Origin of the sequence: Embleya sp. NPDC020886 (genome assembly GCF_044333915.1) — a bacterium.
Taxonomy (GTDB): domain Bacteria; phylum Actinomycetota; class Actinomycetes; order Streptomycetales; family Streptomycetaceae; genus Embleya.
Genome location: NZ_JBIRRX010000003.1, coordinates 230,687 through 461,372, shown reverse-complemented (window position 1 = coordinate 461,372; position 230,686 = coordinate 230,687). Strand labels below are relative to the sequence as shown.

178 protein-coding genes, 2 tRNA genes and 1 pseudogene (2 of these 181 cut by a window edge) are annotated in these 230,686 nt (G+C 71.8%); 77 read left to right on the top strand and 104 right to left on the bottom strand.

From position 1 onward, the window contains the following. Positions 1 to 698, top strand: partial view of an IclR family transcriptional regulator C-terminal domain-containing protein gene (locus ACH4U8_RS12900; protein ID WP_360322913.1) — the 3' portion only. It extends 67 nt beyond the left edge of the window; 698 of the gene's 765 nt are visible here — the last part of the coding sequence; its start codon lies beyond the left edge, outside the window; it ends in the stop codon at positions 696 to 698. Here ACH4U8_RS12900 and ACH4U8_RS12895 read toward each other — a convergent pair. The 6 genes from ACH4U8_RS12895 to ACH4U8_RS12870 all read right to left on the bottom strand — a co-directional run bounded on the left by ACH4U8_RS12895 (position 670) and on the right by ACH4U8_RS12870 (position 6,991). Then, positions 670 to 1,419: an IclR family transcriptional regulator gene (locus ACH4U8_RS12895; RefSeq protein ID WP_360322915.1), complete on the bottom strand. Its 750-nt coding sequence runs from the start codon at positions 1,417 to 1,419 to the stop codon at positions 670 to 672. The two genes, ACH4U8_RS12900 and ACH4U8_RS12895, sit on opposite strands and share 29 nt — an antisense overlap. Before the next feature lie 319 nt (positions 1,420 to 1,738). Continuing rightward, a complete protein-coding gene (locus tag ACH4U8_RS12890) occupies positions 1,739 to 3,262 on the bottom strand; it encodes an AMP-binding protein (RefSeq protein WP_395777533.1) in 1,524 nt (507 codons plus the stop codon). After that, positions 3,259 to 4,527 (bottom strand): thiolase family protein, encoded by a 1,269-nt coding sequence (locus ACH4U8_RS12885; protein WP_395777531.1) that lies wholly within the window; start codon positions 4,525 to 4,527, stop codon positions 3,259 to 3,261. Before ACH4U8_RS12885 ends, ACH4U8_RS12890 begins: the two co-directional genes overlap by 4 nt. After that, positions 4,524 to 5,459, bottom strand: coding sequence for a fumarylacetoacetate hydrolase family protein (locus ACH4U8_RS12880; RefSeq protein WP_395777530.1), 936 nt, complete (start codon positions 5,457 to 5,459; stop codon positions 4,524 to 4,526). Before ACH4U8_RS12880 ends, ACH4U8_RS12885 begins: the two co-directional genes overlap by 4 nt. Positions 5,460 to 5,487: 28 nt before the next feature. Then, on the bottom strand, positions 5,488 to 6,279 hold the full coding sequence (locus ACH4U8_RS12875) for a cyclase family protein (protein WP_395777528.1): 792 nt from the start codon (positions 6,277 to 6,279) through the stop codon (positions 5,488 to 5,490). Between the two features lie 100 nt (positions 6,280 to 6,379). Continuing rightward, positions 6,380 to 6,991, bottom strand: coding sequence for a TetR/AcrR family transcriptional regulator (locus ACH4U8_RS12870; protein WP_395777526.1), 612 nt, complete (start codon positions 6,989 to 6,991; stop codon positions 6,380 to 6,382). Positions 6,992 to 7,489: 498 nt separating this feature from the next. Here ACH4U8_RS12870 and ACH4U8_RS12865 point away from each other — a divergent pair, with 498 nt between their 5' ends. Then, entirely contained in the window at positions 7,490 to 8,863 is a 1,374-nt protein-coding gene (locus tag ACH4U8_RS12865; RefSeq protein ID WP_395777524.1) for an NAD(P)/FAD-dependent oxidoreductase, read from the top strand. A 265-nt stretch (positions 8,864 to 9,128) separates the two neighbouring features. Here ACH4U8_RS12865 and hcaB read toward each other — a convergent pair whose 3' ends face one another. The 6 genes from hcaB to ACH4U8_RS12835 all read right to left on the bottom strand — a co-directional run bounded on the left by hcaB (position 9,129) and on the right by ACH4U8_RS12835 (position 14,226). Beyond that, a complete protein-coding gene (gene hcaB, locus ACH4U8_RS12860) occupies positions 9,129 to 9,941 on the bottom strand; it encodes a 3-(cis-5,6-dihydroxycyclohexa-1,3-dien-1-yl)propanoate dehydrogenase (protein ID WP_360322929.1) in 813 nt (270 codons plus the stop codon). Beyond that, positions 9,928 to 10,407, bottom strand: a complete 480-nt coding sequence (locus tag ACH4U8_RS12855; RefSeq protein ID WP_395777522.1) for a bifunctional 3-phenylpropionate/cinnamic acid dioxygenase ferredoxin subunit — start codon at positions 10,405 to 10,407, stop codon at positions 9,928 to 9,930. Before ACH4U8_RS12855 ends, hcaB begins: the two co-directional genes overlap by 14 nt. A 13-nt stretch (positions 10,408 to 10,420) precedes the next feature. Beyond that, positions 10,421 to 10,969, bottom strand: a complete 549-nt coding sequence (locus tag ACH4U8_RS12850) for an aromatic-ring-hydroxylating dioxygenase subunit beta (protein WP_395777520.1) — start codon at positions 10,967 to 10,969, stop codon at positions 10,421 to 10,423. Further along, complete coding sequence (locus ACH4U8_RS12845) at positions 10,966 to 12,300, bottom strand: aromatic ring-hydroxylating dioxygenase subunit alpha (protein ID WP_395777518.1); 1,335 nt, start codon at positions 12,298 to 12,300, stop codon at positions 10,966 to 10,968. Before ACH4U8_RS12845 ends, ACH4U8_RS12850 begins: the two co-directional genes overlap by 4 nt. A gap of 16 nt (positions 12,301 to 12,316) precedes the next feature. Then, positions 12,317 to 13,222 carry a VOC family protein gene (locus ACH4U8_RS12840; RefSeq protein WP_395777516.1) on the bottom strand — a complete coding sequence of 302 codons (906 nt, stop codon included), beginning with the start codon at positions 13,220 to 13,222 and terminating at the stop codon, positions 12,317 to 12,319. Between the two features lie 155 nt (positions 13,223 to 13,377). Beyond that, a complete protein-coding gene (locus tag ACH4U8_RS12835) occupies positions 13,378 to 14,226 on the bottom strand; it encodes an alpha/beta fold hydrolase (RefSeq protein ID WP_395777514.1) in 849 nt (282 codons plus the stop codon). A 336-nt stretch (positions 14,227 to 14,562) separates the two neighbouring features. On the opposite strand from ACH4U8_RS12835, the gene ACH4U8_RS12830 reads away from it, so the two are divergent. Next, complete coding sequence (locus ACH4U8_RS12830) at positions 14,563 to 16,023, top strand: MFS transporter (protein ID WP_395777512.1); 1,461 nt, start codon at positions 14,563 to 14,565, stop codon at positions 16,021 to 16,023. A 40-nt stretch (positions 16,024 to 16,063) separates the two neighbouring features. On the opposite strand, the gene ACH4U8_RS12825 is transcribed toward ACH4U8_RS12830, so the two are convergent. The 3 genes from ACH4U8_RS12825 to ACH4U8_RS12815 form a co-directional block, all read right to left on the bottom strand. Further along, a complete protein-coding gene (locus tag ACH4U8_RS12825) occupies positions 16,064 to 16,675 on the bottom strand; it encodes a TetR/AcrR family transcriptional regulator (RefSeq protein WP_360322943.1) in 612 nt (203 codons plus the stop codon). Between the two features lie 10 nt (positions 16,676 to 16,685). Further along, positions 16,686 to 17,510: an IclR family transcriptional regulator gene (locus ACH4U8_RS12820; RefSeq protein WP_395777510.1), complete on the bottom strand. Its 825-nt coding sequence runs from the start codon at positions 17,508 to 17,510 to the stop codon at positions 16,686 to 16,688. 681 nt (positions 17,511 to 18,191) lie between these two features. Continuing rightward, a complete protein-coding gene (locus tag ACH4U8_RS12815; RefSeq protein WP_395777508.1) occupies positions 18,192 to 18,710 on the bottom strand; it encodes a PaaI family thioesterase in 519 nt (172 codons plus the stop codon). A gap of 124 nt (positions 18,711 to 18,834) precedes the next feature. Between ACH4U8_RS12815 and ACH4U8_RS12810 the strand changes: the two genes are divergently transcribed. Next, complete coding sequence (locus ACH4U8_RS12810; RefSeq protein ID WP_395777506.1) at positions 18,835 to 19,323, top strand: winged helix-turn-helix transcriptional regulator; 489 nt, start codon at positions 18,835 to 18,837, stop codon at positions 19,321 to 19,323. 45 nt (positions 19,324 to 19,368) lie between these two features. Here ACH4U8_RS12810 and ACH4U8_RS12805 read toward each other — a convergent pair whose 3' ends face one another. Next, a complete protein-coding gene (locus ACH4U8_RS12805) occupies positions 19,369 to 20,328 on the bottom strand; it encodes a protocatechuate dioxygenase (RefSeq protein WP_395777504.1) in 960 nt (319 codons plus the stop codon). Positions 20,329 to 20,679: 351 nt separating this feature from the next. Between ACH4U8_RS12805 and ACH4U8_RS12800 the strand changes: the two genes are divergently transcribed. Beyond that, a complete protein-coding gene (locus ACH4U8_RS12800) occupies positions 20,680 to 21,888 on the top strand; it encodes a PP2C family protein-serine/threonine phosphatase (RefSeq protein WP_395777502.1) in 1,209 nt (402 codons plus the stop codon). A 62-nt stretch (positions 21,889 to 21,950) separates the two neighbouring features. On the opposite strand, the gene ACH4U8_RS12795 is transcribed toward ACH4U8_RS12800, so the two are convergent. From ACH4U8_RS12795 to ACH4U8_RS12780, 4 genes are all read right to left on the bottom strand, one after another. After that, positions 21,951 to 22,319, bottom strand: a complete 369-nt coding sequence (locus ACH4U8_RS12795) for a nuclear transport factor 2 family protein (RefSeq protein WP_360322953.1) — start codon at positions 22,317 to 22,319, stop codon at positions 21,951 to 21,953. A gap of 248 nt (positions 22,320 to 22,567) precedes the next feature. Then, positions 22,568 to 24,541 carry an SMI1/KNR4 family protein gene (locus ACH4U8_RS12790; protein ID WP_395777500.1) on the bottom strand — a complete coding sequence of 658 codons (1,974 nt, stop codon included), beginning with the start codon at positions 24,539 to 24,541 and terminating at the stop codon, positions 22,568 to 22,570. A gap of 74 nt (positions 24,542 to 24,615) precedes the next feature. Continuing rightward, the gene (locus ACH4U8_RS12785; RefSeq protein ID WP_379990493.1) at positions 24,616 to 25,161 is read right to left on the bottom strand and encodes an MOSC domain-containing protein; all 546 of its coding nucleotides are present in this window, start codon (positions 25,159 to 25,161) and stop codon (positions 24,616 to 24,618) included. Between the two features lie 41 nt (positions 25,162 to 25,202). Continuing rightward, entirely contained in the window at positions 25,203 to 27,263 is a 2,061-nt protein-coding gene (locus tag ACH4U8_RS12780; protein WP_395777499.1) for a flavin-containing monooxygenase, read from the bottom strand. A gap of 485 nt (positions 27,264 to 27,748) precedes the next feature. On the opposite strand from ACH4U8_RS12780, the gene ACH4U8_RS12775 reads away from it, so the two are divergent. Then, complete coding sequence (locus ACH4U8_RS12775) at positions 27,749 to 28,438, top strand: class I SAM-dependent methyltransferase (protein WP_395777497.1); 690 nt, start codon at positions 27,749 to 27,751, stop codon at positions 28,436 to 28,438. Positions 28,439 to 28,600: 162 nt separating this feature from the next. Here the strand turns inward: ACH4U8_RS12775 and ACH4U8_RS12770 are convergent, their stop codons facing one another. Further along, the gene (locus ACH4U8_RS12770) at positions 28,601 to 29,368 is read right to left on the bottom strand and encodes an NAD(P)-binding domain-containing protein (RefSeq protein WP_395777496.1); all 768 of its coding nucleotides are present in this window, start codon (positions 29,366 to 29,368) and stop codon (positions 28,601 to 28,603) included. 374 nt (positions 29,369 to 29,742) lie between these two features. Between ACH4U8_RS12770 and ACH4U8_RS12765 the strand changes: the two genes are divergently transcribed. Beyond that, positions 29,743 to 30,321, top strand: coding sequence for a carboxymuconolactone decarboxylase family protein (locus ACH4U8_RS12765; RefSeq protein ID WP_379990489.1), 579 nt, complete (start codon positions 29,743 to 29,745; stop codon positions 30,319 to 30,321). Beyond that, positions 30,318 to 31,181 (top strand): RNA polymerase sigma-70 factor, encoded by an 864-nt coding sequence (locus ACH4U8_RS12760; protein ID WP_379990487.1) that lies wholly within the window; start codon positions 30,318 to 30,320, stop codon positions 31,179 to 31,181. The genes ACH4U8_RS12765 and ACH4U8_RS12760 overlap by 4 nt, the downstream gene beginning before the upstream one ends. 288 nt (positions 31,182 to 31,469) lie before the next feature. Here ACH4U8_RS12760 and ACH4U8_RS12755 read toward each other — a convergent pair whose 3' ends face one another. Further along, positions 31,470 to 32,165, bottom strand: a complete 696-nt coding sequence (locus tag ACH4U8_RS12755; protein ID WP_395777494.1) for a restriction endonuclease — start codon at positions 32,163 to 32,165, stop codon at positions 31,470 to 31,472. A gap of 242 nt (positions 32,166 to 32,407) precedes the next feature. Here ACH4U8_RS12755 and ACH4U8_RS12750 point away from each other — a divergent pair, with 242 nt between their 5' ends. Continuing rightward, complete coding sequence (locus ACH4U8_RS12750; protein ID WP_395777492.1) at positions 32,408 to 32,614, top strand: hypothetical protein; 207 nt, start codon at positions 32,408 to 32,410, stop codon at positions 32,612 to 32,614. Between the two features lie 72 nt (positions 32,615 to 32,686). Here ACH4U8_RS12750 and ACH4U8_RS12745 read toward each other — a convergent pair whose 3' ends face one another. Continuing rightward, on the bottom strand, positions 32,687 to 33,169 hold the full coding sequence (locus tag ACH4U8_RS12745) for a hypothetical protein (protein ID WP_395777490.1): 483 nt from the start codon (positions 33,167 to 33,169) through the stop codon (positions 32,687 to 32,689). Between the two features lie 242 nt (positions 33,170 to 33,411). Next, complete coding sequence (locus ACH4U8_RS12740) at positions 33,412 to 34,515, bottom strand: serine hydrolase domain-containing protein (RefSeq protein WP_395777488.1); 1,104 nt, start codon at positions 34,513 to 34,515, stop codon at positions 33,412 to 33,414. A gap of 384 nt (positions 34,516 to 34,899) precedes the next feature. On the opposite strand from ACH4U8_RS12740, the gene ACH4U8_RS12735 reads away from it, so the two are divergent. After that, the gene (locus tag ACH4U8_RS12735) at positions 34,900 to 36,726 is read left to right on the top strand and encodes an alpha/beta hydrolase (RefSeq protein WP_395777486.1); all 1,827 of its coding nucleotides are present in this window, start codon (positions 34,900 to 34,902) and stop codon (positions 36,724 to 36,726) included. Positions 36,727 to 36,917: 191 nt separating this feature from the next. Continuing rightward, positions 36,918 to 37,517: a YbhB/YbcL family Raf kinase inhibitor-like protein gene (locus tag ACH4U8_RS12730; RefSeq protein ID WP_395777484.1), complete on the top strand. Its 600-nt coding sequence runs from the start codon at positions 36,918 to 36,920 to the stop codon at positions 37,515 to 37,517. A gap of 108 nt (positions 37,518 to 37,625) precedes the next feature. Here the strand turns inward: ACH4U8_RS12730 and ACH4U8_RS12725 are convergent, their stop codons facing one another. Beyond that, on the bottom strand, positions 37,626 to 38,921 hold the full coding sequence (locus ACH4U8_RS12725; protein WP_395777482.1) for an MFS transporter: 1,296 nt from the start codon (positions 38,919 to 38,921) through the stop codon (positions 37,626 to 37,628). 54 nt (positions 38,922 to 38,975) lie between these two features. Between ACH4U8_RS12725 and ACH4U8_RS12720 the strand changes: the two genes are divergently transcribed. Then, entirely contained in the window at positions 38,976 to 39,860 is an 885-nt protein-coding gene (locus tag ACH4U8_RS12720; protein WP_395777480.1) for an AraC family transcriptional regulator, read from the top strand. Positions 39,861 to 39,920: 60 nt separating this feature from the next. On the opposite strand, the gene ACH4U8_RS12715 is transcribed toward ACH4U8_RS12720, so the two are convergent. From ACH4U8_RS12715 to ACH4U8_RS12705, 3 genes are all read right to left on the bottom strand, one after another. Further along, complete coding sequence (locus ACH4U8_RS12715; RefSeq protein ID WP_360323679.1) at positions 39,921 to 40,601, bottom strand: hypothetical protein; 681 nt, start codon at positions 40,599 to 40,601, stop codon at positions 39,921 to 39,923. An 86-nt stretch (positions 40,602 to 40,687) separates the two neighbouring features. Continuing rightward, positions 40,688 to 41,533: an aspartate/glutamate racemase family protein gene (locus ACH4U8_RS12710; RefSeq protein WP_395777478.1), complete on the bottom strand. Its 846-nt coding sequence runs from the start codon at positions 41,531 to 41,533 to the stop codon at positions 40,688 to 40,690. A 252-nt stretch (positions 41,534 to 41,785) separates the two neighbouring features. Then, positions 41,786 to 42,145, bottom strand: a complete 360-nt coding sequence (locus ACH4U8_RS12705) for a hypothetical protein (RefSeq protein ID WP_395777476.1) — start codon at positions 42,143 to 42,145, stop codon at positions 41,786 to 41,788. 6 nt (positions 42,146 to 42,151) lie between these two features. On the opposite strand from ACH4U8_RS12705, the gene ACH4U8_RS12700 reads away from it, so the two are divergent. The 4 genes from ACH4U8_RS12700 (at position 42,152) to ACH4U8_RS12685 (ending at position 45,160) form a co-directional block, all read left to right on the top strand. Continuing rightward, complete coding sequence (locus ACH4U8_RS12700; protein WP_395777474.1) at positions 42,152 to 42,430, top strand: hypothetical protein; 279 nt, start codon at positions 42,152 to 42,154, stop codon at positions 42,428 to 42,430. 117 nt (positions 42,431 to 42,547) lie between these two features. Next, a tRNA-Pro gene (locus ACH4U8_RS12695) sits at positions 42,548 to 42,620 on the top strand. Positions 42,621 to 42,728: 108 nt separating this feature from the next. Continuing rightward, positions 42,729 to 42,801 (top strand) — tRNA-Glu (locus ACH4U8_RS12690). A gap of 1 nt (position 42,802) precedes the next feature. Then, positions 42,803 to 45,160: a hypothetical protein gene (locus ACH4U8_RS12685; protein WP_395777472.1), complete on the top strand. Its 2,358-nt coding sequence runs from the start codon at positions 42,803 to 42,805 to the stop codon at positions 45,158 to 45,160. A 174-nt stretch (positions 45,161 to 45,334) separates the two neighbouring features. Here ACH4U8_RS12685 and ACH4U8_RS12680 read toward each other — a convergent pair whose 3' ends face one another. The 5 genes from ACH4U8_RS12680 to ACH4U8_RS12660 all read right to left on the bottom strand — a co-directional run bounded on the left by ACH4U8_RS12680 (position 45,335) and on the right by ACH4U8_RS12660 (position 51,052). Beyond that, a complete protein-coding gene (locus tag ACH4U8_RS12680) occupies positions 45,335 to 45,856 on the bottom strand; it encodes a PH domain-containing protein (RefSeq protein WP_395777470.1) in 522 nt (173 codons plus the stop codon). A 505-nt stretch (positions 45,857 to 46,361) separates the two neighbouring features. Beyond that, positions 46,362 to 46,739, bottom strand: a complete 378-nt coding sequence (locus ACH4U8_RS12675; RefSeq protein ID WP_360323669.1) for a DUF3052 domain-containing protein — start codon at positions 46,737 to 46,739, stop codon at positions 46,362 to 46,364. Positions 46,740 to 46,997: 258 nt separating this feature from the next. Next, a complete protein-coding gene (menC, locus tag ACH4U8_RS12670) occupies positions 46,998 to 48,107 on the bottom strand; it encodes an o-succinylbenzoate synthase (protein WP_360323667.1) in 1,110 nt (369 codons plus the stop codon). Between the two features lie 27 nt (positions 48,108 to 48,134). After that, positions 48,135 to 48,908 carry a GNAT family N-acetyltransferase gene (locus ACH4U8_RS12665; protein WP_395777468.1) on the bottom strand — a complete coding sequence of 258 codons (774 nt, stop codon included), beginning with the start codon at positions 48,906 to 48,908 and terminating at the stop codon, positions 48,135 to 48,137. Positions 48,909 to 49,243: 335 nt separating this feature from the next. Next, the gene (locus tag ACH4U8_RS12660) at positions 49,244 to 51,052 is read right to left on the bottom strand and encodes a PucR family transcriptional regulator (protein WP_395777466.1); all 1,809 of its coding nucleotides are present in this window, start codon (positions 51,050 to 51,052) and stop codon (positions 49,244 to 49,246) included. A gap of 528 nt (positions 51,053 to 51,580) precedes the next feature. Here ACH4U8_RS12660 and ACH4U8_RS12655 point away from each other — a divergent pair. From ACH4U8_RS12655 to ACH4U8_RS12635, 5 genes are all read left to right on the top strand, one after another. Next, positions 51,581 to 52,606, top strand: coding sequence for an ABC transporter permease (locus ACH4U8_RS12655; protein ID WP_395777464.1), 1,026 nt, complete (start codon positions 51,581 to 51,583; stop codon positions 52,604 to 52,606). 63 nt (positions 52,607 to 52,669) lie between these two features. Then, positions 52,670 to 54,442 carry an ABC transporter substrate-binding protein gene (locus ACH4U8_RS12650; RefSeq protein ID WP_395777462.1) on the top strand — a complete coding sequence of 591 codons (1,773 nt, stop codon included), beginning with the start codon at positions 52,670 to 52,672 and terminating at the stop codon, positions 54,440 to 54,442. Between the two features lie 108 nt (positions 54,443 to 54,550). Then, a complete protein-coding gene (locus ACH4U8_RS12645) occupies positions 54,551 to 55,549 on the top strand; it encodes an ABC transporter permease (RefSeq protein WP_395777460.1) in 999 nt (332 codons plus the stop codon). Between the two features lie 17 nt (positions 55,550 to 55,566). Further along, on the top strand, positions 55,567 to 56,664 hold the full coding sequence (locus ACH4U8_RS12640; RefSeq protein ID WP_379990793.1) for an ABC transporter ATP-binding protein: 1,098 nt from the start codon (positions 55,567 to 55,569) through the stop codon (positions 56,662 to 56,664). Further along, positions 56,661 to 57,815 (top strand): ABC transporter ATP-binding protein, encoded by a 1,155-nt coding sequence (locus tag ACH4U8_RS12635; protein WP_395777458.1) that lies wholly within the window; start codon positions 56,661 to 56,663, stop codon positions 57,813 to 57,815. The genes ACH4U8_RS12640 and ACH4U8_RS12635 overlap by 4 nt, the downstream gene beginning before the upstream one ends. 78 nt (positions 57,816 to 57,893) lie before the next feature. Here the strand turns inward: ACH4U8_RS12635 and ACH4U8_RS12630 are convergent, their stop codons facing one another. Then, the gene (locus ACH4U8_RS12630; protein WP_360307149.1) at positions 57,894 to 59,009 is read right to left on the bottom strand and encodes a serine hydrolase domain-containing protein; all 1,116 of its coding nucleotides are present in this window, start codon (positions 59,007 to 59,009) and stop codon (positions 57,894 to 57,896) included. 230 nt (positions 59,010 to 59,239) lie between these two features. On the opposite strand from ACH4U8_RS12630, the gene ACH4U8_RS12625 reads away from it, so the two are divergent. After that, on the top strand, positions 59,240 to 60,865 hold the full coding sequence (locus ACH4U8_RS12625; RefSeq protein ID WP_395777456.1) for a PucR family transcriptional regulator: 1,626 nt from the start codon (positions 59,240 to 59,242) through the stop codon (positions 60,863 to 60,865). 43 nt (positions 60,866 to 60,908) lie between these two features. Here ACH4U8_RS12625 and ACH4U8_RS12620 read toward each other — a convergent pair whose 3' ends face one another. Beyond that, positions 60,909 to 61,802 carry an alpha/beta hydrolase gene (locus tag ACH4U8_RS12620; RefSeq protein ID WP_360307144.1) on the bottom strand — a complete coding sequence of 298 codons (894 nt, stop codon included), beginning with the start codon at positions 61,800 to 61,802 and terminating at the stop codon, positions 60,909 to 60,911. A gap of 129 nt (positions 61,803 to 61,931) precedes the next feature. Beyond that, positions 61,932 to 70,337: a type I polyketide synthase gene (locus ACH4U8_RS12615; RefSeq protein WP_395777454.1), complete on the bottom strand. Its 8,406-nt coding sequence runs from the start codon at positions 70,335 to 70,337 to the stop codon at positions 61,932 to 61,934. Positions 70,338 to 70,728: 391 nt separating this feature from the next. Between ACH4U8_RS12615 and ACH4U8_RS12610 the strand changes: the two genes are divergently transcribed. Beyond that, positions 70,729 to 72,108: a pyridoxal phosphate-dependent aminotransferase gene (locus ACH4U8_RS12610; RefSeq protein WP_395777452.1), complete on the top strand. Its 1,380-nt coding sequence runs from the start codon at positions 70,729 to 70,731 to the stop codon at positions 72,106 to 72,108. Positions 72,109 to 72,253: 145 nt separating this feature from the next. On the opposite strand, the gene ACH4U8_RS12605 is transcribed toward ACH4U8_RS12610, so the two are convergent. Further along, positions 72,254 to 73,495, bottom strand: coding sequence for a CynX/NimT family MFS transporter (locus tag ACH4U8_RS12605; protein WP_395777450.1), 1,242 nt, complete (start codon positions 73,493 to 73,495; stop codon positions 72,254 to 72,256). Next, on the bottom strand, positions 73,492 to 74,202 hold the full coding sequence (locus ACH4U8_RS12600; protein WP_395777448.1) for a FadR/GntR family transcriptional regulator: 711 nt from the start codon (positions 74,200 to 74,202) through the stop codon (positions 73,492 to 73,494). The genes ACH4U8_RS12605 and ACH4U8_RS12600 overlap by 4 nt, the downstream gene beginning before the upstream one ends. Positions 74,203 to 74,436: 234 nt before the next feature. Here ACH4U8_RS12600 and ACH4U8_RS12595 point away from each other — a divergent pair, with 234 nt between their 5' ends. After that, positions 74,437 to 74,931, top strand: a complete 495-nt coding sequence (locus ACH4U8_RS12595) for a ricin-type beta-trefoil lectin domain protein (RefSeq protein WP_395777446.1) — start codon at positions 74,437 to 74,439, stop codon at positions 74,929 to 74,931. 132 nt (positions 74,932 to 75,063) lie between these two features. Here ACH4U8_RS12595 and ACH4U8_RS12590 read toward each other — a convergent pair whose 3' ends face one another. Next, positions 75,064 to 75,579 carry a helix-turn-helix domain-containing protein gene (locus tag ACH4U8_RS12590; protein ID WP_360307129.1) on the bottom strand — a complete coding sequence of 172 codons (516 nt, stop codon included), beginning with the start codon at positions 75,577 to 75,579 and terminating at the stop codon, positions 75,064 to 75,066. A gap of 161 nt (positions 75,580 to 75,740) precedes the next feature. On the opposite strand from ACH4U8_RS12590, the gene ACH4U8_RS12585 reads away from it, so the two are divergent. Both ACH4U8_RS12585 and ACH4U8_RS12580 read left to right on the top strand, forming a co-directional pair. Further along, positions 75,741 to 77,147, top strand: coding sequence for a DHA2 family efflux MFS transporter permease subunit (locus ACH4U8_RS12585; protein WP_395777444.1), 1,407 nt, complete (start codon positions 75,741 to 75,743; stop codon positions 77,145 to 77,147). Between the two features lie 5 nt (positions 77,148 to 77,152). Then, positions 77,153 to 77,656, top strand: coding sequence for a GNAT family N-acetyltransferase (locus ACH4U8_RS12580; RefSeq protein WP_395777442.1), 504 nt, complete (start codon positions 77,153 to 77,155; stop codon positions 77,654 to 77,656). Positions 77,657 to 77,964: 308 nt separating this feature from the next. Here the strand turns inward: ACH4U8_RS12580 and ACH4U8_RS12575 are convergent, their stop codons facing one another. Continuing rightward, on the bottom strand, positions 77,965 to 78,381 hold the full coding sequence (locus ACH4U8_RS12575) for a hypothetical protein (RefSeq protein WP_395777440.1): 417 nt from the start codon (positions 78,379 to 78,381) through the stop codon (positions 77,965 to 77,967). Positions 78,382 to 78,555: 174 nt separating this feature from the next. Then, positions 78,556 to 78,987, bottom strand: a complete 432-nt coding sequence (locus ACH4U8_RS12570; protein WP_395777438.1) for a MarR family winged helix-turn-helix transcriptional regulator — start codon at positions 78,985 to 78,987, stop codon at positions 78,556 to 78,558. Positions 78,988 to 79,176: 189 nt separating this feature from the next. Between ACH4U8_RS12570 and ACH4U8_RS12565 the strand changes: the two genes are divergently transcribed. Next, positions 79,177 to 80,205: an alpha/beta hydrolase-fold protein gene (locus ACH4U8_RS12565; RefSeq protein WP_360307114.1), complete on the top strand. Its 1,029-nt coding sequence runs from the start codon at positions 79,177 to 79,179 to the stop codon at positions 80,203 to 80,205. 49 nt (positions 80,206 to 80,254) lie between these two features. On the opposite strand, the gene ACH4U8_RS12560 is transcribed toward ACH4U8_RS12565, so the two are convergent. Then, positions 80,255 to 82,192 (bottom strand): BTAD domain-containing putative transcriptional regulator, encoded by a 1,938-nt coding sequence (locus ACH4U8_RS12560; RefSeq protein WP_395777436.1) that lies wholly within the window; start codon positions 82,190 to 82,192, stop codon positions 80,255 to 80,257. A gap of 113 nt (positions 82,193 to 82,305) precedes the next feature. On the opposite strand from ACH4U8_RS12560, the gene ACH4U8_RS12555 reads away from it, so the two are divergent. The 3 genes from ACH4U8_RS12555 to ACH4U8_RS12545 all read left to right on the top strand — a co-directional run bounded on the left by ACH4U8_RS12555 (position 82,306) and on the right by ACH4U8_RS12545 (position 86,996). After that, positions 82,306 to 83,184, top strand: coding sequence for an alpha/beta fold hydrolase (locus ACH4U8_RS12555; RefSeq protein ID WP_395777434.1), 879 nt, complete (start codon positions 82,306 to 82,308; stop codon positions 83,182 to 83,184). A gap of 468 nt (positions 83,185 to 83,652) precedes the next feature. Further along, entirely contained in the window at positions 83,653 to 85,182 is a 1,530-nt protein-coding gene (locus tag ACH4U8_RS12550) for an APC family permease (protein ID WP_395777432.1), read from the top strand. Between the two features lie 134 nt (positions 85,183 to 85,316). Then, positions 85,317 to 86,996, top strand: a complete 1,680-nt coding sequence (locus ACH4U8_RS12545) for an FAD-dependent oxidoreductase (RefSeq protein WP_395777430.1) — start codon at positions 85,317 to 85,319, stop codon at positions 86,994 to 86,996. 99 nt (positions 86,997 to 87,095) lie between these two features. Here the strand turns inward: ACH4U8_RS12545 and ACH4U8_RS12540 are convergent, their stop codons facing one another. Further along, positions 87,096 to 87,812 (bottom strand): DUF3152 domain-containing protein, encoded by a 717-nt coding sequence (locus ACH4U8_RS12540; protein WP_395777428.1) that lies wholly within the window; start codon positions 87,810 to 87,812, stop codon positions 87,096 to 87,098. A 462-nt stretch (positions 87,813 to 88,274) separates the two neighbouring features. Between ACH4U8_RS12540 and ACH4U8_RS12535 the strand changes: the two genes are divergently transcribed. Continuing rightward, entirely contained in the window at positions 88,275 to 89,948 is a 1,674-nt protein-coding gene (locus tag ACH4U8_RS12535) for a flavin monoamine oxidase family protein (RefSeq protein ID WP_395777426.1), read from the top strand. A gap of 87 nt (positions 89,949 to 90,035) precedes the next feature. Here the strand turns inward: ACH4U8_RS12535 and ACH4U8_RS12530 are convergent, their stop codons facing one another. Next, positions 90,036 to 91,352 carry a TetR/AcrR family transcriptional regulator gene (locus ACH4U8_RS12530; protein ID WP_395777424.1) on the bottom strand — a complete coding sequence of 439 codons (1,317 nt, stop codon included), beginning with the start codon at positions 91,350 to 91,352 and terminating at the stop codon, positions 90,036 to 90,038. Between the two features lie 159 nt (positions 91,353 to 91,511). Here ACH4U8_RS12530 and ACH4U8_RS12525 point away from each other — a divergent pair, with 159 nt between their 5' ends. After that, positions 91,512 to 92,975, top strand: a complete 1,464-nt coding sequence (locus tag ACH4U8_RS12525) for an aminobutyraldehyde dehydrogenase (protein WP_395777422.1) — start codon at positions 91,512 to 91,514, stop codon at positions 92,973 to 92,975. A gap of 96 nt (positions 92,976 to 93,071) precedes the next feature. Here the strand turns inward: ACH4U8_RS12525 and ACH4U8_RS12520 are convergent, their stop codons facing one another. Further along, on the bottom strand, positions 93,072 to 94,184 hold the full coding sequence (locus tag ACH4U8_RS12520; RefSeq protein ID WP_395777420.1) for a LacI family DNA-binding transcriptional regulator: 1,113 nt from the start codon (positions 94,182 to 94,184) through the stop codon (positions 93,072 to 93,074). 198 nt (positions 94,185 to 94,382) lie between these two features. Here ACH4U8_RS12520 and ACH4U8_RS12515 point away from each other — a divergent pair, with 198 nt between their 5' ends. After that, a complete protein-coding gene (locus tag ACH4U8_RS12515) occupies positions 94,383 to 96,002 on the top strand; it encodes an ABC transporter substrate-binding protein (protein ID WP_395777419.1) in 1,620 nt (539 codons plus the stop codon). A 277-nt stretch (positions 96,003 to 96,279) separates the two neighbouring features. Next, a complete protein-coding gene (locus ACH4U8_RS12510) occupies positions 96,280 to 97,350 on the top strand; it encodes a hypothetical protein (RefSeq protein WP_395777417.1) in 1,071 nt (356 codons plus the stop codon). Here ACH4U8_RS12510 and ACH4U8_RS12505 read toward each other — a convergent pair. The 7 genes from ACH4U8_RS12505 to ACH4U8_RS12475 all read right to left on the bottom strand — a co-directional run bounded on the left by ACH4U8_RS12505 (position 97,296) and on the right by ACH4U8_RS12475 (position 104,822). Beyond that, positions 97,296 to 97,910, bottom strand: a complete 615-nt coding sequence (locus ACH4U8_RS12505) for an isochorismatase family cysteine hydrolase (RefSeq protein WP_360307085.1) — start codon at positions 97,908 to 97,910, stop codon at positions 97,296 to 97,298. The two genes, ACH4U8_RS12510 and ACH4U8_RS12505, sit on opposite strands and share 55 nt — an antisense overlap. A gap of 286 nt (positions 97,911 to 98,196) precedes the next feature. After that, positions 98,197 to 100,509, bottom strand: coding sequence for a collagenase (locus tag ACH4U8_RS12500; protein WP_395777416.1), 2,313 nt, complete (start codon positions 100,507 to 100,509; stop codon positions 98,197 to 98,199). Positions 100,510 to 100,721: 212 nt separating this feature from the next. Further along, on the bottom strand, positions 100,722 to 101,243 hold the full coding sequence (locus tag ACH4U8_RS12495; RefSeq protein WP_395777414.1) for an AAA family ATPase: 522 nt from the start codon (positions 101,241 to 101,243) through the stop codon (positions 100,722 to 100,724). Between the two features lie 160 nt (positions 101,244 to 101,403). Continuing rightward, the gene (locus tag ACH4U8_RS12490; protein ID WP_395777412.1) at positions 101,404 to 101,610 is read right to left on the bottom strand and encodes an alpha/beta fold hydrolase; all 207 of its coding nucleotides are present in this window, start codon (positions 101,608 to 101,610) and stop codon (positions 101,404 to 101,406) included. After that, the gene (locus ACH4U8_RS12485; RefSeq protein ID WP_395777410.1) at positions 101,568 to 102,089 is read right to left on the bottom strand and encodes an alpha/beta fold hydrolase; all 522 of its coding nucleotides are present in this window, start codon (positions 102,087 to 102,089) and stop codon (positions 101,568 to 101,570) included. The genes ACH4U8_RS12490 and ACH4U8_RS12485 overlap by 43 nt, the downstream gene beginning before the upstream one ends. A 193-nt stretch (positions 102,090 to 102,282) precedes the next feature. Further along, on the bottom strand, positions 102,283 to 103,071 hold the full coding sequence (locus ACH4U8_RS12480) for an IclR family transcriptional regulator (RefSeq protein WP_360307073.1): 789 nt from the start codon (positions 103,069 to 103,071) through the stop codon (positions 102,283 to 102,285). A 29-nt stretch (positions 103,072 to 103,100) separates the two neighbouring features. Then, positions 103,101 to 104,822, bottom strand: coding sequence for an acetolactate synthase catalytic subunit (locus ACH4U8_RS12475; protein ID WP_395777408.1), 1,722 nt, complete (start codon positions 104,820 to 104,822; stop codon positions 103,101 to 103,103). 219 nt (positions 104,823 to 105,041) lie between these two features. Between ACH4U8_RS12475 and ACH4U8_RS12470 the strand changes: the two genes are divergently transcribed. Both ACH4U8_RS12470 and ACH4U8_RS12465 read left to right on the top strand, forming a co-directional pair. Continuing rightward, on the top strand, positions 105,042 to 106,001 hold the full coding sequence (locus ACH4U8_RS12470) for a phosphotriesterase (protein ID WP_395777406.1): 960 nt from the start codon (positions 105,042 to 105,044) through the stop codon (positions 105,999 to 106,001). A gap of 19 nt (positions 106,002 to 106,020) precedes the next feature. Then, complete coding sequence (locus tag ACH4U8_RS12465) at positions 106,021 to 106,599, top strand: VOC family protein (RefSeq protein ID WP_395777404.1); 579 nt, start codon at positions 106,021 to 106,023, stop codon at positions 106,597 to 106,599. 65 nt (positions 106,600 to 106,664) lie between these two features. Here the strand turns inward: ACH4U8_RS12465 and ACH4U8_RS12460 are convergent, their stop codons facing one another. From ACH4U8_RS12460 to ACH4U8_RS12445, 4 genes are all read right to left on the bottom strand, one after another. Beyond that, positions 106,665 to 107,708, bottom strand: a complete 1,044-nt coding sequence (locus ACH4U8_RS12460) for a zinc-dependent alcohol dehydrogenase family protein (RefSeq protein WP_395777402.1) — start codon at positions 107,706 to 107,708, stop codon at positions 106,665 to 106,667. Further along, a complete protein-coding gene (locus ACH4U8_RS12455) occupies positions 107,677 to 109,740 on the bottom strand; it encodes an aldehyde dehydrogenase family protein (protein ID WP_395777400.1) in 2,064 nt (687 codons plus the stop codon). The genes ACH4U8_RS12460 and ACH4U8_RS12455 overlap by 32 nt, the downstream gene beginning before the upstream one ends. Next, positions 109,737 to 111,398 carry a helix-turn-helix domain-containing protein gene (locus ACH4U8_RS12450; RefSeq protein ID WP_395777398.1) on the bottom strand — a complete coding sequence of 554 codons (1,662 nt, stop codon included), beginning with the start codon at positions 111,396 to 111,398 and terminating at the stop codon, positions 109,737 to 109,739. Before ACH4U8_RS12450 ends, ACH4U8_RS12455 begins: the two co-directional genes overlap by 4 nt. 421 nt (positions 111,399 to 111,819) lie before the next feature. Continuing rightward, on the bottom strand, positions 111,820 to 112,872 hold the full coding sequence (locus ACH4U8_RS12445; RefSeq protein ID WP_395777396.1) for an Lrp/AsnC family transcriptional regulator: 1,053 nt from the start codon (positions 112,870 to 112,872) through the stop codon (positions 111,820 to 111,822). 103 nt (positions 112,873 to 112,975) lie between these two features. On the opposite strand from ACH4U8_RS12445, the gene ACH4U8_RS12440 reads away from it, so the two are divergent. From ACH4U8_RS12440 to ACH4U8_RS12410, 7 genes and pseudogenes are all read left to right on the top strand, one after another. Continuing rightward, complete coding sequence (locus tag ACH4U8_RS12440) at positions 112,976 to 113,179, top strand: hypothetical protein (RefSeq protein ID WP_395777394.1); 204 nt, start codon at positions 112,976 to 112,978, stop codon at positions 113,177 to 113,179. After that, a complete protein-coding gene (locus ACH4U8_RS12435) occupies positions 113,176 to 114,657 on the top strand; it encodes a sodium:solute symporter (RefSeq protein WP_395777392.1) in 1,482 nt (493 codons plus the stop codon). Before ACH4U8_RS12440 ends, ACH4U8_RS12435 begins: the two co-directional genes overlap by 4 nt. A gap of 74 nt (positions 114,658 to 114,731) precedes the next feature. Further along, the gene (locus ACH4U8_RS12430; RefSeq protein ID WP_395777390.1) at positions 114,732 to 116,444 is read left to right on the top strand and encodes an amidohydrolase; all 1,713 of its coding nucleotides are present in this window, start codon (positions 114,732 to 114,734) and stop codon (positions 116,442 to 116,444) included. 3 nt (positions 116,445 to 116,447) lie between these two features. Next, positions 116,448 to 117,383 carry a quinone oxidoreductase family protein gene (locus ACH4U8_RS12425; RefSeq protein WP_395778199.1) on the top strand — a complete coding sequence of 312 codons (936 nt, stop codon included), beginning with the start codon at positions 116,448 to 116,450 and terminating at the stop codon, positions 117,381 to 117,383. 213 nt (positions 117,384 to 117,596) lie between these two features. After that, entirely contained in the window at positions 117,597 to 117,869 is a 273-nt protein-coding gene (locus ACH4U8_RS12420) for a hypothetical protein (protein ID WP_395777388.1), read from the top strand. Positions 117,870 to 117,891: 22 nt separating this feature from the next. After that, positions 117,892 to 118,128 (top strand): annotated as a pseudogene (locus tag ACH4U8_RS12415) (alpha/beta hydrolase); the annotation flags it as partial. Between the two features lie 119 nt (positions 118,129 to 118,247). Then, positions 118,248 to 118,451: an alpha/beta hydrolase gene (locus tag ACH4U8_RS12410; protein ID WP_395777386.1), complete on the top strand. Its 204-nt coding sequence runs from the start codon at positions 118,248 to 118,250 to the stop codon at positions 118,449 to 118,451. A gap of 91 nt (positions 118,452 to 118,542) precedes the next feature. On the opposite strand, the gene ACH4U8_RS12405 is transcribed toward ACH4U8_RS12410, so the two are convergent. Further along, the gene (locus tag ACH4U8_RS12405; protein WP_360307011.1) at positions 118,543 to 119,322 is read right to left on the bottom strand and encodes an NAD(P)H-dependent oxidoreductase; all 780 of its coding nucleotides are present in this window, start codon (positions 119,320 to 119,322) and stop codon (positions 118,543 to 118,545) included. A 161-nt stretch (positions 119,323 to 119,483) separates the two neighbouring features. Between ACH4U8_RS12405 and ACH4U8_RS12400 the strand changes: the two genes are divergently transcribed. Next, positions 119,484 to 120,332 (top strand): helix-turn-helix transcriptional regulator, encoded by an 849-nt coding sequence (locus ACH4U8_RS12400; RefSeq protein WP_360307008.1) that lies wholly within the window; start codon positions 119,484 to 119,486, stop codon positions 120,330 to 120,332. Positions 120,333 to 120,442: 110 nt separating this feature from the next. On the opposite strand, the gene ACH4U8_RS12395 is transcribed toward ACH4U8_RS12400, so the two are convergent. Next, positions 120,443 to 121,132, bottom strand: a complete 690-nt coding sequence (locus tag ACH4U8_RS12395; protein WP_360307005.1) for a 2-phosphosulfolactate phosphatase — start codon at positions 121,130 to 121,132, stop codon at positions 120,443 to 120,445. A 173-nt stretch (positions 121,133 to 121,305) separates the two neighbouring features. Further along, on the bottom strand, positions 121,306 to 121,875 hold the full coding sequence (locus ACH4U8_RS12390; RefSeq protein WP_395777384.1) for a hypothetical protein: 570 nt from the start codon (positions 121,873 to 121,875) through the stop codon (positions 121,306 to 121,308). Positions 121,876 to 122,313: 438 nt separating this feature from the next. Here ACH4U8_RS12390 and ACH4U8_RS12385 point away from each other — a divergent pair, with 438 nt between their 5' ends. From ACH4U8_RS12385 to ACH4U8_RS12375, 3 genes are all read left to right on the top strand, one after another. Continuing rightward, positions 122,314 to 122,988 (top strand): RNA polymerase sigma factor, encoded by a 675-nt coding sequence (locus ACH4U8_RS12385; protein WP_395777382.1) that lies wholly within the window; start codon positions 122,314 to 122,316, stop codon positions 122,986 to 122,988. Next, entirely contained in the window at positions 122,985 to 124,061 is a 1,077-nt protein-coding gene (locus ACH4U8_RS12380) for a CU044_5270 family protein (RefSeq protein ID WP_395777380.1), read from the top strand. Before ACH4U8_RS12385 ends, ACH4U8_RS12380 begins: the two co-directional genes overlap by 4 nt. Positions 124,062 to 124,234: 173 nt before the next feature. Then, positions 124,235 to 124,588, top strand: a complete 354-nt coding sequence (locus ACH4U8_RS12375; RefSeq protein WP_360306993.1) for a beta/gamma crystallin domain-containing protein — start codon at positions 124,235 to 124,237, stop codon at positions 124,586 to 124,588. A gap of 72 nt (positions 124,589 to 124,660) precedes the next feature. Here ACH4U8_RS12375 and ACH4U8_RS12370 read toward each other — a convergent pair whose 3' ends face one another. Next, positions 124,661 to 125,281, bottom strand: coding sequence for an L-threonylcarbamoyladenylate synthase (locus ACH4U8_RS12370; protein ID WP_360306990.1), 621 nt, complete (start codon positions 125,279 to 125,281; stop codon positions 124,661 to 124,663). A gap of 157 nt (positions 125,282 to 125,438) precedes the next feature. On the opposite strand from ACH4U8_RS12370, the gene ACH4U8_RS12365 reads away from it, so the two are divergent. The 4 genes from ACH4U8_RS12365 to ACH4U8_RS12350 all read left to right on the top strand — a co-directional run bounded on the left by ACH4U8_RS12365 (position 125,439) and on the right by ACH4U8_RS12350 (position 130,105). Beyond that, entirely contained in the window at positions 125,439 to 125,966 is a 528-nt protein-coding gene (locus ACH4U8_RS12365) for a DinB family protein (RefSeq protein WP_395777379.1), read from the top strand. 170 nt (positions 125,967 to 126,136) lie between these two features. Beyond that, on the top strand, positions 126,137 to 126,784 hold the full coding sequence (locus tag ACH4U8_RS12360; protein WP_360306984.1) for a hypothetical protein: 648 nt from the start codon (positions 126,137 to 126,139) through the stop codon (positions 126,782 to 126,784). 161 nt (positions 126,785 to 126,945) lie between these two features. Beyond that, positions 126,946 to 129,309 (top strand): phosphoketolase, encoded by a 2,364-nt coding sequence (locus ACH4U8_RS12355; protein ID WP_395777377.1) that lies wholly within the window; start codon positions 126,946 to 126,948, stop codon positions 129,307 to 129,309. Positions 129,310 to 129,595: 286 nt separating this feature from the next. After that, positions 129,596 to 130,105 (top strand): universal stress protein, encoded by a 510-nt coding sequence (locus ACH4U8_RS12350; RefSeq protein WP_360306978.1) that lies wholly within the window; start codon positions 129,596 to 129,598, stop codon positions 130,103 to 130,105. Between the two features lie 90 nt (positions 130,106 to 130,195). Here ACH4U8_RS12350 and ACH4U8_RS12345 read toward each other — a convergent pair whose 3' ends face one another. The 4 genes from ACH4U8_RS12345 to ACH4U8_RS12330 form a co-directional block, all read right to left on the bottom strand. Further along, the gene (locus ACH4U8_RS12345) at positions 130,196 to 132,709 is read right to left on the bottom strand and encodes a tetratricopeptide repeat protein (RefSeq protein ID WP_395777375.1); all 2,514 of its coding nucleotides are present in this window, start codon (positions 132,707 to 132,709) and stop codon (positions 130,196 to 130,198) included. A 588-nt stretch (positions 132,710 to 133,297) separates the two neighbouring features. Next, on the bottom strand, positions 133,298 to 133,945 hold the full coding sequence (locus tag ACH4U8_RS12340; protein WP_395777373.1) for a hypothetical protein: 648 nt from the start codon (positions 133,943 to 133,945) through the stop codon (positions 133,298 to 133,300). Positions 133,946 to 134,107: 162 nt separating this feature from the next. Then, complete coding sequence (locus tag ACH4U8_RS12335; protein ID WP_395777371.1) at positions 134,108 to 135,238, bottom strand: acetate/propionate family kinase; 1,131 nt, start codon at positions 135,236 to 135,238, stop codon at positions 134,108 to 134,110. Between the two features lie 401 nt (positions 135,239 to 135,639). Beyond that, on the bottom strand, positions 135,640 to 136,596 hold the full coding sequence (locus tag ACH4U8_RS12330) for a helix-turn-helix transcriptional regulator (protein WP_395777369.1): 957 nt from the start codon (positions 136,594 to 136,596) through the stop codon (positions 135,640 to 135,642). A 110-nt stretch (positions 136,597 to 136,706) separates the two neighbouring features. Between ACH4U8_RS12330 and ACH4U8_RS12325 the strand changes: the two genes are divergently transcribed. Beyond that, entirely contained in the window at positions 136,707 to 137,696 is a 990-nt protein-coding gene (locus ACH4U8_RS12325; protein ID WP_395777367.1) for a zinc-binding dehydrogenase, read from the top strand. Continuing rightward, positions 137,693 to 138,817: a winged helix DNA-binding domain-containing protein gene (locus ACH4U8_RS12320; RefSeq protein ID WP_395777365.1), complete on the top strand. Its 1,125-nt coding sequence runs from the start codon at positions 137,693 to 137,695 to the stop codon at positions 138,815 to 138,817. The genes ACH4U8_RS12325 and ACH4U8_RS12320 overlap by 4 nt, the downstream gene beginning before the upstream one ends. A 153-nt stretch (positions 138,818 to 138,970) precedes the next feature. Here the strand turns inward: ACH4U8_RS12320 and ACH4U8_RS12315 are convergent, their stop codons facing one another. The 4 genes from ACH4U8_RS12315 to ACH4U8_RS12300 form a co-directional block, all read right to left on the bottom strand. Further along, on the bottom strand, positions 138,971 to 139,252 hold the full coding sequence (locus ACH4U8_RS12315; RefSeq protein ID WP_360306958.1) for a hypothetical protein: 282 nt from the start codon (positions 139,250 to 139,252) through the stop codon (positions 138,971 to 138,973). A gap of 49 nt (positions 139,253 to 139,301) precedes the next feature. Beyond that, entirely contained in the window at positions 139,302 to 140,102 is an 801-nt protein-coding gene (locus ACH4U8_RS12310; protein ID WP_395777363.1) for an SDR family NAD(P)-dependent oxidoreductase, read from the bottom strand. 64 nt (positions 140,103 to 140,166) lie between these two features. After that, positions 140,167 to 140,715, bottom strand: a complete 549-nt coding sequence (locus ACH4U8_RS12305; protein WP_360306952.1) for a hypothetical protein — start codon at positions 140,713 to 140,715, stop codon at positions 140,167 to 140,169. A gap of 61 nt (positions 140,716 to 140,776) precedes the next feature. Then, on the bottom strand, positions 140,777 to 141,865 hold the full coding sequence (locus ACH4U8_RS12300) for a hypothetical protein (RefSeq protein WP_395777361.1): 1,089 nt from the start codon (positions 141,863 to 141,865) through the stop codon (positions 140,777 to 140,779). Positions 141,866 to 142,011: 146 nt separating this feature from the next. Between ACH4U8_RS12300 and ACH4U8_RS12295 the strand changes: the two genes are divergently transcribed. Then, the gene (locus tag ACH4U8_RS12295; RefSeq protein ID WP_395777359.1) at positions 142,012 to 142,938 is read left to right on the top strand and encodes an amidohydrolase family protein; all 927 of its coding nucleotides are present in this window, start codon (positions 142,012 to 142,014) and stop codon (positions 142,936 to 142,938) included. 90 nt (positions 142,939 to 143,028) lie between these two features. Here the strand turns inward: ACH4U8_RS12295 and ACH4U8_RS12290 are convergent, their stop codons facing one another. After that, positions 143,029 to 143,655: an ROK family protein gene (locus ACH4U8_RS12290; RefSeq protein ID WP_395777357.1), complete on the bottom strand. Its 627-nt coding sequence runs from the start codon at positions 143,653 to 143,655 to the stop codon at positions 143,029 to 143,031. Between the two features lie 27 nt (positions 143,656 to 143,682). On the opposite strand from ACH4U8_RS12290, the gene ACH4U8_RS12285 reads away from it, so the two are divergent. Then, positions 143,683 to 144,414 carry an FGGY-family carbohydrate kinase gene (locus ACH4U8_RS12285; protein ID WP_395777355.1) on the top strand — a complete coding sequence of 244 codons (732 nt, stop codon included), beginning with the start codon at positions 143,683 to 143,685 and terminating at the stop codon, positions 144,412 to 144,414. Between the two features lie 31 nt (positions 144,415 to 144,445). On the opposite strand, the gene ACH4U8_RS12280 is transcribed toward ACH4U8_RS12285, so the two are convergent. The 3 genes from ACH4U8_RS12280 to ACH4U8_RS12270 form a co-directional block, all read right to left on the bottom strand. Then, the gene (locus ACH4U8_RS12280) at positions 144,446 to 146,107 is read right to left on the bottom strand and encodes an FAD-binding dehydrogenase (RefSeq protein WP_360306935.1); all 1,662 of its coding nucleotides are present in this window, start codon (positions 146,105 to 146,107) and stop codon (positions 144,446 to 144,448) included. Beyond that, positions 146,104 to 146,916, bottom strand: a complete 813-nt coding sequence (locus tag ACH4U8_RS12275) for a TetR/AcrR family transcriptional regulator (RefSeq protein ID WP_395777353.1) — start codon at positions 146,914 to 146,916, stop codon at positions 146,104 to 146,106. Before ACH4U8_RS12275 ends, ACH4U8_RS12280 begins: the two co-directional genes overlap by 4 nt. A 214-nt stretch (positions 146,917 to 147,130) precedes the next feature. Beyond that, positions 147,131 to 147,664 (bottom strand): DUF1062 domain-containing protein, encoded by a 534-nt coding sequence (locus tag ACH4U8_RS12270; RefSeq protein WP_395777351.1) that lies wholly within the window; start codon positions 147,662 to 147,664, stop codon positions 147,131 to 147,133. A gap of 177 nt (positions 147,665 to 147,841) precedes the next feature. On the opposite strand from ACH4U8_RS12270, the gene ACH4U8_RS12265 reads away from it, so the two are divergent. Beyond that, positions 147,842 to 148,882 (top strand): methyltransferase, encoded by a 1,041-nt coding sequence (locus ACH4U8_RS12265; RefSeq protein WP_360306926.1) that lies wholly within the window; start codon positions 147,842 to 147,844, stop codon positions 148,880 to 148,882. Positions 148,883 to 148,886: 4 nt separating this feature from the next. Here ACH4U8_RS12265 and ACH4U8_RS12260 read toward each other — a convergent pair whose 3' ends face one another. The 7 genes from ACH4U8_RS12260 to ACH4U8_RS12230 form a co-directional block, all read right to left on the bottom strand. Further along, on the bottom strand, positions 148,887 to 149,942 hold the full coding sequence (locus ACH4U8_RS12260; protein WP_395777349.1) for a zinc-binding dehydrogenase: 1,056 nt from the start codon (positions 149,940 to 149,942) through the stop codon (positions 148,887 to 148,889). Then, entirely contained in the window at positions 149,939 to 151,594 is a 1,656-nt protein-coding gene (locus ACH4U8_RS12255; RefSeq protein ID WP_395778197.1) for a phytoene desaturase family protein, read from the bottom strand. Before ACH4U8_RS12255 ends, ACH4U8_RS12260 begins: the two co-directional genes overlap by 4 nt. Positions 151,595 to 151,638: 44 nt before the next feature. Next, positions 151,639 to 153,291: an NAD(P)/FAD-dependent oxidoreductase gene (locus ACH4U8_RS12250; RefSeq protein WP_360306917.1), complete on the bottom strand. Its 1,653-nt coding sequence runs from the start codon at positions 153,289 to 153,291 to the stop codon at positions 151,639 to 151,641. Then, complete coding sequence (locus ACH4U8_RS12245) at positions 153,288 to 154,508, bottom strand: cytochrome P450 (RefSeq protein ID WP_395777347.1); 1,221 nt, start codon at positions 154,506 to 154,508, stop codon at positions 153,288 to 153,290. Before ACH4U8_RS12245 ends, ACH4U8_RS12250 begins: the two co-directional genes overlap by 4 nt. Continuing rightward, on the bottom strand, positions 154,502 to 163,864 hold the full coding sequence (locus tag ACH4U8_RS12240) for an amino acid adenylation domain-containing protein (RefSeq protein ID WP_395777345.1): 9,363 nt from the start codon (positions 163,862 to 163,864) through the stop codon (positions 154,502 to 154,504). The genes ACH4U8_RS12245 and ACH4U8_RS12240 overlap by 7 nt, the downstream gene beginning before the upstream one ends. Positions 163,865 to 163,963: 99 nt before the next feature. Beyond that, positions 163,964 to 164,506, bottom strand: coding sequence for an EF-hand domain-containing protein (locus tag ACH4U8_RS12235; RefSeq protein WP_360306908.1), 543 nt, complete (start codon positions 164,504 to 164,506; stop codon positions 163,964 to 163,966). 173 nt (positions 164,507 to 164,679) lie between these two features. After that, positions 164,680 to 165,792 carry a Rieske 2Fe-2S domain-containing protein gene (locus ACH4U8_RS12230; protein WP_395777343.1) on the bottom strand — a complete coding sequence of 371 codons (1,113 nt, stop codon included), beginning with the start codon at positions 165,790 to 165,792 and terminating at the stop codon, positions 164,680 to 164,682. Positions 165,793 to 166,521: 729 nt separating this feature from the next. On the opposite strand from ACH4U8_RS12230, the gene ACH4U8_RS12225 reads away from it, so the two are divergent. Both ACH4U8_RS12225 and ACH4U8_RS12220 read left to right on the top strand, forming a co-directional pair. Beyond that, the gene (locus ACH4U8_RS12225) at positions 166,522 to 167,016 is read left to right on the top strand and encodes a hypothetical protein (RefSeq protein WP_360306902.1); all 495 of its coding nucleotides are present in this window, start codon (positions 166,522 to 166,524) and stop codon (positions 167,014 to 167,016) included. Continuing rightward, positions 167,013 to 167,633 (top strand): hypothetical protein, encoded by a 621-nt coding sequence (locus ACH4U8_RS12220; RefSeq protein WP_360306899.1) that lies wholly within the window; start codon positions 167,013 to 167,015, stop codon positions 167,631 to 167,633. The genes ACH4U8_RS12225 and ACH4U8_RS12220 overlap by 4 nt, the downstream gene beginning before the upstream one ends. A gap of 45 nt (positions 167,634 to 167,678) precedes the next feature. Here ACH4U8_RS12220 and ACH4U8_RS12215 read toward each other — a convergent pair whose 3' ends face one another. Beyond that, a complete protein-coding gene (locus tag ACH4U8_RS12215; protein ID WP_395777341.1) occupies positions 167,679 to 174,563 on the bottom strand; it encodes a LamG-like jellyroll fold domain-containing protein in 6,885 nt (2,294 codons plus the stop codon). A gap of 205 nt (positions 174,564 to 174,768) precedes the next feature. Between ACH4U8_RS12215 and ACH4U8_RS12210 the strand changes: the two genes are divergently transcribed. Then, entirely contained in the window at positions 174,769 to 175,428 is a 660-nt protein-coding gene (locus ACH4U8_RS12210; protein WP_395777339.1) for a 1,4-alpha-glucan branching protein, read from the top strand. A 5-nt stretch (positions 175,429 to 175,433) separates the two neighbouring features. Here ACH4U8_RS12210 and ACH4U8_RS12205 read toward each other — a convergent pair whose 3' ends face one another. Next, positions 175,434 to 176,363 (bottom strand): IclR family transcriptional regulator, encoded by a 930-nt coding sequence (locus tag ACH4U8_RS12205; RefSeq protein ID WP_395777337.1) that lies wholly within the window; start codon positions 176,361 to 176,363, stop codon positions 175,434 to 175,436. Between the two features lie 430 nt (positions 176,364 to 176,793). On the opposite strand from ACH4U8_RS12205, the gene ACH4U8_RS12200 reads away from it, so the two are divergent. Beyond that, positions 176,794 to 177,507: a DUF5995 family protein gene (locus ACH4U8_RS12200; RefSeq protein ID WP_360306887.1), complete on the top strand. Its 714-nt coding sequence runs from the start codon at positions 176,794 to 176,796 to the stop codon at positions 177,505 to 177,507. A gap of 203 nt (positions 177,508 to 177,710) precedes the next feature. Then, complete coding sequence (locus tag ACH4U8_RS12195) at positions 177,711 to 178,103, top strand: hypothetical protein (protein WP_395777335.1); 393 nt, start codon at positions 177,711 to 177,713, stop codon at positions 178,101 to 178,103. A gap of 29 nt (positions 178,104 to 178,132) precedes the next feature. Here the strand turns inward: ACH4U8_RS12195 and ACH4U8_RS12190 are convergent, their stop codons facing one another. The 3 genes from ACH4U8_RS12190 to ACH4U8_RS12180 form a co-directional block, all read right to left on the bottom strand. Beyond that, the gene (locus ACH4U8_RS12190) at positions 178,133 to 178,915 is read right to left on the bottom strand and encodes a glucose 1-dehydrogenase (protein WP_395777333.1); all 783 of its coding nucleotides are present in this window, start codon (positions 178,913 to 178,915) and stop codon (positions 178,133 to 178,135) included. Between the two features lie 260 nt (positions 178,916 to 179,175). Beyond that, positions 179,176 to 180,024, bottom strand: a complete 849-nt coding sequence (locus tag ACH4U8_RS12185; RefSeq protein WP_395777331.1) for a serine peptidase — start codon at positions 180,022 to 180,024, stop codon at positions 179,176 to 179,178. Next, a complete protein-coding gene (locus tag ACH4U8_RS12180; RefSeq protein WP_395778195.1) occupies positions 180,021 to 180,413 on the bottom strand; it encodes a hypothetical protein in 393 nt (130 codons plus the stop codon). Before ACH4U8_RS12180 ends, ACH4U8_RS12185 begins: the two co-directional genes overlap by 4 nt. Before the next feature lie 18 nt (positions 180,414 to 180,431). Here ACH4U8_RS12180 and ACH4U8_RS12175 point away from each other — a divergent pair, with 18 nt between their 5' ends. Then, positions 180,432 to 180,554, top strand: coding sequence for a hypothetical protein (locus ACH4U8_RS12175; RefSeq protein ID WP_395778215.1), 123 nt, complete (start codon positions 180,432 to 180,434; stop codon positions 180,552 to 180,554). Between the two features lie 473 nt (positions 180,555 to 181,027). On the opposite strand, the gene ACH4U8_RS12170 is transcribed toward ACH4U8_RS12175, so the two are convergent. The 5 genes from ACH4U8_RS12170 to ACH4U8_RS12150 all read right to left on the bottom strand — a co-directional run bounded on the left by ACH4U8_RS12170 (position 181,028) and on the right by ACH4U8_RS12150 (position 186,599). Beyond that, a complete protein-coding gene (locus ACH4U8_RS12170) occupies positions 181,028 to 181,540 on the bottom strand; it encodes an OsmC family protein (protein ID WP_395777329.1) in 513 nt (170 codons plus the stop codon). Further along, positions 181,537 to 182,373: a hypothetical protein gene (locus ACH4U8_RS12165; protein WP_395777327.1), complete on the bottom strand. Its 837-nt coding sequence runs from the start codon at positions 182,371 to 182,373 to the stop codon at positions 181,537 to 181,539. Before ACH4U8_RS12165 ends, ACH4U8_RS12170 begins: the two co-directional genes overlap by 4 nt. A 261-nt stretch (positions 182,374 to 182,634) precedes the next feature. After that, entirely contained in the window at positions 182,635 to 183,552 is a 918-nt protein-coding gene (locus ACH4U8_RS12160; protein WP_395777325.1) for a sigma-70 family RNA polymerase sigma factor, read from the bottom strand. 302 nt (positions 183,553 to 183,854) lie between these two features. After that, on the bottom strand, positions 183,855 to 185,651 hold the full coding sequence (locus tag ACH4U8_RS12155) for a ferritin-like domain-containing protein (RefSeq protein WP_395777323.1): 1,797 nt from the start codon (positions 185,649 to 185,651) through the stop codon (positions 183,855 to 183,857). Positions 185,652 to 185,849: 198 nt separating this feature from the next. Further along, positions 185,850 to 186,599, bottom strand: coding sequence for an SDR family oxidoreductase (locus ACH4U8_RS12150; protein ID WP_360306859.1), 750 nt, complete (start codon positions 186,597 to 186,599; stop codon positions 185,850 to 185,852). Positions 186,600 to 186,789: 190 nt separating this feature from the next. Between ACH4U8_RS12150 and ACH4U8_RS12145 the strand changes: the two genes are divergently transcribed. Next, positions 186,790 to 188,001 (top strand): low temperature requirement protein A, encoded by a 1,212-nt coding sequence (locus ACH4U8_RS12145; protein WP_395777321.1) that lies wholly within the window; start codon positions 186,790 to 186,792, stop codon positions 187,999 to 188,001. 36 nt (positions 188,002 to 188,037) lie between these two features. On the opposite strand, the gene ACH4U8_RS12140 is transcribed toward ACH4U8_RS12145, so the two are convergent. The 3 genes from ACH4U8_RS12140 to ACH4U8_RS12130 all read right to left on the bottom strand — a co-directional run bounded on the left by ACH4U8_RS12140 (position 188,038) and on the right by ACH4U8_RS12130 (position 192,625). Then, complete coding sequence (locus ACH4U8_RS12140; protein ID WP_395777320.1) at positions 188,038 to 190,899, bottom strand: helix-turn-helix transcriptional regulator; 2,862 nt, start codon at positions 190,897 to 190,899, stop codon at positions 188,038 to 188,040. 389 nt (positions 190,900 to 191,288) lie between these two features. After that, a complete protein-coding gene (locus ACH4U8_RS12135; protein ID WP_360306850.1) occupies positions 191,289 to 191,546 on the bottom strand; it encodes a helix-turn-helix transcriptional regulator in 258 nt (85 codons plus the stop codon). Between the two features lie 233 nt (positions 191,547 to 191,779). Next, the gene (locus tag ACH4U8_RS12130; protein WP_395777318.1) at positions 191,780 to 192,625 is read right to left on the bottom strand and encodes an SDR family NAD(P)-dependent oxidoreductase; all 846 of its coding nucleotides are present in this window, start codon (positions 192,623 to 192,625) and stop codon (positions 191,780 to 191,782) included. A 317-nt stretch (positions 192,626 to 192,942) separates the two neighbouring features. Here ACH4U8_RS12130 and ACH4U8_RS12125 point away from each other — a divergent pair, with 317 nt between their 5' ends. Then, a complete protein-coding gene (locus tag ACH4U8_RS12125; protein ID WP_395777317.1) occupies positions 192,943 to 193,221 on the top strand; it encodes a hypothetical protein in 279 nt (92 codons plus the stop codon). A gap of 97 nt (positions 193,222 to 193,318) precedes the next feature. Here ACH4U8_RS12125 and ACH4U8_RS12120 read toward each other — a convergent pair whose 3' ends face one another. The 4 genes from ACH4U8_RS12120 to ACH4U8_RS12105 all read right to left on the bottom strand — a co-directional run bounded on the left by ACH4U8_RS12120 (position 193,319) and on the right by ACH4U8_RS12105 (position 196,207). Further along, positions 193,319 to 193,567 (bottom strand): SCO4226 family nickel-binding protein, encoded by a 249-nt coding sequence (locus tag ACH4U8_RS12120; RefSeq protein ID WP_360306841.1) that lies wholly within the window; start codon positions 193,565 to 193,567, stop codon positions 193,319 to 193,321. A gap of 493 nt (positions 193,568 to 194,060) precedes the next feature. Next, positions 194,061 to 195,491 (bottom strand): helix-turn-helix domain-containing protein, encoded by a 1,431-nt coding sequence (locus ACH4U8_RS12115; protein WP_395777315.1) that lies wholly within the window; start codon positions 195,489 to 195,491, stop codon positions 194,061 to 194,063. Positions 195,492 to 195,694: 203 nt separating this feature from the next. Then, complete coding sequence (locus tag ACH4U8_RS12110) at positions 195,695 to 195,868, bottom strand: hypothetical protein (protein WP_395777313.1); 174 nt, start codon at positions 195,866 to 195,868, stop codon at positions 195,695 to 195,697. Positions 195,869 to 195,973: 105 nt separating this feature from the next. Then, entirely contained in the window at positions 195,974 to 196,207 is a 234-nt protein-coding gene (locus tag ACH4U8_RS12105) for a hypothetical protein (RefSeq protein WP_395777311.1), read from the bottom strand. A 679-nt stretch (positions 196,208 to 196,886) separates the two neighbouring features. Here ACH4U8_RS12105 and ACH4U8_RS12100 point away from each other — a divergent pair. Together ACH4U8_RS12100 and ACH4U8_RS12095 are read left to right on the top strand one after the other, a co-directional pair. Continuing rightward, positions 196,887 to 197,093 carry an RICIN domain-containing protein gene (locus tag ACH4U8_RS12100; protein ID WP_395777309.1) on the top strand — a complete coding sequence of 69 codons (207 nt, stop codon included), beginning with the start codon at positions 196,887 to 196,889 and terminating at the stop codon, positions 197,091 to 197,093. A gap of 137 nt (positions 197,094 to 197,230) precedes the next feature. Next, complete coding sequence (locus tag ACH4U8_RS12095; RefSeq protein ID WP_395777307.1) at positions 197,231 to 198,286, top strand: LacI family DNA-binding transcriptional regulator; 1,056 nt, start codon at positions 197,231 to 197,233, stop codon at positions 198,284 to 198,286. Positions 198,287 to 198,640: 354 nt separating this feature from the next. Here ACH4U8_RS12095 and ACH4U8_RS12090 read toward each other — a convergent pair whose 3' ends face one another. Further along, positions 198,641 to 198,805 (bottom strand): hypothetical protein, encoded by a 165-nt coding sequence (locus ACH4U8_RS12090; protein WP_395777305.1) that lies wholly within the window; start codon positions 198,803 to 198,805, stop codon positions 198,641 to 198,643. Between the two features lie 47 nt (positions 198,806 to 198,852). On the opposite strand from ACH4U8_RS12090, the gene ACH4U8_RS12085 reads away from it, so the two are divergent. The 4 genes from ACH4U8_RS12085 (at position 198,853) to ACH4U8_RS12070 (ending at position 206,956) form a co-directional block, all read left to right on the top strand. Beyond that, on the top strand, positions 198,853 to 199,437 hold the full coding sequence (locus ACH4U8_RS12085; RefSeq protein WP_395777303.1) for a hypothetical protein: 585 nt from the start codon (positions 198,853 to 198,855) through the stop codon (positions 199,435 to 199,437). A gap of 458 nt (positions 199,438 to 199,895) precedes the next feature. Further along, complete coding sequence (locus tag ACH4U8_RS12080; protein ID WP_360306823.1) at positions 199,896 to 200,459, top strand: sigma-70 family RNA polymerase sigma factor; 564 nt, start codon at positions 199,896 to 199,898, stop codon at positions 200,457 to 200,459. Positions 200,460 to 200,547: 88 nt separating this feature from the next. After that, positions 200,548 to 202,089 (top strand): hypothetical protein, encoded by a 1,542-nt coding sequence (locus ACH4U8_RS12075; protein ID WP_395777301.1) that lies wholly within the window; start codon positions 200,548 to 200,550, stop codon positions 202,087 to 202,089. Positions 202,090 to 202,252: 163 nt separating this feature from the next. Continuing rightward, positions 202,253 to 206,956: an FtsK/SpoIIIE domain-containing protein gene (locus ACH4U8_RS12070; RefSeq protein ID WP_395777299.1), complete on the top strand. Its 4,704-nt coding sequence runs from the start codon at positions 202,253 to 202,255 to the stop codon at positions 206,954 to 206,956. Between the two features lie 47 nt (positions 206,957 to 207,003). Here ACH4U8_RS12070 and ACH4U8_RS12065 read toward each other — a convergent pair whose 3' ends face one another. The 3 genes from ACH4U8_RS12065 to ACH4U8_RS12055 form a co-directional block, all read right to left on the bottom strand. Next, positions 207,004 to 207,339, bottom strand: a complete 336-nt coding sequence (locus ACH4U8_RS12065) for a WXG100 family type VII secretion target (RefSeq protein WP_360306814.1) — start codon at positions 207,337 to 207,339, stop codon at positions 207,004 to 207,006. A 50-nt stretch (positions 207,340 to 207,389) separates the two neighbouring features. After that, entirely contained in the window at positions 207,390 to 207,698 is a 309-nt protein-coding gene (locus tag ACH4U8_RS12060; RefSeq protein WP_360306811.1) for a hypothetical protein, read from the bottom strand. An 82-nt stretch (positions 207,699 to 207,780) separates the two neighbouring features. After that, a complete protein-coding gene (locus ACH4U8_RS12055; RefSeq protein ID WP_395777297.1) occupies positions 207,781 to 208,968 on the bottom strand; it encodes a serine/arginine repetitive matrix protein 2 in 1,188 nt (395 codons plus the stop codon). A 24-nt stretch (positions 208,969 to 208,992) separates the two neighbouring features. On the opposite strand from ACH4U8_RS12055, the gene ACH4U8_RS12050 reads away from it, so the two are divergent. The 4 genes from ACH4U8_RS12050 to ACH4U8_RS12035 all read left to right on the top strand — a co-directional run bounded on the left by ACH4U8_RS12050 (position 208,993) and on the right by ACH4U8_RS12035 (position 221,437). Further along, the gene (locus tag ACH4U8_RS12050; protein ID WP_395777295.1) at positions 208,993 to 217,302 is read left to right on the top strand and encodes a hypothetical protein; all 8,310 of its coding nucleotides are present in this window, start codon (positions 208,993 to 208,995) and stop codon (positions 217,300 to 217,302) included. After that, positions 217,299 to 219,923: a right-handed parallel beta-helix repeat-containing protein gene (locus ACH4U8_RS12045; protein ID WP_395777293.1), complete on the top strand. Its 2,625-nt coding sequence runs from the start codon at positions 217,299 to 217,301 to the stop codon at positions 219,921 to 219,923. Before ACH4U8_RS12050 ends, ACH4U8_RS12045 begins: the two co-directional genes overlap by 4 nt. Positions 219,924 to 219,968: 45 nt before the next feature. Further along, complete coding sequence (locus tag ACH4U8_RS12040; protein ID WP_395777291.1) at positions 219,969 to 220,910, top strand: RICIN domain-containing protein; 942 nt, start codon at positions 219,969 to 219,971, stop codon at positions 220,908 to 220,910. 164 nt (positions 220,911 to 221,074) lie between these two features. Further along, complete coding sequence (locus ACH4U8_RS12035) at positions 221,075 to 221,437, top strand: hypothetical protein (protein WP_395777289.1); 363 nt, start codon at positions 221,075 to 221,077, stop codon at positions 221,435 to 221,437. A 163-nt stretch (positions 221,438 to 221,600) separates the two neighbouring features. On the opposite strand, the gene ACH4U8_RS12030 is transcribed toward ACH4U8_RS12035, so the two are convergent. After that, positions 221,601 to 222,206: a TetR/AcrR family transcriptional regulator gene (locus ACH4U8_RS12030; protein ID WP_360306795.1), complete on the bottom strand. Its 606-nt coding sequence runs from the start codon at positions 222,204 to 222,206 to the stop codon at positions 221,601 to 221,603. Between the two features lie 90 nt (positions 222,207 to 222,296). Here ACH4U8_RS12030 and ACH4U8_RS12025 point away from each other — a divergent pair, with 90 nt between their 5' ends. Both ACH4U8_RS12025 and ACH4U8_RS12020 read left to right on the top strand, forming a co-directional pair. After that, positions 222,297 to 222,992: an SDR family NAD(P)-dependent oxidoreductase gene (locus ACH4U8_RS12025; RefSeq protein ID WP_395777287.1), complete on the top strand. Its 696-nt coding sequence runs from the start codon at positions 222,297 to 222,299 to the stop codon at positions 222,990 to 222,992. Positions 222,993 to 223,130: 138 nt separating this feature from the next. Further along, positions 223,131 to 223,853 carry a VOC family protein gene (locus ACH4U8_RS12020; protein ID WP_395778193.1) on the top strand — a complete coding sequence of 241 codons (723 nt, stop codon included), beginning with the start codon at positions 223,131 to 223,133 and terminating at the stop codon, positions 223,851 to 223,853. Positions 223,854 to 223,872: 19 nt separating this feature from the next. On the opposite strand, the gene ACH4U8_RS12015 is transcribed toward ACH4U8_RS12020, so the two are convergent. Then, positions 223,873 to 224,535: a GDSL-type esterase/lipase family protein gene (locus tag ACH4U8_RS12015; RefSeq protein WP_395777285.1), complete on the bottom strand. Its 663-nt coding sequence runs from the start codon at positions 224,533 to 224,535 to the stop codon at positions 223,873 to 223,875. 61 nt (positions 224,536 to 224,596) lie between these two features. Further along, positions 224,597 to 226,117, bottom strand: coding sequence for an FAD-dependent monooxygenase (locus ACH4U8_RS12010; RefSeq protein ID WP_395777283.1), 1,521 nt, complete (start codon positions 226,115 to 226,117; stop codon positions 224,597 to 224,599). A 320-nt stretch (positions 226,118 to 226,437) separates the two neighbouring features. Here ACH4U8_RS12010 and ACH4U8_RS12005 point away from each other — a divergent pair, with 320 nt between their 5' ends. Then, positions 226,438 to 229,698 (top strand): ATP-binding protein, encoded by a 3,261-nt coding sequence (locus ACH4U8_RS12005; RefSeq protein ID WP_395777281.1) that lies wholly within the window; start codon positions 226,438 to 226,440, stop codon positions 229,696 to 229,698. Here the strand turns inward: ACH4U8_RS12005 and ACH4U8_RS12000 are convergent. Continuing rightward, positions 229,695 to 230,686: the 3' portion of a helix-turn-helix transcriptional regulator gene (locus tag ACH4U8_RS12000; protein WP_360306780.1), read on the bottom strand. Its footprint extends 115 nt past the window's final position; 992 of the gene's 1,107 nt are visible here — the last part of the coding sequence; its start codon lies off the right edge, out of view — the gene reads right to left on this strand; it ends in the stop codon at positions 229,695 to 229,697. The genes ACH4U8_RS12005 and ACH4U8_RS12000 overlap by 4 nt on opposite strands.

The following is a 230,686-nucleotide window of genomic DNA, read 5'->3' as shown; positions in this document are numbered from 1 at the left end:
CCGGCTACCCGGGCAATGTCCGACTCGCCGAACTGATCGGCGTCGACGCGGCCCAGGCGTCCCGCATGCTCAAGGACCTGGCCGCGCTGGACCTCGTCGAGCGCGACGAGCAAGGACGCGGCTGGCGCATCGGCCCCGCCTTCTTCGCACTGGCCGAGGCGGCGGCCGACCGACCCCTGCTGGTCGCCGCCCGACCGCCGCTGCGGGGTCTGGTGGCGCGCTGGCACGAGCCGGCCTGGCTCTCGGTGCCGTCCCAGGGCATGGTGCTCACGGTGGAGAGCCAGCTCAGCCACTGGTCGTCGTACGTTGCGGCGGCGCCCGGGGCCCTGACGCCGATCTGGTGCACCGGGCCGGGGCGGGCGTTGTTGCTCGATCACTCCGAGCAGGAACTCGCCGCGTTGCTCGGTGGCGTCGAATTCGTCGGCGGCGGCCCGCGGGCGGCCCGCGACATCGCCACGCTGGCCGGCTACAACGCGACCGCCCGGGCGGCGGGAGTGGTGATCGCGGACCGCGAATTCGAGCACGACGTGGTGGACTTCTCGGCCGCCGTACGGGACGAGTCCGACACGATCGTGGCCGCGCTGAGTCTCGCCGTGCCGCGCTTCAGGCTGGCCGGCCGGTCCGCCGAGATCGCGGCATCGGTGCGCGCGGCGGCCGCCGCGCTGGAGGTCAGGGCTGCGGCCGGCCGAGCAGCGTAGAGAGCCGATCGGCCAGATCCCGGATCACCGCGCCGTGCCGTTCCGCCAGCGGGGCCAGCCGGGCCGAGGGTCCCTCGGTGTGCAGCGCGCAGACGACCTCGCCGGAGAAGTCCCGCACCGGGGCGGCGACGGCGAACACGCCCGGCTCCGACTCCCCGTCCACGACCGCGTAGCCACGCTCGCGGGCCGCGATCAACCGTGCCTCGAACTCGGCCACTCCGCTCGGCGCCGCGGGTCCGTGGGCGATGAACTCGGTGTCGGCGAACACGATCTCCAGTTCCTCGCGGCTGCAGTCCCACAGCAGCGCCTGACCCGCGTCGTCGCAGTACAGCGGATACGAACGGCCCACCCACGACAGGCCCGAGGGCACCTCCTCCAGGAAGGCCACCGAGCCGTCCCCGCGCACCTCGGCCAGGAACGCACTCGCCCCGGTCGCCGCCACCGCCTCACGCAGGATCGCCGGCCCCTCGGCGCGCAGCCGCGCCCCGACCGCGCGGGTCGCCTGGCTGTAGAGCTGCCAACTCAGCGCATAGGCAAGCGTGTCGGGATCCCGAGTGAGCACACTCGCCGCCTCCAGGCTGTGCAGCGTGCGGGACACCTGGACCCGGTTGCGTCCCAACCGCTCGGCGATCTCCGTCGACGTCGCCGGACCCCCGCCGGCGGCCACGGCAAGCAGCACGTCCAGCCCACGGCCCAGACTCCTGACGGCTCCGGTATTCACCCGGCGATGATATCGACACCCGGGCAGCCCCATCCGGACCCTCGACATCGACCTCGGCGAGAGCCACCGGGCACCGACCACGCGGCGCGCCGGCCGCCGGTGTGGCCGGACACCGGCAGGGCCGGACCGGCGACCGGTGGCGGATCCAAGCGATCCGCACCGACATGCCGGCCGCGGCACGCACTTCGACCGTCCCACCGCGTCCGTCGCCGGGCCGCTCGGGTGTGCGCGGTCGGGACGACCCGGGCCGGGAAGGCGTACGTGTCTCGAGCGCGCCGCGTGGACGTGGTCCTGTCGGGCGGGTGTCGCGCCCTGCGGTTCACTGCGCCCGCAGTGCCTTCTTGTCGACCTTGCCGAGAGCGGTGAGCGGCAGTGTCTCGCGCAGGCTGATGTGTTTGGGCGTCCAGACGCCGCCCTTGGCCCGGCGTACGTGGTCGGCGAGTTCGCCGGCGGAGACGTCGTGGCCGGGATGCAGCACGACGGCGGCGGCGACCGCCTCGCCCCAGTGCGGGTCGGGTTCTCCGTAGACGGCGCAGTACGCGACGGCCGGGTGCTCGGCGAGGACGTCCTCGACCTCGCGCGGGTAGACGTTGAATCCGCCGGTGATGATCACGTCCTTGAGGCGATCGACGATGGTCAGCCGGCCCGACGGGTCGGCTCGGGCGATGTCGCCGGTGTGCAGCCACCCGTCGCGAAGCGCCGCGCGCGTCTGGTCGGGTTTGTTCCAGTAGCCGTCCATGACCAGCGGGCCGCGTACGCAGATCTCGCCCGGTTCGCCGGCCGCGACCGGGTGGCCGTCGGGGTCGAGCAGCACGATCTCGGTTCCCGGGATGGGGCGTCCGCACGAGGCCAGGACGGCGAGGTCGTCGTCGCGATGCTCGTCGGGGTCGAGCACGGTCAGCGCGTTGGGCGCCTCGGCCTGGCCGTAGTGCTGGCTGAGGATCGGCCCGAACCGGTCCCGGGCCTGGAGCAATCGGGTCGGGCTGGTGGGCGCGGCGCCGTAGAGGATCCAGGCCAGGGCGGACAGGTCGGCGGTCCGGGTACGCGGGTGGTCGAGGAGCGTGTAGAGCATGGTGGGCACCACGAACGTGGTGTTGACGCCCTCGTGCTCGATGGCGTCCAGGACGCGGTCCGGGTCGAACCCGGGATGGATCACGAAGGTCGCGCCGCGCAGCAGTCCGGGGGCGATCAGCAGGCCGGCGGCGTGCGACATGGGCGTGGTGACGAGGAAGGTGGTGCGCTCGGGCCAGGCCCACGTGGTACCGGCCCAGGCGTTGGCGGTGAGGGAACGGTCGCCGAGGACGACGCCTTTGGGTTCGCCGGTGGTGCCGCCGGTGTAGAAGAGGTAGCGGGCGGGTCCGCGTGGGTCTCGGGGTGTGGGGACGATGTGCTCGGCCAGGTCGGCGAGTTCGGACAGGGTCAGGACCCTGGTGCCGGCGCTCGCCGCGGCGGCGCGGTCGGCGAATCGGGTGTCGTCGACGACGAGCAGGTCGGCGCCGCTGTCGCGGAGCACGTACGCGTCGTTCTCGCTGCTGCCGAGCGGGTGCAGCGCGGTGAACCGGACGCCCGCCAGGCACGCGGCGACCATGACGGTGAACGCCTCGGGTCGGGGTCCGGTGAGCAGGGCCACCGCGCGGTCGGGGGCCGGCCCGTGCCGCCCCAGTACGGCGGCGACGCGTTCGATGCGGTCGGCGGTGGCACGGTAGGTGAGCGTGTGCCGCCGACCGTCCTCGTGCCACCGGAACGCCTCGCGGTCGGGGTGGCGACGCAGCGCGGACAGCACCAGTCGGGCATAGCCGGCGTCGTGGTGCACGGCGTCGAAGCCGTCGGGTGTGCTGGTCATCGGGTGCCTCCCAGGATGGTGACGGCGGCGACGGCTTCCTCGATGCCGTACAATCCGCCGCCGTTCTCCGCGACGGCGATCCGGGCGCGGGGGACCTGGCGGGGGCCGGCCTCGCCGCGCAGTTGGGTGACCAGTTCGAAGATCTGCGCGAGGCCGGTGGCCGATACCGGGTGTCCGCGCGATTCCAGGCCGCCGGACGGGTTGATCGGCAGGTGGCCGCCGAGCGCGCCGGCGCCGGACGACGACCAGGGGCCGCCGGCGCCGATGGCGCAGAAGCCGAGGTTCTCGACTTGTTGGATCTCGCCGAACGCGGTGGCGTCGTGGACTTCGGCGACGTCGACGTCCCGGGGTCCCAGGCCCGCCTGTTCGTATGCGGCGAGGGCGGCGCGGCGGCCGATGTGCTGCTCGACCAGGTCGGCGGCGCGGTCGCTCCCGGAGACGAGGGCACTGGCCAGGACGCGGACGGCTCGCGCGTTGCCGCTGGTCCGGGCCCGCGCGGCGGCGGCGCGCGTCACCACGACGGCGGCTGCCCCGTCGCTGACGGGCGAGCACATCGGCACGGTGAGCGGCCGGGCCACCTCGCGTGCGGCGAGGACCTGGTCGACGGTGAAGGACTTGCGGAACTGCGCGCGGGGGTTGTGCACGGAGTGCGCGTGGTTCTTGGCGGCGACGGCGGCCAACTGTTCGCGGGTGGTGCCGAAGCGGCGCATGTGGGCGCGGGCCAGGGAGGCGTAGATGTCCATGAACACCGACCGCTCGCCGGCGCCGGGGGCCGCTTCGGTGCCCGACGGCGTGTCCTCCGGGGCCAGGGCGCGCAGTCCGGCGAGCGTCTCCTCGCGGCGGTGCACGTCCAAGGCGCCGTCGAAGACGGCCAGTCCGCGTGCCGCGTCGGCGCACACCAGTTTGTCGACGCCGACGGCCAGGGCCGTGTCGGACATGCCGGCGCGTACGTGCGCGATGGCCAGCCACAGGGCGGTGGCCCCGCCGGCGCAGGCGTTCTCGACGTTGATCACCGGGGCCCGGTCCAGGCCCAGCGGGCGCAGGGCCACCTGGCCGGGGATCATGTGTTGTCCCTCGAGTGCCTTCTGGCTGACGTTGGCGTAGAAGACGGCGCCGATCTCGTGGCGGGCGACACCCGCGTCGCCCAGTGCGTCGGTGACGGCCGATCCGGCGAGTTCGGCGGCGGTGCGGTCGACGTGCCGACCGAACGGGGTGCAGCCGACGCCGGTGATCAGCACGTCGTCGGTGCCTGCGGACGCGGTCACGCGGTCACCACCGTGTTGCGCAGGACGCCGATGTCGGAGACCTCCAGTTCGACGGTGTCGCCGGGTTCCAGGAATCGGCCGTGTTCGATCCCGCAGCCGGTGGGCACCGTTCCCGAGCACAACACCTCCCCCGGGTACAGCCGGGTGGAGGTGGAGGCGAACGCGATCATGTCGGCGAAGGTGTGATCCATGTCGGCGCTGGTGCCCCGGCTGACCTCGGTGCCGTTGATCCGGGCCACCATGGACAGCCGGTAGGGGTCGGTCAGTTCGTCGGCGGTGACGATCCAGGGGCCGAGCACGTTCGCGTCGGTGAAGTCCTTGGATTTGCTCAGGCCCAGTCCGGTGGCCATCTCCTCGCGTTGGGTGTCGCGCGCGGTGAAGTCGTTGAAGATGGTGTAGCCGAAGATGTGTTCGGCGGCCCGCTCGCGGGGGATGTCCGTGCCGCCGCGACCCAGGACGCAGGCGAACTCCAGTTCGTAGTCGCGCACCGTCGAATACGCGGGCCAGCGCACCTCGTTCTCGTGGCCGGCGATCGCGAGGCGGTTGGCGATGTAGTACAGCGGGCGCTCCTGTTGCACCCGGGACAGTTCGACGCTGTGTACGGGCACGCCCTCGATCCGGGCTCGGGCGTTGCGGAAGTGGTCCATGAAGCCGCCGAAGTCGCGGATCTGCGGCGGGTTCGGCAGCGGCGAGCGCCAGCGAACGTGTGCCATGTCGACGACGGCCGCCTCGGGCGGGTCGGCGAGGACGCGGTCGATGGCCTCCCGGGCGCGGTCGCCGCCCTCGATGACGTCCAGGACCGAACGCAGCAACGGCGCGGCGTTTGCGGGCAGGACGTAGCCGGCGCGGTCCAGGAGGACGAGGCGTTGTCCGTCCTCCAGCACCACGGCCGCGTGGTCGGTCGCGTCGTAGGCGACGGTGGCGAGTTTCACGATGGGCCTCCTGGCGAAAGGGTCGGGGTCACACGAACGCGACGACGCGGGCGGGGGCGGCACTGGCCCGAGCCAGCTTCAGCGGGAAGAACGCCACCTTGAATCGGGCCGAGGGAAGGGCGGCCAGATTGGTGAGTTGCTGGACGATGAAGACCTCGCGTTCGCGGCCGGCCCGGTGCCCGTCCCACAGCACCGCGTTGTCGCCGCTCTCGCGGAAGGCGTGCGCCATCACGCCGAACGGCAGGTCCCAGCCGGCGGCGTCCGACCCGAGGACCTTGGCGCCCAGGTCGGCCAGGAACAGGGTTCCCTCGCGGCTCATCCCCGGATAGCGGAAGAACTCCGGGTCGCCCGGCCCGAAGCCCTCCTGGCCGGTGCGCAACAGCACCGCTCCGCCCGGGGGCACCTCGGCGCCGGTGTCCTCGACGGCCGCGCGCAGCGCCGCGACCGGGATCGCGGTGTTCGGCCGGCAGCGGTCGCGCAGGTCGAGCACGATCGCCTCGCACCACAGTTCGTCCAGGGCGATGTCGGTGATGGTGCGCGCGGGGCGACCCTCGCACGTCGAGCCGTAGTGCAGCGGCGCGTCGACGTGCGTGCCCAGGTGGGAGCTGAAGTCGGCGAGGGTTTCCGAGCCCCATCCCTCGCCGTCCGGCAGGTCCTCGATCCGGCACCCCATGGCCCGGGCGAATTCCTGCCGGCCGTCACCGGCCGGGTGCGCGTACGTCACCTCCGGCGCCACCACCCCCGCCAGCGCGCGCAGTTCCTCCGGTAGCCGGTCGCGGTCGGCCGGATCCAGCGTTCTGGTGAGATCGATCAACTGCATGGCGACGACACCTGCCTTTCGTTGGACACCCAACATAAACTTGGACGATCAACACAGCAAGTGTCGGCCGGCAGGTGATCGACGGGGCGATCCGGTTCGGTCAGCCCCGAGGCGCGGCTCCGCCCGGGGCGGTGGGCAGCGCCCGGGAGTAGATCGTCTCCACCGCCCGGACCGCCTCGGCCCGATCGACCGCCGCGGGATCCAGCCGATGCTGGAGGTTGATGCCCAGGCTCGTACCGAGCATCGCCACCGCCACCGCATCGGGGTCCAGGCCGTCCGTGACCGAGGGGGTCACCTCGCGCAGATAGTCCGCGTACATCCGGCGCAGCGCGACATACTGCCCGGCATACGCCCGTCCCACCGCGGACTCCCGACTCACCGCGTCCAGCAGCAACGTGGCGTAGATCCGGGCCTCGGGCCGCGACATCAACGCGAAGTTGGCCGCGGTCAGCGCCGCCGCGCCGGGCGGCCCCTCGGCGAGTCGGGCCTCGAGGAACTCGGTACCGCGGCGGAACGCCTCCTCCACCACGGCCACCAACAGGCCGTCCTTCGACCCGAAATGCCAGGCCACCGAGCCCCGACTGATCCCCGACCCGTTCGCCACCGCCTGGATCGACATGGCCGCGGCCCCGCCGTCCGCGACGAGCTCGAACGCGGCCTCCACCAGACGCCTGCGCGTCTCCTCCGAGATCTCCTGCTGACGCCTTGCCATCCCCGACTCCTCGTCGTGCCGATCCGTTCCGCCCGCGGACGACCCCGTGGGCCCACGCAACGGACAGGCGTCCGCGAACCGGACGCATGTCCAACCCTACGAAGTCACGGGCCGCCGTCGATGCGCGCTCCCCACGCGTCCCACCCGAAGCCGGGCCGGGCCATTGTCGGCGCCCACGCGAACCGCTCCCGCGAGGTCGTCGCGGGTCCTCGCTCGCACAGGGGCGCCGCCGCACCGGGCGCGGCCGGCGAAGCCGGTGCTTGCTCCGGGTGGGGGGCGGCGTCCCGGGCGTACCGGGCCGGGGCGCATTCCGGATCCGGGCGTGCCGCCGACCCTCGGCTCCGCCCGGCCGATGGCGCCGTCCCGCCCCGCGTGGGGAAAGCCCGGGCAGTGCACGGACGTGTTCCGGCCGTCGGAACGGTCCGCTGTGCGGGGCGGGATCCGTTCATAGCCTTGCGGCCTTCCGTCCCGTGCGGGACGGGGAGACCGGAGGTACACATGGGCGACGAGACGCAGCACCTGGTCATCGTCGGAGGGAGCGCGGCCGGCATCTCCGCCGCGCTCGCCCTGCGCCGGCACGGCTTCGCCGGGCGCGTCACCGTCGTCGAGGCGGGCGACGAGCTCCCCTATGAGCGACCGCCGTTGTCGAAGGCGTTGGCCGGCGGCGAGCACGCCTTCCTGCATGCGATCCTGCCCCGGCAGGCGTATGCCGAGCAACGCATCACCCTGCTGCCGGCCACCCGTGTCCTGGCCCTGGATCCCGACCGTCGGGCCGTCGAACTGGACGACGGGCAGACGCTGTACGCCGATCGGGTGCTGCTGGCCACCGGCGTGCTCGCGCGCACCCTGCCGGTGCCGGGCGCCGAACTGCCCGGCGTACTGACCCTGCGGGACGTGCGCGACGCCCGAGCCCTCGCCGCCCGGCTGCGCGCCGGCGGGCCGGTGGTCGTGGTCGGCGGCGGCTTCATCGGCCTGGAGGTCGCCGCGGTCGCGCGCGAGGCGGGCCTGGACGTCACCGTGGTCGAGACGGGCGCCCAACCGTTGGCGGGTCCGCTCGGCCCGGTGTTGGCATCGCGGGTGACCGCGCTGCACGAGCGTGCCGGGGTGCGGCTGCTGACCTCGGTGTCGGTGACCGCGTTCACCGGCACGACCCACGTCACCGGGGTCCGGCTGACCGACGGACGGATGTTGCCGGCCGCGACCGTGGTGGTCGGGGTCGGGGTGCGGCCCGACACCGCGCTCGCCGAGGCCGCCGGCGTGCTCTGCGAGGACGGCATCGTCGTCGACCGGCACTGCCACACCAGCGTGCCGTGGATCCTCGCCGCCGGCGACGCCACCAACCAGCCGCATCCGCACCTGCCCGCCCGGGGCCGGATCGAGCACTGGGACAACGCCGTGCAGCAGGGCGCGGTCGCCGGCGCCGTGCTCGCCGGTGTCCCGGAGAGCCACACCGCGCTGCCCTACTTCTACTCCGAACAGTACGGCCGGACCCTGCAGATGTACGGACGCCCGGCCCCCGGCGACGAGTTCGTCCTGCGCGTCGAGGCCACGAACGTGGTGGACCCGGTGGACCCGGCCGAGGCGGGCGGGCCGGCGGACGGCGGCTTCCTCGGCTTCTGGACCCGCGCGGGAGTGCTGATCGCCGCCGCCGGCCTGGACCGTCCGCGCGAACTGCGCGCCGCACGCGCGCTCATCGAACGTCGCCTGCCCGTGGACGCCGCCGCGCTGGCCTCCCCCACGACCGACCTGCGGGCCCTGGCCAAACCCTCCACCGCACCCGGCCCCTTGGCGGCCCGGCTCCGATCCCGCCCCGAGACCCGCCCACCCCACACGGCCGGCACGAGCATCGCGAGCAGCAAGGAAGTACCGTAACCCGGCAACCCCGAGGCGAAGGCCGCCCCGCCCGCGACACTGCGTCGTGGGCGGGGCGGCCTTCGCGTCCGACCGTGCTCCCCGGGCCGGAAGTCCCTTGCCCCAACAGCGGTGCCGGTGAAGGCGGTTGTCCGCGGACCACAACGCTCGCGCACGCCGCACGGTGTCCCCGGACGAGGCCCGGTGCCGACCCACGCACAACGCGTCGACCGGCGTGCCGAATGGGCACGCCGGTCGACGCGTTCGGACCGTCAATCGCGGCGGGTCACCCGGCCTGTGCTCCGGGGGCGGGGCGCCGGCGCGGGATGCCGGTGGTGCTGATGTCGATCACCGCTCCCGTCGTGGTCGCCGACTCGCGTGCGGCGAGGAGCACGTACGGCCCGACGCCGTCCTCGGCGCGCACCGCCACGCCGAGCGCGGAGTGCTCGGTCACGATGCGGTCGATCGGCACCTCCCGGGCGATCGTGGTGTCCGCCAGTCCCATCGCCCTCGGTCCGCTCAGGCCGGTCGCCATCGGGCCCGGGGCGACCGCGTTCACCCGGATCTCCGGGGCCAGTTCGTAGGCGAGCTGGCGAACCAGGCCCAGCCCCGCGTGCTTGGCCGCGGTGTACACCGGTCCGCCCCCGGGGCCGGGATAGAACGAGGCGTTGGACAGGGTGAACACGATGCTCCCGCGCGACCTGCGCAGCAGCGGTACGGCGGCCTTCGCGCCCAACAGGTAGCCCTTGACGTTGACCGCGAACAACTCGTCGAAGCCGGCATCCAGGACGTCGGCGGGGGTGTCGGTCAACGAGCGGGCGAAGTCCCACAGTCCGGCGTTGCCGACGAAGGTGTCCAGGCCGCCGAACGCCTCCTCGGCGCACGCGCAGGCACGCTCGTGGGCCTCGTAGCGGGTCACGTCGCCGACCACCGTACGAACCGAATCACCGAATGCGGCGGCGAGTTCGGCCAGTCGCTCGGCGGAGCGATCCAGCACGACCACCCGCGCGCCCTCTTCGACGAAGCGTTCGACGACCGCCCGACCGACGCCGGATCCGCCGCCGGTGACCAGGATCGACGAGCCCTCAAGCCACCCCATGGCCGGCCCCTTCCGCGTCCCGAGCGCCCGAGTCCGCGCCGACGGTGCGCGAGCCGAGCACATCCGCGCCGACCGGGTGCGAACCGTCCGCATCCGCATCGATCCCGCCCGCACAGGGCCCCTCGATCCGGCCGTCGCCGTCCCGATCGAGGCGCACGTACACCTCCGTCCCGTCGACCCGCACCTCGTGCGTGGCCAACGGCCGGAAGGCGGGTGCGGCAAGTGCCGCGCCGGTGCGCAGGCAGAACTTCGCCAGGTGCAGCGGACATTCCACCGCGCCGTCCTCCACCCAGCCGTCCGCGAGGGAGAAGTCCTCGTGGGTGCAGGTGTCGTCGACGCAGAAGAACTCGCCGGCGGACCGGAAGACCGACACCGGCGGGGTGGTGTCCAGCCGCAGTGCCTGATCCTCGGGGATCTCGTCGACCCGACCGGCTCGGATCCACGGCTCCCGGGTGTATTCGCTCATAGGTAGATCCCGCTCATAGGAAGATGCTGATGCTCGGCGCCAGGAGCGTGGTGGTGTCCAGCACGATCCTGCGTCGGGCGATGTGGAAACCCGGCTCCTGCGGCACACGGCGCAGCAGGTCGGTGCGTTCGCCGAAGAAGGTGTCGTGGTGGCGTTCGGCCCGACTGCGCAGCACGTGGAAGTTGACCCGGACCTCGAACTCGCCGGTGTCCAGCAGGACCGGCCGGATGTTGGTGATCAATCGGCGGGTCCTGGAAGGGGGTTCCTCCGACCACGAGCGGCCGGAGGCCAACCGGCGCACCCGTCCGGTCAGGAACGCCTTGTCGTCGTCGAAGAAGGCCGCGCCGTCCGGCCCGGCGACCTCCAGGTCGCGTTCGCGAACGGTTCGGGTCATCCGGGTCGGCAGCCAGTAGTGGATGTCGTCGTCGAAGAGTTGCAGCCAGTCATCGAACCGCTGGTCGTCCAGGAGTTCGGCCTCCAGGTAGAGGAAGCGCTCGATTTGGTAACGGGTTTCGGCATCCACGTCGGTGCGCGTGGGTGGGGTGGCGGCGATGTTGCTCATCCGCGGTGTGCCTCCTGTTCCCGCTGCCGGCGGGCGTTGTCCCGCTCGGCGATCTCCGCCCAGCTCAGCCCGGCCATCAGGTCGGCCCAGCGCTGGTACATGCCGCGGGCGGCCATCTCGGTGTACATGTCGTCGGTGACCCTGCCGGGCATGCCGTCGGTGCCGTGCCGTTCGTGGCCCAGGCCCATCCGTGCGTTGAACGTGGTCCTGCGTGCCTGGTGGCCGCGCAGGACCTGCTGGATCTCGGTCCAGTTCTCGCCGTCGTCGGTCTCGAACACGCCGGCGGCGCTGAAGGTACGGATGGTGCTGGTACGGACCGCCTGCTTGGCCGGCTCGTCGGCGTCCTTGGGCAGGTAGGTCCAGGACCAGACCTCGATCTGGCCGGGTCCGCGCGGATGCCAGACCCGCATGGTGTTGTTGATGGTCAGCCAGGAGAAGTTGGGGAAGACGGTGTTGTGTCCGTTGACGGCCAGTGCCCGCTGTTCGCCGATCCGGCGGTAGATCTGTTCGCGGTTGGCCACGACCCAGGCGTCGAAGTCCGGCCCGGCCTGGGTGGGTACCAGGTCGGGGCGCAGTCCGAAGCCCGAGCCGTGGCCGTTGCCGGCGTACTGTCGGCCGGGTGCGGCGGCACTCTGTTCCTGGAACTCGGCGAGTACCGCCGGGTCTTCGATCAGCGCGACCAGTGCGGAGGCATGCGAGGACGGCACGTGGTACATGTCGCTCGCGAACTGCTCGGCGGCGAACTTCCAGTTGCAGTCGATGACCCATTTGGTGGCGCCGGGTACCAGGGTCAGGCCCTCGTCGTAGCGGTCGGCGAGGGCGTCGAAGTACCACACCATGTCGCCGAGGTAGTCCTCGAAGGAGGGGGCGCTCTCGTCCCAGGTGCCGAAGATGAAGCCCTTGTGGTTGTGCAGGCGCGGCACCTGCGTCGGGCCCCACTTCGACTTGTCGATCTCGTCGTGGTACGCACGGTCCTGCATGGGTACGTTGACGAGTTCGCCGGCCAGGTTGTAGCCCCAGCCGTGATAGGTGCAGGTGAACGCGCGGGCGACGCCCTCGTCGGCGCGGCAGATCCGCATGCCTCGATGCCGGCACTGGTTCAGGAACGCCTTGACTGAGCCGTCCCGTTGGCGGACCACCAGGACCGGGTCCTCGGCCATGTAGGTCTGCAGGAAGCTGCCCGGCTTGGGGAGTTGGGTGTCGTGGGCGAGGAACAGCCAACTGCGGGCGAAGACTTGTTCGAGTTCGGCCTGGTAGATCTCGGGGTCGGTGTAGATGCTCGGGTTGATCAGTCCCTGGTCGGGTCGGACCAGTTCGGTGACGTCGAACATGGCGGGCCTTTCTCGGTCAGTCGGTCCCGGGGCCGGGCGGGGTGGCGAAGCGGTGGCCCCAGGTGCTGGGCGACTCGTAGTGGCTGACGGTCCAGTCCCGGTCGTCGATGACCCGGCCGTTGTAGCCGTATTCGATGTCGAAGCCGGAGGGGGTGCGGACGTAGAAGGAGGTCATCCGGTCGTTGCTGTGTTCGCCGATGGACAGCGGGATGGGCATCTCCTGTTCCTGGACGGCGTCCAGGGCGCGGCCGACGGCTTCCAGGGTGTCGACTTCGAGCATCAGGTGGCCCAGGCCCGAGGCCGGTGCGCCCGGGAGCGCGGCGAGGGCGATCGAGTGGTGACGCGGGTTGCAGTGCAGGAAGTGTGCGGACTGCGGGCCGAACGCGATCGTGTCGGAGAGCCGGAAGCCGAGGTGGTCGGTGTAGAAGGCGGCGGCCTTGGCGACGTCGTCGGCCAGCAGGAAGGTGTGGCCGATGCCGATCTCGCCGGCTGCGGTTTCGCCGGCGACGAAGGTGACACCGCGTGGTGAGGCGAAGCCGCTCTTGTCGACGGTCGCGCCCCAGTACGCCTCGATGGTGTTGCCGGTCGGGTCGCGGAAGGTGATCAGGCCGCGAACCCGGCGGCGTTCGGCCAGATCCGGGTCCTCGTGCACCTCGATACCGCCCGAGCGCAACGTGTCGGCGAGGGCTTCGAGCCGGTCGGCCGACCTGACTTCGAGGCCGAGGGCGACCAGGGACTGCGGGCCGGCGGGCTCGCCCGCCTCGATCGCCAGCCGCCAGGAGCGGCTGTCGGTCTTGAACAGAAGGGTGTCCGGGTCGGCCGAAGGGGCGGGTTGCAAGCCGAGGATCTCGGGGCCGAACCGCTGCCACGCCTCCAGGGGGCCGCGTACGACGACGTAGCCCAGGGCGCTCACGATGCTCATGGTCTGGTCCTGCTCCCTTGTTCGGTGGACCGTGCTGGGGGACGGCTTTTCGGTGGGGCGGTTCGGCTGGGCGACCGGCAGATGCGGCGGTTCTCGGTTCGAACTGCCGTGCGCCTAGCGGGCTTTCGGTGGGCGAGCGGCCGGTTCCGACCGGGCTAGACGGCGCCGGCGAGGAACGCACGGGTGACCGCCTGGAATCGCTCGGCCTGTTCGATCTGCGCCCAGTGGCCGCACTGCGGGACCAGGTACAGGCGGGCGTTGGGGATCCGGCGGGCGAACCACTCGCTGCCCTCGGGCGGGACCATCACGTCCTCGCGGCCGTGCACGAGCAGCACGTCGTTGGTGATCCGCTTCAGGGCGATCTCGGGCAGTCCGGGACCGGCGCCCGGTGCCATGGCGAACGTCTGCCGGTGCGAACGCTCCACCTCGGGGCGGATCGCCACCGCCAGGCGCTCCTCGGCGACGGCGTCGAGCCGGTCGCCGAACAACGTGGGGTCGTACAGCATGAACGAGATCAACTCGGCCATCGACCGCGCGGTGGGGTCGTCGTAGAAGGTGATCAGCCGCATGATGGCCGGCTGCGGTGTGGTCGCGTTGCCCGCTCCGGCAGCGCCCATCAGCACCGCCTTGCCGAACCGCTCGGGAGCGCGGACCAACAGGTGCAACGCGAGGGCGCCGCCCAGCGAGTTGCCGACCAGGTGGACCCGTTCCAGGCCCAGTTCGTCGAGCAGGCCCAGGCAGGCCGCGACGTTCTGGCGGAGGCGGGAGCCGGGCGGGGTGTGCTCGGGGTGGCTGGAGTCGCCCCACCCGACCTGGTCCACGACCAGGCAGTCGTAGGTGTCGGACAGAGCCTCGATGGTGCCCGCGAAGTTGGACATGCCGGTGGCACCGGGGCCCGAACCGTGCAGGAAGAGAATGGTCTCCGCGTTGCCCTGACCGGCGCGATTGACCCGGAGGGTGTACTCCCCCACCGGCACATCGGAGGTGACGATCGTATTGCTCATGTGTTCGGCTCCGTTGAGTGAGTCGCCTGGAGATCGTGCGTAGCGCGTGGATGTCCGGCGCGCGGCGCGGCGCGGGTGTCCGGTTCGCCGCCGCTTCGCCACGTCCGCGCCGCCGGGCGGGCGGTGAGGCCACCCGCCGGCCCGGACGCGGCGTCGCGGCGATCGCATCCACTGGCTGTGAGTCTCCGTCGCGCGATCCGAACCGGGGTCGGATCGTTCCGGTGACCGGGACGGCGGCACACGGCGCGACCGGATCGCCATCGCATCCGCGTTCGGTCGTCCCGGCCGGCGGAACGAATCACGCTTCGCCGCGCCGGGCGCCGGCACGGTGCGGCCATGCCAAGCCTTCAGGATCCGCCGGCCACCCGGTCCGGCCCGCTGTTGTTCGCGCTGTGCTTCGCCGGGGTCGTGGCGGGCGCCGTACCGGCCGTCGTGGTCCCCGTACTGCCGGATATCGCGGCGGAGTTGCATGTGTCGCCCGGCACGGCGAACTGGGCGGTGACGGCCGGCCTGCTCACCTCGGCGGTCACCGTCCCGGTGTTCGGCCGGATAGCCGACCTGAGAACCGGCCGGGGCGTACTGGTGTGTTGCCTGGCGGTGCTCACGCTCGGCGCCGTACTGTCCGCGCTCGCCTCCTCGTTCCCGCTGTTCCTGCTCGGGCGTGCCCTGCAGGGCACGGCGGGGGCGGTGTTCCCGCTGGCCGTCACCGTGCTGTATCGCGAGGTGGGCGGCGACCGGCTCACCTCGGCGGTGGCGCTGGTGTCCGGCACACTGGCGGTGGGCGGCGGGCTGGGTCCGGTGGCCGCCGGCCTGTTGGATCGGGTTTGTCCGGGCTACCGCGTGCTGTTCTGGGGATGTGCCGCGGTGGCGGCCGGCGCGGTGCTCCTGATCGTGCTTTTCGTGCCGCGTCGGACGGTGGTCGACCATGGCGGGCGGGTGGACGTCACGGGTGCCGCCGTGCTGGGCACGGGTCTCGTCCTGGTGATGTTGCCGCTGTCCCAGGGCGGCAGTTGGGGCTGGACGTCACCGGCCGTGCCGGCCACGGCGGTTGCCGCGGCGGTCGTACTGGCGGTCTTCGTCCGGGTCGAACGCGGCCGTCGCGACCCGCTGTTGGCGCTGGACCTGTTGCGGCGGCGCCCGATCGTGGTGGCGAACGTGTTGTCCGCGCTGGTGGGGGCGGTGATGTACCTGGCGGTGCTGACGCTGACCCGACTCGTGCGCGGGCGGCCGGAGTCCGCGGGCTACGGGTTCGGCGCGTCGGCGCTGACCGCCTCGGTGGTGTACCTGCTGCCGATGACGATCGCGGCGATGATCGCCGCGCCGATCGGCGGCCGGTCGGTCGTGCGCTTCGGCGCCCGCTTCACCCTGGTGGCGGCCGGGGTTGCCGGGGTGGGCGGGTTCGGCGTGCTGACCGTGGCGCACGATCGGCCGTACCAGGTGGTGGCGGCGAGCTTCGCGATCGGCGTGATGGTGAGTCTGGGATACGCCGCGATCCCGTCGCTGTTGGCCCGGTTCGTGCCCGCGTCGCGGATCGGGATGGCCAACAGCGCGAACGCGTTGACGCGTTGGATCGGCGGCGCGGCCGCGAGCAGTTTCGTCGCGGCGGTCCTGGCCGCGTTCACCACGAACGGCGGGCCGCCGCGCGAGGGCGCGATCGTGCTGTTGTCGGGGTCGGGCGTGGCCGTGGCGCTGACCGTGGTCCTCCTGGCCCGCTTCGGCCTGCCCGCGCCGCCGACGCCGAGGCGGGGGTTGGTGCCGGCGGTCGCCAGGGTCGCCGGTCGCCGGTGTCTCCGGTAGGGAGTCTCCGGTAGGCGGTGGACGACCCGGCGACCGCAGGCTACGAGACGGTGGCCGGTCGGCCGGCGCTCTCGCTGATGGTGGCCAGGACCAGTTGGCGCAACCGGTGCACGCCGGCGGGGATGCCGACGGTCTCCGCGTCGGTGAACACCACCAGGCCGGCGGTGAACGACATGGTCAACTCGGCCAGTTCCAGCGCCAGTTCCTGCGGGTCGGGGACTCCGCAGTCGCGCGCGACCGGCTCGATCACCGAGATCAGCTCGGTGCGCACCCGGCGGCGGGCCTCGTGCACCAACGGCGTGATGGTCCCGTCCCCGTCCTCCTGGAGCTGCAGCAGGAACATCAGCCGCATGAACAGCACCCGGTCGCCGATCACGTGCGCGGCGGCGTCGTAGAACGCGCCGAGCCGGTCGAGCGGGCCGCCGGGCAGGTCGTCCACGGCCGGCAGCGACTCGAAGAACAATCCGGAGGAACGTTCGAACACCGCCGCCAACAGGCCGTATTTGTTGGTGAAGTGGTGGTAGATCGAGCCCACCGGGAAACCGGACGCCTGGCAGACCTGGCCCACCGTGACGTTCGCATAGCCCCGGGTGCTGAACAGGCGCTCGGCCGCGTCCAGGATCCGGTCCCGGTTGGCGCTCGTCTTGTCCATGGCCACCACCCTATCCACCGGCCGGGATCAGGTGGGCGGCCGAGGAGGCCGTGATCGACCGGAAGATGGCGGCGGCCGTGCGACGCAGCGGGTCCACCAGTACGGTCCCGCTGCCCGCGGCCGCGGCGAAGGCGATCGACACCGCCGCAACGGCCCGCCCCGCGACCAGTACCGGCACCGCCACGCAGGCCAACCCGTCGACGGCCTCCTCCCGGTCGACGGCGTACCCGTCGACGCGCACGGCGGCCAGTTGGCGACGCAGGGCCACCATCGAGGTGAGCGACCGGGCGGTGCGCGGTGCCGGCGGCGCGGTCGACAACTCGGCGAGCGTGCGTTCCGTCGAGAACGCCAACATCGCCTTGCCGATCGCGGTGCACCGCGCCGGCAGCCGGCCTCCGACCAGCGCCGGGGAACGGTCGTACCGACGACCGCGAAGCTTTTCCAGATACACGGCGTCCCCCTCGCGCAGGATCGCGAGGTGCAGCGTCTGCCCGGTCACCCGGTGCAATTCCTCCAGATGCACCAGGGCCGCGTCCCGCAACGCGACCTCCGGAGGCAGCGCCCCGAGCGAGAACATCCGCAGACCCATCCGGTAGCCGTCGCTGTGCTGCTCGACCGCGCCGACCTCGACCAACATCGCCAACACCCGATGCGCGGTGGACTTGGGCAGCCCGCTGCGCCGCACGATCTGCGCGAGGGTCAGCACCCGCCGACTGTGGCTGAAGACCCCCAACACCCGAAACGCCTTCCACAACACCGACGGCGCCAACGTCTCCCCGGTACCGGGCCCGGCCTCCGCCACGGTCCGAACGGCCACGCCCATGTCCTCGTCCATGTTCCGACTCCGATCACCGAGATCCTAGAATGAAGCCTCTAGAATCTATATTCTAGTCAAGGTAATCGCAGTCCCCCGACCGGTCAAACGGGTCGACCGAGCCCGGCGGGGCAAAGGGAGACGGGGCAAAGGGAGGCGGAGCACACGGCCCGAACATCCGGGGGCAGATCGACTCGGCCCGGCGTCCGCCGTCCGGCGTGATCGCATCCTCGGCCGCGTCGAGAGCTCGGCTCCATCGAAAGCGGCAGCAAGGAGGGCCACGGTGGTCCGCGGCGGCGAAACGGCGCAGGGCCCGGGCTACGGGGAAGGGCTTCCGGGCGCGGGACGTGCCGCGCGCGCCGCAGGCGGCCCGTCGGCTCCGGGCCGGTTCGGTCCGGATCGACGACCGGCACGACAGCCCGCGGCACACGCCGTTCGGCGGCTTCGGACAGTGCGGCGCGGCGGTGTGCGTCGCCGGCTCGGCGAGGATGCCCTCGCCGAACTCACGGCGCTACCGGCCGGCACCGACGACCCGACGGGCGGTGTCGACCGATGGGCCTGCGAATCGGTGCTCGGCGCCCCGCCCGACGCCCGAGGGAACACCGCGTGCCCACCGTCGCATCCGGGGCGGGGGCCTGGTGATCCGGGCGAGTCGGCCGGTGGCGTCGTGGGTGGATCGTCATCGGGCCGGCGACGCGGCGGTCACTCCCCCGGCTTGCCGCTCGAACCCGCGCCCGGGATCGGGAAGATCATGCAGCTACTCGTGGCGTGCGCGAGCAGGCGGTCGTTCGCGTCCAGCAGTTCGGCCTCCGCGAGCGCGGTGCGGCGGCCCTGACTGCGCACCCGGCCCACCGCGCGGATCCGGCCGGTGTCGAAGGTGATCGGACGCAGGAACTTCGTGGACAGGTCGAGCGAGGTGTAGGCCGTGCCCGCGGGCAACGTCGTGTGCACCGCGCAGCCGGCCGCCGAGTCCAACATCGTCGCGTAGACGCCGCCGTGCACGCTGCCGATCGGGTTGTAGTGCTCCTCACCGGGCGTCATGGAGAACACCGCGCGCCCGTGCTCGACCTCGTCGAGCGTGAAGTCGAGGGTGGCGGCTATCGGCGGCCCCGGAAGTCTGCCGGCGAGCATCGCCTTCAGGAAATCGAGGCCGGCCATGGACGCGGCGCCTGCCGCCGTGACCGCCGGGTCGTCCCACGTATACGTCCGCGACCTGCCCATGCCCCGTCCTCCGGTTTCCTCCCGCCGTGCCGTGGCGCGACGGGCCGTCCGTGCGTGGTGTGGCCGGCGCCGCGGACGGCGCCGACTGACTGCGATTTTCGAAGTCAGGTGTCAGACTACTCCCATGGACCTGAAGTGGCTGGACATCGACCCCTCGGAATGCCCGGTCCGACGGACGCTCGACCTGGTGGGCGAGAAGTGGTCGCTGCTGATCCTGCGGGACGCCGTCAACGGCGTGCGCAGGTTCGACGACTTCCGACGCCACGTCGGCCTGTCGGAGGCCGTGCTCGCCGACCGACTGCGCAAACTGGTCGCCGGCGGTGTGCTCGCCGCCCGGCCCTACCGAGAGCCCGGAGCGCGCACCCGCAACGAGTACCGGGTCACCGCGAAGGGCTGGGACCTGTGGCCGGTGCTGCTGGCCCTCAAGCAGTTCGGCGAGAAGCATCGGGCCGACCCGGCGGGACCGATGCTCGACATACGGCACGACGACTGCGGCGCGCCGGTCCGCGTGGTCGTCGCCTGCTCCGAGGGACACTCGCATCTGACGCATCGCGAGGTGACGGTGCGACCGGGCCCGTCCGCCCGTCCCCTCCGCGCCTCGCCCACCTGCTGAGCGCCCACCCGGCGCCGACGGGGTGACGCTTCGGCGCCCGGCGGCCTACTTGCCGTCCTGGTCGGGATCCGCGGCGAGCGTGATCACACCCAGGTAGCCGTCGTCGTCCCGGACGACCTTGAGGAGCATGGTGGGCCGGTAGATGCCGTCGCCGTCGTTGAACGTGTCGCGGCCGGTGTGCCCGGCATACGGCTGTCGGGCGAAGACGGCGGTGTCGAGCGCCTCGTCCATCATCATCTGGGTGGTCAGCGTGCGTTGGTTGTCGACGTGCACCATGGCGTGGATGTGGACGGTACGGCCCCGGTACCAACCCGGTCGGATGGTGGTGAACTGCACGATGCCCTGGTTGTCGGTCACCTGGGCGCCCCGCAGGTAACGGTTGTCGTCCTGCGGTGTGAGGTCCCCCTGTCCCCCGCCGGCGCCGGCGCCCGGGGCGCCCGAGGGTGGTGCGCCGCCGGGTGCCCGGGAGGGCGGTACGCCGGCTCCGGACGGGGGCGTACCACCCCCGGGACCGCCACCCCCGCCGCTCCGGGCACCACCTCCGGAGAGCGTTTCGGCTCCGGAGTAGAGGCCGGCCGCGTCGCAGTGCCAGATCTCCACCACCGCGTTCGGGATCGCCCGGCACGTCTCACTGTCCTGGACCCGGACGGCCAGCCGCAGCCGGACGCCCTCGCGTTCCTCGCGGATGTCGCTGCGGATCTTGTCGGCGTCGAAGTAGTACGGGCCCTGGGTGGTCTGCGGAGTGAGCGTGCAGGTGCTCGCCCCCTCGAACAGCTTGGCGACGTCCTGGGGGGGGTGGTGGCCCGGGGCGAGACCGTGGCAGTCGCTCCGGTCGTCGTGGTGGCCCGGGCCTTGCCGCCGCCGTCCGCTCCCGAGCAGGCGCCGAGCAGCGCGCCCAGGCCGATGCTGCCGATGCCCGCCGGCGCGGTGCGCCGGCTGACGCGTCGACCTTCGTCGTGGTCCTGGCTCATGGTCCGTCGATTCCTTCCGATTCCCTCGGGTCATCGGCAGCCTAGGAACGCGGCATGAGAGCCGGATGTGAGCCGGATGAGAAACGTCGTCATCAGACATGGGCAACCACCCTCCGCGCCACCGTGGTTCCCGCCCCCACACGGGTCACAGGCGGTTGCCGAGGCACCGCCGTGCAGCCGGTGGCCGGCTCCCGACGCCTCCTCGGGGCGGCCGAGGCGCACGTTCGGCGACGGTTCACACGAGCGCGCCCACCGCGTGGCTCGCGCCGGAGGTGTGTCCGGCCGAGTTCGGCCGGCCACTCCGGTGTCGCCCGCGTCCGCCGCCACGAGCCGACGTGAGGGAGGACGGGATCGGTGTGAAACTGGGCAGGGAAGAGGTGATTCCGTGTCGGACACAGCGCGCGCGTCCTCGGATCCCGACACCATCGTCGACGAGAATCGGCTGGACGAGCTGATCAGCGAGGCCCAGACCGCCCTGCCGGTCGAACTGCCCGCCCTGGCGAACCGGTGCGCCCGCGCCCTCGGCCTGGACACCGCGTCGGTCTACCTCGTCGACCTCCAGCAACGACTGCTCATCCCACTCGACGAGGCCCAGGAGTCGCTGCCGGTGGACCACTCCTCGGCCGGCTGGGCGTACCGCACGGTCTCCGTGCAGGTGGTCGGGGCCGAGGACGGATTGCTCCTCTGGATGCCTCTGGTCGACGGCGCGGAGCGGCTGGGCGTGCTGGCGGTGCGGACCGCCTCGCTCGACGGGGTGCGCATGCGTCGCAGCCGGATGCTGGCCCACGTGTTCGCCATGCTGATCACCTCGAAGCGCGCCTACAGCGACTGGCTCGCCGCCCGCACCCGCACCGCGACCATGGCGATGCCCGCCGAGATGCTGCGGGCCTTCCTGCCACCGCGCACCATCGGCAGCAGCAGGTGTGTTTCGACCGCGGTCCTGGAACCGGCGTACGACGTGGCGGGCGACGCCTTCGATCACTCGGTGGTCAAGAACATCCTGCACACCATGATCCTCGACGCCATGGGTCACGATCTGACTGCCGGCCTGACCACGTCGGTCGCCATGGCGGCGGCCCGCAACGCCCGCCGGGGCGGTGCCGATCTGGCCGATGTCGTCGACTCCGTCGACCATGCGCTCGCCCGGTGGCTGCCGGACCACTTCTGCACCGGGGTGCTGTGTCGGCTCGACGCCGAGACCGGGGTGCTGCGCTGGGTCAATTGCGGTCATCCTCCACCGCTGCTGATCCGGGCCAGGCGGGTGCTCGGTCGGGCGTTGGAGAGCCCCCCTCAGCCGCCGATCGGCCTGGCCGGTCCACTCGCCCCGGCGGCCCGACAGATCCACGAGACGACCCTGGAACCGGGCGATTGTGTCCTGCTCTACACCGACGGTGTGGTGGAGGCTCGCGACGCGGACGGTGCGGAGTTCGGCCTCGACCGGTTCACCGACTTCATCATCCGCTCCTCCTCCGCCGGACAGCGGCCGGCGGAGGTGCTGCGGCTGCTCATCCACGCCATTTTGGACTACCAACGCAACCAACTACGGGACGACGCAACCATCCTGCTCTTCGAATGGAGTCCGCAGCTCCGATGACGCCACGCCGTCGGCGCCGCGACCGTCGACGCTCGCGCCGGGCCGCAGGTCCGTCCGGGCGATCAGTCGTCGAAGTAGGCCCGCGCCACGGCGTAGCTGTCCTCGTAGAGGTGGTAGCGGGTGATCCGTCCCTCTCGGACCGTGGTGTGCAGGGCGAACGCTGTGTCGATGTCGCGGCCCGTCTTCCGGACCTCGGAGACCATCCGCCCGATGAAAACCACGTCGTCGCCCTCGGCGACGACCTGGTGGAGGTCGAACTCCTTGGCCCGCACGTGGGTCCGGAGCAGTTCGAAGAACGTGCGCATGCCGTCGGCCGAGTCGACCTCCGGTACCCATGGAATGCCCGGCGGGTGCGGAATCGAGAACGACACCGAGTCGGCGAACAATCCCGCCGCCTCTGCGGTCCTGCCCTCGGCCAACAACGGGAACAAGCGTTGAACGGTCCGTGCCGGCGACTCCGCTGTCATGTGGTTCGGCCTCTTCCGTCCGGGCGATCGCGTCGCGGACGCGGTTCGCCGCACATGGTACTGCGGCGTCCCTCGCAGGGGTGTGAACCGGCGGCGGGATGCGTGCGTCGGGGTCGAGTCCGCCCCCTGATCCGGGGGCGGACTCGACCCCGAGCGGAGACCGGAACCCGAACTCGGCGGGTGCTTCGGCGCGTTCGACCGGGGACCTCGTGCTATCGAACGCCCTCGATGCTCAGCCAAGTGTCGCCGTGCCGGGGCCCGCGAGACCAACCGACGGTCTCGAAGGAGTGCAGTCGGCCGCGAAGCAGCGCGTGGCGGGGCAAGGTGACCCCGAACTCCTCGGCGATCGCCCGGAGCATGTGCTCCTCGCCGGGGCATCGCTCGCGCTTCGCCGACCCGACCGCCGCGACCTCGGCGAGCATCGGGTCCGGATCGAACGCCCGGGGCAGCGTGCCGACGCGGTCCACGATCGGCGCGCGTGGCGGCCTGTCCTCGGTCGACCCGAAGTCCGGCGGCATCGCCACGGTGAGGGCGTACCCGATCTCGCCGTCCCGGGCCATCGAGAGGTGGAAGGCCGGCGGCTCCCAGGGCCCGCCGTCCTCCCGGCGGGAACCGGGGACGCACCACACCACCACGGCCCGCGCTCCCGAAGCGGACCGCGAGGCCCGGGCGGCCGGGCTCCGCAACCGGTCCGCGTCGGGACCGGCGGACTCGGGAGCGAATGCGAAGCCCCACCCCGGCGTCCCCGTCCGGCCCACCACCATCACGGCGCGGTCGTCCCACGGATCGGCGGAGCGCCGGTGCTCCGACTGCCTCCGGCGCTCGTTCAGCTCGCTCGAAGTGGCGGGGGCGGCAAGCCCGTTCTGCTCCTCGTGGCCGAACAGGTCCACGAGCCGCGCCGGTTCGATGCCCTCGACCAGCACGAAGCGATAGCCGCCGCGGAAGGGCCAGGTCTCCCCGGCGAGCCAGTCCAGGCCCTCGGGGTCCCGGTCGGGCAGCGGCTCGGGCGGCACACCCGCACGGCCCGCGCGGGGTGTGGCGAGCAACTCCCGACCGCGCTCCGGCGTGATCACCGGGGCGAGCAGCGGATCCGCGAGCAGACCGACCGGCGCCACGACGTCCCCGGCGGGCGGGATCCACTGCGCGAGGCCGTCGCGCAGCACCCGCCAGGCCCCGTCGGTGTCGCCCCACCGGGCCGCCTCACGCGCCCGCAGCACCACCGCGCCGAAGGGGCCGGCGGGCTCGTAGACGAAGCCGCCGTCGGCGATGCTTCGGGCCAACTCGCGCACCTCGACCGGTTGTTCCTCGACCACCTCCAGTGGCCGTCGCCACGGGTGGCGGATCTCCCGGGCCAGGCGCGCCGGTAACGTCTCGGTCCGATGGGCCGGGTTCATCGGCAGGTGGTACACCCTCGACCAGGCGTCGTCCCGTCCGAGGAACGCCTCCAGTTGGCCGCCGAGTTCGCACGCGCCGGGGCGACCGAACCGCTCGGCGCGCGCGAAGACGTCGACCGTCCGCTGCCATTGCCCGGCGAGCACGTCCTCGCGAGCCTGCTCCAGCTCCGCGTCCAGCGCTCGGGTGGTGTCGTTGACCATGCCGCTGTCGGCCGCCAGGGCGTGGAACTCCCGGTATTTGTCGTGCATGAAGGCGCGGAAGGAATCGAAGCGCTCCGCGGGCATGGCCTTCCAACTGTGCCAGGAGTAGACCGCCCATTCGCCGTCCGGGCCGACGTCGCCCGGGTCGAGCATCAGGATGCCCGCGTCCGCCTCGGCGTCGATGTGCAGGGCCCGGTGCCACAAGCGGGAGCGGTGGATGTCCTCCTCGGTGGGTTCCTCGCTGTCCCCGAGGTAACCGTCGCAGCCCGTGTACCGCTCGGCTTCCGCCTCGTCCAGCGGCGCCACCTCGGCTGTACCGGCCAGTCGCACCACGAAGTCCCCCGCGTTCAGCCACCCGTCGGTGAGCGCGAGGAACGAGCGGTACGAGGGCGGCAGGCGTCGACCGATCCGCTTCTCCAGCGCGGTCAGCCGCTCCTCGTCGGCGCCCGGGAAGCCCAACCACCGACCCCGGCACGCCGCCAGATCGTCACCTTCGAGCTCGTCGGGGTCCTGCGCGTCCGCCCACTCGACGCTCCAACGCGCGAGGAAGTCGAGCCAGTCGTCCTCACGATCACGTTCGGTCATGGTCATGCACCCGATGGTCGCAGTCGCCTCCGACGCCGGACCGCCCTCCACCATCGGACCGTGTGCAGAACGCCTCTTCGCTAGACGCGCTCCAAGGGGTGGTGCGGGGTGGGTGGGAGTTCGACCTCGATGGGGTCGTGCGGACGGACCGGTCCGCCATGGCGGACCACGGCCATGATTCCGGACTTGAAGGTGAAGTCTCCCGAGATGGGGTCCAGGGCGAAGACCTCGCCGAGCAGGCCCTTGCGGAAGTCGTTGATCTTCGCGCACGGGTTGCGCAGTCCCGTCACCTCGAGCACCGCCTTGTCGCCCAGGTGCAGGAGGGCGCCGGTGGGCAGGCCGAGGAGGTCGACGCCGCGGGTGGTGATGTTCTCCCCGAGTTGGCCCGCGGCGACGGCGAAGCCCTTGAGCGCGAGTTCGTCGAAGAGTTCGTCGTGCATCAGGTGGACCTGGCGCAGGTTGGGCAGATCCGGCTCGTAGGTCATCCGGAACTGATGGCGGATCGTCTCACCCGCGTGGACATCCCCCTCGACGCCGAGGCCGGCGAGCAGGGTGACGGACTCGCGATTGGGTTTGCCGAACGAGTACGTCGCGTTGGAGCTGACTGCCGTGACCCGGCCGGCCATCCCTCACCCCGCCTCTTGCCCACCCGTCTGCCGAGCCGATCCTACCGGCAGGAACCGTCACCGACGGTCCCCGGTCGTCGGCTCACGCGCCGACGAGCGGGGAGACCGAGGGGTGTGGGGCCGGCAAGTGGCCTACGCGGCAAGGTGATCGGCCTTGCCGTGGTGGGTCGGTCGACGAGGTAGTCGTCGAGGTCCGGTCCCTTGGTCCAGTTCCAGTAGTCCACGAGGCGCCAGGGGCCGGCGGTGTAGACCTCGCCGTCGGCGTTCTTGAAGTAGGAGTGCTTGATGGTCGGGTGCGACCAGACCAGTTGCCGGATCGCGGCGCGGTGTCGGGCGACGTAGTCCCCGTGGGCGGTGTGGGTGGGTTCGAGGGCACGGGCGCCGCGCTCGATCAGGATGTCGAGGCAGGCCGAGATGTACTGCATCTGGCATTCGGATTGGAAAATCAGGCTGCCCCCGTGGGCAAGCGCGGTGCCGGGGCCGTACATGCAGAAGAAGTTGGGGAAGTTCGGCACCGTGATGCCGAGGTACGCGGTGGGTGTCTCGCCCCACTGCTCGGCGAGGACCACGCCGTCCCGGCCGACGACGTGCATGGGGTAGAGGTAGCGGTTGGCCTGGAACCCGGTGGCGTAGACGATGATGTCGACCTCGTGGCGCGTGCCGGCCGCGGTGACGACGGCGTCCTTGTCGATGCGCGCGATGGGGTCGCGGACCAGGTCGACGTCGTCGCGCTTGAGGGTGCGCAGCCAACTGCCGTTGTCCTGCAGGGTGCGCTTGCCGGTGGCCGGGTAGTCGGGCAGGACCTTGGCGAACAGTTCCGGGTCGTCGCCGACCTGGCTGCGGATCCATTCGGTGAAGATCTCGCGGGTGCGGTCGTTGCGTTCGCTGACGGAGCGGTCCTGGTGCGGCCATTCGGGGTCGATGCGGGCGCCTTCGAGCGCGCCGTCGCTGCCCGGCCAGAAGATCATGAAGCGGTACCAGCGGCCGTAGAACGGCAGATGCCGCATGGCCCACCGCACGCCCGGACCGACCTTGCCGTGGTAGTTCGGGTTGGGGAACATCCACTGCGCGGTGCGCTGGAAGACGGTCAGGTGCGCGACGTCCTCGGCGATCGCGGGGGCGATCTGGAAGCCGGACGCACCGGCCCCGATCATCGCGACGCGCTTGCCGCGGTGGTCGACGCCGTGGTCCCAGTGGGAGGAGTGGAACGTGGGGCCGGCGAAGTCCTCGGCGCCGTCGAAGTGCGGGATGTGCGGCCGGTTGAGCAGGCCGACCGCGGAGATCACGGCCCTGGCGGTGATCGTGGTCTCCCGGGCGTCGGGGCCGCGGGTGGTGACCCGCCAGGTGCCGGTGGGCTCGTCCCACACTGCCCGGGAGACCTCGGTGTCCCAGCGGACGTGCTCGGCGATGCCGTAACGGTCCATCACATCGCGGAAGTAGCCCTGGAGTTCGGGCTGACGGGCGTAGAACTCGCTCCAGTGGTCGGAGGGTTCGAAGCTGTAGCAATAGAAGTGGTTGCCGACGTCGACGCGGCAGCCGGGGTAGGTGTTCTCGTACCAGGTGCCGCCGACGTCCGGGTTCTTCTCGATGATCGTGAAGGGGATCCCGGCCTGCTTGAGGCGGATGCCCGCGAGCAGGCCGGACTGGCCGCAGCCGATGACCAGCACCGGGAACGCCTCGCGGACCGCGGCGTCCCCCGGGGCGGGCACGGACTCGGCAGGCCGCTCCCCGAGTTGCATGTCCTCCAGCATCATCGGCACGTATTCGGCCGGGATCTCCGCGCAGGCGACCCAGTTCATCATCTCGTGGAGCAGTTCGGGGCCGGGCTGCGGGGGCAGGGCGCAGCCGTTGTCGCGGTGGGCGCGGATGGCGTCCAGGGCCTGGGCCCGGACCCGGGCCTTCTCGTCCTCGGTGAGGAAGCCCTGCACCTCGTTCAGGACGAGGCCGCGTGGGCGGATCGGCCCGCGGATCCACGACGGGTCGCCGGTCAGATGCACGAGCGACAACATCAGGGCGGGGATGCTGACGTCTTCGAGTGCGGCGGCGATGCCGGTGTCGTCGTCGGTGAAGGGAAGTCCGGCGTGCGGGTGTTGTTCGGACATGCTCGTGTGCTCCTGCGCGTGGGGGGGTGCGGACAAGGTGCCCGGGGCCGGGCGAGGCGGCCGGCGGGCATGGCGCGGCCCGCACCCGTTCCCTGTCGAGACAAAGTTCAATCTGAGACAATGTCTCGCAGTGAAGCGCAGGGCCTTCGAAATCACAAGAGGCGTACGACTGCGGCCCGCATCCCCGGCACCGCGGCCCGACGCCCGGAAGGGTGCTCGCTCCGGGTGCGGGTGGGACACGCGGCGTCGGGTCCGCGTCCCTGCGGTGTTTGGCTCGCCGGGAGATTCCGGTCATCGGTGGGTCGGTCCCGGCGACCGACACCCCGGCGGCGCCGCCGAGACCCGAACGCACCCCGGTCGGCACCCTCGTGGTCGGCCGGCACCGTGTCGAAACCGTTGACAGCTCCGGGTGGGAACGGTTTGGGTGGGCGCGTTGCTGTCCGTTTCGTGAGCGACCGGGTGTCGTTCGGGGGAAGGGATCGGTCATGGCGCGTATTCGTGAGGGGTATCGCGGCGAGGGGCCCGGGGCGTTCACGCCGGACGGGTGTGCCGTGGACATGTGGGACCGGCTGAAGGTGCGCGAGGAGCCGGACATGATCGCGCTGGGCGCCCGTGAGGGGGCCCGCACCGTGCTCGAACTCGGCTGTGGGGCCGGGCGGGTGACCCATGCGTTGGTCGAGCGCGGGTGGGAGGTCACGGCGGTGGACGAGTCGCCGGAGATGCTCGATCGGGTGCGCGGGGCGAAGACCATACTGTCCACGATCGAGGACTTGCGGCTCGAGGAGCGCTTCGACGTCGTGTTGTTGGCCTCCTATCTGGTGCACACGGTCGAGCCCGAATCCTGCCGGGCGATGCTCGACGCCTGTCGGGCACACGTCGCGGACGGTGGGGTGGTGCTGATCCAGCGCGAAGGCATCGGCTGGCACGACGAGTTGCCCCGAATCAGCCGACACCCCGGCGGATCCGTGAGCATCCTCGCCTCCGATCCGATCGGGGACGGGGTGCGCGCGGTGCGCATCGAATACGAATTCCCGGACGCGCACTGGGTACACGAGTTCCGCTGCCGCCCGCTGACGGACCGGGAGTTCGAGGCGATACTGGCGGAATCGAACCTGGCGGTGGACGAACACCTGGACGAACACCGGACCTGGGTACGCGCGTTGCCCCTCGACTGAGCCTCCGTCCGCCGGGGCGGGCCACCGACCGCTCGGCGACTGCCGCGGTCGGGCAGGGTCCGGAGTCGCTCGCGGGGACTCCGGACCGGCCGTGTCGGCCGCAGGTGCGGCGGGCCCCGCCCGCGACACCGTGGTCGGGTGACGCCGTGGCCGGGACCGGGCCTATGTGGTGAGGTCGGCGAGCAGGTCGTCGAGGGTCGTCGTGAGGGCTTGGGAGTTGGCCGGGTCGAACCAGGTGGTGCGGATGCGTTCGTTGCTCCCGTTCGGTGTCTCGTGGTCGGCCGCGAGTTCGTCCAGGGAACGGGTCTCGTCCCCCAGGGAGCGGCCCACGCCCTGGAAGAGGCCGCGGACGTAGCGTTCGGCGTCGCCGGGGGCTATGCCGTGGCCGGCGGCCCACGAGGCGAGCGTGGCGAGATACGCGTAGTGGGTGGTGAGCGTCCCGGTCAACGCGGAGAGGACGTCGAAGGCGGCCTCGTCCGCGACGGGGAGCGCTCCGCCCATCCGGGCGAAGAAGGAGTCGACCGCCGGGTGCGAGGGGTGCACCACCGTGACCGAGCGGCGTTCGCGGATGGTCGGCAGCGGGATGGCTCGGACCAGCGGGGCGCCGGTGCGGAGCGTCCGGCGCAGGTCGTCGTTGCCGACCCCGGCCATCACGTTGACCACGATCGTGTCGTCGTCCACCTCCAGGTCGGCGAGTGCCTCGTGCCGGTCGTGGCGACGTACGGCGATGACGATCATCTCGGAGCGGTCCACCACCTCCTGGTTGTCGGTGCACACTCGTACACCCTCGAAGCGCTCGGACAACTCCGCGGCGGCACGGGCGCCGCGCGGGGAGAGGAACACCTCCGGCGACTCGTCGGTCCCGTCGCACAGGCCCGTCACGATGGCCCGGCCGATTTCGCCTACCCCGATGATGCCGATGCGCTTCACTGTGTCGTCCTCCTGGGTGCGTGGCGGCCATGGCCCGTGTCGGTCGAAGTCTGTGGTGTCGAGGCGGTGCCGGTCGAGTCCGCGGCGAGGTGTCCCTCTCCGGGCGGCCGGGGTGCGCGTTTCCCGCCTGCTTCGCCAGGGCGCACGCGGGAACGTGAGGACCTCCGTCCGGCGGCCTCGGCCTGTGGGTCCACACCGGGCATGACGAGGAACGTGTGCTTCGTGCCCGGGAATTCCGTATCACGGCGGCAACCGCACGGGTGCCGACCTCGCCCCGCAACACGGTCGCCGGACTCGATGTCACGCCCGCGGCCCGGGCGGTGTCTTCATGTTCGACCGGCAAACGCCGGCAGTGATCGTCCCAGGAGGACAGCATGACGCTACGCGTCCCGAAGGCGGAACTCCCCGACGAGCTCCGCGAGAACATGGTCCGGCAGCTCGGCACGGTCGCCGAGCCCGTCGAGGTGGTGTGGCACAGCCCCGCGGTCGCGACCGCCAACCTGGAGTTCTCCGCCAAGCTGGCCGCGTGGGACGCGGCCGACGCGGGCCTGAAGTCGTTCGCGCACATGGCCGTCGCGGCGCAGGTCGGCTGCGCCTGGTGTCTGGACGTCGGCTACTTCCAGGCCCTGAACCAGAACCTGGACCCGACGAAGGCAAGCCAGGTGCCGCGCTGGCGGGAGTCGGACGTGTTCACCCCGCTGGAGCGGGACGTCCTGGCGTACGCCGAGGCCATGACCACCACCCCGCCGACCGTCACCGACGACATGCACGCGAGCCTGATCGACCGGCTCGGTGCCCCGGCGATGGTCGAACTCACCGCCTACATCGCCTTCGTCAATATGGCCACCAGGAACAACGTCGCCCACGGGATCAGGTCGCAGGGCTTCTCCGACACCTGCGAGATCCCGCTCGCCACCGCCCCCCAGCCGTCCGGGGTAGCGTCGAACGCATGATCGACGACCCGTTTGTCACCCACCGCGGCCTGCTCTTCACGGTCGCCTACCAGATGCTCGGGTCGGCGTCCGACGCGGAGGACGTACTCCAGGAGTCCTGGCTGCGGTGGGCCGATGTGGACCGGTCCCAGGTGCGCGACCCGCAGGCGTACCTCGTCCGGATCGTCACCCGGCAAGCCCTCAATCGTTTGCGGACGTTGTCGCGCAGCCGCGAGGAGTACGTCGGCGAGTGGCTGCCGGAACCGCTGCTGACCAGCCCCGACGTGGCCGAGGACGTCGAACTCGCGGAGAGCGTCTCGATGGCGATGTTGACCGTGCTGGAGACGCTCGGGCCGACGGAGCGGGCGGTGTTCGTACTGCGCGAGGTTTTCGACGTGCCGTACGGCGAGATCGCCGAGGCCATCGGCAAGACCTCGGCCGCGGTACGGCAGATCGCACGTCGGGCCCGCGATCATGTGGCGGCCCGGCGGCCACGCGTACAGGTGAGCCGGTCCGAACAGCAGGCGGTGGTGGCCCGTTTCCTGCGGGCACTCCAGACCGGGCAGTTGCGGGAGCTGATGGAGGTCATGGCGCCGGACGTGGTCCTGATCACCGACGGCGGCGGAATCGCGGCCGCCGCTCTGGCCCCGATCCACGGGGTCGAGACGGTGGCGGCGGTGCTCGCGCGGGCGAACCGGTCGGCGCTGCTGGAGACCACGGCCGTCTGGCTCAACGGCGAGCCCGCAGGCCGTCTCGACCTCGACGGCGAGCCGTCCACCGTGAGCCTGGTGGTGGAGGACGGGCGGATCACCCGGGTCTACGTGGTGCGGAATCCGCAGAAGCTGACGCGGCTCGACCGGCCGGCCGAACTCGCCAGGTAGGACCGTGTCTCGCCCACGACCTGCGCGGTGACCTGCGGTGCCCGGCCTCGGCCGAGACGGCGACCGAGCCGTCTCGGCCGGGCGGGCGCACCGATCACGCTTCGTCGATCACCGCCACGCACCCGGGCGCGTGCGCCGCGCCCGCCGTGTCGCCCCGGGCCGCCGGGGCGAATCCGGCGCGAGCACGTCGTGATGCGTGTTCGGGGGCGTGTCCATCGCGGGTGATCGGCGGCTACACCCGTCGGCCTCGGCGTCGACGCGGATGCCGGCAATGGGGCGGGAGTGGTTTCATTCGTGGCGAGGTTTCGGTCGGCGTCGGGTTCGGCCTTGGCCGGTTCCGTTGAGGGCGGCGAGTCGGGCGAGGGGTGTTCCCTGGTTCCACAGCCCGAAGAAGTCGCGGTGGACGGCGAGGATGCCGTTGTCCACGGCGAAGGTTGTCGACTGCTTGCTGAACGTACCGGTGGTGACCAGGACGGCGATGTCGGCGGCGAAGTGGGTCTTGGCGCCGAGGAGATCGCGGACCTCCTTGGGGGCGATCCTGCGGGTGGGCGCGTAGCGTTTGCACTGGATCACCGCGAAGCGCCCGTCGGGCAGGCGGCACAACACGTCCGCCCCGTTGTCCCCGGAGCCGCCGACCCGACGCACCTGCGTGCAGCCGTCGTTGCGGCACAGGTCGGCCACCAGTTCCTCGAATTGTGTCCCGGTGAGGGCGTCCACCTCCGCCAGGGTCCGCCGTCGTCCGGCGGCCACCGCGTCCTGGTGTCGCCACCGCTCGTCCGCCGCCCGCGCGGCACGGTGGGCACCCCACAACCGCCGCCCCACCTCCGCGAGGCCGACGACCACCGACACCGCGACGGCCACCCCGCCGCCCCCGGCGGCGAACGCGAGCGCCACCACGATCAGCAGGGCGACGATCACCGCCACCCGCGTCCCCGTCGATCGCGGCACCCCTTGCGTCGAACCACGCTTCTGCGGCTGCGTCATGGCGATCTCCCGCGTCGTCGACATCCTCGATTCCAGTGTGGACGCCGACGCGCGGCGCCGGGGCCGGTATGGCGTTTCGTGTGGTTTCGCGGGAGTGGGTGATCGGCGGCGGGCGGGGCGGCGGGCTGTCATCCTGGCGGCCGGGATCACGGGCTCGAGTGGAGGTGGGTCGTGCACGTCGGGGGCGCGTTGGTGGTCGGGATCGGCGGGACCGCATCCACCGATCGGGTACACGCACTGGTGTGCCCCCGGTCGGTGGGCGGGCCGTTGCCGTCACCGGCGGTACGAACGACGAAACGGTGCGGATCCGGGACCTGGTCTCCCGGCAGGCAACGGTGTTGTCCTTCCCCGACCAGGTCGATGGAGTACTGGCGGTGACCCCCAACCGGGCGTTGGTCGTCGGGTGCGGGAACGACGTCGTCGTGTTGGAACACAACCAGGATTGGTGACGGACCGAATCCGGGATCGCCCACGAGGTCTCGGCCCCGGTTCACATCTCCCGGTACGTCTCGGCCCGTTGGTCAGCGCTTGACCGGCGGGCAGTAGCCGGTCTTCTCGCCGATCGAGTTGATCTCGGCGTTGGGCCGCGTATCCCCCGCGTAGTTGATCTGGTCCGTGCACTTCACCCCGGCCTTGTTGGGGGTGCCCGACGGCGTGCCTTCCTTCTTCGGTGCCGGGCAGTGACCCGTCTGCTCGCCGATCGAGTTGATTTCGGCGTTGGGCCTCGGGTCCCCGGCGTAGTTGATCTGGTTCGTGCACTTGACCCCGGCCTTGTTGGGGGTGCCCGGCGGGGTGCTGTGGGAGGAGCCGGAAGGGGTGTCGGCCCGAGCGGAGCCGGGGGTGGCATCGGGTACGGAGGTGCGGGATTGCGGGGTGCTGGTGGAGACGGACGAGCCGGTGGTGGAAGAGGGCGTCTTGTCGCCACCGCCGTTGTCACAGGCCGTCAGTGCCAGGCCGGCAGCCACGATGGCGAGGGTGAACCCTGAAATCTTCCGAACGTGCATGCTCTCGTCCTCCGAGTCGGGCACCGCTCCCGGTGAGCGGGCTCTCGGAGGTTTCAGACACGGGCGCCGTCGGCCCAGTTGCAAGGCGGCGCACGTCAGGACACGTTCGTGACACATCCGCCTGCTTCGTCACGTCGGACCGGACGGCGCGGACGATCACGTCCGCGTCCTCGACGGCCGAGGCCCCGGAGCGCAACGACCACGAGGAGCCGTCGGGCCCGGGGCGTCCCCGGACGCCGCCGTCAGGTGTCCGTCGCGGTCAACGTCGCGAGGCGGAGGGTGAGTTCGCGGTCCTGCTCGTCGAGGTTCCACTTGCCCTCCCGTGCGACGTGGTTGGTGACCCAGAAGACCATGACCCGATCGGCCGGGCGGATCAGGAATCGGGCGTAGGACAGGTCGTTGCCGCCGTTGTGCGTGGCGATCGGGCCGGGCACGCCGGGAGCACCGGGCAATATGGACCAGCCGTAGCCGTAGGACTGGGTCGTGTCGGGGCCTTCGGACACGTGCGGAGCGAACATCTTCGCCTTGGCCGCGGCGGGCAGGATCGACTCGCCGTCCAGGGCGAGATACCAGCGGTACATGTCGTGCGCGGTGGAGAGCAGGCCGCCGTTGCCGCGCAGGTTCCAGTAGGGGCCGTCGGGCGCCCGCGGATGGTCCAACGGGGTGCCGTGGCCGCGACCGTCGGAGTCGTATTCGACGGCGATGTCGTCGCGTCGCGGGTCGGCCGCACGATAGCCGGTGCGGGTCATCCCGGCCGGCTCGAACAGGTTCCGGGCAAGGAACTCGGGGTACGGCGTGCCGGACGCCCGCTCGACGATCGCGGCCAACATCGAGTATCCGACGTTGGAGTACGCGAACATGACACCCGGCGTCGACTCCAGGGGCGCCGCGAGCGCCCGGGTGAGCAGGGCGTCGCGGCTCAGTGGTGCGTAGTCGTCGCCCAGGCTCTCGGGCAGACCCGAGGTGTGGGTGAGCAGGTGGTGCACGGTGATGCCGCGCTTGTCGGCGGGGACCGGCCCCAGGTGGTCGGAGATCGGATCCGTCACCCGCAGCGCGCCGGTCGTCTCCAGCTTCAGGATCGCCGCGGCGGTGAAGGACTTGGTGATCGAACCGATGTCGAAGACGGTGTCGCATCCGGCGTCGATGCCCGCCTCCCGGTTCGCTCGGCCTCGGCCCCGACAACCGACGAGTCCGCCGTCCTTGGCCGTGACCACCGCCCCTCCCGCACCGGACGGCCAGTGTTTGTCCAGGTACGCGGCAACGGCCGCCGCCCGCGCGGGCATCGGCGCGCCGGCCGTGCCCGTGGCACCGGCCGTGGCACTGCCCGCCGCCCCACTGGCCCGCACGGAAGCGGAGGCGGAAGCGGAAGCCGAGGCGGAGGCGGAAGCCCCTGCCCTCTCGTGGTCCTCCCTCCCGCCCGAGCAGCCCGACAGCGCCAGCGCCGCAGCCGACGCCCCCGCCACGAACGCGAACCGACGTCGACGCACACATGGGATCCGTGCCACGGCGTCCCCCCGAAGTACCGGACGCGGACCTCCCGCGTCGTCCCCACCACGCTACGAATCGGCGACACCGGGCGTCTTCCCACACGAGAGCCAACTTCGGTTCCCCGCATGGGGGAAAACAAGACACCCGCCTCCCCCGCCCGAGGGACCGCCGAACCGGTGACCTGCGCGGCGGTTGCCATGTCGTACCGCGCCGCCGGCCCGACCGCGGAGGACGCTGATCGGATGGTGGCGCCAGGAACGAGACCGGATCCGAACGACGAGCCGCCGTCCGCCGAACCGGCCCGATCCGACGGCCCGCCACACCCCACGGGATCCCACGCCGCCCCACCACCCCCGCCGCCCGCCTCCCGAATCCGCCGCCTGCTCGCCCGCCCCTACCCGACCACCCCGCCGAACACCCGCCGCGTGGTCCGCCGTTGGCCCGACCTGATCGGCATGTGCGTGGCCACGGCGTTCCTGTGGCTGTCGCTGACCCCGTCCCTGCTGCCGCGTCCGTGGCCCTGGCAGGGCCTGATCGGTGGACTGGCCGGAATCGCCGGATACGCCCTCGGCGTGCTCGCGGCCACGGCGATCCGCGCGTGCGTCGCGCGCCGCCCCGGCGAGCGGTTCCGGGTGCGCGCGTGGTGGGCGTACTACCTGGTGGCCGGCATCGGGACGGTCGCCGGCCTGGTGTGGTCGGCGCAGGCCCAGCGCAGGCTGCGCGCGCTCCAGGGCCTGAACCCGTCCTCGCCCTGGAACGGCCTGATGATCGTGGTGATCACCCTCGGCACCGGGCTGCTCCTGCTCACCCTCGCCCGCGGACTGCGGCTGGCGGCCCGCACGTCGATCCGCTGGTTGGGCCGCCGGCTGCCCCGCCCGCTGGCCTACGTACTGGGGCCGGCCGCGATCACCTTCCTGGTCGTGGTCAGCCTGCACGACGTGGTGTGGGAGCGCGGCTTCATCGGATTCGTCGACCACACCGCGAAGGCGATCAACGGCGCCATCGACCCCAACCTCCCCCGCCCCGACTCGCCGCTGCGCTCCGGCGGCCCGGGCTCCCTCGTGTCCTGGCACAGCCTGGGCGCCAACGGCCGCAAGTTCGTCGCGCAGGCCACCGACCCGGCGCTGATCACCCGGTTCACCGGCCGACCCGCCGCCGTCCCGATCCGGGTCTACATCGGCGAGAACCCGGAGGACGAGGACTTCCGCGAGGCCGCCGACCTGGCCGTGCGCGAACTCGACCGCACCGGCGCCTGGACCCGCGCGGTGCTCGCGGTGCAGGCGACCACCGGCAGCGGCTGGGTCGACCCGAACCTGGCCGCCCCGCTGGAGTACATGTACGCCGGCGACACCGCGACGGTCGCGATCCAGTACTCGTACCTGCCCAGTTGGATCTCCTTCCTGGTCGACCGAGGGCGCGCCGAACGTGCCCAGCGGGCCCTGTACCACGCGGTCCGGGCACGGTGGTCCGCGCTGCCCGCGGCGGATCGCCCCAGGCTGGTGCTGGGCGGTGAATCCCTCGGCGCGTACGCCACCGACGCCGTCTTCGCCGACCCGGCCGAACTCATCGCCGGCGCCGACGCGGTCGTGCTGGAGGGACCGCCGTTCGCCAGTCGGCTGTGGAATCGCATGGAGGACGACCGCGACCGGGGCAGCCCGGTGTGGCGGCCGGTGTACGACGGCGGCCGGCACGTACGCTTCGGCCAGTTCCCGGCCACGGACCTGCGCCGGCCGCCCGGCCCGTGGGAGCGACCGCGGATCGTCTACCTCCAGAACGCCTCCGATCCCGTGGTGTGGTGGAGCCCCGACCTGTTGTTCGACAAGCCCGCGTGGTTGCACGCGCCGCTCGGTCCGGACATCACCCGCGAGGTGCGCTACTACCCGATCATCACGTTCTGGCAGACCACGGTGGACCTCGCGGTGTCCTTCGGTACCACCGCCCCGCACGGCCACCGCTACGGAAACGGCGCCGCGGTCGCCTGGGCGGCCACGCTCCCACCCCCGAACTGGACGGACACCGACACCGACCGACTGCTCGCCTTCATGGCACAACACCCGCTCCGCCATTAGGCATCGGGGCGGGGAACCCGAACGCGTCCGGGCCCGCAACCAAGGCGTCATGTACCGCGTTTCCCGAGAAAAGTGCCTTGGTCGGCGGAATCCGGGGCGCATACGCTGGCTTCGCCGCGCGCGCGGACAAGCGGACACCATGTGCCACGTGGACGGACCAAAGGAACCGAAAGAATCCTCGGGAGCCTCCAGTGAGAAGCACGAGAACTGTGCTGTGCGCTCTGCTCGTCACCTGCACCGCCGGCCTCGCGCCCGTCGCCGCCTCGTCGGCGGCGGCAGCGTCGGCGTCGCCGGCGGGTCGGAGCGCGTTCGCCCTGTCCAGCACCGCCTTCGTCGACGGCGGCCTCATCCCCAAGATCCACGAGTGCACCAGCGGCGGCGGGAACGACCCCGCGAAGAAGAACGAGTCCCCGCCACTGGCCTGGTCGGGTGCTCCGGCCGGCGCCAAGAGCTACGCCGTGGTCATGCGCGACCTCGACAACGCCGACCTCATCCACTGGGTCGCCTACGACATCCCGGTGAACACGACCTCGCTCCCGCAGAACGTCGAACACGCCTACCGGCCGTCGGTCCCGGCCGGAGCCCGGCAGGTCTACTACCGGGGAAGCGCGAGTCTCTTCGGCTACCAGGGCCCCTGCTCGCCCTCGACGATCAACACCTACGAGTTCGTCGTGTACGCCCTCGACCGCACGTCGTTGACCGAACTGAACTCCGCCTCGTCCACCCGGACCGCCGCCCGGACGATCACCGCCGCCTCGATCGGCTCGGCCGGGATCAGCGGCGAATCGTAGCCCCCGCCGCCCCGCCCCAACGACCGCGGTGGGGCGGCGGATCGGGCCACGATCCGTCGAACTCGTGGGGGTGCGGCGGTGGTTGCCGTCCGTCGGCGGACGGGCGGCTCACCGCCGTGCGGCGTCGTAACGCCAGAACGGGCGTACGGCGAGGGCGCCCACGACGACCAGCAGGATGCACACCAGCGCGCTGCCCGACCAGGCGATGACCAGTGTCGTGCTCGCCGCCATGGCTCCCGCGCGCAGGTCGCCGAGCCGGGGGCCGCCGGTGACGACGACGGTGAAGACACCCTGCATGCGTCCGCGCATCTCGTCCGGCGCCCACGTCTGGAGGATCGTCTGGCGATAGACGGCGCTCACCAGGTCCGCGGCGCCGGCGAGCACGAGGAACAGGACGGCGAGCCACAGGGTGTGGGTGAGCCCGGCCAGCGTGATGGCGGTTGCCCAGCCGACCACCGCGACGGTGAGCGCGACGCCCTGACGACGGATGCGCGCGATCCATCCGCTGCACAGGCCCGCCGCCAGGGAACCGATGGCGACCGCCGAGTACAGCACGCCGATGCCGCCGTGGAAGCGGGTGGCGGCGGCCTCGGGGAAGAGCGCGTTCGGCATGGCCAGCACCATGGCGGCGATGTCGACGGCGAACGACATCAACAACACCGGACTGCCGCCGATGAAGCGAAGTCCCTCGACCACGGCGCGTATTCCGCTGCCGATCGCCGCCCCCGTCGGTTCGATGGCAGGCAGCCGAAACGTCGAGTACAGGGAGAGGGTGAACAGGACCGCGTCGGCGGCGTAGGCGTAGCCGAAGCCGTGCGGGAGGGTGAGCAGGACGCCGGCGACGAGCGGCCCCAGGATCTGGCCGATGTTGCCCACCGTGAAGCTCAACGTGTTGGCGGCGGGGACCAGTTCGGACGGCACGATGCGCGGGATGATCGCGCCGCGCGCCGAGGACGCCGTGGCGAAGCCGGCCGCCTGGACGGCGACCAGGACCAGCAACAGCACCTCGGACCGGACGTTCAGGAGCGTCTGGGCGAGCAGCGCGATCGTCACCACCCAGGTCCCGAGTGACGACCACAGGCAGAGCCGGCGACGATCGACCCGGTCGGCGATCGCTCCGCCGTACAGGCCGAACACGAGGATCGGCACGAATCCGGCGAGGCCCGCCAGCCCCACGTACAACGACGAATGCGACATCTGGTAGATCTGCACGGGGACGGTGGCCTCGGTGACCATCGTGCCCACCAGCGAGGCGCCCTGACCGACCAGCACCCGCCGATAGGCAGGCACGGCCAGCGGGCGGGTGTCCACGGCCGCGCGACGAATGCCCCCGGCCAGGCGGCCCGCCCGAGCCCGCGGCTCGTTCGTCGACTGGCGGTCCGGGGCCTCCGGTGTGGTGCTCACGACGTCACGCTGTCACGAGTCCCCGCCGGCCTGCTTCCATTAATCTGCCTATTCATGTCGCAGAACCGCCGGCACCGGTCGATCGCCCCCGCCACCGCGCACGCGCACGCCGCCGGCGAGTTCATCAGCCGCCATCGGCACCCCTACCACCAGCTCATCTACGTCAGCGCCGGCGTGCTCGCCGTCCGCACCGGGCAGGGCGCCTGGGTGGCCTGCCGGGACCGTGCCGTCTGGATCCCCGCGAACACGTGGCACGAACACCGGGTCTACGGGCACAGCTCCGTACACACCCTGGGCTTCGCGTCGGACGACACGCCCCTGTCCGTCGACTCGCCCACCGTCGTGGCCGCGGACGGTCTGCTGCGCGAGCTCTTCGTCGCCTGCACCGAACCGGACCTGCCGACCGCCGAGTCACGGCGGCTCCGGGCGGTCCTCAACGATCGGCTGCGCCGCGCCCACGTACGACCCCTGACCCTGCCGACGGCCCGGGACCCGCGACTGGCGCACGCCTGCCGGGTGGTCGAGGAGGACCTGAGCCGGCCCCGGACCATCGCCTGGCTGGCCCGCCACGTCGGTGTCGGCGAACGAACGCTCACCCGGCTCTTCCGCACGGAGTTCGGCACGACGTACCCCCGGTGGCGGACCAACACCCGGGTCTTCCACGCCATGATCCAACTGGCCGAGGGAGCCGACGTCACCACGACGGCCCGCCGCTGCGGCTGGGGCACGACCAGCGCGTTCATCGACACCTTCGCCCACACCATGGGCCAGACCCCGGGTGCGTACCGAAGCGTGGCCCTGCACGAGGCCGACACCGGCCCATCGACGGAGGACCCGGCCCCGAGCCGCCCGACGCCCGACCGATCCGGCCCGGCCCCCGGTGCCGACCCTGCGCCCCCGACCACGACATCCGCGCCCGATTCGCACGGACCGGCATGAACGGCACCCACGGGAGGAGCACGCCGGCGTGACGACCCGTTCGGCCTGCCGGGACGACTGTCAGCCCTGGCCCAGCACCAGTCGCTGAGCGGAGCGCACCGGTCGGCCGAAGTGGGCGCAGCGCTCCTCGAAGCCCGGCGGGAGCCACGTGCCGCCCAGGAGCCGGGGGTGGGAGGGGAAGGCCGCGAGGGCCGCCAGCGCGAAGACCAGGGACGCCCAGGGAGTGGCGAGGCGCACGTTCATGTAGCCCTTGCCGTACATGTCGTGGTAGCGGGCCTCGAACACGCCGGCCTCGGGCAGGTCGATCTGGTCGAGGCCGGTGAAGCCGAGGCTCAGCGGATTGCGGGGGTGGGCGAGGTACGCCGACATCCGCGTGATCGTCAGTTCGCCGCCGCCGTCGTGCACCCAGCGCGGGACGGTGTCCTGCTGCGCGCGCTTGCGACGCGCGGAGTTGCTCAGGGCGGTGAGGGCGAGCGCACCGACCACGAACCCCGGCCTGCCGACCGCCGCCACCCCGGTGGTGCGGTAACTGCCGTTGCCCACCGCGCGCAGCCTGAACTGCTCCCCGGTGCCGGTCGCAAGCACCCGCTCCCCCGGCTCGATCCGGGCCGTACTCGCCACGAGCGGGCGGCGATCGGCCTGACCGGTGACGACATCGGCCACGATGTCGCAGGTGTGCCACAGGTATTCGTCGGTGTGCGTCCACCCCTCGGCCGCTGGTGGCCCCGTCCGGTTCCGCATGCTTGTCTCCTCGCTCCACGAGCCTGGCACCATGCCCAAGTCTAGGGCCGCGTCGAGCAGTCGGGCCTGGATGCGCTACGGGGTGGTCAGCGTCGGCCGGGCGCCGAAGGCGGGCACAGCTCGGCGAGAACGCTGTCCACCAGAGCCGCCGTGGAGTCCAGGACCGGCAGGATCCGCTCGGCCTCGGCCATGACGAGGGGTATCTCCGTACAGGCGGCGATCGCCATCCGGGCGCCGCGGTCGAGGAGTTCGCGGGCCGCCGCAGCGATGTGGCGGGCGGCCACGGCCGAGTCGCCGCCTTCCTTGACCATGGCGATGGCGCGGTCCACGTGCTCGCGCTGCGTAGCCGTCGAGACCTGGACGACCGTCAGCCCGAGGCCCTGCCCGGCGATCTCGTAGAGGCGGGCGGTACGGGTGCCCCGGGTCGCGAGCACACCGATGCGTTCCACATCCGGCCGGCGTGCCCGACACGACCGGAGTGCGGCGGTGACCATGTCGAGGATGGGCAACTCGGTGTGCTCGCGCAGTTCCCGGACATAGGCGTGGGCCGTGTTGCAGGGGATGGCGACGCAGGACACCCGGGCCTGGGCCAGCCAACGCAGGCCCCGGAGCATCCCCGGGACCGGCGAGGGGCCCCGGCCGAGCAGGGCTTCGGTGCGATCGGGAACCGTGGGGTCGGCCCAGATGGCGACCCGGAGGTGCTCCTGGTCGCGCCGAGCCGGCGTGCGTTCGACGAGGCGGCGATAGAAGTGCGCGGTGGCCAGGGGACCCATCCCGCCGAGCACCCCCAGCAGGGGAGGTTCGCCGTCGTCGTGCGTCGGCCCACTCCACTGCTCGGTGGGCCCCTTCCCCCGCCCCGGGGCGAAGTGACCGGCTCCGCGACCGAGGTCGCGTGGGCCCTCGTCACAACACCCCGTCGCGCTCCGCGTCATCGTGTCGTCCCGGTAGTTCCCGCCTGCGTTCGCATGGTCGCCAGTCTCGGGCGGCGCCATCCGCTCCCGCTTCGTCCGCGACACCGAACGGCCCGACGCATCTCCGTCCCGGGCTCCGAAGCACCCACCACCGACGACGCCGTATCCCGTCGCGATCGGACAAGCATCGTCCCGGTGCCGTCGAGTGTGGTGTACACGACGGGTCGCTCGCCCCCGTCACGCCGAGGTGCCGACGGCATCCGGGACGGAAGGTCACTTCATGGATTCCACGCCCGCGATGAGCATGGTCAGGACCGATTCGAACAGGACGTCCGGGGATTCCGGGTCGGATTCGGCCGCGAGGCGTCGCAGGTTCGGGAGTTCTTCGGCCGACGGCGTCGTCGGTACGCCGATCCATCCGGCCGGGTCCGCGCCGGGCGGCGGTCGGTCGTGCCAGGCGTCCCAGACCTCGGTGAAGCCGGAGACCTGGAGCACGGTGATCGACCAGGCCCGGTAGGCGTTCTGCGGGAACATCCCGAGGTCCAGGAAGAACCCCACGAGTACGTCGTCGGGCCGCAACAGGTCGGCGGACGCGAACGAGGTCAGGTCCTCGGCGCGGGCGAGCGCCAACATGCCCGGGTGGGCGCGGTACCAGGCGCGCTGGACGACGGCCTGCGATTCCTGCCCGCCGCCACCTGCGCGGCCCTGGTCTTCACCACGCTGACGGTCTGGGACCTGGTCGTTCTCGACTGGATCGTCTTCGCGGGCCTGCGTCCTCGCCTGCTGACCCTTCCCGGCACCGAGGGCATGGGCGAATACCGCGACCTGCGGTTCCACCTGGTCGCCGCCCTCAAGGGCAGCCCATTGATCGTCGTCATGGGCGTGCTCGGCGGAGGCATCGCCACTCTGGTCGCCTGACGCCGGCGGCCGGCGTCGACGTCGCGCCCGTTGCGCACCGTGTGGTAACTCCGTTGCCCCGGCCGCGGCTTCCGTCCTAGTGTCGTCCCAGGTCGGCAGCCCATCGCCGACACACCACAACGTGTAGCTCAGCCAGTGGAGCACCGGGCTTGGGACCCGGAGGGCGCGGGGGCGGAACCCGCCACGTTGGCGACATCGGAATGCGGCGGGCGTGGGGTTCGACCGGGAGGGTTCCGGCCGAACACCCGCACGGGGCGGGGCGGTTCCTCTCGTGCGGACCGCACCGACCCACCGACCACGACGTGTAGCTCAGTCAGTGGAGCACCGGGCTCTCAACCCGGAGGGCGCGGGGGCAGGGCCCGCCACGTCGGCATGAACGAGATTCACGTGCGACCCGTCCCCAACCCCGGTTATGCGGACTGGCAGTTGGCCAAGGCCTTCCACACCGCCACGTCCCACGAGAGCGAGGCGACCCGGCGTCGCGCCGAAGAGCGCGTGCACCGCTGGACGCAGGTCGCTCGCGGCATGGCCGACGGCTCGTTGACCATCGGCTCGCGCACGCCCGTGCGTGGGCTTCCCGCGTGGGTCACCCCGGAGGTCGTGCGCGGCGGGTTCGCCACCGGCGACGCCGCGGCCGGCGGGCCGTGGACCGAGCACGAGGCCGAGGCCGCCGCCCGCGCCGGACTGCGGGCCGGCGATCGGCTCGCGTTGTTCCGGTACTTCCTCACCGACGCGGGCATGGCCGAACTGCACACGCTGCTCGACAGCGGCCGGTATCACGTCGCGGTGCCCGAGGAGGCCGCGCTGCTCACCATCGCGTGGCTGCTGCGTGCCGGGGACCGCTTCGCGGCGCTCACGCTGCTCGACGAGATCACGCCGTACGCGGACCGCCTCCGCTTCCTGCCGCGCGCCGCCGACACGGTGGTGCCCGACGGTTCCGCCGTGCACCGCGAGTCCGTGGGCTCGTTGCGGACCACCCTCGGCGCGCGGCGGCCCAAGCCCGCGGTCGAGGCGATGAACGAGGCGCTGACCGTGTGGAACCCGTTCGCCGACCAGCTGCTCGCGCACTGGCTGGAGACCGTCGAGGACGGCCGGCTCGGCGCGGTCCGACCGGCGGGCTGGACCGAGCGCGGCCGCGAACTCCTGGAGCGCCACCGGCGTTTGGCGATGCGACACACGTTGTGCGGCAAGCACCGCAACCCGAGGGAGAACTCCGCGATCCTGCTGGCGGCCCTGGCCGAGGCACTCGGCGACCCGCCGGCCGGTGACGTTCGCGGCGCCGGCACTCGCATCGCGGCCGCCCGCGCCGCCCGCGCCGCCGGACCCCGCGCCGACGTGCGTGCGCGGGCGGCGGCCCGTCCCGGCCTGCTCCGGCACGCCGTCGACTCGATGGTCGCCAAGCGCGGCGCGCCCGGTTCGCCGAGGCACACCGAACTGCGGGCCCGTCAGGCCGCGGACGCGTCGACCGCGACGCTCCACGAGTTGGCGCGCGTCCTGATCACCCGGTTGGCGAACCTGCGCGACGACGCGGGCCTGCCCGACACCGCGTGGCTGCTCGTACCGGTGACCGACGAGGAAGCCGCCCGCACCGGCGTGCGCGCCGGCAGCCCGATTCCGGACGGCCTGCGTCACCCGGTCGAGCGGGCGCTCAGCGCGCCCGTCGCCACGCTGGTCGAGCGCGGCATCGTGCCGTCGGCCGAGGTGTTGGCCGAGCTGGTCCCGCAACTGGTCGCCGCGACGACCGCGTTGGCGTACCACGACCCGGCACTGCGCACGCTGATGACCGCGGAGTACGGGGCGTTCGCCGAGCGTCGGTCGCTGCTGCTGCTCAACCTGGAGCACCAGGTGCGGCTGGAGGAGTTGCCGTGGGTGCAGGCGGTGTCCGCGTACCGGCGGGTGTCGACCGACACCGCGGGGAACGCGCACGAGGCGCTGGTCGAGCTGGGCACGCTGACGGTGCGCGCCTTCCCGGGCACGATCGTGCCGAACCCGCTGCTCCAGGAGCTCGGTTCGCTGGCGCGGCAGGCCAAGGTCGGGGCGGTGTTCACCGAGGAACTCGCGGCGGACATCTTCATGGGCACGTTCTCCGCGAAGTTCCTGCGCGCCGCGCAGAGCGCCGCGGAACTGCTCGAAGGGTCGTTGTACGCGCGGTACTACGACATCGACTACGCCATGATTCGGGGGATCGACGACGTCAAGCGCAAGCGCGGGCTCGCCGCGAACACCTCGGCCGACTTCGCCGCGCTGTGCCGGGAGCGGGCCGGCACCGACCCCCGCAACCGCTGGTCGATCGCCGCGAACGGGACGGTCATCGAGCAGGCGCAGATCCTCACCACGCACAACCTCGCCGCGCTGGTGCACCCCATCGGAGTGGAGCCGGCCGAGGGCTGGGCGGAGCCGGCACGGGGCGCGTACCGCACGGTGTGCCGGCTGGTGCAGCAGATCGCCGGGAACACGCGCACGCTCGGCACGGTCAAGGACGCCGCGTACGCATGGCGGCAGACGCTGTTCTTCCTGTCCCTGTGCGGGGTGGAGGACCAGTTCGCGGTGATCGCGTGGATGGCGCAGGAGACGGCCCGGCGGCCGGAGCACACGGCGCGCCGCCTGGCACCGGTACTGGCGGGCCTGCGCCACGTGTTCACGGGCGGCAGCCTGGACGACCCGGCGGTACCGAACGTCCGACGCTTCGTCGGCTGGGCCACGGACGGCCACTGGATGCGCGACGCCTGACGACCGCACGCCGCGGACCGCGAGCACCTGCCTCGCGGCCGCGGCGCCCCCCATGCCGGGCCCGGCGAGGCCGCCCGAGTGAAACCGAACCACCAAGCCCCTACCGGGGCATTGCCTGCATCGTCCCGGTGGCATCCGAGTCGGCCCCGTCACCACCGACGGATCGGCTCACACCTACCGCGTGTCCCGACGGTCACCCGCGATCCTGGCCACCACCTCGGCGACGGGAACCCAGTGCCCGCCTCGCCGCCGCACCCACACGTCCCGGATGGCGTGCACCTCACGGCTCGGGTTCGTCGTCTCGACATCGTTCAGATTGGGAAGGTCGTATCGCCGCCCCATCGAGTCGTACAGCACGACCACCTGCGTCGGCTGGTCGTCCAATCCCCCGCGCGTCCCCTCGATCTCGATGCCCTGCACGTCCGGCCAGGCCACCACGCGGGTACGGAACATCCCTCGAATCGTCACACCATCCCGGTCGACGATCGTCGCTCTGACCGCGTACAGGCGGAAAACCCCCACCGACGACAGCCCGAAGAACACTCCCATCCCCAGCGGCCCGACCGAGAACCAGCCCTGCTCCGCGGCCATCCCCACGGTGACCAGAGCGCCCATGGCGAGCATCAGGACCGCGAAGAAGACCCCCAGCCGGAAATCCGCGCGGTACTCCCGCCTGTCCGAACGATCGGCTACCACGACGGCGCGGCACCGCATGACGGCGCGGCGCCGGCTCCCCCCGGGCCGACCGGGCACCGGGCCATCGAGGCGGGGGCGGCGAGGACTACGGCCACGGGATGCTCCACGACTGCTCCTTCGACGGGTGCGACAGCGCCTCGGGACACCGACATCGCGGGAAGCCCGTCGCGCACGAAAACATGCGCCGACGAGCACGCACGAGGGATCGTCACCAGGCACCCGCAGCCACCGCCGGCATCCACGCCCGTCCGCACCCCGGCACCGCGAAGCGAACGGCTCGGGGCAGAGCCCCGGGCCAGCCAAACACACGCGACACCCGCCACGGAAGCTCCCGGCAGTCGACATCGAGAAGGCGCGAAGGTTGCGAACATTCGCGGAAACCGTGCCGCCCGGGCCGACTTCACCCGGCCCGACCGATCCCGTACCGCAGCCCGCGCCAAAGACCACTCGTCGCCCGTCGGGGCGCCGAACAGGGTGGGCCGGGGCCGGGTCGGCCGGGTCCGCGCTACTCGGCGGGCGCCTCGGGTCGGACGAGACGGTTGCCGGACCATGCCCCGAGGGTGATGGCACCGGTGCAGGACAGGCCGGCCGCGTTCGCCTCTTCGGCGATCTCGGTGCGATCGACGTGACCGGGCCGGCCCGTCGTCGGCGTGAGGACCCAGATCACACCCGGATCGGCGAGGGGCGCCACCACACCCGTGAGTTCGTCCGCCAGGTCGCCGTCGCCTGCCCGCCACCACAGCAGGACGACGTCCACGACTTCGTCCGTTTCGTCGTCCACCATCCCGTGGCCGATCACGTCCTCGATGTCGGCGCCGATCCCGTCATCGGTGTCGTCGTCCCGGCCCAGCTCCTGCACCACCATGGATCGCCCGATGCCCATCCTTCGCGCGTGGTTCCGCGCGTCCTCCTCGCGTTCCGACGAAGAGCACCGGCAGGAAGGGGATGGAGACGACCCCGCGGGTGAAATGTGCATTTCCCGATCCCCGATCCTCACTTCGGACGACGAAGTCGACGGGGAAATCGTCACCGGACATCCCCGCGCGAGTATCCACAGCGTGGCCCGGTGGGTGGCAACACTCAAGAGGGCCCGCCTCGTCCGACGTTGCGAAGCCGTGATCCGCCCCGCCGTGCCGCCGCGCTACATCGCTATCCATTCGCTCGAGACGGTCACCTCCTGGAGAAGGTCGGCGAGGGGCTCGACGCCCAGACCGGGGCCGGTGGGGACGTCGAGGTGTCCGTCGGAGAGGACGAACGGCTCGGTGATGTCGGTGGCGAAGTACCGGCTGGAGCCGGACGTGTCGCCGGCGAGGGTGAAGCCGGGCAGTGCGGCCAGGGCCACGTTGGCGGCGCGGCCGATGCCGGTCTCCAGCATCCCGCCGCACCAGACCGGGATGCCGTGGGCACGCGCGATGTCGTGGATGCGGCGGGCTTCGAGGTAGCCGCCGACGCGGCCCGGCTTGATGTTGATCACGGAGCAGGCGCCGAGGGAGATGGCCGCCGCGGCGTCGGCGGCGGACTTGATGGATTCGTCCAGGCAGATCGGGGTGCGCAGCAGCTTGGCCAGTTCGGCGTGCTGGACCATGTCGTCCTTGGCCAGCGGCTGTTCGATCAGTTGCAGTCCGAAGTCGTCGAGCCCGGCGAGTTGTTGGACGTCCGACAGCGTATAGGCGGCGTTGGCGTCGACCTGTAGGACCAGATCGTCACCGAAGCGCTCGCGCACGGCGCGTACCGGGCCGAGGTCCCAGCCGGGCTCGATCTTCAGCTTGATCCGGACGTAGCCCTCGGCGATGTACCCCGCCACCGCGTCGAGGAGTTCGGGCACGGAGTCCATGATCCCGACCGAGACACCGCAGGGGACCCGGTCCCGGGCGGCACCCAGGTAGGAGCCGAACGACTCGTCGGCGCAGCGCAGTTGGGCATCCAGCACCGCCGTCTCCAGCGCGGACTTCGCCATCCGGTGGCCGGTGTAGGGCTGCAGCACCCGGCCCACCGCGTGCACGTCCAGGCCGTCCTCCGGCAAGGCGGGGATGAGGAACCTGCGCAGTACGTACTGGGCGCTGTCGACGTACTCGGAGGAATAGCGCGGCTCGGACATGGCCCCGCACTCGGCCCAACCCTCGTGGTCGGCGGTGACGACGCGGACCAGCAGCACATCGCGGCGGGTCTCCACGCCGAAGGAGGTACGGAACGGGGAGACGAGCGGCATCGCGATCCGACGCAGCTCGACACCGGAAATCTTCGTCTTCACGACTGGTGGCTCCTCAAGAACGGGTGGTCAGGCAGAGGTTGTGGTCGTGGGGCGTTGCACCACGTAGCGGCGGCGTTCGTGGAAGCCGACGACCCGGGCGCCCTCGGCGAGCAGGCCGCCCAGGCTTTCCCGTACGGCCAGCCGCCAGGCCCGGGCGGCGCCGGGATCGGCGAGGCGCAACGCCTCGATGTCGTCGGGGAGGTCGATGAGTACGGTCTCGGCGTCCGTCGCGGCGGTCTCCGGGCGGCCTCGGTCATTGCGGACGCTGTGCTCGGCACCGGCGGGCAGTTCGATCGCCCCGGGCGGGGCGGGCGCGGTGAGATCCCAGGCGACCAGGACCCGGTCGGACTCGTCGCCGCCGTTGATGACGTCGTGCATCGCGCCGTAGAAGGACCTCAGGTACTCCTCCGGCCGAGCGCCGAGTTTGGTCAGGTTGAAGTAGGCGTTGCGGCGGATGAGCGGGTCGTAGGTCCAGGTGATCCGGCTCAGTCGGTGGGCGAGCGCCCACTGCCGCTGGTGCATCTTGAGGGCCAGGCCCACGCCGCGCCCGACCACGGCGCCGGTGATGTGCGAGTGCAGGCTGGTACCGATGGGTTCGCCGAAGAAGGCGACCGACGCCCCTACCAGGCGTCCGTCCTCGTAGGCTCCGGCCACGTAGTTGCCGGCGTGGGCGAGCGCCCGCATGACCTCGGCGGAGATGGGTGAACTGCCGGGCCGGGAACCCCAGATGTCGGCATAGAGCAGGCTGGCGGCATCGAAGTCCTCCATCATGTGCAGTTCGCGGATCGTGGATTCGTTCATCACAGTGCCTCCGACGGGATCCGGGTGGGCCACGGGCCGGGCGCGGGCCGCCTGCGGGCGCAGGCGCCGATGATCGTGCGGCACGGTCGGGAGACCTCCGGGGTGGGCTGTGGGTCACGCTAGCCACGCAGCTCGGGGCCGAGTTGGTAGCGCGGTGACAACCTGCGCCGCCGATTCGTGCCCCGGACCGAAACGCGGGCGGCGCTGCCCCCCGGCGGTACGACGGCGGTACCACGACGGCAGCACACGCCCACCGCCGGGACCGAACCAATGGATCGACGCCCGGACGCGTGGACGACTCGGCGATGCGGTGCAATGCGACGCGACGCGCCTGTTCAGACCGACATGCCGCGCGGACGAAGCGGACGCGACGGCGAACAGTCGCCGTCCACACCCCGAACACCTTCCACGGCCCGCAGCGGGGTGTGCCCGTGCCACGGCACATGCGCCTCCGAATCCTCCCGAGGGCAGTCGGCCGATCGAGCGTCGGGCAGCGCGGCAAAGGCCCCCTCCCCGGCCTGCCCGCCCAGGTCCATCAGCCGCAACTGAAGCATCATGGCGAAGCGTTCCGCCGGATCCTGCAGGTCCATCTGACCCACCTCGGCCACCCGGCGGATCCGGTAGCGAAACGTGTTGGGATGCACGAACACGCTCGCCGCGGCCACCATCACGTCCCCGAAGGCGTCCAGCCACGCCCGGAGCATGTCCACGAGCTGGGCGTTGTGCTTGGCGTCGTACGCCGCCAGCCGGGCGAGCGGGCCGAAGAGTTCGTCGCGGTTGCCGATGGTGAAGTCGCGCATCTCCAGCAGGAGCGCGTCGACGTACACATCGGCGATCGACGCGACACGCCGGGACGTCCGGCCACTGGTAAGCACCCGCAGCACCCGGTCGGCGTCGGCCCGGGAGTGGGCCAGGTCGACCGGTTCGCCGGCCACCGACCCGACCGCGATGACGGCGCCGGCCCGCTCCCCGGTGCGCCGGACGAAGTTCGCCGCCACCAACACGGCACGTTCGCGAGCGTGCGCCGGATCGCCCGCCACCGGGAACAGCGCGTACACCACCTCGCCCAGCAGGGCCACGGCGGAACGCGGCTGCACGGCGGTCAGATGCACGCCCAGCGCGCCGGCCAGCCGCTGCCGCTCGGCCGTGACGTGGGCATGGTCGGCGCCCCGGCCGGGAGCCAGACCCATGGCCATGACCAACATCGGCCCGCCGCCCGGGCCGAGGCGGCGGAGCGCTCTGATCGCCGCCACGCCGCCTTCCAGCGCGGTCGTGACCAGGTCGGCACGCAGCCGGTTCTCCGCATCGGCACCCGCACGGAAACGAAGCATGTGCAGGGCGACGAGCTTGGCCGACTCCAGAAACGCCTGCTCCCGCTCCGGGGTGAGGGGCTTGCGCAGTGCCGCCCAGACGGATCCGAGGAACTCGTCACCGGCGCGTACGGCGACCGCGACCCGGGGCAGTGCCACCTCGTCGCCGAACGTCGGCGCGGGCACGTACACCAGGGCGTCGCTGCGGTACAGGTCCCTGAAGACGCCGCGCTTCTCGTGCATGCGCAGGTAGCGCTCGGGCACCTGCCGGGCCAGGATGCTCTCCACCCGCGCCGAATCCGCCTCGTCCTGCCGACCGGAGAAGGCGAGGATCCTGGAGCGGTGGTCCTCGATGGTGATGGGGGCGTCCAACAGCGGCGCGATCGCGTTCGCCAGTGCGAACAGGTCCCCGGACGGGACCCCGCCCAGGGTGTGGGTCTGCGCCTCGTCGTTGTCTCCGTCGGACAGGAACGTGCGGAACATCGCCGCCAGTTCGGCCCAGGACACGCCTCGGGTCAAGGCCAGCAGGGCCACCCCGGTCTCGGCCGCGACCTGCGCCAACTCGGCCGCGGGCTCGATGGTCTCCCGCACCACCAGTGCCGCCGCGTGGTCGTCCGCGAGCCGGCGCAGCAGCTCGACGATCTCGTCGGCGCCGTGCACGCCGACGCCGAGCACGATGGCGTGCGGCGGATGCCGCTGTTCGTCGTGTGGATCGTGGATGCCGACGCCACCGATCTCCGCCGTCCCCTCGACATCGCCGTAGAGCAGGTCGAGGTGGGTGGAGCCGAAGTCCTCGAGCACCCGGCCAAGGCTCCTGGCGGGAGGTGTCGTCATGTGGCTGATCACCTCCGCAGGTTAAAAGCGTCAAGGTTGCGGCGGCTTTATCTCAGATTACGAGGATGTGCCCGCTGCTTTGTACGTCGGAACAACCGTGCCCGTGCCCGGCGAGGCACCGGGCGTGCACGAGACGTGACCGGTACGGGTTCCGGCACCGCGCCTCCTCGGCTTTTTGGCCAGTCGTACAAAGCATCCGGAGAATCTCTGGACGCGTACCGCATGTACCCGGCCGAGCCAGGGACCACGCTGTCCGCATGCACAATCCAGCAAGCGAGCGGCCGTCGCCCGGAGCCGAGCTTCGGTGAGCGGCGTGGTCGTCCGGCACCCCGTGCGTGTCCATGCGGGCCGGATCCCCCGGTCCGGCTTGCTCGGGACTTCTCCCGCTCCTCGGCCCGGCGGCGCGGCGCCGAAGCGTTGAGGACTTCCGAGCACAGGGGTGTCCGCCCTTGCAGCCCATCCCGTGAAGACGCCGCCACAGCGGCAAGTACGTTCCGACCAGCGCCGGTTGAGAGGGATCCCTGTCAGATGACGGCACCATTGCACGAGCCGACCGCGAAAGCGCCCCCGAGCGCGGAAGCAGCCCCGAGCGCGGCCGGGGAATCGGCGGCAGTCGACGGCAACACCAAGTCGGTACAGGGCCGTTCGCTGGGGCGGATCGCCTGGGAACGGCTCAAGCGGGACCGGTTGGCGCTGGCGGGCGGCGGCGTCATCCTCGCGCTCGTCGTGATCGCGCTGCTCGCGCCCGTGATCACGAACCTCGTCGGACAGGATCCGGACGCCTTCCACGAGGACACGATCGACGCGCTGTTCGGCACCCCCAAGGGGTCGCTGGGCGGCATCAGCGGCGACCATCTGCTGGGCGTCGAACCGGTCAACGGCCGGGACGTCTTCGCCCGGATCCTGTACGGCTCCCGGATCTCGCTGCTCGTCGGCTTCCTGTCCGCCCTGGTGGCGGTCGTCCTGGGGACGATCCTCGGCATTCTGGCGGGCTTCTTCGGCGGCTGGGTGGACGCCGCGATCAGTCGCGTGATGGACGGTCTGCTCGCGTTTCCGCAACTGCTGTTCATCATCGCGCTGGTCTCGGTGATGCCGAACGACCTGCTGGGCATGACCGGTTCGAGCGTCCGCGTGTTCGTGATGATCCTGGTCATCGGCTTCTTCGGCTGGCCGTACATCGGGCGCGTGGTGCGCGGCCAGACGCTTTCGCTGCGCGAACGCGAGTACGTCGAGGCCGCCCGCTCGCTGGGCGCCGGGCGGTTCCACATCCTGTTCAAGGAACTGCTGCCGAATCTCGTCGCCCCGATCGTCGTCTACACCACGATGATGATTCCCACGAACATCCTGACCGAGGCCGCGCTCAGCTTCCTGGGCGTGGGCGTCAAGCCGCCCACCGCCTCGTGGGGCCAGATGCTCTCGAACGCGATCGACTATTACGACTCGGATCCGATGTACATGATCGTTCCGGGCCTGGCCATCTTCATCACCGTCCTTGCCTTCAACCTGTTCGGCGACGGCGTGCGCGACGCGCTCGACCCCAAGGGTTCTCGCTGAACTGCCTTACCAATCAAGGCACTTCACCCGAGAAATCTCATCGAATCCGGAGGATCCGAGATCGTGACTACCCAACGCGCCTTTACGCGGCGCAAGCAGGCACTGGCCGCCGCGGCCGTGGTCGCAGGGCTGCTGACCACGGCGGCGTGCGGCGGCGGCAGCGACTCCACGAGCGAGGCCGGCTACGACGCGGCCAACAACAAGGTCGTGAACGCCGCTGCCACCAAGGGCGGCACCCTGAAGTTCGCCGGCGCCCAGGACGGCGACTCGTGGGACACCACGCGCAGCTACTACGGCTTCGCCTGGAACTTCATGCGGTACTACAGCCGCCAGTTGGTCACCTACAAGACCGAGCCGGGCAAGGCGGGCGCCGGACTGCAACCCGACCTCGCCACCGACCTGGGCAAGGTCACGGACGGCGGCAGGACCTACACGTTCACCCTGCGCGCCGGGAGCACCTGGGAGGACGGCAGACCGATCACCGCCAAGGACGTCAAGTACGGCATCGAGCGCCAGTGGGCGCAGGACGTACTGTCCGGCGGTCCCGTCTACCTCAAGGACATCCTCGACCCCGACGGCGCGTACCCGGGCCCCTACCAGGACGAATCCGCCGACAAGCTGGGCCTGAAGGCGATCGAGACACCCGACGACACGACGATCGTCTTCCGTCTGCCGCAGCCCAACAGCGACTTCCCACAGATGCTCGCGATGCCCTCCGCCTCACCGGTACGCCAGGACAAGGACACCAAGTCCAAGTACGGCCTGCATCCGTTTTCCAGTGGCCCGTACAAGTTCGAGTCGTACGAGCCGGGCAAGAGCCTGGAACTGGTCCGCAACACCCAGTGGAAGGAAGCCTCGGATCCGGTCCGCAAGGCCTACCCGGACACCGTCGCCGTCACCTTCTTCTCCAACGCCAACGACCTGGACCAGCGACTGATCGCCGGCGACTACGACCTGGACCTCAGCCAGACCGGGCTGTCGCCGCAGGGCCGCCAGACCGCCCTGAAGCAGCACAAGGGCAACCTGGACAATCCCGTCTCCGGCTACGTCCGTTACGCGGCCTTCCCGCAGAACGTGAAGCCGTTCGACAACGAGCACTGTCGCAAGGCGGTCATCCACGGGGCCGACCACGTGTCCCTGCAGACCGCGCGCGGTGGCCCGGTGGCCGGCGGTGACATCGGAACCAACATGCTGCCCGGGTCGATCCCGGGCAACGAGGGCCAGAAGTACGACCCGTACGCCATCGCCGGCGCCGACAAGAGCGGAAACATCGCCAAGGCGAAGGAGGAGCTGGCCGCCTGCGGCAAGCCGAACGGCTTCGACACCACCATCGCCGTCCGCAACAACAAGCCGGTCGAGGTGGCCACCGCCCAGTCCCTGCAGGCGTCGTTGAAGAAGATCGGCATCAACGCGCAGATCGACCAGTACGACGGCGCACAGACCTCGGGCATCGTCGGCAGCCCCGCCAACGTGGAGAAGAAGGGCTACGGCATCGTCATCGACGGCTGGGCCGCGGACTTCCCCTCCGTCCAGGGCTTCGGTCGGCCGCTATGGGACGGCAAGTACGTCCTGGAGAGCGCCAACAACAACTACGCCCTGATCAAGGACCCGGCGATCGACGAACTGTTCGACGCCTACGCCAAGGAACTCGACGAGGGCACCAAGGCCCGGATGGCCACGCAGATCAACCACAAGGTGATGGAGGGCGGCTACTACCTGCCCTTCACCTACGAGAAGTACCTGAACTGGCGCTCCGGTCGGCTGACGAACGTCTACATGACCGACGCCTACAACGGCTACGACTTCGTCAACCTCGGCCTCAAGCCCTCGAAGTAACTCCGGCACACCCGCCCAACGGCACGAAAGGCAGGTGAAGGCCGGCGCGGCGTGATCACGGGCCGCCGGGAAGCCCCGGCACCCGTGATCCGCGGCAGGCCGAAAGCTGTGCTCGCATACCTTATCAGGCGGCTGTTCGCCGCCGCAGTGATGCTGGTGGTCATCATCATGGTGGTCTTCGGCATCTTCTACCTCGTCCCCAAATGGGCGGGCGTCGACATCGCCGCGAGCTTCGTGGGCAAGCAGGCCGACCCCGCCGCCGTCGAGGCGGTACGGGAGAAACTCGGCCTGAGCGACCCCGTCCACCTCCAGGCGTGGGGGTTCTTCAAGGGCATCTTCACCGGCCGCACCTACGCGACCGGCGGCGACGTCGTGCACTGCTCCGCGCCGTGCTTCGGCTACTCGTTCAAGAGCGAACAGGCCGTCTGGCCGGTGCTGACCGACCGCTTCCCGGTGACCCTGGGGCTCGCGCTCGGTGCCGCCGTGTTGTGGCTGGTCTTCGGTGTCGCGGCCGGTGTGCTCTCCGCACTCAAGCGCGGCAGCCTCTGGGACCGCAGCGCGATGGTCGTCGCCCTCGCGGGTGTGTCCCTGCCCATCTACTTCACCGGCATGCTCTCCCTGGCGACCTTCGCGTTCGGGCTGAAATGGTTCGACGCGCAATACGTGCCGTTCGGCCAGAGCCCGGGCGGCTGGTTCGGCGGCATGATCCTGCCGTGGATCACCCTCGCCTTCCTCTATGCGGCGATGTACGCGCGGATCACCCGCGCCACGATGATGGAGGTCCTGGGCGAGGACTACATCCGCACCGCGCGGGCCAAGGGCCTGCGGGAACAGACCGTGATCGGCAAGCACGCCATGCGCTCCACCATGACGCCGATCCTCACCATGCTGGGCATGGACCTCGGCGCCCTGATCGGCGGCGCGATCCTCACCGAGTCGACGTTCAACCTGCCCGGCCTCGGCCAGGCCGTGCTGAACGCCATCAGGAACCAGGACCTGCCCATCATCCTGGGCGTCGTGCTGATCACCTCCCTGTCGGTGTTGCTGGCCAACCTCGCGGTGGACGTCCTGTACGCCGTGATCGACCCCCGAGTGAGGCTCACATGACCGAATTCGGCATTCGCGTGAGCGAACTCGGCGACAGCGCGACCGCGGCGGACGAACCCGCCGACGCCTCGCCCGCATCGCCCGCCTTCCTGGAAGTACGGGACCTGAGGGTGCACTTCCCGACCGACGACGGCCTGGTCAAGTCCGTCGACGGGCTCAGCTTCGAGTTGGAGCGGGGCAGGACCCTCGGCATCGTCGGCGAGTCGGGCTCCGGCAAGTCGGTGACCTCGCTCGGCATCATGGGCCTGCACACCGCCGGGCAGTACGGCAGGCGCAAGGCGCGGATCTCCGGCGAGATCCGACTCGACGGCATCGACCTGTTGTCGGCCGACCCCGACCACGTGCGCAGGCTGCGGGGCCGCGAGATGGCGATGATCTTCCAGGATCCGCTGTCCGCGCTGCACCCGTACTACACGATCGGCCAACAGATCGTCGAGGCGTACCGGATCCACCACGACGTGGACAAGAAGGCCGCCCGCAGGCGTGCGGTCGAGATGCTCGACCGGGTGGGCATCCCGCAACCGGACAAACGCATGGACAACTACCCGCACGAGTTCTCCGGCGGCATGCGCCAGCGCGCGATGATCGCGATGTCCCTGGTGAACAACCCCGAACTGCTCATCGCGGACGAGCCGACCACCGCCCTCGACGTCACCGTCCAGGCGCAGATCCTCGATCTCATCCGGGATCTGCAGCGGGAATTCGGCTCCGCGGTCATCGTGATCACCCACGACCTGGGCGTCGTCGCCGAACTCGCCGACGACATCCTGGTGATGTATGGCGGCCGGTGCGTCGAACGGGGCCCGGCCGAGCAGGTGTTCCACCAACCCCGACACCCCTACACCTGGGGTCTGCTCGGCTCGATGCCGCGCCTGGATCGCGAGCAGCAGGACCGGCTCGTCCCGGTCGAGGGCTCTCCGCCCTCGCTGATCAACCTGCCGTCCGGCTGCGCGTTCAACCCGCGTTGCCCGTACGCGGACGTACCGAAGGACGACGTCACCCGCACGGTCCGCCCCGAGCCGACCGAGGTCGGCGACGGGCACTGGGCCGCCTGCCACCTGACGCGGGAGCAGCGGGAGCGGATCTGGACCGAAGAGATTGCGCCGAGGCTGTGAGCGAGAACGCAAAGGACGACGCGGTGAGCATCCCTACCGATGACGACGGCGGGCGGGCCGGCGCCGGCGGCTCGTCCGAGACCGGCGGCGCGGCCCGCCTCGCCGAGGACGCCGCGCCCGGCGAGGTGCTGCTGAAGGTGACCGGGCTGCGGAAGCACTTCCCGATCCGGAGCGGCCTTTTCCAACGCCGGGTCGGCGCGGTGCGCGCCGTCGACGGCATCGACTTCGAGGTGCGCTCGGGCGAGACCCTCGGTGTCGTGGGCGAATCGGGCTGCGGCAAGTCGACGATGGGCCGGCTGATCACCCGGCTGCTCGAACCGACCGCGGGGACGGTCGAGTTCGAGGGCAAGGAGATCACCCATCTCGGTGTGCGCGGCATGCGCCCACTGCGCCGCGACATGCAGATGATCTTCCAGGACCCGTACTCGTCGCTGAACCCGCGCCACACCACCGGCACGATCATCGGCGCCCCCTTCCGGCTCCAGGGCGTCGAACCCGAGGGCGGCATCAAGAAGGAGGTACAGCGGCTGCTGTCGGTGGTCGGCCTCAGCCCCGAGCACTACAACCGCTACCCGAACGAGTTCTCCGGCGGCCAGCGGCAGCGCATCGGCATCGCCCGCGCACTCGCGCTCCGGCCGAAGCTGGTGGTGGCGGACGAGCCGGTGTCCGCGCTGGACGTGTCGATCCAGGCCCAGGTCGTCAATTTGATGGACGACCTGCAACAGGAACTGGGCCTGACCTACGTGATCATCGCGCACGACCTGTCCGTCGTCCGGCACGTCTCGGACCGGATCGCGGTGATGTACCTCGGCAGGATCGTCGAACTCGCCGACCGGGACCTGCTCTACAAGGCGCCGATGCACCCGTACACCAAGGCGCTGATGTCGGCCGTCCCGATCCCGGACCCGCGGCGCAGAAAGGCCGGGAGCGAGCGTCTCCTGCTCGATGGCGACGTGCCCTCGCCGATCGCCCCGCCCGACGGATGCCGCTTTCACACCCGGTGTTGGAAGGCGACGCGGATCTGTACGACGACCGAGCCCGCGCTCGACGAGCTGAAGCCCGGTCAGCGGGTGGCCTGCCACCATCCGGAGAACTTCGCCGACCAGGCCCCGCAGGACAACGTGCTGCTGTCGGTCGCGAAGCGGACATGACGGCCTGGACCGGCGACCGACCGATACCCGTGCTCTCGGTATCGGCCGGCCGCCGGTCCAGGGGTTCGATGACTACGGTCAGCGGAGGTCGCGCATGAGTGTGCTCATGATGGCGTCCACCTTGTCCGAGTCGAAGGTTTCCGAGCCGACCAACAGGGTCACCGCGCGTCGACCGTCGTCGGTGACCGCGTTGCGGAACTTGTGGCCGCTGGCCACGCTGCCGCTGTGTCCCCACAGGACCAGGCCCGGGGTGGGCTCGTGGCGTTCGACTCCCAAGCCGTAGCGCTCACCCGGGAAGTCGTCCGGAACGGTCTTCTTCAGTTCGGCGAGTTGGGCCGGAGCCAGCAGTTTCCCGCTCATCAGGGCGGTCCAGAAGGCGGTGGTGTCCGCGCCGGTGGAGATCAGCGCGCCCGACGCGTCGGCCTCCGAAATGTTCCATTCCGTCTTGTCCACCAAAGTGGATCCCCGCTGCGCGTAGCCGCGCAGGTCCGGCTTGGGGATCGTGGTGCGATCGCCGGGCCATTCGGTCTCGCACAGTCCGAGGGGCTCGATGATCCGCTCCTCGATCTCGGTGCCGATGTCGCGGCCCGTGACCTCGGCGACGATCAGGCCGACGAGGTTGTAGTTGGTGTTGGAGTAGGAGAAGCCCTCGGCCGTCCGGTCGGGCCTGGGCAGACCGAGCGCCTGCCGGACCGTCTGCAACGGCTCGATGTGATCCCAGCGGTGCTCGTCCTCGTCCTCCCAGAACGGCGCGTCCAGGTAGTCGGGCAGGCCACTGGTGTGCTGCAGCAACTGCCGGATCGTGATCTTGCGCCCGTCGTAGAGCTTGGTGCGGACGAGACCGGGCAGATAATCGTCCACGGTGTCGTCGAGGCCGATCCTGCCCTCGCCGACGAGCTGAAGCACCACCGTGGCCGTCCAGGTCTTGGTGTCGCTGCCGATGCGGCTGTGCTCGTTGCCGACGACCTTGCGGCCCGTTCTGATGTCGGCGAGGCCGACACCGCCGTTCCGGACGCCGCAGCGCGGGCTCTTGACCGTCACGCTGATGCCCGTGGCGCCGACACTTTGCAGTGACTTCATCGCCGCCTGGATGGGCTTGGTGTCGCACTGAGGTGCCGCGCCCGCCTGCCCGGGCACCGTCACCAGCGAGGCCGCGCAGGCCAGGGCCACGACAACACTCGTCCTGTATCGCACAATGTCTCCTTCTGCAGTACCGATCCTGAGCGTCCGCACAAGGGGCGACGGAGGTGGCCGCGAATGGTTGCGCTCCACGAGGCCGTGGGAGGTACGGTCACCGGGGGTGCCCGCCGCACGCTTGCCGGATTGTGCATGCGGACAGCGTGGCGGTCCGGATCTACCGGGGGCATGCGGCACCCGTCCAGAGATTCCCCGAATGCTTTGTGTGTCCGGCTAAAGAGGTGAGCATGCTCGGTACCGGGGTTCCCGATCTCGGACAGGTCCTGGAAGTGTTGGGCTCGTCGTTGCTGCGGCCGTTGACCGTGCTGCCGGACCGGCTGGTGCCGGTCTCGGGCGTACTCATCTTCGAGCGGCGAGCCCCGCTACCGCTTCCCCCCGTCGGCGACGCGATCCTGCTCGCCGTCGGAGTGGGCATGTTCGAAGCTCAGGCGATGAATCTGGTCGCTTCGGCGGCCGAGGCCGGGTACGCCTGTCTGGTGGTGAAGAGTTTCGGCGAGCCGGTCACCCAACTGGTGGAAGCCGCCCGGCAGTCCGGCATCGTACTGCTGGCCGCCGACGCGGCCGTGGCCTGGCACCACTTGGACGCGATGATCTCCTCGGCCCTGACCCCGACGGTGCGTTTCGGACAGTCGGCGGGTGCCCCGGCGGTCGGCGACCTGTTCGCGTTGGCCAACGCGATCGCCGGGATGGTGGGCGGAGCCACCGTGATCGAGGATCCGCACCGGCGCATCCTCGCGTACTCGACGCTGCCCGGCCAGGCCGTCGACGAGGGCCGCCGCCAGGGCATCCTCGGCCTCCAGGTGCCGGACGGCCCCGACTACGACGAGCAATACCGGGTGCTCACCCGGGTCGGGCGCACCTGCCGGTTCTCCGCCGTTCCCGGGGGGCTGCCTCGGCTCGGTGTCGCGGTCCGGGTGGGCAGCGAGGTGTTGGGGTCGATCTGGGTCGTCAACGCCGGGGAACACCTGGACTCCGTTGCCGAACAGGCGCTTTCCGACGTGGCGGACAACGTCGCGCTGCACCTGCTCGCGGCCCGCACCACCGAATCCGCCGTCCGGCGCAGGTACGCCGACCTGTTGCGGCGGCTGCTCGCCGACCCGAGCAGTGCCGCCGCGGTCGCCCCACAACTGGGCCTGGACCCCAACCTGCCCGTCGCGGTGGCCGCGTTCGCCGTCGCCTCGGTCGACGCCGAGGACGTGCTCACGGCGCACGCGGCCACCCGGCTCGCCGACCTGGTGAGCCTGCACTGCGAGGCGCGCTACGGCAGGCACGGCTGCGCGTTGATCGACGGAACGGTCTACGCGCTACTGCCCAGCGAGCCCTCGCCGAACGCGCACCGCGAACTCGTCGCCTACATCGCGCGACGGGCCCACAGCGCGCTCCGGGTGCCCGTCCGGGCCGGACTCGGCTCGCTGGTCCCGGAACTGCGCTCGATCGTGGGCTCACGCGCCGACGCGGATCTGGTCCTGCGTGCGCTCTCCGAGCGGCCGGCCGACCCGGAGCCGTGCCAGGTGGCCACGATCGACGAGATGTGGGCCGGCGCGACGCTGTCCGCGCTGGCCGGGATGCTGGCCACGCACGAGGTGCTCCCCCGCCGGCTCGGGCCGGCGATCCGTGCGCACGATCTCGAACACGGCACCACGTACGCGTCCACCATCCTCGCCTACCTGGACGCCAACGGCGATGTGGCCGCCGCCTCCCAGCGGTTGTCCGTGCACCCGAACACGATCCGGTACCGACTTTCCCGCGCCGGGGAGATCTTCGGGTTCGATCTCGCCGAGCCGGACGAACGTCTGGTCCTGTGGTTGCGGTTGCGGCTCGGCGATCAACTCGGCGACCGGCTCGGCTGGTAGGACCAGGCGGCGCGGCCGCGGCCGCTCGACAAGTGACGACCCGTCAGTGCGTCAGGTGTTCGACCGGGTGGCAATAGTCCAGTCCCGTGAGGGGGCGGCCGGAGAAATAGCGCAGCCCCAGGTCCACGAGTTCGGTGGGGCGCTCCAGGTGCACCAGGTGGTCGGCGCCCTTGATGGTGGTGAAGTGCGCGTTCGCGTACCGCGCCGCGGCCTCCCGGCTGAGCCGGGGCGTGGTGAGCGGGTCGTGCTCGCCGGTCGTGATCAGGACGGGTGTAGTCACGGTGGCCCCGCCCGGGTCGGGATCGTGGCGCAGCAGGCGGTGGGTGTTGTCCAGGTACCTGGCGACGTCGCCGTCGGAGAGGGCGTTCAGCAGCCGGCTCAAACAGCGCGCGACGGTTGCCTGTCGCGCCACCGCGGCGTTCGGATCCGAGCACAGGAGCGACTCCAGCACGCTGTCGACGAACTCTCCGCGCCGGCCCTGCTCGGCGAGATCGGCGGTGCGCCGAAACGCCGCCCGAACGTGCTCGGTCATCCCCGACATCGTGCCGATGAGCAGTATCCGGTCGACCCGCTCGGGGTTGAGCTGGACCCAACGGTGCGCGACGGCGCTGCCGTACGACGCGCCGACCACGTTGACCCGACCGGCGGCGACCGTGCCCAGGAGGTGGTCGAACGCCCCGGTGAGGAAGTCGAACCCGTAGTCGGCGGGCAGCCGATCGGCATCGCCGGCGCCGGGCAGGTCCATCGTGATGACGGTGGCCGCCGGCCTCAGTCCCTGCTCGATCCGCCCCCAGGCGGTCCGCTGTTGGAAGGCGCCGCCGAGCAGGACCACGGGCGCGATCCGGGGGTTCGGTTGGTGCACGATCCGCGCCTTGTACGCGAACCCCCGGTAGCCGAGCCGGACGAGTTCCTCCCGGCCGGCGGTGCGCGATCCCATGGTCCCGGCTCCCTCGTGGCTGAGCAGATACCACGAAGCTAACGAACAAAGCGGACAACAGGGCGGTGGGCTCGCCGGAACGCCTCGATCGGATCGGGCGGGTACCGGATCGGGCGCCGCCGGCGGGGCTCAGGTGTGGCTGTCGAGCCGGTCCCGGATGGCGAGTGCGATGGTGTGGGCGTGTTCCTCCAGCATGGTGAAGTGGTCGCCGGGCACCGTGACTTCGATGTGGGGCAGGCTCCAGGCGGGGGCGGGTTCGGTATCGGGCAGCGGACGTTCGGCACGCACGTACAGGGTGGGACAGGCGAGCGGCGCGGGTTTCCAGTCGTTGAAGAGTTCGAAGTATCGGGCCATGGCGGTGAGCCGAGCGGGGTCGGTGCCGGCGAATTCCGCCGCCCGGCGCAGCATGCCCGCCGTCATCGCGGAGAAGGCCCGGTCATGGTCGGCGTGCACGGCGGGGTAGGTGTCCACCAGGACGACGGCCGTCGGGGCGGCGCCTTCCGACTCCAGACGCTCGGCTACGGCATGGGCCACCCAGCCGCCGGCCGACCAGCCCAGCAGGACCGGCGGGCCGTCGGTCGCGGCGGCGCGGACCGCGCCGGCCTGGGCGGTGACGAGGGCGTCCAGGGTGGCGGGCAGGGCCTCTCGGGGCTCGAACCCCGGGTGCCGCACGGCGGAAACCGGCCGCCGGCCGCGCAGCGCGGCGCCCAGGCGCGCGTATTCCCCCGGTCCGGACAACGCGCTCAGCGCGGGGGTGCAGATCAGCCGGGCCGCCGCGCCGCCGGCCGCGAGCAGGACGGGTTCGTGTGTCGCACCGGGCGCGTCGGCGTCGTCGAAGGCCGGGCGCAGCCGCGCGGCGATGGTGAGCAGCGCCATGCCGTCCCAGTGCTGTCCCCGGGCGCACGCGGTGCGAAAGAGCGCGCCCAGGGTGTCCGGCGCTCCCCCGGCGGGCGATGTGCCGGCGGCTCGCGCCGGGGCGCCCGCCTGCGGACCGACGCCGGTGCCGTCGTGCGCCGGTCGACCCGAGGTGCCTGCGGGGTCGGCGGCCTCGGGCCCTGCCGGGCGGTCGGATTCGGCGCCCCCGGGAGGTGCCTCGGCGGCGTGGCGCCGGGTCAGCTCGGCGGCGAGCGCACGGGGCGTCGGGAAGTCGAACAGCAGCGTGGACGGCAGTACCAGACCCGTCCACGCCGCGAGTTCGTTGCGCAGTTCGACCGCGGCGAGGGAGTCCAGTCCCAGGTCCGCCAGCCGGGTGTCCTCGTCGACCTCGCCTGCCGCGTCCCGGTGGCCCAGGACGCGGGCCGCCAGGGTCCGGACCCGGGTGAGCAGCCCCTCGCCCCGCTCGCCGGGGCGAGCAACCGCCGCGCCGCCTCGATTGCCCGTGTCGGCGGCGGGAGTTCGCCGCCCGGTCGCGGCCGGGTCGCCGCCGCGGCGAGCGGTCGGGGCGAGGCGGGCCGCCACCACGACGGGTTCGTCGCCGGCCACGGCGGCGTCGAAGAGGGCCAGTCCCTCCGCCGGCCTGAGCGGGACGAACCCGGAGCGGGCCATCCGCTGCCGATCCGCGTCGCCCAGGTGCGCCATCATGCCGTCGTGCTGCCACCAGGGGCCCCAGACGATCGACGTACCGGGCAGCCCGAGCCGGTCGCGGTGCCGGGCCAAGGCGTCCAGCGCGCAGTTGGCCGCCGCGTAGTTGGCCTGGCCGGCGGAGCCGAAGGTGCCCGCCACCGAGGAGAACAGCGCGAACACGGCCAGGTCGTGCCCCCGGGTCAGTTCGTGCAGGGCCAGCGCGGCGTCCGCCTTGGGGTACAACACCCGCCGGAGCCGGTCGGTGGTGAGCGCGGTGACGACGCCGTCGTCCAGCACCCCCGCGGTGTGCACGACGCCGGTCAGCGGGTGGGCCGCCGGTACCGCGTCGAGCAGGGCGGCGAGCGCGGTCCGGTCCGCGACGTCGCAGGCGTGCAGGGCCACCCGGGCGCCCGCCTCGCGTAGCTCCGCGACCAGTTCCCGGGCCCCGGGGGCATCCGGTCCGCGTCGGCCGGCGAGCAGCAGGTGCCGGACGCCGTGGGCGGCGACCAGGTGCCGTGCCACCAGCATGCCCAGCGAACCGGTACCGCCGGTGACCAGGACGGTGCCCTCCGGGTCGAGCGGCCGCCGCGTGCGCGGCTGCGATGCCCCCTCGGCCAGCGGCACCAACTTCGGCACGTACACCGTGCCTCGGCGTACGGCCGCCTCCGGCAGCGCGCCGGCCGCCACGGCGGGCAGGGCGGTCCGGGAGGCGGGGTGGTCGTCCACGTCGATCAGGGCGAAGCGGCCCGGGGTTTCCCGCAGGGCCGAGCGCACCAGTCCCCACACCGGCGCATGCGACGGCAGGGACGCCGTTTCGTCGGATCGGCCGGACTCGCCGAATCCGGCGCCGGTCGCGGCGGGATCCCCGTGGGCGAAGTCGACGGCGTCGGACGTCACGAGGACGAGCCGGGAGCGGGACAGGTGCGGTTGGGCGAGCCACTCCCGCACCAGCCTCAGCGCCCGGTCCGCCGCCCGCAGCATCGCGGCGGCCCGGTCCCGCGCGCCGCCGCCCGGGTCGGCAGGTGGGCACACGGCCACGATGACGGTGTGCGCCGCGTCGCACGCCGCCGGATCGGGATACACCGGGATGCCGGAACCGGGGGGCGCGAGGGCGTCCACCGGCGATGTGCCCGCCGTACCCAGCACTCCCCAGCGGGGCATGGCCGCGGATGCGGGCGGCTCGGACAGCGGCACCCAGTCCGTCCGGTGCAGGGCACCGGCGACGGCGTCCGGCGTTGCCGCCCCGGTCGCCGGCAGGGGCCGGAGCGTCAGCGAACGCACCGTCGCCACCGGTGCGCCCTGCTCGTCGGTCAACTCCACCGCGGCCTGCCCGTCGGGCCCAGGACTCGTCCGTACCCGCACGCGCCGTACGCCGGTGGCGTGCACACGCACTCCGGCGAAGGCGAACGGCAGGGACAACCCGCCGCCGGTCGTCCCGGAGGCGTTGCCGACCAGGCCGTCCAGGGCCAGGGCGTGCAGCGCCGCGTCGAACAGGGCGGGATGCAGGACGAACTCCGGCCCGGCCCGCTCCGGGTGCCCGGCGCGGGCCGCTTCGGGCAGCATGATGTCCGCGTACAGCTCGTCCCCGTGTCGCCGGACGGCGCGCATGCCCTGGAAGGCGGGGCCGTAACGCAGCCCGGCGGCGGCCAGTCGCTCGTACGATCCGGCTCCCGGGCCGTCGGCAGGCAGTGGCATCGCCGCCGCCGGCGGCCGGGACTCGTGTTGCCGGGACGCGCCGTCGGTCTCTTCGTGGTCCGCGGCCGGCCGCGCCGGGGAGAGCGTGCCGGTGGCGTTCCGGAGCCAGGGCCGGTCACCGGCCGGAGGGTGCGGCCGGGAGTGGAAGAGCAGCGTCCGCCGTCCGGCGTCGTCCGCCCCGGCCACCTTCACCTGCACCGCGACGGCACCGTCCGCGGGGAGCGGCAGCGGCGCGGTCAGGACGAGCTCGTCCAGGACGTCCGCACCCACCAACCCACCGGCGTAGAGGGCCATTTCCACGAGGGCGGTCGCCGGCAGCAGGATCTCCCCGGCCACCACGTGGTCGGCAAGCCACGGCTGCTCGCGCACCGAGAGCACCCCGCTCAGCAACAACCCGTCGTCGTCGGCCGTGCGGGTGCCCGACCGCAGGAACGGATGTGCGGCGGCCTCGACCGTCGGGGACCCGGGCGCCGGTTCCGGGTCGGGCTCCAACCAGAAGCGGCGGCGCTGGAAGGCGTACGTGGGCAGGGTTACACGCCGCCCGCCGCGTCCGGCGAAGACGGCCCGCCAGTCGACGGGCACGCCGTGGGCGTACAGCGCGCCCAGCGTGTCGAGCAGGGCATCGGCTTCCGGCCGACTCCCGCGCAGGGTCGGCAGGACCAGCGGCGCGGGGCCGCGCTCGCCGCCACCCGCTTCACCCGGGTCCGCCTGGGTTCGTCCGGACCCGGCGAGACAATCCCGGACCAGGCCGGTGAGCACCCCCTCCGGCCCCAGTTCGACGTAGTGTGCCGTGCCGCGCTCGCCCAGTTGCGCCACCGAATCGGCGAAGCGGACCGGACGGCGGATGTGGTCCACCCAGAACTGCGGTGTGCCCAACTCCTCGTCGGTGGCCACCCGACCCGACAGGGCGGTGACCAGGGGCACTTGCGGCGCGGTGAAGGACAACCGCCGGACCACGTCCGCGAAGTCGGCCAGCACGGGCTCCATCCGCGCGGAGTGGAAGGCGTGGGCGACCCGCAGTGGCGTCACCGAACGACCCCGCTCGCGAAAGTACGCGGCGACCTCCTCCACCGCGGCCTCGTCACCGGAAACGACCACCGAGGCGGGCCCGTTGACCGCGGCGATCTCCGCCGCGCCTCCCGTCTCGGCCAGATGGGCGGCCATCTCGTCCGCGCCGACGGCCACCGCCGCCATCGCGCCGCCCGGCGGCAGTGCGTCCATCAACCGGCCCCGGGCCGCCACCAGGGTGCACGCGTCCGCGAGGGACAACACGCCGGCGACGTGTGCCGCCGTCACCTCGCCCACCGAGTGCCCGGCCACCAGGTCGGGATGTACCCCCCACGCCTCGAACTGCCGGAACAGGGCCGTCTCCAGGGCGAACAACGCCGGCTGCGCGAACCGGGTGGTCTGCAACAGCGCACCCGTCTCCGTATCGGGCCCGGCGAACACGACGTCCCGCAGCGGCACCGGCAGCAGCGGGTCGAACAGGGCGGCACATTCGTCCCACGCACCCGCGAAGGCCGGATACCGGTTCCGCGACTCGTACAGCTCCCGGCCCATGCCGACCCGCAGGCTGCCCTGGCCGGTGAACAACAGGGCCAGCGGGCCGTGCCGGCGGGACGTGCCCGTGTGTACTCCGGGCCGGTCGCCGCCCTCCACGACGGCCCGCAGGGAGTCGAGCAGTTCGGCCCGGTCGCGGGCCACCACCACGGCCCGGTGCTCGAAGGCCGCCCGCGTGGTGGCGAGCGAGTAGCCAACGTCCACCGGGGCCAGGTCGGGGGCGGCGGCCACCCGGTCGTACAGCCGCCGCGCCTGGGCCCGCAGCCCCGGGGCGCTCCTGGCGGACACCGGAACGGGCACGGCAGGCGCAACCACCGGCACGGCGGGCCCACTTTCCGGCACCGCCGCCGTACCTTCCGGCACCGCCGCCGTGCCCTCCGGCACCGCAGGCACACCCTCCGGCGCTGCGGGCGCGCCTTCGGGCGCCGCAGCCGCACCTTCCGGCCCAACGACTACACCTGCCGGCACCGCCCCGACCCCGACCCGCCCACCGGCCGCCCCGCCGTCCGCCGCGGCACCCGGCGCCACGGCCGCCCCGTCGACCGGAGCCTCTTCGAGCACCACGTGGGCATTGGTCCCACTGATACCGAACGAAGACACGCCAACCCGGCGCGGACACTCCCCCGCAGGCCACTCCACCGCGCGGGTCAGCAGCGCGATCCGCCCCGTCGACCAGTCGACCCGGGGCGTCGGCTCGTCCGCGTGCAGCGTCCGCGGCAGCACCCCGTGCCGCATCGCCTGCACCATCTTGATCACGCCGGCCACTCCGGCGGCGGCCTGGGTGTGACCGATGTTCGACTTGACCGAGCCCAGGTGGAGGGGACGTCGGCGCGCCTGCCGCCCATACGTCGCGAAGAACGCCTCCGCCTCGATGACATCGCCCAGCCGGGTGCCGGTGCCGTGCGCCTCCACCGCGTCGATGTCCCCGGGGTCGAGGCCGGCGTCCGCGAGTGCCTGTCGGATCACCCGCTGCTGCGCCGGGCCGTGCGGTGCGGTCGGCCCGTTGCTCGCCCCGTCCTGGTTCACCGCCGAGCCGCGCACCGCGGCCAGTACCGGAAGTCCGGCGCGGCGCGCCCGGGACAACCGGCTCAGCAGCAACATCCCGGCGCCCTCGGCCCATCCCGTGCCGTCGGCGGACGCGCCGAACGCCTTGCAGCGGCCGTCCGGAGCCAGTGCCCGCTGCCGACTGAACTCCACGAACGACGAGGGTCCCGACATCACCGTGGCGCCGCCGGCCAACGCGAAGGCACACTCGCCCCGGCGCAGCGCCTGGGCCGCCAGGTGCAGGGCCACCAGGGACGAGGAACACGCCGTGTCCACCGTGAGGGCCGGGCCTTCGAGGCCGAACGTGTAGGCGATCCGCCCGGAGGCGACGCTGCCGGCGTTGCCGAGGCCGAGGTATCCCTCGACCTGCTCGGGCGTCCTGGTCAGGTGCCGGGCGTAGTCGCTGTACATCAGCCCGACGTACACCCCGGTCGCCGAGCCGCGCAGGGTGTCGGGGACGAGGCCGGCGTGTTCGAAGGTCTCCCAGGCCACTTCGAGCAGCAGTCGGTGCTGCGGGTCCATCGCCAACGCCTCGCGAGGCGAGATGCCGAAGAAGCCGGGATCGAAGCGGTCCGCGCCGGTGAGGAAGCCGCCCTCGCGCACATACGTGCGCCCCGATCGCCCGGGGTCCGGGTCGTACAGCGCCCCGGTGTCCCAGCCCCGGTCGGTGGGGAAGGGACCGATCGCGTCCCTCCCGTCGGCCACCAACCGCCACAGTTCCTCGGGGGAGGTCACGTCTCCGGGATAGCGACAGGCCATCCCCACGATCACCACGGGGTCCTCGTCGGACCGGGCGGCACTGCGTCGCCCGGGCGCGACGCCGGCCGGCGCGGCGGCGTTCCGGGCCCCGAGGTGGGCGGCGAGCGCGGCGGCCGTGGGAAAGTCGAAGGCGACGGCCTCGGAGAGCGGCAGGCCGGTCGCCGCCGACAACCGCTCGCGCAGCACGGTCGCGGTCAGGGAGTCCATGCCCAGGTCCCGAAGTGCCGTGCCCGGCTCGACCGTTCGAACCGTGCGGCCGAGCACCGCGGCCACCTCGCCGCGCACCAGGGCCAACAGGTCCGGCGCCGGCTTCCCGGCCGCCTCCGCGCCCAGTGCCCGAGCCGGACCGCCGGGGAGTTCGCGTCGCAGGATCTTCCCGGACCCGGTGCGGGGCAGGTCCGCCACCTCGAACAGTTCGACGGGCACCTTGACACCGGCCAGTTCCGCTCGGCAGGCGGCGAGGATGCGCCCTCGGTCCGGCAGATCTCGACCGGCTGCGGCAACCAGATAGCCGACCGGCACCTCGCCGAAGACCGGATGCGCGCGTCCGGCCACGGCGGCGTCCGCCACCCCCGGCAACCGCCGCAGCACCGCCTCCACTTCCGTAGGATGGATGTTCACCCCGCCTCGAATGATCAGATCACTCGCCCGGCCGGTGACGGCAAACCCACCGACGGCATCGATCCTGGCCAGGTCACCCGTGCGGAACCAGCCGTCGCGCAGTACCGCCGCGGTCTCCTGTGGTCTGTCGTGGTAACCGGCCATCACCCCGGGCCCGTTGACCCACAACTCGCCCTCGCCCGTGTCCCGGCCGTCGGGGCCCCCGCCGACCCGGACCCGGGTATCGGGCAGCACTCGCCCCCACTCCCCGGACGCCGTCGCCTCGCCCGGCGCGGGCATGGTGACCGGGCCCGCCTCCGTGCTGCCGTAGTGCTCCAGGTAGGGCACACCGCAGATCGCCTCGAAGGACTCGCGGAAGCCGGGCCCCGCCGCGGCGCCGCCGCTGACGCAACCGCGCAGCGCGGGGGTGCCCAGACCGCCGCCGTCCCCGTCGCCCTCCTCCCCCCGGATCGCGTCGAGCAGCGCCGAATACGTGGTCGGGACGCCGCCGAGCAGGGTGAACGAGGCGTCCTCGTGCCGGAGTTCGCCGAGCACCCCCGCCACCGAGAACCGGGGCAGCAGCACCGCGCTCGCCCCCACCGCGGTCACCCCGAGGAAGCACACCACCTGGCTCATCGCGTGGTGCAGGGGCAACGGCCAGAGCACGTGGTCGCCTTCGGACAGACCCAAAATGCCGACGAGGCCGGTCGCGATCGGCGCGAGGCGGTTGCGCTGGGTGGACAGGACGCCCTTGGGCGTGCCGGAGGAGCCCGAGGTGTAGAGCAGCCAAGCCACTTCGTCCAACGCGAGGTCGTCCCGGGCCGGCGTCCGCGGCTCCGTACCCGCCAACTCCTCGTACCGTAAGACCCCTTCCGCGACCGCGGCCACGCCGTCCCCGTCCTCGTCGCCGCCGTCGACCACCACCACGCTCGGCCCGGATCGCGCCGCCGCCGGCCGCCGGGTCAGGCAACCGACATCGGTGACGAGCACCCGCGCGCCGCTGTGGTCCAGCAAACGGGCCAACTCCTGCTCCGAGTTCCCGGGATCCAGGGGCACACCCACGCCGCTTGCCCGGGTAATCGCGAGCAGGCTCTCCACCATCTCGACACGGTTGCCCAGCAGTACCGCCACCCGGTCGCCACGGGCCACACCCAGCCCGACCAGGTGACCGGCCAGCCGTGCGGTCCTTTGTTCCAGCTCCCGGTAGGTCACCCGTGTGAACGGGTCCCGGAAACAGACCTTGTCCCCCAGTCGCCGGGCGTGTTGCCCGAGCAGTTCCGGCAGTGGCTTGACGATGTCGACGTGCGTACCCACCGCGTGACCTCCCTGGGACGACCCGTCGTCAAGGACGACGGTACGGTTGTTTGGATTCCCTCCCGCCGATCGGCGAATCGCGTCGCCCCGGGCGAACCCCGGCCGGGGCGTCGACATCCGACAGATCGCACTCCCCTCGCCCACCGTGGCCGCCCCCTCATCGGGGTCTGCGGCGGGACACTCGAACCAATTGGTTGGTCCATTCGAGTCGGCGCCGCACCGAAGGCGTCGCCGCACCCGGCGAACGCCATCACAACGAGTTGGTTTCATGGTCCGAGTGGCTGTCCGGATTGGCCGACCGGCGTCCGGCGGACGCACGGTCGAAAGGCCCGAGGACCCGGCGACCTCGCGCCGGAAGCCCCCGATCCGCCGCAACCACAAGGAGTCCGACATGACGACGACCTCCGCACGCACGACCACCGGGCAGGACGCGGACGCCGCGCTCGTCGCCGGCGTCGAACACGCCGTGGCGGTGGAGCGATTGCGCCGGATCACCGACCCCGAGGAACGCCTGGTCGCCTACGCCCGGATCGCCACCGAGGACGTTTTCAACCTCGGCATCGCGAACAACGTCCTGTTGTTCGACCTGCTCCGCGACAACGTCTTCGCCAAGGTGGTCCTGACCGAGGCGGACGCCGAATACGCGTCGCCCCCGTACGGGGTGCCGGAACTGCTCGGCCCGATCACGGCATTCCTCCGGAAGAGGTTCTCGGCCGGCATCGACCCCGAGTACGACGTGTACGCCACCGCCGGAGGGTCGGGGGCACTGGAGTCGCTGGCCTTCGCGCTGATCCACGGCGGCGTACTGACCCCGGGCGACCGCGTGCTGCTGCCGGCGCCCTTCTGGCCCGGCTTCCTGTGGTGTTTCGAACAGCGACCCGGGCTCCGATGCGTGCCCGCGCGCCTGGACGGTGCCGACCGACTCACCCTGACCGTCGCCGCGTTGGACCGTGCCTACGACGCCGCCCCGGACCCCAAGCCCAAGCTGTTGGTACTCACCAACCCGCACAACCCACTGGGCGTCAACTACGACAGGCAACTGTTGGAGGACATCTGTCGCTGGGCGCTCGACCGCCAGATGCACATCGTCTCCGACGAGATCTACTCGCACGCCCAGAGCACCGGCAAGGACGCGTTCACCAGTGTCCTGTCCCTGGACGCCTACGCCACCGCCCCCGACCGCATCCACCTCGTGTACGGGCTGACCAAGGACTTCGGACTGTCCGGGTTCCGGATCGGCTTCCTGGTCTCCAAGTCGAACGACGTACGCAGGGTCATGCAGGGCGACGAGACGTGGAAGTCGCTGTCCTGGTTCGGCCCCCTCGACTCGCTCAAGTGCGCGTACGTGCGCGAACTGTTCGGCACCACCGACCGGCCGAGCGAGTTCCCCACGACACTGATGAAGGACTACACGGCACGACTGAAAACCGCCCACGACGACGCGGCCCACCGACTCCGCGAGGCGGGAATCCCCTATGTCGGCATGAGCGAAGTCTCGCGCAACGCGACCCAGTTCTTCCTTCTCGACCTGAGCGCCTACCTGGACAGCGCCAAGTTCCCCAAGGACCTGGTCCTGATCAACCACGAGATCGACCGACGCGAAGCGCTCCTGGAAGCGTTCCTGCGAACGGACGCCAGGGTCCTGCTCCTTCCCGGCGGCGAGATGCACTGTCCTTCGCCCGGCTACTTCCGGCTGTGCTACACCGCCGACACGATGGAGCGGGTCGGCGAGGCGATCACCAACATGGCGACCTCCCTGCGGAAGCTCTGAACTCCGACGAAACCCCCACGAACGGCGGGACGACACCCGCAGCAGGGCGGTCTCCCGTGTCCCGACGGCAGGCCGGTCGACCCGCGCCGGCGCCGAAACATTGCGGCTCCGGCGCGGGGAACGGTCCCGGTGGTGCACACACTCGTCAGCCGGCGGCGGGCCGTACCTGGCGGTCGCGTCCCGCGCCGTATCCGGCACCGGCCATGAGCAGGCCGAGGACGACCAGGACCGCGAGCGGAAGGGTCCAACTGTCCGTGGCGTCGTGCAGGATGCCGAGGAGGAGGGGGCCGGCCGCCGCCACCAGGTAGCCGATGGACTGTGCCATGCCCGCCAACGCGGCGGCTTCGCCGGCACTGCCGGCCCGTTGGCTCTGGAAGGTCAGCGCGAGCACGAGGCACACGCCGCCGCCCAGGCCGAGCAGCGTGCACGCCACGACGGACAGTGCGGGGGCGAACAGCAGTACGACGAAGCCGGCGGCCATCAGGAGCGAGGCCCCGGCCGCGAACCATCGTTGGTCGTGCCGGCCCCGGGTGAGCAGGGGCAGGAGGCTGCCGGCGGTCAGGGCGATCACTTGGTAGTAGAAGAGCATCCATCCGGCCGTGGTGCTGCTCGTGCCGTGGTCGATCAGCATGCTGGGCAGCCAGGCGACGGCGGTGTAGAAGGCCAGGGATTGCAGGCCCATGAACATGCTGACCTGCCACGCCAGTCGCGACCGCCAGGGAACCGGGCTGCGGGTGACGCCGCCGGAGGTCTGCGGCCGGTCGCCCCGCATCCGGGGCAGCCAGACCGGCAACGCCGCGACGGTGAAGGCGATACCCCACGCGAGAGCGGTGTGCCACGAGCCCGGCAGGGTGTGCGAAAGCGGTGCGGAGACACCGGAGGAGACCGCGGCGGTGACGCCCATGACGGTGACGTAGAGAGCGCTGACGCCCTGGATGCGGTGTGCCGGCACGCTCCGCCTGATCAGCGCGGGCAGCAGCACGTTGCCGAACGCGATGGCGGCGGACAGGATCACGGTCCCGGCGAACAGGCAGATCACGGAGGGCAGCGACCGGATCACGGTCCCGACGGCCAGCACCGCGAGGGCGGCCACCAGCAGGCGGGCGGTGCCGAAGCGATGGGAGGCCCGGGCCACCAGGGGCGACGTCGCGGCGAACGTCAGCAGCGGGAGGGTGCTCAGCAGTCCGCCCCAGCTCGCCGTCAGACCGCTGCCGTGCTCGATCGCGGGCAACAGCGTGCCGACGCCGGTGAGGGTGGTACGCAGGTTCGCCGCCACGAGGCAGATCGCGAACAGGAGCCCGATCGACACGACGGATCGGGTGTGGTCGACGGCCGGCGGGGTCGAGGCGGCGGGCGGGTCGGATATCGACGACGGCTGTGCGCTCACCGTCCCTCCGCGGGTCGTGCCGCCCGGGCCTCGTGGTCGCGGGTGAGCCGGACGATCGCACCCGCCGCGTCGCGGGCACCGCTCTCGTCCCGGGCCTCGATCGCGTCGACGAGCCGCCGGTGCAGGTCGGCGTGCTCCTCGGCGCCGGTGGCGTCCCAGGGCAGGCCCCCCAGCGAGGTGGCGAGAGCCGTACCGAGGTAGTCGTACACCTCGATCAGGAGGTCGTTTCCGCTCGCCCGGACGACGGCCCGGTGGAACAACGCGTCGACGCTCCCGGCCGCGGCCATGTCCTCGCCCGCGCAGGCCGCGTCGGCGTCGGCCAACAGCTCGCGCAGTTGGTGCAGTTGCTCCTCGCTGCGACGCAGGGCGGCGGCGCCCGAGGCGTACTCCTCCAGGACGGTACGCAGTTCGAGCACGTTGTCCCGCTGCGCGGCACCGGCTCGCCGCACCATGACCGACTGGAGCTCACTCGACGAGCGGACGTAGGTGCCATCGCCGATCCGGGCCTCCAGCAGCCCCAGATGCACCAGCGCACCGAGCGCCTCGCGCAACGTGCTGCGGCCGACCCCGAGCTCCTCGACCAGGGCCTGCTCCGGCGGGATCCGCGTGCCCACGGGCCATCCCCCGGCCTCGATGTGCGCGCGAAGGCTGTCCACGAGCTGCGCGGACAGGCTTGCCGACCTACGCGGTGTGCTGATGCGTTTCATGCAAACAGCATACATACAAAGGTCAGACATTTGAACATCGCACATATGCAGCCACGGGCAACGCCCCGCACGACCGGCCCGCATGGAGCCATCGAGCCGAGTCGGCACACGGGCGGCGCAGGGGTGGGCGAAAGGGGTGAACTTCGGCGTGATCGGCGACTTCGCGACTCAACCGTGTGGTTGGCTATTCGGGGCCGCGATCGCGGCCCCGGGTTCACACACTGGAGGAACCTCATGCGGCGACGCATCCACGCGGTCGGGCGGGCCACCGGATCGGCCGTATTGGCCGCCACGTTGGCCGTGACGGCCGGCGCCGGTGCGGCCCGGGCCGACGTCGGCGACCGGAACGAAACCGTCAAGCCCGGCTACGCGACGACGAATTGCCTGACCGCGAATGCCGGGTCGGGCAATGTGACGGTCGCACCCTGCAAGGGGGTGCAGACCCAGGCGTGGCTGGTGTCGGCCACCGGCAGCGCCAACGCCACGGTCAAGATGGGCTACGCCCAGGGCAACTGCCTCACCGGAAACCCCCAGACCGGGGTCGTGCAGATCGCGTCCTGCAACGGACGGCAGCCCCAGGCCTGGCTCATCTCGGGCACCGGCCTGAAGAACGCCACCATCCGCCCCGGCTACGCCCAGTCCAAGTGCCTGACTTACGACGCCTCCACGGGCATCGTCCACCTCGACCAGTGCGCGGGATTGCAGAAGCAGGCCTGGCTCCTGTCCTGATCGCCCCGCAAACTCCCGCCCCGACCGCCCCACAAGGCCCGACCGCCGCACCGAGAAGGAGCGCACCTTCCCGCTCGCGCGGCGCCGCCGATCGTGACCGGCCGAGACGTCCGACGCCGGGGGCGGCGGCGGTCAGGAAGGCGAGTTCGGTTGCGGCGTTCGGTTCGGTGCGTGCCAGGCGGGGTTCTTCCGGACGCCGACCTGTTCCAGTTCGAGCGTGTCGCCGGTTTCGGTGCGGAGTTCGACGTGGAGCGGGGCGCCGGTTTCGTGGTCGACGTAGTGCAGGGGCGCGGGGCCGTCCTGTAGGTGCTTGTCGCCCCACTGCATCAGGGCCACGATCACCGGGAACAGGTCGCTGCCCATCTCGGTGAGCACGTACTCGTCGCGGGTGCGGCCGCCGTCCTCCCGGTAGGGACGCTTGGCGAGCAGGCCGGCCTCGGTCAGACGGCGCAACTGCTGGGCGGCGGCTCGGTCGGTGATGCCGATGCGGCCGGCGAAGCCGCTGAACCGGGTCGTGCCGTAGCAGGCTTCACGCAGGATCAGCAGCGCGGAGCGGGTTCCGACCACCTCCAGCGCCTTGACCAGTGAGCAGTGGTCGGTCTTCCACGCGCCGAGGTCGGCAAGCGCGCCCTCCATGACAACCGGCATGCCGCCCATCGTACCCGCTTTGGCTTGCTCCTTGTATAGCCAGACCGTACCTACCTATACTCGCGGATAGTCAGCTCTGCCTCTCGCTCCGACGGAGCAGCCGGCGGAGCGCTGTCTTCGACGGATATCCGGTAGCTCGCATGGATCGCAGGGGGACTCCCATGGCCGCGCAGACCACACCAGCCACCGAGGGCGTGCGACGGCAGGACCCGGTCGGACCGTCGGCGATCACGTTCGTCGTGTGCGCCGCGGCATTCGTCGCGATGCTCGACGTGTTCGTGGTCAACGTCGCCTTCACCGACATCGGCGCCGATTTCGGCGTGCGGCTCGCGGATCTGAGCTGGGTCCTCAACGCCTATGCCATCGTCTACGCGGCGCTGCTGATCCCGGCCGGGCGCCTGGCCGACCGGTACGGCCGCAAACCGGCGTTCCTCGCCGGACTGGCCTTGTTCACCGCTGCGAGCGCCGCCTGTTCGCTGGCGCCCCAGTTGTGGTGGCTGGTGTTCTTCCGCGGGATACAGGCGATCGGCGCGGCCGTGCTCACCCCGGCCGGCCTCGGGCTGCTGCTCACCACGCTGCCCGAAACGCGGCGGGCCGGGGCGGTCCGGATCTGGGCCACCACCAGCTCGTTCGCCGCAGCGGTCGGCCCGGTGGTCGGCGGCGGCCTGGTGGAGTTGTCCTGGCGCTGGGTGTTCCTGATCAACATCCCGGTCGGCGTGGCGGCGTTCGTGGTGGCCCGCCGGTTGCTCCCCGACCTGCGGGACGCCTCGGCCGTGCGGATGCCGGACCCGCTCGGCACGGCGGCGCTGGTCGTCGCCTTCGGCGCGCTCTCGCTGGGCCTGGTCAAGGGCCAGGAGTGGGCGTGGACCGGAACGGCGACCCTCGCCACCTTCGCCGTCGCCGCCGTCGGTATCGCGGTGTTCGTCGTGCGAATACTGCGTCACCCGGCACCGGTCGTGGACCCGGCCCTGTTCCGGACACCGGAGTTCGTCTGGGCGAACATCACGGTCCTGACCTTCTGCACCGCCTTCGGCGCGGTCTTCCCGTCCGTGGTGTTGTGGCTGGAGGGTCCCGCCGGCTACTCCACCCTGGTCACCGGCCTGGCCATCGCGCCGGGTCCGCTGATGGTGCCGCTGTTCGCGATCGTCGGGCGGCACCTGGCCACCCGCGTCGGAGCCGGAGCCCTGGTGGCGGCGGGGAACCTGCTGTTCGCCGGCGGTGCCGTGTTGCTGGCCGCGAGTGCGTCCGCCGATCCCCGGTACGCGACGCAGATCCTGCCGGGCTGGCTCGTCATCGGCGTCGGCATCGGCCTGGCCATGCCCGTCATGCTCTCCCGGGCCACCACCGAACTGCCCGGCGCCCAGGCCGCCACCGGCAGCGCGGTGGTCAACACCAGCCGCCAACTCGGCTACGTCCTCGGCGTCGCCATCCTGGTCGCCGTCCTCGGCACGGCCGGCAGCGCACCGGATCCGGCGCCCACCTTCCGGCACGCCTGGTGGTTCATCGCCGCCACCGCCGCCGGATCCGCCGTCGCCGCCCTCGGCATCACCCGCCGCACCCGGAGCTGATCACCATGACCGCCGTGGTTGCCCCCGACACCGTGCACCTGCGCTCCTGGCACCCGGACGACATCGACGGACTCGGCCGGGCCGCCGCCGACATCTCACCCGACGCACTCGCCCGACGGTTCGGCGTACCCGGCGCCGGCATCCCCGACTGGTACCTGGCCCGAATCACCGAAGGCCGGGCGCAGAACACCTGGAACGCGTACGTGGCCGAGCGCGGCGGCCGCATCGTGGGCTGGGCCGAGTACGGCCTGAACGGCGACCCGCACGAGGCCGACCTCGCCGCCCTGGTCTTCGACCGATACCAGGGAAGCGGCCTCGGCCCCCGACTGGTCAAGGAAGTCGCGTCGTTGGCCCGGGCAGCCGAGGTGCGGGTGCTGCACGCCCAGATCCGGGTCGGGAACCAGGCCGCACGCAAGGCACTGCGCGCGGCGTTTGCGAACCTGCGGTACACGGGACTTCAGGACGGACAGTGGCACTACGTCATGCACCTGCCGGACGCCCCGACCTGAACGACACACGGCCGAACAACCGACGCCCGGCCGGCGACGGTGAGCCGACCGCCCGCACCGCCGGGGCGGGCGTGGCCGGGTGCTTGTGGCGCACAACGGCCCGGGCCGCACCGAGGAGGACGCGGTCGAGCGGCTGCGGGTCGTTCCCGGACCGTGGCCACGAAGACGAGCGCGGTGCGGGTGGGTACGGCGGCGATGTTCAGGTAGGCGGTGTGGCCTTCGCCGGCCTGGAGGCACCCGCGCAGGCCCTGGCCCGGTTCCCGGCGCGCGACCGGCGAACGCGCCCGCGAGCCGCCGCGGCCGGCCGCCTAGTTCACCTGTCCGAAAACGGCTCGGCCTTCGGCGGCGGCCGCAACATAGAAGAGGGCGATGTCGAGAAAGCGGATCCAGCCTTCGTCGGCGAGCCCGGCGGCAACGCGCGCGACCTCCTCCGGGGTCAGGAGGAAGGCGGTCCCGTCTCCCGGGTCGAGCACCTCACCGGCGCCGCCCCCGTCGCCGACCGCCCGGGCCAGGGCCGGATACACCGCCGTCCAGTCGGCCGTCCCCTCCTCGACCTCGGCCCGGCCCTCGGCAACACCGCACAGGGAGCGGTAGTCCTCACCGTGCGCGTCACCGTCCCCGCCCCGCCCGCGCGTGCCGAGCAACTCGCCCACCGGATCGGCACGTTCCCGCAGTTCGCCGAGCAGCGCAGGCTCGATCTTCACCAACGTCAACCAGCTGGACACGGCTCCGGCACCTCTCGACGATGGGTCCGTCCTACGCCCCCGTTCAGGCGTACGGAACGTACCGCCCCGCGCCGACAAGGACCACACCGAGGCGTCTCTGACCAGGCACGACGACGATCGGGTACGAACGCCCACTCCGGCTCCGCCGACGCCTTCGGCGTGTTTCGGTCGGGGTCAGTCGACGTCCGGCATGAGTGGTGGGCCGTGTTCCTCGATGGCGAGGGCCACGGTGCGCAGGAGGGCGGCCAAGTGGCCCAGTTCCTCCTTGGCCAGGGGGGCGAGCAAGGCGGCCTCGGCCTCCCGCTGGTCGTCGATCACCGCCGCCCAGGTCTGTGCCCCTCGGGGGGTGAGGCCGACGAGCAGGCTGCGGCGATCCTCCGTCGTGTGCTCACGGGTGATCAGGCCCGCCGCCTGCATGCGGTCGAGGCGGTGGGTGAGGGTCGCGGGATGCACGCCGAGTCCCTGGGCGAGGCGGGTGGGTGCCATTCGGTAGGGCCGCCCCGCCGAGCGCAGGCGCCACAGGATCTCGTACTCCCACAGCTTCAGGCCGTGCCGCGCCAGCGCCGCCTCCTTTCGGTGCCGCAGATGCGATACGAGCTTCTGCATGCGGGTGACGGCACCTTCCAAGTCCGGCTCCAGGCCCGGGACTTCGTGCCCCCAGCGGGCGATGTGCCGATCGATCGAGTCCCCTGGCCGGGCCGATTCCGCCGCCGAATGCCGTGCTGTCACGGCGTCACCCCATCTTCCGGAAACTATGGATTCAAATATTTTGAAATCATAGTACTGTCCCGGAGCATGTCGAACTTCACCCTCGCCGGCCGCATCGACGAACACGTCGTCGACAGCGCGCTGCTACACGGCAATCCCCTCGACGACCCGACCCGACGCCCGCTGTGGGTCTACACCCCACCCGGGTACGACGACGCGCCCCGACGCCGCTACCCCGTCACGTATCTGCTGCTCGGCTACGCGGGAACGCTCCCGGTCTGGGGCAACCGCACGGCCTTTCGCAAGCCGGTCCCCGAACTCGCCGACGAGATCTTCGCCCGCGGCCAGGCACCCGGGATGCTGCTGGTCTTCGTGGACGCCTGGACCAGGTACGGAGGCAGCCAGTTCATCGACTCACCCGGCACCGGCCGCTACCACTCCTACCTGTGCGAGGAGATCGTGCCGTACGTCGACGCCCACTACCGCACGCTCCCCTCGCGCGACCACCGAGCCATCGCGGGCAAGTCCAGCGGCGGACTCGGTGCCGCGATCACCTCGATGCTCCGCCCGGATCTGTTCGGCGCCTTCGCCACCCACTCCGGCGACTCGCTGTCCGAGGCCCAGTACCAGCCGCACTTCCTCATGGCGGCCCGCCAACTGCGGGCCTACGACGGCGACATCCTCCGCTGGTGGGACGACTTCCGCTCGCGGGTCGCCTTCACCAAGCCGGAGGACCTGAACCTCCTGGAGATCCTCGGCGTCTCCGCCTGCTTCTCCCCGGGCCCCGACGGCTCCCCCACCCTGCCGTTCGATCCCCGCACCGGGGCGCTGCGCGAGCACGAGTGGCGGCGCTGGCTGGCCTGGGATCCGGTCCGGATGGCCGGCGCGCACGCCGACGCCCTCCGCTCCCAGCGCGGCATCCGGATCGACGCCGGCACCCACGACGAGTGGTTCCTCGACCTGGGCGCACTCGCCTTCCGCGATGCGCTGGCCGCAGTCGAAGTGCCGGACGACGTCGTGCACTTCGAGTTGTTCGAGGGCGGCCACCACGCCGTCGAATACCGGATGCCGCCCGCCCTCGCCTGGTTGGCGCACCGCATCGCCGACCGACCGTGACCTCCCGGGCCGGAGCGGGCCCCGTCCCGGCAGCACGTACCCCCGCCGATTACCCACCTCCGGCGCATGCCTGCGCCTCCGCCAGGTAGCGCGCCACCGGGCCCAGGGTCAGCATGCCGGAGGCGGCGCCCGCGTGTTCCGCACGGGCATCGTGCAGGACGGTCGCGGCGTGCGCGGCGATGCGGCGTTCGCCCAGGCGTACGGCGGCGCGGGCGGTCAGGCACCACAGCGCCTCCTGCAGGTGGTCACCCGGGGGTTCGGGCAGCGCGGCCAGGGCGGCCCGGGCCTGCTCGCACCGGTCCCGGGCGAGCAGTACCAGGGGTTGGGCCCAGGGGCGGTACGGACCCCAGTCCAGGTGCGGGTCGGTGGGCGCGGGTCGATCGTGCAGCAGGCGCAGCCCCAGGAGGGCGAGCGGGAACAGGCCGCGGTGCAGCCCCGGCATGCCGGCCGTCCGCAGGGCGTCCTCGGCGGCGCGGTAGTGCGCCGCGGCCGTGGCGGCGCTCGGTCCGCCGGGTTCGGTGCTGCGGGCGGCCGTGACCCGGGCCCGGAACCACGCGGTGAGGACGAGGACGAGGGGCGCCTCGGTGCCGGCGGCGAGCCGTTCGGCGGCCTCGGCGTGCGCGGTCGCAGCGTCGAGGTCGCCGAGGGACGAGGCCGATTGCAGGCGGACGAGTCGGCCGAGTACGGCGAAGTTCGGCAACTCGTGCCGGGTGGCCAGGTCCAGGATCTCGACGCCGATCCGGTCTCGTACCGCCGCGAGCCCGGGGCGGGTGAAGGACTGTAGGAACACCCCGTCGAGAGCGAACGCCAACAGCGCGGGATCGGCCAGGTCCCTTGCCGACGCCTCGGCCTGCCGGGCCGCCTGCCGCGCGCGCTGCAGTTCGGGCGCGGACAACTCGGCACTGCGGCTCTCCACGGCGACCGTGGCCAGGAGTCGGGCGATCAGGTCGGCGGGGCCGTCGGGGCCGAGCGCGGTGAGCGTGCGCTCGGCGGCCGCGACGACGGCGCGGGACTGCTCGGGGTCGTCGGCGCGGGTCCAGATGGCGGGCACGTCGTAGGCGCCGATGACCCGGGCGGTCAGCGCGAGGTCTCCCGTGCGTTCCGCCGCCCGGATGGCCGCGAGGCGGTCGCGCCGCGAGTGCACGAGGGCGTCGCCGCCGGCCAGGGCGAGGGTACGGGCCAGATCCACGGTGGTGCGCGGGCCGAGCCGGACACCGGGACCGGTCCACCCGTCCGGTGCGCCCTCGCGGGACACGGCCCCGGTGAGGATGTCCGTCTCCAGCCGCCGCAGGTCCGCGCCGGGGTCGAGCCCGAGTTGCTCGACGAGCATCGCGCGGGCGCGGCGCAGGGTGGCCAGCGCGTCGGCCCGGCGCCCCGCGCGGTCCAGCGCGCGGGCAAGCAGCCCCCAGGCCGGCTCGCGCCACGGGTGTTCGGCGACGTGGGCACCCAGTTCGGCGACGAGGTCGGCTCCCTGCCCGGAGTCGAGGAGGATCCGGGCGCGCAGTTCCACCCCCGCCAACCTCAGCTCCTCCAGCCGGGTCCGCTCGCGCTGCGCCCACGCGGAGCCGGGCACGTCGGCGTAGGCGGGCCCGCGCCAGTCCGCGAGTGCCGCGCCGAGCTCGGTCACCGCGTCGGGGTCGCGTCGGGCGCGGGCCAGGGTGTCCTGGAACCGATGGGCGTCCACGTCCTCGCGGGGCAGGCGCAGCGCGTAGCCGGGACCTTCGGTGACCAGTACGCGCGGCGGGTCGCGGGGCGGCCGGTCGGGTTCGAGGGCGCGGCGCAGCGCGGCGACGAAGGTACGCAAGGCACCCACGGCGCGGGCCGGCGGATCGGTCCACAGGTCGTCGACGAGGGTGTCGGTGGCGACCATGCGTCCCTCGGCGGCGACGAGCCGGGCGAGTACCTCGCGGTGCCGTGGTCCCCCCAGGTCGACCGGGCTGCCGTCGTCGCGGAGGGCTCGCACGGCACCGAGCACGTCGATTCGCATGCCCTCATCCTCGGTGCCGGCGGTCGACCGAGGCCAGCCGTACTGATCGACTGCTGATCGACGTCGTACAGGCTGATCCGGTCGCTCCCCCCAACCCGAACGGATGGCCTTTCATGACGCTCACCATTCCCGGCTTCGATCTCCTGCGCCTGCCCGGTGCCAACGGGGTGCGGTCGGCCGTCGCCGTCGGCGGCAGTGGCAGCCCGGTCGTGTTGTTGCACGGTTTCCCGCAGACCCACCTGATGTGGCGACACGTCGCCGAGCGGCTCGCCGACGAGCACACGGTGATCTGCCCCGACCTGCGGGGCTACGGCGCGAGCGACAAGCCGGCGGCCGACGACCCCGAGGTGTACGCCAAGCGCACCATGGCCGCGGACGTGGTGTCCCTGGCGGCCGCACTCGGCCACGAGCGCTTTGCCCTGGTCGGCCACGACCGGGGCGCGCTGGTCGCCTTCCGGGCGGGGTTGGACCACCCGGAGACCGTCACGCACCTGGGCATCCTCGACATCGTGCCGACGCTCGACATGTGGAACGTCCTGCGCGGCGTCCCGGCGGCGGTCGGCTACCACCTCTTCCTCATGGCGCAGCCGCCGGGCCTGCCGGAGACGATGATCGCGGGCAGTGCGGACGCCTTCCACGGCTCGTTCCTCGACGCCTGGGCGGACGACCCGACCGCCATGCCGGCGAAGGTGCGCGCCGAGTACCTGCGGGCGAGCGCCGCGGCGGTGCCGTCGATCGTCGCGGACTTCCGGGCCTCGGCCGGCATCGACGTCACGCACGACCGGGCGGACCTGGACGCCGGGTCGCAACTGGCCATGCCGGTGACGGTCGTCCAGCAGGACTGGGGCGCCCGACTGGCCTACGACGCGGCCGGGCTGTGGCGAGCCTGGGCCCCGGACCTGGACCACCGCCTGACCCGGGCGGGCCACTTCATGGCCGAGGAGGCCCCCGACGAGATCACCGCGGCGATCCGGGATCTGCTGGCCCGCTGAGTTTCCGGAGGTCGGCCGGGGGTGCGTCAAAGGACGTCGGGTGCCCGGTGCGGGGTGAGGCGGCCGATCGGGACGTGCGTGGGCCGTTCCTGCCGGCCGCGCTCGGTGGACCGCCGCGATGCGGCGCGACGGTCGCCGAATCGGCCCGCCGGTGTGCCCGAGGGTGGCCGCGGGTTTCCGTCCGGAACCGGGGCACCCTTACAACCGGATGGACGCATCGTCGTTCGCCCGGACGAGTGGACATGTGGGGGAACAGGGGGTCGACACCCGGGTCTTCGGTCGGCCGTGGCAACGGTCACAGTGTCGATGCCTTGGGTCTTCTTCTGACGCATTGCCGGTTGCGGGGTGTTCCGCTTCGACGGGAAGCTGACGGCCCGTCGGATTGCACCCTGATCACCAGGAAACCGGGGAACAGGCGTCCGTTACACGTGTTGTGCCGTTCGCGGCCACACCCTTCACGGAGGTGGGATGTCCACCCAGCAACAGCCCCTCGACAGCGCCGAGGTCGACGCGGCGGTCCCGGTTCCCGGCGAACAGGTCGACCGGCTCAAGGCGAACTCCGTCGGCCTGCTGGGCGTCGTCTTCATGGCGGTCGCCACCGCCGCCCCCATCACCGCGATGACCGGCAACCTGCCGATCATCGCCGGCTCGGGCAACGGCATCGGCGCCCCCGCCGCCTACCTCTTCGCCACCCTCGTACTGACCGTCTTCTCCGTCGGTTACGTCGCGATGGCCAAGCACATCACGGCGGCCGGGGCGTTCTACGGCTTCATCTCGCACGGCCTGGGGCGCGTCGCGGGCATGGCGTCGGGCCTGCTCGCGGTCCTGGCGTACGTCGTCTTCGAAGCCTCGATCATCGGCTTCTTCGCCGCTTCGTTCAAGCAGCTCGCGAGCGACCAATGGGGGCTCGACCTGCATTGGGGCTACTACGCGATGTTCGGGCTCGTGGTCATCGCGGCGATGGCGTTCTTCGACATACACCTCACGGCCAAGTTCCTCGGCGTCGCGCTCGTCCTGGAGATCGCGGTGCTCGCCGTCGTCTCCTTCGCGGTGCTGTTCACCGGCGGCGGCCCGGACGGGATCATCGGCGAGGCGGTCAACCCGCTCAAGGCGTTCGACGGGGTCAACGGCAGCATGGGCGCGGCCGGACTCGGGCTGTTCTTCGCCTTCTGGTCCTGGGTCGGCTTCGAGTCGACGGCGATGTACGGGGAGGAATCCCGCGACCCGAAGAAGGTGGTTCCCCGTGCCACCCTGATCTCGGTGGTCGGCGTCGGCCTGTTCTACATCTTCGTGTCCTGGATGATGGTCTCCGCGGCCGGCAAGTCCGGTCTGGCCGATGCGGCTTCGAAGGGCACGCTGTTCTTCGCGCCGCTGGGCGAGCACTTCGGCGACACCTCGGTCAAGATCTTCCAATGGCTGGTCGTCACCGGCTCCTTCGCCTGTGCGATGGCCTTCCACCAATGTGCCTCGCGCTACCTCTACGCGATCGGCCGTGAGGGCTTCATCCATCCCGCGCTCGGCCGGACGCACCCCAGGCACGGTTCGCCGTACATCGCGTCCTTCGTCCAGTCCGTCATCGCGATCATCCTCGTGGCGGCGTTCATCGTCGCGGACATGGACCCGTCGGTGCACCTCTACGGCCTGCTCGCGCTGCTGGGCACGATGGCGATCCTGATCGTCCAGACGTTGTGCTCCTTCTCCGTCGTCGGCTACTTCCACGTGCAGCACAGACACCCGGAAACCAAACACTGGTTCAACACCCTCACCGCGCCGATCGCCGGCGGCCTCGCGATGGGCGTGGTGGTCGGACTGCTCGTCTACAACATGGACACCGCGGCCGGCGCGGCGGCGGACACCCTGCTCTTCGAACTGATCCCCTACATCGTCGGCGGCTTCTTCCTCGCCGGCATCGCCCTCGCCCTCTACATGAAGCACCGACGCCCGGAACGCTACGAGCAGATGGGCCGCATCATCCTGGACGACGCAGCCGAACGCTGAGCCCCGCCCGTCCCACCGGCCCCCGGGCCGTACGTACTTCCCATCCGGTTCCGCGTACAACCCGGGGGCTTCGCCATGCCCGGAACATCCGGCCTCCGGGCCGGGCAACCGACCTCTCGCCAAGGAGCATCACGATGAGCCGAACCCGTGCCATGGCCGCCCTGCAGGGCATGGCCGCCGACCACCGGGCCGCAGCGGCCCTGCGCATGCCCGTCGGCGAGCTCCGGGAGATCCGCGCCGAGGCCGCCGCGGACCCGACCGGACCGAGCCGGCGTACCTTGATCAAGCGCGCCGGCGTGGTGGGTCTGGGCCTGGGCCTGGCCGGCGCCGGGATGTCCCGGCCGGCGATCGCCGGCGAAACCGCCGCGAGACCGCCGGTGAACCCCGGCCGGGTGGTCGTCGTCGGCGCCGGCATCGCCGGCCTGACGGCAGCGCTGACCCTGGCCGACGCCGGGGTGAAGTGCACGGTCTACGAGGCCAATCCCACCCGTATCGGCGGGCGGATGTACTCGCAACAGACCTACTGGGGCGGCGGCCAGACCTCGGAGATCGGCGGCGAGCTGATCGACACCGGGCACAAGAAGATGCTCGAACTGTGCCGTCGATTCGGGCTGACCACCGTGGACTTCGCCGGCTCCGGGCCCAACGGCGCCGTCGAGACCCTGTGGTTCGACAACACCTACTACCCGCGTGCGCAGGCCGACGAGGACTTCAAGGCGATGTATCAGGCGGTCCGCCGGGACTACCAGGAGTGCGGCGACGTCACCTGGAACCGAACCACCCCCGCCGGCACCACGATCTCGAACACGACCCTGCGGGACTGGATCGACTCTCGTACGCCGGGCGGCTCCTCGTCGAAGCTCGGCCGGTTCCTCGACGTGGCCTACACCGTCGAATACGGCGCGGAGACCGTGGACCAGTCCGCCTACGCCGCCGTGTGCATGCTCGGCTGGCAGTCGAACCCGGGGCACTTCAACATCTGGGGCGGCTCCAACGAGCGGTACCACGTCGTCGGCGGGAACGACCAGGTGCCGCACGCCATCAACGCCGCGCTCCCGCCCGGCACCGTGCGGATGGGACACCGGCTGGTCGCCGTCCGGGCGAACGGCGACGGCACCCAGACGCTCACCTTCGACAACGACGGCACCACGACGACGGTGACGGCCGACCACACGATCCTGGCGGTGCCGCTGCCGATCCTCCAGGGCCTCGATCTGACCCGGGCGAACTTCGACCCGCCGATGACGAACCTGCTCCGCGCCGCGCGCATGGGCCACGTCTCGAAGCTCAACATGCAGTTCGCCAAGCGCACCTGGCTCGGGGCGAACGGCAACGGCCTGGGACCCTGGCCGGGCGTGGCCGCCGGGGACGCCTTCACCGACCTGCCTTTCCAGCAGACCTGGGACACCACCAAGGGCCAGCCGGGCGGTAAGGGCGTGCTCATCCAGTACGGCGGCGGCACCCGCGCCTCCGGTCTCCACCCGGCCGGCCCGTTCAACACCGCCGAGCAGGACGCCTACGTCGCGAACCTGGCCGGCACCTACCTGGGGCAGATCGACAACCTCTTCCCCGGCACGAAGGCCCAGTGGACCGGCAAGGCCCAGCTCTCCTCGTGGACCAACAACCCGTACTCGCTGGGTGCCTACTCGTACTGGCCGGTCGGCTACCTGCACCGCCATGCGGGCTACGAGGGCACCCGCCAGGGCAACATACACATCTCCGGCGAGCACACGTCGTACGACTTCCAGGGCTTCATGGAAGGCGGCGCGACCGAGGGCGAGCGGGCGGCGAAGGAGGTCCTGGGGCAGAGCTGACCCGGGTCTTCGGCACCGGGTGCGGCCCCTACGGCCGCGCTCGGTGCCGAACGGGCCGATGCCGTCGTCCCGTTGCGCGGTGGTGCTCCCGGGCACCGACTACGGACGGGGCCACGGGTTGGGCCGGCACGTGGCGCCGCCGGTGACCAGGGTCAGGGTCTGCTGCATCATGACCGGTGCGGGGGCGCCGGATCGGGCACACGTCTCGTGCAGGTGACCGAGGCGATGACCGACCTCGTGGTTGATCAACATGCGTCGGTAGTTCGCCAGATCGTCGCCGTAGGTGGCGGATCCCGTCCCCCAGCGCCACGCGTTGAGCATCACCCGGCGGGTGGAGGCGACATTGCAGGAAACCCGTTGCTCACCGGTATCCAAACCGTCCTTCGCACACCACGAATTGACCGTTCCCGTACTGGCCACGGTCACGGTGAACGAAGACGCACCCGAACTCACGCGCTCCAGGCCGATCGTGCCGTCGCCACCCCAACTGCGCGCGTCGTTGAGCGTCTCGTGCACCGCGCGGGCGAGGTTTCGCCCGTCGAGTTCGAGGCCCTTCTCGACCTGAACGCGGTAACGCAGCACCCGATCCCCGCCCTTGGCCGCGTCATGACCCGGCACGGTGCGGAATTGCCCGCCGAGCGCGAGATCGGCCGGTATCTCCGACCGCGCGGCAAGCCACTGGTCGTACGGCCGCGTATCCGCCACGCCGGTGAAGTACTCCTCGCCCTCCTTGTCCCCCGGTTGGCAACCGGCCGTCGCGAAGAGCAGGGCCGAAACCAGAACGGCCGGCGAGAGAGTTCCGCGTACCCGGTTCACGATCGATCCGACTCCCCGTCGTCTCCTGGTTCAGACATCCGTCGATCACCGAAGGCGAGCCGCTGCTCTCGTCCGGGACGAGCAATATTCTCTCGTACCCACCGATGCCGCTCGCGAGCGGGGGACGCGACGGCGCAGGCGGACTCGGCAGTCGTTCCGCGGCGACGGCTGCGGCAGGGGTCGCGACACGGTGCAGGAGATCGCGCGGATTGCCGACCGGTGCGAAGGGAAAGCGTCGACGGCATCGAAAAGGGCACAGTTTTCGAGTGCGGGAAAAGTCTTCCAATGGCGCGAGCCGGAACGCCGTTGACATCGTGGAAAGTACACGATTCACTCCGACGAATGGGTCCGCACACACGTTGCGACCACTGGGCCAACCACCTTTGTAGCGTTGGGAATTGCCCTCTCCTTGGCATGGCCCGCGTGCGTTTTCTGCGTTCCCGGATGAAGGGAGACTCTTCCGTGAAGCCCGAAAAATCGCTGCTGCGTTCCACCACCCGAGTCGGCACCCCCGATCCGTTCGGCGCCGCCATCTCGCTGCGCCGCGAGGCCCGCCGCCGCGGCCTGCCCGCCGCCGAACTCGCGGGCACCATCGCCGAGAACACCGAGCGCCGCCGCGAGCGCGCGGCGCAGGAAGGGCCCGTCCTGAACCGGCGTCGACTCCTCGGCGCGGCCGGCATGGTGGCGGCGGTGTCCGCGCTCCCCGGCGGACTGCTCTCGCCCTCGGCTGCGTCGGCGGCGGGCGACCCGCGCGTGGTCGTGGTCGGCGCCGGACTGGCGGGCCTGCGCTGCGCGCACCGGCTCTGGACCGGACCGGAGCGCATCGCGTCGACCGTGTACGAGGCGGACACCACGCACGTCGGCGGGCGGTGCTGGACCCTGAGGAACTACTTCAGGGACGGCCAGGTCAGCGAGCACGGCGGCTCGTTCATCAGCACGGAGGATGTCGAACTCCTCGCGCTGGCACAGCGTTTCGGCATCGAGACCGAGATCCACCACGGCGGCGGCCTGTACACCGGCGACTACCGGGCGTGGATCGACCACGCGAGGTACACCACCTACATCGAGGACCTGGAACCGTTCCTGCCCGCGGTCGACGCGGACTTCGCGAACATGGGTTCGCCGAGCTACCGGAACTCCACCCCCACCGCACGCCGACTGGACCGGATGTCCTTCCTCGACTACATGAGCAGCATCGGCATCGACCCGCGTTCGCCGCTCGGCCGGATGATCCAGACCCGCCAACTCGAAAGCGGCGGCGAAGGATCCGACGTGTCCGCGCTGAGCTTCGTCGGCTTCTACGGTTCCGGCGCCACCCTCGCCAAGGCGTCCGCCTCGGACGAGGGCGGCTTCGACGAGCTGTACCACCTCAAGGGCGGCAACGACCAGGTGGTCGCCGGCATGGTGCACGAACTGCCGGCCGGCTCGGTCCAACAGGGCTACGAGCTGGTCGCGGTCCGACGCAACGGCACCGGCAGCTACACGTGTACGTTCGACAACTGCGGCCGGCTCGTCGATGTCGTGGCCGACCACGTGGTGCTGGCCCTGCCGTTCCGCACGCTGCGCGACGTGGACCTGTCCCGGGCCGGTCTGACCTCGCTCAAGCGCACCGCCATCGCACAGCAGGGCATGGGCCACCACGCGAAGCTGGTGCTCCAGTTGAACCGCAAGACCTGGCCCGCCGCCGGCAGCAACGGCATCACCAACACCGGCCCGGACGGCTACCAGACCGCGTGGGACGGCTCGGTCGAGCGCGGCGACGACGGCGCGCCCGCGCTCCTGGTGAACTTCCCCGGCGGCCGCACCGCCGACCGGCGCTACACCGGTGCCGCCCACGGTCCCGCGCCGGCCGCGGACGTCCGGTTCCTGCTCGATCAGATCGAGAACCTGCTGCCCGGCACCCGCGCCGCGTACAACGGCCTGGCCTGGGAGGACCAGTGGTCACGCGACCCGTGGCACTACGGCGCGTACCACTACTACAGGATCGGACAGCGCACCACGTTCGGCGGGTACGAGGCCGCGCAGGAAGGCAATGTGCACTTCGCCGGCGAACACACCAGCGACTACGGCGCGACGCTGAACGCCGCGGTGGTGTCCGGCGAACGCGCGGCGGGCGAGATCCTGGCCCGGATCTGATCGGTGCCGACCCCACTCGGCCGACGGCACCCCGGCGGACCGGGGCGCCGAAGTCGCCGGCAGGTCACCCGAGACGGCGCGACCCGCTCAGCCGGCCGGCGGCGCGGGCACGTCCAGCACCCGCCCGATGCTCGTGGCGAGCAGTCCGGGCGGGTCGATCTCCGGGTCGTAGAGCCGTTGTTGTTGCAACCCTTCGCACAGCGCCAGGAGCCACACCGCCTCCTGCTCCGGGCCGCGTCCCGGGGCCAACTCCCCCCGGGCGGCCAGGTGTTCGAAGATGGTGGTGAAGTACCGGCGGCTCACCGCGAAGTGCTTCTCGAAGTAGGCGTGTGCGGGATGGCCGGGGGCGACCGCCTCGCCGGACAGGACGGAGAACAGCTCGCGCAGCCCCGGCGTCTCGTAGGCCACGCGCCGGGACGCCTCGACCACGGCGCTCAACCGGCCGGGCAGCCCGGTATCGCCGGCGACGGCGCCCAGGCTGATCGTCAGATAGTCCTGGCGGGCGAGGACCGCGTGCAGCAACTCGTCCTTGCCGTCGAAGTGGTAGAGCAACGTCGAGTGGGAGATTCCGACCGCCTTGGCGACCTCGCGCATGCTGATGCCGTGGAAGCCGCGCGCGCCGAACAACGCGGTCGCGGCGTCGAGGATGCGGGCGCGGCGCTCCCGGCCCGAGGCATAGCCGGTGCGCCGGTCGAATTCCTCGGCGTCACGTGCCACGAGTTCGTCGAGGGTCCAGCGCGGTGGCGCGGCGGGGGCGGTGTTCGCCGCGTGCTCGGGCCCGAGCCCGTGCAGGTAGCGTTCCAGGCACGCGGCGACGTCGATTCCGGACGGGTCGTAGAGCGCGAGCAATTGCAGGCCCTCCCAGCCTGCGACCACCCGATCGGCTTCGGCGCGCAGCCCGCCGGCCGGGACGGCGGTACTCAGCATCTGCTCGGTCCACGCGCGGAGTTCGCGGTAGCGGCGGCCCATCCGCGCATGTGCCGGGTGGTCGGCCCGAGTCGCCTCGCCCCCCAGTGCGGTGACGAGGTCCGGGTACCCCGCGACGGCGGCGTTGCGGCGGGCGGCCGCGACGATGCGGTCCGGGCCGGGCGGCTCGGCGGGGGTCCCGGCCTCCGGTTCGGCAGCCGGCCCGTCGCCGAGCAGGGGCGGCGGCGGTCCGGCGATCGGCCCGCCGGGCGCCCGGGCCGCCCCTTCGTAGCGGTCGAGCAGCGCGTCGAGCAGTTCCTCCTTCGAGGCGAAGTAGCGCAACAGGCCCGGGTGCGACAGGCCGGCCGCCTTCGCGATCTCCCGCAGCGACGGGGAGCCGAAGCCGGACTCGCGGAACAACCCGTCCGCGGCGTCGAGGATCTGCGCGCGGCGGGACAACCCGGTCGCGTAGTGACGCGCGGCCTTGCGGACAGCCATTGCACACCCTCTTGGCAGGCGACGGGCGGCAAAGCTATCAAGCCGCGCAGGCTGCCCCGCATCCCCACCCCTTAATTTAGACCAAGTGGTAGCACTTGTCGTCACGACTGCGGTACAAGTAGTCGACCGACCACTCGTAGGCACCGAACGGAGCAGGAAATGACGATCCGGCGCGAGAACTTCATCAACGGCGCGTACACCCCGGCACTCGACGGGCGCACCAGCGATCTGGTCGACCCGGCGACCGAGGAGGTCTTCGGCAGTGCCGCGCTGTCCTCGGCCGCGGATGTCGACGCCGCCTACCAGGCCGCCCAAGCCGCAGCCGAGCAGTGGAACCGCACCACCCCGGCGGCGCGGCAGCGCGCGCTCTACCTGCTCGCCGACGCCGTCGAACGGCACGCGGGCGAGTTCGCCGACCTCGAATCGCGCGAGACCGGCAAGCCGCGCGACACCCTGGAGCAGTGGGACATCGCCACCGCCATGACCGACCTGCGGTTCTTCGCGGGCGCCGCGCGGGTGCTCGAAGGTCGGGCGGCCGGCGAATACCTGGAGGGCTTCACGTCCTACATACGCCGGGAGCCGATCGGCGTCGTCGGCCAGATCACCCCGTGGAACTTCCCGCTTCCGATGGCCGTATGGAAGGCGGCCCCCGCGCTCGCGGCCGGCAACACCGTGGTCCTCAAGCCGGCCGAGTCCACCCCGTCCAGCACGCTGTTGCTCGCCGAACTCGCCGCCCGGGTGCTGCCGCCGGGGGTGTTCAACGTGGTCACCGGCGACCGCGCGACCGGTGAGGCGGTGGCCGGGCACCCCGTCGCCGGCCTGGTGTCGCTGACCGGATCGGTCCGCGCGGGCCGCCAGGTCGCGGCGGCGGCGGGCGCGCAACTGACCCGGCTGCACCTCGAACTCGGCGGCAAGGCCCCGGCCGTGGTGTTCGACGACGTGGACCTGGACACCATCGTCGAGCCGCTCGCCATGTCGAGTTTCTACAACGGCGGCCAGGACTGCACCGGTTCGACCCGCCTGCTGGTCCACGAACGCGTCTTCGACGACTTCACCGCCCGCTTCGTCGCCGCCACCGACCGGATCACCTGCGGCGCACCGCACGAGAAGGGCGTGTTCTACGGGCCGATGAGCACCGCGGACCACCTGGCGGCCGTCGAGGGCTTCATCGACCGGCTCCCGAGCCACGCGCGCGTGCTGACCGGCGGCCGACGCATGCCCCGCCCGGGCTACTTCTTCCCGCCGACCGTGGTCGCCGACGTCCGGCAGGACGACGAGATCGTCCAGAACGAGGTGTTCGGACCGGTCGTCACCATCCAGCCGTTCGGCACCGACGACGAGGCGCTCGCCCTCGCCAACGGCACGCCGTACGGTCTCGCCGCGTCGGTCTGGACCAACGACCTGGTGCGCGCCAACCGCTTCACCCGCGAACTCGCGGCCGGCTGCGTGTGGGTGAACTACCACCTGCCGCTCGTCTCGGAGATGCCGCAGGGCGGCTTCGGGCAATCCGGCTACGGCAAGGACATGTCGGTGTACGCCCTGGAGGAGTACACGCAGATCAAGCACGTGATGACCTTCAACGGCGGCGCCTACCTGCCGATGGAGGCGTTCGCCAACGGGTGAGCCGCAACGCCGATACGCCGGGCCCGAATCCGCCGCGGGCACCCCTTGCCCGCAGGCCCGACGCGTCGGTGGAGGTGCCCCCGGCAGCCCCCGGGCCTACCGGGCGCGCAGCGAGGACGCCCGAATGTCCAGCCGGGTGGGCACCTCGACGCCGCGCGACTCGGTGATGCCCAGATCCAGCACCTCCACCAGCAGGTGGATGCCGGCCTCGGCGATCAGCGCGGGCTGCATGCTGAGCGTGGTCACCGCGGGGTCGGTGTGCGCGGCCACGCCGTCCTCGCTCGCGCTGACCACGAGCAGATCGTCCGGGACGCGGCAACCGAGCCGCCGTGCGGCGTCCAACACCAGGAGTGGACTGACCTCGGTGAGCACGATCATCGCGTCGGGCCGCTCGCCGGCGTCCCCGAGAAGCCGGCCGACGACCTCCAGGGTCGGCGCGTGACCGGGCGCGGAGACCGTCTCGACACGGGTGCGGATGCCCCGCCGCACCGACCAATCGGCCTGTGCGAGAAGGGCGTTGCGGGTGTACCGGGTGTCGCTGCCGGCCGCGACGAGGGCGATGTCGCGCGCGCCCTGCTCGGCGAGATGGTCCAGCACCTCGCGCACGGCGGTTCCGTAGTCGGTCTCGACCCAGTAGCCGCCCCGGCGCCCCTCGACCCGGCGGTCGGTGACCACCGGGGTGCCGGCCGAGAGCAGGTGGTCGACGAGCGGATCGTCGATCATCGGGTCGATCACGCACACCGCGTCCAGCGGCAGGTCCGTCCACTCCTCGCGCGGCGCGTGGTTCGGCAACAGCACGAGTGCGTGGCCGTGGTCCAGTGCGGCACGGGCGCCGGCATGGGCGAGCTGCGTGAAATACGGCAGTTCCAGGTAGACCCACGGCTCCGCGATGTACTCGCGCACGGCGATGCCGATGAGCCGGGTATGGCCGGCCCGCAACAACCGCGCGGTGACGTTGGGGCGGTACCCCATGCGCCACGCGGTGTCGCGGGCGTGCGCGCGCGCCTCGTCCGACATTCGGCCGGTGCCGTTGAGCGCGGCCGAGATGGTGGTCTTGGACAGTCCCGCCTCGCGCGCGACATCGACCAGGCGCACCCGCGGAGCGGCGCGATGGTTGCGGGCCCCAAACGTGTTGCGGCCGGTCTGCGGTGTGGGGGCCGCTCCCCTGCCCACCGCGCTTTGCGCAACCGGACGTTCGGGTTCGTTCATGGCCTCGATCCTGACAAAGTGACGGGTCGTCAGACAGCCTCGGATCACGTTCCCGTGACACCCGAGAATCGTTCCCGCAAACCCTTGCGCCGGAACGTTCCCGCGTCAATACTCACCGGCACCCGTCCTGACGCGTGCCGCTCGGTATCCGTCTCCGCGCCTTTTGCTCTCCCTCCGAAAGAGGTGGGTTACTTGCGCATGCCCAAAATCGCCGCTCTCGCCGCCGCGGTGGCGCTGACCGCCGTCGGGTGCTCCGGTGGTGGCGACGACAAGTCGTCGGATTCGAACCCGGGCTTCACGACCCGCAACGACACGCCCGCGGCGAAGGGACCGCTCGACCACGTCAAGTGGTCGCTGTACGCCGAACCGCAGACCCTGGACTACGCGTACGCCTTCGACTACCCGATCAACACCGTGCTGACGAACGTCTGCGAATCGTTGCTCCGCACCACCCCGGACCTGAAGACGACCCCCGCTCTGGCCGCCCGCTTCGCCAACCCGGACCCGCTGACCTGGGTCTACACCCTGCGTGGCGATGTCAGGTTCCACGACGGCACGCCGATGACCGCCGCCGACGCGGTCGCGAGCCTCACCCGCCAGATGGACCCGGCGGTCGGCTCGTCGTACAGCACGGTCTTCAAGGACGTCGAGTCCATCAAGGAGTCCGCGCCGCTCGAGGTCACCATCAAGCTCAAGCGCCCGAACGTCCTGCTCAACGAGCAACTCGGCGCCGCGCCGGGCATCATCGAGAGCGCCGCCTTCCTGGCCAGGGCCGGCAAGGACTACGGCAATCCGAAGGGCGGGGTGAACTGCACCGGCCCGTTCTCGCTCAAGGAGTGGAAGCCGGGCACGTCCATCACCATCAGGAAGAACGACGCGTACTGGGACGGCGCGCTGATGCCCAAGACCGGCGAGGTCGAGTTCGTCTTCATCCAGGACCCCGCCGCGCGCGCCAACGCGTTGCTCACCGGCGAGGTCGACGGCGGCTACCTGCTGCCCACCAACGCGTACGACAAGCTCAAGGCCGGCGACGGGAAGTTGTACTTCGGTGACATCACCGGCAGTTACTCGGCCGCCGTCACCAGCCTCAAGGGCGCGCTCGGCGACGTGCGGGTACGACGCGCGCTGTCCATGGCGATCGACCGCGAGGGCATCATCCAGGCGGGCCTGAACGGCTACGGCACCGTCGCCAAGGCGGGCATTCCCGCCGCCGGTTGGGCGACCCTGCCGGTCGAGCAGGCCAAGGCCCAGTACGACGCGCTGCCTCCGATCACCCGGGACGTGGCCGGGGCCAAGAAGCTCGTCGCCGAAGCCGGCGCCGGCGGCAGGAAGATCGTCGTCGCAACCAGCAACCTGGCGCCCGAGATCACCGTCGGCACCAACGCCATCCAGGCCGCCGGCAAGGAGATCGGCCTCGACGTCGAACTCCGCACCATCGCCCCGGACGCGTACACCGCGCTGTTCACCGACCCGTCCACCCGGGCCGGCATCGACCTGCTGATCACCAGCGGCTACGACCTGACACCCGACCCGTTGGAGTTCTACCAGACCATGCAGACCGGCGAGTTCGCCAACTACGGGAGCTGGTCCAACGCCGAGTACGACACGATCGCGCAGCAGGCGCTGGGCACCGGCGACCCGGCGGCCCGTGCCCAACTGACGGCCGGACTCCAGCAGATCACGCTGCGCGAGATGCCCCTGATTCCGCTCTGGGACTCGCCGCTGTCCCTCTACCAGGGCAAGCGCGTCACCGGCGCCACCCCGAACATCACCCAACTGTCCTTCCCCTGGGCCGCTACCCTGGGTGCCGCGAACTGACGAACCGCGCTCGGGCTTCGCGCGGTGGTGCCACTGGCGCACCGGCGGACCGCCCCAGGGTTGCGAACCACGATGAACGCCCGTGCGCGACTCCTCGTTGTCCGCAGTGTCTGCGATTGGCTGCGGTGTCCGCGCACCGTCACCGTCGCGCACGCCGGCCGGCCGCTCCGACAGCAAAGCGGACCGGGCTCGGCCGGGTGTTCCCGGCGGCGTTCACGACACGCCGGCTTCCGCCCGACGGCGGGCGTGGCGGTGGGCAAAGGACCACCATGGGGTCATGAGTACGCGCGAGACGCCGAGTCGTGACGGCGACGGCGTCGACGAGGACGCCGTCGTCCACGAGTTGTACGGGCTCGACCCCGAGGAGTTCGTCGCCGCCCGCGACGCGCATGCCCGCACGGCCCGGGCCGCCGGGGACCGGGCCGCGGCCGGGCGGATCGGCGGGCTCCGGCGACCGGTGCTCGCGGCCTGGCTCGCGAACCTCCTGGTCCGCGAACAGCGGGAGGAGATCGACGCGTTCCTCGAATTGGGTGCCGCCATGCGCGCCGCCCAGGAGCAGTTGCACGGCGCCGAACTGCGGGACCTCTCCCGCCGGCGCCACCGGGTGATCGACGCCCTCCAACGCGAGGCCCTCGCCCTCGCCGCGGCCCGCGGACACCCCGCCGTCGGCGACGCCGCCCGCCGCGACCTCCAGGACACCCTGAACACGGCCCTCGCCGACCCGGACGCCGCACGGATGCTCGCCGACGGCAGGCTCACCGGCCCACTGCACCCCGACGGCGCCTTCGGTCCCACCGCGACCGCCGAGCCGGCGGCACGCACGCCCGCCGTCGCCGAGCGCCCCGGATCGCACCGAACGGCCGAACGCGGCCGCGGCACCACTCCCGAGGCCGAGGAAGCGGGCGCCGAACCCACCCGCACGGCGGATCGGCGTGCCGATGAACGCGCCCGGAAACGGTACGAGGCCGACCTCGCCCGCGCCCGAGCCGACGCCGAGACCGCCCGGGAGTCCGCACGCCGCGCCGCCCGCGCGGCCCAAGAACGCGGCGCGGACGCCGAGGCCGCCCGGGAGCGCCACCACGAGGCCGACGCCGCCGCCGAGGAACCGGCCCGTCGACTCGACGAGTCCCGAACGGAAGCGGCCCGCCTCGACGAAGCGGCCGACGAGGCGGAGGCCGAACTGGCCCGCGCGCAGCGCACGGCCCACGACGCGTCGACCGTCGCGCGTACCGCGCAGGAGCACCTGGACCGCCTCGCCGACACGCGTCCCGATCGACGGTCCGCCGCACGGGCTCAGAGGCAGGCGATGACCTCGGCCGACGTCATGGGCACCGAGAACATCGGGTAGTCGTAGGTGAGCGCGTTGTCGTGCTCCTGCTGGGAGGTGGCGGCGAGGCAGTCCGGCAGGGTGATGACGCGGAAGCCGTTCTCGTACCCGGTGCGCATCGTCGACTCGACGCAGCAGTTGGTGAGGAAGCCGCCGAGGATGATCGTGTCGATCCCCTTGTTGCGCAGGATGAAGTCGAGGTTCGTGCTCGCGAAGGTGTCCAGGCCGCGCTTGCCTTCGATCACGATGTCGCCTTCGGCCGGGGCGAGATCGTCCACGATCGCCGCGCCCCAGGTGTTCTTGACGAATGCCGAGCCTTCCACGACTCCCTTGAGGATGCCGTACGGGTGACGCGAGAGTTCGCCGTAGCCGGGGGCGAAGGTGATGGGGGCGTGCATGATGGTCACGCCCGCGGCGCGGGCGGCTTCGACCAGGGCCACGGTGTTCGCGAGCATGCCGGTCTTCGCCATCACTGCGGCCACGGCTTCGTTGAGCACCCCGCCCTCGCTGGTGAAGTCGTTCTGATACTCGATCAGAACGAGCGCGGTCTTCGCCGGGTCCAGGCGGAAGGTCTCGGACATGGCAGCTCCTTGCCGAACGGCAACATCAACGTCACCGGCCAGTCTGCCCGACCCGACCACACCCGGCGCCCCGTTCGGGATCACGGGCGGACGGCGCCGGGGCGGCCCGGCGGCGCGCGCCGAACTTCCCGGCCCCGGCGAGGTAGGGCCGGGAGGCTCGGCGCCAAGCATGGTGCGCGTCCGTCGGCATCGTTGCGCCGGCATGGCCGAGGCCCCGGCGACACGAGCGTCGGGTGGCCTCGGCCATGGTTTGCCCCCGTCGGGGGCGGGGTTCGGCGGATCCGGGTTACTTGTACTGCGTGGTGACGCTCACGCCGCCGAAGGTCTGCGTGGCGGCGAGGCTGAAGTAGACCCAGCCGGACGGCGGGGCGGTGACGGTCAGGGTTTCGCCGTTGCCGGCGTTGGTGGACTTCGCCTGGTAATTGCCGGTGGTGGCCCACGTGCCGCCGCCGTAGTACAGGTCGGCGTTGCCGGTGCCGCCGCTGCTGGTGATGGTCAGTTCCTTGGTGCCGGCCGGCAGGTACAGGAAGTGGTAGCTGTAGTTGCCGGCGGTGGCGGCGAGGTTTTCCCGGCGGCAGTTCCTGTCGAACTGACGGGGGTCGGCGATGGTGCAGAGCGGGGTGGCCGACGCCTCCGGCAGCGGGCCGCAGTCGTCGGTGGCGCAGGTGGTCGTCAGCCAGGTGGCGAAGCCGGCGTCGTAACCGGTGCCGATGGTCTGCTTCAGGAAGGTGCGGGCGCCGTTCCAGTCGCCGGTGCGGTACTTGCCGAGCACGGTCTCGACGTCCGCGGGGTGCGCCTGCAGCATGTAGCGGACGGCCAGGAAGCCCCAGCGGTAGACGCGGTCCGAGTTGACGTCGGGGTCCTCGTCCTGGCCGTAGACGGTGTCGAACAGTTCGCTGAGCTTGTAGGTCTTGCTGCCGGCCGCGGCGATGGCGGCGGAGTTGCGCTCGTTGCGGTAGCCGTACGAGATGTTCTCGGCGATGCCTTCGACCCACCAGATGGTCGGTGTGGTCAGGCTCGCGTCGAAGTCGCCGTACATGTTGTAGCGACCGTCGAGGTAGTGGGTGTACTCGTGGTTGAGGTTCCAGATCTCGAAGGAAGGACGCAGCCAGTCGGCCTCGTGGGCGATGAAGCGGGCCTGGTTGCCGGCCTGGGTGGGGTTGCCCTCCTCGTACATGCCGCCGTTGTCGACGTCGATGTTGTAGATGGCCCAGGCGTAGAGCGCGTACTGGGTGTAGTCGTCGAAGGCGACGACCTCGAGGTTGGTGTTCACGTCGCCGGGGATCGCGCCCTTGTCACCGATCACCCGGTGGAAGTAGGCGTCCTGGTTGACCAGGCCGGCGCAGGCGGTGGCGAGTTGCCCGGGAGACATGTCCTGGGCGCGGAACTTCAGGTTCGGGTTGCAGGTGTGCTGGATCGGCAGGACCACCGGGAGCACCCGGTCGGCGAGATCGCAAATGGCGTAGGCCGCACAGTTGTTCCGGTCGAACTGGCGCGTGTACCAGGCCAGGTTCATGGTGAGCGGTGCGGTGGGGCCGACGTTGGGGTAGCGGTTGATCAGGTCCTTCAGCAGCGGCCGGACGCGGTCCTTGAGCTCGGGGATGTCGAGGGCGTAGCCGAGGTAGCGGCCGACGTTGCCAACCACGTCCAGGCGGTTCAACTGGGCGTTGTTGCGGGTGATGAAGGCGGCCCAGGTGTCCAGGATGGCGGGGTCGGCCTTGAGTGCGGCCCGCCAGCCGCGGCTGTCGTTCTTGGCCTTGAAGCCGTTCTCGACGACCCACTCGACGTGCTCCACCGAGAGGGTCATCCGGCTGGGCCAAGTGGCGTCGTAGCCGGTGAGCAGCCACTTGACCACACCGACGTACCGGCCGGCCGTGTGGGTGCTGTCGATCAGCGTGACGACCTCGTTGAGGGTCTCGCCGTTGGCGTCGGTGACGTCCTTGCTGTGCGGGGAGGCGAAGAAGGCGTCCAGCGCGCCGCGGGCCGCGGTGTCCAGTGCCGGGCCGTAGGCGCCCACGGCGTCCGCGTTGTTGTCCTGCACGTAGTAGCCGGCGCGCAGGAACATCACCAGTTGCCCGATGGAGGTGGTGTTGTTGCCCGGATACGTCGCGGCGGCATCGCGCAGCGCGTCGGCGACGGTCACCATCTTGGCTTCGTTGAAGGCCGTGCCCGCGTTCGCCCCGGTGAGGTTGAACAGCGGGTAGGTACAGGTGACCCTGGGCAGCGCCTTGAGTTGTTGGATCAGCGTGCCGCCCGTCGCGTTGATCACGCCGGACAGGTCGCCGCACTCGTCCGCGGCGGCCGAGAACTGCCGGCCGGCCTCGGCGGTCGGGGCGGCCGGCGGGGCCGACTCCTCGGCGCCTTCCTGCGAGGAGATCTTGGCGCCGAGGATGTCGGTCCTGGCGTCGGGTGACCTGGGGACCGGGATCGCCCGCGGCGCGGGGGCCGCGGTTTTGCCGACGCTCGCGGCGGTCGGGGCCGCGGCGCCGGCAGCGGCGGCCTGGCCCTGCGGCGCGAACAGGCCGAGCGCTAGGAAGAAGGCCACGCCGAACGCGGGGAGTCTGCGCAGGTTGGCCTTCGATATCCGGGAGGAACGCATTTGTGGGGCCTCCGGAGCCGTTGTTGGCCGCGTGGGAGCACGCGGCCTCTCGATATGCGACATGTAACATTGCACATGTCGCAGCGCGCCGGAAGGGTCTCGGCCGGAATTGCCGACCGCCACACCTGAAACGCCGTCGTATCGCCAGGTCGCGGTCGACGGAATCGTGCGACGCGGGCCTTCCGCGCCGGTCCTCGCGTGCCGGCCGGACCTCAGCCCCGGACGGCCTCCACGATCTGCCGGGCGGCCTGGGCCGGCGTGAGGTGCGTGGTGTCGACGACCTCGGCCGCACCGTGCAGCCAGGTGCGGGCCGCCTCGGCGTAGGGCTCCAGGTAGCGGAGACGGAAGAGCGAGGGGCCGAGGACGGTGTCCCCCTCGATCCGCCCGCGGAGCGTTTCCTGGTCGGCGTGGAGCACGAAGTGCCGTACGGGAATGGCGTGTTGGGCAAGGCCCGTGCTGATCTCGCGCCAGTACCGCTCGACCAGGACGGTCATCGGCATCACCAGCGTGCCGCCGGTGTAGTCGAGGACGCGGCGGGCGGTCTCGACGACGAGGGGCCGCCACGGCGGCCAATGCTGGAAGTTGTCCGTCGCGGGCAACCCCGGCGTGATGTCCATGAGCGTCTCGCCGACCTTCTCGGCGTCGAACACCCGTGAATCCGGAAGCAATTGCTGCACCAGGGCACTGGTGGTGGTCTTGCCCGCGCCGTGGGTGCCGTTGAGCCATACGATCATGGCACCCGAGGCTAACGCCTGCCCGCCGCCCGGGTGTGACGCCCACCCCGCCACCCCGCCACCCTGCGGCCCGGCGGCGGTGTGGCGGAGCGGGCGAGACTTCGTCGGCGGCCGGGTGCGCGTCGGGGCGCACCCGGCTATGTGCCGATCGGCGCGGCGGTCACGTCGTCAGGAAGTCGAGGACGAACGGGACGACCAGTGCCGGTGCTTCGAGGACCGGGCTGTGGCCCTGCTTGTAGCGCAGGAGTCGGGCATCGGGGATGCCGTCGAAGAGTTCGTCCGACCAGGCGGGTGGCCGACCGAGATCCTCGGTGCCGGAGACGATCAGCGCCGGCGCGGTGACAGTTCGCCGATCCGGCTCCGCCACGTCCCGTGGATGTCCCGGCGGCCGTCGTCGGCGAGCGTGGTGGCGCCGAACATGATCGTCATCACGATGTCGACGATCTCGGGGGTGAAGCCCTCGCGTTCGATCCGGTCGGGCAGGTCGGCGAACTCTCCGAGGTCCTCCCGGCTCTGGGCCCGCGCCGACGAACCGAGCAGGACGATCTTGTCGATCGACTCGGGGCGCCGGGCGGCGATGCGAACGGCGACGTCGCCGCCCATCGACTGGCCGACCAGTGAATAGCGCTCGAGTCCCAATTCGTCGATGGTGCCGAGGACGTCTTCCGTCACGTCGTCCATCGTCACCGTTCGGGAGACTTCACCGACCCGGGAGACCTGCCCGGGGAGTTCCGGCACGATCGCCCGGATTCGGCCCTCCCCCGCGGCCACGAGGCCGTCGAACATTCGCGGGTCGAGAAAAAGAGAATGGAGGCAGACCACGGGGGCCGGCGTCGGTGGGGTCATCGAAGAACATCCTTTTGCATTCGGGAGACGATGCGGCCGTCGTCGGAGGATGGCCGCACATTGAATTGGATGTCGATATCCGGGATTCGTTTCATATAGCGAAACGAACACAGTGCGTACGAAATTCGGGGTCGACCACCGGGCCACCGAATGACCCCGGTCGACCCTTGCCCCAGCGGGAACGGGTCGGCTGCTACCGCACGCCGGCAGTGCCGAGGAAGGACGTCATCGCCGCCGCCGTCGCCGTCACACACTCGACGTAGCGCTGCCGATGCTTGGCCATCCGCGTGGTGGGAACCACGATTCCCACGGCACCGTAGACGTCCTGACGCGCGTCGAAGATCGGCGCGCCGACACTTGAAATACCGATGTCCGAGCCCTGCTCGTCCATCGACCAGCCGCGCTCGCGGGTCATCCGCAGATCGAGGTCGAGTTTCTCCAGGAGTGCGGATTCCTCGGAGCGGGAATGGCCGTCGACGATCTTCGCCAGCAGCGCGGCGCGTCGTTCGTCGTCGAGATGGGCCAGCACCGCTTTACCCGACGACCGCAGGTGTTCATTCCCGGACTGACCGACGAACAATCCACTGACGCGCAGCGGCTGCGAGCCCTCGACGAGTATTTTGAGAATCACGCGATTTCCCTCGAGCGCCGAGAAGTACGACGTCTCGGCGGTCTTCGCCGCGAGCTTGTCGACCCACGCCTTCAGGTTGTCGTCGATGTCGAAGCGCTGCTGGTACGAGCGGAACAGTGCGCCCACCCCGTCCCCCAGCGTGAGGGTGAGGTTCTCGTGGCGCGCGATGTACCGGCGGGCGACCAGCGTGCGCAACAGGTGGTAGCAGGTGGTGATGTTCAGCCCCAGGGCCTCCGACACCTGCTGCACGGTCGGCGGTTCGGGGGCCGATGCCACGTATTCCAGGAAGGTGAGTGCGCGATCAACCGTCTGCAGGGTGGGTTGCTTGGGCGTCCTGTCAGCGGGATTCACCGTCGGAAAATATCACAGGCGATCATGGATCAGCCTTCCGCCGAGGGGAGGTTCAGCCGGTCGGCGCGGGCGTCCCAAGCCTTGACCGGGGCATAGGCGTCCGGGTCGACGATGACGTCGAGCACGGTGGTGGTGTGCGATTCCAGGGCTGCGCGGAGGGCTTCCTCCAGTTCCTCGGGTGCGCTGACGGTGCCGCCCCGGGCGCCGCTCGCCCTGGCCACGGCCGCGTGATCGACGGGAGCGAAGGTGATCGCCGTGGTCGTGGCGCCGAAGAAGTAGTTCTCGGCATGCCGCTGATATCCGAGGATCGAATTGTTGAGGATCACCACGACCACGGGGATGTCCGCACGGACGGCGGTCTCGATCTCCGACCACACGTGGGCGAAGCCGCCGTCGCCGACGATGGCGATCACCCGCGAGGACGGTGCGGCGATCTTCGCGCCGAGCGCCAGCGGGAGGCCCCAGCCGAGGCCCGCCAGACCCCGTGGCAGCAGAAACCGCTGACCCGCCCGACGCGCGGTGAGGTAACCGGTGACCCAGATCGAGGCGTAGCTGGCGTCGGCCGCCACGATGTCGTCGGGCCCGATCAGCCGGTCCAGGGTCACCAGCACACGTTCGGGGGAGATCGGCGTGTCGGCGGAGCACGCCAGGGCGTCTCGGCGCGTGCGGTGCGCCGCGCGCCCCTCGGCGATCGTGCGGACGAGGCCGGCCGCGGCCGATGTTCGCCGGGACAGGTCGAGTTGCTTCAGCTCTTCGCACACATCGCTCAGCGCCGAGCGCGCGTCGCCGACCAGGCGCAGCGCCTCGTAGTTGCGGCCGATCTCCTCGGGGTCGACGTCGATGTGGATGTAGCGGGCCGTCGGCGAGGTGAGTGTCCACGCGTCCGTCCCGTTCTCGTTCGTGCGGGTGCCGACGAGCAGGACGACGTCCGCTTCCGCGATCAACGGCAGGTGGAAGTGCGCCGGGCCGTTGAGGCCCGTGATGTTCGCGGCCACCCCGAGTGACAGCGGTGCGGTCTCGTCGACCGCGCCCTTGCCCATGTGCGTGGTCGCCACCGGGAGTTGTGCCAGTTCCTGGAGGGCGACGAGTTCCGCCACCGCGCCCGACACGTGCACTCCCCCACCGGCTATCACGATGGGCGAACGAGCCGAGGCGAGCAGTTCGGCCGCCTCGCGTACCGCTCGGGCCGCCGGGCGCGGGCGATCCAGCGGGAAGCTGCCGAGCGTCGCCGACCGGGGAAATCGGCTCGGCTCCTCGGGAAGATCGAGCACGTCCCTCGGCAGGAGCAGCACCACCGGTCCGGGACGTCCGCCGGTCGCGGCCGTCATCGCGAGATCGACGTAGTCCTCGGCCCGCGCGGGGTCGTCGATGCGCCGGGTCCACTTCGACACGCCGCCGAAGAGGGCGGTGTGATCCAGCTCTTGGAAGGCGTTGCGATCGCGCGCGGCCGCAGGCACCTCCTGGACCAGAACGAGCAGCGGAATGGACGCCTTGAGGGCCTCCGCCATCGGCGCCACCAAAAGCGTGGCCGCCGGTCCGTTCTGCGCCGCCACGACGCCGATGCGGTGCGAGATCCGGGCGAAGCCGTCCGCCATCACACCCGCGGCGTTCTCCGTGCGGTACAGGACCTGGCGGATGCCGATCTGCTCCGCCGCCAACAACAGTGCCGTCGGGTTGCTCTGGCCGTAGATCGTCGTGACCCCGTGCCTGGCGAGGGCCGCCGCGATGACATCAGCCACGGTACGTCCCATGACTCCTCCATTTCACTATCTGAAGCAGATTTCAAATCCTGAACCTAGCCTCCGCCGGGGGTCGCGGCAAGACCTGTCGGGTCACGGATTTCATTTATTGACCACGAGTTCACTATCTGACATGGTCGTCGGCGTGCGGCCGGCCTCGGCGAAGGCAGTGCCGAGAGGCCGCCGCGACACATCCACGACGACACATCCACGACACAGAAGGCAGGCACCATGGGTTCGATCCCCACGGCGGGTGGCTCGGTCGACAGCACGGCCCTCGGGCGCACCCTCGTTCACGAGCACGTCTTCGTACTCGGCGAGGAGCACCGCCTCAACTACCAGCACGACTGGCGTGAATCGGAGATGCTGCACCAGGCGGTGTCCGATCTGACCGATCTGAAATCCCGGGGAATCGACACGATCCTCGACCCGACCGTCCTGGGCCTCGGGCGCTACCTACCGCGCATCCGGGAGATCGCCCGGCGCGTCGAACTCAACATCGTGGTGGCCACGGGTCTGTACACGTTCAACGACATCCCCATGCAGTTCCACTACAAGGGCCCCGGGCTCCTCTTCGACGAACCCGAACCGCTCACCAAGCTCTTCGTCTCCGACCTCACCGAAGGAATCGCCGACACCGGAGTGCGCGCGGCCTTCCTCAAATGCGCGATAGACCAACCGGGGCTGACCCCCGGCGTCGAGCGCACCATGCGCGCGGTCGCGCGGGCGAGCACGGAAACCGGCGCTCCCATCACCGTGCACACCAACGCCGCCGAACAGACCGGCCTGATCGCCCAGCAGGTATTCCGCGAGGAGGGTGTGGATCCGCGCAAGGTGATCATCGGTCACTCCGGCGACACCAAGGATCTCGACTACCTCACCCGACTCGCGGACGCCGGGTCGCTGCTGGGCCTGGACCGGTTCGGCCTGGACAGCTTCCTCTCGTTCGACGATCGCGTCGGCACCGTGGTCGCCCTGATCGAACGCGGCTACCTCGACCACATCGTGATCTCGCACGACGCGTCCTGCTTCATCGATTTCTGGGATCCGGCGGCGCAGAAGGCCCAGTTGCCGCACTGGAACTACCGTCACATCAGCGACGACGTGCTCCCCGAGCTGCGGCGCCGCGGCGTCACCGACCGGCAACTCGAGACGATCCTCGTGGACAACCCGCGCCGCTACTTCGAGTAGGGCGAGGAGGAGGAACGCCATGACCCGAACTCCTGCTCCGGCTCCCCGACTTGCCGGGGCGACCCCGCTCCTGCAGATATGTTTCGTCGTCGACGATCTGGACTCGGCCATGGCCGACTTCGGCGCGTGCTTCGGCGCAGGTCCGTGGTTCCTGGGACCGGAACCGACAGCCGAGCCGAACGGCACCGTCCATCGTGGGGTCCCGACTCCCCTGGGTGCCCGGATCGCGCTGAGCTACACCGGCGGGCTGATGATCGAACTCGTCGAGCCACTGCCGGGATCGGCCACCGTCTTCTCGGAACGGCTGGCCGAGAGCGGTCCCGGACTGCACCACTTCGGCTTCGGCAGTACCGACCTCGACGCCACGCTTCGGGACTTGGCCGACCGCGGTCGGGTCCCCGTCTTCAGCAGCTTCACGCCGCGCGGCGCCCGGATCGTCATGGTCGAGGACGTCATCGGCCACGGCGGGCTCGAAGAGTACATCGAGCTCACCCCGGAGGGCGAAGCCTTCTACGCGACCATGCGGGCGGCGGCGAACCGGGACGGTGCGGAACCGATCCGGCATCGGGCCGGCACCGGTCCGACGCGGTCGCCCTGAACGAACCGCCGTATCCCGGCGGCGATTTCGGTACGCACTTCCTCGGCGCGGCGGGGTTGCGGGGTTCAGGGGGTGATCAGCACCTTCAGTGCGCTGCGGTCGTCCATGGCGCGGTATCCGTCGGCGATCGACGCGAGGGCCGTCGTGCCGTCGAACACCGGCGAGGGGTCGAGCGTGCCGTCGAGCACGCGCGGCAGCAGTTCGGGGAGGTAGGCACGGATCGGGGCGATACCGCCGCGCAGGGTGAGGTTGTTCATGAACAGGGTGCCGACGTCCAGTCCGTCGCCGCTTCCGTGCGGGGCACCCACCCAGCCGATGGCACCGCCGGGGCGGGTGACGCCCACGGCGGTACGCATCGCCTCCTCGCCGCCCACCGCCTCGATCGCGGCGTGTACGCCGTGGCCGCCCGTCGCCTCGCGGACCGCCGTCACGGCCGCCTCGCCCCGTTCGGTGATCGTGCCGGCGGCGCCGAACTCCCGGGCCAGCCGCAGGCGGTCCGGGTGTCGGCCCATCGCGATGACATGCTCCGCGCCCAGCAGGCGGGCGGCCAGGACGGCGCACAGCCCGACCGCGCCGTCGCCCACCACGGCGACGGTCGCACCGGGTCGTGCGCCGGCGCTCAGCGCCGCGTGGTAGCCGGTGCCCATGACGTCGGTCAGCGCGAGCAGCGCACCGATCAGCCGATCGTCCGAGGCGGCCTCGGCGGGCACCGCGACCAGGGTGCCGTCGGCATAGGGAACCCGAACGCCCTCGCCCTGGCCGCCGTCGGACCCGACCGCGCCCCACATGCCGCCGTTCGTGCACGAGGTGGGCAGCCGCTCCGCACAGAACAGGCAGGCCCCGTCGGACCAGGTGAACGGCGCGATGACCAGGTCGCCGGGGCGCACCGTGCGCACCTCCGAGCCGGTTTCCACGACGGTGCCCAGGAATTCGTGCCCGATGCGCTGTCCGGGCACCCGGGCGGACTCGCCCCGGTAGGCCCACAGATCGCTGCCGCACACACAGGCACGCAGGACCTGGACCACCGCGTCGCCGGGCTGCTCCACGCGCGGGTCGGGGACGTCCTCGACGCGGATGTCATAGGGGCCGTGAATGGTGGTGGCGCGCATGTGGCACGTCCTTGTCCCCGGCCTCGGTGGGCCGGTCGGCGGTGAGGGTGATCAGCTCGAAGTCCGCGACGGGCCGCGCGTCCTGGTTGACGACCTCGACGTGCCAGCGCACTTCGCCGTGTCGGGCACCGGGCCGGGTGGTGACCCGCCGGGCGGTCAGCGTGACGGTCAGGGCGTCGTTCGGCCGTACCGGGGCCAGGAAGCGCAGGTTCTCCAGTGCCCGGTTGGCCAGTACGGGCCCGGGTTCGGGTGGCACGAACATGCCCGCCGCGAGGGACAGGACCAGGTAGCCGTGGGCGACGATCCCGCGATAGAGCGGATGCCCGGTCGCGGCGGCCTCGTCGGTGTGCAAGTAGTAGTGGTCGCCCGTGAGTTCGGCGAACCGGTCGATGTCGGCCCGGGTGACGGTGCGCGGGCCGACCGTCACCGCGTCGCCGGCGCGCAGGTCGCTCAGGTACCGCCGCAGCGGATGCGTCGGACCGTGCACGCGCGCGGCGCCCGGTTCCCATCGATCGGTGACCGCCGCCAGGTGTCCGGGCGCGGCGTGCACGCCGGCGGTGTTCAGGTGGCGGTCGACGGCACGCAGGCATTCCGCGTCGTCCGGTCCGCTCGGGCCGGCGGACGGAGCCTGCGGATCGACGACCTCGATGCGGCTGTGTGTGGGCGCCAGTCCCCGGACCAACTCACGTGCCGTTGCCGGGTCTTCGGTGACCACCCAGCCGTGCAGGCCCCGACCGCCCAGGGCGAGCGCGTCGCGGAGGTCGGCCGAGGAGCGGTACGGCACCAGCGTGCCGACCGGTCCGAACGCCTCCACCTCGTGCACCTCGCGGCGCCCCGGCTCGTCGGCGACGAGCAGGACCGGCGGCAGGAACGCGCCGAACCCGCGCTCGTCGGCCATCGCGGCGATCCGGGCCGGCGTCCCGCGAATCGTACGGGTCGCCCCCCGCAGCCGGGCGACGCCGGCCAGGACGCGGCGCCGATGGGACGCGTCGATCAGCGGCCCCATGCCGACGCCGGGCGTGTACGGGTCACCCGGTCGGATCTCGTCCAGGGCGGCGGCCGCCGCATCCGCCACCGCGTCCAGGAACGGCGCCGGTACGAAGATCCGGCGCGCCGTCGCCCGGGTCTGACCCGTGTACGCCGTCATGGCGGCCACCAGTCGGTCCACGAACATCGCGAAGGCCGCCGTGCCCGGCGCGGCGTCGGCGCCCAGCACCGCGCAGTCCAGCGCCTCCGTGCCGAAGTCCTGGTGCGGCGCGACCGCCGGCGTCGCGAGCCGATCGCGCACCCGCCGCGCGGTGGCCGATGTCCCGGTGAAGCGAAGCAGGTCGTGGGCGGTGAGGTGGTCGGCCAGGCGGGTCGGGCCGGACACGAACTGGAGTGCTCCATCCGGGAGTCCGTCGCACTCGACGATCCGTCGCACCAGGTGCGCCACCACCTGGGCGGTGCGGTGCGAGGGCCGGACGATCACGGGCATGCCCGCGATGAACGCGGGGGCGAAGGCGCCGAGCATGGTGGCCGCGGGCAGACTGAAGCCGCTGATCTGCACCGCGACACCGGCCGGCCCGTCGAGGAGGGAGCGACTCGCCCGACCGGTGGGCGGATCGGCTCGGTCTTCCCACGGGAGCCCGCCTTCCACCAGGAGCCGGCCGTCCGCCGTGGCTGCGCCGCCGGCCGAGCGGCGGACGATCGCCGCCGCGCAGTGCCGCATCGTCGCCAATCCGCCGTCCACGTCCCGTGCGGCGTCGGCCGGGGAGGTGCCCAGGTGGGCGAGCAGCCGGACGAACTCCTCGCGGTGGCCTGCCAGATGGCGTGCCAGCCGAGTGATCCAGCGGGCCCGCTCGGCGAAGTCGGCACGGCGCAACGCGGGAAGCCCCACCGAGCGGGCGTACTCGAACGCCGGGGCGGCGTCGACCCCGGTCGCGGTGACCCGGAAGACCTCGTGTCCGTGCACGGCGTGTCGGCGCACGACCCCGGCGTCGGCGGGCGGGTGCCGGCGGCCACAGAGGTAGTGCGGTATCGGGCCGGTCAAGGTCGGCTTCCCTCACCCGGCGCGCACAGGACGGGTTGCCGCGCCCCGAAATGCTCCTTTTCAGGCGCTTCGCTGCCGATCGGCGCGAGCCCGGCCTGCGCTGCGGAGCGAAACACGGAAGGCGACAACGAGTAGGTCGCCTTGAAAGTGCGCTGGAAATGGCTGAGGTCGCGATAGCCGACCTTGACGCAGATATCGGCCACCGGCAGGTTGCTTTCCAGCAGGAGCGAACGGGCGAACTCCATACGCAACTCTGTGACGAAATCGATGAATCTGTGACCGGTTCGTCTTTTGAAGGTCCGGGAGAAGTGGTATTTGCTCATGTGGGCGGCTCGGGCGGCCAGGCCGAGGGTCAGTTCGTTGTCGGCGAATCGTTCCCGGATGAAGGACACGGCGGTGTCGACCTGCTCGGCCACCGCGTCGGCCTCGGGGGGTTCGGGCCGCGTGGTCGGGCTCGGCGCGTCCGCGCGCAATCGACCGGTGAACCACAGGAGTTCCTCGACGAAGCCGCTCAGCATGCCGTGTTGCCGCGCGACCCGGGTCTCGGGAAGCCGGGTGACGGCCGGGGGACCGGGCACGGTCAGCGCGCCGGGGATGACCACCGCGTCCAACGCGGCCAATACGACCCGGAGATGGTCGACCGCATGGCTGCTCTGGACCGCGCCGACCGAGACCAGGCCCACCGGTTTGCGGCGCACCGGGCCGTCCGCGAGCTGATCGAGGGCGAGCTTGATCTCGCCCGAACAGGAGTTGTTGCGCACGGCGGTCAGCAGGACCAGGGCGTGCGCGCCGGCGGCCGAGGCACGAAGTCGCTCGCGGGGCACCGCGTCGTGGCCGGCCGGTCCGACCCGAAGCCACTCGGGTCGGCGACCGGCGACCGTGCCGATCATGGTGCGCAGGCCCGGAAAGAGCTGCGTTCCGCCGGCGGAATACTCCGGGGTGTCGCTGATGATGAGAACGGCGGGGGAATCGTTAATGCGAGCGACTGGACCATGATCGAGCTCCCTGTGCCGGAACCGGGTTCCCGCGACGCTCTGCCGGTGGGTCCAGGTGACCAGTTTGGGCCGGCCGGTGGTACCCGAGGAGTGGCACAGGAACACCGGGTCGTTGTCTGCGTGCCGGTATCGCGCCCGGTCGGGCAGTCGCGCGTTGCCCGGCCCGGCCCCGTCCGCGCGGGTGTGCGTCCAGCGCAGTCCGGGCAGTGCCCGGTGCCGCCCGCCCAGGAGTTCCAGGTGCGCGGGGTCGGTGTACAGACCGACCGGGTCGGCGCGCTCCAGCAGACCGAGCGCGGCCTCGGGCGGCAGCCGGCCGTTGAGCACGACCGCGATGGCCCCGATCCGGGCGAGGGCGGCCAGGTGCAGGTGGTCCTCGAAGGAGTCCTCGATGTAGAGGGCGACCCGGTCGCGCGGTCGCACGCCCCGGTCGAGGTAGTGGCACGACCACGCGTCGGCGAGGGCGTCGAGTGCGGCGATGCCGAACTCCCGCCGCAGGGTCCCGTCTTCGACCACGAGGGGCGGGTCCGAAACGAGCAGGGGCGCGTCGGGGGCTCGGCTGTACTCCAGCGCGGTACGCCAGAGGTTGCCACCCCCGAGCCGGGCGTCCCGGGCCAGGGCGATACGTGCCGATCGTGGCAGCAGGGTATGTCGGGCGGACAGCATGGGATCCCCGATTCGCGGTGGGAGGACCGAAAGTGCTCCCGCCTGGCGCGTCGACGACGCCGCGGCTGTGCGGGAACGGGTCCAGTGCACCCATGCCGGGCGGCCCGGGGCAACCGGTTGCGCCCTCGGGCCGCGGGGTTGAGCAACATTCACCGCCTGTCGGGACGGACGGCCGCCTACCCGCGCAATCCCGCCGATGCCTCGGCTCGACGGCCGGGACGAACGCGAACCCCGAACTCCGCGGGCGCTCCCGCCGGTTCGGTCCACGATTCCCGGGCTCGGCCACGCAGCCGATCGGTGGTCGTGCCCGTATCGTGTCGCCCGCGCAGCCCCCGCAGGACCGGTTTTCCCGAACAACGCGTCGCCGAGCCGGCCGAGCGCGTTCCGACCCGCCCCTCGCCGAACGCGCCGGCGCGGCCGCTCAGGACCACATGTCCATCGGGACGAAGTCGATGCTGCGGCCCTCGGTGTCCAGCAGGTGGCCCATGCGCTTGGGGTTGGCCAGGGTCAGCCGGCGGTCCTCGACGACCAGGTGCGGGAAACGTTCGGCCAGGTGTGCCTCCAGCCGTCGGGTGTCGGGCAGGGAGCGCACCCAGGCGGTGATCAGCAGGCCGTGCCGGGCGGCGATCGCGGCGCACATGCGGACTTCGTTGACCGCGGCGATCGAGGCGCCCACGTGGGCGAGTTCGGTGCTGGGCACGTCGGCGAGGTAGTGCACGAAGGTGGGGAATCCGGAGACGCTCTGCGCGATTTCGCAGCGTGGCACGACGGTGCCCTCGCGCAACATCCGGCCCAGCCGGCGGCGCACGGTCGACTCGCTCATGCCGGTGAGCTCGGCGAGTTCGCCGTAGCCGAGCCGACCGTCGGCGCCGAGCGCGATGAGCAGCGGCCGGTCCTCCGGCGCGAGGATCGCCGGGCCGGCGGGGAGCGTTTCGCTGCTCGTGGGGCGCAGCAGGCCGCGCTGTCGGCGGTCGAGGGAGCGCAGGTCCCAGCGGCTGCCCTCGGTGAACAGGTGGGTGGCGATCATGCTGCGCGTCGCGGTCACGCCTTCCTGCGCGCCGATGACGTCGATGGCCAGTCGCGACAGCGCGGTGAGGTCGGGGACCATCACGGTGAGGAAGAGGTCGGTGCCGCCGGACACCTGCTCGACGCCGGTGATGTGCGGGTCGCGGACCAGTCGCTCGGTGATGGCGCGCAGGCGGGCGGGCATGCAGTCGACCTCCACGAACGCCGAGCAGTGCATCTCCTGTACGAACGGCCCGCCGTACGCGGTCACCCAGGCCAGGCCGCGCGAGTGCAGGCGTTCCCAGCGCCGCGCGGCGGTGATCGGGCTGATCCCGAGCGCCCGGCCGACCAGGGTCCACGACGCCCTCGGTGCGGCCTGCAACGCGTTGACCAACGCCAGGTCGATCTCGTCCAGCGGCGCCGGCGGCTCGGCTCCGACGCTGCTTCTGCGGTTGGCGGAATGCTTCATTCGGACTCCATGAATGAAGATTACCGGCTGATACGGCTGGATCTTGGTCATCAAGTTTCATGATTCTGGGATTCATGGGATACGAAGACCTCAGGAGTGGTCCATGCGTGTCGCAATCCTTCTGCTGCTGGTGCCGATCGCGGCGCTGTTGTCGACGGTGTGGTTGCCGTTCGTCAACGGCCCGCACGTCTGGCTCGGCATGCCATCGATCCTGACCTGGAGTGTCGGCTGGGTGGTGGCGCTGACACCGGCCCTCGCCTACGTCGAGCACCAGCGCGGTCGCCACCGAACCGGAGGTGCCGAATGAACGCCACACTGGTCGTCTCGGTCGTCGGCATGTTGCTGATCGCCGGTCTCGGCGTGGCCGGCCGCCGCAAGCCCGCCGGCGACCTGGAGGAGTGGACCGTGGGCGGGCGCCGTTTCGGCGCGTTGACCACCTGGTTCCTCCAGGCCGGCGAGGTCTACACGACGTTCACCTTCCTGGGACTGGCCGGACTGGCCTACGCGTCGGGTGTCGGCGTCGTGTACGCGCTGCCGTACCTCCCGCTCGCCTACGTCGGGCTCTACGTCGTCGCCCCACTGGTCTGGCGCATCGGCAATGCCCGCGGCTACCTCACCCAGGGCGACTTCTTCGCGGACCGGTACCGCAGCCGGGCGCTGGGCACGCTCACCGCGGTGCTCGGCGTGGCGTTCCTGCTGCCCTACCTGCAATTGCAGATCACCGGCCTGGGGTTGGTGGTCGAACTGGCCACCGGCGACGAGGGGTCCGGGACCGCGAGCATGATCGCCGCCTCGGTGTTGATCACCGGGTTCGTGTTGTGGTCGGGCATCGGCGGGGTGGCCCGGGCCGCGTACCTCAAGGACGCGCTCATGGTGATCGTGCTGATCGTGCTGGCGGTGATGATCCCCGCGCACTTCGCGGGCGGCATCGGCGACATCAGCCACCGACTCGCGGACGGCCACGCGGCCAAACTCACCATCCACGACGGTCCGTTCGACCGCACCTGGTTCTTCACCAGCATGGTGACCAGCCTGTTGAGCGTGATGTTCATGACCATGCCGCAGAGTTGGCCCGCCGTGTTGTCCGCCAAGAGCGAGAAGGCGCTGCGCCAGAACAGCATTTGGATCCCGTTCTACAGCGCCAGTCAGGCGATCCCGATGATCGTCGGTTTCACCGGCATTCTCGTGGCCGGCGCCGCTTCGGGTGGTCCGAACGGGGTGCTGCTGCACCTGTCGAACCTCGCGATGCCGGGCTGGCTCGTCGGCGTCGTCGTCACCGCGGCGGCGGCGTGCGCGATGGTGCCCTCCGCGGCGATCGTGCTGGGCATGTCGTCGATGGTCGCGCGCAACGTGGTGCGCACCCGGACGCCACGTTCGGGGCTCCTGGTCAACCACACCACCGTCGTCGTCTCCGTCGCGGTGGCACTGATCCTGGGCATCAACCGGCCGGACGCGCTGGCCAACCTGCTGCTGCTCACCTACAGCGGTCTGGCCCAGATGGCCCCGGCCCTGCTGTACGCGCTGACCGGGCGGCGCCCGCTGTTCCGCGCGTCGTCGGTCGCGGCCGGAATCGTCGCCGGCGAGGCCGTCGTGATCTGGCTGACCTTCGGCGACAACGGCCACGCGATCGACATCGCCCATGTGAACGCCGGCCTGATCGGTCTCGCGGTCAACGTCGCCGTGGGTGCGCTCGTCGAGGCCGCCTGGCGGGTGACCCGGCGGGCCGAACCGACCCTCCCGGCGGATCCCGCGATCCCGGCGATCCCCGGGCACGCGACCGCCTGAACCGCGGCACCGCGTGAGTCGCGGCACCGCGTGAACCGCACCACCGCACATCGGTACGAAGAGGAGAAGCCCTCATGACGCCTCCGGACGACATCGCCGGACGGTTCGTGGCGAACCGGCCCACCGACGCCCCGGAAGATTCCGCGCTGCGGATCTTCCGGGCCCGGCGAATCATCGCGCTCGGCCGTTCCGGCCGGGGCCCGGACGGGCCGCCGGACGACGGCGGCGCTCCGGACGAACCCGAAGCGTTCGCGACCCTCGGGCAGCGGATCGTGGCGGTCGGCGACCACGGCACATTGCGCGACCGGTTCCCCGGCGCCGAGCCGGTGGACCTGGGCGACGCGGTCGTGGTCCCCGGGTTGAACGACGCGCACTGCCACCCCGCGGCTCTCGCGGACACCCGGCTTCGGGTGCCGCTCGACGCGGACACGATGCGCGCCGGCGGCGATTCGGCCGCGCTGCTGGGGGAGCGGGTCCGGCGAACCGCTCCCGGGCACTGGGTGGTGGCCGAGGGCTACGACCCCAACGCCGACCCGCGGGGCCGGCTCGACCGTGCGGCACTGGACGCGATATCGCGCGAACACCCGGTGCTGGCCGTGCACTTCTCCTGCCACATGGCGGTGGGCAACACGCGCGCGTTGGAACTCGCGGGCTACCGGGACGGCGTCCTCGATCCCGCCGGCGGCACGCTCGGCCGCGACACCGACGGCCGACTGGACGGCTGGATGTACGAGGGCGCGTGGTTCGACCAGTGGTTCCGCGACAGCGAAGCTCCGGAACTGCTGGGCGAGTTCACCCTGGACGACCTGGTGCCCTCGTTCGCCGAGGTGTGTCGCGACTTCCACGCCGCGGGCATCACCTCGTGGTGCGACGCGCTGGTCTCGCCGCGCGAACTGCGGCTGTACCAGGAGGCGGCGCATCGCGGCGTGCTCACCGCCCGGGTGGGAGTGCTCGTGTGGCACCGCTACTTCGCGGACCTGCTGCGCTCCGGGTTGCGTACCGGCTTCGGCGACGATCGACTGCGCATGGTCGGCGTCAAGCTGATGATGGACGGCGCGCTCGCCGGCGGCACCTGCCTGTGTCGGGCTCCGTATCCCAGCCAGACGGGCGCCGACAACGGCATCCAGCTCATGTCCGACAAGGAGTTCACCGAGATCGTCCGCACCATCCACGACTCCGGCAGCCGGGTCGCGGTGCACGCGAACGGGGACCTGGCGGTGGGCAAGGTACTGGACGCGATCGAGGCCGCCCGGGCCGGGCAGCCGCGATACGCGGGCACCAACCACCGCATCGAGCATTGCAGCCTCGTCGACGACGGCCTGGTGGCCCGGATCGCCGCGGCGGGGGTGACCCCGGTCCCGTTCGGCGCGTTCCTGCACGAGCACGGCGGCAAACTGCGCGGCTACTACGGCGACGAACGTGCCGCCGCCGCGTGTGCACACCGGCGCTTCCTGGACGCGGGCATCACGGTGGGCGGGTCGTCCGACCATCCGGCGGGCCCGCTGTCACCGCTGCTCGCGATGCAGACGATGGTGACCCGGGCCACCCGGGACGGCGATGTCCTGGGGCCCGAGCAGCGGGTGAGCGCGCGCGAGGCCCTGGAGGTGTACACGATCGGCTCGGCACACGCCTCCGGCGAGAGCCGGGTCAAGGGCCGCCTGGTACCGGGCATGCTCGCGGACTTCACCGTGCTCGGCGAAGACCTGCTGTCCGTGGCCCCCGAACGCATCGCCGACATCCCGGTGTTGTCCACCTGGGTGGGGGCAGGCCGGGTGTGGTCCGCCTAGCGGATCCGGGCCGGTCCCGCGTCGGGCCGGGGGTGCTCCCCCGGCCCGACGCGTTCAGGCTCCCGGGGCGGTTTCCACGCCGGGGACGACGATCGCACGTACTTCCGGACCGGCCTGTACCCGGCGCCGCTGCCCGCCGGCCTGGGGGTCGAGGCGGCCGGCGTGGTCGAGGCGGTCGGCGACGGTGTGACCCACGTCGCCGAGGGTGACCGGGTGACGTACACCGGCAGCCCGCTCGGCGCGTACAGCACGGAACGGGTGATGCCCGCCGACTCCCTGCTCCGGCTCCCCGACGACATCGACTTCGAGACCGCCGCCGCGATGACGATGCGCGGCCTCACCGCCGCGTATCTGCTGCGCCGGATCCACCCGTTGCGGGCCGGCGACACCATCCTCCTCACGGCGGCGGCCGGCGGCGTCGGCCTGATCGTCTGCCAGTGGGCGAAACTGCTCGGCCTCACCGTGATCGGCACGGTCTCCACCGAGGAGAAGGCCGAACTGGCGCGTACCCACGGCTGCGACCACGTCGTCCTGTACCGACGCGAGAACGTGGCCGCCCGGGTGCGCGAACTGACCGACGGCGTCGGGGTGCCGGTCGTCTTCGACAGCGTCGGCGCGACGACGTTCGCCGACTCGCTCGCATCGCTGCGCCGGCGCGGCCTGCTGGTCTGCTTCGGCACCGCCTCGGGGCCGGTACCGCCGATCGACGCGATGCAACTGGCGGTCAACGGCTCGCTGTTCGTCACCCGTCCGGCGCCGGCCGACTACCTCGCGGACCCCGCCGAGCGGCGCGACCTGGCGGGCGAACTGTTCGGCCACGTCACCGCCGGACGCATCGGTATCGCGGTCGATCAGCGCTACGCCCTCCCGGACGCCGCCCGGGCGCACCGCGACCTGGAGGCGGGCGGGACCACGGGATCGTCGGTCTTCGTGCTCTGAGCCTTCCGGCGCATCCCGCGGGTCCGACCATCCGGCACGTCCCGACCATCCCGGCGGACCCCCGCCCCCTGTGGAAGGAACCATCATGGACAAGACGCTCCGCCGCGCGGAGGCCGCGCCGGCGCCGTCCGCGGCGCGCGGACCGGGCCGCCGGCGCGGACCGATCGAGGTCGAACCGCTGACCTGCTCCATCGGCGCCGAACTCCACGGCGTGTGGCCAACCTGGTCCCCGCGTCCATCGCGTCCACCGCGTTCGCCACCCTCACCCTCGCCAACAGCCTGCTCGGGCTGGCCCCCGGCCCCGCGGTCACCGGCCTGCTCGCCGACCACATCGGACTGCGCGCCGCGCTGCGGCTCGTCCCGCTCGTGGCGATCGTGGCCACCGCGGCCTTCGCGGTCGGTCGCCGCCACTACGCACCGGACCTGCGCCGGCTTCGGGAACGCGCCGAGGCGGCGGAACGCAAGGAATCGGAGTCGTCCCCATGAGCCGAACCCCCGAACCGACGGCGTGATCGTGCCCGGCCTGTGCGACCATGTGCCGGAGCACTGGCAGACCCACCTGGCCGAGCAACTCGCCGACGCCGGACGGTGCGTGCACACGGTCCCGCCCCTGACGCACGACCTGCTCGACCGGGCCGCGCGCGTCGCGGGCCTGGACGACGTACTGGCCCAAGTCCGCGAACCCGTCCTGTTGGCCGCGCACAGCGCCGGAGTGCTCACCACCGTGCACTGGGCGCGCCGATACCGGACCGGAGAGCGCTTCTTCGTCCAAGGGGCGCTGCCGGCCACGCCGCCCGACTTCGGGACACCGCTGCCGCCCGGCTACCCCACGCCCGACGCCTTGGAGCAGCACGGCTGGACCCCGTGCCGCACACCCGGCTGCCCTTCCCCAGCATCGTCGCGGCGAGTTCCGACGACCCCCTGGCGTCGGCCGAGCGGGTCGCCGAGTCGGCCCGCTCGTGGGGCAGCCGGTTGGTGGAACTCGGCCCGATCGGACACCTCAACCCCGCCGCCGGCTCCGGCCCCTGGCCCCGGGCGCAATCCCTGCTCCGCGCCGCCGCAGGCTGAACCCGCGCCACCGGGGCGGTCGACCGCGGCCGCCCCGGACCGCGACGAACCGACACGGGCCGGCCCGCCCCGTACGGTCCCGCGCCGGCGATCAACCCCGCACGTGCAGGCCGAAACCGCTGCGGCCCGGCGCTTCCAGGCCCTCTTTCAACCGCAGCGACGGGATCTCGTAGTCACCGAAGTTCTGCCGCCGGAACGCGATCGGCTCGGTCGCCTCCAGCGACAGCAGCCGTTCCTTCCACGCCTTCGCGGCGTCCTCGAAGTCGCCGCCCGCGATCCGGTCGGCGCCGTACAGCACAAACGGCGGCAGCACCTCCAGGCCCGGGTAGTACAGGATCCCGTGGTGGATCGGGAACAGCAGGTCCTCGATCGGGCCGTTGATCCCACGATCGCCGTAGTGGGACTCCGGGCCCCCGACGGTGACCGAGAGGATCGCCCGCCGCCCCTTCAGCGTCCCCTCACCGAAGCGCTCGCCGTACCGGGTCTCGTCGTGCACCCCGACGCCGTAGGCGAAGCGGTACGAGAACACCCGGTCCACCCAGCCCTTGAGGATCGCCGGCATCGTGTACCACCACATCGGAAACTGGAAGATCACCGTGTCGGCCCACAGCAGCTTCTCGTGCTCGGCCACCACGTCGGGCGTCAGCGCGCCGGCCTGGTACGCCCGGCCCGAACTCGGCACCACCTGAAGCGGGTTCGTGGCGTGCTCGGCGAAGTCCGCCGCGTCCACCACGGCCTTCCAGTTCATCGCGTACAGGTCGCTCACCCGTACTTCGTGCCCGGCCGCTTCGAGGGTGGACACGGCGAGGTCCTTCAGCGAACCGTTCAACGAACGCGGCTCGGGGTGGGCGTGGACGATGAGCGCCTTCATGGCTGTTCCCTTCAACGAGGTGTGTCGCCTCAACGAGGTGTGTCGCCATGAATCCTGGGCCGCCACGCGTGCTTCGTTCAGGGGCGCCGCTTCCATCGGACCGGACTTCCTGGTATTCGCAGGGCCACCTTCGTTCGCGCCGCCGGAGCCATACTGGGGGCATGGACGATCTTGCGGGTTTCCTGCGCACCCGGCGCTCCCGGGTCGACCCTTCCGCCGTCGGCATTCCCACCGACAGCCGCCGCCGCGTCGAAGGGCTGCGCCGCGAAGAGGTCGCCCACCTGTCCGGGGTCAGCGTCGACTACTACGTACGCCTGGAGCAGGGCCGCGCCACCCAGCCCTCCGAACAGGTCCTCGACGCGCTCGCCCGAGTCCTCGGCCTGGACGAGACCGAACGCGGGCATTTGTACCGGCTCGCCCGCCAGCGCCGCCGCCGCGCGAAGTCGCCCAACGGGCGCCTGCGGCCCGAACTGCTGCGCATCCTCGACCTGGTCACCGACGCGCCCGCCCTGATCATGGACCACCGGCTGGACGTGGCCGCCGGGAACCGCCTCGCCGGGCTCCTCTACGGCCGGGAGATGCCGGGCCTGAACACCGCCCGGCACATCTTCCTCGAAGAGGCCGAACGCGGCCTCTACGCCGACTGGGACATCTGCACCCTCGACGTGGTCGGGCACCTGCGCCTGGCGGCCGGGAAGTACCCCGACGACCCGCGCCTGGCCTCGCTGATCGGCGAACTCGCAATGGGCAGCGAGCGCTTCCGCCGCCTCTGGGCCCGCGCGGACGTCCGCGCCCGCACCCACGGACGCAAGGCCTACCGACACCCCCTGGTCGGACTCCTGGAACTGCACCAGGAAAACTTCGCCCTACCGGACGAATCCGGCATGGAACTCCTGGTCCTCTCCGCCGCCCCCGGAACCCCCACCGAGGACGCCCTACGCCTCCTGGGCACCCTCGCCACCGACAAACCCCCCACCACGAAACCCGTCCCGACAACGCACGTGTCCTGAACCACCGCCGAGCCGTCGGGTCGGCGACGGCCGGACCAGCCGGCCGGCGCCGAGGCGCAGGACGGCGAACCGTCGCCCCACACACGGGCCTCGGCCCACCTCGCCGGCGATCAGCCGGTCGGTGTGGGCACGGTGTACGGGCGAAGGACCATGAGTTGGTCCTCCGGGGTTGCCACCATGGCGAAGGGGAAGCGGTCGAGTTCGAGACAGAGTGCGACGTCGTCGGGATGCACTCCTTGTCGCACGCCCTGCGCCAGCTCGGCGGCGGCGCGCGACTCGCCGGCGCGGCGGAGGAAGTCGGCGGGGTCCGTCCCGGCCTCGGTGGCCCTGCGGGCGATGTATTGAGCGCACGCCAGGTCCTCGTCGGCGCGCCCGTCCTCACCGGTGACCACGAACGTGACACGTTCACACCCGTGTTCCCGCAACAGCCGAGCCGTTGCCTCCGCCACCACGAAGCCGGCGCACAACACCAGCGACGCCTCCTTGACCGCAAGGGCGCCGACCGTCCCCGCCGTGGTCTTCTGCACAACGGTCCGTCCGCCCAGGTCGAGGGAGCGCAGCAGGCCCGGCGAGTTGACCGTGTCGAACCCGGGCGCGGGCGGACCGTCCTTGAGCGCCACCCACTCCGGATGGCGAGCCTTGAGCGCCAGGGCTTCGTCCGGCGACTCGGCGAGAACGATCTTTTCCGCCCCCTGGGCAAAGGCCCAGGCAGCCACCGTGAAAGCACGCATCACATCGATCACGACCGCCGCGGAGGGAGTTTCGACCAGCTCGGCGATACCAAGGAAACGAGCGTCCATCCGGTCATGATGGCGCACGTCCGAGTCGAAACGCCGAGGCAGCGATACGCATCACACCGACCGTCTCGGAATGCGACACACCCTCGGGCGGCGCGTACCTCGGCACCGGCCGGTCGTGGCCCGGCGCCGAAGCACGCGCCGCCCGAGCGGCGGACGGCGTTCCGCGGCTACTTTCAGGCGCGGATCGTGTACCAGGCGCCGAGTCCGTTGCAACCCGTCGCGTTGTAGGTGGTGCTGCGGTAGCCGGCCGGGATGGGCGAACCGGGGCAGGTCCAGATCCCGTTGCGGACGAGCTGGTGGTACCACGCGCCGATGCCGGTGCAGCCGTTGCGGTCGTACCCGGTGACCACGTAGCCGGGCACGATCGGCGAGCCCGAGCAGGTCCACATCCCGTCACGCGCGAGTCGGTGGAACCAGGCGCCCACCCCGCTGCAACCGTTGCGGTCGTACGCGGCGATCACGTACCCCGGCACGATGGGCGAGCCCGAACAGGTCCAGATCCCGTCACGAACGGGCTGCTGTAACCACGCCCCCCGGCCGTTGCAGCCGTTGCGGTCGAACGCGGTGATGACGTACCCGGTCGGCACGGGCGTCCCCGGACAGGTCCACCCGCCCTCGCGCGCGGCGGACGACGCCTGCGTCGCGGCGGCGGCCGTGCCCGTCGCGGTGCCCGCGAGGACGACGGCCGCGAGCAGTACGACGGCTCCCACCCCCGCGGCGATCCTGCGCCGGACATCCGCCATCGTCGTGCAATTCCACAGTCGAAGCAATTTGCTGTTCAATTCACACCGATCCGATCGACGTGTTCGTTCGATATCCCGGACGTTCCGGGAACACCCGACGATAGGGCAGAACGCACCTTGATCGGTTACGACGGAAGAAATTCGCGGAAAAGAGTAAACGATCCACTCGGGCCGGAATATGACGACCCTCCGGTTTTCGGCCAGAAGAGCTGTGGCAGGAATCCGAAACTCCGCTTCCCATTCGGCACCTAATCACAACTCCCCGACAAGCCCGCCCGCCCGACCCGCGAATTCGAGTTACCGGTACGCAGCCGGGAACAGGAGCACGGCGACGCCCATTTCGTCCACCGGAGGTGACAACGAATCTCCCGCAGGAATGGAGCAGGGCATGTGACGGGGGTCACGGGAACCGGTGGGGCCGGTCGGACAGGAGCGGTCATGGAGTTGTCCTTGCGTGCCCGTGTCCGAGCCGGCGACCCCGCCGCCTTCGCGGGCCTGTTCGACGATCATGCGCGTGCCGTCTACCGCTACGCGCTGCGCGTGGCGGCGGATCCGGCCGGTGCCGAGGACGTCGTGTCCCTGACGTTTCTGGAGGCGTGGCGGTTGCGCGAGCGCGTCGATCCCGAGCCGCCGGCACGGCAGGAGGGGGACCCGGACGAGGGTCTGCGTGCCTGGTTGTACGGGATCGCCACGAACATCCTGCGCAACACCGCCCGTTCGGCGCGTCGGCACCGCGCCGCGATGGATCGGCTGCCGCCGCGCGGCCCGGTGCCCGATTTGGCCGACGAGGTCGTCGATCGCGCCGACCACGCGCAGCAACTCGCGGCGGCTCGCGCGGGCTTGGCGCGGCTGCGGCAAGGAGACCGGGAAGCCATCGCGCTGGTCGTGTGGTCCGGGCTGGGATACGCCGAGGCCGCCGAGGCACTCGACCTGCGGGTCGGCACCCTGAAGTCCCGGTTGTCGCGCGCCCGCAACCGACTCAGGAAGTACGCGGCGGAGGAACTCGAACGAACAACGGGAAATCGGGAACCGCCCTCGCCCACAGGACAGCTCATGGATGACCGCATCGCAGCGATCCGGCCGAACAACGAACAACCCGGGAGGGCACGATGAACACCGATCCGCGAACCGAGGGCGGCGGCCACGACCACGGGCACGCTACGGCGGGGGTCCCGGACACCGAACCGGCGGCGTTGGCCCCTCCGGCAGCCGTCCCGGAACTCCGCCCGGACCGCCACCTGTTGCTGAAGCAACACCTGATGCACGAGATCCGCCGAGCCTCGGCGACCGCGCCCTCGCGTCGGCCGCGCACGCTCCGGAAGTGGCAACTCGTGGCCCTGCCCGTCGCGGCGGCCGCAACCGTCGCCGCGATCATCGCGGGCGTGAGCGTCGCCGGCGGCGATCCGAGCGGGACGAAGGTCTCCCGAGCCGAGCAGCGGTCCGCGAGCGCGCTCCTGGTCCGCGCCGCCGTGACCGCCGAGACCGGAAGCCAACTCCCGGTCCGGGACGGCCAATACGAGTACGTCCGGACCCTCGGATACAACGCCATTTTCGGTGGGCCCGAGGGTGCGTCGACGTTCCGGCATTCGCCGATCCGCACCACCGAGCGTTGGCGTCCGGTCGACGGTACCGGCACCTACCTTCAGCGCGGCGGCAGCGGGACCGAATTCCGCGAGGAGCACACCGGGCCGGGGAACCTGCACCGGCCCGACTACCGCTTCATGCAGACCCTGCCCACCGACCCGGCCGAACTCCTGCGCCTGCTCCGCAAAGCCGCACCCGAGCACGGCGGAAACCCCGTCGACCAGCAGACGTTCTCCCTGATCGGCGACCTGCTCATGAACGCCGCCGCGCCGCCCGCGGTGGTCGGCGCGCTGTTCCGGGCGGCGGCCCTGCTGCCCGGAGTGACCGTCGCCGACGACGCCGTCGACTCCCTGGGACGCCCCGGGGTCTCGGTCGCGCGGGACGAGGTACAGGGCTCCCGCGCGGAATGGATCCTCGACCGGGCCACCTCCGCGTTCACCGGCGTGCGCGAAATCTCCACCGCGGACACCGTGTACGCGCCGGCAGGCACCGTTCTCAACCTCTCCTCCGTCGTCGAACGCGGCTTCGTCGACCGGCCCGGCGGTCGGCCCGACACGCCCGCGGCCCCGGCGACCTCGGCGACCGGCTCCGCAGGCGCCTGATCGGGGCCACCCCTTCACGCGGCCGAGTCGCACCCCCGCCCACCGCTCCGCCCCGCCGCCATTCGAGTGAATGTTCCCGGATCCTGATGTTCCGGGGGGTCCGCACCCGACAGGCTGCTTCCTGCCCGATGCACCAGCATCGTTGGTTGGAATTCTGCATCCGAGGAGGACCCGTGATCTCGAAAACCAAGAGGGCCGCACGTTCGATGGCCGTGGCGTTGGCCGCGGCCGCCGCGTTGACCCTGGTCGTGCCGCCGAGCCCCGCCTTCGCCATCGACCATGTGCCCTGTCGTGGTGGCGAGGACTTCCTGAAGATCTGGTCGCACAACGGCGGAGACCAGAGCGTGGACTGCTACGCGAACCGCGGCAGAACCTCCTTCGGCGGGTGGTGGGTCGACAAGATCTCCACGGGAAACAACGACTTGATCTACTACGACGCCAACGGTGATTCGGTCAAGATCGAGCGGTGGCACGAGATCTCCTTCCCGAACCGGCCACCGAGGGTCGACGCGATCGAGATCCTCTGACGAATCGGCGCACCGGCCGCCCGGGTCGGTCACTCGACCCGGGCGCCGACGTCTTCGCCCGAGACCGGGCCGCTACTCGAACCGCGCCGTGTCGCCCGCTCCGCGACGTACGATCTCGGCCTCGTCGCCGGAGAAGTCGATGACCGTGGTCGGCTGGGTGCCGCAATCGCCCGAGTCCACCACGGCGTCCACCACGTGCTCCAGCCGTTCCTTGATCTCCCAGCCCTGGGTCAGCGGTTCGTCCTCGCCGGGCAGGAGCAGCGTGCTGGAAAGGATCGGCTCGCCGAGTTCGGCGAGCAGCGCCCGGGTGACGACGTGATCGGGAATCCGGACGCCGACCGTCTTCTTCTTCGCATGCAACAGTTGCTTCGGCACCTCGGACGTGGCGCGCAGGATGAAGGTGTAGGCACCGGGCGTCGACGCCTTGATGGCCCGGAACACGTCGTTGTCCAGGTATACGAACCGGCCCAATTGAGCGAAGCTCTCGCACACCAGGGTGAAGTGATGCCGGTCGTCGAGGTTGCGGATCGTCCGGATCCGGTTCAGGCCGTCGCGGTTGCCCAATTGACATCCCAGTGCGAAACAGGAGTCCGTCGGGTACGCGACGAGTGATCCGGAGCGGATCAGGTCGGCCACGCTGCCGATCGTGCGCGGCTGGGGGTTCTCGGGGTGCACATCGAAATACTTCGCCATCCGCCGACCCTATGGGGAGGCGGCCCGGATCCACGCCCCCGGCGACCGCGACCGGCCCGGTCGCCTCGTGCCGGACGGCGCGCGTGTCCCGGCGGGCGCGCGTGCGTCGCCGGCGAAGTCCCGGGTGGGTCGTGCCGCCATGTGTCAGGGTGCGGTCATGACTACGACACCGGATGGGCGCCGGATACCGCCCGTGCATGCCGGCGAACGCGCCATGCTGGAAGCGTGGCTCGACTTCCACCGCGCCACTCTCGCCCTGAAGTGCGCGGGCCTGCGGGATGAGCAATTACGGCTGGCCTCGGCTGCGCCCTCGTCGATGACGTTGCTGGGTCTCCTCCAGCACATGGCCGAGGTGGAGCGCAACTGGTTCCAGCGTGTGTTCGCCGGCCGGAACGTGCCCGCGATCTTCGGCGCGAGCAACAACGACGGCTTCGCCCTCGACCCGGACCGAGGGCTCGACGAGGTCATGGCGGCCTGGCGGGCGGAGGTCGCTCGCGGGCGCGAACTCGTCGCCGCCGCCGCGTTGGACGACTCCGGCCGCCTGTCCGAGCAGGACGCCCTCGTCCTGGGTGACGAACGGGTCTCGCTGCGCTGGATCATGGTCCACCTGATCGAGGAGTACGCGCGTCACAACGGCCATGCCGACCTGATCCGCGAACGCATCGACGGAGTCTTCGGGGTGTGAGCTCCGGACGGTACGCCGCCCGGATCGTCGGCTCCACGCATCGCATCACGGACCCGCCGCCCCGAGTGCGACCAGCCTCCCGCGCGACCGGATATCCGCGTGCCGCCCGAGCCCGGTCGCGCCGGCATGCGGGCGTCCTCGCGTCGGAGTCGGCTGTTACCGTCCCGGCCATGTTGACTGAGGGCACGGGCGACGCCGTGCATGGAGTGGCTTTGGTCGAGCGGGTCCTGGAGGTGGTCCGGCGGGACCCCGGGGCCTCCGCGCTGTCGTACGCGGACGTCCCGTGGGTGACCGACGGCGTGGCCCGGCCGTTGCCCGCCCACGCGTCGGCCGAGGTGGTGCTGCCGTCCGGCCGCCCGCTGTCGCCGAGCCTGCGGGCCTGGCTCGCGTACGACACGTCCCTGCTCGACCGGTACGACTGGATGGCCGACGACGGCAGCCTCACGCCGCGCAGCCTCGACGAGTTGGTCGCCGACGAACTGGGCGAGATGTGGGGCGAGATGTTCACGCCCGTCGCCGACCGCTTCCCCGAGTGCTTCCTCCTGCCCGGCGGCTCGGACTCCCGCCGCATCCTGGCCGTCACCGAGCCCGACCGGGAAGGCGAGTACCCGGTGCTCGCCGTCGACGTCGACGACCTGCCCTTCGTCGGCCTGATGTACCCGGGTTTCGATGTCTACCTCGGCAACACCGCGGGTCTGATCGAGCACGAATACGAGTCCTACACCGGCCTGATGGACGACCCCCGCTACTTCCGCCGCATGCACCACCACGCGACCCACTGCTTCGGCGGCGCAAGCCACTTCGAATTTCCCTTCTGAGCCCGGGGCCACCCGCCGGCCCGCATTCGCCAGGCGATCGGCGCGTCGGGCCGGGGCCGCATCGGCCCGGTCCCGTAGGGCCGTTCGGCCCTTCACCGGGTGCGTGGCGGGCGCGAGCGTGGGAACGAGCGGAGTTCCGGCGCTACAGGAGAGGAAGTTCGATGACAACGGCGATTCCCGAGGGATCGGATCTGACGACGGTCGACGCCTGGTGGCGGGCGGCGAACTACCTGGCGGTGGGGCAGATCTACCTGGGCGGCAACGCGTTGCTGAGCGAACCGTTGCGGCCCGAGCACATCAAGCCGCGACTGCTCGGGCACTGGGGCACCTCCCCCGGCCTGAATCTGATCTACGCGCACCTGAACCGGGTGATCCGCGAACGCGGCACCCACGCCCTGCACGTCACCGGTCCGGGTCACGGCGGCCCGTCCGCGCTCGCCGCGTCCTGGCTGGACGGCACCTACAGCGAGCGCTACCCGAACGTCCCCCGCGACGCGGCCGGAATGACCACGCTGTTCCGCCAGTTCTCCTACCCCGGCGGGGTACCCAGCCACATCGCCCCCGGCGTGCCCGGCTCCATCCACGAGGGCGGCGAACTCGGCTACAGCCTCTCGCACGCGTTCGGCGCCGCCTTCGACAACCCGAACCTGGTGGTCGCGTGCGTGATCGGCGACGGCGAGGCCGAGACCGGGCCACTCGCCGCGTCCTGGCACGGCACCAAGTTCCTCAGCCCGCGCACCGACGGCGCGGTGTTGCCGATCCTGCACCTCAACGGCTGGAAGATCGCCAACCCGACCCTGCTCGCCCGGATGCCGCGCACCGAGTTGGACGCGCTGCTGACCGGCTACGGATGGCGCCCGATCCACGTCGAGGGCGACGAACCGGCACGCGTGCACGCCGCGTTCGCCGCCGCGCTGGAGGAGGCGCTCGACGGGATCGAGGCGTTCAAGACGAGCGGACAGGGCCGACCCCGATGGCCGATGATCGTGCTGCGCACCCCCAAGGGCTGGACCGGACCGCACACCGTGGACGACACGCCCGTCGAGGGCACGTGGCGCTCGCACCAGGTCCCGCTGGCGGGCGTACGGGAGAACCCGGAGCACCTGGCCCTGCTGGAGAGGTGGCTGCGCTCCTACCGCCCGGACGAACTCTTCGACCGGGACGGCCGGCCCACCCCGATCGTGCTCGCCAACGTACCCACCGGCGAGACGCGGCTGGGCGCGGTGCCCGAGGCCAACGGGGGCACCGTGCTGCGGGACCTGCCACTGCCCGACCCGAACGCCTTCGCCGTCAAGGTGGTCGAACCCGGCGCGTCCTCGTCCGAACCCACCCGGGCCCTCGGCGAATACCTGCGCGAGGTCTTCGCCCGCACCGCGACCCGCCGCGACTTCCGTCTGTTCGGCCCGGACGAGACCGAATCCAACCGGCTCGGCGCGGTCTACCGGGCGACCGCCAAGGCCTGGCAGGAGCCGATCACCGACCTGGACACCCACCTGGCCCCGGACGGGCGGGTCGTGGAGATCCTGTCCGAACACACCTGCCAGGGCATGCTGGAGGGCTATCTGCTCACCGGCCGCCACGGCGTGTTCTCCTGCTACGAGGCGTTCACCCACATCGTCTCCTCGATGTTCAACCAGCACGCCAAATGGCTGCACGCCTCCCGCGAGATCGACTGGCGCCCGCCCATCGCGTCGCTCAACTACCTGCTCACCTCGCACGTGTGGCGCCAGGACCAGAACGGTTTCTCGCACCAGGACCCCGGCTTCGTCGACAACGTGATCAACAAACGCCCCGAGGTCGTCCGCGTCTACCTGCCGGCGGACACCAACTGCCTGCTCTCCGTCGGCGATCACGCCCTGCGCAGCCGCGGCCTGGTCAACGTGATCGTGGCCGGCAAGACGCCCACCCCCGACTGGCTCACCATGGACGAGGCCGTCCTCCACTGCACCCGGGGCGCCGGCGTCTGGGAGTGGGCCTCCAACGACGACGGCGACCCGCACGTCGTCCTGGCCTGCGCCGGCGACGTGCCCACCCTGGAGACCCTCGCCGCCGTCGACCTGATCCGCCGACACCTGCCCGGGTTGCGGGTGCGCGTGGTCAACGTGGTCGACCTGATGCGGCTGACCCCCGAGACCGAGCACCCGCACGGCATGCCGGACGCCGAATACGACGCCCTGTTCGGCACCGACGTCCCGGTGATCTTCGCCTACCACGGCTACCCGTGGCTGATCCACCGGCTCGCCTACCGCCGGCACAACCACGACCACCTGCACGTACGCGGATACAAGGAATACGGCACCACGACCACCCCGTTCGACATGGTCGTCCTCAACGACATGGACCGCTACCAACGCGTGATCGACGTCATCGACCGCGTCCCCGGCCTGGGTTCACGCGCCGCGACCGTACGCCAGAGCATGCTCGACGCCCGCACCCGACACCGCGCCTGGATCCTCGAACACGGCGAGGACCTGCCCGAGGTCCGCGACTGGACCTGGACGACCGACACACCCGGCGACCGCTGACCCGAGGCGAGATCCCCCGTGACCCGGGTGCTCGTCATTCGGCGCGCCCCGAGTCGATCGGCACAGGGCCACCCGTACCGGTGGGCCGGGACCTTCGTCCCGGCCCACCACTCCCACCGGCCCTGTGCCCGGGGTCGCGGACGTTCCATCCTGGAGACGGGTGAAACCTCGCGATCGCGAAGCCCCGGGACACGGGACGTGCGATGTGCGCTATTCGCAGTGCGCTGTGCGCTGTGCGATCACGACCACCACCACCCACCTGCCGCGGGACGAAACGGAGTTCGACATGGAAACGCTCGGTACCCACTTCGACCGGGACACGCTCGGCCGTCCCCCTCGGCCGGAGACCGTCCCCACCGACGAGAGCACGAAGGCCCGGCCCGAGGGACGGATCGTGGTGGGCCTCGACGGCTCGTTCGGATCCGCGCTCGCCCTGCGTTGGGCCGCCCGCGAGGCCGCCGAACTCGGCGTGACCCTGGACGTGGTCACGGCCTGGACGGACGCCGACCCCGATCGCCCGACCCTGGACCGCCCCGACGCCCCCCTGTCCGTGGCGCGCGAGCGGCTGGAACGCGCCCTGGCAAGCCTGGTCCGGGCCCCGATCCCGCCGGAGCGCATCGTGGCCACCCCGCTGCACGGTCCGGCGGGCGAGGTCCTGGTCGCCCGCGCCCGCAACGCCCGGTTGCTCGTGTTGGGCACCAGCGGCATCGAGAGCCCCACGATCCCCGGCCCCACCGGCACGTACTGCCTACGCCACAGCGTCACCCCGGTGCTCTTCGTCCCGGCGGACGCATAGTCCGACGATCACCGCGTTCGAGCGGCCGGGACCGAGCACCCATCCGAACTCGAAGCAGCACCGGGGATGTGGCACACACCGCGAGTTCCCTCACGTGAGCCACCTGCGCAGGACACTCGTCACCGCCACCGTGTCGGGGTGTTCCACGCCCGACAACCGCTGGTAGTCGGCTACCACCCACCCCAGCAGCACAATCGCCTCGCCGGTCCGCCCCGCCTGCCGGTACGAGACCGCCAGGTTCGCCCGAACCGTCAGCGTGGCGGGGTGCTCCGGCCCCGAAAGCCGCTCGCGGTCGGCCAGCACCCGCTCCTCGATGTCGATCGCCTCGTCCGTCCGCCCCGCCTGCCGGTACGAGGAGGCCAGGTTCGTCCGCGCCGTGAGCGTGTCGGGGTGCTCCGCCCCCGACAGTCGCTCGCGATCGGCCACCACCCGCTCCAGCAGAGCGATCGCCTCCGCCGTCCGCCCCGCCTGCCAGTACGAGACCGCCAGATTCGCCCGGGACGTCAGCGTCTCGGGGTGCTCCGCGCCCGACAGTCGCTCGCGATCGGCCACCACCCGCTCCAGCAGGACGATCGCCTCCGCCGTCCGCCCCGCCTGCCAGTACGAGACCGCCAGATTCGCCCGGGACGTCAGCGTGTCGGGATGTTCCCCGCCCAGCAGCCGCTCGCGATCGGCCAGCACCCGCTCCTCCAAGGCGATCGCCTCGCCGATCCGCCCCGCCTGCCAGTAGGAGGCGGCCAGGTTCGCCCGCGTCATCAGGGTGTCGGGGTGCTGCGCACCCAGCAGCCGCTCGCGATCGGCCAGCACCCGCTCCTCCAAGGCGATCGCCTCGCCGATCCGCCCCGCCTGCCGGTAAGAGGAGGCCAGGTTCGCCCGCGTCATCAGGGTGTCGGGGTGCTGCGCACCCAGCAGCCGCTCGCGATCGGCCAGCACCCGCTCGTCCAGGGCGATGGCCTCGCCGATCCGCCCGGCCTGCAAGTACGAGGAGGCCAGGTTTGCTCGCACCATCAGCGTGTTGGGGTGTTCCGCGCCCAGCAGCCGCTCGCGGGCGGCCAGCACCCGCTCCTCCAAGGCAATCGCCTCGTCCGTCCGCCCCGCCTGCCAGAACGAGATCGCCAGTTGACCTCGGGCCATCAGCGTGTCGGGATGTTCCGCGCCGAGCAGTCGATCGGCGTCGGCGCTCATCCGTTGCCAGTGGGGGATCGAGACGTTGTGGAGGCCCGCGTCGAGGAGGCTTCGTCCGGCCCGGTACAGGATCGGGTGGCCGTCGGGGTGCCACAGGTGGTCGCCGGCATGTGCGGCGAGGGTGTCGGTGTTGGCCCGCAGGACGGCCGCGAGATCCGCGTCGCTGTGGTCGTGGGTGGGCCACAGGTCGAGCAGGGCGTCGGCGGCCGCGTGGGCGGCGGTGGGGAGTTCGGTGTCTGGGGTCACCTCGCGGGCGGCGCGGGCGGTGAGGGCGTGGATGCGGACGGCGCGGGGGCCGTTGCGGGAATCGTCGGTGATCAGGGCGTAGCGGTGCAGCAGCCGGAGCACGGCGTGGGCGTCGTCGGCGTCGACCGGGGTCTCGGGGGTGCGGTGGATGCCGAGGTGGGTGACGACGCCGGGGTGGGTCCAGAGTTCGCGGGGGTGTCCGGCGGGGTCGAGGAAGGCCGCCAAGGTGAGGGCGGGGGCCGCGAGTCCGGCGGGTTCGGCGCGTTGGGCCGCGTCCAGGGACAGCAGGAGCGCGGTGGCCACCGGTCGCCCGTAGCGTTCGGTGTCCGCGTCCACAGGCAACAGCTTGTCCAGACGGGCGGTGCCGGCGGTGAACAGGCGCAGGTACCGCGCGCAGGTCACATCCTCGTTGATCATGTACGCGGCGGCGTGCGCCAGGGCCAGGGGCAGCAGACCCAACTCCCGCGCCAGTCGCAGGACATCGTCGTCGAGGAGACGGGCGCATGCGGCGTGGGTGAGGCGCTCGCGCAGATACGCCTCCGCCTCCGCCTCGGTGTAGGTGTCGACGTCGATCACGGCACGGCCGCCGCCCGAGAGCAGGGCGTCGCGGCGGCGGGTGGTGTCCAGGACCGTCCCGCGACCGGACGGCGGCGACGGGGGCCACCACGATTCCAGCGATCGCGGGTCGGTGATGTCGTCGAGGACCACCAACCACGAACGCGGCGTCGTCGCCAGCCAGTTCACGAACGCCCGCGCGTCGTCCTGAGGATCCTGCCCGGCCGCGCCCGGGGCGGCGACCAACCGTGCGGCACGGGCGTAGGTGGTGATCACCTGCTCGGTTTCGGCGGCGTTGACCCACAGGACCAGGTCCACGCCCTCCGCGCGAGCCTGGTGGGCGTAGGCGGCGGCGAGCTGCGACTTGCCCGTCCCGCCACCCCCGGACAGCACCACCGTCGCGTGATCGGCCCGGGCCCGATCGATCCGCTCGCGCAGACCCGCGCGGTCCTGGAAGGCCGAGGCCAACGCCGGCACGGGATCGGGCAGGAGCGGCCACTCCACCGGCCCCGGGACGGGCGCGGCGTGGACGTTCAACCGGGCGACGTGGACGTTGCCGCTGATGGCCACCGCGTGGGGCGCCGACGCGGTCGCGGGCCCGGACCTCTCGACGTGCACCGTCCCCGCGCCCGCCGGTAACGAGGACGGTGGTCCACGATGGCCGGACACCGCCGTCCCACCGTCGCCGGCACGAGCATCGCCGCTGTCGGCAACCACCACCTCCCCCACGACCGCCGGAGCATCGGATCCGCGCTCGCGTCGGCGCCATCGCATGGTGGCTTCCTCGCCTTCTCCGGTCACAACGACTGCGTCGACACGATCACCACCACGACCGTGATCCTCAATCCCCGGGCCCATCCCACCCCTGTCACGACCGGCCCAACGGACTTTATCCGGCGCCCACTTCCCAGGACTACCAGACAAACCGGCCCGTCGTACCAAGGCTCGACGATCCGGCAGGAGACCCCCCGCCGGCCTCGACACGCCGGCGCCTCGCCAACCGACCAGGCTCCGTCTACCGAGGCCGACACAACGCGCCCACGGCGAGCGGTCATCCGCGCAACACACGAACTCCCCGCCCGGAGACAAGCCGGGTACCGCCGTCGGCGTTCCTCACGCTCGGCGGTGAGATTCGGACCGGAGCGCTGAACCCGTCGCAGGCGAAGTGGTCCCGTCACCCGGGGAGTTGCCCGGAACATCGCGCCGTCACGGACGATCGGCCGGCCGCTCCCGGTGGTACAGCATCACCGGGGTATACGGCCACGACGGCGTGAAGGGGGCCAGCGCGAGTCGAACGGCGGCACGCACGCGGCGAATAGCGGTGGCCGTGGGGGACGCGCCGACCGTGATGTCCGCGAAGACCGTGCTCTCCCGCGCCGTCAGGCGCACGTGCACGTCGGCGGGGGTGGTCACTCCGGCGAGCGCGAGCGACACGGCACGGGCGACCACCCGATGGGCGGTGGGGCCCACCGGGGAGAACGCCGTGCGGCAGGCCGCCTCGATGTCGTCGTGGTGGCACAGCACGTCCGCCCGGGCGAGCATGCCGTCGCGGGCGCCGACGGGTCCGCAGACCACCAGCGGCACACCTGCTACGAGGGCGCACATCGCGCCCTGTTCGCGCGCGGTCCGCGGCCCCTCGTCGGCGCGCACGTCCACGACGACGTCGACGTCCTGGGCGAGCAGCGGACAGCCGCCCCCGGCCGCCCAGGCCACGCAGGGTTCCGTCCGCTCCGTCCCCGGTTGCCCGTGGCAGCGCAGCACGGTGTGTCCGGCCTCGGTCAGGTGCCCCGCGACCTGCCGGCAACCGTCCGGCTGCGACTCGGTGATCACGATCTTCAGTCCCCGTCGGTGCATGATCCCTCCCCTGGGTCACGTCCCAGCCTGGCCGCCCCGCCGCGGATCCGGACAGGGCCGAACGCCCCTCGGAAGATGGCTCGTTGTGACCGGACGGGCACCCCCCACGCACGCACGCGCGCCGGCCCACTCCGGGTGGCGCACGTCGTGGCGAATCGCGGTTCAGCCCAGCGTCGCGCGGGTTTCGCGTGCGATCCGGATGTCCTCGCCGGCGGTGACGACCACGGTGCGCACCGGCGCGCCCGCTCGGCCGATCTCGGCGTCGGCCCGCGCGCGTGCGTTGGCCCGGGGGTCCAGGCGCACCCCGAGGAACGCCAACTCGGCGACCATGTCCGCGCGCAGCGTGTCGTCGTGTTCCCCGACTCCCCCGGTGAAGGCCAGGACGTCCAGGCCGCCCATCGCCGCGGCCATCGCGGCGATCCTGGTCCGCACCCGGTACGCGTAGATGCCGCGCGCCAGCCGGGCGCGCGCATCGCCCGCCTCGGCGTCGGCCCGGATCGCGCGCATGTCGCCGCCGTGTCCGGCCAGCGCGCTCAACCCGGCCTCGTGCTCCAACACCCGTTCCAACTCCGCGAGTTCGAGGCCGGTACGAAGCAACCGAACGAGCATGCCCGGGTCCAGGTCGCCGGCGCGCGTGGCCATCACCAGGCCATCGGTCGGGGTGAAGCCCATCGTGGTGTCGACACTGATCCCGCCCCGGATCGCGGCCAACGAGGCACCCGCGCCGAGGTGGCAGCTCACCACGCGGGCCGACGACGCCGGCAGGCCGGTCAGTTCGCATGCCCGGGTCGAGGCGTAGGCGTGCGACAGACCGTGGAAGCCGTGGCGGCGCAGCCCCCATCTGGCCCGCCACGCCTCGGGGAGGGCGTACGTGCTCGCCTCGGCCGGGAGGGTGTGATGGAAGGCGGTGTCGAAGCAGGCGACCGCGGGCAGGTCGGGGCACAGTTCGTGGACCGTGTCGATGCCGGCGATCGCCCGGCCCTGGTGCAGCGGCGCGAGCGGACGCAGTGCGACGACCCGCGCGTATACCCGCGGATCCAGGCGGGCGGGCCCGGTGAAGTCGGCGCCGCCGTGCACGATCCGATGTCCTACGGCGTCGACGGTGCCCGCCTCGCGCAGGAATTCGGCGATCGCCTCGGGCGGAATGGCCTCGGCGCAGGTCAGGTTCGCGGTGCGGGCGATCGTGTCGTCCGGCTCGACGACCGACAACTTCAGGCTGGAGGAGCCCGCGTTGACGACCAGGACGCGTCCGGGGTGGTCGACGCCCTCCGCACGCGCGGCCTCAGTGCGCATCGCGAACCACCGTCTCCCGCCGCGCGCGCAGCCGCTCGCGGTCGGCGGCGAGCCCGGTGCCCGCAGCCGACCCGCGACCGCGCCGGCGCGACCGCGCGCCGTCCCCGATCGGGCGCCGACACGCGGATGCAGGGGTGCTTCGGGGTGGTGCGAGGGGGAACACGACGGCCGCCTCCCGGTGGTTGATGCGTCGATACCGTTCCCAGGACATCGCGGTTCACGCCCCCGCGCCCGGGCCGAAGGACCCGATTGCCTCGGGCAACGCGGCCCTGCCGCACGATCGGCGGCGGCCCTCGGGCGCCGGCGGACGACCGTCGCCGCAAGGGATGCGGTCCCGGACCGGCACCGAACGCGGCCGATCATCGTGGTGGCCGCGCACCACCCGCTGTGCACGGCGAAGGTCACGCGGGTGTGTCGGTGCCGCGGAGGAAGCGGGCGCCCCACTCCCGAACGTGCGCGGCGAACTCCGGCGGTCCCAGGATCTCGAACTCGGCCCCCACGTTGCCCAGTGCCTGGGTCGGCCAGTCCAGGGAGGTCGACGTCATGGTGAGCCGGCAACCGTCCCGGCCGAGTGGTTCGATCGTGCCCCAGCGCCCGACCACCTGCCGCACTCGCGCGGCGGGTGCGTGTACGAGGACCTCGACCGTGTACGGAGCCGGGGTCCCGCTCGCCGCCCGGACGAAGGCCACGGCGTCCTCGCTCGGGAGCAGCCGCGGCCGAAAGCGGGTGCCGGTCGCGGTCGGCCCGGTGAGCCGGTCGAGGCGGAAACTGCGCCAGTCGTGCCGGCCCAGGTCGTAGGCCACCAGGTACCAGCGTCCGCCGAGCGCGACGACGCGGTGCGGCTCGACCTCGCGGTCGGTGGGCGCGGAGCCCCTGGCGGTGTAGCCGAACCGCAGCCGCTCCTCGTCCCGGCACGCCTGGGCGACCGCGGTGAGCACCCCCGACGCGACGACCGGCCCGGACCCGCCGGCAAAACGGGTCACCGCGCGCAGCGCGTCCACCCTGGCCCGCAGCCGGGGCGGCAGCACCCGCACCACCTTGGTGAGGGCGCGCAGCGACGCCTCCTCCATCCCGGCGACCCCGCTCTGCGCCGCGTCGCCGACGCCCACCGCGAGGGCCACCGCCTCCTCGTCGTCGAGCAACAGCGGCGGCAGGACGGCGCCGGGCGCGAGTTGGTAGCCACCGTCGGTGCCCCGGGTCGCGCCGACCGGATAGCCGAGCTCGCGCAGCCGCTCGACGTCGCGGCGCAGCGTGCGCTCGGACACCCCGAGCCGCTCGGCCAGCTCCGGGCCGGCCCAGTGCCGGTGGGTCTGCAGCAGGGAGAGCAGTCCGAGCGTGCGTGAGCTGGTGTTCGCCATGCCGACATCCTGCCTCGACTTCCGGCCGGAAAGTGACCGGAAGCCTGCCTAGAGTCGATCTCGACGGGCCGCACCGAGGCACCGACCGCACCCGAGGCAAGGACAGACACATGCTCACCCGTGAGATTCGGTTGACCGCCCAGATCACCGGCGCCCCCACGCTCGACCATTTCACCGTCGCCGAGACCGAGGTGCACGGCGAGGTCCTGGTGCGCACCGACCGAATCGGGCTCGCCGCGACCTACCTGGAGCTGATGCGGGCCGACTGCGCCATCCCGGTCCCGGCCTGGCAGCCGGGGCAGCGGGTGGGGGTGACCACGATCGGCACCGTGGTGCGATCCGACGACCCCGATCTGGAGGTCGGCGACCTGGTCCGGTCGACGACCGGCTGGAGCGAGTACTCGGCCGGCCCGGCCGACTCGTACCTCAGGCTCGACCGCGAGCTGTTCGCCGACCCCGGCTACCATCTCGTCCAGGGGCCGACCGCCTACCACGGCATGGCCGAGGTGGCGAACGTCGGCCCGGGCGACGTGGTCTTCGTCTCCGGCGCGGCGGGCGGGGTCGGCTCGCTGGCCGGACAGATCGCCAAATGCCTCGGCGCGGCGCGGGTGATCGGCAGTGCGGGCAGCCCGGCCAAGGTCGACTACCTGGTGAACGAACTCGGCTACGACGCGGCGTTCGACTACCACGACGGCCCGACGGCCGACCGACTCGCGGAACTCGCGCCCGAAGGCATCTCGGTCTTCTTCGACGTGGTGGGTGGCGAGCAGTATCGGGGCGCGCTCCGGTCGGCCCGGCCCGGAGCCCGCTTTGCCCTCTGCGGCTCACTGGCCGACCAACTCGGCGACGCGGCGGAGCGCTTCCCGCAGCCCGACCGTGCGGCGGCCGAGGCGAGGGGCGTCGAGCTGCTGCCGTTCTCGTGCCACCACACGCCCGAGCAGATCGCCGCCTGGCACGGACACTTCGTCACGTGGCTGGGCGAGGGCCGCTTCGTCTGTCCGCAGACGGTGGTCGAGGGCGGGATCGAGGACGTACCGCAGGCATTCCTCGACCTGCTTCGGGGTTCCCACCGGGGCAACGTCTCGGTGCGTCTGCCGTGACCGCCCTCACCCTCCGGGCCCTGAACCGGGCGCTGCTGGACCGGCAGTTCCTGCTGGAGCGCACCGACCGCACCCCGCTGGAGGTGATCGGCCGGCTGGTCGCGCTCCAGGCCCAGGAGCCCAACTGGGCCTACATCGGCCTGTGGACCAGGATCCGCGGCTTCGCCGCGTCCGGGCTCACCACGCTGATCGAGGCCCGCCGGGTGGTCCGTTCCGGGCTGCTCCGCAGTACCCAACACCTCGCCGCGGCCGACGACTTCCGGCGGCTGCGACCGCTGCTGCAGCCCGTGCTCGACCGCACGGCCGGCTCGCCCTACTTCACCCGGAACAGCGCGGGCCTGGACGCGGCGGCTTTGGTGGCCGAGGGGCTCGACCTGCTGGCGGGCGGGACGCTGTCGCGCAAGGAATTGACCCGGCGGTTGGCCGAACGTCATCCGGGACACGACGGCCGGATTCTGGCCGGGCTGGTGGAACTGCGTACGCCCCTCGTCCATGGCGCGGCCACCGGCACCTGGGGTTCGTGGGGCAACCGGTCGGCGATCTCGGTCACGCCCGCCGAGGTCTGGCTGGGGCGGCCGATGGCGACCGCCGCGACACCGACCGCCGCCAAGGACGCGGCCAAGGAGCTGATCCGCCGCTATCTGGCCGGCTTCGGCCCGGCCGGGGTGAAGGACGTCCAGGTCTGGTCCGGATTGACCCGGCTCGGCGAGGTCGTCGCCGAGATGCGTGCCGAACTGCGCCACTGGTCCGGCCCCGATGGCAGGGAGTTGATCGATCTGGCCGACGCCGAGCTGCCCGACCCCGAAACGCCGGCTCCGGTACGGCTGTTGCCCGCCTTCGACAACGCCCTGCTCGGCCACGCCGACCGCTCCCGGATCATCGGCGACGAGGACCGGAAGGTGGTGATGCCCGGCCAGGCGCGCGTCCGGCCCACCTTCCTGGTGGACGGCCGAGTGCACGGCACGTGGTCCCTCGACGCCGGGACGCTGCGACTCACGCCGTTCCGGCCGCTGCACGGCACCGATCGAGCCGCCCTGGAGCAGGAAGCCGCCCGGCTGCTGCCCTTCGTCGCAGGTCGGTCGGTGTCCTACGACGACCCCGTCGCGAGCCGACCGACCTGAGCTCCCGCCCCGGTACCCACCGGTGCGGCCCGAACCCCTCCGGCCGGTCCCGGTCCGGCTCCCGTCCCGTCGGTGCACTCGGCGGCCGTCGCGGGGCCCACCCCGAGCGCCACGCGGCGGCGCCGTCGACGCCGATCGCATCGGGCACGGCGCTCACGGTGCGGTCTCCGTCGGGTCGTCGGCCGGGTAGCGGATCTCGACGGTCCAGCCGGCGGTGGGTGCCAGGGGGCGCAGGTGCCGCAGGGCCATGCGTTCGGTGAGGTCCTTCGGGACGAGGCAGTCGGCGCAGGCGGACGGTCCGGCGTCGACCGTGATCAGCACGTGGTGGTCGGCCGGGCGCACGCAGGTGAGTCGGTAGTCGTCGGCGGCGAGCGCCCGGGCCAGTGGGGCCAGCGCCTGCGATACCGCGTCGTCGGTGATGTCCGGGTGGGTCATGGAGTACTCCGTTCGCGTGAAGTGCGCGGTCGGCGCGGGTCGGCGGCGGTCAGTGCGTGTCGAGTGGCGGCCGACTGCGGGAGAGGAACGCGCCGTTGTCGGACAGGAGGAACTGTCCGGTGGTGTGGGCGGCGAGGTCGGAGGCGAGGAACAGGACGAGGTCGGCCAGGTCCTCGGGGGCGGACAGTTCGCCGCCCAGCGGGATGGCGGCGCGCAGTGCCCGGATGTAGTCGGCGGTGAGGGCGGCCTCGACCTCGCGGGTGAGGGTGGTCCCGGGGGCGACCGCGTTGACGCGGATGCCGTGTGGCGCGAGTTCGACCGCGAGGGTCCCGGTGAGGTGGTTGACCGCTGCCTTGGCGGCGCCGTACGGGGCCAACCGGGGGGCGGGGCGGGTGGTTTCGCCCGAGCTGACGTTGATGATGACGCCGTCGGTGCGATCGCGGATCATCGCGGCCGCCTCGGCGCGGCAGGCGTACATCGTGGTGAGCAGGTTGCCCGTGACCACGTCCGACATCGCCTGCGGCGTCCAGTCGACGAACGGGGCGGCGGGGTGGTTGCCCATCATGCCGACGTTGTTGACGGCGATGCGGAGGCGGCCGAGGGTGCTGCCGGCTTCGTCGACGAGGTCCTGTACCTGCTGCGGATCCCGCATGTCGCCGATCAGCGCGAGGGCCGATCGGCCGACGCCGCGCACGAGTTCGCAGGTTTCCCGGGCTGCCTCGGGGACGATGTCGGTGACCGCGACGTGTGCCCCCGCCCGCGCGAGCCGGACGGCGATAGCCCGGCCGATTCCCGCACCGCCGCCCGTGACCAGGGCGACGCGGTCGGTGAGGTTCGTCGGGTCCGGCACGGTTGGGGTCTCCACTTCGTTCGGTGCGGCGAGGTGAGTGCTCGGCGGGCCGGCTCGGGCCGTTTCAGGCGGCATCGGGCGCGGAGGGGGTGGTCGTCGCGAGGACCAGGGCGTCCTCCAGGGCTTCGAGGGCCATGGCGTCGAGTTCGTTGTCGGACGAGCCGCCGAGCGGGCCGCGCACGGTGAGGACGCGTGCCTGGGGCATGCCGTACAGCGAGGAGACCTGGCGGGCGATCTCGGTGAAGCCGGCGGTGGCCAGCAGCAGGGTGGGGATGCCCGCCTGTTCCAGCACGACGGTGTCGTGGCAGCTCCACGAGGTGCACGAACCACAGTCCGCCGAGCCGGTGATGATCAGATCGGCCGATTCGCGCAATCGGTCGAGCACTTCGGGTTCGGCGGGCCGGGCCGCGCTGAACTTGGGGATCTCCAGCGTCACGACCGCGCCGGTGCGTTCGGCGAGCAGTCGGGCGACGGCTCCCTGGATGTAGCCCGCGTGCGGCTTGAGGTTGTCCAGGACGGCGATGCGCGCGCCGGTCAACACCGGCAGTCCGGGGGCGAGTTGCTTGGCCGGTTCGCCGACCCGTCCGGACGGGTCGAGCAGGTGCACGGTCATCGGGATCTCCTCGACACGTTGGGGAAGGGGCGACAGGCGACAGGGCGGCGCTGCGGGCCGGTCAGTCGACGGGGACGGTGACGCTGCGGGTCAATCCCCAACTCGGCACCACCAGCGAGTGTTTGCCCGGCCCGCCCGCGACCAGGATCCGGATGTTGTCCGCGGACTCGGTCATCGGTTGCAGGTCGTGGTCGGCCAGGGCGCGTATCCACGGACGCCACAACGCGGACCGGAAGTTCGCCCGGAAATCGCCCGCGCGACGCCGCGCCTTCTCGAAGAGGTACGCCTGCACGTCCTGCCGCGCCCACCCCGCCGCCGCGATCGTGGCCGCGTGCTCCGGACCCAGGACGATGAAGTACTCGGCGCTGGAGACGACCGCGTTGTTCGTCCCGAACGTGGCCATCACGGTCGCCATCTTGTTCAGGATCGGCCCCGGCTCGCCGCGCGTCTCCATGTCGTGGATGTTGTGCGGGTTCTCCATCCCGGCCACGGTCACCGCGCTGCGCGACTCCAGCCCCAGCGAACGCGGATACACCGCCCAGGGGCTGGCGTCGGCGTTCTCGGCGAAGCAGAACGTGTACTTCGAGGGCTGCCCGTGGGTCGCCGCGTCCGCCAACCCCGCCTCCCCGGCGCCCTTGGCGGTGCCGCCGCCGATGTGCAGCAGGGCCAGGCGCACCGCGCGTCCCAGCGTCGCGTTCGCGCGGTTGCCCGGACCCAGCGTCCCGGTACCGGAGTTGAACCCGTGCGCGGCCACCGCCTGCCCGTGCACGACGACCATCACCGACACCGGGTGGGTCGTGGAGTTCACACCGCGCAGATTGAACTCCGGTGCGCACATCCCCCGGGTCGCGGCGACGAGCAGGGGCAACATGCCGGCCGCGCAGCCCGCCATCACCGCGTTCACCGCCAGCACCCTGGGCGTCGCCTCGCCCAGGCGCGGCGGCAGCACACCGATCACCTCGTCGGGATCGCCCGGGTATCCGGCGAGCATCGCGGAGACCCGTTCCTCGGTGGGGGCCACCACCGGCAACCCGTCCCCCCACCCGCGTGCCTCCAGCCAGGCGTACACGGTCTCGGGCAGATCGTCGGGCAGGGCGTGCGTGTCGGCGCCCGCGTCGGGGGCGGGTCCGGCCGGGGCGGAGTCGACCATGAGCATTCCTTGGGCTGAAGGGGCGGAGCGGCGAGTGGGTGTGAGGTTAGGGCGGCACGGACACGACCACAAGAGGTATCGTTCGAAATAACGATCTACTCATTCGAATATTCGAATCACTGCAGGATCTCGACGAAGGGCGCGGCATGGGCGACACGAACGCCGATACGAACGGCGATGCGAGCGACCCGAACATCCCGAACGGCCCGGACACCGTGATCGACGCGCATGTGCACGTCGTGTCGCCGGACACCCGCCGCTATCCTCTCGACGCCGGCACCGGCGACGGCACCGACTACTGGAGCGACGGCGGCTGTTCGGCCCCCGAAGTGCTCCGCACCCAGGCCGCCGCCGGTGTGTCGCGGACCGTGCTGGTGCAGGGTGTGGGGGCGTACGGCTACGACTGCCGCTACCTGCTCGACGCCGCCGCCCGCGACCCGGAGCGCACCTCGGCGGTCGTCGCCGTCGACATGGCGGATCCCGTCGCCGCCGCCCGCGGACTGCGCGGATATGCGAACGAGTCCTTCGTCACCGGCGTGCGGCTCTTCGCCGTCTCGGGCGGCCCGCAGGCCCCCGACCCGACCTGGCTCACCGACGACGCGTCGCAGGCCGTCTGGGACGTGGCGGCGGAAACGGGACTCACGGTCGTACTCACCGCGTTCACCCGGCAACTCCCCCTGCTGCGCCCGCACATCGAGGCCCGCCCGGCGCTGCGCGTCGCCCTGGACCACTGCGGATTCCCCGACCCCCGGTCCCGGCAGGCCGGGCGGGCGCCCGTCCGGGCCCTCGCCGACCTGGCCAATCTGCACGTGAAGGTCACCACGCATCTGCTCACCGCCGCCGAGGCGGCCGGAGAGGACCCGGCGGATGTCGTCGACGACCTGGCCGCCGCGTTCGGCGAGCACCGGTTGACGTGGGGATCCGACCACCCGCAGACCCGGACGCCGAACTACCCCGGCATGCTCGCGCTCGCCCGGCTCGCGATCCGGCGACGCGACGCGCCGGCCCGAGCAGCCGTCCTCGGCGGCACGGCCCGACGCCTGTGGTTCACCCGCGACGGCCGGACCGGATAGCCCCGATCGGGACGCCCGGCCGTTCCGAGCACACGCCGTCCGCGGGCGTGGTGCCCGAACCGAACTGCGGCGTCGGCTGGTCGACTTCGATCAGCCGATGGCGAGTGGATCGGCGAACACCCGGGCGAGGACGGTGGCGGCGGCCCCGCGTACCGCGCTCTCCGAGCCCAGTGCCGACGCGCGGACGGTGGGGACGCGGCCGCGCAGTCGGCCGCCGCCGCGGGCGAGGGCCGCCTCGATGGGCGAGATCAGGTGGTCGGCGAGGCGGGCGTGCACCCCGCCGAGCACGACCGTGTCCGGGTCCAGGAGGTTCACCGCGCCGATCAGCGCGATGCCCAGACCGCGCCCCGCGCGCTCGACGGCGAGACGCGCCTGGCGATCCTCCCGGCCGAGGCGGTCCAGCAGCTCGGCCACTCGCGAGGCGGACGTCGCCGCCGGGTCGTCGCCGGGCCCGCCGACCCGGGCCGGCGTTCCGGCGGCCGTCGGGACGCCGGCCGCGCGCATGACGGCGTCCAGACCCGCGTACTGCTCAAGGCAGCCGGCGCCGCCGCAACCGCAGGCCGGCCCGTCGGGGTCGACCACCACGTGGCCGAGTTCGCCGGCCGCGCCGTGCGCGCCCCGGAACAGGTCGCCGTCGACCACGAGTCCCGCGCCGATGCCGGTCTCGCCGGACAGGTACAGGTAGCTTCCCGCGCCCTGTCCCGCGCCGTAGCGCAATTCGCCCAGGGCACCCAGGTTCGCCTCATGGCCGCCGCCCTGGGACTCGGCGCGGCGGCGGGCGACATCGTGGTCTCCCTCGGCACCTCGGGTACCGCGTACGCCACTTCCCCCCACCCGACCGCCGACGCCGGGGGTGCCGTCGCCGGGTTCGCCGACGCCACGGGAGGGTTCCTGCCGCTGGTCTGCACGCTCAACGCCGCCCGGGTCCTGGACGCCGCCGCCGGCCTGCTCGGCGTGGACCACGGCCGGCTCGCCGAACTCGCCCTGTCCGCACCCTCCGGCGCCGACGGCCTGGTGCTGGTGCCGTACCTGGCCGGCGAGCGCACGCCCGACCTGCCGCACGCCACCGGCGCCATCCACGGCCTCACCACCGCCACCGCGTCCCCGGCCCACCTCGCCCGTGCCGCCGTCGAGGGCATGTTGTGCGGACTCGCCGACGCCGTCGACGCGCTGACCGCGTCGGGCGTCACCGGTCGGCGGATCGTCCTCACCGGCGGCGCGGCGCGCTCGGCGGCGGTCACCGACATCGCGCCCGCCCTGTTCCAACGCCCGGTCCACGTACCCGAACCCGCCGAGTACGCCGCCATCGGCGCCGCCCGCCAGGCCGCCTGGACCCTGACCGGCGACCCGCACCCACCGAACTGGGGGACGTCCGGCGACACCCATCGCCCGCACCGCGACGACGCCGCCGTGCGCCGCCGATACGCCGCGGCACGCCCGCACATCCTCGACCGCGCGGATCCCCACCGAGCCTGAGCGGCGGCCCGGCGACCCGGTTGCGAAAGGGTCAGCCGAGGCGCCGCGCCAGCGCGCGGCCGGCGGCGCGGCCGGAGAAGATGCAGCCGCCGAGGAAGGTGCCTTCCAGGGCGTTGTATCCGTGCACGCCGCCACCGCCGAAGCCGGCCACCTCGCCGGCCGCGTAGAGGCCGTCGAAGGGTGAGCCGTCCGGGTGGACGACCTGGGAGTCGAGGGTGGTTTCCAGGCCGCCGAGGCTCTTGCGGGTGAGGATGTGCAGGCGTACCGCGATGAGCGGTCCGTTGGCCGGGTCCAGCATGCGGTGCGGTTTGGCCACGCGAGTGAACCGGTCCGGCCAGTAGGCGCGGGCGTTGCGGACGGACATGAGCTGCAGGTCCTTGCCGTACGGGTTGTCGATCTCGCGGTCCCGGGCCCGCAGTTCGCCTTCGATCGCGGCCGGGTCCAGCGTCGGACCCGGATTGATCGCGTTCATGCCGTCGACGAGGGCGCGCGGCGTGTCGGCGACCACGAAGTCCTCGCCGCGGTCGAGGAACGCCTGCACCGGGCCGGGTGCGCCCTTCCTGGTCCGGGACAGCACCGCCTTGAGGTCCTTGCCGGTGATGTCGGGGTTCTGCTCGGACCCCGACAGCGCGAACTCCTTCTCCACGATGGCGCGGGTCAGCACGAACCACGTGTGGTCGTACCCGGTGCCGACGATGTGGCGCAGCGTGGCGAGTGTGTCGTGGCCGGGGAACAGGGGCGCGGGCAGCCGGTGTCCGCCGGCGTCGAACCACAGGGACGACGGGCCGGGGATGATGCGGATCGCGTGGTCGGGCCAGATCGGGTCCCAGTTGCGGATGCCTTCGGTGTAGTGCCACATCCGGTCCTGGTTCACCACCGAGGCCCCGGCGCGTTCGGTGATGCCCAGCATCCGGCCGTCGACGTAGGCCGGGACGCCGGTGATCATCGACGTGGGCGCGGGGCCGATCCGGTCCACCGGCCAGTTCCCGCGCACCAGTTCGTGATTGCCGCCGATGCCGCCGGAGGTGACGACGACGGCCTGCGCGCGCAGTTCGAACTCGCCCGCGGGCTCGCGCGAGGAACGAACGCCGCGCGGTTCGACGGACGGCGCGAGCACGGTGCCGCGCACGCCGACGACGGCGCCGCCCTGCACGAGCATCTCGTCCACCCGATGCCGGTACCGGAACGTCACCAGGCCCCGCGCCGCGGCGGCCAGCACCGGCTCCAGGAACACCCGCAGCACTTCGGGCCCGGTGCCCCAGGTCAGGTGGAAGCGAGGTACCGAATTGCCGTGCCCCCTCGCGGTCCCCGCGCCGCGCTCCGCCCAGCCGACCGTCGGCATCACCCGCAGCCCCAGGTCGTGCAGGTAGCGGCGCTTCTCGCCGGCGGCGAAGTCGACGTACGCGTGGGCCCATTCGCGGGGCCGGCGGTCCTCGCGGTCCCGGTCGAACCCCGCCGAGCCGAACCAGTCGGCGAGCGCGAGCTCGTGCGAGTCCTTGATACCCATCCGACGCTGCTCGGGACTGTCCACGAAGAACAGGCCGCCGAGCGACCAGAACGCCTGGCCGCCGAGATTGGCCTCGTTCTCCTGGTCGACGACGAGCACGCGTCGCCCGGCCCGGGTCAGTTCGTACGTGGCGACCAGACCTGCCAGTCCGGCACCGACGACGATGACGTCCGCGTGATCGGTCACGGCCCAACCTCCTCGATCGGCGTGTTGTGGGCGTCGGGTGTGTTCCCCGCGCCGGGGCCGGCCATGTTCTTCGCGGAGCCGGGTCGGTCGTCGGGGAAGCCCTCGTACCCGGTCGGGGCGAGGGCGGCGGCGAGGGCACGTCGCCATGCGCCCGGTTTGACCAAGGCGGCGAAGTGTTCGGCGAGTTCGCCGGGCATGTCGACCTCGTCGGGTTCGAGCAACCACTGCACCTGGAGGCCGTCCATCAGCGCGACGGCGGCGCGGGCGGCCCGGGCGGGGACCACGCCGGCCCGCAGTTCGCCCTTGCGGGCGGCGTGTTCCAGGGCTTCGGCGATCCGGGTGCGGACGCGTCGGTAGCGGGCGACGAAGTAGGGGTGCGCCGGGTGGTCGGCCGCGGTCGCCTCGGCGGAGACGATGCAGTACAGCTCGACGATGCCGCGGTGGGTGGAGTTGTAGCGGGCCAGTTCCACCAGCCCGACCAGCGTGTCCAGACCGGTGATGCCGTGCCGCGAGGCGACCCGGTGGGCGATGCCCTCGCGGTGTTCCAGTACCGCCGCGAGCAGCGTTTCCTTGTTGTCGAAATGGTGCAGCATGCCGGCCGGGCTCATGCCGACCAGCATGGCGATCTCGCGGACGGACCCGGCGCGATAGCCGGACCTGCCGAACGCGGCCAGGGCGGCGTCCAAAATCTCGGTACGACGCGCCTCTGTCTTGGCATACGCGCCACGCTTGCGCCCCGCAGCCGAACGACTCGGCAACTCGACACGCGCCTTCGCCGCTCCGCCCGCCGTTTCGGATGACGCGGTCACGCGCCGCCTCCTCGCTGTTCGGTGGCCTCATGCGGATGGCAGCGGCCCGCGGAGAAGGAACTCTATCGGCCGTTCGGTTTCCCACCAAGGCTGAAAATCTTTCACTTGCTCGGTTTCCATCACCGCGACGGCCGCTGCGCCGCTCGACAGGGGTGTCCCGAACCGGGGCCGGTCCGGCAGCACTTGGTGGACCGGTCCCGGTTCAGGGGAGGGGTCAGTGCTTGAGCGTGAAGGTGAAGTCGTCGGAGAGTCTGCTGCTCAAGCGGACCGCCGACACGAGCTTGCCCCGCGTGATCGCTCGCTCGACCTCGGCCCGGGAGAGGCCGAGCCCTTCGGCGATCAGTCGCACCGGTCGGACCGGTATTCGCGCCGCGAAACGCACCGAGACGTCGATCGCCTCGCCGTCCGGACGATCCGCCCCGCCGGTGTCCAGGCGCCAGGCGTGGTCCCGGTCGAGGGCGATGCGATTGCGGCGCCGCACCGCCGGACCCCGAAGCAGCTCGGCGGCCGGATCGAGGTCGTTGTCGTGCAGCCGGTCCAGCAGTTCGGGTCGCACGGAGCGCACGTTCGTCCGCTCCAGGACGGTGAGCTTCGCCGTTGCCCCACACGCCGTACAAAGCGCGAGGAGCCAGGCATCGATGAGCTTGTGGTGCGCGTTGACGCGAAATTTGCCGTCGGCTGGGAAGTGCTCGGACCCGCACGCATGGCCCCGTGGGCCTGCGATGCGCAGGCCCCACGGTCGTTCCACCCTCCGTCGCCCTCGCCGACCCACGGCCCGCGACCCCGGACCGCCGCCTGCACCCCGTCGGCCGACACCCGCACCCGCCGGGCAATCTCCGCGTTGCTTCCGGATCGGCCGATCGTTGGTTGGGGAGGGCGCGCCGTCGGGCCGCCGCGGTCGGTGCCACTTCAGTCGGGAGCGCACGTGGACGACGGGGACGAGATGCAGGCCGTACGGCTTGCCGCCGGGGGCTGTTCGGCCAGGGCGTTGGCGGTGGTGGCGAGGCTCGGCATCGCCGACCTCGTGAGTGGCGGAGCGATGTCCGCGCACGAGATCGCCCGGCGCACGGAGTCGGATCCGGAGGTCCTGGCCCGGGTGATGCAGACGCTGGCGTTGTACGGGGTCTTCACCCGGGACACGAACGGCGGATTCGCGTTGAGCGAGCACTACGCGTCGCTGCGCGCCGATCATCCGCGGTCCGTCCGCAACCTGTGCATCCTGACGGCGGAAACGTACGACGACGCCTTCGCAGCCCTCCTGGGCACGGTCCGCACCGGGCACTCCGGCTTTCACCGAGTCTTCGGCATGTCGCTCTACGAATTCCTGGAGAGCAGTCCGGACACCGGCGAAATCTTCGACGCGGCGATGTCGGAGCTGGCTCGCCCGACGGCGGCCGCGCTTGCGCAGGAGTACGACTTCGCGCAGGTCGACACGCTGATCGACGTCGGCGGCGGCGACGGCACGACGCTCGCCGGGGTGCTGGCCGGCCATCCCCACCTGCGCGGGGTGTGTGTCGATCGGCCGGCCGTGTGCGCCCGGGGCGAGGCGACGCTGGGCGCGTCCGCCGGACGGCCGATCGCCGACCGGATCTCCTTCCGGGCCGCGGACATCTTCGAGGAGGTGCCGGCGGGCGGTGACCGGTACCTGCTGAAGAACGTCCTGCACGATTGGTCGCCGCAGACGTGTGTGCGCCTGCTGACCGCGGTGGGCCGGGCCATGCGCCGCACCGCCGAAGCCCGGGAGCCCGGTCTCGGCTCGCCCCGGCTGCTCGTGCTGGAACCGCTGCTGGACCAGGAGTCCGACGCCGCCCATGTCCTGTTTCAGATGGTGATGTGCGGCAAGGACACGGGCGGCTTCGGCGAGCGGGATCTGCGCGCACTGCTGGAACGGGCGGACCTCGAACTCCTGTCCACCTGGCGATCGGCCGGTGGACACCACGTCTTCGAATGCGAGCCGAAGGGCTGACCGCCTACAGTTCGACGAGCAGCTTGCCTCGGCTGCCCGCCCGGTTCAGGTACAGGCCCTGGTATGCCTGCGGGATGTTGTCGAAACCGTAGTGCACGGTCTGGTCGTAGGTGATCTCACCGTGCCGGATCAGACCGCCCAACTCGTGGTGCAGCGCGGCGAAGTCCTCGTCCGTGTACCAGTCCTGCGCGTAGATGCCGCGAATCGTGGTGCGCGGCCGCATGATGTTCTCCAGCAGGCGCGGGCCGACCCGATCGCCCCCGACCGTGCTGTCCCACTGCCACGACACCGCCACCTGGCTGTACCGGTTGAGCATGGTGAACACCGCGTCGGTGATCGCGCCGCCCATGTTGTCGAAGTACTTGTCGACACCGTCCGGCGCGGCCTCCCGCAGTGCCGCGTGCACCTGCTCGGGGTCGTGCAGGCGCGTGTAGTGCACCACGGCGTCGAAACCCAACTCCCGCAGGTACGCCGCCTTCTCCGGAGTGCCGGTGGTGCCGATCACCCGGGCACCGGCCCGCTTGGCCAGTTGCCCGACCAGGGATCCGATGGTTCCGGTCGCGCCACTGACCACGACCGTGTCGCCGGCTTCGACGGTGAAGAACTTGGCCATCGTCCCCCAGGCCGTCAACCCGGGAACTCCCAGCACTCCCAACGCCGTCGTGATCGGCAGCGTGTCGTCGTAGTGCTCCGGGTGGAGCTTGCGGTACGGCGTGACGTCGAAGAGGAACGAGCCGGTGTCCCAGACGTAGGCCCTCCCGTCGCCGACCACATGGGTGCGCCAGCCACCGAACCCCTCCACCAGGTCACCGGGCCGGAAGGGGGCGTCCGGCCCCGCATCGAGCACCTCCATGATCGACAGGCCGGGCGCGTGCTCGCCCAGCGGGGTCACCTGTGCGAGGCCGTTCAGGAAGGGATCGACGGAGACATGCCGGGTCCGCAGGAGCATCTCGTCGTCCCCGAACGGGAGATCGACGTCCTCGACCACCTTCTCGTACATCCGGTCGACGTCGGGCACACCCGCGGCGTGCTCTCGGACCACCCATTTCTCAACCTTCATCGACTACCAACCTCCTGTGTGACGGGGATGACGACGTGGGTCGGGGCCGGCGCGCTGTCGTCGATGTCGGCGGTGAACGTCCTGCCGTCGTCGCGACAGATGAACTGCACGACGTGGCGCCCGGCCGCGGCGGCCCGGATCAGGCCGCCGGTGGTGGCCCACACTCCGGACAGATAGAAGTTCGCCAGGCCGGGAAGAGTCGGCCCGTTCTTCTTGATCTCCTCCTCCAGGGTCTCGCCGCTCTCCACGAACGGCTGCCAACCGAGCACCGTCCCGTCGTAGTTGCCGGTGTACCGAACCTGGGTGAGCGGGGTCGACAGGTCGCGCACCGCGATCGCGTCCTTGAGCCCGGGATGGCGTTCGTCCAGGAACGCCACCAGGGCATCGCGCACTTGATGCTTGGCCGCGTAGTACTCCCGCCCGTGACGCAGCGGCAGGGTGTGTACGTTCCGCCCCCGGTGCCGGCGGGTGCCCTGCTCCGGCCGCCCCTCGTTCAGGTCCCGCCAGGGGGCCGTGTCGGAGAAGTAGGTGGCGTAGACGACCGTGCTCGCCTCGGGGGACAGTTCCGGGTAGTGCCTGCTGCGGAACTGCACGTTGATGCTGGCATGGCGCAGGCCGGTCAGCTTGGTCGCCAGCGCCTCGTCCAGCAGGTGGGTGGTGCACGGTTCGCTCTGCGGGAAGGGGCGTCTGAGGCCGAGGAAGAGCATCACGTAGCCGGGGAAGACCATGCCCGGTTCCTTGATGGTGCTCGTGTACAGGCGCCGGTAGGTGTCGTTGAGGTAGCGACCGCCCAGGAAGCGCATGGTCGTGGTGTGCCCGTCGCACGCGGATACCACGATGTCCGAGCGGAACTCCCGTCCGTCGCTGAGTCGCACCCCCACCGCGCGGTCGTTCTCGATCAGCACCTGTTCGACCTTGGCGTTGTAGGTCACCTCACCGCCGAGGCTTCGATAGCGCCGCTCGATCGACTTGGCCAGTCCCAGGGAGCCGCCCTCGGGGACGCCGGCGGACAGGTTGGCGTGCGAGGCGAGTTGGAAGTAGAACGGCAGTACCGGGAACGCGGCGTGCTTCTCGTACAGGATGAAGTTGAACGCCTCCCGGAGCAGCGGGTCCCGGAAGCGTGCCGAGTAGTCCGTCATCAGCGTCGTGATCGAGGTGCGGATGACGTTGAAGTACGGCAGGAACGAGGCCAGCATGCGCCAGCGTTCGACCCGGCCCATCAGGCCGACCGGTTTGAGGAAGGGATAGACGGCCAGGCACTTGCGAAACGCCCGCAGGCCGGCGCAGAAGTTCCGGATCAGCTTGGCGTCGGGGGGCGAGATCTCCAGCAGGTGGCGTTCCAGGCGGTCCGGATCGGAATAGAAGTAGACGGCTCGGCCGTCCCGGCCGCGCACGATGTTGAAGACGTCGAAGTGGCGCATCTGTTTGCCCTGGAGGGCGCCGAGTTCGAGCCAGATCTGGTGCATCTCGTTGCCCGGGCCGTTGCCCAGGAGCCAACTGATGCAGCAGTCGAAGGTGAAGTCGCCGCGGTCCCAGGCGGTGCAGCAACCGCCGGGGAGTTCGTGCATCTCGAAGATCGAGGTCCGGTATCCGTTCATCTGCGCGTAGCATCCGGTGGACAGGCCACCGAGGCCGGCCCCGATGATGATCATCGACTGCCTGTCGTGTCGCGATCGCGGCATGATCCTGTGCCTCCTCAAACGTCCAACCGGGGCAACCGGCCGAGCTTGCCGCGATGCCAGGGTTCCGCGCCGGGGCTGTCCCACGCGGTGAAGTCGAGCCCCAGTTCCGCACACAGGTACTGCGCGGCGAAGCGGCCCGCCGACGCGGTGCGGATCAGGCTGCCGCCGCCGATCCACTGGCCGGTCATCGAGAAGCCGCGCAGCCCCGGCAGCCGCATGCGGTCCCGGTTGACCAGCTTGTTCGCCAGGTCCTCGGCCTCGGTGAAGGATTTCCAGGCGAGGATGCTGCCGTTGAAGTTGCCGGTGTAGCGCAGGGTCGTGGCCGGTGTGGCCACGTCCGTCACCTCGATGCGCTCGGCGATGCCCGGATACTGCCGTTCCAGGAAGTCCCGCACGAAAGCGGCGACTTCGGCCTTGCGAGCGCGGTATTCCCGGCGGTCGGTGGTGCGCAGGGTCTTCCAGTACGCGAAGTCGCTGAAATAGGTGCAGTGGATCACCGACCGGCCCGGGGGCGCGAAGGAGTCGCAGTAGCGCGACCGCATCTGCACCACCAGGCTCTGTTGCTGCGCGGCCGGTAAGGCGGCACCGTCGCGCCGGGACAGCAGGTACGTGGTGCTGTGTGGGGCTTCGGGGACGTCGCCGACCAGGCCGACGAAGGCGGAGACCACGCCCGGGTAGACCAGTTCCGGCTTGTGCAGGGTCTCGGTGTAGAGGGTGTCGATGGTCGGATTGGTGTAGCGCCCGCCCAACAGCCCGTGGATCGTGGTGTAGCCGTCACAGGCGGAGACGACGTGGTCGGCGTAGTGGCGCGTCCCGTCCTTGAGTTCGACGCCGATCGCGCGGTCCCGGTCGACCAGGATGCGGGTGGCCCGGGCACGGTAGCTGATCCGGCCGCCCAGCGAGGTGTAGCGCTCCTCGACGGAACGCGACAGACCCAGCGAACCCCCTTGCGGGAAACCGGCGTTGCCGTGGTAGGCGCTGGCCATGTTGAACAGGTAGGGCAACAGCGGGAAGACCTCGTGGTCCTGGAAGAAGATGTAGGGGAAGGCTCGGCGAAGCAGCGGGTCGCGGAATTTGCCGCAGAAGCTCTCCATCCTGGTGGTGGAGGTGCGCCAGAGCAGGCCGAAGCACGGCAGGATGGTGCGCAGTGCGTCGAGCTTCTCGCGCACGGTCCGGAGCGGGGCCGCGGTCAGGAACGGGTAGTGGTTGAGGCCGATGAACCGTCTCAGGTCGCGGCAGAAGGCGCGGATGAGGCGGGCGTCGGCCGGCGAGATCTCCAGCAGGTGCCGCTCCAGCCGGTCGGGGTGGTTGTAGAACGTCACCGCCCGGCCGTGCTCGTCGACGATCCGGTTGAACATCTCGAAGTTGGTCACCGTCTTGCCGTCGAGCGCGCCGAGTTCGCGCCAGATCCGGGCCGCGTCGTTGCCGGAGCCGGTGCCGGTCATCCACTCGATGCAATAGTCGAAGAGATAGCCGTCGCGCGACCAGGCGGTACAACAACCGCCGGGCAGGACATGCTTCTCCAGGATCCGGGTCTGCATCCCGCTCATCTGCGCGTAACAGCCGGTGGCCATCCCGCCGATGCCCGCACCGATGATGATGACCCGAGGCTTGCCCCCCGGACGCCGCTCCCGCACGGCCCAGTCCTGCTCGTCCTCCCCCGTCATCGGCAACCGACCCCACCGACACGACGATCGAAGGTGACGGGTAGTTCACGAAGACCGGCCGCGATGCCTTCGGTGGTCCACCGCAGTTCGGCCGGCGGCACCGCGAGGCGCAGGCCGGGCAGCCGGCGCAGAGCCGTCTCCAACGCCACCTGGAGCTCCAGCCGCGCCACGTGAGCGCCGAGGCAGTAGTGCGCGCCGTGCCCGAAGCCGAGGTGCGCGCCGTCGTTTCGAGCGAGGTCGAGGCGGTCCGCCTCCGGGAAGACCGCGGGATCCCGATTGGCCGCCGCCGGCGCCGGTACCACAATTTCGCCGGCCCGGACCAGGACGCCGCCGAGCCGCACGTCCTCGCCGGCACGACGCGGGAGGGTGGACTCGATGAGCTGTACGTAGCGCAGCAGTTCCTCGGCGGCGCGGGGAATCTGCTCCGGGTGCGCACGCAGTCGGGACAACATGTCGGGGCGGCCGATCAGATGGTAGAGGGAGACGGCGATCTGACGGGCAACCGTGACGAAGCCCGCGACGAGCAGATCGCCCACCAGGGCCGACAGCTCCTTCTCGGTGATCCGGCCGTCCCGATCACAGGCTTGCAGCAGCGAGCCGAGCAGGTCGTCGCCCGGCGTGTCGCGCCGCAGCGCCACCAGTGCGGCGGTACGCGAGGCGAACGCGGCGGCGGCCCGACGAAGTTGTTCGGCCGTCGACGCACCGAACAGGGTGGCCTCCACCCAGCTCCAGAACCGGCCGTACTCGTCGGGCACGCCCAGCAGTTCGCAGTTCACGGTGGTCGGCAACGGGATGGCGAACCGCTCCATCAGATCGACCGAAGGCTGCTTCGACTCGACGATCCGGTCCAGGAGTTCTTCGGCGACCTCCTGCGCACGCGATCGCAGTCGCTCGACCCGGCGCGCGCCGAACGCGCCGCCGACCAGGGACCGCAGCCTGGTGTGTTCGGGCGGGTCCAGGGACATCAGGCCGCCGTTGCCCGGTGGTGCGCCCTCGCTGCGCTCCTCGGCCCACCCCTTGGCTTCGGCCAGGCCGAAACGGGGGTCCGACAGGACCGCCTTCACGTCGGCGTGGCGGACCGCCAGCCAGGCCTGCGAACCGTCGGCCAGTCGTACCCGGCTGAGCGGTCGGCCAAGCAATTCGGCATATCTGGGATGGAGTTCGAGCCCATCACCGGGCTCGAAGGGATAGGCGGGCGGCTCCTGCCGGCTCAGCACGGTGGGGTCGACCTCCCGGCTCCGGTGAGCACGGCGCGGACCAGATCGGTGTTGTAGGGCAGGTGGTCCGGGTCGAGCATGTCGGCGTGGACGCCGGATCCCTGGTGAACCGTCGTGTGCGTGGTCGAACCGCCGTGCCAGGTGCCCGGCCGGCCGGCCAGGTAGAACTCCGCCTTCTGCTCGTCGGAGATCACGCTGATCGGGGCCGTGACCGCGCCGAGGTTGGGCCTGCGTCCGCAGAAGTCGATGTACTCCCGGGCCTGTTCCAACGTCTCTCGGGCGACGGCCTCGGAGCCGGTGTGCTTGCGCAGGTGATCGCGCAGTTCGTGCTCGAACGCTTCGAGGTGTTCGTCGGCGGGCGTGAAGGACTCGTGGATGCGGTACGAGTCGACGATGATCACGTGCCCGATCTCGCGTCCGCGCCGTTCCAGTTCCCTGGCCACCTCGAAGGCGAGATTGCCGCCGAGCGAGTAGCCGAGGAGTACGCAGGGGCCCTCGGTGTGCAGCGACTCGACCAGGTCGGCGTAGCGTTCGGTCTTGTCGTCGCCGCGCAGATAGTTGAACGCGGTCAGCCGGTATTCCGGCAGGTGCGCGGCGAACCGGCGGTAGACCAAGCCGTGCCCGCCGGCCGGCGGCAGACAGAAGACCTGCGGCCCGGCGCCGTCGTTGAACCGGAGGTAGGGCTGGTCGTCGGTGCTTCGGCCGGTGTCGATCCGTTCCAGGGCGGTGGCCATGCCGTGCAGGGTGGTGCTCCGGAAGAGTCGACTCACCGGGATGGTGGTGCCGAACTCCGCCTGGAGGCAGTGGATCAGCTCGATCAGCTTGATCGAGCTGCCGCCCAGCTCGAAGAAGTCGTCCTGGAGGCCCACTCGTTCCCGGCCCAGCAGCGTCGTCCACTGCTCGGCCATCCGCATCTCGTAGTATGTGGAGGGCGGATCCGGCGCCTCGTGCGGGTCGCCGAATCGCGGCGCGGGCAGCGCGGACGGATCGACCTTGCCGTTCGAGGACAGCGGCAGCGCCGGCAGTTCGACCAGGTGGGTGGGGATCATGAAGGTGGGCAGGTAGCCGGCGAGGTGGCGGCGAAGCGCGCGCCGGTCCAGTTCGGCGCCGGCGGCCGGGACGCAGTAGGCGCACAGGACGGCCTCCCCCTGCGGGTCGTGCCGTACCGTCACCACCGCCTGGTCCAGGTCGGGCCACCCGGCCAGCCGTGATTCGATCTCGCCGAGTTCGACGCGGTGGCCGCGCACCTTGATCTGCGCGTCGGTGCGTCCGAGGAGTTGCACGCAGCCGTCGTCGCTCCAGCGGGCGAGGTCGCCGGTGCGGTACAGCCGTACCGGGTTCGCGTCGGGCTCCGGGCCCAGGGTCAGCGTCACGAAGCGCTGCGCGGTCTGCTCCGGGTCGCCCAGGTAGCCCAGTGCGACGCCGTCGCCGCCGATCCACAGCTCGCCCGGCGCGCCCGAGGGCACCGGCTCGCCGTACCGGTCCAGGATGTAGAGAGTGCTGTTGGGAAACGGCCGCCCGATCGGCACGATCCGGCTCGGTTCCAGGGCGTCGGTGGGGCCTTCGAACCAGGTGCTGTCGATGGTCGCCTCGGTGAGCCCGTAGGAGTTGACCAGGCGGGTGCGCGGGCCGCACAGATCGCGAAGGCGGCGGTATTCCTCGACCTTCCAGGTGTCCGAGCCGACGATCAGCAACCGCATGAAGTCCAGCCGCAGGTCCCGGCTTTCGCAGTGCCGCAGCAGCGCGCGTGCGACCGCAGGGACGAACTCCCCGCAGTCGACCCGCTCGGCGAGCATCGTCTCGTACAGGCGGGCCGTGTTGAACAACAGCTCGCGGCCGATCAACACCAGCGTGCCGCCGGAGCACAGTGCCCGGACCAGGTCGCCGGTGAAGACGTCGAAGGAGGGGTTGGCCAGTTGCAGATGGACCCGGACCTCGTCGTCGAGTCGGTACGCCTCGCGCCATCCGGCGTATACCGAGGCGAGGTTGCGGTGGCCGACCTGGACCGCCTTGGGCCGACCCGTCGAGCCGGAGGTGTGGATGACGTACGCGGGCGCGTCCGGGCCGACCGCGGGCAGCGCTTCCTCGGCGTCGGCGGGTGCGCGCTGCCACAGCTCGTCCAGGGTCAGCACCTCGGCGCCGGCCGAGGCCGCCGACCCGCGTGCGTCCGCGTCCATGACCACGACCAGCGCGGCCCCGGCGTTGTGCACCAGGTAGGCGAGCCGCTCGGCGGGGTAGCCGGGATCCAGCGGCAGATACGCGCCGCCCGCCCGCAGCACCGCGAGCAGGGTGACGATCAACTCCGGTGTCTTGTCCAGGCACAGCGCCACCACCGTGCCCTCGCGCACCCCCAGCCCGCGCAGCCGGTGGGCCAGCGCGGCGGAGTCGTCCGAGACCTCGGCGTAGGTCATCCTTCGGACCACGCCCGATTCCTGGGGGGCCGAGACCGCGATCGCCTCGGGCCGTGCCGCCGCCGCCCGGGCGAACAGCTCGTGTACCGGGACCTCGTGGGGCACCCGACGCTCGGCCCCGCTCCACTCGCCGACGATACGCTCGCGCTCGCGGCGGTCCAGCATCGGCAGCCCGGTCGCCGGACGGGCCGCCGACTCCCGCGTCAGCGCGTCCAGCAGGTTGACGTAGTGCGCGGCCATCCGCCGCATCGTCTCCGGCCGGAAGAGGTCGGTGTTGTACTTGAGGACGCAGTGGAAGCGGTGTTCGGCCTCGTCCTCGTAGGCGGACAGGGTCACATCGAACTGACCCTCCTCCTCCGGGAGTTCGATGTAGTCCAGGCGGTAGCCCCAGTGCTCGGTGGCGACCTTGTGGGTGAGCAGGATGAACATCGCCTGGAACACCGCGGAGCGGCTCGGGTCGTGCTGGAGACCGAGCTTTTCGACCAGCAGCACGAACGGGTACTCCTGGTTGTCGAGTGCACCCAGTACGGTCTCCCGTACCTGGGCCAGGAGTTCGGCGGTCGACGGCTCGCCCGCGAGGTTCACGTGCAGCGGCAGCGGGTTGACGAAGTATCCGTAGACCGAGCCGAAATCCTCGTTCGTGCGGCCGGTGACGGGGCTGCCGACGATGAGGTCGTCCTGCCCGCTGTAGCGGTGCAACAGCAGGTAGTAGGCACTGAGCAGCACCATGAACACGGTCACGTTGTGCTCGCGCGCCAGGGCGTGCACGCGTGCGCTCGTCTCCTCGTCGAGCACGAAGAACTCGGAGGCGCCGTTGTGCGTCTGCACGGCGGGTCGGGGCCCGTCGGTGGGCAGGTTGAGCACCGGCACCTCGGCCGGCAGCCGGCTTCGCCAGTAGTCGAGCATGCGCTGCGCGTCGGGGCGGGCCAGGAACCGGTTCTGCCGGTTGAGGAAGTCGAGGTAGCGGGCCGGGACCGGCGGCAGTTCGGCGGGGCGTCCGTGCCGCAGTCCTTCGTAGACCGCGAGCAGTTCCTCGATGAAGGTGAACGTGGAGATCGCGTCGGAGACGACGTGATGCACGGCCTTCATGATCACCCAGCGGTCCCGCTCGCGCTCGAACAGACGGAAGCGGATCAGCGGGTCGTGTTCGAGGTCGTAGGGTTTGCGGTACTCGCGGATGATCATCGACCGGATGTCGTCCCACTCCCGGTCCCGCACGTCGAACACGCCGAAGTCGGGCGTGCTCGCCGCGTTGATCCGCTGCACCGGCCGGCCGTCGACCATGACCAGGTTGGCGCGCAGGAGCGGGTGACGTTCGATCATCGCGGTGAACGCGGCGCGCATCAGCTCGGGTTCCAGCTCGACGCGGACCTCGACCGCGCCGCCGATGTTGTAGGCGAACCCGTCGGGGTTGAGCTGCTTGAGGAACCACAGCGCCTTCTGGTTCTGCGTCAACGGAAACTGCCGCTCGTCGTCGAACAGCTCGACGTCGGCGTCGCCCGCGTCCCCCGGGTCCGTGTCCGGCAGTTCGACCAGGCCGATGTGCACCTGCGCGACCAGTTCGGCCACCGGCGCGTTGCCCAGCAGCGCCACCACCGGCAGGGCGACGCCCAACTCGGTGTGGATGCGGGCCCGCAGCTCCATCGCGAGCAGCGAGTCCAGGCCGAGGGCGCCCAGTGTGTCGTCCGGGCCGACGGCCTGCGCGTTCATCCGCAATACGCCCGCCGCCAGCGCGGTGAAGCGTTCGGTCAGCAACCGCCGGCGCTCCTCGGTGTCGGCGCCGCGGAAGGTGTCCAGGAAGGTGTCGTCCCCGACGACGGTGTGCCGATCGCCCACCGCGGCAAGTTCGGCCACCAGCGCCGGCGGTGCCGGGTACCAGGCCAGGAACGTCGGCCAGTCGACGACGGTGGCGACCAGCAACTGGGCGCGGTCCTGGCCGATGACCCGTTCCAACACGGCCATGCCGGTCTCCGGGGACAGCGAGCTCATTCCCCGGCTGACGCGATAGTGCTCGACCAGTCCGAGTTCCTCGATCATGCCGGTCGCCCAAGGGCCCCAGTTGACGCTCAGGGCGGGCAGGCCGCGGCTGCGGCGGTGGTGCGCGAGCGCGTCCAGGAAGGCGTTGCCGGCCGCGTAGTTGGTCTGGCCGGCCGTGGTGAGCAGCGAGGCGATCGAGGAGAACAGCACGAAGTGTTCGAGCGGTTCGTCGCGCAACAGGTGGTGCAGCAGGTACCCGCCCACCGCCTTGGGGTCGTACGCGGCGTGGAAGACCTCCCGGTCCATGCCCGGCAGCAGGGCGTCGTGCACCTGTCCGGCGAGGTGGAACACGCCGCGAACGGGCGGCGCCTGGGTCTGCCGATGGTGCGCCAGCCACACCGTCAGGGCGGCCTCGTCGGTGATGTCCAGCGTCACCGGTACCGGGTGGGCGCCGAGTGCTTCGAGCTCCCTGGCGAAGCACACCCGGCGACCGGCCGGGGTGTCGGGGTCGATCTCGTGCCACCGCTCGCGTTCGGGCAGGGCGCTGCGGCTCATCAGGATCAGCCGGCGGGCCCCGCGCTTGACGAGCGTGCGGCACAACAACCGGCCGAGCGCGCCGAAGGCGCCGGTCACCAGGTAACTTCCGTCGGCGCGCAGGCGCAGCGGCAACGGTCGGGTCAGCCCGGTGGCGGACGCCAGCCGACCGGTGAGCCGGCGCTCGGCCCGCAGCGCGATCTCGTCCTCGTCCTGGACGGACATCTCGCGCAGCAGCACCGCGGCCTCGGCTCGGCGTGCTCCGGCGTCCTGCGCCGCGGCCGGGTCCAGGTCGATCAGCTTGCCCGGGTGCGCGGTCAACTCCTGTTGCCGCAACACCCGGCCGATGCCCCAGGCGGGCGCGGCCGGCGGCTGTACCGCGTCCCCCGGGGCCGCCGCCTGCGCGCCTCGGGTGACGATGTGCAGCCTGGCGGGCAAAAGTTCGCGGGTCAGCGCCTGGGCGAGGGTGATCAGCGAGTAGGCGCCGGTGTCGGTGTGCCGGTCGAACAGGTGCGGATCGAGGGCCTGCCCGTCGTCCGGGTCGAGCCGCGGCAGGTCCAGGCTCCACAGGTGCACGATGTGCCCGGGCACGGCGCCCGCGTCCGCGCGCAGGTCCGCGAACAGGCGCGCCAGGTCCTCGACGGAACCGGGCGCAACCGTCCACGCGTGTCCCTCGGCGGCCCTGCGGTAGCCACTGCCCGGGCGGACCGCATGACAGCGCCCGCCGCCGGCGACCACCGCGGCCGCGAACTCGTCGGCGACCCCCTGCGCGTCGGCGAACACCAGCCAGTCGTGGGCACCGTCGACCGTCGCCTCGCCCGCGTCGAGCGGCCGGTCGACCCAGGTCACATCGGTGAGCCAGCCGTCGATGGTGTTCGTGCCGACCGCGGTCGCCGCCCGCTCGACGTCGCCCGCACAAAAGCCGCTGATCAGGCCGAGCGGCACACCGTCGTCGTCGTACAGGGCGATGTCCCCGACGAGTTCGCCGGCGCCGCGCCGCACCACCGTCGCGTGTGCCCACAGCGGCCGATCGCCGACGGCGTCGATGCGCACCTCGTCGATCGACAGCGGCAACAGGACGGCACCGTCCGCGCCGGCCGATCCCAACCGCACCGTCAGGAGGGTCTGGAAGCAGGCGTCCAGGAGCACCGGATGCAGATGATGACGGGCGGCGTCGTCGCCGAGCGGCGCGGTCGCGCGGATCCGGGCCAGCGCCTCGTCGGGGCCGGTCCACACCTGTTCGATGCCCTGGAACGCGGGACCGTAGTGATAGCCCTCGGCGGCCAACGCCGGGTAGCACTCGCCGGCGTCGAGTCGCCGGGCGCTGCGCGCGCGGATCGCGTCGGCATCGAGCATGCCGCCGTGTCGGCGGCGCTGCCCGGCCCGGACGACTCCGCTCGCGTGCACGGCCGGGCCCCGGCCGTCGCCGGTGATGCCGGCGACGGTGAAGGCGGCGCCCTCGCCCGCGAAGGACAGTTGCACGGTCGCGAACTCGCCGTCGGGCAGGAACAGGGCCTTGCGCAGTTCGATGTCGGCGAGTGTGGCGTCGGTCCCGCCGGTGAGCGCCCGGACCGCCTGCACGGCCATTTCCAGGTATCCCGCCGCGGGGAAGACCACGTTGCCCTGGATGCGGTGGTCGTCGAGATAGGGCAACGTCTCGGCGTCGAGCCTGACTTCCCAGGTGGGGTCGGCGTGCGCCAGGCGCCGGCCGAGCAGCGGGTGGTCGATCCGGCCGAGCCGGATCTGTTCCACCGCGCGGGGCTCGGTCCAGTAGCGGTCCCGCTTGAAGGGATAGGGCGGCAGCGCCACCGGCCGCCCGGCGGGCTGCAGCACGTCCCAGGCGACGTCGACGCCCAGGTTGTGCAGCGCGGCCAGCGACCCGGTGAAGGTCTCGTTCTCGTCCTCCCGGCGGCGGATGGACGCCAGCGTGCGCCCCTCCCGGCCGCGGGCGGCCAGGCATTCCCCGATCGCGTGGCCCAGCACCGGGTGTGGGCCGATCTCCAGGAACACGCCGTAGCCGTCGTCGGCCAGCCGGTCGACCGCGGCCCGGAAGTGCACACTGCCCCGGACGTTCTCCCACCAGTAGCCGGCGTCCAACTCGGGTCCCTGCGCGGTGCCTTCGCGACCGGTCAGGTAGACCGGGAGCTGCGCGGGCTGCGGCTTGATGTCCGCCAGCGAGGACAGCAGCTCGTCCTTGATCGGGTCCATCCACGCGCTGTGGTACGGCACTTGCACGTCGAGGAACCTGGCGAAGACCTGGTCGGCGCGCAGTTCGGCGAAGAGTTGCTCCAGCGCGTCCGGGTCGCCCGCGAGGGTGACCGAGGTCGGGCTGTTGAACGCGGCCGGCGACACCCGGTCGGCGTAGGGCCGCAGGCGTCGGGTCGCCTCGGCGGCGGACAGGCTCACCGCGAGCATCGTGCCGGTCCCCGCCAGGCGCTGCTGGAGTCGGCTGCGGTGCACCACGATCCTGGCCGCGTCCCGCAGGCTGTAGACCCCGGCTTCGTGGAAGGCCGCCACCTCGCCGGTGCTGTGCCCGACCACGGCGTCGGGCCGCACTCCGTGGTGGCGCCACAGGGCGGCCAGGCCGACCTGGAGGGCGAAGTTGGCGGGCTGGGCCAGCCAGGTCTCGCCGATCCTGGAATCGGCTTCGTCCGCGCCGAGTTCCTCGACCAGCGACCAGCCGGTGAGTTCGGCAATCTCGCGGTCGCACCGCTCGACCGCCTCCCGGTAGACGGGCCGGCTCGCGAACAACCGACGCCCCATCGCCCACCATTGCGGACCCATCCCGGTGAACACCCAGACCAGGCGCCGCCCCAGCCCGTCGCGGCTGCGGTCCGCGAGCACCCGGGGGTGTTCCTCGTCCCGCAGGTAGGCGTCCAGCGCCTCCTCCAGCGACGCACGCGAGGTGTACACCAGGGACAGCCGGGACTCCAGGTGCTGGCGACGGTGCGCCAGCGTGTGCCCCAGGTCGGACAGCGACACGCGGGTGCCGTCGGTGCCCGCGAGTTCGCGCCGGATCGCCGCGGCCCGTTCCGGCAGGACCGCCGGGTCGCGCGCGGTCAGGGGCAGGATGGTGTACGTGTCGGATTCGTCGCCGGCCGGCCGGACCGGCGCCTTCGGCGGCTCCTCCAACACCACGTGCGCGTTGGTGCCGCCGAAGCCGAACGCGTTCACCCCGGCCCGCGCCGGTCCGTCGTGATCGGGCCACCGGGTCGGCCGGGTCGGGATCTCGTACGGCAGCGACGCGAGGTCGATCGCGGGGTTGATCCGCTCCAGGTTGATGTGCGGTGGGATCACCCGGTGTTCGAGGCACAACACGGTCTTGATCAGGCCGGCGATGCCCGCGGCCGACTCCGTGTGTCCGATGTTCGGCTTGACCGAGCCGACGTAGCACCGGTCCTGCGGCCTGCGTCCGATCGCCAGCGCCCGGCCGAGCGCGGCCGCCTCGATCGGGTCGCCGACCGGTGTCGAGGTGCCGTGCGCCTCGACGTACTGGAGGTCGCCGGGGGTGATGCCGGCCTCGGCGCAGACCCGCTCGATGAGCGCCACCTGGGCGTCGGCGTTGGGCACGGTGATCCCGCTCGTCCGGCCGTCCTGGTTGACGCCGCTGCCGACGATCACCGCGTGGATCGGGTCGCCGTCGCGCCGGGCGTCCGCCAAACGCTTGAGCGCGACCAGGCCGACGCCCTCGGCGCGCACGTAGCCGTCGGCCGAGGCGTCGAAGGTGCACGAACGGCCTTCCGGGGACAGGAAGCCGCCCTTGGTCTCGGCGATGGTGTACTGCGGGGCCATGTGCAGCAGCGTGCCGCCCGCGAGCGCCAGACTGCTCTCGCCGCGCAGCAGGCTGCGGCAGGCCAGGTCGACGGCCACCAGGGACGAGCTGCACGCGGTGTCGATGGAGAGGCTGGGGCCGCGGAAGTCGAAGCAGTGCGAGATGCGGTTCGACACCATCGTCATCATGGTGCCGGTGGCGGTGTGCGCGGCCAGCGTCTCGAAGCCCAGGTCGGCGAATTGCAGGATCTTGTAGTCGAGGGTGAACGCGCCCACGAACACGCCGACTTCGCGACCGGCCAGTTCGGCGGGGCGCTGCCCGCCGTCCTCCAACGCCTCCCAGGCGACCTCCAGGAGCTTGCGCTGCTGGGGATCCATGTGCTCCGCTTCACGCGGGCTGATGCCGAAGAACGCCGGATCGAACGTGTCGAACCCGTCGATGTAGCCGCCGCGACCGCCCACCAGCCGCCCGGACTTGGCGGTGTCACGGCTGAGCAGTGTGCCGAGGTCGTACCGGTCTGCCGGGGTCGGCGTGAGGCAGTCCCTGCCCTCGATCACGTTCCGCCAGAACGCCCGGTGATCGCCCGCACCGCCCGGCAGCCGGCACCCGATCCCGATGACCGCGATCTTGTCGCGGCAGCCGGCGTTCCTCGTAACTGTCATGGTCGTAAACATCCGTGGGTCGTGGTTCGGTGCGCGGCATCGCGAACACAGACGACCGCCCGTCGTCGCGGCGACGGGCGGTCGCGTGTCTCCGGTGGATCAGGCGTCGCTGAGGCGTCCGAAGAGGGCCACTCCGGGCGACGACGGGTCGGTGCCCATGTAGACGTCGCGCAGCATGACGGCGTATTCCTCGGACGAGATGCGCCCGTCGCCGTCCTTGTCCAGGATCTCCATGACGGTGTCCACCCGGCTTCCCTGAACGCCGTAGCCCTTCAGGAGCGGGATGATCTCCTGCCGGTCGAGGTAGCCGTCGCCGTTCGTGTCGGCGAGCGTGAACTCGGCCATCCGGCGCCCCACCGTACGGGCCGCCTCCTTCTGGTTCGAGCCCTGGAGCAGCACCGCGAACTCGGCCTCGTCGACCTGGCCGTTACGGTCCGCGTCGGCCGCTTCGGCCAGTTCCTTCCACAGCTCGGCGTACTGCCGGCGCACCTCCTGGATCTTCTGCGGGTCCGCGTCGGGGAACTGGCCGACGATTCGCTCCGCGTGCTGCTGGAAGTCCTCCGCCGTGATCACCCCGTTGCGGTCGGTGTCGAACAGGGCGAACATGTGCCGGGGCTTGTCGTCGATGAGTGTTGATTGCACGGCGATCCTCTCGGTCGTCGCGGACGGTGACGTCCACGCACAGACGGTTGGTTGCGTTGCGTGATGAAAGATATACGGCCGGTCGCGGATATCACGGTTGCTGCACCCGGGCGCGACGGATCGCGCCGCCGGCGATCTCGACCCCGACCCGCCCCGGCGCGACCGTGTGGCGTTCACCCTCCCGGTGAATTCACCCGCTCGGGCGCGGCCCGTTCGAGGGACCTGTCGGCGTGTGCGGCGCTCCTCGATTCGACGCCCTCCGCCGGATAGAACTTCCGGGCCCAGTGCCGAAAGGCGCCGATCGGCCCATCCCCGGGTCCCAGTCGCGGGGGCTGCTGGTATCGCTTGTGGTGCCAGATCGGGAAGTCGGCGGCGGTGAAGGCGCAACTCGATCGGAACAGCGGCCATTCCAGCGCACGCGTGACGGCCCGGGTCACCGTCCGGGCCAGGCCCGGCGTCGACCAGGACGGCTCCGTCACCGTGACGCGGTTCGCCTGCCGAAGTTGCATCCGATTGGGTGCGATCGCGGTCGGCATCACCTGCGTGTACATCCGCAGGCCGAAGCGCGGCGTGTGGATCTCGGCCTGGAGGCAGGCCAGGCCATAGCCGTCGACCTCCACCTCCACGTCGAACTCACCGATCAGCGGAGCGCTCTCGCGCACTCGCATCGACACGTGGAAATTCGTTTCCTCGTACGCGATCGGCGCGCCGAGTTCGGCCCGGACCCAGCCGTGCAGTGTCGCGAAATGCCCGATGTCCACGGAATTCTCGATGACCTCCTGGACATTGCCCGCCATTTCCCACGTGACGTGCCGAGTCGGCAGGCCGGCGATCGCCCGCCAGGCGGGAATCCGCCAGTCCGGTTCCCGACCGTCGTGGTGCCGCCAGACGAAGACCGCGCCGTTGACCTCGTGCACCGGAATCGCATCCAGCGGCGCCTTCGGTGGCGGCGTGCCGTATCCGGTGCGGACGCACGAACCGTCGGGACCGAAGGCGAAGGAATGGAACGGACACACCAGGTCGTCCCCGTCCAGCCCGGCCAGGCCCAGATGGGCACCCAGGTGCGGACAGTAGGGACGGACCGCCCGAACGCCCCCGGTCCGCAACCGGTACAGCACCACGTCCTCGCCCAGGAGCGGTCGAGTGAGCACGGTTCCGGGCCTCAACTCGTCGGAGAAGGCCAGCGCGGACCAGCCGCTCGGATAGGGCAGGCCGGGCGCCCGCGCCACATCGGCCGGGGTGGGTCCCTGGGTGATCGTATTCGCGTATTTGCGTGACAATCCCAAAGCGACCCTCCTGGATTCGATTCCGGCGGACCAGATATACCACCGACCAGGGAGGTTTCCCGAAATGTGTTCACCGAAATGCGCAACACTATCTTTCGAATTCACGATAATCGGTTTCCCGCCCGGTTCGGGGGCACCGACGCCGCAGATGTCGCCGAGACCATCCGGATGCGACGCGTGCCGTCCCGTGTTTGTCTGAACCGGAGTCGCTCCGGTGCGTTGCGCGCCGGAACGCGTTTTTTTGTGGCTCGTGATCGAGTCGAGAGCCTGCTCTCGCGCCGGGGACACACGGAAGGAACAACGGTGGAGGCGTGCGACGGTCCCGCCCGACGCCCCGAGACCGGGCGGAGCGGGCGACTGATCGCGGTCTCGGGGTTGGTGGGGGCACTGCTCTGCGTCGGGGCCGGGGTCTGCGCGCCGACCTGCGTCGCGCACGCCCACGTGGCACCGCCGCCTCCCCCACCGCCACAACCGCCGCCGCCTCCACCACCACCGCCGCCCCCGATCACCTATCCGCCGTACCCTCCCTCGCCCGTGGCTCCGTCCGCCCGAAGGACGACGCCTGCGCCGTCCACGAAGAGCGGGCAGCCGTCCCCCCGAGGGACGACGCCCGCCCCCGGCTCCCGGGCCGCGGTTCTGGTCCTGGCCCCCGCAAGGGGTGGTGCCGGCACCACGGTGGCGGTCTCCGGCTCCGGCTTCGCGGCCTGCCGTCCCGGAACCCGGGTCGACATGCGTTGGGACGGTGCCACGATCACCGCCGCCACGGGGGTCGCCCCGAACGGGGGCGGCTTCACCGTCCGACTGGTGGTCCCGAAGGACGCGTCGAAGGGGAGCCATCGGGTCTCGGCGTACTGCGGGCAAGCCGACGCCTCCGCCCCCTTCGAAGTCACCACGGGCACCGGACCGGCCTCTTCCCGAAAGCCGACGCCGACCTCGTCGTCGACCGCGGTCGGCGGCACCGGAGCCGGCGCCGGCTCGGGCTGGATGATCGGGATGATCGCGGGCGGCGGTTTGCTGGTCGCCGCGCTCGCCGGCTACCTGGGCATCTTCCGTCGCGGGCGGGGACCACGCTGGACCCGTCGACACGTTCGCGCCGTCATCCGCCCCGGCCCGGCCGCGGCCGGCGTACAGGACGTGCGGGACACCCACGGAACGAACCGGACCGTACGGCTGGAACCCCGCGCGGACCCCGGTGAACAAACCATCGAGGAGCCGGACCCATGACCGACGCCGCGCCGCACCCCACGTCCGTGCGCGAACTGCTGTTCGGCGCCGACGGTGAAGCCGCTGCCGAAACACTCGCCGACGCGGCACACGAACACGAGGTCGCCACGCTGCTCGGGCGCGGCGCCCAGAGCCTGACGGACAGCGCGGGCCGCACCGTCGAGCAGGAGATCGGCACGGTGGTCGACGGCTTCCTGAGCCTGGATCTGCTCGACCTGGTGGCCGCCGGATGGGCCAAACACGGCGCGCTCGTCCAGGCCGCACACCGCACCCGCGCCGCGCCGGACACCGAGGAGGTCGTCGCGCTGGCCACCCACCAGGTCACCTCCACCCATCGCCCGTGCGTCGACCTGACCGTCGACGGCGTCCGCGTCGGCACCCTGGACATCCGCCTCACCGTCGCCTTCGACATCGAGGGCATGCAGGCGGTCGTCCGGCAGGCCCGGCTGACGTCGCTGCGCTGCGGCACCTGTACGACCACCGGCACCCTGGCGATGCAGGAGTCGGTCGTCGCCACTCGCCGCTGCGGCCTGGACCTGCCGGGCGCCGTGCGACTCAGGTCGGGCATCGCGCTGCTCCCGACGCCCGAACAGGTGCCGCCCGCCGACCCGGCGTAGGCCCCGGCCGGGCCACGAACGAGGCCGCGTGGCGCGGCGGTTCCGCTACCGCCAACCGAAGCCCAGTTCCAGGCCGGCGCTCAGGGAAGGGGTGCCGAAGCCGTACGAGACGCCCGTGCCGACCGTCTCGCTGCCGCCGAGGATCGGGATCGTGCCGCCGACGTCCCAGCCGACACCGAATCTTGCCGCACTGACATCCACCGCGGCGCCCAACGACGCGGAGAACTTCTCCACACCGCCCTGGCTCACCTCGACCTGCCGGGCGACCCCCACCCCGAACCCGGTCGCGAGGCCGGCCTTGACGCTGACGGACTTGCCGTCGGCGCCGGTCGAATCGTGCGTATCGCAGTCCTCGACGCCGACGGAGGCGATGCCCAGGGCGGCGGTGCAGGCCGTGCAGAACGACACGGTCACCGGGGCGTTCCTGCGCTCGGCCTCCTTGCGTTTCGCCTCCTCGGCCAGGCGGCCCGCCTCGGCCTGGCGCTTTTGCAGGCACTGGACGGACATCAGGGCCAGTCGGCACGGGTCGCCGGTGCGCAGCGCACTCAGGCAATCGCCCAGCCCCGCCCCCCACGGGCACGCGCGCGAGCGGGAACCGGGAACTCCGCCCTTGCTTCCCGAGCCCTGCTGCGGCGGCAGGTCGGTGACCTTCAGCGGCGGCCTGGTCAGTCCGGTCCGGATACAGCGGGCGCCGCCCGGCGCGTCGACGAGCGCGCAGATCGTGCCCGAAGGGTCGTGCATCGCGGCCGGGTTGTCGTGCGAATACGCGAAGCCGTGCACCGACTGGGGGTCCTGCGGGTCGAGGATCGGGTCGACCGAGGTGAAGCGCCCCATGCCCGGGTCGTAGTCGCGGGCGCCGAGACGGGTGAGCCCGGTGGCCGGATCCCGCGTACCGCCGACGAAGCCGCGCGCTCCCGGCAGACTCCCCTGCCGCCCACCCCGGGGCTGCCCGAAGGGGTCGAGGCGGCGGCGCGTGTCGGCGAGCGTGCGGGCGTCGACCGATACCGTGCCGGTGCCCGGCAGGTCGTTGACCTGGTAGCCGACGGCGTCGCCCGTGCGTACCGCGATGGTGCGTGCCCTGCCGTCCGCGTAGTACCGGGTGCCGTGCAGCGCGCCGGTGGCGGCGTCGACGCTGATCTCGCCGTTCGGCACGTGCAGGGTGGCGCCGGTCGGGGCATCGGTGAGAAGCCGAGCCCCGTCGGCGTCGTGCACGTAGCGGGTGGTCCCGGTGCGGTCGGTCACCGCGGCCGGACGGTCCTCCGCGTCCCAAGTGACGTGCTGCGCATCGCCGTTCGGGCCGGGACGAACGGTGGTGGCGCCGGTGGGGCTGTAGGTGTACGACTGCTCGCCGGCGTTGCCAGGGCCGGTGGTGACGGACCGCACGGTGTGCGGCTGGGGGGCGCCCGCCGATGGGTAGTGGTAGGTACGGACGGTCTCGGCCGCGCCGTTCGGGCCCTGCCGGGTCTCCACGTGCCGGTTGCCGGCGGCGTCGTAGTCGAAGCCGATCCGGTACGGCGCCGGGCCCGCCGCGGCGGCGCCGGCTCCGGCGGGTCCGGTGTCGCGGGAAGAGCCGGTCGTCCAGGCCGCCTTCGTGCGTCGCAGGTGGTCGTAACGCAGGCACTGCACGTCGATGCCGTCCGGTGCGACCGTGCGGATCCGCCCGACGTTGCCGATCGGGTCGTAGCCGTAGGTCGTTTCGTCGACCGTGGTGGTACCCGCCTCTCGTTCCACCAGGGTTCGCGCCACGCGCCGGGTGCCGCTCTCGTAGTAGGTGCTCTGCCACACGCTCGCCCCGTCGGCGCCGTGCGTGATGCGGTCGGGCTCGGACAGTGCCGTGTAGTGGGTGTCGGCGACGTAGTCGCCGAACGACGAGGACACGCTCTTCGACAGACCCAGGGAGTCGTAGCCGTAGAGCACGGTTTCCGCCGGCAGGTCCGCGACGGCGGGGAAGCGCTGCGCCGCGACGCTGCCGTCCGAGTGGTACGAGGTCGCGGTCTCGTAGCGCTCGGGCAGTCCGGTCCCGGCGGGCATGGTCAGCGACGTCGAGGCGACGCGGTAGGCCGCGTCGTAGCCGGTCACCTGCGACCGATACGCCCGGTCCCCGACGAACCGGGTCGCGGACGCGCGATGGCCCTTCACCGGTGTGCCGGCCACCGGGTCGGGCACGGCGTCGTAGGTCCACTGCGCGAGCAGCGCTCCCGCGGGCGAGTCCGCGCGGAGCTCGGTACGCCGGCCGAGCGGGTCGTACGCGTACGCCGGCACCGCACCGCGCGCGTCGGCGCGGGTGAGCAACTGTCCGACGTCGTCGTAGCGCATCGTCGAGTCGCCCTTGTCGGGGTCGTGCGCCTCGATCCGGCGGCCGAGCAGGTCGTACCCGTACCGCAGCGTGTTGCCCGCCGCGTCCGTGAGCGTGGCCAACTGCCCGCCGAGCGCGTAGGTGTAGCCGGTGGCGTCGAACGGGCCGCGTGGCTCGGTGCCGTGGTACTGCCGGAGTTCGGTGGTGCGGCCACGAGCGTCGACGTACGTCGAGGTGGTGGTGCCGCCGGTGGGTGGGACCACGTCGGTGTGGTCGCCGAAGTACGCGGTCGTGGTGCGCCATTCGTGCTCGCGCGTGTGCGTGGTCGCCAGAACCGGGCGCGCGGCGCCGTCGAATCGGGTCGTGGTGTAGGCCGGGACGGCGATCGGATCGGCGCCGACCAGGTTGCCGTCCGGCTCGCCGACGGTGTTGTACGCGCTGTTGGTGCGCACGACCAGACCGCGCGGGTCGTGGAACGTGTCGGTGACCACCCGACCGCCGCCCCACGCCGGCTTTTGCGTCTGGCGTGCGCGCAACATGCCGTCGTACAGGGTGTATTCGGTCACCAGGCCGCCGTCCGCCTTGGCGGTCGCGGTGGCCACGTGGCTCGTGCCGTCCTTGCGCATCGTGTAGGTGTAACGCTCGTGCAGTCGGCGGGATCCGGCGGCGCTGCCGGGCATCCAGACCTCGGTGAGCCGACCGAGCGGGTCGCGGACGAACTCGGTGCGCCGCCCGTTGGCGTCGACGACCGCCTGCGGCTCCGCCCAGGCGCGGAACAGCGTCGTGGTGGTCGTGTGGCCGAGCGGGTTGGTGCTCGTCGAGGTCTGCGGAGGGCCGGTCGGCGGAGCGAAGGCGGTGACGGTCCTGCGGTCCAGCGCGTCGACCGACTCCAGCACCCGGCCGTGCACGTCGTGGCGGGTCCGGGTCACCGGAACGTACCGGGGTCGACCGTCCGCGTAGGCCGCGACCTTCTCCCGGAGAGTCGCATCCCCGGCGGTCGGTGGCTCCGCCCACGCCAGGCCGTCGTAGTGGGTGCGTTCGTCGGAGACGGCGTGCTCCGGAAAGCGCGGCGTGGCGCACGCGACGGCGACAACCTCGACGCGGCTGACCGCGGACACCAGCCGGGTCTCCCGATTGCGCGCGTAGGACGTGCGCGTGCACCGGTCGTCGCCCGGGATCGCGGCCCGGGAGTGGATCCAGCCGAGGGTGCGCAGCCCGTGTCCGCCCTCGCAGGCGCTGTCGAGCGAGGTGAAGGTGTCCGTGCCGTCGCGGCACGCGAAGAGCAGCCGGGTGCCGGGGCGTTGGACGAGGGAGAGGACGCCGATCCGCCCTTCCGCGCGGTAGCCCGGGGCCGTCCCGCCCACGGTGCTGGTGTGGTCCGCCGGCGCGTCCGGCTGCACATAACGGATCAGCGGGGCGTACGCGCGCAGTCGGCCCAACCGGAACTCGCGGGTACCGCCGCCTTCGCAGTCGTCGTGCACGGAGTCGTAGTGCTCGCCGCCGGCGGTGCGACAGCGGTACAGGTCGATCACCGGTTCGTCGCCCGGGGCTTCGGCATAGATCGACCCCAACGCGCCGAGCAGGCGGTGACCTTCGCAGCGCGGGTCGACCGACGTGAACTGGTCGTCGCCGAGCAGGCAGGAGTACAGCACTCGGGTGCCGGCGGCCCCCTCCGGGGCGTACCAGCCCAGTTCGTACTCCAGGTGGGATCCCGGGGGTGCCAGTCCCGCCGCTCCGGCGCCGCCGGTGGTGGTGTGCTCGCCGTCGTGCGCGAGGCTGCGGTGCAGCCCGTCCCGGGCGAACACCGTTCCCTCGGTGGGGTCGTCGGCCTCGTCGGCGATCTGGTCCGGCGCCCGCACACCGCGGTAGAGGCGCACGTCGTCGATCGCGCCGGCCCAGAATTCGTCCGGGACGCCGCGCGTGAGGTGGGCGCCGATCCGCAGTCCCTCGTCGATCGGCCGGCTCGGGCCCGCGCGGGCGACGGCCTGGAGCACGCCGTCCACGTACAGGCGCAGTTCCTCGGCGGCCGTGTCGTGGATCCCGGCCAGGTGCGTCCATCGGCCTGTTACTGCGGTCGCGGGCGCGGTGGCGGTCCACCTCGGGGCGTCGTCCGTGTCGTCGGCGGTGACCACGAACTCCCAGGCCCGGCGCCGGGCGTCGTAACGCAGCGCGGATCGGGCGGTGCCGGCCCCGGACCGGCTGACCGCGGTCATGTCGGTGCGCGCCGCGTCGGCACGGACTCGGGCGCCGACGGTGAAGCCCGCGTCGGTGCGGGCCGGCACCCCCGCCACCACGACGTGATCGTCGACGCCGTCCAGCAGGACGGCGCGGCCGGTGCCGACCGGGGTCCACGAGGCTCCGCCCACGAACGTGCCGGCGCGACGTTGCCCGGAGGTGTCCGCGGTGGAGTCGGGGGTGTTCTCCTCGAACGTCCAGCGTCCGGCGGGCTCGGCGGGCTTGGTGGCGAGGGTGTGTACGTCGCTGTCCGGGGCGACCCGATCGCCCGGGTTCACCCGGCCGTCGGTCAGCACCCGGTCGTACAGCCGCACGTCGTCGACGGCGCCGGGCCAGAAGTCGACCGCCGCACCGGCGAATCGGGCGTCTCCGATGTGTACGGGGCCTGCGGCGTGCCAGCGCGTGGCATGCGGTGCCCGGCTGGCGAACCTGCCGTCCACGTACAGCCTGATCTGTTCCTCGCCCGCGTCGTAGACACCGACGAGGTGTGTCCACACGTGCGGGCGGACCGGGGCGTCGCCCGACACCCGGTCCCCCGCGAAGTCGTCGACGTCGGCGCTCGGCACGGTGAACGCCCATTGTCGGGTGTCGCTGCGGTACTGCAGATGGAACCCGCTCGCCCGGTCCCCGGCCTGGCTCACGGCGGTGCGCCAGGAACCGTCGAGGCGGTCCAGGCGCACCCAGGCCGCAACCGAGAAGCTGCCGCCCGTGTGGATCGTCGAGGTGGGGCCCGGCGACAGATGCCCGGCGAGGCCGTCGAACCACACGGCGTCGCCGACCCGGCCGGTGTCCCAGGCCGTCTGTCCCGGGACCAGCGTCCCGGTGCTGCCGCGTCCGAGCGCGTCCGGCACGGCGGTCTCGGGAGCGTGGCCGTCCAGGCGCCAGTGCCGCACGGGTGGGAAGCGGGTGGTGCGGACGCGGAAGTGGTAGGCCGTCGGCGGGCTTTCGTTGCCGGCGCGGTCCACGCCGACCACGTACAGGTCGTGCGGATCGCCGACGGCCGGGGTCACCTCCACCGAGGCCGCGCCGTCGACCGCGGCCATCTCGCGGGTCGGCGGGGTGACCAGGCCGTACCTGAACCGGACGATGTCCGCGTCGCCGCCGGTGCGCAGCGCGAACCGGCCGGTCCTGCCGATGCCGCCGCCGAACCCGTCGGGCGGATAGTCGGTGGATCCGACGATCGGGGGTGCGGCCGGGGCCGTCCCGTCGACGGTGACGTCGCACCAGCCGGACCACGGGCCGTGTGCCGTGCCGTCCCACCCGCGCACCCGCCACCCGATCCTGGCGCCGTCGCCGAACACGTCGTCCGGGACGGACACGGAGAACGAGGTCCCCGAGTTCTGCATGACGGTGCCGCGGGAGCCCAGCGGGCGCTCGCCACGCGCCCACCACTCGAACTCGGCCGCGACCGGCCCGCCGTCCGGGTCGCCGACCGTTGCGCGCAGTGTCGGCGTGCCGGTGCGCACGTACGGCTCGTGGGGCCGCACGCCGCAGGCGAGGTCGCCGTTCCGGTCGCCGACCGCCAGGGCCGAGGGCGGTTCGGGAAGGGAGTTGTAGGTGACGATCAGCCTGGGGTCGGGCCGGAACTTCTTCCACTGGTACCGGTCGCCTTCGTCGGGCGCGCGCAACATCAGCGTCACGAGCCGGTTGCCGGCCGCGGCGTCCTGTGCCGCGGCGGTGACGTCGAACCCCACCCAGTCGACCGGGCACCGGGAGTCGTACCCGTTGGCGACGGTCCGGGTGTCGAGTTCGCGAATCGCCGGGGGCTGGGTGTCCCAGGTGGTCCAGGGCTCCACGACGCCGGTCTGCCACACCTGCACGGGTTGGGGCGTGCACGAGGGTGCGTACGATTCGAAGACGTTGAACTCGGCGCGGAGCACCTGCTTTCCGGCCAACGCGCCCACGTCGTATTGGAAGTAGGAACGCACCAGCACGGTGGGCCGCTCCCACGAACTGAAGCCGACCTTGGCGACTCCGTCACCGTCGCCCAGCCAGTAGGACTGTCCGCGCAGGTCGCCGGGGAGGCCGTACACCAGTGCCCAGCCACCCGGTCCCGACGACCACTGCGGCTGGTTGTCCGCCGCGCGAAGCCGGTTCGCCGGTGCGGCCGCGCCGTGTGGTCGCAGGGACTGTTCGCGGGTGAACGTCCCTTCCGGATTGGCGAACACCCGTGCGGCGTCGCCGCGCTCGGACACCACCTCGACGCGCTCCCGGGTGGCCCGGGCCCGCGCCGACGCGCCGGCGGCCGTCGGCGTGACGTCGGCGGTCGCCAGGGCGGGGCCGCCCGACGTCGGGTGCGCGGTCGCCCGTGCCGTCTCGGCGCGCAGCGTCGGCGCGCACAGCAGGAGAACGAGCAGGGCGAGCAGCACCCTTGGCGGATGCGAGCGCAGGTGGCCCATGTGAGTCTCTCCGTGGCGCTTCGGTGCCGGCGACCACGCACGCGGCAACGCGGCACCGTGCCAACCAACAATCCAGTCGAGCCATTTGATCACGGATTGTCGACGATCACTCGCTCTTTGCCACGAAAACCGCCCGTACGAGGGGCATAACGGGTCGGGTCGTCGGGACGCGGCGTTCGGGCGGCGGCCGTTGGTAGCCTTCGGCATGGCCGTCATCCACCACACCACCCTCACCCCGAGCAAGCTCGAACTGCTCACCGCCTGGCTGCCCTCGCGTCCGTGGTACCGCGGTGGCGCGGCGCAACCGCGGTTGGCCAGGGCCGGCGGTTTCCGGCTGGACGACCCACGCGGCGAGGTCGGGATCGAGTTCGCCGTGGTCACCGACGGCTCCGGCCCCCGGCCGATCACCTACCTGGTGCCGCTCACCTATCGCGGCGCCCCGCTCGACGGGGCGGAGCACGCCCTCGTCGGCACCATGGAGCACGGCGTACTGGGCCGGCGCTGGGCCTACGACGGCTGCCAGGATCCCGTATCCATCGCCCGGTTGGCCGCCCTGATCGAGGGTCGGGCGCAGGCCCAGGACCAGGGCGTCAGCGACCTCCCCGACCCGGAGGTCGTCGCCGCCTACACCGGTGCGGGCGCCATCCCCACGGACTTCACCACCGCCGACGACCACGAGGGCACCGCGCTGACCACGCCGGACGGCACGACGCTGCGCCTGCACCGGGTCCTACGGCCTGCCGCAGACGGCCCGTTCGTGCCTGCGCAGGGAGCGACCGGCCACGTCGGCGGTCCCTGGCGGACGCCGGAAGGCACCCGCGCCCGGGGCCTGTTCGCCGTCCTGCACCCGAACACCCGGGCGTAGTCCGGTCAGGGGCGGGTCGCCGGGGGTTTGCCGCCGACCGCGTGCATGATGCGGGCACAGCTCCTGAGCAGGCGGCGGCCGGTGCGCTCGATCTCGCGCACGGTCATCTCGCGCTGCGGTTGCACCGAAAGGTTCATCTGCGTACGGCCTTCGGCGTCGAAGACCGGCGCGCTCATCGCACTGACCGGATGCCGACCGTCGCCTTCGAGGTCGCCGGGGAGATACTCGGCCTGGCGCAGTTCGGCCAACAGTGCCATCACCATCGGCTGGAGACCCTCGGCGAGCGGGTCGTCGCTGAGTTCGGCGAGCGCGTGGCGCAGCCGTACGCCCGCCGGGGTCAGCCGCTCGACGCTGTAGCCGCGGGTCCTGATCGCGGCGAGCGAGTCGAGCAACGGCTCGCGCGGCGCGTGGTGTTCGGTGCGCCGGGCCCATTCGTCGATCACCGCCCGGTCGCTCCAGGCCACGAACACCCCGCCGAACGGCGGTGCCAGCGGGATGCGGCGACCGATTCGCACCGCACCGTCGTCCGGCCCGGTGCCGGCGTACGCGACGATCACCAGATGGTCCTCGCTGCGGATCGCCGCCGTCGTCTGCAGGCCGAGTTCGTCGGTGAGCGTCGCCGCCTCCGCCTGGGCCAGGTGTACGGCGGGAAACGCCCGCTCGGCCGCGCGGCCCGCCGCCACCAGCGCCGGACCCAGCGTGAACGTCTTGTCGACCGGATTGCGGATCAGGTAGTCGGCCCCGGCGAGGCTCGCGGTCACCGCGTGGCACGTGGCCTTGCTCATGCCCAGCGCACGCGCGATGTCGCTGAGGCTGAACGCCTGGGCGGGTCGACTCGCGAGCAGCTCCAGGACGCCGACGACCCGGTCGGTCGGCGGCGACGGACTCGCCTCCGAGGCCGTGGTGCCGATTGCGCCCTCGCCGACCGCCGCCATGGTTTCGCCCCCACCCTCGTGTCCCCGTCTGCGGCCTCACCGGCGCGCGCCACACCCTACCGAGTGTCCCCCCGCGCTTCGGCGCGCAGCCGATCACGCCGGCGTCCCGGCCGCGCGGCGGAGGCCGCCCGGCGCGGTCGCGGCCACTGCCTGCGGCGAAGCGAACGGGGCGGGAGCAACTCCCTTGGCCGGCAGGCTCGATCGGGTCGCCGTGGGTGGCGCCCGCCGCCCCTCGCCCGGGTGGCGCTCGAACATGTTCGAGCGCGGGGGATGGGCTCCGTTCGGGCGCCCCGCACACCCACAAGCCTCCCCAACCTGTTGTTTTTGTCGGGTCTCGCCGGTCGCCGCCACCGAGAATTACTCTTCGTAGCTGATTCACTACTGCGGATAGATCCTTTCGTCGGCCGTCACCACCCGCAGGAGACTCTTCATGGCCACGACCACGGCACAGCCCACCACCATCGACGACGTCATCGCGCGCATGCGGCAGATCGACACCGAACTCGATCCGAGCGACGGCGTCGCCTGCTTCAACCACATGTATCTCAAGGTCACCGAGCTCGTGAAGGAAAAGGTCACCGCGGGCTCGTTCAAGGACAACGCGTTCCTGGAGCGCATGGACGTCATCTTCGCCGGCCTGTATCTGCGCAACGTCGAGGCCGCCAAGGCCGGCCGCTCGGTCGACCGGGCCTGGGCGCCGCTGTTCCGCGCCCGCGACAACCGGGTGATCTGGCCGATCCAGTTCGCCCTGGCCGGGATGAACGCGCACATCAACCACGACCTGGCCGTCGCCGTCGTCGAGACCTGCGCCGAACGCCACACCACACCCGACACGCCGCCGGTCCAGGAGGACTACGACAAGGTCAACGACCTGCTCGCCGACGCCGAGGCGGAGGTACGCGCGGAGTTCGAGATCCGGATCGTCAAGGTCGCCACCCGCGACGCCGAACTGCTCAAGCACGCCGTCTCCGGCTTCTCCATCGCCGGCGCCCGCAAGGCCGCCTGGATCACCGCGCAATCGTTGTGGAACGACAAGCGCATCGGCTCGCTGATCTACCGCAGCCACGAGGAGGCGCTCGGCGAAACCGTCGGCAAGGTCGGCCACGGCATCCTGCTGCCCGTCGTTCCCCCTCCCCCGGCGTAGGCGCACACACGCCGACCGGCCACGCGCCCCCCTTCCCGTCGCCTCCGCCCGGAGGGGGGCGCGCCCGGGCTCCGCGCGAAACGGCAAGCCGGATCCGGGCATTGCGGGGGGGTAGGATCACCGTCGCGCGTGCGCAGGTGTCGCGGTGACGCTGTGGCCACGCGAACGGCGCTGCGACCATCCGACCGAAGGGGCGTACCTCCATGACGGTCGACCCACCCGGGGAACCGCCCGATCATCTCTCGGACTGGTTCTGGGCGACCGTCGAGACCGTGTGCCGCGATCCCGACCGCGTCGAGGCCGCACTCACCGCGATGGAGCCGGGCGACCTGGAGCGCTTGCACCGCCAACTCTGGGAGGCGGTGGTCGAACTCCTCTGCGACCCGTTCACGCCGTACCTGCCCGACTCCGAGGACGGTGCCGAGGACGTCGCGCACTGGGTGGTGAGCCGGGGCCGCGCCCACTACCACGCGCTGTGGGCACGACCCGAGACGTTCCCCTCGTGGCGGCCGGGGCTGCCCGGGCTGACCGTCGGGCAGGTGGCCGAGGTACACCACCGCCGCACCGGCCGGACCCTGGAGTGGGACTGGGATTGACCCCGGGTGTCGGTGGGAGCCGGTGGGTGTCAGTGGAACGTCATCGGAGCCTCGGGACGCGGGGCCGCCACCGGGCCGGCCGTGTAGCCGCCGTCCACGCGGAAGTCCGCGCCGGTGATGTAGGACGCCCCGGGCGATGCCAGGAAGGCGGCCATGTGCGCGATCTCGTCGACCTCGCCGGCCCGGCCCAGGGGCAGTCCGGCGAAGCGCGTGTCGGTCTCGGCGCCGCTGCGGTCGTCGGGCAACATCGCGGTCCTGATCGCGCCGGGCACCAGGGCGTTGACCCGGATGCCGGCCGGGCCGAGTTCGGTGGCGGCGGTGCGGGTGAGGCCGCGTACGCCCCACTTGGACGCGGAGTACGCCGACGCCCACGCCTGTCCCTGCACGCCGCTGATCGACGCGATGTTGACGATCGCCCCGCCGCCGGCGGCGCGCATCACCGGTGCGACCGCGCGGATGCCGAGGAAGGTGCCCACGAGGTTGATGTCGAGGATGCGGCGGAAGGCGTCCGGCGTCTCGTCCTCGATGGCCACGATGCGCATCGCTGCCGCGTTGTTGACCAGTACGTCCACCCCGCCGAACCGCTCGACGGCCGCTTCGACGGCTTTGGTCCAGTCGTCCTCGGCGCTGACGTCGTGCCGGATGTACGAGGCACGATCGCCGAGTTCGGCGGCCACCTTCGCGACGGCGTCCTCTTGCACGTCGGTCAGCAGGACGCGCGCGCCACATTGCACGAACAGGCGCGCCTCGGCGGCTCCTTGGCCCTGTGCGGCACCGGTGATCAGGACCGCTAGACCGTCGAGGTCGTACATACGGGAACTCCCGGAGATCATTTTATGTACTGGCGACACTTATATACGCGCGCCACCTGACAAAGTCCATACCCGTCACCCGCGTCCCGTGTTGCGGCGGGGCGCGGAGCGGGACGGGGCGCGGGGCAGGGTGAGGCCGGGGCGCGGGGATGCCGGGGGGCGGGGTCGGCGCGGTGCCGCGTGCGGTTGGGGCGGCGCGCGGCCGAGGTGGGGCGGGCACGGGGTGGGGAGGTGTGGGGGCGGCTCGGGGGGGGTTGTTGTCAGGGGGTGGTGGTCAGGATTTCGCCGAGGCGGCGGTGGGCGAGGTAGTTCTTGGCGAGGTGGAAGTCGAAGGCGCCGATGATGGTGTGTTCGTCGATGTCGACGCCGTCGAAGGTGTGGCCGACGCCGCCTCGGGGGACCGCGACGATGTCGCCGGGGTCGGCGAAGTTGACCCACTTGGCCACCCCCGGTGGACGCGCGCCGCGACCGTCGACGGGCGCCGGGCGCAAACGAGGCAGGACGGCGTGCGGCAGGGCCAGGGGTGAGCCGAGGGTGACCAGGAGGTCGATGCTCAGGTCGGGGCGGGCCCACAGGGCCTCGTAGGCGACGACGGACCCGAGGGAGTGCGCGACGACCACGCGGGCGCCGGTGGCTTCGAGGGCGTCGACGACTCGGGCGCGGGCGGCGGCCCGGCCGGGGCTGTCCGGGTTCCTCAGGTAGGCCGGGACCTCCCGGCACAGACCGGCCACGAACCACTTCGTGGCGGGCGGGCCCAGGACGCGCATCCGGGCCAGGGTCTCGACGGCCTGACGCACCTCGATGGTCGACTCACCCGCCGCGACCCCCACCGGCAGGTCGAACTCGTCCAGCCAGTGGCCGGCGAACTCGGCCTCGAACGGGTCCAGATCGTCGAGCCCGTCGTCGGCCCCCTGCCGTCCGCGCCGGTGCAGCAGATCGGCGTAGTACGCCACCTGCACGCGCGGCGCCGGCGCGATCGACCCGGCCCGGCGCAGCGCGGTGGCCACGCTCGCGCTCCAGACGCCGGACAGGCTGTCGGCCGCGCGTTCGGGCGTCTCGCCCCGGCGGAAGTTCCAGATGCCGTGCACGCCCACGATCGCACCCGTCACGATTCCTCCTCATCGATGCCGGTGGTTCTCCCGGTGGCGGCCGGACCCGCGGTCGATGCACCGCTCCCGTGAACGAGCAGTACGACGTCCGGGTCGAAGCCGACGAGCAATCTTCCCCCGCCGACCATCCCCAGCGCTCGACATTGCGCCGGCGGCCGAATCCGATCGATACACCGTCCGGTGGTCGGATCCCGGCCCCGCACGGAGCCGTCGTCGGAGCCGGTGGCGGCGACGGAACGCCCGTGCAACGTCACGGCGTTCACCGGGCCGACACGACCGGTGAGGGGTTCGCCGAGTCGTCGGCCGGCGGTCGGGTCCCACACCCGCACGGTGCGATCGTCGGAGCCGGTCACGGCGACGGGACGCCCGTCCGGCACGATACCTGCCATCGCGTTCACCATGCGGTCGTGATCACCGAAGGGTTCGCCGAGTTGCCGGCCCGCGAGCAGGACCCGGATTCGACGCCGGCGGTCGGCGCTCACGGTGGCGGCCGACCGGATATGTCCATCGGCGCGTCCGCCCTCTGGTAGAGCCCGAGTTGGTGCGCGATCCAGGCAAATACCCCCGGTCGAGTGGGGCCTTCGGACCGTACGGCCGCCAGTGCCGTGTTGATCGAGGGGCAACCAGCGGGCGTCCATGTGTTCGCGGGCCTGGCACCGCGACCGGTTCGGGATGCACGGCGCCCGCGAGCGCGCGCCCGGCAACGCGACTCACCTACCCCGGGGTTGCGGTGACCACCCGTAGGCCACCCGTCCCGACCTCGTCCAACCACGGTGCCGGCAAGCCGAGCCGGGACCGACGGCCGGTGAAGTGTCGCGCAACGGGGCCGAGGAAGACCTGTGGCGCGGAGGGGATGTCGGCCAGGCGTGCCGCGTTCGGGTCGTGCGCCCGGATTGGGGAAGAACGGCAGGTCGGCTTCTCCTCGGCCGGGGCCATCGCCGTGCGCGGCACCGGCGGAACGGAAGGGCCCCTGATCCGGGTCCATGCAGATCAGGGGGCCCGCTCAGGTTTCCTCGTGTCGCCGGTCCGGGGCCAGGGTGATGGTGGTGGGGATGCCGTGGCCGGCCATCTTCGCGTAGGGGCAGTGTGCGATGGCCCTGGCGAGCAGGCGGTCGGCGGTCTCGCGGGCGACGCCGGGCCAGGTCACCTCCAGTTCGGTGTGCAGCAGATATCCCCCGTCGGAGGGGTCACGGCCCACGGCGACGGTCGCCTCGACCGTGATGGGTGCCGGATCGAGCAGGTGTTGCCGCGCCACCAGGGTGAGTTCGCCGTGCAGCGAGGCGGCGAACGCGGCGGCGGTGAGTTGTTCGGGGTTCGGGCCGCCGGCGTCGCCGCCCAGTTCGGCGGGCATGCGCAGGTCGAACTCCAGGGCGCCGTCCGACGAGCGGGCCCGGCCGGTGGCGCGGCCGTGGGCGAGCCGACCACCGCTCACCGCGACGCGGGCGGCGTAGAGCGGTCTGAACCCGCCTGCGCCCGGCACGCCTTCCGTAGGCGGCGCCGTGACCGGATCGTTCATGGTGTTGCCCTTTCTTCCGAAGCCGCCGAAGCGGCCGCACCCGCCGAGGCCCCCGAAGGTATCGAAACCCCCGGAGCCACCGGCGCCCGATCGGGAGCGGGATGCGGCCGGCCGCCCTGCCAGCCCCGCAGCTTGTCGGGATTGAGCATGATCCACACGGCGGTGACGTCACCCTCGGCGACACTCACACCGACCACCGCCACGACCCGCCCCTCGGCGCCGAGGAGCAGCCCGGCCCGGCCGTTGACGGAGGCGACCGAGACCACCGGGTGTGGCGGATCGCCCAGCAGGTCCTTGACGAAGCGGGCGACCGCCTCCGCGCCGTGGGTCGGCTCGACCGCGGCGCGCACCTTGCCGCCGCCGTCGCTGACCACGATCGCGTCCGCCGCCAGCATCGCCCGCATGGCCGCCGTGTCGCCGGTGACGCAGGCCGCGGCGAACCGGCGCACGACCTCGTCGTGCCGGGCCGCCACGTCCGGGTCGCCGTGGTCCTGCGTGGGGTTGAGCCGCAGCCACTCGGTGACCGGGTCGGGGTCCGGGCGCGGCCGTGGCGGGTACGCCTCGACGTCCGCCGCGTAGTCGTCCACCGGGGTTTCCGCCGAGGCGGTCGAGGAGAGTCGATCCAGGCAGATGCCTCCGGCGACCCTGGTCAACCAGGCCCGAGGCGGGCCGATCCGCGCGCGTTCGGCGTCGTCGAGGGCGTACCAGCGGCGGTAGGTCTCCTGGAGGATCCGGTCCGCGGCGGCGGCGTCGAACAACCAGGTGGCGATCTCCAGCAGGTGGCGTCGCTCGTCGAGCATCTCCGCCACCGAGGTGGGGGCGGCCGTGCTCATGTCCGGCCCGCCCGGCGCGCGGAGTTCGGCAGGCGGGAAGCCGCCCGCTCCCCGGGCGATGATCCGGCGCGCACACCGGAGGTCAGGATCGTCGGCACGTTGTCCTCACTTCGTTCGTCCCCTCACGTTGGACCGGACGGTCCGCCTCGGTGTGACGGTTCCCGACCCGATCCGTGTCGCCCCGGGTGTCGGTCGCCGAGTCCTCGGGTGTCCCGGGACGGCGACGGCCGGACGGCGCGACGTCGGCTGATGTGGCACCGCTCATACCGTGCCGCCGACCCGTTCGACCGATGGCACGAAGCCGCCGAGCTTGTCCGCGGTGACGATCCACATCAGGTGCCGGATACCGTCCGACGCGGCGTCGACGGACAGGAGCATGAAACCGGCGGGGCCGCGCGGGACGAGCAGGCCCGCGCGGCCGTTCACCTCCACCCACCGGATCCGCTCCGCCGACCAGAACCTCGGTGCCAGGGCCGCCATGAACCGCGCCACCCGGTTGACGCCGACCACGGGAAAGCGCGCCGCGCCCCTGATGCCGTTGCCGTCGGACGTACTGACCACGTCCGCGGCGAAAAGCTCTTCCAAGGCCGAGACATTGCCCTCCTTGGCGGCATCCAGGAAGGTCTCCATGAGGCGCCGGTGCCGGCCCGCGTCGATGCTCTCGCGCCGCGCGGTGCTCAGGTACTTGCGCGAACGGCTCACCAGTTGGCGGACGTTGGCCGGGCTGAGCCGGAGAATCTCGGCGATCTGTTCGTACGGGTAGTCGAACGCTTCACGCAGGACGTAGGCGGCCCGTTGGGCGGGGGTGAGCTTCTCCAGCAGCAACAGCAGGGCCATTTCCAGCGCCTCGCCCCGCTCGGCCCCGAGCGCGGGATCGGCGCTGGTGTCGACGGGCTCGGGCAACCAGGGACCCAGGTACGTCTCGCGACGGACCCGGGCGGACTGCGCGGCATTGATGGACAGCCGGGTGGTGATCGTGGCCAGGAAGGCCGCCGGGTTGTCGATGATCGAACGCTCGGTGTGCTGCCAGCGCAACCAGGTCTCCTGGACGACGTCCTCGGCCTCCGCCGCGATGCCCAGCATCCGGTAGGCGATGCCGAACAGGCGGGGACGCACTTCGATGAAGATCGCGGCGGCCCGGTCGAGGGAACTCGCCTGATCCTGTCCGTCAAGCTGCATGTTCGATCGCGCCTTCGAGGTGAGGGTGTCGATACCGCGGACCGAAACGGTCGTCCGGCGGCCGTCTCGTCGCGGCGGGGCATCCGTCGCACGGCCGACACGGGGATCCGAGCCCGGCCGGACGCGCGAATGCGCCGCGTGGGGAACCCCCCGCGCGACGCGTCCGTACCTCGGCGGAGTGCGTTCTGCCGCCGCCGTGCCGGCGGGGTACGGCCCTCCGTCGAATATTTCCTCCCGCCGCCGGCGACCCGAACGCCGGCGACCGCGTGGGAGGGCGCGGTCGCCGGTCCCGGGCTCGGCGTTCAACCCCGCTCCCGACCGGCCTCGGCGGTGGTCGGCTCCTCGCGGAAGCCGATCTCGCGGTGGGTGCCGTCGCACAGCGGTTTGCCGGCCGAGTGGCCGCACCGGCACAGCGTCATCCGGTTGCGGGTCTCCAGGGGCCGTCCGTCCGCGCGGTGCACCGCGACCCCGCCGGTGACCCACAGCGCGCCGGCCAGGTCGCCTTCCTCCGCCAGGACCGAGACGGCCCGAGGAAGGTCGACCTCGACGGTCTCGCCGTCCCGCTCCAGCGCGTAGCTGTAGGAGCCGGACGGGCAGTGGTCGATGCGTCCCATGATGTTCGAGCGCACGTCGGGGTCCTCGGTGTCGTCGAGCATCTTGGCGATCGGCCTGGTGGCGCCGATACAGAAGGCGGCGTGCACGCACAATTCGCCGACCCGCTGCGCCGAGATGCCGACGCCGTCGTGCACGTGCCGCAACTCGCGGTAGGGCGTCACCACGGCGTTCTCGGTCCCGTCGAAGCCGACCACCGCGTGCGTCCCGTCGCAGAACGGCTTCGCGCCCGAACGGCCGCAGCGGCACAGCGCGTAGGTGTGCTCGGTGGCCGACTCCGGCCCGGTCCTCCAGGTCAGCGCGTCGTTGTTCTCCGGGGAGACGACCTTGACCTTGCGCCGGAGCGGGATGCCGCCGTAGACGAGGTAGGGGCCGCCGGGCAGCACCACGATCCGGGGTCGGTCGCCGGGGCTCCACGCGCGCTGCTCGGGCGGGACGTAGTCGAAGGTGGGACCGGCCGTCGTGCCCTCGCCGTCCGGCATCTCCATCAGCACGCGGGCCTGCTCGCGCAGCCCGTACATCATGCCGGTCGCGACCGCGAGCAGCCTCGGACTGCCGTCGAAAGCCCGCTCCAGCAGGTGCAGGACGGCACAGTACGTACGGTTGAACTCGTCCTGGGCGTCGCGGATCGCACTCCCCGGCGGGTGCTCGTGCGGACGCGGGTCGCGCCGCATCGGTCGCACGCCGCCGAGGTCCACGTGCAGCGGTTCGCCGGTCGGCCCGGACTGTGGGGTGTCGCCGCGCCGGTAGCGACGACCGACCCGGAGCTCCTGGAAACGGTAGAAGTGCGCGACCTCGTCCCGATCCGGGTGGTGGACGTCCCGGTCGCCGTCCCAGACCTCGCCGCGGAGCAGGCCCTCGCCCTGGTCGACGATCTCCGCGAGCGCGGTCAGCGCCGAGGCCAGATCCGTGACCTGGACCAGCCTGCCGGTGGTGTGTCGGAAGTGTCGCTCCCCCACCTGGCGCGCGGGGTCGCCGCGGAACACCTCCTGCTCGCCGAGCCGGGCGCACAGGTCGCGCAGCCCCTCCTCGATCGCGGCGTAGAACTGGCCAATGGTCGCGTAGCCGTCGGCCTGGGCGGGCGCGTCCGGCGGCGCGGGCCGTTCGAGCCGCAGGAACATGTCGAGCGCCTCCGGGCCGAACGCAAGCAGCGACAACTCCAACGACGGGTCGCCGTGCGGCAACCGCCGGGGGTGGCTCGGCAACATCCGGGGCGTGTCCAGCCTCGGGGTGCCGCCGACCGCGTTGAGCAGGTTGGCGACCAGGGCCAGGTGCAGCATCTCCTCGACGAAGACGCCGGCCACGACCTGGGCGGCCTCGGGATTGCGCTTCGGGTCCAGCGAGTAGAGCGCGCACAGGTAAGGCGGCAGTGTCGCGTGCTCCAGTTCGAGCGCCCATTGCAGGTGCTCGCGCAGATCGTCCGGCGTGCCGATCCGGGGCGCCGCGGCGGGGGCCGGGGCGGGCCGCTGTGGGGCCGATTGATTCACAGGTCTCTCGTTTCGCCGGTCCGATGCGGTGGAGGTCGCCCCCGGGGTGCCGCGGCGCGTGGTCGGCACCGCCGCGGCACCCGGGGTGGCACGGGCAGGTCGGACGCAGGGGTGGTTCCGACGCTTTCCGGCCCGGGCCCTGTCCGGCGGATGTCGGCGGAAGGGCGGCGCGGCCCACCAGGATCCGCCGGACAGGGCTCAACCGGCGGACTTCGCCGACCAGTCCGGGTAGGTGATCTCGCCGAGGGTGGCGCCCTCGCCCGGGACCAGCGTCGACTCGTCCGGTACGGCGCCGAAGTAGTGCGCGTTCGGGTCGGTGACCACCTCGCGCGGGTCGCCCCAGGCCGCCAGCGCCTCCCGGAAGAACTCGTCCATCCGGTACCGCGTCGGGCCGGCGATCTCGATCGTCGCGTTCAGTGGCGTGCCCACCGCGGTCCTGCCCACGTTCTTCGCGACCTCGTCGCCCGCGATCGGCTGGAACGCGACCGGCGCGATGTGCACCTCGTTGCCGGTCGTCGCCTCGTCGGCGATCCGCCGGGCGAACTCGTAGAACTGCGTCGCGTGCACGATCGAGTAGGGGATCGACGATTCCTTGATGAGCCGCTCCTGGGCGATCTTCGCCCGGAAGTAGCCGATGTCGGGACGCCGTTCGCTGCCCACCACCGACAGCGCGACGTGGTGGCCGACGCCGGCCTCCTGCTCGGCGGCCAGCAGGTTGCGGGTGGAGGTGCTGAAGAACTCCAATACGGCGGCGTCCTCGAAGGACGGGGAGTTCGATACGTCGATGACCACGGACGTACCCTTCATGACCTCGGCCAGGCCCTTGCCGGTGAGCGTGTCGACACCGGTGTTCGGCGCCGCCGCGACCGCCTCGTGTCCGTGCTCGCCCAGCTTCGTCACCAGCTTCGAGCCGATCAGTCCGGTACCGCCGATGACCACGATCCTCATGCCAGGTCCTCCTGTTCGCCGGGGACTCCGTCGCCGCCCGGTTGCCGACTAAGACCGGACACCCTGAGCGGTTGTGACAGGTCCGCCGAAGTTTTTTTCGTCGTGTGCTTTTTCCGGGCCCACTGTCACAAGCAGGGACCCCGCCTTGTCTTTGTCGGCAGGGGGACCCACCGACCGAAGGAGCGAGGCCGTGCCATCAGCAGTCGCCGGGTACCGGATCCGGATCCGGATGACCGCGCGCGCGATCGACGAACCGCACCGCACCGCGAGCCCGCTCGAACTGCTCTTCGATCTCACCTTCGTGGTCGCGATCGCCGCGGTCACCGCCCAATTGGCACACCATGTCGCCGACGGGGACGCCCTGACCGGGCTCGTCCCGTTCCTTCAGGTCTTCTTCGCCGTGTGGTGGGCGTGGATGAACTTCACCTGGTTCGCCTCGTCGTACGACACCGACGACGTCGCCTACCGGCTGCTGACGATGGTGCAGATGGCGGGGGTGCTGGTGCTCGCCGCCGGTGTGCCGGCCGCGGCCGACGACGCGGACTACCGGCTGATCACGATCGGCTACCTGGTGATGCGCGTCGCGCTGGTCGCGCTGTGGTTGCGGGCCGCCGCCGAGCACCCGGCCGGCCGGCGTACCGCGCTGCGGTACGCGGCGGGTATCACGCTCCTGGAGGCGGGCTGGATCCTGCGCCTGGTCCTGGCGGAGGCAAACGCCCTGCCGTCGCCGGCCCAGCCGCTGTCCTTCCTGGTCCTGGCCGCCCTGGAACTCGCGGTGCCGCGCTGGGCGGAACGCTCCCGGCCGACCGACTGGCACCCGCACCACATCGCCGAACGCTACGGCCTGTTCACCATCATCCTGTTCGGCGAAAGTGTGCTCGCCACGTCCAACGGCGTGCGGGCGGCGCTGGACGCCGCCCGGATCGGCGGCTCGCTCGTGGTCATCGCCGGATCCGGCCTGGTACTCCTGTTCGCCCTGTGGTGGCTCTACTTCCTGGTCCCCGCCGGGGAGGGGCTCAGCGACCGCCGACACGGCTCCTACCTGTGGGGATACGGCCACTACGGCATCTTCGCGGCGCTCGCGGCGCTGGGCGCCGGACTGGAGGTCGCGGTCGAGCAGACCGGCCGGGGCCCGGCCGCCGCACCGCTCGCGATCTGCTACGCCGTGGCCGTGCCGACCGCCGTCTTCGTCGTGCTGTTGTGGCTGATCCACAGGCCCATCCTGGCCGAGCACGTGCTCCGTCCCGGCCTGGTGTGGTGCGGCGTGGCGGCCGTCCTGCTCCTGCCGCTCGCGGTGTCGCGGATCGGGCCGGCCGCCGTCGTCGCCGGGCTCGCGGCCGTATGCGTCCTGATGGTCGTGATCACCTTCCCCGCCGTGCCCCGGGTGCGCCGACCGGCCTGAGATCTCCCGGAGTTGCCGTCGGGGCGGGCGGACGGGTCAGGGGAGGTCGACGAGTTGGTGACGCGAGGTGACGCCGAGTTTCCCGAAGACCTTGCGCAGGTGGTATTCGACGGTGCGGGGGCTGATGTACAGGCGCGCGGCGATCTCCTTGTTGGTCAGGCCGGTACGGGCGAGCCGGGCGATCTGCGCTTCCTGCGCGGTGAGTTCCTCGGTGGCCGGGGCGGTCCGCTTGCGCGCGGTCTCTCCGGTGGCGAGCAGTTCGCGCTCGGTGCGGTCGGCGAAAGCCTTCATCCCGATCTCGGTGAACAGGTCCAAGGCGGTGCGCAGTTGGTCGCGTGCGTCGATGCGCCGGCGTTCCCGGCGCAGCCATTCGCCGTACAGCAGGTGGGCGCGGGCGAGGTCGACGCGCATCCGGGTACGACCGAGCCGGTCGATCGCCTCGCGGTAGAGGCGGTCCGCCTCCGCACCCTCGCTGACCAGCGCCCGGCAGCGGGCTTCGAGGCCCAGACCCCAGTCCGTGCCGCCCGCCCGGGTGGAGTGCGAGAGCCGCGCCAGCGTCCGGCCGGCCAGTTCGTGCCGGCCGGTACGGACGGCGGCCTCGACGACTTCGAGGGGCGCCCAGTGCACGCCCAGGCCGCTCGGGGCCTCCTCCGTCTCGTGGTCCACCGTGGCCAACAGGGCGGCTTCGAGTGCCTTTTCGTACCGGCCGAGGCCGTTGTAGAGGACGGACCTGACCCAGTGACAGATCTCCAGGGTCCGGCCCTCGCCGCGGATCGCCGCCTCCTCGGCGATGGTCGCCGCGAGGCGTTCGGTGCGCTCCTCGTCTCCCCGCCATCCCGCGAGGCCGAGGTCGCCGCCCGTCTGCACCATGGCTCCGGAGGTGGTCCAGACGTCGGCGGCGACCGCGTGCTCCTTGGCCTCCTCGTTCAGGATCTCGGCCTCGGCCAGGTCGCCCTCGAACAGGAACATCATCGTGGACACGCTGAGGACCAGGGGCAGCAGCGCGAGCGCGCCGGAGTCACGGACCAGGCGCAGGCAACGACGGGCGAGTTCGCGACAGGCTTCGTCGTCCCACAGCGCCATCGCGAACAGGTTGACGAACCAGAGCCAGCGCAGTCGCTCGGCCGGGTCGGCTCCCTCGCTCAGGACCGCGGCCATCGCGCGCCGCAGGACCGGCTCGGCCGTCAGCGCGTCCTGGGTGTACAGCAGCGTGAGGGCGTCGAGGATGAGGTCCGTGGCGCGCGGGACGCCGGGCGCGGGCGGCGCCGCGCGGCCGGCCGCCGCGACCTCGGTGATGCCCTCCCAGCGGGGCAGGATGCCGATCGCCACCAACAGGGCCTGCAGGTAGGTGTCGCGGGAGAGTTCGACGTCGAGCGATTCGAGCTGCTTGGCGGCCTTGAGCAGGATCGCCGGCGCCGAGCTGCCGTGGTTGGAGGTCAACGCGATCTCGGCGCGCAGGCATTCGGCCTTGGCCCGGCGCAGTTCGTCCGGCGGACCGGCCTCGGCCGCCGCCAGCAGCGCCAGGGCGGACTTGGGCGCGCCGGCCAGGTGCTTGGCCCGGGCGGCGTCGAGCGCGCGGGCGGCCCGGCGTCGGGCGTCGGGGGTGAGTTCGACCGCCCGTTCGAGGAAGGCCGCGGCGGCGACCAGGCCGCCGCGGGCCTGGGCCCGATCGGCCGAGCGTTCGAGCTCGGTGGCGATGTCCTCGTCCGGGTGCGCGGTGCTCTGGGCGTGGTGCCAGGCCCGCCGGTCCGGATCCGTGCCGGCGTCGGTCGCCTCCGCCAGCGCTTGGTGGACCTCGCGGCGGTCCTTCGGCAGGGCCGCGTTGTATGCCGCCGAGCGCACGAGCGGATGCCGAAAACGCACCCGGTCGGTGAAGTCGATCAGTTCGTCGGCCGCGTCGAGCGCCGTGGCGTCGACGCCGAGCAGGTCGGCGGCGCGCCACAGCAGGGCCGGATCGCCGAGCGGCTCGGCGGCGGCCAGCAGCAGCGTCTTGCGGGTGTCGGCCGACAGGCCGTTCAGCCGCTGCCGGAAGCCGCTTTCGAGCCGGCCGGACAACGACTGTCCGGTCGCCGCGGCGACGAATCCGCCCCCTGCCGCGGCACGGGGCAACTCCAGCAGGGCGAGCGGGTTCCCGCGCGACTCGATCAGGATCCGCTCCCGGACCCGCTCGTCCAGCGGTCCGGGGAGCACCCGGCCGATCAGGGTGCGCGCGTCCGTGTCCGGCAGCCCGCCGACCTCGATCACGGGCAGGCCCGACAACACGTCGGGGTCGCCCGCGTCGGCGTCGGCCTCGGCGTCGCGGACGGCGAAGACACAGGCCACGCTTTCCGCGACGAGGCGGCGGGCGACGAAGGTGAGGACCTGGGCCGAGGCACGATCGAGCCACTGGGCGTCGTCGATCACACACACGAGCGGGTGTTCGTCGGTGGCCTGGGCCAGCAGGTTGAGCACCGCGAGGCTGATCAGGAACCGGTCGGGAGTGGGGCCGGTGCGCATCCCGAACACGGTGCCGAGCGCGTCGTGCTGCGGTTCGGGCAGGGAATCGAGGAGGTCCAGCAACGGCACGCACAACTGGTGGACGGCCGCGAAGGGCAGCTCCATCTCGGACTGGATCCCGGTGGCGGTCACGACCCGGCATCCCGCGGACTCGGCGACCAGGTGGTCCAGCAGGGCCGACTTGCCCACTCCGGCCTCGCCGCGCAAGACCAGCGCCCGGCTCTCGCCACCGCGAACGTCCGCGAGCAACCGGTCGAGGGCCTCGCACTCGACCTCCCTGCCCAGCAGCGACTCCGCCGGCAGGGCTCCGCCCGCCCAGGTCGCGGACCGCCCGCGGGTGCGGATCGCCCGCTCCCGTGCGCCGCCTTCGGGCCTGCCGTCGACCGCGGAATCGTCAGACACTTCCGCCCAAACCTTCCACGCCGCGCATCGATGCTCGTCCCGGCCGACTGTCATCCGATGCAATATCCATGCGGCAGGCTACTTCGCCCGGGAGCCGGCCGAACGGCGGGCCACGGCTCGGGCACGGGCGGGCGCGTGAGAGGACGCGGCTCGGGGCGGGCCGGCGCGGCGGAGGGGCCGGCGCGGGGACGGCGGCTCGGCGGGGGCTACGCCGTGTGGGCGGGCGGGTGCGGGCGCCGACGTGACCGATGGGAACGGGAGTTCGGGGTCACGTGCCGGGGCGCGGCGCATCGGCCCGGCGTGCGAGGCGCGGCGTGCGACGCGGGAGCCCTACGCCGCGCCCGGCGAGGGGCCCGGGCCGCCCTTCGGTTCGAGGGCCGCCCGCCGCCTCACCTCCCTCGGGGACGTGCCGTCCGGGCCGCCTGCGGTTCGATCAGGTCGTCCATCGTGCAGTCGAGGATGTCCAGCAGCGCCATCAACGTGCGCATCTTCAACCGGTCCGGCTTGTCGACCACGAGTCGGTACACCTGACTCGGGGACAGGTCGACGCCGCGTGCGGCCAGCAGGGGACGCAGGTCCGTCGTGGCGAACATGCCGCGCTGCGCCATCACCGCGCGAAGATGCCACCGGTAGTCCAGATCTGCCATCGCCCCGTCGGTCCCTTTCTCTTCGGCTTCGCCTCGACCCGCCCGGAGCGGTGCTGCGCGACCGGGCGCGAGGGCATGTGGGCAAGGGTCCACCGGTGTGTGCCGCGTTCGCATCAGTGACTCCCTGGCCGAATCACCCCGACCGGGGGAAACCGCACCCGGCGCCGGCGCTGCGTCCTCGGTTCGGCGGGTCGCGCGGGGAGCGGCGGCGGTGCCGGATCGGAGGGGCCGGGTCAGAGGCCGCCCCGGAGGGCGAACTCGGTGATGTCGTGCAGGCGTTCCTGTACACCGTGATCGCAGGCCTGGGGGTTGATCGGCCCGGGGGCACGCCCGTGGTACCAGGCGCCGTTGTCGTCACACAGCGCGGCGACGTGGCGGATGTCGGCCGCCGCCCGATCGGGCCGGTCCGCGCCGGCGGCGGACCCGGCGCCCGGGTGCGTCGACATCCACGCGGGATCCATGGCGACCACGTCGATGGCGTGCCGGGGTCGGTGCCGGGCCAGCCGGCGGGAGTAGGTGACGAGCGCCAGGCCGGCGTGCGTGTGGGCCAGGGACGCCGAGTACGGGTGCCGGGCCAGGCCCGGGTCGTCCGGGTGCAGGGCCGTGGTGAGGTGGGTCCCCGAGGCGACGTTGACGATCCGGCCGCGCGAACGATCGCCGATCAGGTCGATCAGCCCGTCGGTGAGTTGCACGGGGGCCAGGTAGTTGGTGCGGAAGGTGAGTTCGGTGCCGCCCGCGTTCACGGTCCGGGTGGGCGCGCCGGGGCGTTCGGCGTTGTTGACGAGCAGATCGATGCGGTCGGTCACGGCGCGCACCCGCCGGACCAGGCGCGCCACCTCGGCGGGGTTCGCATAGTCGGCGGCGAAGTAGTCGAGCCGGGCGCCGGGGGCCAGCTCCTTCCGCACGGCGCGCAGCAGCTCGGCCACCTCGTCCTCCCGTTCCGGGCCGTGCAGGACCAGATGCCCCGCCCGGCCCGCGAGCGCGGACGCGGTGGCCCGGCCGGTGCCGGCCGTCGCCCCGGTCAGCATGATGGTCAGGGCGCCTTCGGCACCGTGGTCCCCATTGGGCGTCTTCTGCATGCCCCGTCCGTTCTTCCCCGCGGTCCCGGGATCGTCGTTCCCTCGGCGATCCCATCGCGGAACCGCACCCGACCACCCTCCCCGGCACACCCTCGCCTTCGCATCCGTCATCCCCTGGCCGACCCGCCCCCGAGTGCGGCATCCGTACGGGGGGTCCGACCCGCGATCGAGGCCGAGGGCGCAATGCCGGGCACTCGGGGCGGGGTTCGGTGCGTACACGTTTTGATGTAGGGAGTGGTCGTTCCTGTGCATGAAGACCGAATTGCGTGGAAACGGGAGGCTGGGGTTTCCCCGTTGATCGTTTCGAGAGGAAGACCATGAAGATCGACAAGAGGTTTGCGGTACTGGCGACGGCCGTCGCGCTGCTGACGGCGCCCGGCCTGGCCGTGGCCCAGGCGTCCGCGACGAGCGCGGCGGCGGCCGAGCGCGCGGCCGTTCCGGTCGCCGGTCCGGGTTGGCATCACGTGCAGGACTTCGCGCCCGACGACCTGGGCGGTTGCCACACGAGGGGCCAGTGGTATCTGGACAACGGCGCCAACAGGTACGAGTGCCGGCCCGCCGGCGTCTGGCAACTGTGGGTACTCACCGACTCCTGAGCGTGTCCCTCGACCGGGACACGTGCCGGGACCCGTGGCGCCGGCGCTTCCGCAGCGTCGTCGCCACGGGTCCCGGCCACGAAGCGGCTCGTGCCCGTTACACCGTGACCGGCACGGGGTGGACCTCGGCCACGGGGTGCCCGGCGCGTTCGTGGACCCGCAGGACCGCTTCGGCCGAGGGCGCCTCGGACAGGCAGTACACGGTGCCCGACTCCGGGTCGGCCCAGGCGTGCCGGAAGTGCACGCCCTCCTCCTCCTCGATCGCCAGATCCGCCTGATGCGCCGCTGCCAGTTGTTCGTTGGTGATGCCGGTCATGCCGGTATGGACGTCCATGAAGGTCGCCATCGCCGCACGCCTCCTCGCCTCTCGATGATGGGCCCCGAGCAGTTCTCGGATCCGCTCCTTCCCCGCACTCGTTCGCACTCCTTCCATCGTCCACCCGCGACCGGAACACCGCCCTGCGATATGGGGCGTTCGGTACGTCGATCGACCTGTGCGACGGATGAGACCCGTGGTGGTGCCGAGCCCCGGCGGGGTGCGGCATGCCCTCTGTTGCGGGGGTGACGATCGCGAAGTCCGGGTCTCCCGGGTCGAGTACCGCGCGGCGACCGTGACTCGGGCCGGCCGGCGACCTGTCGCCGGGCCCGGTGGTGCGACTCGATGGCGGCCGGTCGCACCACGATCCGGCCGAGCGTGCGCATGGGATCGGACTCCTCGACGCAGTCGGAGGCGGGCCGATCACCCGATGGACCCGTCGCCGGCACACCTGCCGCCCGCGTCGGCGGCCGTCACCATCCCGGAGCGCCGATCCGGCTCCGCTCAGCCGGGCGACCCACCATCACCCGAACGGCCCGGCCGGCTGGTCCGGTTGCCCCTCGGGCTCCCGTTCGACCCACTCGCCGCCGCCGAGCGGATAGTCGTAGCCGGGGCGACGCACGTCGGCGCTCGTGCGGAACGGCAGGCCCTTGTTGTCGATCCGCAGCGTGCCCCGACGATCGCCACTCGACCAGTCCAGGGTCAGATCCCAGCGGACGTCGTGTGCCTTGGTGTGCACCGTGACGTAGAAGACCTCCGGGTCGGACGCGCTGACCTTGTACGGGAATTCGCGTTGGCCGTTCTTCCCGGTGAGGGTGGGGCTGCCCTTGTCGAGGTCGATGTCGAACGACTTGGTGTTCACTTCGCCGCCGCAACCGACGCCCATCGCGTAGTCGTTCCAGGCGAGCGGCGCGCTCTTGCCGGCGATGCGTACGTGCAGTGCCTCCAGGACCACGGTGTCCCGATCTCGGCCCTGGACGGTGAGGGCGACCGTTTGTTCGCCCGAGGAGACGGCGCCGTACGCGGCGGCCCAGCGGGTGGCGTCCCCCTCGTTCGCGGGCGGGCCGACCTGGGCGGGGGCGCTGTCGACCAGGAAGTGCTGGCTGCACGGGTTGTGGTAGACGTACGGGCGAACGCCCACCCCGAGCGGAGCGGCGCCGGCGGACTCCCCCGCGCTCGGCGTCCCGCCCTTCGAAGCGCTCGGGCCGGCCTTCCCGGACTCGGTCGTGGCGGCCGAGGGCGATGCCGTCCCGCCGGGGGGTGGCGAGGCGGGAGCCGGCACGGTGGAGCGGTCCCCGGCATCCGCCGAACCGGGGATCGCGGCGGCGGAACCTGCTTCCCGGCGGTCCCCGGTGTCGCCGGCTCCGTCACCGGAGAGTGGATCCACGACGACCATCACGACTGCCAGTACGGCCGCCACCGCGGCGAAGGCGGTTGCCACGGTGAGACGACGTCGCGCCGGCGCGGACTTGCTCGGGGCGTCGACGACGGCCGCGGCGCCGTCCTCGTCCTGCACGGGCGTCGCTGCCGCGGCCGTTCCGGCGACGGGGACCGCATCCGCCTCGGACTCGGACGTCGCGCTCTCGGCCTCGGCCTCGACCTCGACCTCGACCTCGGGCGATTCGCCCGCCGAGGCCGATGCCGATGTCAATGCCGAGACCTCCTCCGCGCCCGGCGCCGCGTCCGCCCGGCGCCCCCGTGCCGCGTCCGCCAGGATCCAGCGCCGGTGCAGCTCGACCAACTCCTGCGGCGTTGCCCGGCACACCCTCGCGAAGCGCTCCACCGGCGCGTAATCGTTCGGTACGGCGCTGCCGTTGCAGTAGCGGTGCAGGGTCGACGTGCCCATGTGCAGCCGCTTCGCCAACGCCCCGTAGCTCAGCCCCGAGCGATCCTTGAGCTCCCGCAGCAGTCGCGCGAACGCGTCCGCCTCCTCGGCCCCTGTTGTCCCCGGCACGCGTTCCTCGTTCCCCGCGGCCCGTTTCCCGTATCCCAGGTGCGCCGCGTCTTCCCTGGTCGGAGTCTGTTTCACGGTCCGGCAGGCCGATTGCCCACCGCGTACGCCGCCCGAACGGCCCACCCACAGGCTCCCGGCCATTCAAGCAGCCCACACGTCCTGCCCGACGGCCGGTCGTTCCCGGTCCCGGTGGGCGGCGCCGCTCAGCCCTCGATCAGCGAGTCGTAGGGCTCGTTCTCCGGCGTGAAGACGAGAACGAAGTCCTTGCCCACCCCGGTCGCGATCTCGCGCAGCCGGCTCAAGACCTCGGCCTCGGTCGGCAGATCGAGTCCGAGAGCCGCGGCCGCCCGGTCCCGCCGAGCCGGCAGATCGGGCATGTCCTCCAGGTACTGGGCCGCGAGTTCACGAGTCTCCGCCTCGGTGAACGCCCGGCAGTCACGCCACCAGGAGCAGCCGCAGGAGTTCCGGCAGGCCGATCGCGATCAGCGCCGCACCGCCTTCGGAGTCGGCGTACAGGACCGGACGTTCCTCGCCACCGGCGCCACAGAAGAAGAATGTGCCCCCGCGCCGTCGCCTGCGAAGCCCTCCAGCGCCGCGCCCGAAGCGAGGTGCACGTCCTCGCCATGGTCCCCACAGGCGAGGTCGAAGTCCCCCGGCCAACCCAGGAAGCGGGCAGCCTCGTCGTGTTCGTGTACGGCGGTGATCAGCGATCGCATGCCTCGCACCGTAGCGCCCGGGCCCGATGGCCACCGGGCGGCGTCGCCGGCAGCAGTGCGGTCGACACCATTGGCATCGATAACATCCTCTGCCATAGTGCCAGGCATCGGCGCGCTCGCCGGCTCGGCGGAAGCGGCGGCACGCACCGACTGCACCACCCCGACGGAGGCATCCTCCGTGCTCGCATGGCGTCCTGGAGGCTCTTGCAGCACTTTGCCAGGTCATCGATCGAGCCGGATCCACCTCCCACGTCTCGGCCACCCGACCACCCGGGCCGTCCGAACGACGCACCCCACGTTGATATCGATATCAGAGTGCCGCCCTGCCCGGACACGCTGCGGCAGGCCGTCGCCGAACGAACCCGTACGACCCAACGCGCCATGAAACGGAGAGAGATGGCACCTCCCGGAAGAATCCTCGCGACGGTGTTCGCCACGGCCCTGGCCTTCACGGGCACACGAGTGCGCTGACGACAGCGGCTTCGGCAACGGCCGTACCGGCAAAGGCAATCGCGCCGCCAACCGCGGCCGCGCCGGCCGGCTCGTACACCGTCACCGTCGGCGCCAAGGGTGCGTGGACACACCCGGACGACACCCCGGCCAACTCCTACATCGACAAGGACGGCACCTTCTACTTCCAGCAGGCCCATTCCCTCTACGGCGCAACGCAGAGCCGCGCGTGGAGCTTCTTCACCGGGACCGATTTCGGACCTGCACCGGCCGGGACAACCAACACTGGACCCTCACCAGGCAGGCGACCGGCGCCTACACGGTCGCCTCGCTGCGGAGCGGACTCTTGCTCACCACCGCCTCCGGCACGGACGGCGCCCCGGTCACGCAACAGGCGAACACCCGATCGCCGCTGCAACAGTGGACGATCACCTGACCGGAGCTTGAGCCCGACCCGGCACCCACCCGGGTGTTATCGATCCCAACCCGGGGTCGATCGGGCCGCCTTGAATCGATATTCCATTTGTGATCGACTGGCATCGATATCAAGGCGGCCCGACGGGGAGGAGCCCGATGGCGAACGACAACACCCGTGATGCCGGCCGGCCGCCCGGGATGGCCGATGTCGCCCGGGTCGCGGGCGTCTCCGCGCAGACCGTCTCCCGCGCGCTGGCCGGCCACCCGAACGTGCAGGCCAAGACCCGCGCGAAGGTGCTCGTCGCGGTGGACCAGCTCGGCTACCGCAAGAACAACGCCGCCAGGGTGTTGTCCTCGGGCCGCAGCCGCTCGATCGGCGTGGTCACCCTGCAGACCGGCTTCTACTCGCGAACCGCCCTCACCGTCGGCATCGAACGCGCCGCCGACCAGGCCGGCTACACCGTGAGCACCGCGACCACCGCCTCACTGGACACCTCCGCGATCGAAGCCGCGCTGGTCCGGCTGTCCGAGCAGCACGTCGAGGGCGTGATCCTGGCGGTGCCGCTGATCCACGTCAGCCCGCGCATCGAACAGCTCACCTCCGCGGTGCCCACCATCACCGTCGACGGCTCCCGCACGGCGGCGACCGAAGTGGTGGCCGTCGACCAGCAGTCGGCGGCCCGACTGGCCACCCGGCACCTGCTCGACCTGGGCCACGAGACGGTATGGCACGTCGCCGGGCCGCCGGAGTGGCTCGACGCGGCCGGCCGCTCGCGGGGCCGGCGCGCGGCCCTGGAGGAGGAGGGGCGGTCGGTGCCACCGGAATTGGCGGGCGACTGGTCACCCGCCTCCGGCTACCGCAACGGCCTGATCCTGGGCAGGATCCCGGATGTCACCGCGATCTTCGTGGCCAGCGACGAAATGGCCTTCGGCGTCGTCCGCGCCCTGCACGAACTCGGCCGCCGAGTGCCCTCGGACATCTCGGTGGTGGGCGTGGACGACATCCCGTTGGCCGAATACTGCTCGCCGTCCCTGACCACCGTGGCCCAGCCCTTCGGCCGAATGGGCGCCCTCGCCGTCGACCACCTCCTCCGCTACATCACCGACCCGGCCACCCCCCGAGAGCCCGCCGCAGTGGAACCCACGCTCGTCATCCGCGCCAGCACGGCCCCCGCCCCCGGCACACCAACGGCAACATCACCCCCCGAATAGCCGAGCAATCGACCGTCCGACAAGCCGGTTCCACACATCGGGCAGATCGGGACCAAGAAGATTGCGGACATTCCCGTTTCGCACCTCCCTGGAGGGCAGGCCACGGGACGGCGACTCGCCGGGGCCGCGACGCCCGCCCCCGGCACGGATGGCTGACGAGACCGCCGACGCCGGCCGGATCTCGTGCGGAGCGCCGTCTCATCCAAGTAGAGCACCGCACGACCGACTCCAGGCACGGACGGCGCAGTTGACGTCTTTCGGCCCCGGAGGCCCGTCCCGGCCCGGCGCGCGCGGCCGACGAGGGGGGTGGTCGGGGTCGATGCTCTCGCGTTGCCGGGAATGGGCCCGCGTGCGTCAGGGGCGCCGGATTGCGACGAGGGCCGAGGTGCAGGCCATCAGGGCGCTCAGGCCCCAACTCCCGTTCGCCGCCGCGAGCACCGCGATAACCAACGCGGTGGCCGAGATCGGAACGCGGATCAGCCACGCCCCGGAGGAGCCGTTCCTCGGTTCCGGTGTCATCCGCCATACCTTTCCGAACACGGATTCGGTTGCGGTTCCGGTGGACGGTGAAGCACCGCATCCGTAAAGGTACTTGCACGATGAACTTTCGTATACAGCGGAACTCGACGGGCATGGCTGGGGTGTTCCGTGACGGCTCGACGCGTCTCGGGCGACGGGAAGTGCTCGTGTCGGGGGCCGCGGCGGTGCTCGCGGCGTGCACGTCGTCGGCGGCGAAAGAGGCGGACGGCGACACGGTACGTCGGGATTCGGCGCCGTTGGAGCGGCGGTTTCCCATGCTCGGGCCGCTGTTCGATGCCCGGTGGCTGGGCGATGTCCTGGGTGTCGATTCGCGGATGTCCGTTCCCGGGCCCAGCGATGTGCGGGTGGTGGGCTTCGCTCGGCTGAGGGCCGGTGGGGTCGCTGCGATCGTGGCGACGCCGGGGCGGGACTTCCGGCCGGCGACGCCGAGTACGGTGCCGGACGCGCTCACGCGGTTCGTGCCGAAGGACGCGCGGTGGGTCGGCAGCAAGTCCTTCGACAGCGAGATGACACGCGAGGTGTACCCCGGCGCGTTCCACCTCGACCCGGGCACCGACACGGTGTACTTCGACACGATCGATCCGAGTATCGGGGACGGCACGCAACCGTAGCGGTCGGACCCGGCCGATTCCCCGCCGACACCCGCCCGCCCGGGCCACCTCGACCTGCCCCTGCCCGGACCCGCCATCGACGCGCCCACGTACCGCTCACTGAACCGGCACATCGCCGTCCGGGCGCAGCGCCGGGTCCCCGAACCGAAGCCGTGGTCGGCGACGACGTCCGCAACGCCCCGCAGACCGGCACCCGAGTGGACGGCGACCACCTGGGCAGCCCGGCTCGCCGGTACCTGTGGCCACCGGCCGTGATCCGAAGGCCGGGGCCGGCGCCTGCGCCCATCGGGCCCGGCCCCGCCCGACAACTACGCTTGTCGGCCGATGGCTTGCATTTCGGACCGGCCGTGGGCGGTGAATCCTCAAATTCAGCGCAGATCCAACGGACCTGTAGCGCAGCGTAGTTAGTGTTCACGGGTTCGAGCCGACACTTCGGGGGGAGCGAGGAATCCGGTGCCGTGACATCCTTTCGTGCCGATGACCGGGACAACGGCAACCAGGCACGCTCGACAGATGACAACGAACTCGCGGAACTCGCCGAACTGGTCTATCGGCGCTACGCCATGCCCCTGTTGTCCTTCTGCCTCAAGCTCACCGGCGGCGATCGCCCGTGGGCCGAGGACGTCGTGCAGGAGACCATGCTGCGGGCGTGGCGGCACGCGGGCACGATCGCCGAGGACACGTCCGACCTGATGCCGTGGCTCGCGACGGTGGCCCGCCGGATCGTCATGGACGACCGCCGTGCGCGCCGGTCCCGACCGCAGGAATGCAGCCCCGAACCGTTGGAGTACGTCCCGGCCGACGACCAATGGGAGCCGCTGCTCTGGAAGATGGCCGTGGCCGACGCACTGCCCTCGCTCACCGCCGCGCATCGCGAGATCCTCGCCGAGACGGTACTGCGCGATCGCGACCTCAAGCAGGCGGCCGAGATCCTCGGCATACCCCTCGGAACGGTGAAGTCCCGTACCTACTACGCAATCCGCGCCCTGCGCCACGCCTTACGAGAGCGCAACGCAGGATGAGCGCCCGGGATTGCGTAGTGTGCCGCGCGAACGGCGCACCGCGCACGGGTGATCCCGTGGATGTGCGATGGGAGGAGTTACCCGGCAGATGAGAAACACCGATCCGCTCGAGTTCTTCGCGGACCACCGCGACACGATCCTGCACTGGGCCGGCATCTCGGCCGCCGCCCTCGCGTTCTTCCTGATCCTCCGGTTCTTCGCGATGCGATTGGGCGGGTGGAAGGCGGCAACACGTCGTCTGGGTCGGGAAATCGCCCTGACCGGATACGCGTTCGGTGGCCCGGTGCGGGTCTGGCTGCGCTACCGGCGCTCGGTGCGGTTGCTGGTGGCGCGGTTGGGCGCGGGTACCACCTGGCGGGACGCGGAGCGGGCGCTGGTGGCCGCCAAGTTCGCCGCCGCCCCCGGGCAGCCGTACGCGGTCGTGGTCGGCGACGACACGGTCACCGTGTTGCTCGCCGCCGGCGACGTCCCCACGCCCGAGGGCATTTGGCGGCCCCTGGCGCACGACCCTAGGGCCTGGACCGCCACCCGGGCGGAGTTGCCGTCCGTCACGCCGGACGCCGAGGGGGTCAGACCGATCGTCGTCGCCCTGGGCGAGCGCGACGGGGAATGTGTGTTCCTCGACCTCGCGGTCGGTCCGCCGATGGTGTGCGTGCAGGGTGATCCGCATTCGAGCCCCGCCCTGTTCCAGGCGGTCGCGGCGCAGTTGGACGCGCGACTGCCCGGCGGGCAGGTCGTGGTCGCCGACGGGGTCCACCACGACATCTCCGGGCTGCCGGTCCGGGACGCGTATCGAAGCGCCCGGGCCAGGCCGCCCCGGCTGGGCCTGCCCACGTTCCTGGCAACCCCGGAGCTGCCCGACCCGCTGCCGCCGGAACTCGTCGAACCGGCCGGGGATTCCCCCTCGTTGCGGGTGCTGCTCGGCGGATCGGGGCGCGGCCACGTACGCACGTTGCTGACCGATGTGCACGGTCGGGTCGCCGTACCGGGTACACCTCTGGTGCTCTCGTGCAGCGCGCTCGCCGAAGCCCTCGCCCGGGTGTTGCCGGGCATTCCGCCGGTGCTCCCGCCCGCTCCCGCGCCGGTCTCCCGGTCCGGTGCGGGTAGCATCGAGTGGTTCGCGGAGGAGGAGAGCGGGAACGAGGCCGCCGCCGTGCAGCCGGGAACGGCCCAACCGGCGACCGCGTTGCCGGCCGCGACCGTCGAACCGGCGGACACTCCGGCGGCGGTCTCGGCCCGATCCGCAGTCGCCGAGCCGCCCGCGCGGTCCTCGGGCGGGTCGGCCGCTTCGAGCACGGCCCGACCGTCGGCACGGAGCACGCCCGCCGGATCGCCCGGCCTCGCCGCGGAACCCGAACCGGTCCCTACCGTCGGCGAACCGAGGCCCGGAGTCTCCGCACGGACGTCGACCACGACGCCGTCGTCGGAGCAGGATCCCCATGCGTCACCCGCCGTATCGGCCCGGCGGCAACCGCCTTCCGGTGCACGATCGGCCGCCGATCCGGATCCCACTCCCCACGCCGACCCACCCGCGACCGAGCCCGACCCGGCTCCGGAGCCCGCACCCACCGCCGACACCGGGAGCCCTCCGCGAGTGGGCCCCGAGCCGTCCTCGCCCGGTCCGCGGTGAGGTGTCGGGCCGCAGCCCCGCAGCCCCGATCCCACGCGCGCGGCCGACCGTTCCCCCGGACCGTCCCCGCGCGACACCCCGACCCGGTCGCTCCGAACCGCCCCACTCACGCCTCCCCCACCCCCGCAGCCTCGCCGTCTCGCCCTCCCCGCGAGAGAGTTGGATGCCCGTGAACCTCGCCGTCACCACCACCGATCCGCAGGGTCGCCGCGCCGATCACCTGCTGGACGTCCCCGATTCGGCGACCGTCGCCGAACTCGGTGCCGTACTGGGCACCGCCGATCTGTTCCTGGGCGATCGCCGGCTCAATCCCGACATCCGCGTGGGCGCGAGCGGCATCCGCGCCGGGGCGTTGCTCGGCCTCGGCGGCCCCGCGCCGACCGAGACGGCGACCCGGGCCTGGCAACCACCGGGAGCCGACCCGGTGCTGGTCACTGTGCGGCATGTGTCGGGCCCCGGGGCGGGCCGGGTCTGGCGGCTCGGCCCGGGGCGCCACGAGGTCGGCACCGACCGTGCGTGCGCGTTGCGCCTGGACGGCGGCGAGGCGCCCGCCCAGGGCACTTGGATCACCGTCGGCACGGACGCGTCCGTCACGATCGCGCTGCCGGACGACGCCGACCCGGAGCGGTGCGGGCTGCGCAGCCTCACCCCGCCGCCGCCGGTCGATCCGATCACCGGCACACCGCTCTCCGCCGAGGAGCCCGCCGGCATGCAGGAGGGCGGCCCCGGCGGGCACTCGACCGAGTCCCCGCCGCCGGGTCCGGACGGGCTGCCCGCCCGGCCGCCGTTGCCGCCGATCGGCTACCTGCCGCCGCCCGACGACGGCTCGCAGTCCTGGCCGACCTACGCCGACCTGTCGCTCGGCGAGCATCTGCTGCGCCTGGGCCCGCCGGACGAACCCGAGGCGGCGGTACGCACGTCGGCGAACGGTCTCGGCGTCGAGTACAACCGGCCGCCACGCATCGCGCCGCACCTGGACGGCGAGTCGATCCGGATGATGGGTCCGCCGACGGACAACAGCAAGCGGCCGTTCCCCTTCCTGATGATGATCGCCCCGCTCCTGATGGGCCTGGCGATGATGTTCCTGTTCCGGAGCCTGTTCTTCGTCGTCTTCGTGTTCTTCACACCGCTGATGGCGATCGGCAACTGGGTTTCCGGCAAGCGCAGCGGTCGCCGGGACCACCAGGAGGCCAAGCGGGTCTATCGGATCCGCCGGTCGGCGTTGGAGACCGAGATGCGCCGCGCGACCGTCGACGAACGCGGGCTGCGCAACGCGACGTTCCCGGATCCGGCGGCGGTGTTGCTGATCGCGACCGGTCCGGGCCTGGGCCTGTGGCAACGCCGCCGGCGCGACCCCGACCACCTGACCATCCGACTCGGTACCCTCACCCGCGCGTCCCTCAAGAGCATCGACGACCAGGCGCGCGAGACGCACTACCGAAGCGTCAACTGGCGCCTCGCGGATGTGCCGTTCGGGGTCGAGATGACCGGTTTCGGAGTGGTCGGCATCGGCGCCCCCGGGGAGACGGCCCGCCGGATCGCGAGTTGGGCGGTGATCCAGACGGCCGTCCTGCACAGCCCGCGGGACGTGCGCATCGTCGTGCTGACCGAGGACGAGCACGCCGACGCGTGGCAGTGGGTGCGGTGGTTGCCGCACCTGCGGCCGGGCCGGGCGGGCGCCGCGGTGGTGGCCCTGGGCACCGACCCCGAGAGCACCGCGCATCGGGTCAACGAGCTGATCTCCGACGTCCAGACCCGCCTGGACGCCGCGAAATCGGCCCTCGGTCCCACCCTGCATCGCGAGCCCGACGTCCTGGTGATCCTGGACGGCGCCCGCCGGCTGCGCGATGTGCCGGGCATGATCGACGTGTTGACCAACGGCCCGGCCGTCCGGGTGTTCGGTCTGTGCCTGGAGGAACGCGAACACCTGTTGCCGGAGGAGTGCACGGCGGTGGTGACGGCGAACCGCGGCCGGCTCGACCTGAAGGCGTCGCACGTGCCGGAGGTCAAGGGCATCCGGGCCGACCTGGTCGACCCGGCCTGGTGCGAGGAGGTCGCGCGCGCCGTCGCGCCGGTGCTGGACGTCACCGTGGACGGCGATTCCGGACTGCCCTCCGAGGTCGCGCTGTTGCCGCTGATCGGTCAGGAACCGCCGGACGCCGACCTGCTGTTGCGTGCCTGGGCACGCCGCCCGGCCTCCACCTCGTTCGTCCTGGGCAGCGGGTACGAGGGCGTGCTGCGCCTGGACCTGGTCCGCGACGGCCCGCACGGCCTGATCGGCGGCACCACCGGCTCGGGCAAGTCGGAACTGCTGCAAACCATGATCGCCTCGCTGGCCGCGGTCAACCGGCCGGACGAGCTGACCTTCGTACTGGTCGACTACAAGGGCGGCAGCGCGTTCCGCGAATGTGCGGAACTGCCGCACACCCTCGGCATGATCACCGACCTAGACGGGCACCTGGTCAAGCGCGCGCTGGCCTCTTTGGACGCCGAACTGCGCCGCCGCGAGACGGTCCTGAACGAGGTCGAGGCCAAGGACCACACCGAGTACCGGATCAAGCGCTCGCGGGACCCGCGCCTGCCTCCGCTGCCCCGACTCCTGCTGGTGATCGACGAGTTCGCCACCCTGGTCCGCGAACTGCCGGACTTCGTCCCCGGTTTGATCAGCCTCGCACAGCGCGGCCGGTCACTGGGCCTGCATCTGCTGCTGGCCACCCAGCGGCCGGGCGGCTCGGTCAGCAACGAGATCAAGGCCAACACCAACCTGCGGATGGCCCTGCGGGTGACCGACCGCTCGGAGAGCCAGGACATCATCGACGGCGTCGAGGCCGCCGGCATCTCGCCGAACAACCCGGGACGGGCCCTGGTCCGCCGCGGCGAGGGCGCGCCCACCCCGTTCCAGACCGCGTTCGTCGGCGCGGAACGCCCGGGTGCGGTTCCGAGTTCGGTCGTCAAGGGCGCCGCGTCCCGGCCGGTCCGCGGGGTCCGACTCGGCTGGCAGCGCCTGGGCCGCCCGATCGACCTCGCCGAAGCCGACGCCGACGCCGAAGCCGGCACCGACATCGACACCGACGTGAGCGCGGGACCGGAGTCGCACTTCGACTCGCACGAGGGCCGGATGATCACTCCCTTCGAGGAGCAGCCGACGGACCTGCGCGCCCTGGTGGACGCGTTGCGCGAGGCGGCCGACCGGCTGCCCGACTTCCGGCCGCAGCCCAGTCCCTGGCTGCCGCCGATGGACGGCCGGATGCGGCTGGACGAGCTGCCGGCCATCCCGGAGCCGGCGCCCGGCTCGCTGCCGATGGTCCCCTACGCCCTGCTCGACATCCCGCACCTGCAGGCCCGGCGGCTGGCCGCGATCGACTTCGCGTCCTTCGGGCACCTGTACGTCATCGGCGCACCGCGTTCCGGCCGCACCCAGGTGCTGCGCACCGTCGCGGGCGCGGCGGCGCTCACCATCCCCTGCTCCGACCTGCACATCTACGCGATCGACGCGGCCGGTGGCGGACTGAGCGTGCTGGAGGCGCTGCCGCACTGCGGCGCGGTCGTCTCGCGCCACGACGCGGAGCGCATGGAGCGGCTGATCAACCGGCTGTCCGCCGAACTCACGGCGCGGCAGCGGCTGATCGCGCAGCAGGACTGCGCGGACGTCACCGAGTTGCGGAGCAGGGTGGACAAGGACCGCCGACCCGCGCACCTGGTGCTCATGGTGGACGGCTGGGACGCGCTGAGCACCATGCTCGACGACTACGACGGCGGCCGGTTGTACGCCGACTTCGTGCGGCTCCTGCGCGAGGGCCAGGGCGCCGGGATCCATGTGATCGCCACGTCGGAGCGGCTGTTGCTCGGCGGGCGCCTGGCCGCGCACAACGACCATCGGCTGTTGCTGCGTCAGACCGACCCGGGCGATTACACGCTCATCGGCATGCCCCGCAACAGCATTCCGGCGGCGGTGGCCCCCGGTCGGGGTTGGCTGGCTCCGGGGGCGATCGAGGCGCAGATCGCGTTGTTGCCCTCGATCGCCGAGCCGGCCGTCGCCACGGGCGGCGTCGACGGGGAGGACACCTCGGCGAGCGATCAGAGCGACCAGGCCGAGTCGATGCGGGAGTTGGGCCGGCGGGCGAGTGCCCGGGACGCCAACGTGCCTCCGGTACGACGGCCGTTCCGGATCAGCGAGATGCCGACCCTGATCGGTTTCCAGGAGGCGCACGACCGGGTGCCGCAATCGCTGCGCAGGCCGTTCCACGCGCTGCTGGGTGTGGGCGGCGACGCGGTCGAGCCGCTGGTGCACGACTTCGCGGACGGCGGCGGGTCGTTCATGGTCGCCGGACCGCCGCGCAGCGGACGCACCACGACGCTGGCCGCGATGTGTGTGTCGTTGCTGATGAGCGGCACCCGACTGATCGTTCTCACGCCGCGTGACTCGCAGTTGCGCAAGCTGGCCGCGCACGGCCTGGCGCAGGTGCTCACCGACCCCGATCCGGAGCCGGAGGTACTGGTGGAGGCGTTGACCGCGGTACGAGACGAGCCGGTGGTGGTCGTGGTGGACGACGCCGATCTGATGCTCGCCTGCGCCGCCGACTCGGTGCTGCGTCGGATCGCCACCTCCGGCCGGGACCACGGACAGGGGCTGCTGCTGGCCGGGTTGGCGGAGTCGATGAGTTCGCTGGGCTGGGTCGGCATGGCCCGACGCTCGCGGCGCGGCCTGCTGCTCGGGCCCAAGACGCTCGGCGAGGCGGACCTGATCGGGGTCAGGTTGTCGGCCGAGCAGGTGCGTACGCCGCTCGGCCCGGGCCGGGGCTGGACCGCGGGCGACGCGGGGTCGGCGATCGCGGTGCAGGTGCCGCTCACGGTCCTCGACGGCTGAGGGGAGCGTGCGCGGCACCCACACGAGGAAGGCGCGGCGGCCGGCGGCTACTTGTGGGCCGCCGCGTCGGCCTTCATCTTCGCGATGGCGGTGTTGATGTCGCCCATCAGCTTGGTGTCGGAGGTGTTCAGCGAGTCCGCGATGTCGGTGAAGTTCTTGGCATACGCGTGGATGTTGCTCGCCGAGTTCTTCATCTGCTCGTTGAAGGTGCGGTACGCCTCCTGCAAGGCGGGGCTGGCTTTCTCGAACACCAGGCCGTCGTGGAGCAGATTGGCGACCTGGGTCTGCAGATTGTCGAGCTCGTTGGAGATGTCGGTCAGTTTGGTGCCCATCCGTGTGGCCGCGCTGCGGATTTCGTCGTAATCGATCTTGATGTCGGCCATCGGGTCCTCCGAAGGGGTCGGTTGTCGGGTGGCGACGCGTGGACGGGCGGCTACTGGGAGGAGTGCACCTTGTCGGCGATGTCCTTGTCCATGTCCTGAACCGACTGCATGATCTGCCGGAACTGCTGCGCGTAGCCCTTGATGCTCTCGGTCGCGGCGGTAAGCGCGACGCTGAACTTGTCGTACTGGGCCTGGAGGGCCGGGCTGGCCTTGACGAGCACGAGGTTGGTGGTCAGCAGACTGTCGACCTCGGCCTTGGCCTCCTTCATCCGGGGCACGAGCGTGTGCTCGACGCTGTTGTCCAAGAGGTTGGACACCCGGGTGATCTCGGCGTAGCTGAGTTTGATGTTGGCGCCCATGGCGAATCTCCTCGAACGGAAGCGGAAGCGGGAACGGAAGCGGAGACGGGAACAGGAACGTCGGCGGCCGGCGGAGCGCGGCTCAGTCGACGCGGCCGCCGGGCGGCGGCTTGCCCACGTTGCGGTCCGGCTTTTCGTGTTTGCCGGAGGAGGCGTCCGCGTCGGCGAACTTGGGATCGCGCCGCCACTCGCCCCTGGGTCCGTCACGGATGTAGTGCTCGGTCGTCTTCCCGGAATGGCTGATCATGGTCCCGCTGCCGTCCTTCTCGATGGTGAAATCGGACGTGGCCGTGGTGCCGTCGCTCATCTTGGTGGTGATCGTGTAGTCGCGGACGTCGATCTTGTCCGGCTCGTCGCCCTTGTCGTCGCCGTCCGGAATCTCGACCATTTCCGGGGGGCCCTTGTACGTCGTGGTCGTCTCGTAGTTCTGCCCCTGCGGATTGGTGATCGTCGACGTCTCCTTGATGATGTTGTTGTTCTTGTCCAATTCGACACTGACGTCGATCTTGCCGTTCTTGTCCTCATAGTGAAACGAAGTCGGCGGTTTGTCATCGGGCTTGGGCGGCTCTTCGCCGGGATTGACGGGCGTGCCGTCCTCGCCCTTGGCGATCCAGGCGGCACACCACGCGGGCGCCTCCGGGTCGTGGCATACGTGTCGGATGGTCTCGTCCGGGTGGGCGCGGAAGTAGTCGGTGGCGCCGATCGAGGCGAGGTAGGCATCCCACTTGGCCTTGTCGGCGAGCCACTTGTCGTGCGCGGCCTTGGCGTTGCGCCATTTGTCGAGTCCCAGGCCGGCGGTGATCAGACCCGCTCCACCGGAGATCCTCGCGTCCTCGTTGAAAAAGAGGTCGGACACCGCCTTGAAGTTGTCGGCGAGCTTGTTCAAGCCCTCCTTGGCCTTGGCGGTGCGGGATCTCGAATGGTGATAGAAGCTGTTGAACGCGGTCGAGAGGCCGGAGGTGCCCAGCGCGGCCCGGCGTTCGGCGGCACCCGCCTCGCCCAGCTCACGAAATGCCCCGCCGGAGCCGGAATCGGCCTGATTGGCAAGGTTTCTCAGCTTCGTGTTGATCTCGTGCAGGTTGGTGTAGTCGATGGCGAAATCCGCCATTCGGATCTCCTGTCCCTCGCCCGACTCGCGTGGTGCGCCCGCGCTGCGAACCACTCCCATTTCTGTACGCGTCACATCCATCGGGGGTTCAATCGAGATTGTCGCGAGGAAGAATGAACCCGGCGAACCGAAAGCGCGTACAAAAGAGCGCCGTGGTTGCACGAATCGAGCGAGAGAGGCGCTTCGATGGCTCGTCCCGGGGACTGGAGTGCGCTCGGCCTCGACGGTGATCCCACTCCAGGCGACGCCGACCGGATCGACCGGGTGATCGCCGCGGAGCTCGCGTTCGTCGAACTCTCGCGCGACATCGACAACGGTCTGACCGAGGTCAAGAACACGTCGAGCACGATCTTCGTCGGCAAGACGGCGGATGCCCTGCGGGGCGTGATCGACGGCAACCTGCGCGACTACATCGCCACGTTCCGCAAGGCCCACGAGGACGTCCGCAGCGCCCTGACCCTCTACGTCGGGGTCATGCGCCACGAGCAACACCGCGCGGACACCGCCTTGTCCGCCGCCGCCGCGCTGGCCGCGGACGACGAGGAGGGCAGGGCCGCACACAAGGCCACCGCCACGGACGCCAAGTCCGTCCTGGCCGCCGCGGCCGACACCGCCGCGCGCAAGATGATCGCCGCCGGCCAGTCCATCGCCTCCCCCGTGGACGAGTGCGCGGAGTTCTGGAAGGCGCTCGGCTGGATCGCGATGATCCTGGCCATTCCGGCGATCTTCGTCGGCGGCCCGCTGGCGCTGCTCAGCATCGCCCTCAACGTCGCGCTCCTGATCAAGACCGCGATCGACTTCGCGCACGGCAAGGCGTCCGTCACCCAGCTCGTGTTGGGCATCCTGGGCATGATCTCGCCCACCACCAAGGGCCTGAGCCTGGGCGCCCTGTGGACCGGCATCAAGGGCGCCGGCGGCCGGGGGATCATCGGCACCAAGAACTTCTTCACCGGCGGCGCCAATTCGTTCGGTCTGTTCGGTCGGGTCGGATTGGGCATCGACGACGCGGTGGCCGCGGCGGGTGCGTGGATCAGGGGCGGCGCGCAGGGACTCAAAATCGGTCCCAATCTGACCCACATCCCCGGCATCGGGAAGTTGGGCGGCAACCTCGGGAACGGCATCAAGTTCTTCCCGCTCGGCGCCGAGCTGACCGTGATCAACCTGGCCGGTGCCAAGACGTTCTTCGGCCTGCGCGCGGTGGCGAGCACGATCAACGCGTTCAAGAATCTCGGTACCTCGATCGCGAACGGCCTGAGCGGCTTCAAGGGGCTGCGGCTGTTCCTGCCGGTGGCGGCCGACGAGATGGGCAAGGGCCTCGGGCTCGCCTTCCGGATCGGCTTCATCGACCGCGGCATGTTCGGCATGTACCGCTACGGGGCCTTCATCGACGGCAAGTTCATCGGTGCGGGCTCCAAGATCTCCGCCGGCGCGAACGCCGGGTTCAACGCGTTCGGGCACGGCGGCGAGCTGGTCAAGCTGCCCAATGTGCACCTCGGCAGCTTCGACTCGGTGCACATGGGTCCGCTCGGCGGCGCGTTCGACATGCCGTCGTTGTCCACGAAGTTCACCAACGGGTTCGGCCGATTCGACGTGATCGATCTGCCGTCGCCGAACACGTTCGGCACCGGCTTCCACGCCGGCAACTTCCCCGGCCTGGGCACCTTCCTCGACGACATGGGCGGACTGAACGCGCTCACGCACCTGCCCGGAATCGGCGCCAGGATCGCCGACATCCCCTCGTTCTCGTTCACCGGGTCGGGCCTGACGCACCTCGCCGGAAACATCTCCGTCCCGCACGGGATCACCGGCCTCGGCGCGACCGGGGTCAACGCGCTGCCGCCCGCGCTCGGCCACATCAGCATCCCGAACCTGGACACCGTCGGCGCCGGCGTGGCCAACAGGATGCAACTGGGCCTGCCCGGATCGAGCGCACTGGTGCACGACCTGCCCACGCCCGCCACGAGCGCGCACACCGGACTCGACGGCCTCGGCACCGTCGCCCTCCCCCAACCGGGCCACGTCGCGATGCCGGACGTGTCCACGCCGGCCCTGCCGCACGTCAACGTCTCGGGGATCGGCGCGCTCCCGCTCACCACGCACATCCAAACGCCGAACGTCGGCGCGATCGCGAACACCGGCCAGATCGTCACCCCTTCGGTCACCGCCGTCGGCGCCCTCGGGCACGTCGCGACGCCGAACGTCGGCGGCCTGCCCGCGGTCGCGCACGTGGCCACCGCCCACACCGGCACCCCGATCCACCTGGCCGACGTGAACACGCCCCACCTCGGCGGACTGCGCGTCGACGGCGAGACCTCGCTCGTCGGGCCCGGCACGAACGCGGTCGACGTCAAGGGCGTCCAGGGCCTCGGCGGCGCCGGCACACACATCGACGTCAACGGCAGCCGGGTGCTCCTCGGCGGCCCGTCGTCGGGCGCGGTGCCGGTCCACGCGACGCCGGGCGGCCTGCCGGGCGTCCCGGCGATGCCCGGCGGCCTCGCCGGCGGCACGCACCTCGTCCCGGCGAACGGGGCGGCGCACAACCTGAACGTGTTCATGATGCACGGCGTGCAGTACGACTTCGCGCACACGTTCGGCACCATCCCCGGCCTGAACGGCGTCGAGGTACGGGTCCTGCCGAGCACACAGGCCGGCCGTACCGTCGACATCCACATCGATCCCGGCGGTCGCGCCGACCTCTCCGCGACCCACATCACCGTCGGCGACCAGGAGGTGCTGCGGATCGAACGGGCCCTCGGGGACGGCGGCACGCACCGCTGGGACTACGAACTCAGCGCCGCGAACAACCATCGGCTCCTCGACGACCAGATCATCGACGCCCAGGTCACCGGCCCCGTCCCCGGGCAGGCCATCGAGCTGAACACGCTGCCCACCCCGCAACTCGCGCACACCACGACCACCGGGTCGACCGTGCCCGCCGTCGCCGGGCCGGGCCCGCGTGTCGTCGACATCCCGGGGCTGTCCGGCGCACACCTCGAATACCGCGTCGGCGACGGCGGCGGCATCGAGGGCATCCGGATCGCCGGCGGTCCGGACGCGTCGCACCCGAACGTCCCGCGCCTGATCGGTCCGACCGGGAACCACATCGCGCGCGTCGAGCAGTCCGTCGTGCCGAACGTCGAGGTCCGCCGCTGGGACTTCGACCTCTCGGCCGAGGGCGGGCGGCTCGACCGGATCGAACGGCGCATCACCCTCACCGGCGGCGAGCACGACGACACCCTGGTCGCGATCCGGGTCGACCCGAACGACCGAATCCTGGGCGTCACCCACGTCGACGGCGAAGGCAACCTCCTGCACACCGACCCGGACGCTCCGCCCGTGCGGGTCGTCGACGCGGGCATCGTCGTCCCCACGCCCGGCGGCTTCCGGCTCTACGACCCGGCGACCGGCACGCCGTCGGGCACCGGCCTGCGCCTGATCGGCAGGGACGGCCCGCTGGCGCTGCACGTGCTGACCCCGGACGGCGGCGGCGCCCGGGCCCTGGTCGGCGCGGACGCCGGCCGCACCCTCGGCGTCGTCTCCGTACCGGAACACGCCGGCGGCATGCTCCATGTCGTCCCGACCGGCACCGGCCCGAGCGTGCGGGTCTTCGGCGCCGACGGCCGCTTCTCGCACAACTCGCTGCCGCTGACCGGGATCGACCGATCGACCGTGGCCGGCGGCCACATCCGCTCGCCGCACGTCGGCACGCCCCAACTGGCGCACGCCGACGGCAGGCCGGTGCCCGACACCGATGTCATCCGCCAGATCGGCAACGAGTTCCGGATCCGGCACGGCGGCGGCCGGTTCCACGTGGACGCCGGCGGCGCCCGCGCCCACGACGTGGTGACCCTGACCACCCCCGACGGCGCCACGACGGGTCTGCACGTGTTCACCCCGGTCGGCGGACCGAACCGACTGCCGCACCTGCGCGCGGGCGACGGCGCGCCGACCACGACCGCGGCCGTGCGTACCGTCGACAACACGTTCCACGTCACCGGCACCGCCGGGCAGCCGCACGTGGTGCAGGTGCACACGCCCGGAGGTGCCCACTCGCACGACGCCCTGCCACTCACCGGCGGCGGCGCGCCGGGCGGCTTCATCCGGCTGCCCGACCACCCCGGCGGGCTGCCGCAACTCGCGCACGGCGACGGCAGGATCGTGCCGAACACCGACGTCGTCCGGCAGCACGGCGGCGGATACCTCGTGCATCACCCCGGGGGCACGATCGTGGTGAACGACGCGGGCGCGCATACCCACGACGTCCTCGGGCTGACCGGCGGTCACGGGCCCGGGCGGTTCGTGCACACCCCGGTGGGCACCCCGGACGTGCCGGTGCCGCATCCGAGCGACCGGGGCGGGGTACCCGACCCGAACCTCACCGTCACCCGGGTCGGCGGCGAGCTGCGGCTCACCGACCCCGACGGGTCGTTCGCCACGCACGGTCTCGACGGCGTGCACCGCCACGACGCGACCCACCTGCGCGGCGGCCCGTTCGAGGGCCGGTTCGTGCGTTTCGACGGCCGGGACGGCACGCTCGTCGACGGACACCTCGCGGCCGTCCCGAACACGCACGTCGTACCCCAGCCGGGGATCACGACCGAGGGCTTCGTGCGTCGGGCGGGCACGCCCGGTGCCGGCTTCCGGGTCGGCGACGGCACCGACCACATCATCGTCGACATGCACGGCGCGCACCGCTTCGACGTGGTCGGCCTGCGCGGGGCCGACGGCGCCCCGACCCACGAGTTCGTCTTCGCCCCGGTCCCGGTCGCCGGAGCGGCGGCACCCGGTCCGCTGCCGCTGGTCAAGGGCGCCGACGGCGGCAACCTCGGGTTCACGGTGGTCGGTCGTCCCGACGGCACGCTCCGGGTCACCGACGCCGCCACCGGGATGTTGCGGGGCTTCTCCGGCACCGGCGCGTTCGAGTTCCAGGTGTTGCGCCTGACCGGGGCCGGCGGTGCCGAACTGCCGGAACTGGTCCGGGTGCACCCGGGCGGGGCACACACCCTGGTCGACGACGGCCTCACCGACATCGCGAACCGCACCGTGCACACCCGCCCCGGCGGCGGGTTCCATGTCGGCGGCGCCGACGGCGAGTTCCGTCTGTTCGGCCGAACCGGCGGGCTCGACTTCCACGTGACGCCGCACCAAGTCCCGCACGGGGACGGCAACATCACCGTGTTCCGGGTGAACGACGGCACCGGAGCCCACCGGTTCGACACGATCCCCCTGTCCGACGCCCGGATCGGCAGCCCCGAGCACACCCGCTTCCTGAACATCGCGACGGGCGACCTGCGGGTCCTCGACGGCCATCTCGACCCGCTCCCGGGCCTGCGGGCGACCCCGGAACCCGGCGGCGGCTACCGGATCGACGGCATCGGCGCGCGCACCGGCGAGTTCCAGCGGTTCGACGCGGGCGGGCGCCTGGAGTTCCAGCGCATCGACATCGTCGGCACCCGAGGCGGAATCGACCCGAACCGACACTTCGAGATCACGTACCCGGCGGGCGGCGACGGCGCGTGGTCGCTGATACGCACCGACGCGCACGGCCTGCACGTCCCCACGCCGGGCCCGCGCAAGTGGTTCGAGGGCGGCCCGGTCGACCCGAAGGGTGCGGGCGCCGGCCGGGTACACCTGATCAGCCACCTCCAGGTCACCGTGTTCGAACGGCGCACACTGCCCGACGGCGGCATCCTCGACGCGCACCACTCGTCCGCGTCGCTGGGCACCTTCAGTCGGTTCAATCAGCGCGGCCGGTGGGCCGAGTTCGACATCAACGGCAACCTGGTGCACGACGGCACCCGGCACTGGGGGGAGAGCACCCGAAGCTGGTTCGACGTCGAGAGCGTGCTCGGCTTCGACGTGCGGGTCCGGCACTTCCAGCTCAGCGCGGACGGCGGGCACGTGCTGGCGGACCTGCGCCATCTGCCGGCGACCCAGGGGTTCGCCGCCGACACCAGGTGGGTGCGGTTCGACGCCGACTTCCGGGCGATCGCGTCCGGCGACCGGCACTGGAGTTCGGGTCCCGGCCGCGGCTGGACCGACAACATGCACCACCCGCTCACCAACGAGATCGTCACCGTCCAGAAGAAGTTCGGCCGCTTCCAACCCGGTCTGCACGACGTACGCCGCTACCACCAGGTCGAGTTGGACCCGGGCGGCGTGCCCAAGCGCGACTGGGTCTCCCGCCACGCCGACGGCAACGTCAACGGGCTCGGGAAGACCCTGCACAACGGCGACTTCCTCATGTTCGAGCGTTTCGCCGAGCAGCGACCCCCGGTGTTCTTCCGCAACCTGTTCAGCGCCGAGTTCCGCGCCACCGACCTCACCCGGCACCCGTGGCTGGCCCACGACAACCGGCTGCGGGTGGGGACCTGGAGCCAGGAGCCGGCGACCGGCGGCCCCAAGACGTACGGCGTGCAGTTCATCACCAACAACAAGACGGTGATCGACGTCGGGCGGGGCGGCGACATCGTCCGCGAGACCCGCACCCTGCGCAACGGCGCCACCCTCACCGTCGGCGACGTCCGGCTGCCCGACGTAGCCGGGGCGCAGGTGGCCCACCGCCCCGGCTACCTGCCCTGGTCCGAGGGCGTCGGCGGCCTGCAGGGTCACCGCACGTTCGTCGAGGGCGACTTCGTGGTGACCCCGGGCACGGGCACTCGGCAGATCACCTGGCAGGACCGGATCACCGACGACCTGGCCGACGGCAACTGGTACTCCCCCGGCACCAAGGAGTGGCGGGTGGTCCGCACCGGCTTCTCCGACGGCACCTTCATCGACTACCGGCCCAGGCCCGCCGGAGGTGCCGGCGAGCCTGGCCCGAACACCCGCGGCCTGATCGACGCGCACGCCGGCGACTGGACCCGGTACGACCACCACGGCATGGTCGTCTCCCGCTCGGACTCCTTCCCCACGCCCGACGGGAGGGGACACCTCGACATCGTCGGCACCATGGGGCGCAACCCGGGCGAGTTCCGGTGGCACGACGCGGCCGATCCCGGCGTCGGCGGCAAACGCATCACCGCGTTCAAGACGCAGATCACCCGGTTGCACTTCGACCGCGAGTCGTTCCAGGACTTCGACGCGGCGGGCAACCTGATCCGCGATCACCGACAACTCGGCGAGGGCCTGAGCGTGCAGGGCTGGCGCGGTCTCGACGCCGGGGGCAACGAGGTCTGGCACTGGAACAAGTTGGACGCGGACAACAACGTGATGAACTTCGGCAACGGCGTGGGCGACCGGATCCGGCACTGGTTCGACGCGAACGGAAACCGGCTCCCCGGCTGGACGAAGGGCGCCCGGTGGTCCGACCGGATCGCCGGCCTCGACCACGAGGTCGTCCAGGAGATCCCGGCGCGCAAACGCACCAACGCCTTCCGGGACTTCTTCACCGACAGCCCGTTCCGGGTGCGCGACTTCCGACCCACCCCCGCCACCCAATTCAACCGGCACCTGTGGCAGGAGTCCGACCAGGGCATCCTCGCGCAGGTGAAGATCCGGCTCTCGGACGACACGTTCGCGGAGATCAACAACTTCAACAAGCACGCGCGGCGCTACGACGTCGACGGCATCACCGTCATCAACGAGCGCACGATCCCCGGATACATCCACGAATACGACGCCAACGGCGGTGTCGTCATCGGTCGCGAGACCCACTTCACCGGCCTGGCCAACGAATACCGCGGCCTGAACCGCACCTACCGCGAGCCGAACCGCTGGGGCTACGGTCCGTCCGTCGACGGCGAGGCGGTCCCGGAGCCGTTCATCCTGCGGGCGATCGAGTCCATCGGTATCGACATGGGGCACGAGTTCCTGCTCGACTTCACCGTGAACCTCGTCGTGCTGTCCATGGTCCGGGTGCTCTCCGGCAACGGACTGAGCATGATCGACGTCGGACGCGCCGCGTTCGGCGCCGCGTTGAGCTCGATGACCAGGGGCACCGTCTCGGCGGCGCACCTGTCGGCCAACCGGGGCGGCTGGAAGGTGCACTGGTCCAACATCGACTACGGGCAGCCGGGGAGTTGGCGGCCCAACGACGACAGTTGGCCCACCGAGTGGGGGGCGAACGAACGCCCGGTCCGCTGGCGCGGCGGCACCTACGAGTTCGCCGTCGGCCTCGGCGTCGGCACCCTGGCCGGGTTCGTCAGCGGCGCGTCGCAGGCCGCGCTCTTCGGGGTCCGCGGCGCCGACGGCGCGATCATCAGACTCACCGGCGGCGACGCCGCGTTGGCCGGTCTGGCGTCCAGTGTCGGCGGGGTGCTGGGCACCGTCTCGGTCGGCGCGCTCCGGGCCCTGGTCCAGCACTCGATCGGCAGTCGGTGGGTGCACCGCCAGGGTCCGATGGACATCTTCCTGATCGGCGCCCTGGGCAAGATGGTCGACAAGCTCGTCGGCCTGCTGGTACTCGGTCCCGCGACCGTGCGCCTGATCGGGCACGTGCCGGACGGGACGTCGTCCGACAACCTACTGCCAGGATCGGGAACGGGTACCGGATGAGCACCGCGGCAATCCACGTCGACCCCACGAGCCGCCGGAGCCGACGCACCATCGCGGCCGCGCTCGCGGGCGCGCCCGCCGGCGCCGAGATCCTGATCGCGCCCGGCGAGTACACCGAGAACCTGCGGCTGGAGCGGCGCGTGATCCTGCGCCCGGAGCACGGCGAGGGCACCGTCGTGCTGCGCGCGCCCGCCGGCGTCGCGCTGACCGTCGCCGCCCCCGACTGCCTGGTCCGCGGCCTCGTGCTGCGGGGCGCCGACCCGGCCGAGCCGGTGGTCCGGGTGGAGGACGCTGCGGGCCTGACGCTGGACGGGTGCGAACTCGACCGCGGCCGGGTGGACGTGGTCGGCTCGGCGACGGCGGCCGGCGCCGCGCGCAACGCCGCACTCGGCTTCGCCGACACCCTGGCGGCCGACCTCGGCGATCCGACCGGCGGTGGCGTCCTGCTGCTGCGCCGAAGCCGGCTGCACGGCGCCCGGCACGGGGCCCTGGTCCTGGCCGGCGACGCCCGGGCCCGGGTCGAGGACACGGATGTGGAGACCATCGACGGCATCGGCGTGGCGCTGTCCGACCACGCGGTGCTGATCGCCGATCGGTTGCGGGTGTGCGACACCTCCGGCTCGGCGTTGCGAGTGCGCGGCGACGCGCGGCTGTCCGCCCGGGACAGCACGCTCGATCGCGCCGGGCGCAACGGTGTCCTGGTCGAGGAGCGCGGCGAACTCCGCCTCGACGACTGCCGGATCCGCGAGGCCGGGCGCAGCGGCGTGCAGGCCGACCACGAGGCCCGGGTGCACCTGGTCGACTGCCGGATCACCGACGCCAAGGGCAGCGCGATCGCCGGCGGCGGCGCGGCGCGACTGACCGCGCACGGCTGCCGGATCGACTCGCCGGCCGGCAACGGCGTGGTCGCGCTCGGCGTGTCCGAGGTGACGATGACCGCGACGCTGGTCGCCCGTACCGGATTCACCGCGGTCCACCTCGGCGAGAACGCCCGGGCCCGGATCGGCGGTTGCCGGCTCGACGGCAGCGACGAACACGGCCTCGCGGTGGTGGCCCACGCCGAGGCGGAGGTGCTGGACAGCACCGTCGGCGGGGCCGACATGTGCGGCGTGCACGTGGCCGACGAGGCCCGGCTGACCATGCGCGCCTCCCGGGTCGAGGGCGGCGAGACGGGGGTACGGCTGCGCTCGTCGGCGGAATGCGAACTGCGCGAGTGTGTGGTGAGCGGACAACGCCGGACCGGCGTCGAGATCGGGACCGACGCGGTCGCCGCGCTGTACGCGACGCGGATTGCCGAGACGGGCAGCGCGGGGGTCAGCGTCGACTCCGGCGCCCGGCTGCGGATGGACGGCGGCGGCATCTTCGCGGTCGGCGGCAGCGGGCTGGTGGTGGGGCAGGGCGCCGAGCCGACGGTGCGCGGCATCCGGGTGGACGGGACCGGGAAGAACGGCATCCTGTTCGGTGCGGGCGCGCGCGGGGTGATCGAACACAGCGACCTGTCGGCCTGCGCGTACCCGGCCCTGCACATCGGCCGCGACGCCGAGCCGAGGTTCGTCGGTTGCCGGGTCTTCGACTGCGCGCGGGACGTCGGCTACGCCGAGGGCGCCCGTGCGGTGTTCGAGGAGTGCGTGTCCGTCCGGGTGGTCGCCTCGTCGCTGCCCGACCAGTCGCCGGGATCCCCCCGGTCGCCGCGCGAGCCGGCCGCCCCGGGAGGCGGCCTCGCCCCGGCCGGCGCGTCGGCCGCCGCGCCGGCGCCGGTGTCGGTCGATCTGGCCGAACTGGGCGAGGCTCCGCCGCCGCCGGAGACCCTGGACGACCTGCTCGCCGAACTCGACGAACTCGTGGGCCTGGGCGGCGTGAAGCGCGATGTCGGCGGCATGGTCAAGCTCATGCAGACGGTGCGCATGCGGCAGGAGGCCGGTCTGCCCGCACCGCCGCTGAGCCGGCATCTGGTCTTCGCGGGCAACCCGGGCACCGGGAAGACGACCATCGCGCGCCTGTACGGCAGGCTGCTCAAGGCGCTCGGGTTGCTGGAGCGCGGCCACCTGGTCGAGGTCGACCGCAGCGCCCTGGTCGGCGAATACGTGGGGCACACCGGGCCGAAGACGACCGAGTCGTTCAACCGGGCGCGCGGCGGCGTGTTGTTCATCGACGAGGCGTACGCCCTCGTGCCCGCCGGTGTCGCGAACGACTTCGGCGGCGAGGCCGTGGCGACGCTCGTCAAATTGATGGAGGACCACCGGGACGAGGTCGTGGTGATCGTCGCCGGATATCCGGGCGAGATGGAGCGGTTCATCGCGTCGAACCCGGGTCTGTCCTCGCGGTTCACCCGCAGCCTGTTGTTCGACGACTATTCGGCCGACGACCTGGTGCGCATCGTCGAGCACCACGCGAGTCGGCACCGCTACGAACTCGGCGTCCCCGCACGCAAGGCGCTGGGCGAATTGTTCGCCGCGATGCCGCGTGGCGCGCAGTTCGGCAACGGCCGCACCGCGCGGCAGGTGTTCCAGCAGATGACCGAGCGTCAGGCCATGCGGATGGCCGAGATCGATACACCCGACGCGCGGCAGTTGGTCCTCCTCGACGAGGTCGACCTGCCGCAACCGGTCGGCTCCGACTGACCGCGCACGCCCCCTCGTCAGCACCGTGCCCATGAAGGAGATCTCGTGTCCGACCCCAACGACACCGGCGCGCACGTCGGTTCGTCGGCGCCCTCGTTGGCGCAGGTGTACGCCCGCCGCCCGGCCCGTCCCCGGCGCGGTCTGCTGCCGGGGCGTCGGGTGTGGGTGTCCCTCGGCTCGGCCGCGGGCATCGCCGCGGTCACCACGCTGGCCGTGGCCGTGGCCCCGAACGGCTCGGGTGGCAACGCGGCGGCCGGCCGGACGGTGGCCGCCGCCGCAGGGGCACCGGGGGGCGCGTCGACGGGGGGTCCGGGGGTGGTCGGCGTGCCGGGGGTGACCGGTTCGCCCGGATCGTCCGCCTCACCCACCGCCGCGTCACCGACGGGCGGCGGGGCGACGCCGCCCTCGGGTGGCGCTCCCGAGGTGCCCGCCGGCCCCGAGACGCCCGGTGCGGCCGGCCCGGGCGCGCCGGCCGCCGCACGGCCCCCCGCGGCCGAACAGCCCGCGACGAAACCGGATGCGCCCCGGCAGGTGCCCGCGGCCCAACCCACCACGGCCCGGCCCAAGGCCGCCGCGCCCCCGGCGGCACCGCCCGCTCCGCCGCCGAACGTCCCGGGCAACCCGCTGCGCAACCCGTCCACCGGCAAATGCCTGAGTGGGTCGGCGGGTTCCGACGGTACGCCGCTGGTCCTGTGGTCGTGCAACGGCAACGCGAATCAGAAGTGGGACATCCGCTCGGACGGCACGATCCGCACCAAGGGCCTGTGCATGGACGCGGCCTGGGGTTCCACCGCGAAGGGCACCGTCGTCCAACTCGCCTACTGCAGCGGCAATCCCGCCCAACAGTTCGTCCTGGTCGGCACCTACATCTTCACGAAGAACGCCGGCATGTGCGCCGACATCTGGGATTTCAAATCCAACGACGGCGCGGCGATCCGCCTGCACCCCTGCCACTACGGCGCGAACCAGGTCTGGCAACGCGGCTGACCCGGTAGCGGGGTCGCCACCGGGATGAGGCCATCCGGGTGGCGACCCTACGCACATCGATGTACGGCTCGTTCGTTCCCGTGCGTGATGACCCGGTTACCCGATCCGGGGATCCTGGACGTGTGCTCCCACCAGGAGAGCCACATCCCGCCCCGGAGGCAACCATGCGTACTCCCACCCGTTCCCACCGGCGAGCAACCCTGGCGTCGGCCACCGCCCTCGCCCTGGCAACCACCGCCGCCCTCGCACTCTGCACCCCCACCGCCACCGCCACCGCTGCCGCTGCCGCGCCCGACGCGGAGCCCTTGGAGTGCGCCCCCATCGTCGCCCAGGACACCCACGTCGGATTTCCCACCTGGCGCTGGGCGGACGTCCGCAACGACTGCGGACGCCGGGTGAACGTGAGCGTTCAGGTCTCGGGCTGGCCCGACCCGGAATGCCAATACCTCGCCCCCGGCGAAACCAAGCGCTTCCGCTGGGACTCCACCGGCGGCCCGGCCAACTACACCTGGGACTGCGGCGGCTGACCCCGCCTCACCCCCGGCCCCGCCCACTCGCCCGGCCGACGCGCCGCATCCACAGCGTGTCGGCCGGGCGCGACGCGTCGTTCCCCGCATTCGACATCGACATCGCGGCCCCCGATCGCCGTCGAATCGCGGCCGGATCGGGTGCCACGGATTCCGTGCGTGCTCAATGCGGGCGCGGCGCCGGCCTGAGCAGGGCCCGGACGAGGGTGTCCACCAGTGTGACGGGGATGCCCGACCCCGTCAGGGCGCAATAGACGATCGGGCCGACGAGGGCGTCGAGCGCGGCGTCCGGGTCGAGTTCGGGGGCGATCTCGCCGGCGTCGACGGCGCGGGCGAGCAGGTCGAGTTCCCGGTCGCGGCGTGGACCGAGGTAGCGCTCGCGCAGGCGCTCGGCGGTGTCGGGATCGTGGTGTGCCTCGGCAAGGAGCGCGAGCAGCACCTTGCCGGCGGGGTCGTCGGTGACGAATCGCGCGAAGTCGCCCAGGTAGTCACGGATGTTCGCCGCCGTGGCCTGCCCCGTCGGGATGGGAAAACGTTTGTCGCTGTCCTCGATGAGCGTGTCGAGCAGGATCTCGACCTTCGAGGGCCACCAGCGGTAGATCGTCTGCTTGGCGACGCCGGCCCGCCGCGCGATCGCCTCGACGGTCAGCGCGCGGAAACCGTGCTCGACGAGCAGATCGTCCGCGGCGTGCAGCACGGCCAACCGGGCGGTCTCGTCGCGCCGGTTGCCGGAGCGCGGCCTGCGGGGCTGAGTGTTCGCGACTGGCATGTGGGACACGATATCCGCCGGCGAGGCCCGTGCGATTGTCTAGACGCGACGTCGCGTCTAGACTGAGACTCCCACCACGAAGGAGTGCATGTGTCCACCACGTCCGATCGCCACGCCCTCGTCATCGGAGCCTCACAAGGACTGGGACTCGTCCTCGCCGACGAACTCGCCCGACGCGGTTGGCAGGTGATCGCCACGACCCGCCGGGACGGCGGCGAGCTGCAAGCACGTGCCGATGCCTGGAACGGGCGGCTCGAAATCGAACCTCTGGAGATGACGGACCCCGCACAGCCGGCCGCTCTGCGCGAGCGGTTGACGGGCCGTTCCCTGGATCTGCTCTTCGTCAACGCCGCGATCGATCGGGGCGACCTGCCGATCGACCGGGTCTCGACCGACATGTTCACCGAGGTGATGGTCACCAACGCGTTGAGCCCGCTGCACACGCTCGAAGCCCTGCGCACACTGGTCGCGCCCGGCGGAACCGTCGCGGTCATGTCCTCCGACCAGGGCAGCATCTCGCGCAACACCGAGGGCGGTTACGAGCTGTACAAGGCCAGCAAGGCCGCACTCAACCAACTGATGCGCAGCTACACCACCCGCCATGCCGACGACGGACACACCAAGCTGCTGATCGACCCCGGCCACAACCGGACCCGGCTCGGCGGATTCGACGCGCCACTCGCCCCGCAGGAGAGCATCCCGGCCGTCGTCGACGTCCTGGAGGCACAGGCCGGCGCCCCCGGCCTCCGGTTCCTGGACCGCCATGGCGAGACCGTCCCGTGGTAGACCTCCGGCCGGGGCACCGGCGCCGCGCCGCGAATACTCGGATGCGGCGACGCCGGCTCGCCTCTAGGCTGCCGCCCGGCGGGCGCCTGCTCGGCGCCCGGTCGACACGGTCGGTCGGTGGAACGGGGATACCAGGGAATGACCTGTCAACTCTTTGCGGTCTGCTTCGATGCGAACCAACCGGCGCGGCTCGCGCGCTTCTGGTCCGGAGTCCTGGATCGGGAGATGATCGACGATCCGCACGAGGGCGTCGCGCTCCTGCCCGGTGACGGGACCGGGTTCCGCATCCGGTTCCGGCCGACCTCGGAGCCGAAGGCGGGCCAGAATCGGCTGCACTTCGACCTGACGAGTACCTCCCCGGAGGACCAGCGGCAAACCGTGGCCGGGGCGCTGGAACTCGGCGCACGGCACACCGATGTCGGCCAACGCCCGGAAGAGGGTCACGTCGTGCTCGCCGACCCCGAGGGCAACGAGTTCTGCGTCATCCGGCCGGGCAACGAGTTCCTCGCCGGTTGCGGCTTCCTGGGCGCGGTGTCCTGCGACGGCTCGCAGGAGGTCGGCTACTTCTGGAGCAAGGCGTTGGATTGGCCGCTGGTCTGGGATCAGGACCAGGAGACCGCGATCCGCTCGCCGCTCGGCGGTTCCAAGATCACCTGGGGTGGCCCGCCGCTGATGCCCAGGCTCGGCCGGGACCGCCTGCACTTCGACCTCGTCACACCCGCCGACGGGGATCACCGGGCGGAGGTCGACCGGCTGCTCTCCCTCGGCGCGACCCTGGTCGACCCCGCGCCGGACGAGACCGGCCGGGTGACGATGCTCGACCCCGACGGCAACGAGTTCACCGTGGCGACGCCCCGCTGACCGACCGGCCCCGGCCCGCTCACCCGACCAGGCGCAGCCAGGCCGCCGCGAGCGCGGCATGCCCGGCCGGCGTCGGATGCACACCGTCGGCGGCCCAGTACTCCGCCCCGGTCGTCGCGGCGAGTTCGGCGAACATACCGTCGGCGGCGAGCAGATGCGCGCCGTACCTGCGGGCGAGTTCGCGCACGACCTGGATCTTCGGGTCCAGGTCGGCGCGCCACTCCCGCCGCACGTCCGCGCCGAGTCGCATGTCGCCGACCTCGACGGGACCGCTGATCGGCAGGAGGAACGGCTCGATCAGGATCAGGTCCACGCCGGCCTCGGCCAGGGGCGCGAGCAGACGGTCGTAGCCGGCGGCGAAGTCCTGCGCGGAGATCACGTGGCCGTCCGGGGCGTAGGTGTGCCAACCGACGTCGTTCATGCCGACGAGGATCGACAGCACGTCCGGGCGCGCGTCGAGCACGTCCGCCTGCCAACGGGATTCGAGGTCCGACACCTTGTCGCCCGCCTGCGCGGAGTTCAGCCAGGTCACGGCCCGGTCCGGGCACCGGAATCCCCACTCGCCGGCGACCCGCAGCGGGTAGCCGAACCCGAGACCCTGCTCGCCGGCCGACCGTTGGCAGTCGGTGATCGAATCGCCGGTGAACATCACGGTGCTGCCCGGCCGGAGGGTGATCGTCATGTGCGCTCCTTGAAATGCATGGGGAATGGAAATCTCGCGTCGGTGGTGGGTTCGCGCGCCTTCAGGCTTCCGGGCCGCCGAACCACCGGTCGGCGGCCTGCTCGAACGCACCGCGATCCGGGTCGCGATCACCCACCCAGGCGACCACGCCGTCGGGACGGACCAGCACCGCGCCCAGGCCGAGGTCGTTGCACGCCGGACCGGCCGCGTATCGGATCCGGCTCTCCCGGCCCATCTCCGCGCCGTGCAGGGGCCGGTCGGTGCCGAAGTCGAGTGCGACGCCTCGTCCGTCCCGCATCAGGTCGCCGAGGCGAGTGCCGTCCCGGAGCCGAAAGTCCGGGGCGTTGCGGCCGACCAGCGGGTGTTCGCCGCCGAGGTCGTGGCGGTTCGAGGATCCCGACAACCTCTCGAACACGTAGGTCGTGCCGTCGCGTGTCCCGAGCAGGTCGCGCAACACACCCTGGATCGCCCGGGCGTGCGGGTCCGGCTTCATCACCGCGGCCTGGGCGCGCGTCCAGTCGAGCACTCCCGCACCGATCGCGTGGCGCTCGCGGGTGTAGGTGTCGAGCAGGCCGTCCGGCGCGTGTCCGTGCACGGTCGCCGCGAGTTTCCAACCCAGGTTCACCGCGTCGCCGAGGCCGAGGTTGAGTCCCTGTGCACCGAGGGGCGAGTGGATGTGGGCGGCGTCGCCCGCGAGCAGGACGCGCCCCTGCCGATAGGTCGTCGTCTGCTTGGCCCGATCGGTGAAGCTCGACACGAGATGCACGTCGTTCAGCGTCACGTCGGTGCCGGATACCCGGCGCAGCACCGCCTGCAGATGCTCGCGAGTCGGCCGCCCCGAACGATCGAACGCGCCGCCGTCGAACTCCAGCATGCCGATGTACCCGGCCGCGGGCGTCCGCAGGTACATGCCGGTCGGCGTCGGATTGAACCCGGGGCGCAACTTTTCCGGATCGGCGATGTCGGCGAGTACGACGTAGCCGGTGAACTGCGGCTCGCTGCCCACGAAGTCGAAGCCCGCGAGCCCGCGCACCGCGCTGCGTCCGCCGTCACAGCCGATGACCCAGCGCGCGGCGTACTCGTGCTCGCCGGCTCGCGCGACCGCGCTCTCGTCGTCCTGCGCGATCGCGGAGACCGCGACGCCGCGCCGGACCTCCACGCCGAGCTCGGCCGCCCGCTCGGACAGCACCGCCTCGACCGCTTCGAGAGTCGTCATCACGCCGTCCGCGGCCGGGCCGGGAAGCCGGAACGGCAGGGCGGCGACGTCGACGTCGGCCGGATCGAGCATCATCCCGGCGAAGTGGCCCACGCCACGAGGGGGTGACGGCTCGTCCGCGTCGGGTTTCGCGTCGGGATCCTCGTCGATGCCCGACGCCGTCAGGAGCGCACGCAACATCCCTCGGCGGTGGAAGATTTCGACCGACGCGGCCGACAGGCCCCGCATGCCGAGCGGGTCCGCCTTCCACGGGGAGCGGGGTTCCGGATCCCGCTCGACCACCAGCACCGAGCAGCCCGCAAGGCTCGACTCGCAGGCCAGGAGCAGACCCACCGGGCCGGCCCCCACGATCACTACGTCATGCACGAGAACTCCCTTCCCGCCTCCCCGTCCTGTTCTCGGAGGCATGCACACACTGACCCGGGCCGCTCACACGAGGCACACACGGCGCTGACATGGGCGGCACACCCGGGGTACCGCCCGGACAACCGCCATGCGCAAGGCACCCGCGCACGAAGCGCCCGCGCGGAACCGCCCGCATGCGAAGGCACCCGTACACGGAACGCCCACGCGGAACCGCCCGCATACGAAGGCACCCGCGCACGAAGCGCCGCCCGTACATGGGCGAAAGGCTCGCTCGCCGCCCTGATTTGGTGACTCGACGGTGCGCGCGCAAGGATCGGCGGATGGACGGGGGTGCGCGGCTTCGCGTCACGCTGCTCGGTGCCGTTCGGGCATCGCGTGGTGGTGCCGCGCTGCCCGTTCCGGGTGCGCGGTTGCGGGCGCTGCTCGTCCGGCTGGCACTCGCCGGCGGGCGCGCGGTCGACGAGGGTGTCCTGGTCGACGCGATCTGGGCCGAGGACCTGCCGGCCGGCCCCGCCCACGCCCTCCAGGCACTCGTTTCGCGGCTGCGTCGGATCCTCGGCTCGGCCGGCGACGTCGCTCGGGTCGCGGGCGGCTACCGGCTGGACCTGGCCGCGGCCGACGTGGACGCGCTGCGATTCGAGCAGCTCGCCGCGGCCGGCCGGGACCGCCTGCGCGCCGGTGACGCGAATGCCGCGGCGGCCGTGCTCGGCGAGGCCGTGGAGTTGTGGGGCGACCGTCCCGGAGCCGAGCCCGCCGCCGTCGCCGCGGTGGCACCCGCGGCCGCGACCCGGCTGGCCCACACCTCGGTGGAGGCCGTCGCCGACCTCGCCGCCGCCGAGCTGTCCCTGGGCCGTGCCGACGCGGCCGCCGCCCGGCTGACCGCCCTGCTCGCCGAGCACCCCGGGCACGAGCGGGCCGCCGCGCTGCTCATGGACGCGCTCGCCGCCCAGGGTCGCCAGGCCGATGCCCTGGCCGTCTACGAGCAGGTCCGCGCGGCCCTGGCCGACGTCCTGGGCACCGACCCGGGCGCCGCCCTGCGCGAACGCCATCTGCGCCTGCTGCGCGCCGAGCGACCCGCGCCCGACCTCACGAGGAAGCCGCGGTCGAGCAACCTGCCCACGCCGCTGACCAGCTTCGTCGGGCGGGCCGACGACCTCGCCCGGATCGACGCACTGTTGGCCGGCGGGCGTCTGGTCACCGTGCTCGGTCCGGGCGGCGCCGGCAAGACCCGGCTCGCCGTCGAGGCCGCCCGCCGCCACCACCACGAGTACCGCGGGGGCGCCTGGCTGATCGACCTCGCCGCGGTCACCGAGCCGGCCGAGGTCGGCGCGGCGCTGCTCGCCGCGCTCGGGCTGCGCGGCCCGGCGCTGTTCGAGGCTTCGACCGAGCTGCGCGACGACCCGGCCGGCGAGCCGGCCGTGCTCGCCGAGCTGCTCGGCGGCCGGGAAACCCTGCTCGTCGTGGACAACTGCGAACACCTGATCGACGCCGTCGCGCACCTGCTCTCTGCGCTGTTGAGCCGCTGCGCCGACCTGCGGGTGTTGGCCACCAGCCGGGAGCCGCTGGCGATCGACGGCGAGGCGCTGGTCCCACTGGGCCCGCTCGCCCTGCCCGCGGCGGACGCGGACGTCGAGCAGGCCCGCCGTACCGCGTCGGTGCGCCTGTTCACCGAGCGGGCGGCGGCGGTGCGGCCCAGTTTCGACGTCGACGAGCACAACCGCGGCGAGGTGCTGCGCATCGTCCGCAGCCTGGACGGCCTGCCGCTCGCGCTCGAACTGGCCGCAGCCCGCCTGCGTACGCTCTCGCCGGCCGACCTGGCCGCCGGGCTGTCCGACCGGTTCCGCCTGCTCGGCACCGGCAACCGGTCCGCGTTCCCCCGGCACCGCACGCTGCGGGCGGTCATCGCGTGGAGCTGGGACCTGCTCGGCGCCGACGCGCGTACGGTCGCGGAGCGCATCTCGGTCCTGCCCGGCGGCGTCACGCCGGTGTCGGCCACCGCGCTGTGTGCCGGCACCGCGGTGCCGGCCGGCGAGGTCCCGGAGTTGCTCGCCGGCCTGGTCGACCGGTCGTTGGTGCAGCTCGCGCCGGACACCGGCCGATACCGGATGTTGGAGACGATCCGCGAGTACGGCCTGGCGCGCCTGGCCGAGCAGGGTGTGCTGACCGGGGTGCGGGGCCTGGCCGCTCGTGGCTTCGCCGACCTGGTCGCCCACCACGACCCGCTGTTGCGCGGCCCCGGACAGCGCGACGCACTGCACGTGTTGCGCGCCGAGTACGACAACGTGCTCGCCGCCCTGCGCCACCTCTGCGACCTCGGCGATGCCGGCGGTGCGATCGGGCTCGCGCTGAACCTGACCTGGTATTGGCAGATGTCCGGTGGGCAGCGCGACGCGGCCTACTGGCTCGGCGAGGCGGTCGCGCTGCCGGCCGAACGGCCGAGCGTGCAGCGCGACATCGCCGAGGGGATGTTGCTGCTCAACACCATCTCCACCCGGAGCGTGCTTCTCAACGACGCGATCAAGGAGCGCCGCGAGGAACTGCGGGCGCTCACCGACCGGTTGGCGAGCCATCCGGAACTGCCGGGCTTCGGCGGCGCGTTGGTCGCGCTCAGGTTGGCCTCCCTGGCGGAGGCCGAGGCGTCGCCGACGCTCGTCCGGCGGTCGGCCGACGGGCCGGACGGGTGGTCGGCCGGGCTGGCCCATTTGTTCCGCGCCCAGTTCGCCGAGAACCGGGGCCGGCTCGACCGGGTCCGCGACGACGTGACCGCCGCGCTGGAGTGCTTCGCTCGGGCGGGCGACCGGTGGGGCCTGGCCGCGGCGCTGCCGCTGCGCGCGCTGTTGCGCCAACACGACGGCGATCTCGAAGGCGCACTGGCCGACTTGGACGACGCCAAGCGGCTGGTGGGCGAATTCGGGTCGCTCCGCCTCGGCGACGAGATCTTCATCGACCTGCGCTGGATCGACCTGAACATGCGGCTCGATCGGAGCGCGCGGGCGATCGAGATGATCGCCGCCACCCGGGAGCGCGCGCTGCGCTCGGCCTCGCCCGAGATGGCGATTCTGCTCGACGCGCGGGAGGCGGGCCTGCGGGTGCGGCTCGGTGACCTGGATCGGGCGCGCGCGCTGGTCGAGTCGGCCGAGGCCGGGCTGCGGTCCGCGCGGCTGCCGTCCGACGGCGACCACGGGCAGGCGCTGATCGGCGTGGCCCGGGCCGCGCTGTGTCTCGAACTCGGCGACGGGTCGGGCGCCGAGGCGGCACTCGGGCGGGCCTACGCGGCGGCGGTCGACAGCAACGACATGCCGATTCTGGCGACGGTGGCGGTGACCGTGGCCGGCCTCGCCGCGCGGTACGGGCGCCACCGGAACGCGGCCCTCGTGCTCGGCGCGGCGGCCCGCCTGCGCGGCGCCCACGACCGTACCGATCCGCCGGTCCGCACGCTGACCGACCGAGGGCGGGCCGCGCTCGGCGACGAACTCTTCGCCGAGGCATACGACACGGGTTGGCGGCTCGACACACCGGCGGCCCTGGCCCGCGCCGATCCGGCCCACCTGCGCCGCGCCGGCGGGATGCACCGTAGTTAGGCCGGAACGCCCGGGGACCCGTCGAGCGTCGGGGACGCGGGCCAGTGCTGGGCGGTGAACAGGCGGGCCACCAGGGCGCCTCGGGTCGAGACGTCGGTCTTGGCGAAGATCGTCTTGAGGTGGTCGCGAACCGTGTGCGGCGAGATGAACAGCGCCGCGGCGATCTCGGCGGTGCTCAGGCCGCGCGCGGTGAGCTGGGTGATCTGGAGTTCGCGCGAGGTCAGGCCGTACGCCTCGGCGACCAGCACCGCCAGGTCGGCGGGCGTCGCGGGCTCGATCACCAGGGCCACCGGGCCGGGCCGGCCGCCGGGTCCGGTCAGGCACGAGGCGTGGCAGCTCAGCCAACGGCCTTCGGTGGTCCGGATCCGCACCCGGGCGCTGCCGCGGTCGCGGCCGTCGGCGATGGCGCGGGCCTGGAGCGCCGTACCGAGCACCCAGATCGGCAGCCTCAGCCCGAGCGCCGTGGGAAACGACGGCCCCTCGGGCAGCCGCGCGAGGTGCCCGCGTGCCTCCTCGTTGGCGGAGGTGGCCTCGCCCGCTTCGTCGAAGAGGATCAGGCCGGGCGCGGGGGAATCCGTGCCGGGCGTCGACGCGGGCGACCGGGCGAACCTGCGCAGCCGCCCGGCCAGCGGACGGGACAGCTCGGCGAGCAGCGCGGTCTCCTCCGGGCGGAAGGCGTCGGTGGTGCGGAACAGGCTCACCAGGCCCCACGGCCGGTCGCCGATCCGGAGCACCGCGCGCAACTCGTCGTGTACGCCCTGGTCCAGCAGCAGCCGGCGGAACCGGGCGCTGCGGCCGGGCAGATCGCCGGTGGCCGCGCGCAGCCCGGCCGCCGGTACACCGGCCCGGGCCAGGTCGCGGAACGGCAGCACGTTCTCCTCCAGCAGTTCGCTCTGCCAGTAGGCGGCGCAGCCCTCGCCGGAGCCCATGTTCTGCACCAGCATCGGTGCGGTGATCAGGCCGGTCTCCGGGTCGGCGGCGGTCCACA

Bases quoted from the DNA above. Each gene is read 5' to 3' on its own strand.
- ACH4U8_RS12890 (WP_395777533.1), bottom strand. From the start codon at position 3,262: ATGACCAGCACACCCGACGGCTTCGACGCCGTGCACCACGACGCCGGC.
- ACH4U8_RS12875 (WP_395777528.1), bottom strand. From the start codon at position 6,279: ATGCAGTTGATCGATCTCACCAGAACGCTGGATCCGGCCGACCGCGAC.
- ACH4U8_RS12870 (WP_395777526.1), bottom strand. From the start codon at position 6,991: ATGGCAAGGCGTCAGCAGGAGATCTCGGAGGAGACGCGCAGGCGTCTG.
- ACH4U8_RS12865 (WP_395777524.1), top strand. From the start codon at position 7,490: ATGGGCGACGAGACGCAGCACCTGGTCATCGTCGGAGGGAGCGCGGCC.
- hcaB (WP_360322929.1), bottom strand. From the start codon at position 9,941: ATGGGGTGGCTTGAGGGCTCGTCGATCCTGGTCACCGGCGGCGGATCC.
- ACH4U8_RS12855 (WP_395777522.1), bottom strand. From the start codon at position 10,407: ATGAGCGAATACACCCGGGAGCCGTGGATCCGAGCCGGTCGGGTCGAC.
- ACH4U8_RS12850 (WP_395777520.1), bottom strand. From the start codon at position 10,969: ATGAGCAACATCGCCGCCACCCCACCCACGCGCACCGACGTGGATGCC.
- ACH4U8_RS12845 (WP_395777518.1), bottom strand. From the start codon at position 12,300: ATGTTCGACGTCACCGAACTGGTCCGACCCGACCAGGGACTGATCAAC.
- ACH4U8_RS12840 (WP_395777516.1), bottom strand. From the start codon at position 13,222: ATGAGCATCGTGAGCGCCCTGGGCTACGTCGTCGTACGCGGCCCCCTG.
- ACH4U8_RS12835 (WP_395777514.1), bottom strand. From the start codon at position 14,226: ATGAGCAATACGATCGTCACCTCCGATGTGCCGGTGGGGGAGTACACC.
- ACH4U8_RS12830 (WP_395777512.1), top strand. From the start codon at position 14,563: ATGCCAAGCCTTCAGGATCCGCCGGCCACCCGGTCCGGCCCGCTGTTG.
- ACH4U8_RS12825 (WP_360322943.1), bottom strand. From the start codon at position 16,675: ATGGACAAGACGAGCGCCAACCGGGACCGGATCCTGGACGCGGCCGAG.
- ACH4U8_RS12820 (WP_395777510.1), bottom strand. From the start codon at position 17,510: ATGGACGAGGACATGGGCGTGGCCGTTCGGACCGTGGCGGAGGCCGGG.
- ACH4U8_RS12815 (WP_395777508.1), bottom strand. From the start codon at position 18,710: ATGGGCAGGTCGCGGACGTATACGTGGGACGACCCGGCGGTCACGGCG.
- ACH4U8_RS12810 (WP_395777506.1), top strand. From the start codon at position 18,835: ATGGACCTGAAGTGGCTGGACATCGACCCCTCGGAATGCCCGGTCCGA.
- ACH4U8_RS12805 (WP_395777504.1), bottom strand. From the start codon at position 20,328: ATGACCCGAGGGAATCGGAAGGAATCGACGGACCATGAGCCAGGACCA.
- ACH4U8_RS12790 (WP_395777500.1), bottom strand. From the start codon at position 24,541: ATGACCATGACCGAACGTGATCGTGAGGACGACTGGCTCGACTTCCTC.
- ACH4U8_RS12785 (WP_379990493.1), bottom strand. From the start codon at position 25,161: ATGGCCGGCCGGGTCACGGCAGTCAGCTCCAACGCGACGTACTCGTTC.
- ACH4U8_RS12780 (WP_395777499.1), bottom strand. From the start codon at position 27,263: ATGTCCGAACAACACCCGCACGCCGGACTTCCCTTCACCGACGACGAC.
- ACH4U8_RS12775 (WP_395777497.1), top strand. From the start codon at position 27,749: ATGGCGCGTATTCGTGAGGGGTATCGCGGCGAGGGGCCCGGGGCGTTC.
- ACH4U8_RS12765 (WP_379990489.1), top strand. From the start codon at position 29,743: ATGACGCTACGCGTCCCGAAGGCGGAACTCCCCGACGAGCTCCGCGAG.
- ACH4U8_RS12760 (WP_379990487.1), top strand. From the start codon at position 30,318: ATGATCGACGACCCGTTTGTCACCCACCGCGGCCTGCTCTTCACGGTC.
- ACH4U8_RS12755 (WP_395777494.1), bottom strand. From the start codon at position 32,165: ATGACGCAGCCGCAGAAGCGTGGTTCGACGCAAGGGGTGCCGCGATCG.
- ACH4U8_RS12745 (WP_395777490.1), bottom strand. From the start codon at position 33,169: ATGCACGTTCGGAAGATTTCAGGGTTCACCCTCGCCATCGTGGCTGCC.
- ACH4U8_RS12735 (WP_395777486.1), top strand. From the start codon at position 34,900: ATGGTGGCGCCAGGAACGAGACCGGATCCGAACGACGAGCCGCCGTCC.
- ACH4U8_RS12720 (WP_395777480.1), top strand. From the start codon at position 38,976: ATGTCGCAGAACCGCCGGCACCGGTCGATCGCCCCCGCCACCGCGCAC.
- ACH4U8_RS12715 (WP_360323679.1), bottom strand. From the start codon at position 40,601: ATGCGGAACCGGACGGGGCCACCAGCGGCCGAGGGGTGGACGCACACC.
- ACH4U8_RS12710 (WP_395777478.1), bottom strand. From the start codon at position 41,533: ATGACGCGGAGCGCGACGGGGTGTTGTGACGAGGGCCCACGCGACCTC.
- ACH4U8_RS12705 (WP_395777476.1), bottom strand. From the start codon at position 42,145: ATGTTGGCGCTCGCCCGCGCCGAGGACCTGACCTCGTTCGCGTCCGCC.
- ACH4U8_RS12685 (WP_395777472.1), top strand. From the start codon at position 42,803: ATGAACGAGATTCACGTGCGACCCGTCCCCAACCCCGGTTATGCGGAC.
- ACH4U8_RS12675 (WP_360323669.1), bottom strand. From the start codon at position 46,739: ATGGGCATCGGGCGATCCATGGTGGTGCAGGAGCTGGGCCGGGACGAC.
- ACH4U8_RS12665 (WP_395777468.1), bottom strand. From the start codon at position 48,908: ATGAACGAATCCACGATCCGCGAACTGCACATGATGGAGGACTTCGAT.
- ACH4U8_RS12660 (WP_395777466.1), bottom strand. From the start codon at position 51,052: ATGACGACACCTCCCGCCAGGAGCCTTGGCCGGGTGCTCGAGGACTTC.
- ACH4U8_RS12655 (WP_395777464.1), top strand. From the start codon at position 51,581: ATGACGGCACCATTGCACGAGCCGACCGCGAAAGCGCCCCCGAGCGCG.
- ACH4U8_RS12625 (WP_395777456.1), top strand. From the start codon at position 59,240: ATGCTCGGTACCGGGGTTCCCGATCTCGGACAGGTCCTGGAAGTGTTG.
- ACH4U8_RS12620 (WP_360307144.1), bottom strand. From the start codon at position 61,802: ATGGGATCGCGCACCGCCGGCCGGGAGGAACTCGTCCGGCTCGGCTAC.
- ACH4U8_RS12610 (WP_395777452.1), top strand. From the start codon at position 70,729: ATGACGACGACCTCCGCACGCACGACCACCGGGCAGGACGCGGACGCC.
- ACH4U8_RS12600 (WP_395777448.1), bottom strand. From the start codon at position 74,202: ATGAAACGCATCAGCACACCGCGTAGGTCGGCAAGCCTGTCCGCGCAG.
- ACH4U8_RS12595 (WP_395777446.1), top strand. From the start codon at position 74,437: ATGCGGCGACGCATCCACGCGGTCGGGCGGGCCACCGGATCGGCCGTA.
- ACH4U8_RS12590 (WP_360307129.1), bottom strand. From the start codon at position 75,579: ATGCCGGTTGTCATGGAGGGCGCGCTTGCCGACCTCGGCGCGTGGAAG.
- ACH4U8_RS12585 (WP_395777444.1), top strand. From the start codon at position 75,741: ATGGCCGCGCAGACCACACCAGCCACCGAGGGCGTGCGACGGCAGGAC.
- ACH4U8_RS12580 (WP_395777442.1), top strand. From the start codon at position 77,153: ATGACCGCCGTGGTTGCCCCCGACACCGTGCACCTGCGCTCCTGGCAC.
- ACH4U8_RS12570 (WP_395777438.1), bottom strand. From the start codon at position 78,987: ATGCAGAAGCTCGTATCGCATCTGCGGCACCGAAAGGAGGCGGCGCTG.
- ACH4U8_RS12565 (WP_360307114.1), top strand. From the start codon at position 79,177: ATGTCGAACTTCACCCTCGCCGGCCGCATCGACGAACACGTCGTCGAC.
- ACH4U8_RS12560 (WP_395777436.1), bottom strand. From the start codon at position 82,192: ATGCGAATCGACGTGCTCGGTGCCGTGCGAGCCCTCCGCGACGACGGC.
- ACH4U8_RS12555 (WP_395777434.1), top strand. From the start codon at position 82,306: ATGACGCTCACCATTCCCGGCTTCGATCTCCTGCGCCTGCCCGGTGCC.
- ACH4U8_RS12550 (WP_395777432.1), top strand. From the start codon at position 83,653: ATGTCCACCCAGCAACAGCCCCTCGACAGCGCCGAGGTCGACGCGGCG.
- ACH4U8_RS12545 (WP_395777430.1), top strand. From the start codon at position 85,317: ATGAGCCGAACCCGTGCCATGGCCGCCCTGCAGGGCATGGCCGCCGAC.
- ACH4U8_RS12530 (WP_395777424.1), bottom strand. From the start codon at position 91,352: ATGGCTGTCCGCAAGGCCGCGCGTCACTACGCGACCGGGTTGTCCCGC.
- ACH4U8_RS12525 (WP_395777422.1), top strand. From the start codon at position 91,512: ATGACGATCCGGCGCGAGAACTTCATCAACGGCGCGTACACCCCGGCA.
- ACH4U8_RS12520 (WP_395777420.1), bottom strand. From the start codon at position 94,184: ATGAACGAACCCGAACGTCCGGTTGCGCAAAGCGCGGTGGGCAGGGGA.
- ACH4U8_RS12515 (WP_395777419.1), top strand. From the start codon at position 94,383: ATGCCCAAAATCGCCGCTCTCGCCGCCGCGGTGGCGCTGACCGCCGTC.
- ACH4U8_RS12510 (WP_395777417.1), top strand. From the start codon at position 96,280: ATGAGTACGCGCGAGACGCCGAGTCGTGACGGCGACGGCGTCGACGAG.
- ACH4U8_RS12505 (WP_360307085.1), bottom strand. From the start codon at position 97,910: ATGTCCGAGACCTTCCGCCTGGACCCGGCGAAGACCGCGCTCGTTCTG.
- ACH4U8_RS12500 (WP_395777416.1), bottom strand. From the start codon at position 100,509: ATGCGTTCCTCCCGGATATCGAAGGCCAACCTGCGCAGACTCCCCGCG.
- ACH4U8_RS12495 (WP_395777414.1), bottom strand. From the start codon at position 101,243: ATGATCGTATGGCTCAACGGCACCCACGGCGCGGGCAAGACCACCACC.
- ACH4U8_RS12485 (WP_395777410.1), bottom strand. From the start codon at position 102,089: ATGACCCCACCGACGCCGGCCCCCGTGGTCTGCCTCCATTCTCTTTTT.
- ACH4U8_RS12475 (WP_395777408.1), bottom strand. From the start codon at position 104,822: ATGGGACGTACCGTGGCTGATGTCATCGCGGCGGCCCTCGCCAGGCAC.
- ACH4U8_RS12470 (WP_395777406.1), top strand. From the start codon at position 105,042: ATGGGTTCGATCCCCACGGCGGGTGGCTCGGTCGACAGCACGGCCCTC.
- ACH4U8_RS12465 (WP_395777404.1), top strand. From the start codon at position 106,021: ATGACCCGAACTCCTGCTCCGGCTCCCCGACTTGCCGGGGCGACCCCG.
- ACH4U8_RS12460 (WP_395777402.1), bottom strand. From the start codon at position 107,708: ATGCGCGCCACCACCATTCACGGCCCCTATGACATCCGCGTCGAGGAC.
- ACH4U8_RS12450 (WP_395777398.1), bottom strand. From the start codon at position 111,398: ATGCTGTCCGCCCGACATACCCTGCTGCCACGATCGGCACGTATCGCC.
- ACH4U8_RS12445 (WP_395777396.1), bottom strand. From the start codon at position 112,872: ATGAAGCATTCCGCCAACCGCAGAAGCAGCGTCGGAGCCGAGCCGCCG.
- ACH4U8_RS12440 (WP_395777394.1), top strand. From the start codon at position 112,976: ATGCGTGTCGCAATCCTTCTGCTGCTGGTGCCGATCGCGGCGCTGTTG.
- ACH4U8_RS12435 (WP_395777392.1), top strand. From the start codon at position 113,176: ATGAACGCCACACTGGTCGTCTCGGTCGTCGGCATGTTGCTGATCGCC.
- ACH4U8_RS12430 (WP_395777390.1), top strand. From the start codon at position 114,732: ATGACGCCTCCGGACGACATCGCCGGACGGTTCGTGGCGAACCGGCCC.
- ACH4U8_RS12405 (WP_360307011.1), bottom strand. From the start codon at position 119,322: ATGAAGGCGCTCATCGTCCACGCCCACCCCGAGCCGCGTTCGTTGAAC.
- ACH4U8_RS12400 (WP_360307008.1), top strand. From the start codon at position 119,484: ATGGACGATCTTGCGGGTTTCCTGCGCACCCGGCGCTCCCGGGTCGAC.
- ACH4U8_RS12395 (WP_360307005.1), bottom strand. From the start codon at position 121,132: ATGGACGCTCGTTTCCTTGGTATCGCCGAGCTGGTCGAAACTCCCTCC.
- ACH4U8_RS12390 (WP_395777384.1), bottom strand. From the start codon at position 121,875: ATGGCGGATGTCCGGCGCAGGATCGCCGCGGGGGTGGGAGCCGTCGTA.
- ACH4U8_RS12385 (WP_395777382.1), top strand. From the start codon at position 122,314: ATGGAGTTGTCCTTGCGTGCCCGTGTCCGAGCCGGCGACCCCGCCGCC.
- ACH4U8_RS12380 (WP_395777380.1), top strand. From the start codon at position 122,985: ATGAACACCGATCCGCGAACCGAGGGCGGCGGCCACGACCACGGGCAC.
- ACH4U8_RS12370 (WP_360306990.1), bottom strand. From the start codon at position 125,281: ATGGCGAAGTATTTCGATGTGCACCCCGAGAACCCCCAGCCGCGCACG.
- ACH4U8_RS12365 (WP_395777379.1), top strand. From the start codon at position 125,439: ATGACTACGACACCGGATGGGCGCCGGATACCGCCCGTGCATGCCGGC.
- ACH4U8_RS12360 (WP_360306984.1), top strand. From the start codon at position 126,137: ATGTTGACTGAGGGCACGGGCGACGCCGTGCATGGAGTGGCTTTGGTC.
- ACH4U8_RS12355 (WP_395777377.1), top strand. From the start codon at position 126,946: ATGACAACGGCGATTCCCGAGGGATCGGATCTGACGACGGTCGACGCC.
- ACH4U8_RS12350 (WP_360306978.1), top strand. From the start codon at position 129,596: ATGGAAACGCTCGGTACCCACTTCGACCGGGACACGCTCGGCCGTCCC.
- ACH4U8_RS12340 (WP_395777373.1), bottom strand. From the start codon at position 133,945: ATGCACCGACGGGGACTGAAGATCGTGATCACCGAGTCGCAGCCGGAC.
- ACH4U8_RS12335 (WP_395777371.1), bottom strand. From the start codon at position 135,238: ATGCGCACTGAGGCCGCGCGTGCGGAGGGCGTCGACCACCCCGGACGC.
- ACH4U8_RS12330 (WP_395777369.1), bottom strand. From the start codon at position 136,596: ATGGCGAACACCAGCTCACGCACGCTCGGACTGCTCTCCCTGCTGCAG.
- ACH4U8_RS12325 (WP_395777367.1), top strand. From the start codon at position 136,707: ATGCTCACCCGTGAGATTCGGTTGACCGCCCAGATCACCGGCGCCCCC.
- ACH4U8_RS12315 (WP_360306958.1), bottom strand. From the start codon at position 139,252: ATGACCCACCCGGACATCACCGACGACGCGGTATCGCAGGCGCTGGCC.
- ACH4U8_RS12305 (WP_360306952.1), bottom strand. From the start codon at position 140,715: ATGACCGTGCACCTGCTCGACCCGTCCGGACGGGTCGGCGAACCGGCC.
- ACH4U8_RS12300 (WP_395777361.1), bottom strand. From the start codon at position 141,865: ATGGTCGACTCCGCCCCGGCCGGACCCGCCCCCGACGCGGGCGCCGAC.
- ACH4U8_RS12295 (WP_395777359.1), top strand. From the start codon at position 142,012: ATGGGCGACACGAACGCCGATACGAACGGCGATGCGAGCGACCCGAAC.
- ACH4U8_RS12285 (WP_395777355.1), top strand. From the start codon at position 143,683: ATGGCCGCCGCCCTGGGACTCGGCGCGGCGGCGGGCGACATCGTGGTC.
- ACH4U8_RS12260 (WP_395777349.1), bottom strand. From the start codon at position 149,942: ATGAAGGTTGAGAAATGGGTGGTCCGAGAGCACGCCGCGGGTGTGCCC.
- ACH4U8_RS12255 (WP_395778197.1), bottom strand. From the start codon at position 151,594: ATGATCATCATCGGGGCCGGCCTCGGTGGCCTGTCCACCGGATGCTAC.
- ACH4U8_RS12250 (WP_360306917.1), bottom strand. From the start codon at position 153,291: ATGACGGGGGAGGACGAGCAGGACTGGGCCGTGCGGGAGCGGCGTCCG.
- ACH4U8_RS12240 (WP_395777345.1), bottom strand. From the start codon at position 163,864: ATGACAGTTACGAGGAACGCCGGCTGCCGCGACAAGATCGCGGTCATC.
- ACH4U8_RS12225 (WP_360306902.1), top strand. From the start codon at position 166,522: ATGCGTTGGGACGGTGCCACGATCACCGCCGCCACGGGGGTCGCCCCG.
- ACH4U8_RS12220 (WP_360306899.1), top strand. From the start codon at position 167,013: ATGACCGACGCCGCGCCGCACCCCACGTCCGTGCGCGAACTGCTGTTC.
- ACH4U8_RS12215 (WP_395777341.1), bottom strand. From the start codon at position 174,563: ATGGGCCACCTGCGCTCGCATCCGCCAAGGGTGCTGCTCGCCCTGCTC.
- ACH4U8_RS12210 (WP_395777339.1), top strand. From the start codon at position 174,769: ATGGCCGTCATCCACCACACCACCCTCACCCCGAGCAAGCTCGAACTG.
- ACH4U8_RS12205 (WP_395777337.1), bottom strand. From the start codon at position 176,363: ATGGCGGCGGTCGGCGAGGGCGCAATCGGCACCACGGCCTCGGAGGCG.
- ACH4U8_RS12200 (WP_360306887.1), top strand. From the start codon at position 176,794: ATGGCCACGACCACGGCACAGCCCACCACCATCGACGACGTCATCGCG.
- ACH4U8_RS12195 (WP_395777335.1), top strand. From the start codon at position 177,711: ATGACGGTCGACCCACCCGGGGAACCGCCCGATCATCTCTCGGACTGG.
- ACH4U8_RS12190 (WP_395777333.1), bottom strand. From the start codon at position 178,915: ATGTACGACCTCGACGGTCTAGCGGTCCTGATCACCGGTGCCGCACAG.
- ACH4U8_RS12180 (WP_395778195.1), bottom strand. From the start codon at position 180,413: ATGGCAGGTATCGTGCCGGACGGGCGTCCCGTCGCCGTGACCGGCTCC.
- ACH4U8_RS12170 (WP_395777329.1), bottom strand. From the start codon at position 181,540: ATGAACGATCCGGTCACGGCGCCGCCTACGGAAGGCGTGCCGGGCGCA.
- ACH4U8_RS12165 (WP_395777327.1), bottom strand. From the start codon at position 182,373: ATGAGCACGGCCGCCCCCACCTCGGTGGCGGAGATGCTCGACGAGCGA.
- ACH4U8_RS12160 (WP_395777325.1), bottom strand. From the start codon at position 183,552: ATGCAGCTTGACGGACAGGATCAGGCGAGTTCCCTCGACCGGGCCGCC.
- ACH4U8_RS12150 (WP_360306859.1), bottom strand. From the start codon at position 186,599: ATGAGGATCGTGGTCATCGGCGGTACCGGACTGATCGGCTCGAAGCTG.
- ACH4U8_RS12135 (WP_360306850.1), bottom strand. From the start codon at position 191,546: ATGGCAGATCTGGACTACCGGTGGCATCTTCGCGCGGTGATGGCGCAG.
- ACH4U8_RS12130 (WP_395777318.1), bottom strand. From the start codon at position 192,625: ATGCAGAAGACGCCCAATGGGGACCACGGTGCCGAAGGCGCCCTGACC.
- ACH4U8_RS12125 (WP_395777317.1), top strand. From the start codon at position 192,943: ATGAAGATCGACAAGAGGTTTGCGGTACTGGCGACGGCCGTCGCGCTG.
- ACH4U8_RS12120 (WP_360306841.1), bottom strand. From the start codon at position 193,567: ATGGCGACCTTCATGGACGTCCATACCGGCATGACCGGCATCACCAAC.
- ACH4U8_RS12110 (WP_395777313.1), bottom strand. From the start codon at position 195,868: ATGCCCGATCTGCCGGCTCGGCGGGACCGGGCGGCCGCGGCTCTCGGA.
- ACH4U8_RS12105 (WP_395777311.1), bottom strand. From the start codon at position 196,207: ATGCGATCGCTGATCACCGCCGTACACGAACACGACGAGGCTGCCCGC.
- ACH4U8_RS12095 (WP_395777307.1), top strand. From the start codon at position 197,231: ATGGCGAACGACAACACCCGTGATGCCGGCCGGCCGCCCGGGATGGCC.
- ACH4U8_RS12090 (WP_395777305.1), bottom strand. From the start codon at position 198,805: ATGACACCGGAACCGAGGAACGGCTCCTCCGGGGCGTGGCTGATCCGC.
- ACH4U8_RS12075 (WP_395777301.1), top strand. From the start codon at position 200,548: ATGAGAAACACCGATCCGCTCGAGTTCTTCGCGGACCACCGCGACACG.
- ACH4U8_RS12070 (WP_395777299.1), top strand. From the start codon at position 202,253: ATGCCCGTGAACCTCGCCGTCACCACCACCGATCCGCAGGGTCGCCGC.
- ACH4U8_RS12065 (WP_360306814.1), bottom strand. From the start codon at position 207,339: ATGGCCGACATCAAGATCGATTACGACGAAATCCGCAGCGCGGCCACA.
- ACH4U8_RS12060 (WP_360306811.1), bottom strand. From the start codon at position 207,698: ATGGGCGCCAACATCAAACTCAGCTACGCCGAGATCACCCGGGTGTCC.
- ACH4U8_RS12050 (WP_395777295.1), top strand. From the start codon at position 208,993: ATGGCTCGTCCCGGGGACTGGAGTGCGCTCGGCCTCGACGGTGATCCC.
- ACH4U8_RS12045 (WP_395777293.1), top strand. From the start codon at position 217,299: ATGAGCACCGCGGCAATCCACGTCGACCCCACGAGCCGCCGGAGCCGA.
- ACH4U8_RS12035 (WP_395777289.1), top strand. From the start codon at position 221,075: ATGCGTACTCCCACCCGTTCCCACCGGCGAGCAACCCTGGCGTCGGCC.
- ACH4U8_RS12030 (WP_360306795.1), bottom strand. From the start codon at position 222,206: ATGCCAGTCGCGAACACTCAGCCCCGCAGGCCGCGCTCCGGCAACCGG.
- ACH4U8_RS12020 (WP_395778193.1), top strand. From the start codon at position 223,131: ATGACCTGTCAACTCTTTGCGGTCTGCTTCGATGCGAACCAACCGGCG.
- ACH4U8_RS12015 (WP_395777285.1), bottom strand. From the start codon at position 224,535: ATGACGATCACCCTCCGGCCGGGCAGCACCGTGATGTTCACCGGCGAT.
- ACH4U8_RS12005 (WP_395777281.1), top strand. From the start codon at position 226,438: ATGGACGGGGGTGCGCGGCTTCGCGTCACGCTGCTCGGTGCCGTTCGG.